The organism is Streptomyces sulphureus DSM 40104 (genome assembly GCF_000381025.1).
Taxonomy (GTDB): domain Bacteria; phylum Actinomycetota; class Actinomycetes; order Streptomycetales; family Streptomycetaceae; genus Streptomyces; species Streptomyces sulphureus.
Genome location: NZ_KB905816.1, coordinates 1 through 230686, shown reverse-complemented (window position 1 = coordinate 230686; position 230686 = coordinate 1). Strand labels below are relative to the sequence as shown.

The 230686-nt window shown below is 73.3% G+C and carries 166 protein-coding genes, 1 tRNA gene, 1 rRNA gene and 3 pseudogenes (1 of these 171 cut by a window edge); 77 read left to right on the top strand and 94 right to left on the bottom strand.

Annotation, left to right across the window (positions count from 1 at the left end):
* The 4 genes in view from F603_RS0112880 to F603_RS0112865 are tightly spaced (each overlapping or abutting the next) and all read right to left on the bottom strand, a layout consistent with a single transcriptional unit that may run on beyond the window.
* Nucleotides 1–444, bottom strand: the start of a protein-coding gene (locus tag F603_RS0112880; RefSeq protein WP_019546417.1) for an ABC transporter ATP-binding protein. 648 nt of this gene lie to the left of the window's left edge; 444 of the gene's 1092 nt are visible here — the first part of the coding sequence; the start codon lies at nucleotides 442–444; its stop codon lies beyond the left edge, outside the window.
* Nucleotides 444–1271: a carbohydrate ABC transporter permease gene (locus F603_RS0112875; protein WP_019546416.1), complete on the bottom strand. Its 828-nt coding sequence runs from the start codon at nucleotides 1269–1271 to the stop codon at nucleotides 444–446. Before F603_RS0112875 ends, F603_RS0112880 begins: the two co-directional genes overlap by 1 nt.
* Entirely contained in the window at nucleotides 1268–2278 is a 1011-nt protein-coding gene (locus tag F603_RS0112870; protein ID WP_019546415.1) for a carbohydrate ABC transporter permease, read from the bottom strand. The genes F603_RS0112875 and F603_RS0112870 overlap by 4 nt, the downstream gene beginning before the upstream one ends.
* On the bottom strand, nucleotides 2253–3641 hold the full coding sequence (locus tag F603_RS0112865) for an extracellular solute-binding protein (protein WP_026328373.1): 1389 nt from the start codon (nucleotides 3639–3641) through the stop codon (nucleotides 2253–2255). The genes F603_RS0112870 and F603_RS0112865 overlap by 26 nt, the downstream gene beginning before the upstream one ends.
* Before the next feature lie 314 nt (nucleotides 3642–3955).
* Here F603_RS0112865 and F603_RS0112860 point away from each other — a divergent pair, with 314 nt between their 5' ends.
* The 4 genes from F603_RS0112860 to F603_RS0112845 all read left to right on the top strand — a co-directional run bounded on the left by F603_RS0112860 (nucleotide 3956) and on the right by F603_RS0112845 (nucleotide 10311).
* Nucleotides 3956–4585, top strand: a complete 630-nt coding sequence (locus F603_RS0112860; RefSeq protein WP_019546413.1) for a hypothetical protein — start codon at nucleotides 3956–3958, stop codon at nucleotides 4583–4585.
* Between the two features lie 487 nt (nucleotides 4586–5072).
* Nucleotides 5073–5762, top strand: a complete 690-nt coding sequence (locus F603_RS0112855) for an ATP-binding cassette domain-containing protein (RefSeq protein WP_019546412.1) — start codon at nucleotides 5073–5075, stop codon at nucleotides 5760–5762.
* A 388-nt stretch (nucleotides 5763–6150) separates the two neighbouring features.
* Nucleotides 6151–8283 carry a DUF6297 family protein gene (locus F603_RS0112850; RefSeq protein WP_019546411.1) on the top strand — a complete coding sequence of 711 codons (2133 nt, stop codon included), beginning with the start codon at nucleotides 6151–6153 and terminating at the stop codon, nucleotides 8281–8283.
* Between the two features lie 219 nt (nucleotides 8284–8502).
* Complete coding sequence (locus F603_RS0112845) at nucleotides 8503–10311, top strand: bifunctional metallophosphatase/5'-nucleotidase (protein ID WP_026328372.1); 1809 nt, start codon at nucleotides 8503–8505, stop codon at nucleotides 10309–10311.
* A gap of 81 nt (nucleotides 10312–10392) precedes the next feature.
* Here the strand turns inward: F603_RS0112845 and F603_RS0112840 are convergent, their stop codons facing one another.
* The 3 genes from F603_RS0112840 to F603_RS0112830 all read right to left on the bottom strand — a co-directional run bounded on the left by F603_RS0112840 (nucleotide 10393) and on the right by F603_RS0112830 (nucleotide 12272).
* Nucleotides 10393–10947 (bottom strand): DinB family protein, encoded by a 555-nt coding sequence (locus F603_RS0112840; RefSeq protein WP_037955872.1) that lies wholly within the window; start codon nucleotides 10945–10947, stop codon nucleotides 10393–10395.
* 98 nt (nucleotides 10948–11045) lie between these two features.
* The gene (locus tag F603_RS32020) at nucleotides 11046–11261 is read right to left on the bottom strand and encodes an ATP-binding protein (RefSeq protein WP_211231075.1); all 216 of its coding nucleotides are present in this window, start codon (nucleotides 11259–11261) and stop codon (nucleotides 11046–11048) included.
* A 132-nt stretch (nucleotides 11262–11393) separates the two neighbouring features.
* On the bottom strand, nucleotides 11394–12272 hold the full coding sequence (locus F603_RS0112830) for an LLM class flavin-dependent oxidoreductase (protein WP_019546407.1): 879 nt from the start codon (nucleotides 12270–12272) through the stop codon (nucleotides 11394–11396).
* Between the two features lie 227 nt (nucleotides 12273–12499).
* On the opposite strand from F603_RS0112830, the gene F603_RS0112825 reads away from it, so the two are divergent.
* From F603_RS0112825 to F603_RS0112800, 6 genes are all read left to right on the top strand, one after another.
* Nucleotides 12500–12880, top strand: coding sequence for a VOC family protein (locus tag F603_RS0112825; RefSeq protein ID WP_019546406.1), 381 nt, complete (start codon nucleotides 12500–12502; stop codon nucleotides 12878–12880).
* Nucleotides 12881–13105: 225 nt separating this feature from the next.
* Nucleotides 13106–13858 carry an SDR family oxidoreductase gene (locus F603_RS0112820; protein WP_019546405.1) on the top strand — a complete coding sequence of 251 codons (753 nt, stop codon included), beginning with the start codon at nucleotides 13106–13108 and terminating at the stop codon, nucleotides 13856–13858.
* Between the two features lie 74 nt (nucleotides 13859–13932).
* A complete protein-coding gene (locus F603_RS0112815) occupies nucleotides 13933–14400 on the top strand; it encodes a carboxymuconolactone decarboxylase family protein (RefSeq protein ID WP_019546404.1) in 468 nt (155 codons plus the stop codon).
* 208 nt (nucleotides 14401–14608) lie between these two features.
* Nucleotides 14609–15142, top strand: a complete 534-nt coding sequence (locus F603_RS0112810; protein ID WP_019546403.1) for a 2Fe-2S iron-sulfur cluster-binding protein — start codon at nucleotides 14609–14611, stop codon at nucleotides 15140–15142.
* The gene (locus tag F603_RS0112805) at nucleotides 15139–16131 is read left to right on the top strand and encodes an FAD binding domain-containing protein (protein ID WP_019546402.1); all 993 of its coding nucleotides are present in this window, start codon (nucleotides 15139–15141) and stop codon (nucleotides 16129–16131) included. The genes F603_RS0112810 and F603_RS0112805 overlap by 4 nt, the downstream gene beginning before the upstream one ends.
* Nucleotides 16128–18254, top strand: coding sequence for a xanthine dehydrogenase family protein molybdopterin-binding subunit (locus tag F603_RS0112800; RefSeq protein WP_019546401.1), 2127 nt, complete (start codon nucleotides 16128–16130; stop codon nucleotides 18252–18254). The genes F603_RS0112805 and F603_RS0112800 overlap by 4 nt, the downstream gene beginning before the upstream one ends.
* Before the next feature lie 1148 nt (nucleotides 18255–19402).
* On the opposite strand, the gene F603_RS0112795 is transcribed toward F603_RS0112800, so the two are convergent.
* Entirely contained in the window at nucleotides 19403–19630 is a 228-nt protein-coding gene (locus F603_RS0112795; RefSeq protein ID WP_019546400.1) for a DUF6480 family protein, read from the bottom strand.
* A 220-nt stretch (nucleotides 19631–19850) separates the two neighbouring features.
* On the opposite strand from F603_RS0112795, the gene F603_RS0112790 reads away from it, so the two are divergent.
* Nucleotides 19851–20582, top strand: coding sequence for a VOC family protein (locus F603_RS0112790; protein WP_158678637.1), 732 nt, complete (start codon nucleotides 19851–19853; stop codon nucleotides 20580–20582).
* Nucleotides 20583–20842: 260 nt separating this feature from the next.
* Here F603_RS0112790 and F603_RS0112785 read toward each other — a convergent pair whose 3' ends face one another.
* The 4 genes from F603_RS0112785 to F603_RS0112765 all read right to left on the bottom strand — a co-directional run bounded on the left by F603_RS0112785 (nucleotide 20843) and on the right by F603_RS0112765 (nucleotide 25043).
* Entirely contained in the window at nucleotides 20843–22249 is a 1407-nt protein-coding gene (locus F603_RS0112785) for an NADP-dependent succinic semialdehyde dehydrogenase (protein WP_019546398.1), read from the bottom strand.
* A gap of 90 nt (nucleotides 22250–22339) precedes the next feature.
* The gene (locus F603_RS0112780) at nucleotides 22340–22678 is read right to left on the bottom strand and encodes a hypothetical protein (protein WP_019546397.1); all 339 of its coding nucleotides are present in this window, start codon (nucleotides 22676–22678) and stop codon (nucleotides 22340–22342) included.
* 138 nt (nucleotides 22679–22816) lie between these two features.
* A complete protein-coding gene (locus F603_RS32015) occupies nucleotides 22817–23626 on the bottom strand; it encodes a VanZ family protein (protein ID WP_425426970.1) in 810 nt (269 codons plus the stop codon).
* Nucleotides 23627–24005: 379 nt separating this feature from the next.
* On the bottom strand, nucleotides 24006–25043 hold the full coding sequence (locus tag F603_RS0112765; RefSeq protein WP_019546395.1) for an MsnO8 family LLM class oxidoreductase: 1038 nt from the start codon (nucleotides 25041–25043) through the stop codon (nucleotides 24006–24008).
* Between the two features lie 82 nt (nucleotides 25044–25125).
* Here F603_RS0112765 and F603_RS0112760 point away from each other — a divergent pair, with 82 nt between their 5' ends.
* The gene (locus F603_RS0112760; RefSeq protein WP_019546394.1) at nucleotides 25126–25809 is read left to right on the top strand and encodes a TetR/AcrR family transcriptional regulator; all 684 of its coding nucleotides are present in this window, start codon (nucleotides 25126–25128) and stop codon (nucleotides 25807–25809) included.
* A gap of 869 nt (nucleotides 25810–26678) precedes the next feature.
* On the opposite strand, the gene F603_RS0112755 is transcribed toward F603_RS0112760, so the two are convergent.
* A complete protein-coding gene (locus F603_RS0112755; protein ID WP_019546393.1) occupies nucleotides 26679–29717 on the bottom strand; it encodes an AfsR/SARP family transcriptional regulator in 3039 nt (1012 codons plus the stop codon).
* Between the two features lie 452 nt (nucleotides 29718–30169).
* On the opposite strand from F603_RS0112755, the gene F603_RS0112750 reads away from it, so the two are divergent.
* The gene (locus tag F603_RS0112750; protein ID WP_019546392.1) at nucleotides 30170–32356 is read left to right on the top strand and encodes a tetratricopeptide repeat protein; all 2187 of its coding nucleotides are present in this window, start codon (nucleotides 30170–30172) and stop codon (nucleotides 32354–32356) included.
* A 119-nt stretch (nucleotides 32357–32475) separates the two neighbouring features.
* Entirely contained in the window at nucleotides 32476–32844 is a 369-nt protein-coding gene (locus tag F603_RS0112745) for a hypothetical protein (protein ID WP_019546391.1), read from the top strand.
* 47 nt (nucleotides 32845–32891) lie between these two features.
* Here the strand turns inward: F603_RS0112745 and F603_RS0112740 are convergent, their stop codons facing one another.
* The 5 genes from F603_RS0112740 to F603_RS0112720 form a co-directional block, all read right to left on the bottom strand.
* Nucleotides 32892–34076 carry a hypothetical protein gene (locus F603_RS0112740; protein WP_019546390.1) on the bottom strand — a complete coding sequence of 395 codons (1185 nt, stop codon included), beginning with the start codon at nucleotides 34074–34076 and terminating at the stop codon, nucleotides 32892–32894.
* 163 nt (nucleotides 34077–34239) lie between these two features.
* Entirely contained in the window at nucleotides 34240–34896 is a 657-nt protein-coding gene (locus tag F603_RS0112735) for an HhH-GDP family DNA glycosylase (protein WP_019546389.1), read from the bottom strand.
* 136 nt (nucleotides 34897–35032) lie between these two features.
* Complete coding sequence (locus F603_RS0112730; protein ID WP_026328370.1) at nucleotides 35033–35656, bottom strand: nucleotidyltransferase domain-containing protein; 624 nt, start codon at nucleotides 35654–35656, stop codon at nucleotides 35033–35035.
* Between the two features lie 70 nt (nucleotides 35657–35726).
* On the bottom strand, nucleotides 35727–36164 hold the full coding sequence (locus F603_RS0112725) for a protein-tyrosine phosphatase family protein (protein ID WP_019546387.1): 438 nt from the start codon (nucleotides 36162–36164) through the stop codon (nucleotides 35727–35729).
* Between the two features lie 92 nt (nucleotides 36165–36256).
* The gene (locus F603_RS0112720) at nucleotides 36257–38875 is read right to left on the bottom strand and encodes a glycoside hydrolase family 2 (RefSeq protein ID WP_019546386.1); all 2619 of its coding nucleotides are present in this window, start codon (nucleotides 38873–38875) and stop codon (nucleotides 36257–36259) included.
* 153 nt (nucleotides 38876–39028) lie between these two features.
* On the opposite strand from F603_RS0112720, the gene F603_RS0112715 reads away from it, so the two are divergent.
* Complete coding sequence (locus F603_RS0112715) at nucleotides 39029–40078, top strand: LacI family DNA-binding transcriptional regulator (RefSeq protein ID WP_019546385.1); 1050 nt, start codon at nucleotides 39029–39031, stop codon at nucleotides 40076–40078.
* Nucleotides 40079–40130: 52 nt separating this feature from the next.
* Here F603_RS0112715 and F603_RS0112710 read toward each other — a convergent pair whose 3' ends face one another.
* Together F603_RS0112710 and gad are read right to left on the bottom strand one after the other, a co-directional pair.
* The gene (locus F603_RS0112710; protein WP_026328369.1) at nucleotides 40131–40859 is read right to left on the bottom strand and encodes a YqjF family protein; all 729 of its coding nucleotides are present in this window, start codon (nucleotides 40857–40859) and stop codon (nucleotides 40131–40133) included.
* A 59-nt stretch (nucleotides 40860–40918) separates the two neighbouring features.
* Nucleotides 40919–42298 (bottom strand): glutamate decarboxylase, encoded by a 1380-nt coding sequence (gene gad, locus F603_RS0112705; protein ID WP_019546383.1) that lies wholly within the window; start codon nucleotides 42296–42298, stop codon nucleotides 40919–40921.
* 206 nt (nucleotides 42299–42504) lie between these two features.
* On the opposite strand from gad, the gene F603_RS0112700 reads away from it, so the two are divergent.
* The 4 genes from F603_RS0112700 (at nucleotide 42505) to F603_RS0112685 (ending at nucleotide 46027) form a co-directional block, all read left to right on the top strand.
* Nucleotides 42505–42918 (top strand): DUF2795 domain-containing protein, encoded by a 414-nt coding sequence (locus tag F603_RS0112700; protein ID WP_019546382.1) that lies wholly within the window; start codon nucleotides 42505–42507, stop codon nucleotides 42916–42918.
* Nucleotides 42919–42961: 43 nt separating this feature from the next.
* Nucleotides 42962–43618, top strand: coding sequence for a pyridoxine/pyridoxamine 5'-phosphate oxidase (locus F603_RS0112695; RefSeq protein ID WP_019546381.1), 657 nt, complete (start codon nucleotides 42962–42964; stop codon nucleotides 43616–43618).
* Between the two features lie 235 nt (nucleotides 43619–43853).
* Nucleotides 43854–45047 (top strand): PQQ-dependent sugar dehydrogenase, encoded by a 1194-nt coding sequence (locus F603_RS0112690; protein ID WP_019546380.1) that lies wholly within the window; start codon nucleotides 43854–43856, stop codon nucleotides 45045–45047.
* Between the two features lie 194 nt (nucleotides 45048–45241).
* Nucleotides 45242–46027 (top strand): DUF998 domain-containing protein, encoded by a 786-nt coding sequence (locus F603_RS0112685; protein ID WP_019546379.1) that lies wholly within the window; start codon nucleotides 45242–45244, stop codon nucleotides 46025–46027.
* Between the two features lie 19 nt (nucleotides 46028–46046).
* On the opposite strand, the gene F603_RS0112680 is transcribed toward F603_RS0112685, so the two are convergent.
* Together F603_RS0112680 and F603_RS0112675 are read right to left on the bottom strand one after the other, a co-directional pair.
* Complete coding sequence (locus tag F603_RS0112680; RefSeq protein ID WP_019546378.1) at nucleotides 46047–47651, bottom strand: thiamine pyrophosphate-dependent enzyme; 1605 nt, start codon at nucleotides 47649–47651, stop codon at nucleotides 46047–46049.
* 47 nt (nucleotides 47652–47698) lie between these two features.
* Nucleotides 47699–49189: an MFS transporter gene (locus F603_RS0112675; RefSeq protein WP_019546377.1), complete on the bottom strand. Its 1491-nt coding sequence runs from the start codon at nucleotides 49187–49189 to the stop codon at nucleotides 47699–47701.
* Nucleotides 49190–49398: 209 nt separating this feature from the next.
* Between F603_RS0112675 and F603_RS0112670 the strand changes: the two genes are divergently transcribed.
* Entirely contained in the window at nucleotides 49399–50160 is a 762-nt protein-coding gene (locus F603_RS0112670; protein ID WP_019546376.1) for an IclR family transcriptional regulator, read from the top strand.
* Nucleotides 50161–50167: 7 nt separating this feature from the next.
* Here F603_RS0112670 and bla read toward each other — a convergent pair whose 3' ends face one another.
* On the bottom strand, nucleotides 50168–51079 hold the full coding sequence (gene bla, locus F603_RS0112665; RefSeq protein ID WP_019546375.1) for a class A beta-lactamase: 912 nt from the start codon (nucleotides 51077–51079) through the stop codon (nucleotides 50168–50170).
* A gap of 137 nt (nucleotides 51080–51216) precedes the next feature.
* Between bla and F603_RS0112660 the strand changes: the two genes are divergently transcribed.
* Both F603_RS0112660 and F603_RS0112655 read left to right on the top strand, forming a co-directional pair.
* Nucleotides 51217–52170 carry a LysR family transcriptional regulator gene (locus tag F603_RS0112660; RefSeq protein WP_078503669.1) on the top strand — a complete coding sequence of 318 codons (954 nt, stop codon included), beginning with the start codon at nucleotides 51217–51219 and terminating at the stop codon, nucleotides 52168–52170.
* Nucleotides 52167–53045 carry a serine hydrolase gene (locus tag F603_RS0112655; RefSeq protein ID WP_019546373.1) on the top strand — a complete coding sequence of 293 codons (879 nt, stop codon included), beginning with the start codon at nucleotides 52167–52169 and terminating at the stop codon, nucleotides 53043–53045. Before F603_RS0112660 ends, F603_RS0112655 begins: the two co-directional genes overlap by 4 nt.
* 4 nt (nucleotides 53046–53049) lie before the next feature.
* On the opposite strand, the gene F603_RS0112650 is transcribed toward F603_RS0112655, so the two are convergent.
* The 7 genes from F603_RS0112650 to ligD form a co-directional block, all read right to left on the bottom strand.
* On the bottom strand, nucleotides 53050–54978 hold the full coding sequence (locus F603_RS0112650) for a complex I subunit 5 family protein (RefSeq protein ID WP_019546372.1): 1929 nt from the start codon (nucleotides 54976–54978) through the stop codon (nucleotides 53050–53052).
* Nucleotides 54975–55322 carry a sodium:proton antiporter gene (locus tag F603_RS0112645; RefSeq protein ID WP_019546371.1) on the bottom strand — a complete coding sequence of 116 codons (348 nt, stop codon included), beginning with the start codon at nucleotides 55320–55322 and terminating at the stop codon, nucleotides 54975–54977. The genes F603_RS0112650 and F603_RS0112645 overlap by 4 nt, the downstream gene beginning before the upstream one ends.
* A gap of 97 nt (nucleotides 55323–55419) precedes the next feature.
* The gene (locus F603_RS0112640; protein WP_019546370.1) at nucleotides 55420–56163 is read right to left on the bottom strand and encodes an MnhB domain-containing protein; all 744 of its coding nucleotides are present in this window, start codon (nucleotides 56161–56163) and stop codon (nucleotides 55420–55422) included.
* Nucleotides 56160–56438 carry a Na(+)/H(+) antiporter subunit B gene (locus F603_RS0112635; protein ID WP_019546369.1) on the bottom strand — a complete coding sequence of 93 codons (279 nt, stop codon included), beginning with the start codon at nucleotides 56436–56438 and terminating at the stop codon, nucleotides 56160–56162. The genes F603_RS0112640 and F603_RS0112635 overlap by 4 nt, the downstream gene beginning before the upstream one ends.
* A complete protein-coding gene (locus F603_RS0112630; protein WP_019546368.1) occupies nucleotides 56431–56904 on the bottom strand; it encodes an MrpF/PhaF family protein in 474 nt (157 codons plus the stop codon). Before F603_RS0112630 ends, F603_RS0112635 begins: the two co-directional genes overlap by 8 nt.
* Nucleotides 56901–57098, bottom strand: a complete 198-nt coding sequence (locus F603_RS0112625; protein WP_019546367.1) for a hypothetical protein — start codon at nucleotides 57096–57098, stop codon at nucleotides 56901–56903. The genes F603_RS0112630 and F603_RS0112625 overlap by 4 nt, the downstream gene beginning before the upstream one ends.
* A gap of 112 nt (nucleotides 57099–57210) precedes the next feature.
* Nucleotides 57211–58218: a non-homologous end-joining DNA ligase gene (gene ligD / locus F603_RS0112620; RefSeq protein ID WP_019546366.1), complete on the bottom strand. Its 1008-nt coding sequence runs from the start codon at nucleotides 58216–58218 to the stop codon at nucleotides 57211–57213.
* A 192-nt stretch (nucleotides 58219–58410) separates the two neighbouring features.
* Between ligD and F603_RS0112615 the strand changes: the two genes are divergently transcribed.
* A complete protein-coding gene (locus F603_RS0112615; RefSeq protein ID WP_026328368.1) occupies nucleotides 58411–59547 on the top strand; it encodes a glutathione-independent formaldehyde dehydrogenase in 1137 nt (378 codons plus the stop codon).
* 63 nt (nucleotides 59548–59610) lie between these two features.
* Here F603_RS0112615 and F603_RS0112610 read toward each other — a convergent pair whose 3' ends face one another.
* Complete coding sequence (locus F603_RS0112610) at nucleotides 59611–59928, bottom strand: DUF8129 domain-containing protein (protein ID WP_019546364.1); 318 nt, start codon at nucleotides 59926–59928, stop codon at nucleotides 59611–59613.
* 102 nt (nucleotides 59929–60030) lie between these two features.
* Nucleotides 60031–60810: an Fpg/Nei family DNA glycosylase gene (locus F603_RS0112605; RefSeq protein WP_019546363.1), complete on the bottom strand. Its 780-nt coding sequence runs from the start codon at nucleotides 60808–60810 to the stop codon at nucleotides 60031–60033.
* A gap of 161 nt (nucleotides 60811–60971) precedes the next feature.
* On the opposite strand from F603_RS0112605, the gene F603_RS0112600 reads away from it, so the two are divergent.
* The 3 genes from F603_RS0112600 (at nucleotide 60972) to F603_RS0112590 (ending at nucleotide 63602) form a co-directional block, all read left to right on the top strand.
* Nucleotides 60972–61889, top strand: coding sequence for a Rieske (2Fe-2S) protein (locus tag F603_RS0112600; protein ID WP_019546362.1), 918 nt, complete (start codon nucleotides 60972–60974; stop codon nucleotides 61887–61889).
* Nucleotides 61890–61959: 70 nt separating this feature from the next.
* Nucleotides 61960–62937 (top strand): non-homologous end joining protein Ku, encoded by a 978-nt coding sequence (gene ku / locus F603_RS0112595; protein ID WP_019546361.1) that lies wholly within the window; start codon nucleotides 61960–61962, stop codon nucleotides 62935–62937.
* Nucleotides 62938–63026: 89 nt separating this feature from the next.
* On the top strand, nucleotides 63027–63602 hold the full coding sequence (locus F603_RS0112590; protein ID WP_019546360.1) for a DJ-1/PfpI/YhbO family deglycase/protease: 576 nt from the start codon (nucleotides 63027–63029) through the stop codon (nucleotides 63600–63602).
* Here F603_RS0112590 and F603_RS36645 read toward each other — a convergent pair.
* The 3 genes from F603_RS36645 to F603_RS0112575 all read right to left on the bottom strand — a co-directional run bounded on the left by F603_RS36645 (nucleotide 63577) and on the right by F603_RS0112575 (nucleotide 65245).
* Nucleotides 63577–64038, bottom strand: a complete 462-nt coding sequence (locus F603_RS36645; RefSeq protein ID WP_469818058.1) for a DUF2804 family protein — start codon at nucleotides 64036–64038, stop codon at nucleotides 63577–63579. The two genes, F603_RS0112590 and F603_RS36645, sit on opposite strands and share 26 nt — an antisense overlap.
* Before the next feature lie 168 nt (nucleotides 64039–64206).
* On the bottom strand, nucleotides 64207–64668 hold the full coding sequence (locus F603_RS0112580) for a Dps family protein (protein WP_026328366.1): 462 nt from the start codon (nucleotides 64666–64668) through the stop codon (nucleotides 64207–64209).
* Between the two features lie 169 nt (nucleotides 64669–64837).
* On the bottom strand, nucleotides 64838–65245 hold the full coding sequence (locus F603_RS0112575; RefSeq protein ID WP_026328365.1) for an ATP-binding protein: 408 nt from the start codon (nucleotides 65243–65245) through the stop codon (nucleotides 64838–64840).
* A 214-nt stretch (nucleotides 65246–65459) separates the two neighbouring features.
* Between F603_RS0112575 and F603_RS0112570 the strand changes: the two genes are divergently transcribed.
* On the top strand, nucleotides 65460–66725 hold the full coding sequence (locus F603_RS0112570; protein ID WP_019546357.1) for a helix-turn-helix transcriptional regulator: 1266 nt from the start codon (nucleotides 65460–65462) through the stop codon (nucleotides 66723–66725).
* On the top strand, nucleotides 66722–67249 hold the full coding sequence (locus F603_RS0112565; protein WP_019546356.1) for a GNAT family N-acetyltransferase: 528 nt from the start codon (nucleotides 66722–66724) through the stop codon (nucleotides 67247–67249). The genes F603_RS0112570 and F603_RS0112565 overlap by 4 nt, the downstream gene beginning before the upstream one ends.
* Before the next feature lie 389 nt (nucleotides 67250–67638).
* Here F603_RS0112565 and F603_RS0112555 read toward each other — a convergent pair.
* Nucleotides 67639–67712 (bottom strand) — tRNA-Pro (locus tag F603_RS0112555).
* Nucleotides 67713–68117: 405 nt separating this feature from the next.
* Nucleotides 68118–68327, bottom strand: a complete 210-nt coding sequence (locus F603_RS0112550; protein WP_016909319.1) for a hypothetical protein — start codon at nucleotides 68325–68327, stop codon at nucleotides 68118–68120.
* A 343-nt stretch (nucleotides 68328–68670) separates the two neighbouring features.
* On the opposite strand from F603_RS0112550, the gene aroA reads away from it, so the two are divergent.
* Nucleotides 68671–71649, top strand: coding sequence for a 3-phosphoshikimate 1-carboxyvinyltransferase (gene aroA / locus F603_RS0112545; RefSeq protein ID WP_019546354.1), 2979 nt, complete (start codon nucleotides 68671–68673; stop codon nucleotides 71647–71649).
* A gap of 155 nt (nucleotides 71650–71804) precedes the next feature.
* Here aroA and F603_RS0112540 read toward each other — a convergent pair whose 3' ends face one another.
* Both F603_RS0112540 and ccrA read right to left on the bottom strand, forming a co-directional pair.
* Nucleotides 71805–74597 (bottom strand): LuxR family transcriptional regulator, encoded by a 2793-nt coding sequence (locus F603_RS0112540; RefSeq protein ID WP_245600760.1) that lies wholly within the window; start codon nucleotides 74595–74597, stop codon nucleotides 71805–71807.
* Nucleotides 74598–75159: 562 nt separating this feature from the next.
* A complete protein-coding gene (ccrA, locus tag F603_RS0112535; RefSeq protein ID WP_019546352.1) occupies nucleotides 75160–76518 on the bottom strand; it encodes a crotonyl-CoA carboxylase/reductase in 1359 nt (452 codons plus the stop codon).
* 550 nt (nucleotides 76519–77068) lie between these two features.
* Between ccrA and F603_RS0112525 the strand changes: the two genes are divergently transcribed.
* On the top strand, nucleotides 77069–77833 hold the full coding sequence (locus F603_RS0112525; RefSeq protein ID WP_019546350.1) for a thioesterase II family protein: 765 nt from the start codon (nucleotides 77069–77071) through the stop codon (nucleotides 77831–77833).
* Here the strand turns inward: F603_RS0112525 and F603_RS0112520 are convergent.
* Together F603_RS0112520 and F603_RS0112515 are read right to left on the bottom strand one after the other, a co-directional pair.
* Entirely contained in the window at nucleotides 77821–79086 is a 1266-nt protein-coding gene (locus tag F603_RS0112520; protein ID WP_019546349.1) for an MFS transporter, read from the bottom strand. The genes F603_RS0112525 and F603_RS0112520 overlap by 13 nt on opposite strands.
* A 137-nt stretch (nucleotides 79087–79223) precedes the next feature.
* Entirely contained in the window at nucleotides 79224–80435 is a 1212-nt protein-coding gene (locus F603_RS0112515) for a cytochrome P450 (RefSeq protein ID WP_019546348.1), read from the bottom strand.
* A gap of 114 nt (nucleotides 80436–80549) precedes the next feature.
* On the opposite strand from F603_RS0112515, the gene F603_RS0112510 reads away from it, so the two are divergent.
* The 3 genes from F603_RS0112510 (at nucleotide 80550) to F603_RS0112500 (ending at nucleotide 86727) form a co-directional block, all read left to right on the top strand.
* A complete protein-coding gene (locus F603_RS0112510) occupies nucleotides 80550–81212 on the top strand; it encodes an SDR family oxidoreductase (protein WP_037955964.1) in 663 nt (220 codons plus the stop codon).
* Between the two features lie 110 nt (nucleotides 81213–81322).
* Nucleotides 81323–81526, top strand: a complete 204-nt coding sequence (locus F603_RS0112505) for a ferredoxin (RefSeq protein ID WP_026328363.1) — start codon at nucleotides 81323–81325, stop codon at nucleotides 81524–81526.
* A gap of 242 nt (nucleotides 81527–81768) precedes the next feature.
* Nucleotides 81769–86727, top strand: coding sequence for a type I polyketide synthase (locus F603_RS0112500; RefSeq protein WP_019546345.1), 4959 nt, complete (start codon nucleotides 81769–81771; stop codon nucleotides 86725–86727).
* A gap of 297 nt (nucleotides 86728–87024) precedes the next feature.
* Here F603_RS0112500 and F603_RS0112495 read toward each other — a convergent pair whose 3' ends face one another.
* From F603_RS0112495 to F603_RS0112475, 7 genes and pseudogenes are all read right to left on the bottom strand, one after another.
* Complete coding sequence (locus F603_RS0112495; protein ID WP_425426976.1) at nucleotides 87025–93459, bottom strand: SDR family NAD(P)-dependent oxidoreductase; 6435 nt, start codon at nucleotides 93457–93459, stop codon at nucleotides 87025–87027.
* Between the two features lie 41 nt (nucleotides 93460–93500).
* A pseudogene (locus tag F603_RS0112490) lies at nucleotides 93501–98756 on the bottom strand (type I polyketide synthase); the annotation flags it as partial.
* A gap of 141 nt (nucleotides 98757–98897) precedes the next feature.
* Nucleotides 98898–103697: a type I polyketide synthase gene (locus F603_RS0112485; protein ID WP_019546342.1), complete on the bottom strand. Its 4800-nt coding sequence runs from the start codon at nucleotides 103695–103697 to the stop codon at nucleotides 98898–98900.
* A 37-nt stretch (nucleotides 103698–103734) separates the two neighbouring features.
* The gene (locus tag F603_RS36510) at nucleotides 103735–109707 is read right to left on the bottom strand and encodes a type I polyketide synthase (RefSeq protein ID WP_425426975.1); all 5973 of its coding nucleotides are present in this window, start codon (nucleotides 109705–109707) and stop codon (nucleotides 103735–103737) included.
* A gap of 441 nt (nucleotides 109708–110148) precedes the next feature.
* Nucleotides 110149–110913 (bottom strand): annotated as a pseudogene (locus F603_RS36505) (polyketide synthase dehydratase domain-containing protein); the annotation flags it as partial.
* Between the two features lie 279 nt (nucleotides 110914–111192).
* Nucleotides 111193–113622 (bottom strand): annotated as a pseudogene (locus F603_RS36500) (type I polyketide synthase); the annotation flags it as partial.
* A complete protein-coding gene (locus F603_RS0112475; RefSeq protein ID WP_019546340.1) occupies nucleotides 113610–120899 on the bottom strand; it encodes a type I polyketide synthase in 7290 nt (2429 codons plus the stop codon). The pseudogene F603_RS36500 and the gene F603_RS0112475, both read right to left, overlap by 13 nt.
* Before the next feature lie 277 nt (nucleotides 120900–121176).
* On the opposite strand from F603_RS0112475, the gene F603_RS0112470 reads away from it, so the two are divergent.
* Nucleotides 121177–122118: a phosphotransferase enzyme family protein gene (locus F603_RS0112470; RefSeq protein ID WP_019546339.1), complete on the top strand. Its 942-nt coding sequence runs from the start codon at nucleotides 121177–121179 to the stop codon at nucleotides 122116–122118.
* A 147-nt stretch (nucleotides 122119–122265) separates the two neighbouring features.
* Nucleotides 122266–123309, top strand: coding sequence for an NAD-dependent epimerase/dehydratase family protein (locus F603_RS0112465; protein WP_019546338.1), 1044 nt, complete (start codon nucleotides 122266–122268; stop codon nucleotides 123307–123309).
* Between the two features lie 20 nt (nucleotides 123310–123329).
* On the opposite strand, the gene F603_RS0112460 is transcribed toward F603_RS0112465, so the two are convergent.
* On the bottom strand, nucleotides 123330–124754 hold the full coding sequence (locus F603_RS0112460) for a lipase maturation factor family protein (protein WP_019546337.1): 1425 nt from the start codon (nucleotides 124752–124754) through the stop codon (nucleotides 123330–123332).
* A 181-nt stretch (nucleotides 124755–124935) separates the two neighbouring features.
* Between F603_RS0112460 and F603_RS0112455 the strand changes: the two genes are divergently transcribed.
* Both F603_RS0112455 and F603_RS0112450 read left to right on the top strand, forming a co-directional pair.
* The gene (locus F603_RS0112455) at nucleotides 124936–125967 is read left to right on the top strand and encodes an acetylxylan esterase (protein WP_019546336.1); all 1032 of its coding nucleotides are present in this window, start codon (nucleotides 124936–124938) and stop codon (nucleotides 125965–125967) included.
* Between the two features lie 14 nt (nucleotides 125968–125981).
* Nucleotides 125982–128486 (top strand): excinuclease ABC subunit UvrA, encoded by a 2505-nt coding sequence (locus tag F603_RS0112450; protein WP_019546335.1) that lies wholly within the window; start codon nucleotides 125982–125984, stop codon nucleotides 128484–128486.
* A gap of 5 nt (nucleotides 128487–128491) precedes the next feature.
* Here F603_RS0112450 and F603_RS0112445 read toward each other — a convergent pair whose 3' ends face one another.
* Nucleotides 128492–129433 (bottom strand): helix-turn-helix transcriptional regulator, encoded by a 942-nt coding sequence (locus F603_RS0112445; protein WP_019546334.1) that lies wholly within the window; start codon nucleotides 129431–129433, stop codon nucleotides 128492–128494.
* A 109-nt stretch (nucleotides 129434–129542) separates the two neighbouring features.
* Here F603_RS0112445 and F603_RS0112440 point away from each other — a divergent pair, with 109 nt between their 5' ends.
* Nucleotides 129543–129887, top strand: coding sequence for a VOC family protein (locus tag F603_RS0112440; protein WP_026328362.1), 345 nt, complete (start codon nucleotides 129543–129545; stop codon nucleotides 129885–129887).
* A 20-nt stretch (nucleotides 129888–129907) separates the two neighbouring features.
* Here F603_RS0112440 and F603_RS0112435 read toward each other — a convergent pair whose 3' ends face one another.
* Nucleotides 129908–130132 carry a hypothetical protein gene (locus tag F603_RS0112435; RefSeq protein WP_019546332.1) on the bottom strand — a complete coding sequence of 75 codons (225 nt, stop codon included), beginning with the start codon at nucleotides 130130–130132 and terminating at the stop codon, nucleotides 129908–129910.
* Between the two features lie 124 nt (nucleotides 130133–130256).
* Here F603_RS0112435 and F603_RS0112430 point away from each other — a divergent pair, with 124 nt between their 5' ends.
* The 3 genes from F603_RS0112430 to F603_RS0112420 are packed head-to-tail and all read left to right on the top strand — an operon-like array spanning nucleotide 130257 to nucleotide 133218.
* On the top strand, nucleotides 130257–131453 hold the full coding sequence (locus F603_RS0112430; RefSeq protein ID WP_026328361.1) for a sensor histidine kinase: 1197 nt from the start codon (nucleotides 130257–130259) through the stop codon (nucleotides 131451–131453).
* Nucleotides 131450–132148, top strand: a complete 699-nt coding sequence (locus F603_RS0112425; protein WP_019546330.1) for a response regulator transcription factor — start codon at nucleotides 131450–131452, stop codon at nucleotides 132146–132148. The genes F603_RS0112430 and F603_RS0112425 overlap by 4 nt, the downstream gene beginning before the upstream one ends.
* Before the next feature lie 44 nt (nucleotides 132149–132192).
* Complete coding sequence (locus F603_RS0112420) at nucleotides 132193–133218, top strand: MsnO8 family LLM class oxidoreductase (protein WP_019546329.1); 1026 nt, start codon at nucleotides 132193–132195, stop codon at nucleotides 133216–133218.
* 20 nt (nucleotides 133219–133238) lie between these two features.
* Here the strand turns inward: F603_RS0112420 and F603_RS0112415 are convergent, their stop codons facing one another.
* The 5 genes from F603_RS0112415 to F603_RS0112395 all read right to left on the bottom strand — a co-directional run bounded on the left by F603_RS0112415 (nucleotide 133239) and on the right by F603_RS0112395 (nucleotide 140958).
* Nucleotides 133239–134720 carry an acyl-CoA synthetase gene (locus tag F603_RS0112415; RefSeq protein ID WP_019546328.1) on the bottom strand — a complete coding sequence of 494 codons (1482 nt, stop codon included), beginning with the start codon at nucleotides 134718–134720 and terminating at the stop codon, nucleotides 133239–133241.
* A gap of 270 nt (nucleotides 134721–134990) precedes the next feature.
* Complete coding sequence (locus F603_RS32010) at nucleotides 134991–136499, bottom strand: FAD-dependent monooxygenase (RefSeq protein ID WP_019546327.1); 1509 nt, start codon at nucleotides 136497–136499, stop codon at nucleotides 134991–134993.
* Nucleotides 136500–136574: 75 nt separating this feature from the next.
* Complete coding sequence (locus F603_RS0112405; RefSeq protein WP_026328360.1) at nucleotides 136575–137186, bottom strand: acyl-CoA-like ligand-binding transcription factor; 612 nt, start codon at nucleotides 137184–137186, stop codon at nucleotides 136575–136577.
* 390 nt (nucleotides 137187–137576) lie between these two features.
* Entirely contained in the window at nucleotides 137577–139025 is a 1449-nt protein-coding gene (gndA, locus tag F603_RS0112400) for an NADP-dependent phosphogluconate dehydrogenase (protein WP_019546325.1), read from the bottom strand.
* Between the two features lie 244 nt (nucleotides 139026–139269).
* The gene (locus tag F603_RS0112395) at nucleotides 139270–140958 is read right to left on the bottom strand and encodes a bifunctional 3'-5' exonuclease/DNA polymerase (protein WP_019546324.1); all 1689 of its coding nucleotides are present in this window, start codon (nucleotides 140956–140958) and stop codon (nucleotides 139270–139272) included.
* A gap of 147 nt (nucleotides 140959–141105) precedes the next feature.
* Between F603_RS0112395 and F603_RS0112390 the strand changes: the two genes are divergently transcribed.
* Together F603_RS0112390 and F603_RS0112385 are read left to right on the top strand one after the other, a co-directional pair.
* Nucleotides 141106–141366, top strand: coding sequence for a GlsB/YeaQ/YmgE family stress response membrane protein (locus tag F603_RS0112390; protein ID WP_019546323.1), 261 nt, complete (start codon nucleotides 141106–141108; stop codon nucleotides 141364–141366).
* 75 nt (nucleotides 141367–141441) lie between these two features.
* Entirely contained in the window at nucleotides 141442–141645 is a 204-nt protein-coding gene (locus F603_RS0112385) for a hypothetical protein (protein WP_026328359.1), read from the top strand.
* Between the two features lie 531 nt (nucleotides 141646–142176).
* On the opposite strand, the gene F603_RS0112380 is transcribed toward F603_RS0112385, so the two are convergent.
* A complete protein-coding gene (locus F603_RS0112380) occupies nucleotides 142177–143430 on the bottom strand; it encodes a glycoside hydrolase family 18 protein (protein WP_019546321.1) in 1254 nt (417 codons plus the stop codon).
* Nucleotides 143431–143902: 472 nt separating this feature from the next.
* Here F603_RS0112380 and F603_RS0112375 point away from each other — a divergent pair, with 472 nt between their 5' ends.
* Nucleotides 143903–145078, top strand: a complete 1176-nt coding sequence (locus F603_RS0112375; protein WP_019546320.1) for an acyl-CoA dehydrogenase family protein — start codon at nucleotides 143903–143905, stop codon at nucleotides 145076–145078.
* 267 nt (nucleotides 145079–145345) lie between these two features.
* Here F603_RS0112375 and F603_RS0112365 read toward each other — a convergent pair whose 3' ends face one another.
* The 4 genes from F603_RS0112365 to F603_RS0112350 all read right to left on the bottom strand — a co-directional run bounded on the left by F603_RS0112365 (nucleotide 145346) and on the right by F603_RS0112350 (nucleotide 149840).
* Nucleotides 145346–146698, bottom strand: a complete 1353-nt coding sequence (locus F603_RS0112365) for an SPFH domain-containing protein (protein ID WP_019546318.1) — start codon at nucleotides 146696–146698, stop codon at nucleotides 145346–145348.
* Nucleotides 146695–148473, bottom strand: a complete 1779-nt coding sequence (locus F603_RS0112360; protein WP_026328358.1) for an SPFH domain-containing protein — start codon at nucleotides 148471–148473, stop codon at nucleotides 146695–146697. Before F603_RS0112360 ends, F603_RS0112365 begins: the two co-directional genes overlap by 4 nt.
* Nucleotides 148474–148819: 346 nt before the next feature.
* Nucleotides 148820–149113: a hypothetical protein gene (locus tag F603_RS0112355; RefSeq protein WP_019546316.1), complete on the bottom strand. Its 294-nt coding sequence runs from the start codon at nucleotides 149111–149113 to the stop codon at nucleotides 148820–148822.
* 343 nt (nucleotides 149114–149456) lie between these two features.
* On the bottom strand, nucleotides 149457–149840 hold the full coding sequence (locus tag F603_RS0112350; protein WP_019546315.1) for a hypothetical protein: 384 nt from the start codon (nucleotides 149838–149840) through the stop codon (nucleotides 149457–149459).
* 207 nt (nucleotides 149841–150047) lie between these two features.
* On the opposite strand from F603_RS0112350, the gene F603_RS0112345 reads away from it, so the two are divergent.
* The 5 genes from F603_RS0112345 (at nucleotide 150048) to fxsA (ending at nucleotide 155942) form a co-directional block, all read left to right on the top strand.
* On the top strand, nucleotides 150048–150488 hold the full coding sequence (locus tag F603_RS0112345; RefSeq protein WP_016909276.1) for an Lrp/AsnC family transcriptional regulator: 441 nt from the start codon (nucleotides 150048–150050) through the stop codon (nucleotides 150486–150488).
* A gap of 78 nt (nucleotides 150489–150566) precedes the next feature.
* Entirely contained in the window at nucleotides 150567–152201 is a 1635-nt protein-coding gene (locus F603_RS0112340) for an amidohydrolase (protein WP_019546314.1), read from the top strand.
* 547 nt (nucleotides 152202–152748) lie between these two features.
* Nucleotides 152749–154542 carry an apolipoprotein N-acyltransferase gene (lnt, locus tag F603_RS0112335; protein ID WP_026328357.1) on the top strand — a complete coding sequence of 598 codons (1794 nt, stop codon included), beginning with the start codon at nucleotides 152749–152751 and terminating at the stop codon, nucleotides 154540–154542.
* Nucleotides 154539–155312 (top strand): polyprenol monophosphomannose synthase, encoded by a 774-nt coding sequence (locus tag F603_RS0112330; protein WP_019546312.1) that lies wholly within the window; start codon nucleotides 154539–154541, stop codon nucleotides 155310–155312. The genes lnt and F603_RS0112330 overlap by 4 nt, the downstream gene beginning before the upstream one ends.
* 3 nt (nucleotides 155313–155315) lie before the next feature.
* Nucleotides 155316–155942 (top strand): FxsA family membrane protein, encoded by a 627-nt coding sequence (fxsA, locus tag F603_RS32005; RefSeq protein ID WP_026328356.1) that lies wholly within the window; start codon nucleotides 155316–155318, stop codon nucleotides 155940–155942.
* 66 nt (nucleotides 155943–156008) lie between these two features.
* Here the strand turns inward: fxsA and F603_RS0112320 are convergent, their stop codons facing one another.
* The 4 genes from F603_RS0112320 to yczE all read right to left on the bottom strand — a co-directional run bounded on the left by F603_RS0112320 (nucleotide 156009) and on the right by yczE (nucleotide 159589).
* A complete protein-coding gene (locus F603_RS0112320) occupies nucleotides 156009–156398 on the bottom strand; it encodes an RNA polymerase-binding protein RbpA (RefSeq protein WP_026328355.1) in 390 nt (129 codons plus the stop codon).
* Between the two features lie 286 nt (nucleotides 156399–156684).
* On the bottom strand, nucleotides 156685–158040 hold the full coding sequence (locus F603_RS0112315) for an MFS transporter (protein ID WP_019546310.1): 1356 nt from the start codon (nucleotides 158038–158040) through the stop codon (nucleotides 156685–156687).
* A 101-nt stretch (nucleotides 158041–158141) separates the two neighbouring features.
* A complete protein-coding gene (locus tag F603_RS0112310; RefSeq protein WP_019546309.1) occupies nucleotides 158142–158948 on the bottom strand; it encodes a glycerophosphodiester phosphodiesterase family protein in 807 nt (268 codons plus the stop codon).
* Nucleotides 158945–159589: a membrane protein YczE gene (yczE, locus tag F603_RS0112305; protein WP_019546308.1), complete on the bottom strand. Its 645-nt coding sequence runs from the start codon at nucleotides 159587–159589 to the stop codon at nucleotides 158945–158947. Before yczE ends, F603_RS0112310 begins: the two co-directional genes overlap by 4 nt.
* Before the next feature lie 94 nt (nucleotides 159590–159683).
* On the opposite strand from yczE, the gene yczR reads away from it, so the two are divergent.
* Complete coding sequence (yczR, locus tag F603_RS0112300; RefSeq protein ID WP_019546307.1) at nucleotides 159684–161171, top strand: MocR-like transcription factor YczR; 1488 nt, start codon at nucleotides 159684–159686, stop codon at nucleotides 161169–161171.
* A 13-nt stretch (nucleotides 161172–161184) separates the two neighbouring features.
* Here the strand turns inward: yczR and F603_RS0112295 are convergent, their stop codons facing one another.
* From F603_RS0112295 to F603_RS35555, 3 genes are read right to left on the bottom strand one after another with little or no spacing between them, the layout of a single operon-like run.
* Nucleotides 161185–162729, bottom strand: a complete 1545-nt coding sequence (locus F603_RS0112295) for an ATP-binding cassette domain-containing protein (protein WP_019546306.1) — start codon at nucleotides 162727–162729, stop codon at nucleotides 161185–161187.
* Between the two features lie 47 nt (nucleotides 162730–162776).
* Nucleotides 162777–162971, bottom strand: coding sequence for a hypothetical protein (locus F603_RS0112290; RefSeq protein ID WP_016909265.1), 195 nt, complete (start codon nucleotides 162969–162971; stop codon nucleotides 162777–162779).
* On the bottom strand, nucleotides 162968–163228 hold the full coding sequence (locus F603_RS35555; protein WP_019546305.1) for a hypothetical protein: 261 nt from the start codon (nucleotides 163226–163228) through the stop codon (nucleotides 162968–162970). Before F603_RS35555 ends, F603_RS0112290 begins: the two co-directional genes overlap by 4 nt.
* Before the next feature lie 153 nt (nucleotides 163229–163381).
* On the opposite strand from F603_RS35555, the gene F603_RS0112280 reads away from it, so the two are divergent.
* Nucleotides 163382–164092: a M23 family metallopeptidase gene (locus F603_RS0112280; RefSeq protein ID WP_051096198.1), complete on the top strand. Its 711-nt coding sequence runs from the start codon at nucleotides 163382–163384 to the stop codon at nucleotides 164090–164092.
* 138 nt (nucleotides 164093–164230) lie between these two features.
* Here F603_RS0112280 and sigJ read toward each other — a convergent pair whose 3' ends face one another.
* Complete coding sequence (gene sigJ, locus F603_RS0112275; RefSeq protein ID WP_019546303.1) at nucleotides 164231–165142, bottom strand: RNA polymerase sigma factor SigJ; 912 nt, start codon at nucleotides 165140–165142, stop codon at nucleotides 164231–164233.
* 175 nt (nucleotides 165143–165317) lie between these two features.
* Here sigJ and F603_RS0112270 point away from each other — a divergent pair, with 175 nt between their 5' ends.
* Together F603_RS0112270 and F603_RS0112265 are read left to right on the top strand one after the other, a co-directional pair.
* Entirely contained in the window at nucleotides 165318–166007 is a 690-nt protein-coding gene (locus F603_RS0112270) for a class I SAM-dependent methyltransferase (RefSeq protein WP_019546302.1), read from the top strand.
* 33 nt (nucleotides 166008–166040) lie between these two features.
* The gene (locus F603_RS0112265; RefSeq protein WP_019546301.1) at nucleotides 166041–166778 is read left to right on the top strand and encodes a GNAT family N-acetyltransferase; all 738 of its coding nucleotides are present in this window, start codon (nucleotides 166041–166043) and stop codon (nucleotides 166776–166778) included.
* A 15-nt stretch (nucleotides 166779–166793) separates the two neighbouring features.
* On the opposite strand, the gene F603_RS0112260 is transcribed toward F603_RS0112265, so the two are convergent.
* The 5 genes from F603_RS0112260 to F603_RS0112240 form a co-directional block, all read right to left on the bottom strand.
* Entirely contained in the window at nucleotides 166794–167417 is a 624-nt protein-coding gene (locus F603_RS0112260; protein ID WP_019546300.1) for an HAD-IA family hydrolase, read from the bottom strand.
* Between the two features lie 40 nt (nucleotides 167418–167457).
* Entirely contained in the window at nucleotides 167458–168696 is a 1239-nt protein-coding gene (gene mmsB / locus F603_RS0112255; RefSeq protein ID WP_026328354.1) for a multiple monosaccharide ABC transporter permease, read from the bottom strand.
* Between the two features lie 67 nt (nucleotides 168697–168763).
* Nucleotides 168764–170368: a multiple monosaccharide ABC transporter ATP-binding protein gene (gene mmsA, locus F603_RS0112250; protein ID WP_019546298.1), complete on the bottom strand. Its 1605-nt coding sequence runs from the start codon at nucleotides 170366–170368 to the stop codon at nucleotides 168764–168766.
* Nucleotides 170365–171507, bottom strand: a complete 1143-nt coding sequence (gene chvE / locus F603_RS0112245; protein WP_425426974.1) for a multiple monosaccharide ABC transporter substrate-binding protein — start codon at nucleotides 171505–171507, stop codon at nucleotides 170365–170367. Before chvE ends, mmsA begins: the two co-directional genes overlap by 4 nt.
* A 505-nt stretch (nucleotides 171508–172012) precedes the next feature.
* Nucleotides 172013–172582, bottom strand: coding sequence for a DUF6643 family protein (locus F603_RS0112240; protein ID WP_026328351.1), 570 nt, complete (start codon nucleotides 172580–172582; stop codon nucleotides 172013–172015).
* Between the two features lie 337 nt (nucleotides 172583–172919).
* Between F603_RS0112240 and F603_RS0112235 the strand changes: the two genes are divergently transcribed.
* Complete coding sequence (locus tag F603_RS0112235) at nucleotides 172920–174335, top strand: TerD family protein (protein ID WP_019546295.1); 1416 nt, start codon at nucleotides 172920–172922, stop codon at nucleotides 174333–174335.
* A gap of 7 nt (nucleotides 174336–174342) precedes the next feature.
* Here F603_RS0112235 and F603_RS0112230 read toward each other — a convergent pair whose 3' ends face one another.
* On the bottom strand, nucleotides 174343–175521 hold the full coding sequence (locus tag F603_RS0112230) for a glycosyltransferase (protein ID WP_019546294.1): 1179 nt from the start codon (nucleotides 175519–175521) through the stop codon (nucleotides 174343–174345).
* A 96-nt stretch (nucleotides 175522–175617) separates the two neighbouring features.
* On the opposite strand from F603_RS0112230, the gene F603_RS0112225 reads away from it, so the two are divergent.
* The 3 genes from F603_RS0112225 (at nucleotide 175618) to F603_RS0112215 (ending at nucleotide 177594) form a co-directional block, all read left to right on the top strand.
* Nucleotides 175618–176400 carry a glutamate racemase gene (locus tag F603_RS0112225; protein ID WP_019546293.1) on the top strand — a complete coding sequence of 261 codons (783 nt, stop codon included), beginning with the start codon at nucleotides 175618–175620 and terminating at the stop codon, nucleotides 176398–176400.
* A gap of 81 nt (nucleotides 176401–176481) precedes the next feature.
* Nucleotides 176482–177090, top strand: a complete 609-nt coding sequence (locus tag F603_RS0112220; protein WP_019546292.1) for a hypothetical protein — start codon at nucleotides 176482–176484, stop codon at nucleotides 177088–177090.
* Nucleotides 177091–177099: 9 nt separating this feature from the next.
* A complete protein-coding gene (locus tag F603_RS0112215; RefSeq protein WP_019546291.1) occupies nucleotides 177100–177594 on the top strand; it encodes an NUDIX hydrolase in 495 nt (164 codons plus the stop codon).
* A 108-nt stretch (nucleotides 177595–177702) separates the two neighbouring features.
* On the opposite strand, the gene F603_RS0112210 is transcribed toward F603_RS0112215, so the two are convergent.
* The 7 genes from F603_RS0112210 to dhaK form a co-directional block, all read right to left on the bottom strand.
* A complete protein-coding gene (locus F603_RS0112210; protein WP_026328350.1) occupies nucleotides 177703–179172 on the bottom strand; it encodes an aminotransferase class I/II-fold pyridoxal phosphate-dependent enzyme in 1470 nt (489 codons plus the stop codon).
* 30 nt (nucleotides 179173–179202) lie between these two features.
* A complete protein-coding gene (locus F603_RS0112205) occupies nucleotides 179203–180084 on the bottom strand; it encodes an SDR family oxidoreductase (protein ID WP_019546289.1) in 882 nt (293 codons plus the stop codon).
* Nucleotides 180081–181043, bottom strand: coding sequence for an SDR family NAD(P)-dependent oxidoreductase (locus tag F603_RS0112200; protein WP_019546288.1), 963 nt, complete (start codon nucleotides 181041–181043; stop codon nucleotides 180081–180083). Before F603_RS0112200 ends, F603_RS0112205 begins: the two co-directional genes overlap by 4 nt.
* 183 nt (nucleotides 181044–181226) lie before the next feature.
* Nucleotides 181227–181625, bottom strand: coding sequence for a hypothetical protein (locus tag F603_RS0112195; RefSeq protein ID WP_019546287.1), 399 nt, complete (start codon nucleotides 181623–181625; stop codon nucleotides 181227–181229).
* A 101-nt stretch (nucleotides 181626–181726) separates the two neighbouring features.
* Nucleotides 181727–182134: a PTS-dependent dihydroxyacetone kinase phosphotransferase subunit DhaM gene (locus tag F603_RS0112190; RefSeq protein WP_019546286.1), complete on the bottom strand. Its 408-nt coding sequence runs from the start codon at nucleotides 182132–182134 to the stop codon at nucleotides 181727–181729.
* A gap of 1 nt (nucleotide 182135) precedes the next feature.
* Entirely contained in the window at nucleotides 182136–182768 is a 633-nt protein-coding gene (dhaL, locus tag F603_RS0112185; protein ID WP_019546285.1) for a dihydroxyacetone kinase subunit DhaL, read from the bottom strand.
* A gap of 53 nt (nucleotides 182769–182821) precedes the next feature.
* Nucleotides 182822–183814, bottom strand: a complete 993-nt coding sequence (gene dhaK, locus F603_RS0112180) for a dihydroxyacetone kinase subunit DhaK (RefSeq protein WP_019546284.1) — start codon at nucleotides 183812–183814, stop codon at nucleotides 182822–182824.
* A gap of 736 nt (nucleotides 183815–184550) precedes the next feature.
* Between dhaK and F603_RS0112175 the strand changes: the two genes are divergently transcribed.
* The 5 genes from F603_RS0112175 to F603_RS0112155 are packed head-to-tail and all read left to right on the top strand — an operon-like array spanning nucleotide 184551 to nucleotide 190272.
* A complete protein-coding gene (locus tag F603_RS0112175; protein ID WP_019546283.1) occupies nucleotides 184551–186050 on the top strand; it encodes an ABC transporter substrate-binding protein in 1500 nt (499 codons plus the stop codon).
* Between the two features lie 13 nt (nucleotides 186051–186063).
* On the top strand, nucleotides 186064–187011 hold the full coding sequence (locus tag F603_RS0112170; protein ID WP_019546282.1) for an ABC transporter permease: 948 nt from the start codon (nucleotides 186064–186066) through the stop codon (nucleotides 187009–187011).
* Nucleotides 187008–187883 (top strand): ABC transporter permease subunit, encoded by an 876-nt coding sequence (locus F603_RS0112165; RefSeq protein ID WP_019546281.1) that lies wholly within the window; start codon nucleotides 187008–187010, stop codon nucleotides 187881–187883. Before F603_RS0112170 ends, F603_RS0112165 begins: the two co-directional genes overlap by 4 nt.
* On the top strand, nucleotides 187883–189478 hold the full coding sequence (locus F603_RS0112160) for an ABC transporter ATP-binding protein (RefSeq protein WP_019546280.1): 1596 nt from the start codon (nucleotides 187883–187885) through the stop codon (nucleotides 189476–189478). Before F603_RS0112165 ends, F603_RS0112160 begins: the two co-directional genes overlap by 1 nt.
* An 8-nt stretch (nucleotides 189479–189486) precedes the next feature.
* Nucleotides 189487–190272, top strand: a complete 786-nt coding sequence (locus F603_RS0112155; protein WP_019546279.1) for a class I SAM-dependent methyltransferase — start codon at nucleotides 189487–189489, stop codon at nucleotides 190270–190272.
* 108 nt (nucleotides 190273–190380) lie between these two features.
* On the opposite strand, the gene F603_RS32000 is transcribed toward F603_RS0112155, so the two are convergent.
* Nucleotides 190381–190869: an anthrone oxygenase family protein gene (locus F603_RS32000; protein WP_019546278.1), complete on the bottom strand. Its 489-nt coding sequence runs from the start codon at nucleotides 190867–190869 to the stop codon at nucleotides 190381–190383.
* Nucleotides 190866–192122, bottom strand: coding sequence for an erythromycin esterase family protein (locus F603_RS31995; RefSeq protein ID WP_019546277.1), 1257 nt, complete (start codon nucleotides 192120–192122; stop codon nucleotides 190866–190868). The genes F603_RS32000 and F603_RS31995 overlap by 4 nt, the downstream gene beginning before the upstream one ends.
* A 100-nt stretch (nucleotides 192123–192222) precedes the next feature.
* Between F603_RS31995 and F603_RS0112140 the strand changes: the two genes are divergently transcribed.
* Entirely contained in the window at nucleotides 192223–192807 is a 585-nt protein-coding gene (locus tag F603_RS0112140) for a TetR/AcrR family transcriptional regulator (RefSeq protein WP_019546276.1), read from the top strand.
* 60 nt (nucleotides 192808–192867) lie between these two features.
* On the opposite strand, the gene F603_RS0112135 is transcribed toward F603_RS0112140, so the two are convergent.
* Complete coding sequence (locus F603_RS0112135) at nucleotides 192868–194397, bottom strand: MFS transporter (RefSeq protein ID WP_019546275.1); 1530 nt, start codon at nucleotides 194395–194397, stop codon at nucleotides 192868–192870.
* 191 nt (nucleotides 194398–194588) lie between these two features.
* Complete coding sequence (locus F603_RS0112130; RefSeq protein ID WP_019546274.1) at nucleotides 194589–195452, bottom strand: SAM-dependent methyltransferase; 864 nt, start codon at nucleotides 195450–195452, stop codon at nucleotides 194589–194591.
* A gap of 168 nt (nucleotides 195453–195620) precedes the next feature.
* Between F603_RS0112130 and F603_RS36230 the strand changes: the two genes are divergently transcribed.
* From F603_RS36230 to F603_RS0112115, 3 genes are all read left to right on the top strand, one after another.
* Nucleotides 195621–197798 (top strand): serine/threonine-protein kinase, encoded by a 2178-nt coding sequence (locus F603_RS36230; RefSeq protein WP_019546273.1) that lies wholly within the window; start codon nucleotides 195621–195623, stop codon nucleotides 197796–197798.
* Nucleotides 197799–197834: 36 nt separating this feature from the next.
* Nucleotides 197835–198563 (top strand): alpha/beta fold hydrolase, encoded by a 729-nt coding sequence (locus F603_RS0112120; protein ID WP_019546272.1) that lies wholly within the window; start codon nucleotides 197835–197837, stop codon nucleotides 198561–198563.
* An 809-nt stretch (nucleotides 198564–199372) separates the two neighbouring features.
* The gene (locus F603_RS0112115) at nucleotides 199373–199873 is read left to right on the top strand and encodes a hypothetical protein (protein WP_026328349.1); all 501 of its coding nucleotides are present in this window, start codon (nucleotides 199373–199375) and stop codon (nucleotides 199871–199873) included.
* Nucleotides 199874–199982: 109 nt separating this feature from the next.
* Here the strand turns inward: F603_RS0112115 and F603_RS0112110 are convergent, their stop codons facing one another.
* Both F603_RS0112110 and F603_RS31990 read right to left on the bottom strand, forming a co-directional pair.
* Nucleotides 199983–201935, bottom strand: a complete 1953-nt coding sequence (locus F603_RS0112110) for an N-acetylmuramoyl-L-alanine amidase (RefSeq protein WP_019546271.1) — start codon at nucleotides 201933–201935, stop codon at nucleotides 199983–199985.
* 406 nt (nucleotides 201936–202341) lie between these two features.
* The gene (locus F603_RS31990) at nucleotides 202342–203550 is read right to left on the bottom strand and encodes an aminoglycoside phosphotransferase family protein (protein WP_026328348.1); all 1209 of its coding nucleotides are present in this window, start codon (nucleotides 203548–203550) and stop codon (nucleotides 202342–202344) included.
* 711 nt (nucleotides 203551–204261) lie between these two features.
* Between F603_RS31990 and F603_RS0112100 the strand changes: the two genes are divergently transcribed.
* Nucleotides 204262–205761 (top strand): DNA-binding protein NsdB, encoded by a 1500-nt coding sequence (locus F603_RS0112100; protein ID WP_019546269.1) that lies wholly within the window; start codon nucleotides 204262–204264, stop codon nucleotides 205759–205761.
* Between the two features lie 52 nt (nucleotides 205762–205813).
* Here the strand turns inward: F603_RS0112100 and F603_RS0112095 are convergent, their stop codons facing one another.
* Nucleotides 205814–207322, bottom strand: a complete 1509-nt coding sequence (locus F603_RS0112095; RefSeq protein ID WP_019546268.1) for a PP2C family protein-serine/threonine phosphatase — start codon at nucleotides 207320–207322, stop codon at nucleotides 205814–205816.
* A gap of 344 nt (nucleotides 207323–207666) precedes the next feature.
* Here F603_RS0112095 and F603_RS0112090 point away from each other — a divergent pair, with 344 nt between their 5' ends.
* From F603_RS0112090 to F603_RS0112075, 4 genes are all read left to right on the top strand, one after another.
* Nucleotides 207667–209142, top strand: a complete 1476-nt coding sequence (locus F603_RS0112090; protein WP_019546267.1) for a hypothetical protein — start codon at nucleotides 207667–207669, stop codon at nucleotides 209140–209142.
* Between the two features lie 156 nt (nucleotides 209143–209298).
* A complete protein-coding gene (locus F603_RS0112085; RefSeq protein ID WP_019546266.1) occupies nucleotides 209299–210801 on the top strand; it encodes a hypothetical protein in 1503 nt (500 codons plus the stop codon).
* Nucleotides 210802–210863: 62 nt separating this feature from the next.
* Nucleotides 210864–211745 (top strand): hypothetical protein, encoded by an 882-nt coding sequence (locus tag F603_RS0112080; RefSeq protein WP_019546265.1) that lies wholly within the window; start codon nucleotides 210864–210866, stop codon nucleotides 211743–211745.
* Between the two features lie 38 nt (nucleotides 211746–211783).
* A complete protein-coding gene (locus tag F603_RS0112075; RefSeq protein ID WP_019546264.1) occupies nucleotides 211784–216349 on the top strand; it encodes a hypothetical protein in 4566 nt (1521 codons plus the stop codon).
* Between the two features lie 42 nt (nucleotides 216350–216391).
* Here the strand turns inward: F603_RS0112075 and F603_RS0112070 are convergent, their stop codons facing one another.
* Nucleotides 216392–216805, bottom strand: a complete 414-nt coding sequence (locus F603_RS0112070; RefSeq protein WP_019546263.1) for a hypothetical protein — start codon at nucleotides 216803–216805, stop codon at nucleotides 216392–216394.
* A 240-nt stretch (nucleotides 216806–217045) separates the two neighbouring features.
* Here F603_RS0112070 and F603_RS0112065 point away from each other — a divergent pair, with 240 nt between their 5' ends.
* From F603_RS0112065 to F603_RS0112050, 4 genes are all read left to right on the top strand, one after another.
* Nucleotides 217046–219751 carry a nitrate- and nitrite sensing domain-containing protein gene (locus F603_RS0112065; RefSeq protein WP_019546262.1) on the top strand — a complete coding sequence of 902 codons (2706 nt, stop codon included), beginning with the start codon at nucleotides 217046–217048 and terminating at the stop codon, nucleotides 219749–219751.
* The gene (locus F603_RS0112060) at nucleotides 219748–220194 is read left to right on the top strand and encodes a roadblock/LC7 domain-containing protein (RefSeq protein WP_016909219.1); all 447 of its coding nucleotides are present in this window, start codon (nucleotides 219748–219750) and stop codon (nucleotides 220192–220194) included. Before F603_RS0112065 ends, F603_RS0112060 begins: the two co-directional genes overlap by 4 nt.
* A gap of 44 nt (nucleotides 220195–220238) precedes the next feature.
* Entirely contained in the window at nucleotides 220239–220697 is a 459-nt protein-coding gene (locus tag F603_RS0112055) for a DUF742 domain-containing protein (protein ID WP_019546261.1), read from the top strand.
* A 211-nt stretch (nucleotides 220698–220908) separates the two neighbouring features.
* A complete protein-coding gene (locus F603_RS0112050; RefSeq protein WP_019546260.1) occupies nucleotides 220909–221529 on the top strand; it encodes a GTP-binding protein in 621 nt (206 codons plus the stop codon).
* Nucleotides 221530–221616: 87 nt separating this feature from the next.
* Here the strand turns inward: F603_RS0112050 and F603_RS0112045 are convergent, their stop codons facing one another.
* A complete protein-coding gene (locus F603_RS0112045; protein WP_425426968.1) occupies nucleotides 221617–222468 on the bottom strand; it encodes a M15 family metallopeptidase in 852 nt (283 codons plus the stop codon).
* Between the two features lie 873 nt (nucleotides 222469–223341).
* Entirely contained in the window at nucleotides 223342–225456 is a 2115-nt protein-coding gene (locus F603_RS0112040; RefSeq protein ID WP_019546258.1) for a glycoside hydrolase family 31 protein, read from the bottom strand.
* Between the two features lie 380 nt (nucleotides 225457–225836).
* Between F603_RS0112040 and F603_RS0112035 the strand changes: the two genes are divergently transcribed.
* Nucleotides 225837–227837: an acetoacetate--CoA ligase gene (locus F603_RS0112035; protein ID WP_019546257.1), complete on the top strand. Its 2001-nt coding sequence runs from the start codon at nucleotides 225837–225839 to the stop codon at nucleotides 227835–227837.
* A gap of 107 nt (nucleotides 227838–227944) precedes the next feature.
* Here the strand turns inward: F603_RS0112035 and ptsP are convergent, their stop codons facing one another.
* Entirely contained in the window at nucleotides 227945–229615 is a 1671-nt protein-coding gene (gene ptsP / locus F603_RS0112030) for a phosphoenolpyruvate--protein phosphotransferase (protein WP_019546256.1), read from the bottom strand.
* 51 nt (nucleotides 229616–229666) lie between these two features.
* Nucleotides 229667–230107: a PTS sugar transporter subunit IIA gene (locus F603_RS0112025; RefSeq protein ID WP_026328347.1), complete on the bottom strand. Its 441-nt coding sequence runs from the start codon at nucleotides 230105–230107 to the stop codon at nucleotides 229667–229669.
* A 517-nt stretch (nucleotides 230108–230624) separates the two neighbouring features.
* Between F603_RS0112025 and F603_RS0112020 the strand changes: the two genes are divergently transcribed.
* Nucleotides 230625–230686, top strand: a 16S ribosomal RNA gene (locus tag F603_RS0112020); the annotation flags it as partial.

Genomic DNA, 230686 nt, shown 5'->3' with positions numbered 1-230686 from the left:
GGCGCGCGCAAGGGCCGCGCGCTGCTGCTGCCCGCCGGAGAGCTGCGCGGGCCGGCGCGAGGTGAGGTCTTCGAGGCCCAGCTCCGCCGCCGTCCGGGCGGCGCTCTCGCTCCGCTGGCGGCGGGCGACCTTGCGCAGCTTCAGCGGGTAGGCGATGTTCTCCTCGACCGTCATGTGGGGAAAGAGGGCGTAGTCCTGGAAGACCATGGCGAGTCCGCGCTCGCCCGGAGGCAGCGCCGTCACGTCGCGGTCGCCGACGCTCACGCTGCCCGCGTCCGGGGTCTCGAGTCCCGCGATGGTGCGCAGCAGCGTCGACTTGCCGCACCCCGAAGGGCCGAGCAGCGCGAAGAACTCCCCTTCTGCCACGTGGAGTTCGAGCGCGTCGAGAGCACGGACGCCCCCGGGGTAGACCTTGCCGAGCCGGCTGAGTGCGATGTCGGGCATCAGGCCTTGATCCCTCCGTGGAAGCGGAATCCGTACCGGCGGCTGACGAAGAGGAACATCAGCACCACCGGCAGCGAGTACAGCAGCGAGAAGGTGGAGATGAGGGCGAGGTCCGGCTGTCCGCCCTCGGTGTAGAAGGTGTACATCACCACGGCGGCCGGTGACTTGTCGGGCGAGCGCAGCAGCAGGAACGGAATGAGGAAGTTCCCCCAGACCTGCGCCACCGTCCACACGCCGACGGTTGCCAGACCCGGCCGTACCACGGGGACGACGACGTCCCGGAGGACCCGCAGCGGCGAGGCACCGAAGACGCGCGCCGACTCCTCGTAGGAGCGCGGCACGGTGTCGGTGAAGTCCTTGAGGATGAAGATCGCGGCCGGCAGCAGCCCGCCGGAGAGGACGAGGACGACGCCCGAGTACGAGTCGACGAGGCCGAGTTCGCTGGCGAGCAGGAAGACGGGGACCATCGCCGCGGTACCGGTGACGATCGACGAGAGCAGCAGCAGGAGGTAGAGCAGCCCGTCCCGCCCGGGGATGCGCACGCGGCTGAGCGCGTAGGCGGCGAGCGCCGAGAGCGTGACGACGACCACGGCGCTGCCGACCGCGAGCACCACGGACGACGCAAGGGAGTTGACGGCATGGGGGTTCTCCCACAGCCGCCGGAAGTTCTCCAGCGTGAACTCCGGCAGCGAGGCGGTGACGCGCGGGTTGCGGTCGAAGGGCGCGCTCGCCAGCCACAGCATGGGCAGCGCGAAGAAGGCGAGCGCCAGCGCGAGCAGGGTGTACCGCGCCACCCCGCGCAGCAGCGCGCCCACGGGCCGGCTCATGCGTCCACCTCCCGTTCGGCGCCCGCCTGTCGGCCGCGCGCGGGCGATGCCTCGTCGACGCGTTCCTCCTTGCGCTTGCGGCCGAGCAGGCGCAGGTACACGACGGCGACGACGAGGTTGATGAGGAGCATCAGGAACGACAGCGCGGCCCCGTAGCCGAGTTGGCCGCTGCCGAGCGCGGTCTGGTAGATGAAGACGGGGAGCGTCTCGCTGCGTCCGTCCGGTCCGCCCGCCGTGATGAGGAACGGCGTGAAGTCGTTGAACGTCCAGAGGCTGATCAGCAGCAGGTTGGTGAGGACGTGCCCGCGGATGGCGGGGAAGACGACGTCGCGAAGCTGTTGCAGCGGGCCTGCGCCGGCGAGCCTCGCCGTCTCCAGGTGCGAGCGGGGCACATTGCCGAGCGCCGCGCTGTAGAGCATCATCGAGAACGCCGTACCGCGCCAGATGTTGAAGACGATGAGCGAGAGCATCGGGTGGTCGAGGAGCCACGCCGCTCCCGGGGTGTGGAGGAGCGCGTTGAGGGTGCCGTCGTCGCGGTCGAGGTAGGCGATCCACAGGAAGGCCACCACCGAACTCGGCAGTATCCACGCCAGCATCACCAGCGACTCGAGTACCGCCCGCAGCGGGCCTGTTCGCTCGCGCATCCACCACGCGAGCGCGAACCCGCCGATCGCCTGCCCGAGCACGGCGGAGCCGACGACGAAGAGCAGCGTCAACCAGAGGGAGTTGAGGAACCCGTCGTCGCCGAGCGCGTCGGTGAGGTTGTCCACGCCGACGAACTGCGGGTCGACGGCGGGGATTCCGGTGAGACGGTAGTCGGTGGAGCCGAGGTAGAGCGTCCAGAGCGCGGGCAGCACCAGGAAGAGCGCCACGACGAGCAGCCCGGGCGCCACGAAGGCGAGCGCACGGCGTGCCCCGAGCCCCGCGGCGTCCTGCTCGCGCGGCTTGCGTGCGGCGCGCGGTGCCGTGCCCTCCTCCGGTTCAGTCGATGATCCGGTCGCTGCCACCGAGCACCTCCTGGAGCCTCCTGCCGTAGGCCGCCGCCGCCCGCTTCGGCGCCGTGCCCGACACCACCTGCGCCGTCGCTTCCTGAAGTGCCGACGAAACCTCCGTGTACGCGGCGAGCGGCGGGCGGAAGACGGTGACGGCCATCGCGTCGTCGGCGGCGAACCGGAGCATCGGATCCCGGTCGAGCACGGCGGCGTTGACGTCGTCCCGCTCGGTGATCTTGGCGGTGCCGTCGAGCTGGGCGCGCAGCGCGGCTGCCGAGTGGAGCGCGGTCAGCAGCTCGAACGCCTGCTGCGGGTGGCGCGTGTGCGGGTTGAGGACGTGCACGCCGCCGCCGGAGAGACTGACGTGGTCGCGGCCGCCGAGCGCCTCGCCAGGGGTACGTGCGGGGAAGAGGGTGTAGCCGACCTCGCGGTCGCGGTGGGGCATGGCGCTGGTGCCGGTCTTCGGTGCCACCACGTCGCGCCAGAAGTAGTCGCCCTCCGCCAGGATGCCGAGCCTGCCGTCGGCGAAGGCGGCGAAGGACTTGTCGCGTCCCTTCGCCTCCTGCTGCAACTTCGGGTCGCCGAGGCCGCCGCGGTAGACGCGCCGGTAGAAGTCGAGGACCGCGCGGAGCGCCGGGGTGTCCCCGTACCAGCGGTCGCCCTTCGCGACGGCGCCGCCCGCGCCGGTGAGCAGGGGGAGCACGCCCTGCATCGTCGTCGCCTCGCCCATCGGGGTGCCGGCGTTGATCTGGAGCGGGACGACGCCCGGGAGGCGCTTGAGGCGGCGGGCCGCATCGAGGATCTCCTCCCAACTGCGTGGCTTCCACTCCTCCGGGAGGCCGGCCCTGCGGAAGAGCGGCTTGTGGTAGAAGAGCAACCGTGCGTCGGTGCCCGCCGGTATCCCGTACAGGCGGCCCTCGAAGCGGGCGAGCGCCTGCACCCGCCGGTCGATCTGCCGCCAGCCGGGCCACTCGGTGAAGTCCCCGCCCACGACGTCGCGGAGCGGGCGTATGTACTCCGCCTCGGCGAACTCCCCGAGCCAGATGCCGTCGAGGGCCATGACGTCCGGTGCTGCGCGGGCCTTGAGGTCGAGCGCGAGCTTCGTCTTGTACTGCTCGTCGTCGACGCCGCTCGGCGCGAAGTCGACGCGCACATCCACCCCTCGGGCACGCTGTGCGCGGACGAAGCGGGGGATCACCCACTCCTCGATCCACTCCGCTTCCTCGGAGTTCTTGCCTCCGGATATCGCGTTGACCGCGACGGTCAACGCGATCCCGCCCGCATCCCTCCGCGGGTCGAGCGGCGTGCCGCACCCGGTGAGGCCGACGGCGCCCGCACCGAGCACCGCGAGTGCGGTCCGTCTGGGAACGCCTGCCATGCGGGACCCCCTCTGCCGCCGGCCGGAGCCGGGCGTGACCGTGCGGTGCAGTGGCGGAGCACACCCGGGCCGCGCGGGGCGCCCGAGCGTGACCGAAGGTTGGCATGATCCGCGGATGACGGGAAGACATGGGCCGCACATTCGCCCTGAGGGGACGGCCGTGCCGAGGCGGCCGGCGCGGCAGGCGGCCGCGGACCGAAAGAGTTCCGTAACTCGTGTGGCTGCCGGGGCTATTGACGCCTTATCACACTGCTGCGCACCCTGAGGTCATGCCCCCCACACAAAGATTGATCACAGCAGCGGCAGCCGTCGCGATGGCCGGTTCGCTCCTCGCCGTACCCGCGGTCGCCCAGGCGGCCCCGGCTTCCTCGAGCAGCGAAGCGAGCGAATCCCCCCACGGAATCGCGCACTTCCAGTCCGAGCGCGGGCTCGCCCCCACCGGACATCTCGACGGCCGCACCGCCGAGCACCTCGCCCGCGCCTCCGACGCCGAGCGCCGGGCGACCTTCCGCACCGCGGCCGACCTCGACGAGGAGCAGATGGCCAACGCGCGGACCGTGATCGGCGTCGGCAAGGGCGCCGACATCCCCGAACAGGGCCAGGTCATCGCGCTCATGACGGCGATGCAGGAGAGCAACTTCATCAACTACCTGGAGCCCGTCGACCACGACTCCCTCGGCATCTTCCAGCAGCGCCCGAGCATGGGATGGGGGACGCCGGAGCAGATCACCGACGTCCCGACCTCCAGCAAGTCCTTCTACGGCGTCGCGCCGTTCGGCACCAACCCCGGACTGCTCCAGATCGACGGCTGGGAGACGATGCCTCCGGGCGACGCGGCCCAGGCCGTGCAGCGCTCGGCGTACCCGGACAGGTACGCGCAGTGGGAGCAGTTCGCGCGGGATCTGCTCGCTCAGGAAGGGCCGGGGGTCGACCCCATCCCGTAAGCCGCTTGGTCGGTTGACGCGCGTAGTCCTTGGGTTTGTGAGGGAAACAACCGTCGCTTTTTCTACGCGTGTTGACCGTCTCCGTTCGTATCCATCCGGTGCGCCGGCGGGGTTCCGCCGGCGCACCTCTGCGAGGTCGTGCGGCAGCTCGGTGCGCCGGAGCACGCGCCGTCCCGGCCCGTGGCCGCGCTGCCGGCCGCTCGCGTAGCTGGCGGTGTCACCCCGCACCGATGCGCGCCCGCCCCCCCCCCGTGCCCTGCCCGCAGGCCGTACGTACCTCTGGCAACCGCCGGTCGACGGCGGTGCGCATCGTCCGGCGGCGACCGGCGCGCGAGTCTCCCGCGCCGGGCGGCACACTCCGCGCCGCCCGCCGTCCCAGGGGTCCGTGTGCCGTCGGCGCGCCGTCTTCGGGCACACTTGCTGTCCCGGGGAAACCGTCATCGCGGCGTTCGTCTCCCCGCGACACGACAACCAACGAGGGGGCGGGATGGCTTACCAACCGGCCGACATCCTCCCGCTGCTGGAGCTCAGCGGCGTGAGCCGCGACTACGGTGGCCACAAGGCACTGCGCCGCGTCGACCTCCGTGTCGCTCCCGGCGAGTCGGTGGCGCTCATGGGCGACAACGGTTCGGGAAAGTCGACGCTCATGCGGATCGCCGCCGGCCGCGACCGCCCCAGCACCGGTACGGCCGTCTTCGACGGGCTGCCCTTCACCGAGGACGACGCCAGTGTCCGCGCCCGCGTCGCCGTCGTCGGCGAGCCCGTCAGTTGCTACCCGGACCTCACCGTCCGCCAGCACCTCCTCCTCGTCGCACAGGCCCACGACGTGCCGGACGAGGAGCGCCTCATCGCCGACGTCCTCGCCGAGCAACGCCTCACCGACCACGCCCACGCGCTCCCCGATGCGCTCTCCTCCGGCCAGCGTCAGGCGATGCTCCTCGCTGCCGCCCTCCTGCGCCCTCGCGACCTGCTCCTCCTCGACGAGCCGGAGCAGCGCCTCGACCCCGCCGCCCGAACCCGCCTCGCCGAGCGGCTCACCGCGGAACGCCGCGCGGGCACCGCGGTCCTCTTCGCCACCCACCACCGCCAACTCGCCGAGACCGCCGACCGGGTGCTCCTCCTCGCCGAAGGCTCCCCCGTGGCCCACGGTTCCCCCGACGAGGTCCTCGGAGCGTGACGCAGCCCAGCAACCACCACCCGGCGCGCCGTTGCGCCCCCGCCTCCGGGCCGCACCGCGCCCCCTTCTCGCACGGCGGGTTCGTCGGCGAGGAACGATGCCCCGGCACTCGCGCCGCCGAGGGACGGCGGCGACGGAGTTCGACCACCTGCCGCGCAGGCCAACTCCCTGGCCGACACCGGGCTGTCGGGCATCGGGTCCGAGCGGAAGCCCCATGCGCCGGCAGTTCGTCTACGCCGCTCGCCGCAACGACCGCGCGGCTGCGAAGCGGACTCCGGGTGCGCCCCGCCCTGCGAGTCAACCGACTGCCGGGACGACCGGTTCGGGGGCAGCAGCATCGCAAGGACCGTTGCACGACGCGCAGTTGCAGCAAACGAGGGAAGACACCGTGACGTCACCGAGTGACCGGTCCGACACCGGCCCGATCCCCGGCGACGCGGGGGAGACCCGCGAGGAGGGAACCCCCACCAACGGGCACGGCAGCGAGGGGACTCGGTCGGAGGACGGCGAACCGGCCCACATACCCATGGATGCCCCCGGCAGTCTCGTCGTGGGTGAAGCGGCCCGCGCGCGGGTTGCTCCCCGCGCGCCCGGGGAGAGCGCGGGCATCCCGCGCGCTGACGAACCGGTCGGTACTCCGCGCGCCACGGAGGCGCGGAACCGGTCGACGCGCGCTCACCCCACCGATGTCGAGGCCGACGGGGGAGTACCGGCGGCCTCGTGTACGCCCGAAGCCGGCGGTCGGGACGGCGCATGCGCCGAAGAACCCGCGCGTACACCCGGCGCAACGAGCGCGCACGGCTGCCCTGCCGAGTCCGACGCGCAGGAAAGCGCCCCGCCTGCCTCACCCGCACCCTGCCAGGACGTCGAGGAAGCCACTGTCGCGCACGCCGGTGCACCGGATGCCGGGGACGCCGACGACCGGGCGGCCGACCCGGTCGCATACGACGAGACCGCCCCGGTCCTCGCATGGCTCCGCGCCCTCCGCGGCCGACGCCGCGCACGCACCTCCGCGTACGTGGCGTACGTGGTCGTCCTCCTCCTCGGCGGCTGGTACGGGATGTACGCCGCCGGCCTCGCACTCCAGCTCCAGCACAATGCGCTCGCCCAACACGCCCCGCTCATCCGCGATTTGCTGCCCTCCGGGCTCACCGCGATCGGGCTCGTCGCGTTCCTCCTCGCGCTCGCGGACGGCGTATGGCGGGGGCCGGTGGCCCTCCCGCGCCCCGACACCGACTGGCTGCTCGCCCTGCCCATTCGCCGGCGCCCCGTCCTCCTGCGCTGGCTCGGGCTCGCCGCCGCTGGATGGGCGCTCGCCGGTGCGCTCACCGGTCTCGCCGTCGCACTCCTCGTCGCCTCGGCCGGGCTCGGCAGTCCGCACGTGCTGACCGCCGCGGGGTCGGCCACCGGTGCCTGCGCGGGGCTTCTCGCCGCAGCCGTGTCTGTCGCCGTGCAGCGCTCACCGCGTGCGCCGGAGCAACTGCACCGTCTCGGGCCGCTCCTCGTGCTCCCCTGCGCCCTTGTCTGCCTCCAGTTCACTGCCGCGTACGCCGGCCGCCGGCTTCCGCTCCTGGAGCAGGTGGAGAGCTGGTCGGGCCCGTGGGGCTGGGCGGGGCAGCCACTGCTCGCCGCCGCGGGCGCGGGCGCCCCCGGGTGGCCAGCCGCCGCGGTACTCCTCGCCGCTCTGACCGCCCTCGGTGTCGCGTACGCCGTGAGGGCGGTCGGCAACATCCCCGCAGCCAGGCTCCGTTCGGCGGCCCGGACGGGCGCGGGGCTCGCCGCCGCGTTCCTCGCTGCCGACGCGCGCGCCCTGCGCTCCACCCTTCCCGCCCCTCCGCGCGCCTCCTCGCGCGTCCGCGCCCGCGCCGCCCGCCTCCGCCCGCGCCGTCGCGCCCTCCTCGTGCTCTGGCGCGACGTCGTGGCCCTCGTCGCGGCTCCACGCCGGGTCGCCATGGCAGTGATCCTCACCGTCCTCGCCGCCGCCGTGCTGCTCTCCGGCGCGCCCGCCGCCTCGTTCGCCGCCGCTCTCCTCGGCTACGCAGCCGCCGGCTCGCTGCTGGAACCCGCCCGCCTCGATGCGGAGGACGTGCGCCGATACGCCTGGTCCAAGCGCCCGTTCGCGCGCACAGCGCTCCATCACGGCGCGGTCCCGGCCGCCGCGCTCCTCGTCCTGGGCCTCCTCTGCGCCCTGCCCGCGACGCTCAACGGCGACGCGGGCACGCTCCTCGCCGTCGCCGGCGCGGTCCCGGCACTGACCGCCGCGGCCCTCGCCGGCGCGTACCGCGGGCCCGTCCCCGTCCGCCTCCTGTTCGCCGGGGCCGCCCTCGCCGACTGGGGTCCCTTCCTGGCAGCCATCTGGCAGGCTCTGCCCCCGCTCGCCTGCGCGACGGGCCTCGTCCTCGCCGGACATGCGGGGCCGTCCGGCCTGCCCGCGGTCGTCAGGCTCGCTTTCGCCGCGCTCCTCGCCTGCGCCTTCGCGTACTGGGCCCGCAGGCGCGCAACCGCCCTCGCCCGCCCGTGAGTTCGCCGACTGCCGACGAACGGGCGTGGCCGCTCGCCGCGTCACCGAACTGTCCCTGGACCGCCGTCGGTTCGCCCGCGGTCACCTGATCGCAACCTTGAACGGGTGGTGCACCAGGGGAGGTTGAGCCGACAATCTACGCGCGTATGCAGCGGAGCAGCCGAGCATCGGACGCACCGCGGACACCGCCTCCGCACACCCACCGAGGGGATGACGTACATGACGCTCGACCGCAGATCCTTCCTCAACCGATCGGCAGCGGCAGGCGCGGGCCTCGCACTCGCCGGGTCGGCCGCCGTCCCGGCGGCGGCGCAGCCCGCGGGAGGAACCGGCGGACGTCCGGGACGCAAGCGGTACGCCTTCACCGTGATGGGCACGACGGACCTGCACGGGCACGTCTTCAACTGGGACTACGTCACCGACGACGAGTACGACGACGCCGACCACAACGACGTCGGCCTCGCGAAGATCGCCACCCTCGTCGAGCAGGTCCGCGAGGAGAAGGGCAGGGCCAACACCCTCCTCATCGACGCGGGCGACACCATCCAAGGCACCCCGCTCGCCTACTACTTCGCCCGCATCGACCCCATCGACGCCCCTGGCGGCCCCGTCCACCCGATGGCCGCCGCGATGAACGCCGTCGGCTACGACGCGGCAGCCCTCGGCAACCACGAGTTCAACTACGGCATCCCGCTGCTGCGCGCCTTCGAGAAGCAGTGCGACTTCCCGCTCCTCGGCGCCAACGCCGTCGACGCGACCACCACCCGCCCGGCGTTCCCGCCCTACTACATGACGAAGCTGCGTCCGCCGCAGGGCCCGCCGGTCAAGCTCGCCGTCCTGGGCCTCACCAATCCCGGCATCGCCATCTGGGACAAGCCGCACGTCCAAGGCGAGTTGGACTTTCCCGGGCTCGAGGAGCAAGCGGCACGCTGGGTGCCGCGGCTCCGGTCGATGGGCGCGGACGTCGTCCTCGTCTCCGCCCACTCCGGCGCCGACGGTACGTCCTCCTACGGCGACCTCCTCCCGCATACGGAGAACGCGGCAGCCCTCGTCGCCGAGCAGGTGCCGGGGATCGACGCCGTCCTCGTCGGCCATGCGCACACCGAGATCGAGGAGCAGGTCGTGGAGAACAAGCGGACGGGAGAGGGCGTCGTCCTCTCCGAGCCGCTGTGCTGGGGCCAGCGGCTCACCCTCTTCGACTTCGAGTTGGAGTTCTCGCGCGGCAGGTGGGAGGTGGTCACGGTGGGCTCGCGCATCCTCGACTCCCGCACGGCGGAGGAGGATTCACGGGTCGCCGACCTCCTCTCCGGGCAGCACGAGAAGGTCGTGGAGTACGTCAACACGGTCATCGGCACCAGCACCGAGGAACTGCGCGCCGACGAGGCGCCGTACAAGGACACCCCGATCCTCGACTTCATCAACCGTGTCCAGACCGACACCGTCAGCGCGGCGCTCGCGGGTACCGACCACGCCGAACTGCCGCTCCTCTCGCAGGCGTCGCCGTTCGCAAGGTCCGCCGTCATCCCGCAGGGCGAGGTGACGATCCGCGAGATGTCGGGCCTCTACCCGTTCGACAACACTCTGGGAGCCAAGCTCCTCACCGGCGCCCAACTCCGCGATTACCTGGAGTACTCGGCCGAGTACTACGTGCAGACGGCGCCGGGCGACGACATCGACCCGGACGGGCTCACCAACGCCGAAGGCCGTCCCGACTACAACTACGACGCCCTCAGCGGCGTCACCTACACGATCGACATCGCCCAACCGGCGGGTTCGCGCATCACGGACCTCACCCACGACGACCAACCCGTCGCGGACGACGCGCAGTTCGTCCTCGCCGTCAACAACTACCGCTCCAGCGGCGGCGGCAACTTCCCGCACATCGCCGAGGCCGAGGAGGTGTGGGCCAACTCGGAGGAGATCCGCAACACCATCGTCGAGTGGGTCGAGGAGCACGGAGCGATCGACCCCGCCGACTTCTACACCGAGACGTGGCGGCTCACCCGGGACGGGGAGCCCGTCTTCTGAGGCGGGTCGCACGGGTGCCGCCGCCGGGCCGGCGGCACCACCGGCCCCTCAACTCCCGCACTCGGCCGCGGCCCGGGTGCGCTACTGTCCTACGCGGCCGTCGATGCGCTCTCGGAGCAGATCGGCGTGGCCGTTGTGCCGGGCGTACTCCTCGATCATGTGGACGAGGACCTCGCGGAGGCTGATCTCCTCGCCGTCGACATTGCCGCGGAGCCCGAGATCGGGTGCTGCGGCGACGAGTTGCTCGGCGAAGGCGCACTCGGTCCGCCAGGCCGCCCACGCCTCGGCCACCAGCGCGGGATCGGGGAGCGCGTCGTCGAAGTCGGCGTCCGGGGTCTCGGCGGTGACGTAGAGCTTGGGAAGGTCGAGCCGGTCCGACATCACGCGCCGGAACCAGGAGTGCTCGACCTTGGCCATGTGCCGCACGAGACCGAGCAGCGACAGAGTGGACGGTTCGACGGAGCGGCGCGCGAGCTGCTCGGCGTCGAGACCCGAGCACTTGATCTCCAAAGTGAGCCGCTGGTACCGCAGGTACTCGCAGAGGGTGGCTCGCTCGTCCCCGAGGAGCGGGCCACCCTCGCGCGGGTCCTCGGTGAGCGAGAGGAACATGTCGGCACGTCTGCTGGGGCTGGTCATGCGTGCATGATGGGCGGCCCCGGGGTGAGGCGCACGTCTTTTTCCCCGGCACGCCGCGGAGTTGGCGCCCGGCGGCCGAAGCCGTCCGGTTGCGGCATTCAGCGGGCCGACTCTCCACCGTCCAGGCCCCGTTCGTGCCGGACGGTCTTGGCGGCGATCGGCGGATCGGGCTGCCACCGTTCGCCGAGCGTGTCCACGAGGAAGAGGCCGCGCCCGAACTGTTCGTCGGCGGACGGGGATCGGTGGCGCGGCACGGCTTCGCCCCGCGCATCCGAGACGGCGATCCGCAGACTGCTGTCACCGAGGCTAACCACGACCGGAAAGAGCCGCCCGGGCGGCACGGCTTCGGTAACCAGTTCCGCGGGCCGACAGGGCTACGACTTCCTGGTGGTGCTCGGGTCCGGGGCAGGGGCGGGCCTCGTGCGCAGGCTGATCCGGTAGCGCGCTCACGTGCGGTCGAGGGTGGGAAGGATGTCCGCGGCGACGGTGTCCAACACGTTCTCGTCGCCCGCGAAGACCCCGGAGGTGCGCGGCCAGGGCGCGACGACGTCGGTGAAACCCAACTCCGCTGCACGGCCGAGGAATTCCCGGTACGTCTCGGGAGAACCGAGGGAGTAGGTCGGGGCGCCGTCGGTCTGCAGGTAGCGGCGGACGGTGTCGGGGCGGCCCTGCCGGGCGAGGGCCTCCTCGAAGCGGCCGCGGTGGTCGGCGATGCTGCGCCACCAGGCGTCGAGATCATCGTGCGGGTCGCCGGTGGTGACCCATCCGTCGCCGAAGCGTGCCGCCACGTCCATCGCCTTGGGGCCGATCGCTGCGACGACGAAGGGGGCGCGCGGCTGCTGGACGCAGCCGGGGAGGGTGCGCGCGTCGACGGCGGTGAAGTGGGAGCCGCCGTAGTCGACGTGGTCGCGCGTGAGGAGGGCGTCGAGGAGTTCGACGAACTCCCTGAAGCGGGCCGCGCGTGCACCGCTCGGCGAATCGGGTCCGAGCACGGTGGTGTCGTAGCCGTGGGGCGTGCCCGAGCCGAGGCCGACGAGGAGGCGTCCGCGCGAGACGTCGTCGAGCGTCAGCAGGGAGCGCGCATACGTCACCGGATGGCGGAAGTTGGGGGTGGAGACGAGGGGGCCCAACCGGATGCGGGACGTCGCGGCGGCGGCCAACGCGAGGGTCGGCACCGCGTCGAACCACGGGCCGTCGACGAGCCCGCGCCAGCCCAGGTGGTCGAAGGTCCAGGCGTGGTCGAACCCGTAACTCTCGGCGCGCTGCCACTTTCCCACCGCCTCGGACCAGCGGTACTCCGGCAGGATCGTGATTCCGGCGCGCATCGCGGTACTCCTCCGTATCGGCGTACGACCGCGCCATGGTGACACGGCGGACGTCCGTTTCTTCGGCAAGGCGGCCTGCCGCACACCGGGGCGGAGAATCCTCCGCGCGGCGATGATTTCCGGTGGCGGGCCCGGTCGGTACCTACCGAGTACAGGCGTGCCGCCCGCCCACGGAGACGGCGTGCGCCACGTCAACCACCGCCAACCACGGACGAAGGGCAAGTCGTATGAGTACAGAGGCAGTTCAGGAGAACGTCGCCGGTTTCGGCGTCGTCCTCGGCGCCACGCACCCGGAACGGCTCATCGAGTGGTACCGGGCCGCGCTGGAGCCGCTGGGCGCCCGGTGGGAGGGGCACATGCTGGCCGTGGGAGCGTCGATCATCGGCTTCGACGGCCGCGACGACGTCGCGGAGAAGGCCGCCGAACCCGGGAGGCACCTGATCAACGTCCTCGTCCGCGACCTCCGCGCGGCCGAGCAGCACCTCGACTCCCTCGGGGTCACCTGGGTGCGGCCGGTCGAGGAGATGGGGGACGGGTGGCTGATCTGCACGGTGGCCGACCCGGTCGGCAACTACCTCCAGTTCCTCCAGTCCTCGCAAGCCGACTGAGGGCGGGGCCAGCCGCCACCGAGTGTCGCCCGCGATCCGATCACCGAAAGCGGGCGGACCGTACCTCGCCTCTCTGCTCATATAGACACCCGTCGAACTTGACACCCCCTCCGCTGCGCTGCAAGTATCCACCGGAGATCCGCCGCTCAGGGGCGTACCAACAGGCCCGTGGAACGGCCGAGTTGGCCCCGGTGGCACCCTGCGAGTCGTCTGGGAGGGCCTGCGATGTCCACGGCCGTCGTCACCGGAGCCGGGAGCGGGATCGGTGCCGCCACCGCGCGTGCCCTTGCGAGTGAGGGGTACCGCACACTTCTCGTCGGTCGCCGTGCCGAGCGTCTGGAGGCCGTTGCCGAAAAGATCCGCGCGGCGGGGGGCGAGGCCGGTGTGCATCCTCTCGACGTCACCGACCGCGAGGCCGTCGACGCCTTCGCCGGTGCGGTCGAGGAGTGCGCGGTGCTCGTCAACAACGCGGGCGGTGCCTTCGGCGCGGACTCCGTCGAGGAGGGCGACCCGGGCGACTGGGCGAGGATGTACGACGTCAACGTCCTCGGCACCCTCCACGTCACGCAGGCGCTCCTGCCGAAGCTCAAGGCGAGCGGGGACGGCGTCCTCGTCGTCGTCTCCTCGACCGCCTCCTACGTCAACTACGAGGGAGGCGGCGGCTACAGCGCCGCCAAGCACGGCGCGCACGCACTCACCGAGACGCTCCGCCTGGAGCTGTGCGGCGAGCCCGTACGCGTCGTCGAGATCGCACCCGGCATGGTGCAGACGGACGAGTTCTCGCTCAACCGTTACAACGGCGACGAGGCGAAGGCCGCGCAGGTCTATGCCGGCGTCGACGCGCCTCTCACGGCGGAGGACGTCGCCGACACCATCGCCTGGTCGGTCACCCGGCCCTCGCACGTCAACGTCGACCTGCTCGTCCTGCGCCCGCGCGCGCAGGCGGCGCAGCACAAGGTGGCGCGCCGCAACTCCTGACCGCCGCACGGATGTCACATCCTGCGGCGCCCTCCCGTCCTCATTGTGAAGGACCGGAGACAGGAGGAGACACCGTGCAGCCTCAACCGCGCATCAAGAACCCCGCAGCCGTGCTCCCGGGTGCCTACCCGGCGATCCAGGAGCTGATCCGGGCCAGCCGCCAGGAGGGGGCGGCGTCGGGGACCGTCCTGGAGCTGGCCCACTTGCGTGCGAGCCAGATCAACGGGTGCAGCTACTGCGTCGACCTCGGCGCCCGTGGGATGAAGAAGGGCGGCGAGACCGACGAGCGGCTCTTCGCGGTCGCCGCTTGGCGCGAGGCCCCGTACTTCACCGAGGCCGAGCGCGCCGTGCTCGACCTCACCGAGTACGCCACCCGCCTCGCCGACCACAGCGGCGAGGCGGTCCCCGACGCCGTCTGGGACGAGGCGGCCCGCCACTTCGACGAGAAGGAACTCGCCTCGATCGTGTTGACGATCGGCCTCACCAACCTCTTCAACCATGTCAACGCGGCCACCCGGCAGCCGGCGGGGGCGACCTGGTAGACGCGGCGGGAGTCGTGCGCCGGGCCACCCGGTGCACGACTCCGGGCGGCACCGGCACGGCGCCAGGGACACGCCAACGCCCCTCCCGACCCCACCGGTTGGGTGCGCACCGCGCTGCCGCCAAGCGTGCGTTCCTCCCTGGGCCAACCGGAGGGAGCGATACCGCACCCGGTTTGCGCCACGACCGTGCGCGGGTAGCGGCAGCCGAATGGATGCCCATGTCACGCTGCGGGTGGACGGCGAGGAACGCTCGTTGACCGTCGACACCCGCACGAGCCTGCTCGACGCCCTCCGCGACCGACTCGGCGTCACCTCTCCCAAGAAGGGCTGCGACCACGGCCAGTGCGGCTCGTGCACCGTGCTCCTCGACGGGCGACGTGTCGTGAGCTGCCTCGCCCTCACCGTCTCGCACGACGGTGCCGAGGTCACCACAGCCGCAGGACTGCCAGGTCCCGACGGCCGACTCCACCCGCTGCAACAGGCGTTCTGGGACCACGACGCCTTCCAGTGCGGCTACTGCACACCAGGCCAACTCTGCTCGGCCGCCGGCATGCTCGAGGAAGCAGACGCCGGCAGACCGAGCCACGCGACGGCCGACCTCGACCCCGCGGCCCGCACCCCGCTCACCGACGACGAGATCCGGGAGCGGATGAGCGGCAACATCTGCCGGTGCGGCGCGTACGTCAACATCGTCGCCGCGATCCGCGAAGTCGGAGACGTCAGCGAGGTGACCGAGCGGTGAAACCCTTCGCCTACGAACGCGCAGGCTCCGTACGCGCCGCCGTCACCGCAGCCGTCGACGACCCGGGGGCCGTCTTCCTCGGCGGCGGCACCAACCTCGTCGACCATCTCAGACTCGGCATCACCCACCCGGGCCGGCTCATCGACGTGAGCCGGCTGCCGCTGGAGGACGTCGAGGAACTGCCGGACGGCGGCCTGCGGATCGGTGCCACCCTTCGCAACAGCGATCTCGCCGCCCACCCTCTCGTCCGCACCCGCTTCCCCGTCCTCTCCCGTGCGCTGCTCGCCGGCGCCTCGGGACAGCTCCGCAACGCCGCCACCACGGCGGGCAACCTCCTCCAGCGCACCCGGTGCCGCTACTTCCAGGACCCCACCACCCCGTGCAACAAGCGCGACCCGGGCAGCGGTTGCTCCGCTCTCACCGGCTACACCCGGCAGCACGCGGTGCTCGGCGCCTCCGAGGAGTGCATCGCCGTGCACCCTTCCGACATGGCGGTGGCCGCCGCCGCGCTCGACGCCGTCGTCGTCACCACGGGCCCCGAGGGCGAGCGGCGCCTCCCTGTCACCGAACTGCTGCGGCTGCCGGGCGACGAGCCGCAGCGCGACAACACTCTGCTCCACGGGGAGCTCATCACCGCGCTCGAGGTGCCGCCCCTGCCGGCTGCGGCACGCTCCGGGTACCGGAAGGTGCGGGATCGCGCCTCCTTCGCGTTCGCGCTCGTCTCCGTCGCCGCCGTCGTCGAGACGGAGGGCAGCACGGTGCGGTGGGCGCGGATCGCGCTCGGCGGCGTGGCGCACAAGCCGTGGCGTGCGACCCGCGCGGAGGATGCGCTCGCCGGCGCGCCCGCGACGGAGGACAGCTTCCGACGCGCCGCCGAGGCCGAACTCGCCGCCGCCGAGCCCCTTCCCGGCAACGCTTTCAAGGTGCCGATGGCCCGCAGAACGCTCACCGCCGTGTTGAGCGACCTGACCGCAGGGGAGCCGCAGTGACCGAGACCGAACAGCCGCCGCCCCTCGCCGCGCACGCCGTCGGCGTCCCCACCCGCAGGCTCGACGGACCCGCGAAGGTCAGGGGCACCGCCCCTTACGCGTGGGAGCACCGGCTCCCCGAACCGGTGTACGTCCACGCCGTCCAGGCCCGCATCGCGCGGGGGCGCATCGTCCGCATCGACACCGCGGCGGCGGAGGCCGTCGACGGCGTGCTCACCGTCCTCTCCCACCGCACGGCCCCGCGCCTCGCCGACACCTTCGACCGCGAACTCGCCATCCTCCAGGGCCCCGAGGTCGGGTTCCGCGGCCAGATCGTCGGCGCGGTGCTCGCCGAGACGCCGGAGGCCGCGCGGTACGCGGCGTCCCTCGTCCAGTACGGGTACGAGCAGGAGCCGCACCACACGGAGCTGCGCGTCGACAGCCCGGACACCTACACACCGGAGAAGGTCAACCCCTCCTTCCCCTCGGACACGGAGCAGGGCGACCCCGAGGCGGCGCTCAAGGAAGCCGCGTGCACGATCGACGCGACCTACCGCACGCCGATGCAGTTCAACAATCCGATGGAACCGCACACCACCATCGCGATCTGGGAGGAGGGCGACCCGGAGGACCCGTCGGCCTCCCCGCTCCTCACCCTCTACGACTCGACGCAGGGCTCCCACACCGTACGCACCACGCTCGCCCCCATGCTCGGCCTCGGTGCCGAACGCATCCGCGTCATCTCCCCGCACGTCGGCGGCGGGTTCGGTTCCAAGGGGATGCCGCACGCGCACAACGTCCTCGCCTGCCTCGCCGCCAAGGTGCTCCGCGGTCGGCCGGCGAAGCTCGCGCTCACCCGGCAGCAGCTCTTCTCCCTCGCCGGCCACCGCACGCCCACGGTGCAGCGCGTCCGGCTCGGCGCCGAGCCGGACGGACAGCTCACGGCGATCAGCCACGAGGTGCTCGAACACACCTCCCGTGTCAAAGAGTTCGCCGAGCAGTCCGCCGTCGCGACGCGCATGATGTACGCCTCGCCGAACCGCCGGACCGCGCACCTGCTCGCCGCCCTCGACGTACCCGTCCCCTCGTGGATGCGGGCGCCGGGCGAGACGCCGGGGATGTACGCGGCCGAGGTCGCGATGGACGAACTCGCCGAGGCCCTCGGCCTCGACCCGATCGAGCTCCGTAAGCGCAACGATCCGACCCAGGAGCCCGAGACCGGCAAGCCCTGGTCGTCGCGGCATCTCGTCGAGTGCCTCACCACCGGTGCACGGCGCTTCGGTTGGGACCAGCGCACCGCACCGGGCACACGACGAGAGGGGGAGTGGCTCGTCGGACTCGGCGTCGCTTCCTCGACGTACCCCGGCTATGCCATGCCCGGCTCCGAGGTGGAGATCGTCCACCGCGGTTCCTCGCGTTACACGGTGCGCATCGGCGCCGCCGACCTCGGCACCGGGACCTGGACGGTCCTCAGCCAGATCGCAGCCGACGGCCTGGGCGTTGCCGCGGAAAACGTACGCATGGAGATCGGCGACACCGCCTACCCCATGGCCACGGTCGCCGGCGGTTCCTCCGGCGTCACGTCCTGGGGCTCGTCGCTCCTCAACGCGGTGCGCGCGTTCCGCGACCAGTACGGGGACGATCCCGAGGCGGGCGCCCGCGTCCGCGCGGGGTACCCGGAGAATCCTGCGCGCGAGCGGTACGCCGTGCACTCGTTCGGGGCGCACTTCGCCGAGGCACGGGTGAACGCGGTCACGGGAGAGGTGCGGGTGCCGCGGATGCTCGGCGTCTTCTCCGCGGGCCGGATCATCAACCCTCTTCTGGCGCGGAGCCAGTTCATCGGCGGCATGACGATGGGCCTCTCGATGGCGCTCCATGAGGAGGGCGTCTTCGACTACACCACGGGCCACGTCGTCAACCAGGACCTCGCCGACTACCACGTGGCCGTCTGCGCCGACATCGGCGACATCGAGGCCGCCTGGCTCGACGAGGAGGACTTCGTCTCCAACCCGATGGGCTCCCGCGGCATCGGCGAGATCGGCATCGTGGGGAGCCCCTCGGCAGTCGTCAACGCCGTCTACAACGCGACCGGCATCCGGGTGCGCGAACTGCCCCTGACACCGGACAAGTTGCTCGGCGAGTAGCGGACCGCACGCTGCTGCCCGCCGGTTGGGGCAGCGGCGTGCGGGGCCCGCGGGTCTTGGCTGGGACGTTTGCGTGCGGGCGGCGGGGCGGGTGCGGCAGGTAGTCGCGGGGCCGGGCGTGCGCCGAGGCGGGCGGGTATGCCGGCGGGACTCGATGCAGCGGTAGTCGAGTTGTGCGACGGGGACGGTCGAGGTGGGGGCGAGGAGGCTGCCAGGGGAAGCCTGCCGAGCCCTGCGGGAGGAGGCCGTTGTCGTACAGGAGGAGCATCGGCGGCCTCTGTCGGATGAAGAGCCTGTAGGTGACGAGGCCGACGTAGGCGAGCCACTTCGCGGTGAGCACCCGCGGTCAACGGCCGGGTGTAGCAGGTGAACTCCGTAGTAAAGAACGCTTCGGAGCAATGAGGAGAGCGGAGGGGAGAAGGTCGCGGCGGGTTGTCGCCGTCCGAGGCGTGTGTGAGGGCGTGGACGCCCAGGGTGCCGAGCAGCGTGAGCAACGTTGCGCCGGTGCCGCCGACGCGTCCGCTGTCGCGTCGGCGGACGGTGGAGCATGCCGACGGCGAAACCGCCGAACCACGTCCGCGGCCCGACGTGGACCGGCCACGGGGTGTGCGGGGTGCCCAGCCGGCAGAAGGCGAGCGCGATCCAGGTCACCGGCGCCGCGAGAAGCACGGCGCAGTCGCAGGCGCAGAGCACGGTGCCTGCAAGCCGGATCGCGAGCCGGGCTCGGAGCGAGTACCGGGTGGCTCTTCCTCGTGGAGTCGCGCGGGCGCACGTCGCGGACGTGGCAGTGGGCGCTCTGGTGCGCCGGGTTCCGCCGGAGTGAGGAAGGGGCCGCTCTCTCGCGGAGGAGGCGCGTGGTGCGGGCGTACGGAACCGAGGAGTCGGGCGCCGCGAGGAGCGTGAGTGTCGCTCGGTGCGCGTATGTCGGTCGAGTCCCATGCTGTCGTGCAGTGGGAGGCGGGTTGTGCGCCACGGTCGTGTGCCGCTCGGCGGCTCGCTTGCCGGAGGCGGCGCACCACATCCTTCGACATGACGCCGCACCTTCAGCGGCGTAGAAGGTCCGTGAACAGGCTTGGACGCCGCACGAGTCGGGGCGGGCAGACGCGATCGCCGTGGTGGGTGGCACCGCGCGGCAGTGGTCGGGAAGGTCAGATTTCGACGGCCCAGGCCAGGAAGTAGGCGGCGAAGAAGGCGACGAGCACGCCGAGGGCGACCACGGGCCAGACGGACCAGCCCCGGGTGGGGTTGTACGTCTCCTGCGGACCGGCCCAGGCCGTACCCGCCTCGGCGGGGGGCGTCTCGCCGGGCGGGACCGTGCCTCCGCTGTCGAGCCCGGGCGTGCGGTAGGGATCGGGATCAGGGTTGGCTGTCGTCATGGGTTCCGGGTGCACCCGAGCCTGGGCCTTACACCTCGGTCGGCCCACTCTTCGAAGATGCACAAGGGCGCTGGAGGGAGCACCCTGGTGGGGCGTGTGCGCCCTGGCGGTACGCCGGCGCACCGATCGGGACACCGCGGCCGCGCTCCGTGTGCGGCGAGGAGAGAGGTGGTCTGGCATCACCGGTCTCATCGAGCCCCTGTACGGCGCGCCGTGCTGGGTGAACCTGGCGACCCGCGACCTTCCGGCGGCGCGGGAGTTCTACACGGCCGTCCTCGGCTGGACGTTCCGCAGTGCGTCGCACGAGGACAACTATCTGATCGCCTTTCTCGACGACACCCCGGTCGCCGGCCTCGCCGACGCGTCGGCCGCGATCGGCGGGCCGCTCGCGTGGACGCCGTACTTCGCCGTCCCCGATCTGGGCAGCGCCGCAGGCAACGCGCAGGACCGGGGCGGGATGGTCGCGGTCGGCCCGCTCGGGGTCGCGCACGGCCGGGCGGCGATCGCGGCCGATCCGCAGGGGGCGCGTTTCGGAATGTGGCAGGGGCGCGCGCCGGCGAGCTGGCACCCGTGCCACGGGGAGCCTCCGGCCCGCCTCGACCTGCACACGAGGGACGCGTTCGCGGCGGCGATGTACTACGGGGAGCTCTTCGGCTGGCAGAACGACGAGGACTCCGAGTGCTGTTCGGTCGAGTACGAGCAGGAGACCGTCGTGGTGCGCTCGCGCCGCCACGTCGTCGGCACCCTCTACAGCGGCAGCGCCGAGCAGCCTCCCGACCCGCGCGTCACCACCTGGTGGGAGGTGACCTTCTACGTCGACGACCCGGAGGCCGCCCGGTCCGCGGCCGGCGGCTCCGGCGTGCACACCCCCGACCGCCTCCACCCCGACGCCGCGGACGTACGGCTCACCGACCCGAGCGGCGTTCCGTTCTCCGTGCGGAAGCTGCGCTGACCCGGCGCCGGGTGCGCGCGGCGGAAGTGCGGGCGTGCGCCCACGTGTAGACGGCGCCGACACCGAAACGCGAGCCGGCGCCCCGGGGCGCGTACCGCACGATCGGCGACGTGCGCCGGCAGAGCGCGATCGGCTCGCCTCCGGTAACCGGACGCCGTCCGTCCGTGCTCCGGCGCGCACCGTACAGTCCGTCCGGGATGCGCACGTCACGAGCGCACGGAAAGGGAGATGCGCCGGCGCGCTCCCGTCGACTACCGCGGTCACTGCTGACCGGAACCGGGCCCCACCCACACCGTGGTGGCGTTGCAGAACTCCTTGATCCCGTGGCCGGCGAGCTCTCTCCCGTAACCGGAGCGCTTGACGCCGCCGAACGGGAGTGCGGGGTGCGAGGCGGTCATGCCGTTGAAGTAGAGCCCTCCGGCCTCCAGGTCGCGGATGAACACGGCGCGCTCGTCCTCGTCCTGTGTCCAAATATTCGAACTCAGGCCGAAAGAGGTCGCGTTGGCGAGCCGGATGGCGGCACGGAGATCCGGGACGCGATAGACGGAGGCGACGGGGCCGAACGTCTCCTCGCGGTGGATGCGCATCTCCTCGGTGACGCCGGTGAGGACGGTCGGCGCGTAGAACCAGCCGCGGTCGAGCCCTTGCGGGCGTCGGCCACCGCACTCGGCCCTAGCTCCCTTGCCGACCGCGTCGTCGACGATCTCCGCCAGGTCGTCGCGGGCCTGCTCGCTGGAGAGCGGCCCCACGTCGGTCGACTCGTCCATCGGGTCGCCCACGGTCAACTCGCTCATCTCGGCGGTGAACCGTTGGAGGAACACGTCGTGGACGTCGGCGTGGACGATGAACCGCTTCGCGGCGATGCACGACTGCCCGTTGTTCTGCACACGCGCGGTCACCGCGATCCGCACGGCGGCGTCGAGGTCGCCCGAGGGCATCACGATGTACGGGTCGCTGCCCCCGAGTTCGAGCACCGTCTTCTTGACCTCGTCGCCCGCAACGGCGGCGACCGAGCGCCCCGCCCCCTCGCTGCCCGTGAGGGTGGCCGCGACGACCCGCGGGTCCCGCAGCACCGCCTCGATGCTGCTGGAAGGGACGAGCAGCGTCTGGAAGCAGCCGTCGGGGAAGCCCGCCCGGTGGAAGAGTTCCTCCAGATAGAGGGCGGTCTGCGGGACGTTCGAGGCGTGCTTGAGGAGCGCGGTGTTCCCCGCCATCAGCGCCGGGGCCGCGAACCTGATCACCTGCCAGAGGGGGAAGTTCCACGGCATCACCGCCAGCACGGGACCGAGCGGGCGGTAGACGACGCGTGCCGCGATGGCACCGCTGTCCTCCACGTCGGGCTGGGAGGGGTACTCGTCGCCGAGGAGTGCCTCGGCGTGCTGGGCGTACCAGCGCATCGCCTTGACACACTTGGACGCCTCCGCGCGGGCGGCGCCGATCGTCTTCCCCATCTCGGTGGTGAGCATCCGGGCGGCCGGCTCGTTCTCCCGCTCCAGCAAGTCCGCTGCCGCACGCATGAGTCGGGATCGTTCGGCGAAACCCTTCAGGCGGTACTCCTCGAAGGCGGACGCGGCGGCGGCGATCCTGCGCACCGTCTCCTCAGGGGTGAGCGGATCGAACGTCCTGAGCGTCTCGCCGGTTGCGGGGTTGACCGTCGCGATGGCCATGGTCCGTTTCTCCTTCGCGGTGCGTGCCCGCAGGGCGCTGCCGCGCTACCGCACGGCGGGCGTGCGACGGTGGCGCAGAAGGCGCGCGGATCAGTCGTCGTAGCGGGTGGGCGGGTACGGACGCCGGTCGCGGCGGCTCTGGAGCTGGTCGGGGTCGAGTTCCCCCTTTTTCAACTCCACTTCCACCTCTGCGCGTTCGTCCCGGTACTCCTGGGAATCGCGCAGACCGGCGTGTGCCTCCTCGCCCGGGCTGCGCTCCTCGTCGCCCGTCGCCGGCGGCACCTCTTCCGGGTCGTAGTCGTCCACGCCGCTCTCGACCCGCTCGGACTCCGTGAGCCTCGCCAGCTCGTCGTCGTCGGGGTGCGACGGCATGCCGGCGCCGGCGCGCGCACGGTTGTCCTGGGAGCGGTTCGGCTTGTGCTTGGACATCGTGGCTCCTCGGTTCGGAGGCGTTGCGCGCGCAGGGGCACGGACCGCCGCGGCGCTGCCCAATCCAAGGAACACCCCGGCGCTGCGGGCGGCAAAGCGGGCGGGGCCAACCGGGCGTCCGAGACGTGCGGGTGCGGCTCAGGCCGGCGTCGCCTTGCTCCTTGTCGTCTCACGGCCGGGCTTCGAGCCCTTCGGGGGATGCACCGCGCGCCCGAGGCGCCGGCCGACGAGGAGGTAGCCGAGGAGCGCGCCGGCGCTGTTGAGGAGCGCGTCGTCGATGTCGAAGGCGCGACCGGTGAGGAGAATGCCCTGGACGAGCTCGACGAGCAGCATCATGGCGGCGGTGAGCAGCGTGACGCGCACGGCCCCCCGGACACGCGGCGCCAGCACCGGCAGGAGCAGCCCGAACGGCAGGCCCAGGAGCAGGTTGCCGCCCAACTGCCGGAAGGCGTCGCGGGTTTGGGGCTGGTCGAGATAGGTGCGGATCGAGTCGCCGGGGTGGAGGTTGTTGTGCGTGAGGGGCTCGGCGGCCTCGGAGGGCTGCAACGTGAGGCGGGAGAGGGCGGCCGCGAAGGCGACCATCGCCGCGAACGCCGTCGTCACTGCGAGCAGCCGCAAGGCCGCCCGCACGGCACGCCTGCCCCGTCCGCCGTCGAGCTTCTGCCTGCCGGGCATGGGTCCACCCCCGGTACTCCGGTTCGCGGTGCGCCGACCGCCGTGTACGCCGCTTACCCACGGCGGGGAGGCGCATGCGGCCTGCCGCCTTCTGCCTACAGGGGGGACGCCGGTGCTGAGGAGTGTGCCGATGCCCTCGGCGAGGAGGCGCTCCTTGAGGCGGACGGGCAGCGCGTCGAGTAGCGCGAGGACGCCCGCGCTGCGGGCCGGGAGACCGGGTGCCGCTCCCGCGCCCCGGGTGCCGAAGCCGCCGAAGGTGAGGAGACGGTGCACCTCCTTGAGCGTGGGCGTACTTCAGGACCGCGGGGTCGGTGCCACTGACGGCAACTCCCTTGCGCTGCCGGGGAATTGACGTCGGTCAGCGAGGAGTGCGGGATGTGCCGCGTCAAGGTGGGGTGGAGGCTCGGAGGTATCCCGGTGTGCGTGAGCTGCGGTTGCAGGTGCCAGCCGTGCTCGCGCATCGCGTCCGCGGTGTGCAGCAACAGGTCTGTGTCGGGGCGGAGTTCGCCGTCGAGGACGGTGAACGCGACGAGTGAGGCGGCCGGTTCGCCCGGCAGGCGGATGCTGCCTCCGGCCGCGGGCTGGGGGAGCAGCGGCTGCGCGGCCATCGAGCCCGTACGCTGCGCGCCGCGCTCACCACGGGACAGGTCCGTCAGGCGCCGGCCACTCGGGGCTCCAATTCGAAGGCGCCGGCGATGAGTTCGTACGAGCGCTGCCGGTCCACCGGGGAGGCGATGAGGTCCTGGAGGACGAAGCCGTCCGCGCCGACCTCCGCGGCCATCGCCTCCAGCATCTCCCGCAACCGGGTGGGGGCCGCGGAGAACTGGCGAGGCCACTCGCCCGGGACGTACTCGGTCGGCTCGGGGACGCCGCCGAGTTCGGTGACGGCGGTCTCCGGGAGGGGCATGCCGTCGCCGAACTCGCCGCGGGAGAGGCGCCGGTAGAAGAGTTCGACGCTTGCCCGCAGACGGGCCGCCGCCTCCTCGGTCTCCGCACAGGAGACGTTGATCCCCACCGTGGTGCGCGGCGCCTGCAGGCCCGTGCGGAACGGCGACGGCGTGAAGGCGCGACGGTAGGCGTCGAGCGCGGTCTTGACGGCGCGGGGGTTGATGAACGCGGCGAAGCAGTAGGGGAGGCCGAGTTCGCCCGCGGCGACGGCGCTCGACGGGGTGGAGCCGAGCACCCACGGCTCCGGGTTGCCTTCGACTCCCGGCATCACCGGTACGTCGGCGAAGGGGTGGCGTTCGGGCCAGGAGCCGTCGAACCAGGTGAGCACTTCGACGATCTGGCTGCCGTAGTCCTCGTACCTGGCCAGTTCCGAGCGTTCGCGCTGGAGGGCGAGGTCGACCGCGGGCATGCCGTTGGCGCGTCCGATACCGAGGTCGATGCGGCCGGGGAACATGCTGTGCAGCAGGCGGAACGTCTCCGCGATGCGGAAGGCGCTGTGGTGGTTGAGGAGGACGGTGCCGGAGCCGACGCGGATGCCGGTGGTGAGCGAGGCGACGCGCGCGATCATGACCTCGGGACTGCTGCTCGCGTTGAGTCGCCCGGCCCCGTGGTGCTCGGCGAGCCAGTACCGGTCGTACCCCAACCGGTCGGCCAGGGCGGCGAGTTCGCCGGTGGAACGGAGTGCCTCCACCGCCGTCCCGCCCTCGGTCACCTGCGAGGTGTCGACGATCGAAAGCTCCACTGCCCTCTGCCTCCCCTCCGAAGCGGAGCACCTGCTCCGGTGGGCGACGCTAGCACGCACGCCCGTTGGATAGCGTGGACGGGTGCCCGCACCCTCGAAGAACACCGAAGCGCACAACGGCTCCAAGCACCCGGCGCCCCCGCACCGCAGCGACGCGGCGCGCAACCGCCGCCGACTCCTCACGGCCGCCGCCGAACTCCTCGCCGCCCACGGCACCGGCGTCGACGTGCGGGAGATAGCCCGGGCCGCGGGCGTCGGCATGGGCACCCTCTACCGCCACTTCCCCACCAAGGAGCAACTCCTCGACACCGCACTGGAAACGGCGTTCGCCGAGTGGGCGGCGGAAGCACGTGCCGCCTTCACCGACGACCCGTGGGCCGACCTCGCCCGCTTCCTCGACGACGCCCTGGCCCGCCAGCACCGCCACCGCGGCCTCCTCGACGGTTACGCGGCCCCGTCACCCGGGAGCCCCGTCGACACGGGTCCGGCACCGGGACCCGAAGAGGGATCACCCGCCGTCCACTGCCGCAACCTGCTGCGCCCCGTCATGGCCGAACTCGTCGAACGGGCAAGGGAGTCGGGCCGGCTCCGCCCCGACGCCGACGTCGACGACGTCTCGCACCTCCTCCTCTCCCTCGGCACGCTCACCCGCCTGGGGCCCGACGCCTGGCGTCGCCCGTTGCGGGTGGTGCTCGACGGGCTCGACGAGCGCACATCGGACGGGCTTCCGCGACGGGGGAGCAGGAGCGGGAGGTTGGGCGGATGACGGGGGCGCTCGGGTTGCAGGCGGACGTGGTGCACCCCTGACGACTTTCCTGTGCCGGGCGGCTTGCGGGCGAGCGCATGGGCGCCGTCCACACGTGGATGGAGAACGGCCGAAGATCGAGGAAGGGCGGGTCCTTCCACCGCCGTTGGGCTGTGGATGTCTCGCGGTGCGTCTCGCATCCCGCTGCTCGGGGCGTCCTGCCCGCCGCGTAGCTCGTCGGCACAACAGTAGTGGGCCAGAACGGTGCCCCTCGATGGGTGCGTTGGGGCCCGTGCACCTGGCGAGTGACCGGTGCGGGCGACCGATGCACCGCCGTGACGCGTAGACGTCCGGTCCGCACCGACAACGTGCACCATGCCACGACCGGCCTCGGCGCATAATGTGGTGCACATGTGACCGTCCGCACGCACGAGGGGCCTGCTGACCGCCCGACACTCGAGGGTTGAAGACTGGCGGAAACGAGACCGCGGGCCCGGATCGCGACACCGTGACCGACCGGTCGGCCCCCGGTATGCCGCGCGAGTGGCTTCACATGGTGAAGGTGCGATCCCGGGCTGACAGCAGCCCGAGATCGCACCTTGAGACCCTTCCCCTTAGTACGGTATGCAGACCAGCGGTATCAGGATGTCCGCCGAGGGTGCCGGGTCCGGGGGATGTGCCACCTTTGTCAACTTTCTCTTGCGGTTTCAAGTCATGCAGACACGACGAAGGGCGGCGCAAGTGCAGCCATCGCGCTCGTCACACGGAAATACCTAACCACAGACGCCAGTCAGGCGCACAGAGTTCGATCAAGAATGGACTGTCATGCGCCCAAGAGTTGACATCGGGTGCCCGATCGTCGGTCCTGGGGGTCCTGAGCAGCCGCCGGGTCAGACCCCGCTGGACCCCAGTGAATCGGCCACTCGGGCCATGTCCGTCTCGATCTCGGCGACCTGGGTGCTCGATCCGATCTCGGACGCGAGGTCGCGCGCCTGCTCAAGGTGGCTCCGTGCGCGTGCTCCGAGGCCGGCGGCCGACTCGGCGGTGCCCAGGCGATGGAGTGCCTCCACCTCTTCGTTTCGGACGTGGAGCCGGTGCGCGAGAGCCCGGACCGCCTCGAAGTGGTCGACAGCTTCCTGGGGACGCCCCGTGAGCAGAAGGGACCTGCCGATGCCGAGTTGCGCAATGATCTCCGTGCGCCGATCACCCACGCGCCGCAGGACCGGCAAGGCCGCACGGTATGTCTCGTCGGCCTCCTCCAGTCGCCCGGACTCCAGGAACAGGTTGCCGAGGTTCGTCTGCAACACCGCGAACTTGCCGGGGTCCTGCACGGCGGCGGGCCGCTCCATCGCCTCGCGGTAGTGCTCTTCGGCCTGCACGAAGTTCTTTGACTGTCGCTCCACCTCCGAGAGATTGTTGAGTACGGTGAATTCTCCGCGGTCGTCGTGCACACCCCTGAAGCGGGCAAGGGCTGCCAAGAAGTAGGTTCGCGCCTCTCCAGGGCGGTCGAGAGCCAGGCTCAGCATGCCCAACATGTTGAGGCTGCGGGCTTGTTGGAGGGGATCGTCCTCGCGCATACGGGCGCGCAGTACAGCCTGTTGGTTCTCCGCGGCCGACTGGTACTCGGCGGTGTGCCAGAGTGTGATGGAGAGTTGGTGCAGTGCTTCGACCTCCACGCCGCGCGTGGTATCCGTGTGCTGACGGGCGAGGTGGAGGGCCTCTTTCGCCGCGTTGGCGGCCTCCTCGTAGTGGCATGTTTCGTTCTCGAAGGCGGCGAGGTCCAGCAGAGCGAAGGCTCGATGTGCCTCTTCGCCGGTCCTGCGCCAGTGGCTCACCGCCCGTGACAGCGTCGCGCCCGCCCAGATCAAGTCCTCGCTGCGGTGAAGAGATTCCGCCAGCGTGTGTGTGAGAACGGAGAACTTCTGGTGCTGGTCCGAGTTCCAGAGGTGCTCAAGTACCGCCGACAGATTCGGCTTTTCGAGGCGAAGCCAGTCGTCGCCCGTTCGCTCCGCCCTCGGTGCGGCGGAATTCTCCGCCGCGAACCGTACCCGATGCGGGAAGCTCCTTCGGTCCGCCGCGTCGGCGCGGGCCGTGTAGTGCGCCACGAGGCGTTGCAAGGCCGCGCTGTTCGCTTCGCTTTCCTCGGCGCCGAGGGTTCTGGCGTACTCACGCAGTAGGTCGTGAAAGCGGTAACGATGCGGCAAGGGTTCTGTGAGCAGATGAGAGGTGAGCAGCTCTTCGAGTACCCGCTCAGTGGCGCGTATGGACAGGCCCGTGAGGGCGGCGGCGGCCTCGTCGCCGAACTCCGCACCGGGGTGGAGGGCGAGGCGCCGGAAGGCTAGCTGCTGCGTCGGGGTGAGAGCCCGGTAGCTGACCGCGAATACGGTGGACAACTCTCGTTCGACATCATGCAGTTCGGGCAGGCGTGAGTCGCTCCGGTGCAGGAGGCGAAGAAGGTCGGAGGGCGTCCACGACGGTCTGGAGAGGAGGCGGTTGGCGGCGATGTCGAGGGCCAGCGGGAGCCTCGCGCAGGCGCGCGCCAGCTCCACCGCCTCACGCCGTTCGGAGATGCGGTCACCGAGGAGCTTCGTCAGCAGGTCGACGGCATCCTCCTCGGACAGCTCGCCGAGGGCGAAGGTGCGAACTCCGGAGAGCCCCGTGAGCCGGCACCTGCCGGTGACCAACACCAGGGCGGGGGAGGACGATCCGGGTAGGAGGGGACGTAGCTGCTCGGTGCCCGCGGCGTCGTCGAGGACGGCCACGAACCTCCTGTCCTGCACCGTTGTCCGCCACAGTGCCACGAGGGCCTCGACTTCCGTCGGGAGCACGGCGGGGCCGACGCCGAGGAGGCGGAGCAGCTCGGTGAGGCTCTCCACGGGCGTCATCGGGGTGCGTTCGGGCGAATTGCCGCGTAAATCGACGAAGAGCCTTCCCTCAGGAAAACTTTCCCGCAACAAGTGCGCGATGTGCACGGCGAGCGCGGTCTTCCCCGATCCTGGCATGCCCGTGATCGTCGCGATGCCGCTCGGTGCGCCGGAGTGCACGGGCGTCGAGGTGAGTTGCAGCACCTCTTCCTCGCGTCCCGTCCAGAGGGCGTCGGGCGGGAGGTTGTCGGGGCCCGGAGCGAGCGGCGAGCTCTCCTCCGACGCCGGAAAGTTGAGGAGATGGCCGGCCGGGGTGCCGTTGAGTATTCCCTCGTGTACGCGGCGCAGCTCCGTGCCGGGGGAGCGGCCTGAGACGGTGTGCAGGCGCCTGGTAGTGCGTTGCAGTAGATGGCCGGCCTCCTCCGTGCGGCCCGCGCCGTGCAGCGCCAGCGCGTACTGGCACGTCAAATGCTCGTTCTCCGGCGGCTGTTCCACCATGGGACGGAGGGCGGTGACGGCTTCCGCGTAGCGCCGCTGGCGGAGAGCCGTTCGAGTGCGCAACAGCATGGCGGTGAGCCTGTGTTCGCCGACCTCCTTGCGGATCTCCTCCGGCCAGGCGCCCGCCAGCCCGGAGAGAGGATCGCCCGTCCACAGGGAGGTCGCCTTGTCGAAAAGGGACAGGCCTTCGGCTGTGCTGCCCGCTTCAATGAGACCACGTGCGCGGTCGAGCAGACCGAGATAGCGGTTGACGTCCACGGCTTCCGGGCCGACGCGGAGGATGTAGTTGCCGTCCCTGCGGACGAGCCAGTCCTGCGCGTCCGCTATTCCAAGATCCTTCATCCTGGACCGGATGCGGGAGGCGTACACCTGAAGATCCTTCCGCGGGTCCTGGGGCAGTTCGCCCTCTCCCCACAGGCGATCGACGAGCCTGTCGTCGCTCACCGTGCGCCCGGCCGACCATGCCAGGGAGGCGAGGACCAACCGCTCCTTGGTGGACCCGAGTTCAGCGGTGCGGTCGCCCACGCGCAGTTCGACCGTGCCCAGGAGCTGTATCCATAGTTCCACCAGCGACCTCCCGCCGGTTCGGGATGTGCAGCAAGCGGGGCCCCTTCGGGGCTCTCGACGGTCAGGGTCACTGTTCTCCGCCAAGTGACCTGACGAGCATGCAATTCTTATGTTGATGAACGATTGTGGTCGAGAATTGACCGACTGGGTAGAGGAAGAGGCCTAGGGGGTACTCGGCTTGTGGTGTTCCGGGTACGCCAGCCGACACTCGTCCGGCCGGCCGAGGGGGCGTGAGCTGAAGCGTGCGGGACAAGAGCCTGGAGAGCCGCTTGCGGAGAGCCCTTTTCCGCGTGTCGATCGACCCTGGAGCGTTGCCGGAGCTGGAGCGGGCACTCCGGGAGCGCGCCGCAAGCGCCGACTCCGCGGTCGCAGACGATCCGTCGTGCAGACCTTGGTATGTCCGGGCGTCGACACGTGGAGAAGAGGCAAGGGCAGCAGCGGAGTTGGCGCGCTTGGCAGCGGCGGACGACGGCATCCTGCGCTTGGTTGAAGGGTGGCTCGATGGTGTGGAGAGCGACGATCGACGCGTTGCCGCAGCCCCACCGGACGCCGTCAACACCATTTCGGGCGCCGAGCGCATCGCAGGGCCGGTCGTACAGGCCGCCGGCGGTATCTCCGGTGGTGTGCACTTCCACGTGGCAGGTGGCACGGACCGGACCGACCCACCGAACCAACTCCCAGCTCCACGTGAGCACTTCGTCGACCGGGCACAAGACGAGCTGATGCTCGACGCCCTCCGCGAGGAGGGAACACAGGCCCCGCAGACGATCGTGGTCACCGGGCTCGCCGGAGTGGGGAAGACGGCACTCACCGTCCGTTGGCTCCAGGAGCATCGAGCCGAATTCCCCGATGGCCTGCTCCACGCCGACCTCAAAGGGCACGCGAGCGGCACCGGACCGCGCAACCCCGGCAGCGTACTCGACCACTTGCTGCGCTCGATGGGCGTGACCGACCCGCCGGCTCACGACGACGAACGCGCGCTTTTGTGGCGCTCGTTCACGCATCGGCTGCGCCTTGCCGTACTGGCGGACGACGCATTGAGCGCTGCGCAGGTACGCCCGCTGCTCCCCACCGGAGCCGGCAGTCTGCTCGTCGCGACGAGCAGGAACAACCTGAGCGGACTGCTGGTGGACGGTGCTCGACTGCACCGGCTCGGTCCTCTCGACGACACGGCCTCACTGGCGCTGCTCGCTTCCGGTGCGGGCTCGCGCATCGGCGACGATCCCGAGGGGGCGCGGCAGGTCGTACGCCTCTGTGCGCACCTGCCCCTTGCGCTCTGCCTTGCGTCGGCTCAACTCGCCGTGCGCCCGCGCCGCCCCGTGGGGGCGCTCGCCACCGCGCTCGCCGCAGGCAAGGGACCGTTGCACACTCTGCGGGTGGACGGCGAGCCGACGGTCGGTGCTGCCTTGGAGGAGAGTTACCGGGCGCTGCCGGACGACGTCGCCCGTGCCTACCGGCAACTCGGCCTGCTCCCCGCGACGTCCTACGACCGCACGATGCTCGACGCCGTCCTGGGAGCCGAGCGCACCGAACGTGTGGTGCGGACCCTGGAGGAGAACAACCTGTTGGAGGACGACGGCCCGGAAAGGCACCGGTTCCACAATCTGGTGCAGGCACACGCACGTCAGCGTGGTGAAACGGAGGAAAGCCCCGAGTCCGAGGCGGAGACGGTAGGTCGTTACGTCGACTGGTGCCTGGCGACGGCGACCGCAGCGGAGGCGGTGCTCACCCCGAGCCATTGCAGAATCAGCCGCAGCTACTGCCAACCCGCCCCGCCGGCGGTCGAGTTCGCCGGGCATGTGGACGCCCTCGAATGGCTCGCATCTCGCCGGTTCGAGCTGGAGGCGGCCGTGCGGTACTGCGCCACTGCCGGGTGGGACCGGGCATGCTGGCAACTGGTGGACGCCATGTGGCCGCTCTTCCTGCGGCTGCGCCCGACCGAGTGGTGGGTTGAGGCCCACCAATTGGGCTGGGCCGCGGCCCGGAGGGCTGGGGCCGCTCTGGGCGAGTCGCGCATGCTGACGTCGGGGGCGGCCGGCCTGCGCAACGCGGGCCGCCATCGCGAGGCGGGCGAGTGGTTCAGGACGGCGCTGCACCAGGCGGTGCGGGACGGCGACGCTCGACAGCAGGCGCAGGCGCTCAACGGTTTGGGCAACGCTCACCTTGCGCTGGGCGAACTTTCCGCGGCAGAGGAGCACTTCTCCCGGGCACTGGCACTGCGGCAGGAGATCGGGTACCGACGCGGGGTGGCTCTCTCCCGGGTGTGCCTGGGGAAGACCGCCCTCAGGACAGGAGACCCGGAGAGCGCCGTGGGCCACCTCCGACGGGCCCACTCGGAGCTGCTGGAGGAGGCTGACACGTATGACGCGGCACGGGCGCAGGCATTCCTTGGCCGTGCCCTGCACGAGGCCGGCGGGCACGAGGCAGGGGACGAGCAACTCCGCCAAGCCGCCGCGGAGTTCGACGCCGCCGGCGCAGCCCACTGGTACGCCCGCACCTGGGAGTTCCTGGCACACGGTGCGCGCAGCGGCGGCGAACGCACCGAGGCACGCCGCCGCTACGCCCGGGCGCGGGCGCTCTACGAGCCGCTCAGTCCCGCGGACGTCCGCCGCATCGAGGAGCAGATGCGCCACCTGTGACAGGGGTTGCCCTGTGCCTCGTCCTCTGCTGTCCCGGCGATGAACTGTCCCCGCAAAGAGCGGACTCGGACGTCCACTCGATGCAGCGGACCGAGGTAGGCTCCTGCCACGACCCAGGCATGGACGAAGGAGCCCAGGACGGCTGCGCGCGGTGGGCCCACGGCTTCCAGGCCACCGCCTCCGCGCACGCGCACAGCCGTCCGTCCCTCGGTGTTCCCGGCGGCGGCGACGAGGCAGCCCGGGTACCGCCGCAGCCACAGCTCCGCGCGAGCGCCGAGACGGACGCGGGGGAGATCCACGGTCGCACTCAACACGTCTGCGCAGCACGCGAGTTCGGACTCGCCCTCGACCGCGTGCAGGTGCAGGTCGCTTCCCCGCTCTATCGCGCTGACGGCAGGCGCGCGGACCTCCGTCGACCGGGCGCCGTACGGCTGCGTAGCGAGCGTTATCCGGAACGCGGTGCTCCCACCGGCGACATCGGCCCATGACACCCGGACGAGGCCCGCATGCTCCGTCGTCGTGGCCCCATCGCCCGTCATGACCATCCGCCCTGCCATGCGACGCTCTGCAGCGCCGGCGGGTCCGGCAGCGGAGGAACCGGAGGCGGACAGGCCGGTTCGCCGAGGCCCAGCATCCGGTAGATCAGCGCGCGCATGCGCTGATGGAAACGTCCGGGTACCGACGTCAGCGCCTCCGCGACCGCGCGGTACTGCCCCGGTCGAAAGTTTTCGACCGTGTACCTCACCTGCTCGCGAAGCGGCCGCAGCGGAGTAAGACTTGGGGCACCGCTGGCCAGCAGTGCGGCCGGTGACCCGCCCACGACCTCGCGGTTCGGTACGTGCGTCAGCAGGACGGGGACGTCGGCGGACGCGGCGTACGCGGTCAACGACCCGTGGTCGCCGACGAGCAGGTCAGAGGCGAGGAGAAGCGCCTCCCAGTCCGTCTCGGGCGGCAGGAGCGCGACGCCGTGCCGGACGCACTCTTCCAGCCAGGACCGAATGTGCCAACTGCCGTGCGCAGCCCATACATTGGGGTGCAGCAGTATGGCGACCCGGTGTCCTTCCGCCGTGAGCTGCTTCAGCAGTTGCGGAAGGAAGGCGTGAAGACCGCCGAAGAAGGACGTGCGTCCCCAGGTCGAGCTGAAAAGTAGAAGACTTTCGTCGTCGGAGACGCCGAGCGCCCGGCGGAACCTCCTCCGGCCGGACGCATGCGCCATGAGACGGTCGATGCTGGGGTCTCCCACCACCTCGGCGACGGGCACCGCCTCCGGGCAGTTCTGTCGGAGTTCCTCCAAGTCCCGCTGGTGCGAGAGGGCGACGGACGCGGGGAGCAACCGGTCGCCACGCATCAGGCGACTCCGGCTGAGCATCCCCGGCGGCCTTCTGCCCGGCACCTCGGCTCCCGGCGACTCGACCCCGGCACGCAGCGGTTTGCTGTGTCCAGCGCCGTGCGCGAGCCGGAGCAGTGGCGCCTCGATGTGCTCCGTTCCCCGGGTGCCCGCCGCGACCGCGAGGTCGAACGGTGCGCGGACCGCCTCGCGCCACGGGAGCAGCGGAAGCCCGAGGTGCCGCAGGTACCTCTTGGTGCCCTCCCCGAATGGGTGGGGCGGAACGGTGAACGAGACCTGTACCCGGAGGTCCCCGCGAAGAAGAGGGGAGATCTCGCGCATCCGCTTGGCATACGTCATCGTGGACGCGACGACGAGAACGTGCTTGCACACCGGTACGGTGAGTAACTGTCCACGTTGGACCGCGGCCGGTGTGAGATGCCTGCCTTGTGCAGACATGTTTCCCCCTGTGAAGCTCGACTGCCTGACTCCCCAGGTGTTGCCCGAGGCGCCTGGCAGAGGCGTTGCAGTCCCCCTGCAGACACCTTGCAGGGAGTTACGCCGCCGTCCGTACGTCCTCCGCGACCTCCTTGCTGAGCGCCGAGCGGACGAGTGCGGCGGCGAGGTGGGCGGTGGTCGTGGAGTCGCCGCCTGCCAGGTCGGCGAGGTGGGAGGGGGAGCGGGGGAGGTCCAGGCGTGCCGCGCCGTCCAGGGTCTTGCGGTCGAGGTAGGGGGAGAACTCGGGCCAGACGCCCTGGACTTCGCGGAGGAAGATGTCGGCGCCGACGGGGCCGATGCCGGGGAAGTCGGTGAGGAGCGCGCGTGCCTCGGAGGTGTCGCCGTCGGCCCGGTGGCGGAGGCGGCGCAGGTCGCCGTGGTAGTCGTCGAGGAGCAGGCGGGCCGCGTTGCCGAGGGTGGTGGCGGTCGACTCGTCGTAGCGGCGGTAGTGGCCCTCGACGAGGGCGTCGACCCGCTGCTGCCACGTGGCGTCGCACATACGGCGGGGGCCGGTCATTCCCGCGTGGCTGATCGCCGCGGCGGCCGCGATCGCGACCCCGGACGTGATCGGGGCGCTGAGCAGTGTGGAGAGGACGAGCAGGCGGTAGAGCGGGGACGGGGTGTCGCGGAGGGTGATGTCCGCTTCCTCCGCGTACGTCGTGCCGTGCCGTTCCAGGAGCGTCCGTACGGTGGCCGCTTCTCGGTCCCGTGCCATGGCCAGCCTCGCAATCCGGCCCGCGTCCCCGCAGCCGTTCCCCGGGTCGACGCGTGGCCTGCGGGCCGGGTTCCCTGCGGAACGCGCGGAATGCGTCTCGCCGATGCCCGTGGCGGGGACCGCCCCGCCTCGGCTTTCACAAGCGCGGCGGCACCTGGAGCCGGCCGATCCACGGGTGCGCGCCGTGGGTGCGTGCCAGGGCGTCGACGAGCCAGAGGCGCTGGCGGTCGGTGAGCGCGGGCAGGACGGCGGTGAGGTCCTCCTCGTCCTTCGGGCGTGCCTCCTTCGCCTTGTAGTAGAGCTGCACTTCGGGCGCGAGGTAGGGGACGCCCTCGGGGGAGAGAGCGCCGAGTTCGGTGAGTGGCCTGCGTACGGCGGCGTCGCGGCGCGAGTACCACTCCTCGCCCTCCGACTCGTCGACCATGAGCTGGATGCGCCAGGGGGTGTAGGGCCCGGGCCGGCACCACACGTCGTGCACTCCGGGGGGCAGCGGTTCGCCCGTGCGCCAGGGGCGCAGGCTGCCGGGCGGCTCCGCGGCCCACCACTCCCAGCCGGTGAGGGCGTGCTGCGCCCGCAGGTGGTCGCGTCTGAGGAGCAGGACGTCGATGTCCTCGTGGCTGCGGACCCTCCGTCCCAGTGCGAGTTCGATGGCGAAGCCGCCCGCGATCCACCAGGGGACGTCGAGGTCGCCGAAGAGCTCGGCCACGTCGGTGGGTTGGGCCGGCTCCCACCGTCCGAAAGGGGCTCGGGTCTCGGTCATGCCCGCCATTGTGCGGGTGGCGCGGTCGACCGGCGTCGAGCGTGGACGGCGGGCGGGTCGCCGCGCGTCCTCAGCCGGTGCGTGAGGGGAAGCGGCGGACGTACCGGTACTGCCACGGTGTCTCGACCGCTCGGCGGTGGTAGTGGCGGCGGACGTGGCCGACGGCCTCCTCGGGCGGAACGCCGTCGAGAACGGCGAGGCAGGCGAGGGCCGTGCCCGTCCGGCCGCGGCCGCCGCCGCAGGCGATCTCGACGCGTCCGCCGGCGGAACGCTCCCACGCGTCGCGGAACGCGTCCGCGGCCTCGGCGCGGTCGGACGGCAGCCGGAAGTCGGGCCAGCGAAGCCAGCGCGCCTCCCAGGCGAAGGCGGGCGGCGGGCTGCCGAGGAGGTACAGCCCGAAGTCGGGGCGTGCGCCGTCCGGTTCGGGCCGTCTCAGCCCCCTGCCGCGGAGGAGCCGACCGGAGGGGAGGCGCAGGATGCCCGGCGCTTCGGGGTCCCAGGTGTCCATGGTGCGAGGCTACGTCGCACGCGGTGGTGTGTGCGCCCCGGCCGCTGTTCCGGTGCGGCCGGGGCGGGTATCGGCGGGTCAGCGCTGTGGCGTCACTCGTCGCATTGCAGCGTTCCGTTGTGCACGCCGTCGATGAGCGCTTCGTGTGCCTCCCTGAGGCGGTCGGCGTCGGCCTTGTTCACCTTCCGGTCGTAGGTGAGGATGCCGTTCAACTCCCCTTCCAGATCGGTGATCTGGGTGTAGACGGCACCGCTGCTGCCGCGGCACGCGGCGAGTTGCTCGACCTCGTGCAGCCGGTCGAGGTACTCGTCGGTGTACTTCTCCTTCTCGACGCCCACGTAGGTGTGCCGCACGGGCCAGCTATGCCCCGGCACCGCGAGGCCGAGCCCTCCGTACTCGCCGCTGACGAGGGCGCGTCGGCCGTCCGAGTCCGGGAGTTCGGCCTCCGGGTAGCCGTGCGCGTCGGAGATGTCGCCGTTGCCGCCGTCGACGGCGCCGCAGCAGTTGTGCCCGCTCATGTTGTTGACGAGGCGGGTGGGGTCCAGCTCCTTGGCGAGGTCGGCGATACGGGCCTGGTCGTACTGGCCCCAACCCTCGTTGAATGTCACCCACATGACGATCGAGGGGTGGCTGTCGTGCTGCGCGATCATCGCCTTCAGCTCGTCCTCGAACTGCGCGCGTGCCGCGTCGTCGGGCTCGTGCGGCATCGACGGCATGTCCTGCCAGACGAGCAGTCCCAGCCGGTCGGCATGGTAGAACCAGCGGTCGGGCTCCACCTTGATGTGCTTGCGGACCGAGTTGAAGCCCATGTCCTTGTGGGTCTCGAGGTCGTAGGCGAGCGCCTCGTCGGTCGGCGGGGTGTGGAGGCCGTCGGGCCAGTAGCCCTGGTCGAGGGTGGCCATCGAGAAGACGGGCTCGCCGTTGAGCACCATGCGCTGCTGCCCGTCGACCTCCTTCACCCCGATCGTGCGCATCCCGAAGTAGCTTTCCACCCGGTCGGCGCCCTCGCCCTCGCCGACGGTGACGCGGAGCGTGTACAGGTGCGGGTCGTCGGGGGACCAGAGGCGGGGCTCGGGTACGGGCACGGCGAACGGGTCGCTTCCTGAGCCGGTGGCGCGGCCGATCTCCTCGTCGCCTTCGTAGGCGACCGCGGTCACGGGGACGCCGTCGCCGACGCCGCGCGCCGCGACGGTGACCTGCTCCTCGTCGACGTCGGGCGTGGTCTTCACGTCGGTGGTGTGCTCCTCGGCGACGGGCTCCATCCAGACCGTCTGCCAGATCCCGGAGGACGGTGTGTACCAGATCCCCTCGGGCGAAAGGCGCTGCTTGCCGGCCGGCGGGTTCTCGCCGCCGTCCTTGTCGGTCGGGTCGTAGACGCCGACGACGAGCTCCTGCGTGCCGCCGTCGCGGAGCGCGTCGGTGACGTCGGCGGTGAACCTGTCGTAGCCGCCCTTGTGTTGAGCGACGCGTTCGCCGTTGACGTAGACGACTGCCTGCCAGTCGACGGCGTCGAAGTTGAGGCGGAGCCGCTTGCCCGAGCCGACCTCCCAGCCCTCCGGGACCTCGAACGAGCGCTTGTACCACATGCGTTCCTCGTGGCGCTCGACACCGGAGAGCTGCGACTCGACGGGGTAGGGGACGAGGATCTCCTCGTCGAGTTCCTTCTCCGGGCCGACCGGTGGCTCCTCGCCCGCCTCGGCGCCCGCGAACTGCCAGGTGCCGTTGAGGTTGCGCCACTCGTCGCGCTTGAGCTGCGGGCGCGGGTACTCGGGGAGCGCGTTGTCCGGACCGACCTCGTCCGCCCAGTCGGTCCGTAGCTGGTGGGTCGAGTTGTTGGCGCCCGAGGTCCAGAACGCGGAAACGGGTTCGCCGTCGGCTCCGGCGAGGCCGCCCTCGCCGTCGTACTTCACGTCGGCCGTGCCGCCCTGGCCGACCACGGGCTCGTCGAGCGCGACGAGGAGCTTCGTCGGTTCCTCCGGGTCCGAACTCGCCTTGCCCAGCGGCCAGTCGGTGCCGCCGATCTCGGCCGAGAAGTGCTCGACGAACTCGGGGCCCGGCGCCTCGACGCCCTGCGGGAAGCCCAACTCCAACACCTTGCCCGACTCTTGGACCTGCACCTCGGTGGGCCCGTCGTAGGCGAAGTCCTCGGGCACGGTGAGCGCGGACTGCGGCACGGCGGACTGCTCTTCGCCCGGCGGCGTCCAGTCGAGGTGGAGGTTGGCGCCGCCCACCTGGTTGAAGTACTCGACCTTGAGGTCGTGCTCCTGGCCGGCGCGCAGCTCGACCGGTTCGGAGGTCTGCTCCTCGTCCCAGTCGGGCACCCAGTGGTCGATCGCCAACTCGTCGTCGATCCACAGCCGGAAGCCGTTGTCGCCCGTGAGGTGGAAGGTGTGGGCGCCGGTCTTCTCCGGATTGAGGGTGCCGGTCCAGCGGACGCTCGTGTGGTCGGAGCGCCCGGCGCGCTCGGTGAGGCGTGGGACGAGGTCGGCGAAGTCCAGGGAGGGGTCGAAGGCGGTGGTGCGGAGTTCACCGAAGTCGAAGGCGTCGGGCTCCGATTGGGTCCAGTACTCGGCCTTCAGGCCGTGTGCGGCGGGAGGCGCATCCTTCGGACGCTGCTCGGCGGCGGAGGATGCGGGGCCTGTGCCGAGCGCGAGGGCGAGGAGTGCGAGGACGGTGGTGACAGCCGCCGTCCAGGTACGTGCGCGTCTCACGGTACCTCCGGGGGGAGGGGGGGAGTCGGGCGGTCGCAGTGCTGCCCCGGGTGCGGTCCGTCTCGTATAACGTGAGAAAAACAGGGGCAGTTGGCATCTCAGCACGCCTCCCGTGCCGTGTCCAGGTCCATGACAACAGGGGGAGGGGTCCGGGTGAGCGTGGGTCTCAAGGACGTCGCGGCGCGCGCCGGTGTGTCGATCAAGACGGTTTCCAACGTCGTCAACAACCGTCTGCACGTCACGCCCGCCACCCGCGAAAGGGTCCAGCAGGCCATCGACGACCTCGGCTACCGCCCCAACGTCACCGCCCGCCACCTGCGCAAGGGCCGCACCGGCATCCTCGCCCTCGCCGTACCGGAGCTCGGCAACCCGTACTTCGCCGAGCTCGCGGGCGCCGTGATCGACGCGGCGGCGGAGCACGACTACACCGTCCTCCTCGACCACACCCAAGGTCGCAGGGAGCGCGAACTCCTCGTCACCCGCGGCTTCCGGGCCAGGGTGATCGACGGCCTCATCCTCAACCCGCTGGAACTGGAGCCCGAGGACCTCGCCCAACGTCCGGAGGACGCGCCCCTGGTGCTCATCGGCGAACGCCGCTACGACCTCCCCTACGACCACGTCGCCATCGACAACATCGCCGCAGCCCGCGCCGCCGTACGCCACCTCCTCGACCTCGGCCGCCGGCGCATCGCCTTCCTCGGCGCCCGCGACGACCGCCCGAGCCGGCCCGCATACCTCCGACTCCTCGGCTGGCGCGCGGAGTTGGCGGAGTCGGGGGTGCCGGCCGACGACGCGTTGATCGGCACCGTCGAAGGCTGGGACAGGGCGGACGGAGCCGCGGCGATGGCGGCGCTCCTCGACGCGGGGCGGATGCCGGACGCCGTCTTCGCCTACAACGACCTCATCGCCATCGGGGCGATGCGGGTGATGGCCGAGCGCGGGCTGCGGGTGCCGGAGGACGTCGCGGTCGTCGGCTTCGACGACCTGACCGAAGGGCGGTACGGCGCGGTCACGTTGACCACGGTCGCGCCGGACAAGCAGGCGATAGCCGGGCTGGCGGTCGGCTCGCTCGTCGACCGGATTGCGCAGGCCGACGCGCCCGCGAGCGGCACCGCAGGTCCCGGCGGCCCGCGGCTGCTCCAGCCCGGCTTCGCCCTCGTGGAGCGGGAGAGCACGCGCGGGGCCGGGGCCGCCGACTCCTAGCCGGTCGGGGGATGCGCACTGTCCAACGATGTACGCGGCATCCTCCGGCAGCTCAGACCCGCTTCGGGCGGCCGAAGCGGACGGGAACCCCCGGGGAGTGGAGGACGCTCACGGGCTCGCCCGCCGGCTCGGACAGCCCGGCCGCCGTGAGCAGGTCCCCTTCGCACCGCAACAGCTCCGCACGGTGCAGCCGCCAGCGCGGGTGCGTGGTCGGCAGGCGTGCCGTACGCCCGAACACCCTGCTGTGCAGCGCCCAGCGCGCCGTCAGGAAGTGCTCCAACTCGCCCGGCTCGTCGATTGGTTCGCCGATCCGGACCTCGATCCTGCTCCGCACGCCGCGCCGGGGCGCCCGGCGCGCCAAGGTGTAGGCGATCCTGTCGCGCTCCCTCTCGACCGCCATCCGGGACCAGAAGTACGGCAGCCCGAAGGAGAGCCTGCCCAGCGCCGCGGGGACGAGCCGGGCGGCGTCGAGGGAGCGGAAGACCACCCCGCGGCGGCCCTGGGCATCGACGGAGTACAGCCGCACGTTGGTCTCGGCGAAGCTGCCGAGGTACGGCACACCCGGCAGCCGCAGCGGCCCCGTACGGTGCATGCGGAACGCGACGATCCCGACGTGCGCGCTGCCGTCGAAGGTGTCGGGGACGACCCCGGCCGGCAGGAGCGGCGCGACGTCCGCGGGCTCGACCCGCCAGTGGACGAAGGTGAGGTCGAGCCACGACTGGGTGAGCAGTGGCCTGTCGACGCGCTCCGGCGGATGCGGCGTCACGGGTTCCGTAGTCATGGGAGCGAGCCTCTCAACCCCGCAGCGGGCGCCCCGTACGCGGTCGGAGCGGGCGCCGGTCAGTGGTGGAAGCTCGGCTGTGCGACCGCGTCGGTGCGGCCGCTCCGGAGCCGCTCGACGGCCTGCCGGAGGTCCCGCGCGAGCAGCAGCATGGTGTCGTGCGCCGTCCCGTGGCGGACGAGCACCCGCTGCACCACGGTGTCGTCGCGGTGCGCGGGCAGCGGGTACGCCGGGACCTGCCAGCCGCGCAGCCTCAGTTGCTCGGAGACGTCGTAGAGGGTGAAGCCGGCCGAGTCGGGTTCGCTGAGGCGCCAGGTGACCGCGGGCAGGGCGGTGGAGCCGTCGTGGAGGAGGGTGAAGGGGCCCATGGTGCGCACCTGCTCGGCGAGCGCCTGCGCGCTGTCGGCGCACTGGGTGAGCACCTTCCGGTAGCCCTCCCGGCCGAGCCGCAGCAGGGTGTAGTACTGCGCGACGATCTCCCCGCCCGGCCGGGAGAAGTTGAGCGCGAAGGTCGGCATGTCGCCGCCGAGGTAGTCGACGCGGAAGACGAGGTCCTCGGGGAGCAGCTCGGCCCTGCGCCACACGACCCACCCCACGCCGAGCGGCGCCATGCCGTACTTGTGCCCCGACGCATTGATCGAGGCGACGCGCTTGACGCGGAAGTCCCACACCAGGTCGGGGTCGCGGAACGGCGCGACGAAGCCGCCGCTCGCCGCGTCGACGTGGAGGGGAACATCGAGCCCGGTGTCGCGCTCGAGCGTGTCGAGCGCGTCGGCGATCTCCGCTACGGGCTCGTAGTCGGTGGTGAAGGTGATCCCCAGGATCGCCACGACGCCGATGGTGTTCTCGTCGACGTACCCCCGGAGCTGGTGCGCGCGGAGCCCGGTGGCGTCCGGCTCCAGCGGCACCTGCCTAAGCTCCACGTCGAAGTAGCGCGCGAACTTCTCCCAGCACACCTGCACGGGGCCGCAGACGAGGTTCGGGCGGTCGGCCGGCTTCCCCTCGGCCCGCCGCCGCTGCCGCCAGCGCCACTTGAGCGCCAGCCCGCCGAGCATCGCCGCCTCGCTGGAGCCCGTCGTGGAGCAGCCCATCGTGGACTCGCCCGCCGGGCTGTTCCACAGGTCGGCGAGGAGGTGGACGCAGCGGGACTCGATCTCCGCGGTCTGCGGGTACTCGTCCTTGTCGATCATGTTCTTGTCGATGCATTCGCCCATGAGGCGGTGCACCTCCGGCTCGGACCACGTCGTGCAGAAGGTGGCGAGGTTCTGCGCGGCGTTCCCGTCGAGCGCCAGCTCGTCCCGGACGAGGGAGTAGACGGCGGCGGGGAAGGAGCTGTGCTCGGGGACCCGGAACTTCGGCAGCGCGCGGTCGCTGAGGGACATCCCGTAGACGTCGTCGAACGCTTCGTCCCGATCGCCGGTCACGTGGTGCAGCGCCATCCCAGGCTCCTTCCGGACTCCGCAACGACGCTAGGCAGCCGCCGGACGCCGCGCACCCGCAGCGCGCCAACCGGGGAGCGACGCCCGCAGGAGCGGCCACGTTTGCACCGGACGCGGCGGGCAACCCGACGGGACGTGCCTCGACACGTGCAGCCCGTGACCGCCCGAGGTGCACGCGGGGTGCACGCGCGGAAAGGGAGGACGCCATGAGCGAGCAGGGCTCGGACAAGACCAGCCAGCTTCGCGACGACGAGTACAAGCGGGAGCTCCGCAACGAGATGCAGGCGAACCGCTCGACGCGGATGCAGGAGGGGGGCGAGCCGGAGCCCTCGGGCGAGGACCAGCCGGACGCTGACTACGTGCCCAACGCCCTCCGCACCGGCGGCGCGCCTCCCGGGATGACGCCCGAGGACGTCGCCCTCCGCTACGACCTCGCCCGCTTCCTCGGCACCGGCGCGTACCCGGCCGACCGCGAGCAGCTCCTCGGCACGCTCCGCGGCAACCACGCCCCCGACGCGCTGCTGGAGCTCGCCGCACAGCTACCCGTCGGGCGTACGTACCGCAACACCCAGGAGGTGGCGGAGGCGCTCGGCCTCGGCGTGGAGGAGCACCGCACCTGAGCCGCGTGTAGCCTTGCCAACCCGGCGAGGCGAGGGGGAGACCGTGACCGGACTGCGCGATGTCCTCCGCGCATTGCCCGTCTTCGAGGGCGAACTCCCCTCCTTCGACGCCTCGTCGGCGCCGGCTTCCCCGCTGGAACTCTTCACCGAGTGGCTCCACGCGGCAGTCGACGCCGGTGTCCCGGAGCCGCACGCCATGACGCTCGCCACGGCCGACGCCGAAGGCAGGCCGTCGAGCCGGGTGTTGATCCTCAAGGACGCCGACGAGGAGGGTTGGCAGTTCGCCACCTCGGCGCGCAGCCCCAAGGGCCGCGAGCTCGACGGCCGCCCCTTCGCGGCGCTCTCCTTCCACTGGCCCCGGCTCGCCCGGCAGGTGCGTCTGCGCGGCCCCGTGGCCTCCGCAGGCGCCGAGCGCAGTGCGGCGGACTTCCGCGCGCGCGGCGCCGACGCCCGCGCCGAGGCGCTGCTGGGCCGCCAGTCGCATGCCCTCATCTCGGAGGCCGAGCGCCGGGCTGCGCTCGCCGAGGCCCGCTCGCGGCTCGCCGCGGGCCCGGACCTCGTCGCCCCCGACTGGACCCTCTACGCCCTGCGCCCCGAGACGGTGGAGTTCTGGCAGGGCGACCGCGAACGCCACCACACCCGGCTCCTCTACCGCCGGAACACGGGCGGCAGTTGGGAGCGCGGGCTGCTCTGGGCGTAGTCCGCGGCTGCATGCCGCACCCCGCTCGGAGCCGTCCGCCGACCAAGCGAAACGCGCCGCGGACCGGCGGCGCGAGGCGTGTTCTCGCCCTGGTGCGACACGGCAGCAGCGACTAGCGTCCCCCGTCACGTCCGGTGTCGCAGGGGTGACCCGCCCTCACGTCGGCCCCCTTCCGCCACACCGCGACCTTCGCAGTGCACGTGTCATGAGAACGCACCCCCACCCTGGAGTCGCTATGCCACGGCACCATCGCACCGGCCGATCTCTGCTCACCCTCGGCGCGGCCGCGGCCCTCGTCGCCGCGGGCTTCACGGCGCAGGCCCAACAGGCCGCCGCGGACGTACCGTTGGACTCGCTGAACGCCACGGCGACGGAGGCCGCCTCGGGCCTCGATTTCCCGACGGCGCTCACGGGAGCCGGCGACGGCAGCGGAGACCTCCTCGTCACCGAGAAGAAGGGAACGGTCCGCAGCTACCACCCCGACACCGGACTCGCCGAGCAACCCCTCCTGGACATCAGCGACTTGGTCACCTCGGAGAGCAGCGAACGCGGCCTCCTCGGCGTCGCCACGGGCCCCGACTTCGCCGATACCCACGAGGTCTACGTCGCCTACACGGCCGTCGAGGACGGCGCCGTCACCCTCGCCAGGCACGGCCTCGACGACGACAGCCACGAGGTGCTGCTCCAGCACGAGCACCTCGCCGCCAACCACAACGGCGGCCAACTCGCCTTCGACAGCGAAGGGTTGCTCCACTGGGGCATCGGCGACGGCGGCATGGCCGGCGACCCGGACGACAACGCGCAGTCCACCGACACGCTCCTCGGCAAGATCCTGCGCATCGACCCCTCGCAGCAGTGCGGCGAGCAGCCGTACTGCGTCCCGGAGGACAACCCCTTCGTCGACGACTCGGAGGCCCGCTCGGAGATCTGGACGTACGGCCTGCGGAACCCGTGGAAGTTCTCCCTCGACACCGCCGACGACTCGCTGTGGATCGGCGACGTCGGGCAGAACGCCTGGGAGGAGGTCGACCACCTCGCCGCGGACCAGGCGGGAGCCAACCTCGGCTGGTCCTGCTACGAGGGCACCGAGGTCTACGACGAGACGCGCTGCCGCGACGGCGAGGAGTACGTCGATCCCGTCTTCACCTACGCCACCAACGAGGACGGTTGCGCCATCATCGGCGGCCACGTCTACCGCGGCGAGCAGTACGCGGACCTCGCCGACGGCGTCTACCTCGCCACGGACTACTGCTCGGCCACGGCCTTCGCCGTCCGCGAGACCTCCGAGGGGTACGAGAGCGCCACGATCGGCGAACTCCCCGAAGCCCCCACGGCGTTGGGCACGTCCGAGAAGGGCGAGCAGTACGTCGTCACCGAGTCAGGCGGGCTCTACGCCGTCGGCTTCGAAGAGGCCGGCACCGAAGGCTGAACCGCCGCCCCGCCACCGCACGGCCGGGCGGCGGGGATCGCGCGGTGGTGCTCGCACCACCGTGCGGCGTCCGGCCCCACCCTTAAGGGTGGGGCCGGCACCAGCTCCACAAGGCATGGTCACACCATCGCAGCGGGCACCCCGGCCGGCGGAGAGTGGAAGCCTCGACGATGCTTCCACCAGGGGGAGAGCCCATGAGCGACGGTTCCGAACCGCGCCCTTCCGCACACCCGTGCCCGGACCCGCGGGCGGCACAGGGCCCGACGCGTCTCGCGCTCGCCGCGCCCGTCGCGGCGCTGCTCCTGATGGGCGCGCTCCACCTGCACCCCGGGTACTCGCCGCTCCACGACGTCCTCAGCAGCTACGCGCTCAGCCCGGTCACGGCCGGCTTCTTCACGGCCGCCGTCCTCGCCATGGCGGTCGCCGTCGGAGCACTCGGCGCCTCGCTGGGGCGGCTGCTGCCGGCGGCGCGCACGCCGCTCCTGCGCGCCGCGCTCGCGGTGAGCGTCGCCGCCTTCGCCGCCACCGCGCTCTTCCCCACCGACCCCGAAACCCCGCACACGGCAACGGGGTTCATCCACAGGTACGCGGCCGGTACCGCTTTCGCGGCGCTCGCGGTGGCCGGGTCGCTGCTCGCGCGGCGGCTGCGCGGGACGGACGGGTGGGAGCGGACCGGGCGGCGCCTCACCGGGTGGGCGGTCGTCACGTGGTGGGGCATCGCGGTCTTCGCCGTCGCTCACGTACGGGTGCTCTGGCCCGCCTCGGCGGCGGCCGACATGCTCTCCTGGTTCCCGGAGCGCGGCATCGTCCAGCGCCTCCTCCTCTGCGCGCAGATCGCCCTGCTCCTCGCCGTCGCCCGGCCGCTGCACGCGGCGGCGCGGACGGCCGCCCGGCCGATTTCGCCGGGCGTGCCCCAACCGGTCGTCACCCGCGTCGAGTTGGAGGGCGTCGAGGCCGGACGTCCTCTGACGCCCGCATAGCGGCCCGCGGGGCCGGTCGTCAGGGCCGGAAATCCCGCTCCACCCCGACGGCGACCTCCAGTACCAACGGGCCCTCCCGCCCCGCGAGTCCGGGCACGGTAGCGTCCAACTCGCGCTCCAGGGCGCCGTGTTGCTCGACGCGGCGGGCCTCGCACCCCAGCGAGCGGGCGAGCCCGGCGACGTCCACCCCGCGGAGCGAGGGCCACGGCGGCTCGCCCCCCTCGCGCTCGGCGAGCCGGTCGAGCACCCGGTAGCCGCCGTTGGCGAAGACGACGACGAGGACGCCGACCCCGTAGTGCGCGGCGGTCCACAGTGCCTGGATCTGGTAGAGCGAGGAGCCGTCCCCGACCACGGCGACGACGGGACGCCGCGGTGCCCCCATCCGCACGCCGACTGCGGCGGGAAGTGCGAAGCCCAGGCCGCCCATCGCCGCGCTGAGGAAGCCGAGCGGGGCGCGCGCCGGTACGCGTGCGTGGAGTTCGGGGCGATCGGAAGGGGCCTCCTCGACGAGCACCGTCTCCGCAGGCAGCCGCTCCGCCAGCGCCGCGAGCACATGCCGGGCGTGCAGCGGGCACCCGTCGCGGGGCGGCGGTGGCGGCGCGGGGCGTGCGGCCGTACGCGGCAACGGGCGGCCCGCACGCGCCGGGAGTGCGGCGGCGAGCGCGGCGGTGAACTCCGCGAGCGGGGCGAGGTAGGCGAGTGCGGCGGGGGAGCGTCGCGCCTCGGCCAAGTCGTCCGTGACGAGGGCCAGTCGCGTTCCGGGCGGCGCCAACGCGCCTTCCTCGTAGGGGTATTGGCGGACCACCGGAGCACCCACCGCGACGACGAGGTCGTACGCGGCGAGCACCTCGCGCAGCCGGCCGCGGTCGGCGGGGAGGTGCCCGGCGAAGCACGGGTGGTCCTGCGGGAACCCGGCGCGGGCGCCGAACGGCTCCTGGACGACGGGGCATCCGAGCCGCTCCGCCACCTCGACGAGCGCCGCCCACGTCTCGGAGCGGTCCGCGCCCGCGCCCACGAGCAGCGCGGGCGAGTGCGCACGTGCGAGCATCGCCGCCAACTCGGCGGCGGCCGACGCGTCCGCGCCGACGGCGGTGCGCAGCACGGCGGGGGAGGGGAGCGGCAGCTCCTCGGCGGGCTCCGCCCAGTCGCCTGAGGGCACGACGACGAGCGCGGGACCCCGCCCGACGCGCGCCGTGTGCGCGGCGCGCGCGAGCGCCCCCGGCACGTCCTGCGCCCGCGGCGGAGTCTCCGTGCTCAGCGGGTACTCACCCGCGAGACCCTCCAACTTCCCCGCGAGGAACGGCTCCTGGGCGAGGTGCCGCCGGTCCTGCTGTCCCACGACGGCGACGACGGGCGCCCGGTTGACCCGCGCCGTGGCGAGCGCCCCCACCGCGTTGCCGAGCCCTGCCGTCGTGTGCAGCAGCGCGAGCGCCGGCTCGTCCCGCACGAGGGCCCAGCCGGTGGCGGCGCCCACCACGGAGCCCTCGTGGAGCGCCAGTACGAGCTGCAGGTCGGGCGGGAGGTCCGTGAGGAGCGGTACCTCGGTCGAGCCCGGGTTGCCGAAGAGCGTGGTCATGCCGTGCTGCCGCAGGACGTCGAAGGCGGCGTCGCGAACGCTGCGCAAGGGTGCTCTCCTCGGTCGTCGTCGGGTGCCCGCTCGGCGGGACTCGGTCAGGCGGCCCCCTCCACGGGGGCGCTGCTCGGGTGGGGGCGGTGCGCGCGGACGAAGCCGAGCAGGCAGAAGCAGCCGGCGACGAGCCCCGCGTCCAGCCACAGCGCGGTGGACCAGTTCCCGGTCGCGTCCCGCAGGGCTCCGCCGACGGCGGGCGCGAGGACGGCGCCCGTCTCGCCGATGAGGTTCTCCATGCCGAAGGCGGAGCCCCGCAGCCGCGGCGTCGCCAGTTCCGCGGTCCAGGCGTGGCCGACGGGCTGGAGTGCGTTGAAGAAGAGGCTCGCGAAGAAGAGGAGCAGCCCCATCACCCACAGGGACGGTGCGGACGCGACCGTGACGTACCAGGCGAACGCCACGGTGAGCACGGCCTGGGAGCCGGTGCAGGCGAGCATCACGGTCTTGCGCGTCCAACCGAGGCGCAGCGTGCGGTCGGAGAGCCAACCGCCGACGGGGAAGCCGAGGATTCCGGCGCCGGCGTTGAACCCCGCGGTGAGCGCGGCGCTCATGAACGAGGAGTGCGCGGCCCCCGTCACGATCGAGACCGACCAGAAGCTGAAGAACCACAGGTTCCACAGGATCGCGATGTTGGCGAGGTAGAGCAGGAAGAGGTCCCGGTTGTACAGGACGGGCCGCAGTTCGGTCCCCTTCCGCACCAGCACCGCGAGGACGAGCACCACGGCCAGCGCCACCTCGAGCAGCGCGATCCACAGGTCGTTCAGCCCCGCGCGCTCCCCGAGCAGGTAGACGGCCATGATCAGCGCCAGCGAGACCGCGCTGATACCGCCGAGCCGCAGCGTCGCGCCGCCCAGCGCGGCCCAGCGCAGGTGCGCCCGGAACCGCACCGCGAGCAGCGCGGCGGCCGCGAGGGTGGCGGTCCCCAGCACCCAGAAGGCCATCCGCCACGCCTCCTCGTCGGCGAGCACCTGCTTCCCGAGGCTGACGAAGTGCGGCGTGAAGACGGTGGCGATCGTGATCCCGAAGGCGAGCCCGGTGATCACCACGCCCATACCCAGGCTGCGTTCGCGTTCGGGCGTGACGGTCACCACGAGCGTCCGGTCGTTGGAGAAGAATGCGCCCTCGCCGAGCCCGGTGACGACTCGCAGCACGATGAAGGCGACGAGTCCGCCCACGAACCCGGTGAGCAGCGTCGTGACGCCCGCCCAGACGAGGCTGACGACGATGAGCGTGTGGTGCCCGAACCGGTCGCCGAGGTAGCCGCCGGGGAACTGCGTGAGCATGTAGCCGGCGAAGAAGAGGCCGCCCACGAGGCCGCCCAGCGCGTGCGGATGCTCGGCCTCGGCGAGGAAGCCGACGTCGTTGTTGATCATCCAGGTGACGACGGGCCCGGTCACGGCCCGGTCCGCGGCGCTCACCGTCCACCCGAGGAGCAGCAGTAGCCAGACCGTGCGCCACGGCTTGCCACGGCGTCCTTCGGCGGCGGGGGCGGTTCCGGAAGCGGGGCGCGGGGCGCCTGCTGGCACGTCCTGCATGGCGGTCTCCGGTCGAGCGGCTGGTGGTCGCGTGGAGCGGTCCGTGCATCACTGCGGACGGCGCGCGCCCGCCGTACGTCTGCGCCGCTGCCGGGAAACGGCGTCCCGGAGGACGGAAAGCGGCCCCGTAGTGCGGGAGTTGCGTCGACGCTGCGAAGACTCAAGCAGAACCGGTCATGGGCCGGAACGCCTTCGCTACGGTTTCTGCCATGCGGAACAAGGGAGTTGACGCCTACGGTTCCCGATCCGTCGCCAACGCCCTGCACGCGCTGGTGCTGTTGAGCGCACGCCGGCCCGTGCGCCTCACCGACGTCGGCGCACACCTCGGCGTCGCGCCCTCCACGGCGCACCGGCTCCTCGCGACGCTCCGGGCGCACGGCTTCGCCGAACAGGAGCCGGGAGGCCGCCGCTACCGCGCAGGGCCCGCCCTCCTCGCCCTCGCCCGCGGCGAGTTCGACGAGCGAAGCCTGCTCCGCGCCGCCCGCCCCGAGCTCGACCGGCTGCGCGACGAGAGCGGCGAGACCGCCAACCTCGTGACGCTCGACGGGCCCGACGCCTTCTTCCTCGACGGCGCCGAGGCCCGCCACACCCTCCGCGTCGCCCCCCGCACCGGCGACCACGTCCCGGCCTACGGCACGGCAGGCGGCAAGGTGCTCCTCGCCCAACTCCCCGCCGAGGTGGTACGGATGCGCTACCCGGACGGCCTGCGCCCCCTCACCCCGCTCACCCGCGCCGACCTGCCGGCGCTCCTGCGGGACCTCGCCGCCTGCCGTCGCACGGGCCACGCACTCAACCTCGGCGAGAGCGTCCTCGACGTCCACGCCGTCGCCGTCGCCGTGCCCGCCCCCGACGGCCCGTCGACGGCCTCCCTCACGGTCTCCGCCCCCTCCACCCGTCTCACCCGCACCCGGGCCCTCGCCCTCGTACCGCTGCTCAGGGAGCGCGCCTCGGCGCTCGCCGCCCGGCTGTGACCGGCGCCTACGCCAGTGCTTCCAGGGCGACTTCGGCCGCGTCGGCAACGAGCGCGTCGTCGTGCTCCGCGTTCTTCGTGTCGCGCTTGGAGAGGATGGCGAGGACGATCGGGTCGCTCTTCGGCGGCCAGACGACGGCGATGTCGTTGCGGGTGCCGTACCCACCGTTGCCGGTCTTGTCGCCGACCTTCCAGCCCTTGGGCGCACCGGCGCGGATGAGGTCGTCCCCCGTGGTGTTGCGCTTGAGCCAGTCGGTGAGCATCGCCCGCTTCTTCGCCGGCAGCGCGTCCTGGACCGCGTACGTGCGCAGGCTGCCGGCGAGCGCACGGGGCGTGCTGGTGTCCCGCACGTCGCCGGGTTCGGCGGCGCTCAGCTCGGTCTCGTACCTGTCGGTGTGGGTGACGCGGTCGCCGCTCGCCCGCAGCGCCTTCTGGAGCTCGGCGGGCCCGCCGAGGTGCCGGATGAGGAGGTTGGCGGCACCGTTGTCGCTGTGGCGGACGGCGGCGTCGCACAGTTCGCGCAGCGTCATACCGTCCGAGGCGTGCCGCTCGGTGATCGGCGAGTACTCGGGAAGGTCCTTCTCGGTGTACTCCACGCGCTCGTCCAGGCCGGCGGCCGACGTCTGCTCCAGGACGACGCCGGCGAGCAGCGCCTTGAAGGTGGAGGCGTGGGCGAACCGCGTGTCGGGGCGGTGGGCGATCTCCTTTCCGCTCCCCGTGTCGAGCGCGTAGACGCCCAACTTCGCGTCGAACTTGCGCTCCAACGCGGCGAATTCACGCGTCGTCTGCTGGCCGGCGGTCGCGGACGCGCTGGGCGGCGCGTCGTTCCCGGTGGCTTCGGTACCGCACCCCGCGAGGGGGAGCGCAAGCAGCGGGACGAGAGCGGCCAGTGCCGCGCGGCGGGGAAGAGAGGGAGCCATCGTGCAGCCTTTCGTGGACGGTCGGGCCTCGGCGCCCGTGGACGGGGCGCACGGAGAGAGAAGAGCAGGAAGGCGGCCGTCACGTCCAAGACCGATATGGGAAGCACATTGATAAGACTCCGATATGGTTGCTGGTCGTGGACTTGATACGGCACCTGAGATGCTTCGTGGCTGTTGCAGAGGAGTCACACTTCGGCCGTGCCGCCGAGCGTCTCGGCATGGCGCAGCCGCCTCTGTCGCAGCGGATACAGCGGCTGGAGCGGGAGTGGGGCGTCCGCCTCTTCGAGCGCACAAGCCGCCGCGTCTCGATCACCAAGGGCGGCACGCTCCTTCTGGAGGAGGCGCGTCAACTCCTCGCACAGACCGAGGCCTTGACGGCCACGGCGAGGCGCCTCAGCGACGGCCGCAGCGGCCTCCTGCGCGCCGCCCTCCCGCCCGACATCGCGGGCGAGACGATCGCGGTGCTCCTCGACGGCCTCCGGGAGCGCACCCCCGACGTCGAGTTGGAGCTGCACGAGCTGTCCACGGCCGAGCAGCTCCTCCGTCTCGCCTCGCACGAGCTGGACGTCGCCGTCCTCCACCACCCCTGCGATGTCGCCGGCTTGGAGCTCGCCCCCGTCCTCCGCCACGAACTCGGCGTCGTGCTGCCCCGCGACGCCCCGACGGCCGACCTGGAGACGGTCCCGCTCGCGGCGCTCTCCGGGCACGACCTCATCCTCTTCCCCCGCGCCCTCGCGCCGGCCGTCCACGACGAGATCCTCACCACCTGTGCCCGCCACGGCTACACCCCGCCCGCCGTCCGCAACGGCCACGGTCCCAGTTTCACCCGCGGGCTCCTCCTCTCCTCCCGCGCCGTCGCCTTCGCACCGCTCGGTGCGCACCCGGGCCGCGACCCGGACCTGACGTGGCGCCCGCTCACCGGAGCTCCGCTCGCCTGGCGCCACTCGGCGGCCTGGCCGCGGGGGAGGGGCGACGCCGCCGTACGCGCCTTCGCCGAGACCGTCACCGAAGCCCTCGGCCGCACGGCGGCCGGACCCGACCTGCCCGCCGGGCCGCTCCACCTGCGCCCGTCGTCCGAGTACTGGATATGACCACGAACCCGCACCGCACCCGCATCGAAGCCGCCTTCGCCGAGGCCGGCGTCACCGGTTGGCTGCACGCGCGCGACATCGACTCCGGCGCCCAAGTCGACGCCGGGGCCGACCACTCCGTCGTCACCGCGAGTGTCCACAAGCTCCCCCTGCTCGTCGCGCTCCACCGGGAGGCCGAGGCCGGCCGCCTCGACCTCACCGAGCGGACGCACTGCCCGCCGACCGGCCGCACCCCTGGGCCCACCGGCCTCGCCGCCATGCTCGACGAAGCCGTCCTCTCCCTGCGCGACGCCGCCTACTTGATGGTCTCCGTCAGCGACAACACGGCAGCCGACCTCCTCCTGGAGCGGGTCGGCCTCGACAGCGTCAACGCGGCCACGCGCGAGCTGGGCCTCACCCGCACCCGCGCCCTCCACACCTTCGCTGAGTTCCTCGCCGCCCTCCGCGCCGACGTCGGCCCCGAAGGACCGAGCGCCCTCGCCGACCCGCAGGTCGTCGCACGGCTCCGCGCGCTCGACCCCCGGCGCAGCAACCACAGCACGCCCAGGGACATGACGCGCCTCCTCGCCTCCGTCTGGCGGGACGAGGCGGCGAACCCCGCACACTGCGCGGCGATGCGCCGGCTCCTCGGGCTCCAGGTGTGGCCGCACCGGATGGCGTCGGGGTTCCCCTTCGACGACGTCCATGTCGCGGGGAAGACGGGGAGCGCGCCGACGCTGCGCAACGAGGTCGGCGTCGTCGAGTACCCCGACGGCGGGCGGTACGCGGTCGCCGTCTTCACCCGCGCGGGCAGCCCGGCCGCCGCCCTGCCCGCCGCCGACGCCGTCATCGGGACGGCCGCCCGCCTCGCCGTCGAGGCGCTGCGGTCCCGCTAGCGCCTCACCGCAGCAGCAGCCCGAGCAGCGCCATGCCGGCGACGGTGCAGGCGACGTAGTCGCCGACGTGTCCCGAGTGGAGGCGGCGGAGCGGCCGGGCCCATGCGGCGCGGCGGGTGCCCGCGGTGATCCGCGGCGCGGTGCGCGCGAGCACGAGCGCGAGGAGCGTCGCCAGAAGGTCCAGCAGGACGCCGCTCACCTTCCAGTTCGGCGCCGTGGACGCGGGCGGCGTCTCCGGGGAGCCGAACACCGCGGCGATGTAGGCGGAGTGGTCCGAGAGCCCGTCGGCGGCGTGGGCCAGGTGCGGCCAGAGCGCGGGAACGCACCCGACGGCGAGCCCACCGGCGAGGAGCGCGGTGGTGGCGACCAGCATGCTGTCGGGTGCGCGGGTCACGGGCCCCGCCGTCTCGGGCTCCTCGCCGGAACCGGTCGTCTCCGGCTCTCCCTCCTGTTCGGGCCCGGGCGCGGTGTCGTGTTCGTCCGAGGTGCCGGACTCGCCCGCTCCCCGACCTCCGGTTGCGGCCGACCGATGCTCGGTACGCGGGCCGCGCGCCGCGGCCCGCGGGAAGTGCGGTGGCCCTGCGGGCGGTTCACCGGCGCCGAGGAAGACGCCCGCCGCCGTCCGCAGCACCGCGGCGCCCGTGACCGCGGAGACGGCGACGAAGAGCACCGTCGCGCCCGGCCCCGCCGCCTCCTCGCAGAGCGCCTTGCCGAGCGCGGTGCCGAACGGGGGCAGCCCGGCGAGCGCCAACCCGCCGACCGCGAAGAGCACACCGACGAACCGCAGTTCGCGCCCCCGCCCGTGCAGCTCCCGCTCGTCGACGCTGCCGAACCGGTCGAGGAGGACGCCCACGCACCCGAAGAGCGCGGCCTTCACCCCGGCGTGCGCGACGAGGTAGACGCCGACGCCCGTGGCCGCCTCCGGCGTGAGCGCGGAGAGCGCGGTGAGGAAGAGCCCGGTGTGCGCGATCGTGGAGAAGGCGAGGAGGCGCTTCAGGTGCCGCTGCTGCCAGCACATCACGGCTCCGAGGACGGCCGTCAACACGCCCTGCACCAGCAGCACCCGGTGCGCGTCCGCGGCGGGCACACCGCCGGGACCTGCGAACGTCGCCCAGTACAGCCGGGCGATCCCGTAGACACCGAGCTCCACCATGACCCCGGACAGCAGCATGCACACCGGCGTCGGCGCGACGGAGTGCGCGTCGGGCAGCCAGAAGTGGAAGGGCACGGCCGCCGCCTTGACGAGCAGCCCCGTCGCGACGAGCGCGAACCCGGTGGTGACGAGCGCGTCGCCGCCGCCGGCCGCCGCGTCGAGAGCGGCGCCGATCTGCGCGAACCCGAGCTCGCCCGTGCGGGCGTAGAGGAGGCCGATCCCCAGCAGAGTGGCGTACCCGCCGAGGGAGTTGACGAAGCCGAAGGTGAGCGCGCCCTGGACCGCGCGGGCCTCCTCGACGCGGTAGCCGGTGAGTGCGTACGCGATGACGCCCATCAGCTCGAAGAAGACGAACGCGTTGAAGAGGTCCCCCGTGAGCACGAATCCGCACATGCCTGCTTGGAAGAGCAGCAGCAGCGCGGGGAAGGCGCCGGCCTGCCCCGGCGGGGGTTCGTCGAAGAACCTCCGCGAGTACACGAGCGCAGCGGTGACGAGCGCCGAGATCAGCGCGGCGAGTCCGAGCCCGGCGCCGTCGCCGACGAGCACGATGCCGACCCCAGAGCCGCCCTCGGGACGCCAGCCGGCGACCCACTCGACGGGCCCCGTGGCGCCGCGCACGCCCACGAGTTGGGCCACGGCGAGCGCGCCCGTCCCGCCGGAGACGAAGAGCCCGAACACGTCGGCCGTGTACCGCGGCAGCCAGCGCCCCGCACCGACGAGCAGCGCGGCCCCCAGCAGCGGGACGGCGACGAGCAGCGGCAGGATCCGCTCGGCCGTCACCCGCGCAACTCCCGCAGCTCGTCGGGGTCGACGGTGCCGTGCCGCTTGGCGATCTGCACGACGAGCGCGAGCAGCAGCGCCGTCACCGTCGCGCCCACGACGACGTCGGTGAGGGTGAGCGCCTGCACCACCGGGTCGACGACGGGGCGTGCGCCGGGCGGCACGTCGGAGAAGACGGGCGCCGTGCCGCCGCTGCGGTAGCCGACCGCGAGCAGCAGCACGTACGTCGAGGACTGGCAGACCGCCAGGGCGCCCACCGCGTGGATCAGGTTGCGGCTGGTGGCGAGGGCGTAGCAGCCGACGAGGAAGAGCCAGCCGGCGCAGAGGAAGGGGAGGAGGTTCACGGTGCGGGTCTCTCGGTGGTCAACGGGCGCTGTGTGTACGGCTGTTGCGCGGGCCTCTCCCGCCGGCGTATGCGCCTCTGCGCCGTGCGTCGTTCGTTCACCGGTGCTCCCCTTCCCGGGGTACGAGCTCCAGCGCCTGGTCGAGGAACTGGGCGAGGAGCACCACCGCGGCGGAGGCGACCTCGATCCCGATCGCCGCGTTGAGGAGCGGGACGAGGCCGCCTGAGGCGAGCGTGTTGAAGGTGCCGAGCGGCAGCACGTTGGCGAGGAAGGACGCGCCGGCGAAGAGCCCGGCGAGGCCGAGCAGCAGGTAGGCCACGTCCCCGAAGGCGTCCGCGAGCGCGAAGACGGGGACGGGACGGAGCCGCTCCAGCGCGCGGTAGTCGACGGCGACGTAGAGCAGATGGAGCGCCGTCGCGACGACGAGCCCGCCCTGGAAGCCGCCGCCCGGGCTGAGTTGGCCGTGCGCCACGACGTAGAGGCCGACGAGGAGTGTCAGCGGCAGTGAGACGAGCGCATAGCGGCGGACCGTCGGCGCGACCACGGCCGGTTCGGGCGGCACCCGGCGTTCGTCCCTGGCCTGCCGCAGCACGACGACGGTGCCGAGCACGGCGCCGAAGAGGATCGCCTGTTCCCCGAGGGTGTCGAAGGAACGCTGGTCGAAGTTGACGGAGGAGACGACGTTCGCCGTGTGCCGGTGCAACGCCGCGGCGACCGCTCTCGCGCCGTACGGGTGGTGGGAGCCGCCGAACTCCGGAAGCCTCCGGAAGGCGCCGACGAACAGCAGGGCGACGCCCGCGCACCCGACCCCCAGCACCCACAGGCGCACCGTCTTGTTCACCGCTTCCCACCCCGCCCGTCCGCCGGGGAATCCTCGCGCGGCCTGCGGCGCACCTTGCGGACCGAGAGCAGCACCATCAGCGGCGTCAGCACGGTGCCGACGGCGAGTTGGGAGAGGGCGACGTCCGGGGCCTGGAGGAGCGTGAAGAGGAGGGCGAGCGCCAGCCCGAGGACGGAGAGGACCAGCGCCTGGTGCACGGGGTCGCGCGTGAGCGCGGCGGCCGTGCCCGCGGTGGTGGCGAGCAACAGGCCGAGGAGCACGGGGAGTTCAGTCACCCGAGTCCTCCCCGACCGCGGTGCGCGGGGCCCTGGCGAGTGCGCGCCCGCACACGGCGCTCCCCGCCACCAGCAGCGCCCCGATCACCAGCACCTTCACCGTCGTACGTCCCGGCGCCACGGCGAAGCAGACCGGCACGACGACGGGCGGCACCACCGCGACGCTCGCCCACGAGGCGGCGCGCGCCAGCGCCGGCCAGGGCGTGCCCCGCGGCAGGTCCTCCGCGAGCAGCCGCTCGTAGACGAGGGTGCCGGCAGGTCCGAGCACGGCGAGGACGAGCGCGGTGTCGAGGTAGGCGGGCCTGTCGTAGCCGGGCGAGGAGAGCAGCAGGACGAGGGCGGCGAGTACCGTCGCCACGTTCTGCGCGAGCAGCCTGCTGCGCACCGGACCGACGACGGCGCCGCAGAGCGCCGGGCCGAGCCCGAGCACGAGCAGGAGGCAGGCCGCCGCGAGCCAGCCGTTCACGGGCCACCGCTTCCCGGGCGCCTCGCCGCCGTACGCCGTGCCGCGCACCCGGCGCCTGCGGCGACCACCGCGGCGCACCCCCCGACGAGCACCTCCAGGCCGTCGACCTGTCCCACGAGCACGAGCCACAGCCCGGTGAGCCCCGCCCACCAGCCTGCCGGCTCCGTGGCCGCGGCGAGCCTGCGGCGATCCATGTCCGCCTCCCGTCAGGCACGGGCGCCCGGGGGCGCCACCCGTACGTACGGGGATCACCTTGGCACTGCACGCCGGCGAACCGGCGGCGCACGCGCCCGGCGGAACGGCGCCCTACGCCTGCCCGTCCGGCTGCTCGCGCACCACGTCCTGCGGCCGTTTGTCGTCGCGCAGCCCCAAGTACCGCGGATGGCGCAGGAATCCGTCCCTCGTCCACTCGGTGAACCCGACCTGCGCGACGAGTGCGGGGCGTACCCAGTGCACCCCGCGCTCGCGCACCGGGTCGGCGAAGGGCGAGCGGGCGCACTCCAGCGCGTCGAGCCGGGCGCGCAGCTCGCGCAGGACGCGGTCGCTGTACCCGGTGCCGACCTTGCCCGCGTACCGCAGCTTCCTGCCCTCGTAGTAGCCGACGAGCAGGGCGCCGAAGCCGGCGCGGCTCCCGGCCGGTTCGGTGAAACCGCCGACGACCGTCTCCTGCCCCCGCTCGCACTTGAGCTTCAGCCAGTCCGAGGAGCGCCTGCCGAGGTAGCGTCCGTCGGCACGCTTGGCGATCAGCCCTTCCCAGCCGCGGTCGCACGCCTCCCGCAGGGACGCGGTGTTGCGGTGCGCGGTGAAGCGGAGCGGGGAGTCGAAGTCGAGGGCGCGGCGCAGCAGGGACTTGCGGGCGCGCAGCGGGAGTTGCGTCAGGTCGGCGCCGTCGAGCCGCAGCAGGTCGAAGAGGAAGTAGGTGACGGCGACGCCGCTGGAACGCGCCTGCCATGCCCGGGTGAGCTGCATCCGCTGCTGGAGCCGGGAGAAGTCGGTGCGCCCGTGCGAGAAGGCGACCACCTCGCCGTCGACGGTGAAGTCCGCGCACTCCTGCGCCTGGAGCGCCTCCAGCACCTCCGGGTAGGTCTCGTCGAGCCGCTTCCCGGTGCGCGACAGGAGGCGGACGCGGCCGGAGTCGCGGACGGCGAGCAGGCGCACCCCGTCGAGCTTCCGCTCGAAGAGCCATGCGTCGTCGAACTCGCGCCGGTCGCTGAGCTGCGCGCGCATCGGCTCGGCCGCGAGGCGCTCGCCCGGCGGGGCCTCGCGCAGCAGCCGGCGTTTCTCCTCGGGCAGCGTCTCCAGCAGTCCGCTCATCTCGCCTCCAGCCGGACACCCGCGCGTGCGCCGGGGCGCCCCCTCCACTGTCGCGCGCATCCCGGCGCCCCGCAGCGGGGACCCATCCCGGGGGAGGGCCATGTGTAATCGGGGCGCAACGGGCCACTCGGTGCAGGGGGTGCCGCGGCACTCCCTGCCCGCACACCGCCGGCTGCCGACTAGGAGGCACCAGTGAAAGCTGTTGTGTACCAGGAGCCGTTCGACGTCGCCGTCGAAGAGGTCGAGGACGCCAGGATCGAGGATCCGACCGATGTCGTGATCAGGGTGACCACCTCCGCGATCTGCGGGTCCGACCTGCACATGTACGAGGGGCGGACCGGCGCTGAGTCGGGCATCGTCTTCGGCCACGAGAACATGGGGATCGTCGAGGAGGTGGGCTCCGGGGTCGCCAGTGTGCACAAGGGGGACCGCGTCGTCCTCCCGTTCAACGTCGCGTGCGGCTTCTGCCGCAACTGCCTCGCCGGGAACACGGCGTTCTGCCTCACCGTCAACCCCGGGTTCGCGGGCGGCGCCTACGGCTACGTCTCCATGGGCCCCTATCGCGGCGGCCAGGCCGAGTACCTGAGGGTGCCGTTCGCCGACTTCAACTGCCTCAGGCTTCCCCCGGGCGAGGAGCACGAGGACGACTTCGCGCTCCTCGCGGACATCTTCCCGACGGGTTACCACGCCACCGAACTCGCGGCGGTCTCGCCCGGCGAGTCCGTCTGCGTCTACGGAGCGGGCCCCGTCGGCCTGATGGCCGCGTACTCCGCACTGCTGCGCGGCGCCTCGCGCGTCTTCGTCGTCGACAAGCAGCCCGACCGGCTGCGGCTCGCCGAGCGCATCGGCGCCGTGCCCGTCGACTTCAGCGGTGGGGACCCCGCCGAGCAGATCAGGGAGCAGACCGGAGGCGAGGGCACGGACAAGGGCATCGACGCGGTCGGCTACCAGGCGACGGCGGCCGAGGGCGACGAGCAGCCCGCCATCGTGCTCAACGGGCTCGTCGAGTCGGTCCGCGCCACCGGCACGCTCGGCGTCGTCGGCCTCTACCTGCCGTCCGACCCCGGCGGGCCGACGGAGAGCGCCCGGCAGGGCGAACTCCTCTTCAAGGTCGGCCGGTTCTTCGAGAAGGGCCTCCGGATGGGAACGGGCCAGGCGAACGTGAAGCGGTACAACAGGCAGCTCCGCGACCTGATCATCGCGGGCCGCGCCGAGCCGAGCTTCGTCGTCTCCCAGCGCGTCCCCCTCACCGACGCCCCCGACGCCTACCGTCGCTTCGACCGGCGCGAGGACGGCTGGACGAAGGTGCTCCTCAAGCCCGGCGCCTGAGGACGCACGCACGACGCCGCGGAGGTGCGTCCTCCGCGGCGCCGTGCGTTCCGGCCGGCCGGGTCAGAAGCTGTACTTCCCGTGCCGGAGCGGCTCCCCCGGCTCTGCCGCGCGGTCCGGCGAGGCGGCGGACCCGTGCGCCGAGGACTCGGGAAGGTCCGGCTGCTCGGCCTCCGGGTCACCGCCGCTCGGCCGGGCGCCCGCATCGAGCTCGCGGAGCCGCGCGGTGAGGAACGCCTCGACCTGCGGCCTCGCCGCGTGCTCGCGCTCGTGGTCGAGCAACCGCTGCACGTCGCGGCGGTCGAGCGGGCGGATGCGGTACTCGATGCTGGCGGCGGGGAGCTGGTCGTAGTCGGGCAGGGGCAGCGGGTCTTCGGACATCTGCGGCGCCTCCTAGCGCGGCTGCGGCCCCCCTCCTCGCCACGGTGTCGCCTCCCCGGCGCCCGCGCCAACGGACCGCCTGCGTACGGGCGTGCGGTGCCCTCACTCCGGTTGGCAGTGCGGGCACCACACGGTGGTGCGTCCCGCGACGCGGCCCTCGCGCAGCCGGGTGCCGCACCGCGGGCACGTCGCGTCGGAGTCGCCGCGCCGACCGGTGAGCCACCCCTCGGCGGCGGGCACGCGGCCGGTCGGCAGCGACTCGGACAGGGTGCGGCGCATCGTGGTGCGGAGGTCGGCGAGGGCGCTGTCGTCGAGCTCGGCCGTGGGGTGGTCCGGTGCGAGGCGGGCACGCCAGAGGACCTCGTCGGCGAGGAGGTTGCCGAGCCCGGCGACGACGGACTGGTCCATCAGCGCCGACTTGAGGCTGCCCCGCCGCCCCGCGAGCGCCGCCACGAAGTCGCCGCGGCTCACCGTCAGCGCGTCGGGGCCCTGGCCGCGCAGCTCGGGCGCGGAGTCCGGCTCGTCGTAGAGCCACATGCCCTTGAGCTTCCGCTGGTCGCGGAAGCGGAGTTCGCGGTGGCGGCCGAGCGCGAAGACGACGCGGTCGTGCGGATGGAGCTCCTCCTCGGGAGAGCAGCAGTGCAGCTCGCCCGTCATGCCGAAGTGGAGGAGGAGCGTCGGACCGCCGGTGTGCGCCAGCAGCCACTTGCCGCGCCGCTCGGCGCGGGTGAAGCGCCTTCCCACGAGCCTGCGGCTGAGCTCCTGCGGCGTGACGCCGTGGACGACGCCTGCGTCGTGCACGTCGACGCGGTCGATGGTGCGGTGGGTGGCGCAGTCGCGCAGCACCGTGCGGTCGGCCTCGACATCGGGGAGTTCGGGCACGGGGCACCTCCGTACGCGTCCGCGGCCCGACCCCGTCGGGACGCTCTCACCGGCTGCGGGTTCCGGGTGCCGGCGCGCACCAAACGCCGCGCGGGGCCGCCGGTGGAGTGCGGAACTGCGCGCTCCGTTTGCGGGCCGTGCTCGTGCGGCAACCGAGGCGTATGCGCATTCCCCTCCTCGTCCGGCACCCCGACCCCTCCACGCGCACCGCGGCCGCGGACGACGCGCTCGCGCCGCTGCCCCGCGCACTCGACGCGCTCGGCCGGGTCCGTGCGCTCGACACCGTCGCCAACCCGCTACGGCAGGCCATCCGCGCCGTGCCCCTCGGCGCCGCCCGCGACCTGTTGCGCGGCCACCCCTTCGGCCACCCGCTCCACCCCGCGCTCGTCCACTTGCCGGTCGGCGCCTGGCTCTCCACGGGCGTCCTCGACCTGCTCCCCGGCACGAGGCGGGCCGCCACCACGCTCACCGGAACCGGTGTCCTCGCCGCGGGGCCCGCGTCACTCGCCGGCTGGGTGGACTGGAGCGAGCAGCACCCGCCGCAGTTGCGTACCGGTCTTGTCCACGCCGCCTGCAACTACCTTGCGCTCGGCCTCTACACCGCGTCCTTCACCGCCCGCGTACGCGGACGCCACGGGCGCGGGCGCACGCTCGGCTACGCGGGGCTCCTCACGGCCGGCGCCGGCGCGCTCCTCGGCGGTCACATGGCGTACCGGCAGGCCACCGGCACCAACAAGGCCGAACCCGTCCCGTACGTCGCGGAGTCGGGCTGGCACGCGCTCGGACGCCTCGACGGCTTCCCCCTGCGCACCCCCGTCCACCGGATGCTCGGCGAGGTTCCCGTCCTCGTCTTCCGCACGGACGAGGGCGCCCACGTCCTCGCCGACCGGTGCAGCCACGCCTCGGGGCCGCTCTCCCAAGGCACCGTCGAGGACGGCTGCGTGAAATGCCCCTGGCACGGGAGCGCCTTCCGGCTGAGCGATGGGCACAACATGTCAGGACCGGCGACCGCGCCCCAGCCGTGCTTCGAGACGCAGGTGGAGGACGGCGTCCTCGCCGTACGGCTCGCCTCGGGGTGAGCGCGTTAGGGCGTTGCGGGCACGGGAACCCGGGCGGCGTCCACCCGTGTCGTGAGGAAGGCAGGCCGTCATGGCGCGCCCGATCTGGAGCGGTGTCGTCACCTTCGGGCTGGTCACCGTGCCCGTGCAGCTCTTCACCGCGACCGACAGCCATACGATCCCGTTCCGCCAGTTGACGCGTGGGAGCGGCGACCGGGTCCGGCAGCGGCGGGTCAACGAGCGCACCGGGAAGGACGTCGACTACCGGGACATCGTCAAGGGATACGACGCGGACGGCGAGTACGTCGTCGTCGAGCCGAAGGAGCTCGACGAGATCGCCCCGCGCAAGTCGAAGGCGATCGAGATCAGCGGCTTCGTCGGCGTCGACGAGGTGGCTCCCGTCTACTTCGACCGCACCTACTACCTCGCCCCCAAGGGCGAACAGTACGCGAACGTCTACGAGTTGCTCCGCTCCGCGCTCGCCGACACCTCGCGGATGGGCATCGCCACCTTCGTGATGCGCAGCAAGGAGTACCTCGTGGCGCTCCGCCCGCAGGACGACGTGCTGGTGCTCCAGACGCTGCACTGGGCCGACGAAGTGCGCGACCCGGCGCAGGAGTTGCCCGCACTGCCGAAGCGCAGGGCCGGCAGGGGCAAGGAGTTGCAGACCGCGGAGCAGCTCGTCGATGCGCTGGCCGTCCCGTGGCGGCCCGAAGACTACCGGGACACCTACGCCGAACGCGTCGGGGAGCTGGTCGAGGCGAAGCGGAAGGGCGAGGAGTTCGTCGTCGAGGAGAAGGCACCGCAGGCGAGCAACGTGGTCGACCTCACGGCCGACCTGCAACGCAGCCTCGACCAGGCGAAGGGCAAGCGCGGCGCCGAGTCCGGGCGCTCGGGGCGCGGGCGGAGCGGCGGGCGTCGCTCGCAGGGCACGGACCTCTCGGGCCTCAGCAAGGAAGAGCTGTACCGGCGGGCGACCGAGCAGGACGTACAGGGACGCTCGAAGATGACGCGGGAGCAGCTCGTCGATGCGCTCGGTGGCACGGAGCAGGAGCGGCACGCCGCGTGAGGACGGCCGGCGCGGCCCGTTTGGGCCCCGGCCTCCCGTGCAACCCGCTCGGAAGGTGCACATCCCAGACGGCACCGAGGAGGCAGACGATGTCTGACAACGATCTGACCGGCCACCGAGTCCTGGCCATCGTCTCCAACTACGGAGTCGAGCAGGACGAACTGGTCGTGCCCGTGGAGCACTTCAGGGACAGGGGCGCGGAGGTCGACGTCGCCGCCGTCTCCGCCGAGCCCGTCCAGACGCTCGTCGGCGACAAGGAGAACGGCCAGCGGGTCGAGCCCGATCTCACCCTGGAGGAGGTCGATCCGGCCTCCTACGACCTGCTCCACGTCTCGGGCGGCACCCTCAACGCGGACAGCCTCCGGCTCAACGACGCCGCCGTGGAGGTGCTGCGCTCCTTCACGAGCTCCGGGCGTCCGGTCGCCGCGATCTGCCACGGTCCCTGGCTGCTCGTCGAGGGCGCCGAGGTGGGCGGCAAGACGCTCACCTCCTACCCGTCGCTGGAGACGGACATCCGCAATGCAGGCGGCAGTTGGGTGGACCAGTCGGTCTCCCGGGACGACGCGAGCGGCTGGACCCTCGTCACCTCCCGTACGCCCAACGACCTCAGCGACTACCTCACCGAGGCCGACGCGGCGCTCACGGAGACACCCGCCCGCACATGACCGACCGACCGCCGCGGACGCCGGACCCTGGCCGGTGTCCGCGGCGGTCCTGTGCGCTCACCAGCGCATGCGGATCTCCTCGGCCGGCCCGGTAGGCCGTCCACCGTGACGTGTTCACCGTCGTCGGTGCGGATGCTGCGGTTGTGGCGGACGAACGACTGGTCGGTGCGGTCGGCCAGGAGGCCGGCGTCCGTCCGCGTGCGGCGGGTGCGGAAGGGCTTGAGGAACAGGTCGACATGCTCGCCCTCGCGGTCGCGTACCGCCGAGGGAGCCCGGTCGCCGTCGAGTACCTCCACTGCAAGTCCCCGCGCAGCTCGGCGAGTCGGCCGAGTGCGTCCTCGGTGGCCCACGTGCCGCGGGGCCACCCGCCGCCGGGCTGGAGTCCCACCGTGCGTCCGTCCGAACGGCCCGACGGCGAGCCCCAGTTCCACCGCACCGGGCGGGGTCAGCGGCGGCGTCTCATACTCGGGTCGGTGAACCCGAGCCCTTCTCCGCCGGGGCCGGGCGGCTCCCCCGCGCGACCGGGCGGCGCGGACCCGTCGCCGGGCCAACCTCCCCGCAGCGGTGGGGAGTTCGCGCCCGGCGGCGGCTCCGTGCGGAGTGCTCAGACGCTGGCGGCCTGGAACATCCAGTGCTGCTTCTCCAGTTCGGCAGTCGCCGCGATGAGGACGTCCTGGCTCACCGGGTCCGGCGCGTCCGTCGCCTCGATCCGCTCGCGCATCCGGCCTATCACCGTTCCGAGGGCCGAGACGAGGAGCGAGACCGCGTCCGCGTCCTTGATCCAGCCCGACGGCACCTTCTCCAGGCCACTGCTCTGCGCGACCGTCTCCGTGCGTCCGTCCGGCGGAACACCGAGCGTCGAGGCCCGCTCGGCGACCGTGTCCGTGTACTCCCGAGCCGTCGCGACGACCTCGTCGAGCTGGAGGTGGACCGAACGGAAGCCCGGCCCCACGACGTTCCAGTGCACCTGCTTCGCCACCAGCGACAGGTCGACGAGATCGACGAGCGCACCTTGCAACGCCTCGCCCACCACCTTGAGATCGGCCTCGGAGAGTGGGCTCGTCACCGTGTTCGACACTGTTGCCTCCGTAACCGGATCGACTTGTGCGTGTTCTCTCCCAGGGTAGGGGGGAGCGTGTGTTTCGCCGCAGCGGGAGGCGCAGGGCTCGTGGAGACGCACACCGGGCGCCCGCTGACCGAGCGCGGACGCCTCCCCAAGCTCCCGGGAGGGGAGTTCAACTCACCACCGCCCAGACGATTTTGCCCCAGTGGCGCTCGTCCGTGCCCCAGTCGTCTGCCAGGGCCGCCACGAGCGTCAGACCACGCCCGTCCTCCTCCTCGCCCTCCGGCACGCACGGCACGGGCAGGGCGCGGGAGAGGTCCGCGACAGCCAGGCGCACGGTGCCTGGCGCGGGGCGCGCCACGACCACGCGGATGCTCGCGCGCCTGGCGTGCCGGACCGCGTTGGCCACCAACTCCGTCACGACCAGGGCGCTGTCGTCGGCCAGTCTCTCCAGCCCCCACGCGGTACAGGCGGCGCGCACCAGGCGCCGCGCGGCAGCCGCGCTTTCGGGCTTCCGCGGCAGGGTCTCACTGCGGCCCGGCGGGCGGGGCGGTCGGGATGTGGTGGTCACGGTCGTCAGGACCCCTCGTCGGTGAGCGGAGGTGCGGCCCGTCCCTGTACGGGCGAGCCACGCCTGCCGGCCGCCTCGTCGCTTCCGGTGGCGGCCTGTCCTTCAGTCAACGACGACCTGTCACGTTCCGTGAGGAAAGGTCGGGCTGCCGTGCACGGTGGGCAACCGGAAATTTCGCAGCTCCTCCCATACCGGATTCCCGCTACCGCGCTACCTTGAAGTCGTGGACGCGAACAGGCGGTTGGCGGACGCCGTCGGCGAAGCAGGGCTGACGCAGGCGGAGTTGGCGGAGGCTGTGAATGAGTACCTGCGCTCGCTCGGCCGAGAGGGAACGGTGAGTGACCGCACGGTGCGGCACTGGCTGGCTGGAAAGACGCACTGGCCGCACCCGCGGCAGCGTGAGGCCCTCGAAGCAGTCTTCGGCTGCAATGCCGAGGAACTGGGCTTCAGACCCCCGGCGGGCAGACGGAGCGCTACCAGGACGGAGGACCTCGTGCACCGCAGAGATTTCCTTACCGCCGCCACCGGCACTACCGCTGCCGTCGTGCCCCTGGTCGCCGCCCGGCCGCACGCGGTCGGTACCGCCGATGTGATGCGGCTCCGTAGCGGGCTGGACTCCTTGACGGCCTTGGACGCCTCGGTGGGCGGACACGAGACGTTGGAGCGGTCCGCCCTGGCAGGCGCCACCGAGGCCCTGGAACTACAGAAGCAGCCCACTTCCCAGCGCATCCGGCAGCGCCTCTTCAGCGTGGCCGCCAACTACACGGCGTCGGCCGCGTGGTCGGCCGTGGATGCCCGCCAGAGCGACCGGGCTCTCGGACATCTGAACCGTGCGCTGTACCTGGCGGGCATGGCGAAGGACCCCGTGGCGGAGCTGCGCGTGTGGAACTCGCACGCCATGCTCGCGTTGCACGCCGGGGAGTTCTCGCAAGCCGTGGACGCCGGCCAGGCGGCGCAGGCCACCGCTGGCACGCGCCGAGACTCTTTGTTCGCCTCCCTCGCCCACGCACGTACGGCCGTCGGGCATTCCAGCACGGGGGATCGGCGGGCCGCGTTGCGGTCGCTGGGTTATGCGGAAGAGGCACTGGCGAAGGCGTCTTGGGGAGAGCACAGGCCGTCTTGGGTGGCGTTCTACGGGCCTGCCGAGCTGCTGGCCATCACTGCCGTCGTCCGGGACAAGATCGGGGATGCGGCGGTGGCGGAGGCGGCCTCGCACCGCGCCCTGGCGGCCATCCCGCAGCAGTATCGCCGAAACCGTGCACTGGCCACCTTGCAGCTCGCCCTCGCGCAGCTTCACCAGGGTGACGCGGACCAGGCGTGCGCAACGGCGGAAAAGGTGTTCGTGCTGATGCACGGCAATGCTCTACCTGGCCGGATGCGCTCGTATCTCGGGGATTTCTACCGCGACTTGACCACTTTCTCGCCGGGTTCCAAAACCGCGCGAGAGTGGAAGGACCGTTACCGAGCAGAATGGAGCCAGGTCCGATGACCTCAGCCTTGGAACTGCGCCACTACGGCCACGACGATCTGCCGAAGATTCGGCAGACGTTGATCGATGTGCACGCAGACGTGCACGCCGACCGCATGGCGGACGAAGATTTCCGGCAGAAGTTCCCCTGGTTCGTGGATCACTGGGGCGCCCACCCGGACTTCGCCTGCGTCATCGCGTACGACGCAGGAGAGGTGGCGGGTTTCGCCTACGGCGCTCCCGCCAAGGACGACCGCGAGTGGTGGCGGAAGCATCTGGTCCCGGCGCCGGAGGAGCCGCGCACCTTCCACTTCTCCGAGCTGATGGTGCGCGAGCGGTGGCGTAAGACGGGCGCGGGGGAACGGCTGCACCGCGCACTGATGGACGCCAGGAACGAACACCTGGCTGCGCTGCTCGTGGACGTGACGCATCCCAAAGTCCAAGCACTGTACGAGTCCTGGGGCTACCGGAAGATCGGGGAGGACCAGCCGTTCCCGGACTCCCCGGTCTTCGCCGTGATGCTCGTGGACCTGCCGCTGACCTGAGCATGTTCGCCGACTCTCGGCCGGAGCGCAGTCCGGCTGTCCGCACGCCCTGTCGCCCGTCCCAACCGCACTACTCCGAAGGGCAGTTCCGCCCTCATCCGGCTCGGCACCGACTGCGAGGCACCGACGCGGAACGAGCGAGATCCGCACATCGAGCGGATGCCGGTGTGCGCCTCCCGAGCCGTCGCTCCGAGACATGGGGCAGCTCGGCATTACTCGGCGTCGACTCCCGCTACGGACAGCAGCGCACACACGATCTCCGAGGCCCTGAGCTGCTCGCGCAGGAGACGGACGCCACCACGCTCGACGCCCCGCACGGATCAAGGGCGCGACCTTCCGTGCAACGCCAAAGGCTCCTTGTGAAGATCACAAGGAGCCTTTGACCAGTGTCGGGACGGCGGGATTTGAACCCACGACCCCTTGACCCCCAGTCAAGTGCGCTACCAAACTGCGCCACGTCCCGGTGCTGTCCGAGTGGTTCGGGGCTTCTCCGCCCCGCTCGCGCACAAAGAACACTACAGCACTTCAGGGGGTGCTCGCTCACCCCCCTCGGGATCGGACGGCCCCCGAGCCGGAGGTCCGCAAGCCCCGGCGGCGGCCCATCGAGACGGAGGCGGCCCCCGCCCTCCACCGTCGGCCACCGAGGTCCTTGCCGGCCGCCTCATCCGTGCGGCCAACGCCAGGCCGTTGAAGTCGAGTTGGCCGCCGGGCGGCTCCCGGCGCATTGCGTTGGGCGTCTCCTTCCGCCGCGCCGGAACCCTTTCCTTCCACTCCTCAGCACTCACTGCACCCGTACGACCACATGGAGTTCACCGGCGAAAGCGCCCCGACAACCCGGCCGGCGACGAGGTGCCCGCCGGAACCCGGATCACATCTGCACGGACGAGACGCTCTCCACGAGTTCCCGCAGCACGCGGACGAGTCCCTGCCCGAGGTCGGTCGGTGCGAGGAGGAGCCCGAGCAGCAGGACGAGGACGACGGTGAGCTTCTCGTCGGAGCGGCTTCTCGCCTCCACACGCCGTCGCAGTCGCAGGACGACGACGAGCGCCAGCAGTACTGCCATGTTGATGGTCAGCAACCTTCCCCCTCGAATGCGCCTCGCCCTATTCGGCTCTACTCGTTTTTTCCAGGGCGGGGAAACTCCTTAACCGCGCCGCCGGTGTCGCCGTTCTGTTCGGACGAAAGCGGGGGAGGGCGAACTGCGGTAGGGGACGCGAGGATTGCCGCCTTCCTTCGGTGTCCGGAGCGGGACCGTGCGGATAGGGGCGGTTAGGGGCTGCTTGCGCGCGGACGGCAGCGGGAGCATCGCCAGGGCGGCTGTTCGGTCCCTGCTGCGCGTGTCGCGGGCCGGTATGCGGAGATCCGCCACCGGATGCATCCGGCGCAATTCCAGGTGCCGAAGCCTAGGAGCGAGAACACCCATGCATCTTCTCGTCGACGGAATCCAGCATCGGGTGACCGGTGAAATCCTCGTGCCGAACTCGAAATACCACGCGCACCGGGCGCTGGTCCTCGCCTCTCTTGCGGACGGTGAGAGCCGCATCCACGGACTCACCGACGCGCGCCACGTCGACTACACCGTGCGACTGCTCCGCGGGCTCGGTGTGCCGATCAGCAGGAGCGGCGACACGTTCCTGGTACGCGGCCTCGGCGGGCGGTACCGGCCGAGGCGGGCCACGCTCTCGGCCGGCAGCTCGGGCACCACCCTGTACTTCATGGCCGGGCTCGCCTGCCTGTCGGACCGGGACGTCTCGCTCACCGGCCAGCGGTACTTCAGGCGCCGCCCGGTGGGCCCCCTGCTGCGGGCGCTGGAGCAGCTTGGCGTGGCGCTCGGAGCGGCCGACGACTGCCCTCCTGTCCACGTCCGCGCCGGACGGCCGGCCGGGGGGAGGGTGACCCTCCCCGGGACCCTGTCGCAGTGGGTGTCCGGCGTGCTGCTGCTGGCGCCGTTCGCCGCGGGACCCACGGTCGTCGAGGTGGAGGGGGAGCTCAACGAGCGCACCTACCTGGAGCTGACCGTCGCGATGATGCGGCGGTTCGGCCTGGAGGTGACCGTCTCGCCGGACTGGCGACGCTTCACGCTGCCCCCGGGCCAGAAGGCGCAGCCGACGGAACTGGCGCTGCCGCCCGACGTCGGCTCCGCCGCCTTCGGCGTCGCCGCGGCCGCGCTCCACCCGTCCGACGTCCTGCTCCGCGGTCTCACCAGCCTGGACGGCGGACCCGCCGACCACCCCGAGTTCCACTTCCTCGACATCGCACGGGCCATGGGCGTACCGATGGAGCCGGCGGCCGGGGGCGTGCGCATCAGGCAGGACGCGCCGCTACTCAAGGCCGTCGACGTCGACTGCAGCGACGTCCCCGACATGCTGCCGGTCCTCTCGGTGCTCGGTACCTTCGCGCAGGGCGAGTCCGTCTTCCGGAACGTCGGGCACACCCGGCTCAAGGAGTCCGACCGCGCGGGGGCGGTCCTCCAGCTCAACTCCATGGGCGGCGACCTGGCGCTCACCGGCGACGTGCTGCGGGTGAACGGTGTCGAAGGGCTCGCGGGCGCGGGGCTCTCCACCTACAACGACCACCGCGTTCTGATGTCGCTGGCCGTGGCGGCCTCGCGGGCGCAGGGCCGCTCCGCCCTCACCTTCCCCCACGCGTACCGCATCTCGTACCCGGACTTCCTCACCGCGATGAACGCCGTCGGCGTGCCCATGACGGTGGCGGACGGCCCTGCCAGGCGGCCCCGCCGCGGGACGGGGCGGCCGGACACCGCCGCCCGGACGACGCTGCCCCAGTGGCTGGCCCGGCATGCGGCGGCCCGGCCGGGCGCGCCGGCTGTCGTGGACGTCGCCGAGGACGGCCGGCGCGTGGTCACCTGGCGGGCACTCGCGGAGCGGGTCGACCGGGCGGCCTCGCTGCTGCTGCGGCTGGGGGTGCGCCCTGGTGAGCACGTCGTCTACCAGCTACCGAACCGCTCCGAGTTCGTGGTGCTCTCCCTCGCGGCGCTGCGGATCGGCGCGGTCTGCTGCCCGGTCATGCCGTTCTTCAGGGCACGTGAACTCGGCTTCGTGCTGCGCAGGTCGGCGGCGCGCGTGCTGGTCGTCGTCGACGGGCACCGCTCCCGCAGCCTCGCGGACGAGGCGCTCGCTCTCGCGGCTCGCGGGGAGGCGTCGGAACGGCTGCGCCACCTCGTGGTGGTATCCCGCTCGGGCGGCCGGAGCCGGCTCCCGCAGAGCTCCGCCGACGGCGTCACCGTGCACGGCTGGACGGCGGCCCTGGCGGCGACGGAGGTGGACCGCGCGGCGCTCGACGCCGCCAGGTCCGAGGCGGGCGCGGCGGCCCAGCTCCTCTTCACCTCGGGTACGACCGGCGAGCCCAAGGGCGTTGCACAGACGTCGGCGACCTTGGTGAAGGCCGTCACGATGGAGGTCGCGCACCTCGGCCTCGGAGAGGGGGACACCGTCTGGGTGCCGTCACCGCTCGCCCACCAGACGGGGTTCCTCTACGGGATGGTGCTGGCCACCGTGCTCGGGGCGCCGCAGATCCTCCAGGCCGAGTGGGACGCGGAGCGCGCTCTCGCCTCGCTCAACGACCACCGGGCGACCTTCGTCCAGGCCGCGACGCCCTTCCTCTCCGACCTGTTGAGGGCGGTGGAGGAGGGCGGCGAACCCCCGCGCCATCTGCGCATCTTCGTGGCCACGGGCGCGACCGTGCCGCGCGCCCTCGCCGAGCGGGCCGACCGGGTGCTCGGGGTGAAGGTCTGCGGCGCCTTCGGCACCACCGAGACCTGCCTCGCCGCGCTCTCCGCACCTTCCGACCCGCCCGCACAGCGCCGGGGCACCGACGGACGCGCACTGGACGGTGTCCGCCTGCGCGTCACGGACGACGGGGGGAACGTCCTCCCGCCCGGCCGCGAGGGCAATTTCGAACTGAGCTCGCCGACGGTCTTCGACGGCTACCTCGGCCGCCCCGACCTGACAGCGGAAGCGTTCACACCGGACGGCTGGTACCGCACCGGCGATCTCGCCGTGCTCGACGAGGCGGGCTTCGTGCGGATCACCGGACGGGAGAAGGACGTGATCAACCGCGGCGGGGAGAAGGTCCCGGTCGCCGAGGTGGAGCAACTGCTACTCGCCCACCCCTCGGTGGCGGACGTGGCGGTCGTCGCGATGCCGGACGACCGCCTCGGCGAGCGCGCCTGCGCGTTCGTGGTGCCGTCGGGCGGCGCGCGGTTCACCTTCGCCGACATGCGTCGCCACCTGGACGCGCACCAGGTGGCGAAGCAGTACTGGCCGGAGCGGCTCGAACACCTCGCGGCCCTCCCGCGCAACCCCGTGGGGAAGGTCCGGAAGTTCGTCCTGCGGGAGAAGGCCAGGGGGCTGCGCCCGCAGGACGGCGACGGGGCGTGACCCGGAGTGGATGAGGCCGCCGCAAGCAGCGGTGCCGTGCGCGTCGCCCCGGTCGTCGCCCGTTCGACGCGGTCAATCCGCCGCCGTACCGTACGAGTTGGCGCCGCCCCGCGACGGAGGTGCCGCGCCGGGGCCCCGGTGGGGCGCCGGCCGGCTCAGGCGTGGGCGCCGAGCACCTCGAAGACCGAGGAGAAACGGTCCTCGAGGTCCTGACGGTGCCGGACCCGCAACTTCCGGTAGATCCGCGTCAGATGCTGCTCGACCGTGCTGGGCGTGATGAAGAGCCTCGTGGAGATCTCCCGGTTGGTGTGGCCCCGGATCGCCAGGACGGCGACGCGCCGCTCGGCCGAGCTGAGCTTGCCCAACTCGCCGCCGTACGCGGGCGGTACATCGTCGCGGGCGGCACCGGCTGCCGTGCCGGCGGCGATGAGCCGCTGGAGGCGGCCCGCGTCGCACTGCTGCGCCATGCGCTGGGCGCGCCTGATCGTCGCACGGGCGGGGCCCAGGCACGCGCTCTCCCGGTACGCCGCCGCCAACTCGACCAGCGTGTAGGCGTGTTGGAGGCGGCTGCCGCACCGCTCGAGCTGGTCGGCCGACGCCTTCAGGAGGGAGACCCGCCGGTCCGCCGCGTCGGCCTTGGCGAGCAGACGCAACGTCATGCCCTGGACGGACGTCTCCTCCTCGGGAAGCAGCCCGAGCTGTTCCTGGAGGAGTCCGCGGGCGCTCTTGACGTCGCCGACCTGCAGGTACGCCTCCGCCATGTCGCAGCGCCAGGGCACCACCGTGGGGAGGTCCGAGGCGAGGTACGCGGACATGTCGCGGCAATTCTCGAAGTCGGCGACGGCCGCGTGGAGTCGGCCGACCGCGAGGTGGTGCCGTCCGCGGGCGCGTACGTAGAGCAGTCCGCCCACCCCGCGGAAGACCGCGGGCGGTACGGGCCGGTCCAGCACCTCGGCCGCCTCCTCGTACCGTCCCGACTCGGTCAGCGCCTCGACGAGAACGGCGGCGAGCGACCCGACACCCGAACCCCACTCCTGCCAGGGCTTGTACGCCAGCGCCTCCTGGAGGTGGCGGCGCGCGCCGGTGAGGTCGCCGAGGGCCAGGGCGATCCGCGCCTGGACGACGGCGAGCAGGGACCTCCACAGGGGAGAGGGGAAGTCGTCGAGCGCCGCGGAGAGCGAGGCGCACCACTTCCGGGCGAGCGGCAGGGAGTTGACGGCGTCCAGCACCCAGCAGGCGAAGAGGAAGGGCTCCACTTCGGAGGTCCGGACCCGGATGCCTTCGAGGAGCTGCTCGGCCGCGAAGACGACCCCGGCCCTGTCCCCCTGGTCGAGAAGGTCGGGGACCTTGTGGAGGACGGTGGGCAGCCACGAGTGGTTGCCGATCACCAGGCACCGGTTGGCGCTGACCGGTGCCCCGGGCCCGTGCTGCTCGGCCCGCGGTGTGCGGGGCGGGACGCCGTGCCAGACGCCGTGGAGCACCTCCGCGAGGGTCACCTCGACCTCGTCCTCCGGGTCCTGGGGCTCCTCGCGCAGCGCGGAGAGCAACTCCCAGGCGCGGTCCGGGTATCCGTGGAGCAGCATCGCGCGGACGAGGAGCGCGACGTCGGCCGGCCGCAGCACGCCCTGGCGCGCCGCACCGCTCAGCGACGGCAGCAGGGAGGAGACCAGCACCGGGTTGGTCAGCCATTCGCTGCGCAGCAGGAGCATCTCCGCCGCCGCGCGCTCCTCCGTCGTGACCGCCGACGCCTGGACGAGCCGCAGGAGGGCGCCCGCCACCTCGGCGCGGCCCTCCTCCAGGGCGCGGCCGACGACCTCCATCACCAGCGGCAGGTCCCACGGCGGGCCGATCTTCCCCGCGGCCTCCAGCTTGCGCGCCACGTGGCACACCGGTGCGCCGTCGTCGAACAGGACGCGTGCCGCGGCGAGTTGGACGTCCGCGGCATCGGTGAAGTCCGGGTCGTCGAGCAGGGCCCTGGCTATGTGCTGCCGCATGCGCGTCCCGTGAGTCATGCCGAGTTCGCCGAGTGTGCGGAGGACCCGGTCGGCGAGCCCCGTGTCGCCGTCGAGCAGCCTGCTCAACCGCTGGGTGGTGCAGAGCGGGCCGAGCACCGCGACCGCCCGGGCGCCCCGGCCGAACCCGGGGGTGTCGCTGCCGTCGATCATGAGGCGGACGGTGTCGTAGAAGTCGGCGTCGACGGTGAGCGCGCTCCCGCCCCGCTCCGCCGAAGCCAGGTACTTCCCCACGAGAAGTCCCGAGAGCGGGATGTTGCCCCCGCTGACGTCGTGCACTTCGGTGGCGATCCGTTGCGCGGCCCTCCGCACGGCGGGTTCGCGGAGGTGGGCGACGCGTTCGGCGATCCAGTCCGCCAGCGTCTCGCGCGTCAGCAGGCTCAGCCGGACGAGGCGCGTGTGCGGCAGGCGCAGGAGGTCGGTACGGAAGTCGGCGCAGTGCCCGGAGGCTTGGCCGGTCCGCTCGCTCAGGACCAGCCTGATGCGCGTCCCCTGGAGGCGCCGTGCGAGGAAGCGGAGGAACCCCTGCGTCGGGCGGTCGACGAAGTTGATGTCGTCGACCGAGACGAGCAGCGGCTGCGTCGCGGCGACGGAGACGAGTCGGTGGTACGTGCGCTCCTGGAGGTCGGTGAGGAGCCCCGGAGGCACTGCCGCGGACGGTTCCCCGCGGTCGACGGCCGCACCCGGCGGTTCGTCCAACTGCCCCAGGAGCTGGCGCAGTACACCGAAGGCGACCTGCTGCTCGCTCGGCCAGCCCGTCACGCTCACTGCCCGTGCCCCGGACTCGGCGGCCGACTCGTTGACGGCGTGGAGGAGGGTGGTCTTCCCCGACCGCTTCGGCCCGCGGACGAGAAGGATGCCGCTCTCGTCGTGCCGGCTCTCGAAGCCCGGGATGAGCACATGGGGCGGTAGTACCTGCTCAGCGGACGGTGTCACCGTGGCGGGACTCCTCTCGCAACGGGCGGCGTTCTGACCGCCCCGTGGGTTCGCGGAGATGTCGTGTCGGACGAGAAGGCGGAACCGCATCGGTCCCTCGAAGGTTTTCCCGGTGGTGCGCGGCTCTCACTCGCCACTGTTCACCAAGGTCCGCCCGCATTCACCCCGGGCTGCGTTCCATATTCTTGCAGCCCCGACGTCCCACGAAACCCCGTCGAGTTGCCGCACGGGTCGGCACGGAGGTTTTCGGACTTCTCCGTGAGTGCGCCGGTACCCACGGGGGCGTGAGAGCACTGGCCGGGGGATAGCTGTAGGTTCACACTGCAACGGTGTGGTGGTGCCGGGTTTCGCTCACCTGTCGGATCGGCGTTCGTATCGGGCGTGTAATTCGAGCCGCTTGCAATGCTGTTGCAAGGCGCTCAGGAGGAATGCGGAGTACTGGTTTCGGCCCGATCCCTGCGTGAGGAGAAATCAAAGGGGCCTTCGAGGCGTCCACCGTATTCGTGAAGAGGTCGCCGGGCGCCCGTCCGCCGATCCCGGCACTTCCTGCGCTCCCCTCCGCTCAGACGCTTCGAACCCCGGCGCCCGTCCGGAAGCGGTTGATCGCCGAGAGGTGCCGCTCCCGCAACCGTTCGTCGCGGACGCCGAGCCCTTCCCTCGGCGCCAGGCACAGCACCCCCACCTTGCCGGCGTGCCGGTTCCGGTGGACGTCCTGTGTCGCCCGGCCCACGGCGGAGAGCGGGTAGACGGTCGACAGGGTCGGGTGGACCATCCCCTTGGAGATGAGCCGGTTCGCCTCCCACGCCTCGCGGTAGTTGGCGAAGTGGCTGCCGACGATCCGCTTGAGGGACATCCACAGGTAGCGGTTGTCGTACTCGTGCCGGTAGCCGGAGGTGGAGGCGCAGGTGACCACGGTGCCGCCGCGACGGGTGACGAAGACGCTCGCCCCGAAGGTCTCCCTGCCGGGGTGCTCGAGGACGATGTCCGGGTCGTCGCCGCCCGTCAGTTGGCGGATGTGGGCACCGAAGCGCTTCCACTCCTTCGGGTCCGGCGTCGTCTCGTCCTTCCAGAACCGGTAGCCCTCCTGCTGCCGGTCGATCACCAACCCGGCGCCCAGCGAGCGCACCAACTCGGCCTTGCGTGCCCCGGATACGACGCAGACGGGGACGGCGCCCCCGTTGAGGGCGAGTTGCGTGGCGTACGAGCCCAGGCCGCCGGCGGCGCCCCAGACGAGGACGGTGTCCCCTTGTTTCATCCGGGCGCCGTTGCGGGAGACGAGCTGCCGGTAGGCGGTCGAGTTGACGAGTCCGGAGGACGCGGCCTCCTCCCAGGTGAGGTGCGCCGGCATCGGCATGAGCTGATCGCCTTTGACGAGGGAGAGTTCGGCGAGGCCGCCGAAGTTGGTCTCGAAGCCCCAGATGCGCTGCTCCGGGTCGAGCATGGTGTCGTCGTGCCCGTCGGGGGAGCGCAGTTCGACGGAGAGGCAGTGCGCCACCACCCGGTCTCCCGGCTTCCACCGCCGCACTCCAGGCCCGGTCCGCAGCACGACACCGGCGAGGTCCGAGCCGAGCACGTGGTACGGCCGGTCGTGACGGGCCGCCAGGGGAGCGTCGGAACGCCCGTACCGCTCAAGGAAGGTGAAGGTGGGAACCGGCTCGAAGAGGGAGCTCCACACCGTGTTGTAGTTGACGGCGCTGGCCATCACCGCGACGAGCGCCTCCTCAGGACCCGGCTCGGGGGTGAGAACCTCGCAGACGCGGAGGGACTTCGACGGCGCCTTGTCCCGCGTTGCGAGCCCCTCGAACATCCCCGAGTCCTCCCGCCGGATCACGGCGCCCCGGTAGGACTCGGGGACGGACAGCGCGGCGAAGGCAGCGCCGTCCGCGTCGTCCGAAAGGGCAGCGCTGACGATCTCCCGCATGTGGTGTCCTCCGAGGGGCGCAATCGCTGGGGCGTCAAGGGACGGTGTGGGGGCGGACGTTGGCGGATCACGGTGTGCGGAGGCGTATCCCCGGCCGCCTTTCCGAGTCGACGGTGATCACCCGGTGGCCGGCGGGTGCGGCGAGACCGCGAGCGCCGGTCCCGTGGTCCCCAGGCCGATCACCGCGAGGGCGGAGAAGCGCCGGGCCATGCCGTTCCGTCCTTCCACAGGACGCCGGCGGCGCGGCGCACGGATCGCTGGAGGCGACGAGGGTGAGCGCTCACGACGCTACGGGGCGGCCCGGAGGGGCAGAACCCCTATCGCCCCCTCCGGCCCCGGCCGTCGTCCGCTAGGCGCCGGGCCCCGCCCGGTCCCGGCCCGTCGCGGCGGCCGGCGGCAGTACCGCGCCGAGCCGTCGGAGATAGCAGTCGGTAGGGGGTGGTATCGGTGCGGCGCCGGTGCCATTCTTCGGCGTGCCCCGGACGCGGTGCGCGCTGGCAGCCGGAGCCGGCCGCCCCCTGGGTGTCGACCGACGGCGGAAAGGTGCAGGGTGAAGTCGAGGGACACGTCCGACCGTTGGATTCAGCGCTGCTCGCCCGGTCCGCCCGGCGCGACGCGGCTCGTCCTCTTCCCCCACGCGGGAGGCTCGGCGAGCTACTACCGCCCGTTCTGCCGCTCCCTCGGGGACCGCTTCGACGTGTGCGCGCTCCAGTACCCGGGCCGTCAGGACCGGCACACCGAGCCCTGCGTGACCGACCTGCACAGCCTCGCCGACCTCGTCTTCGCGCGGCTGCGGACGATGACCGGGCGGCCCTTCGCCTTCCTCGGCCACAGCATGGGCGCCCTCCTCGCCTACGAGGTGACGCGCCGCTTCGAGCGGGAACTCGGCACCTCACCGGTCCGCCTCTTCGTCTCGGGGCGCCGTGCTCCGTCCTGCCCGAGGACGGAGCACGTGGACCTGACCGGTGACGACGGACTGCTCTCCGAGGTCCGGGAGTTGAGCGGCACCGACCCGCGGGTACTGGGCGACGAGGAGATGCGCGAGCTGGTCCTCCCACCGCTGCGCGCCGACTACCAGGCGCTCCAGTCCTACCGCTTCTCGCCCGAGCCGCCGGTCGGCTGCCCGGTCACGGCCCTCTCCGGCACTTCCGATCCCCGTACCCATGAGGACGAGGCGGCGGCCTGGCGGGAGCACACGACGGGCGAGTTCGACATGCGGCTCTTCCCCGGCGGGCACTTCTTCCTCAGCGAACGCGTCGAGGACGTGGCCGCCTTCGTCGCCGAGCGGCTCTCCGCCGTCCCTCAATCCGGTTGAGGGCTGACGCCGGGTGCCTCGTGGCCGGGCTCGGCGGTCCGCGGCGTCCGCCGCCGCGAGAGGCACCGGACGAGGAGGGCGACGAGCACCAGGCACGTGCCCGCCCCGATCGCCGCGGCGGGGCCGGCGGCGTCCAGCAGTACGCCGGTGAGCATCATGCTGACGGCGGAGCCGCCCGTCGTCGCCGTCTGCAACCAGCCGAACGCTTCCGTCCTGCGGGAAGCCGGAGCCGCGTCGGCGACCTGCGTGTTGTTGGCGGCGAGGTTCGGGCTGATCACCAGGCCCCCGACGAAGAGCACCAGCCCGACCACGACGACGGGCGTCGAACCACGGGCCGGGGGCAGTACCGCGGCGAGGGCGGCCATGCCTGCCGCCAGCGCCAGCAGCAGCGCCGTGTGGTTGACCCTCCGGGTGGTGGCGCCGAGCACCAGCCCGCCCGCCAGGGAGCCGACCGTCCAGACGGCGATGAGCACCCCGCTGAGCCCGACGCTCCCGGAGTCGGTGCTGTACGCCACCACGGAGAGGTTGATCGTGAAGACGGAGCCCATCACGCACATGGCGACGACGAGGACGGCGAGCAGCCCCGGCTCCGTCGGCAGCAGCCGCTTGCGTCCGACTGCGACGGTCTTCGCCTCCTCCGTGCTCCGCAGCGGTACGTCGGCGAGGCCGGAGCGGCGGTACGCCAGCGCGAAGACCGCGGATCCGCAGAGGGCGAGCAGGGCGCAGACGCCGACCGACCACGCCGGGTCGTACGCCGCCGTCAGCGACGCCAGCAGGGGACCCACGGTCGCGACGGCGTCCTGTCCCACGGCGTCCAGCGTGTAGATGCTCGCCCGCTGGTCCTCCCGCACCAGCAACGGCCAGGCGGCGCGGCTGATTTGGGGGATCGGTGAGGTGCTGCACCCGGTCAGGGCCGCGACGAGCACGGCGAGCGGCCAGCCGGCCGGCGGCAGGAGGACGGTGAGGGCGGTGAGCAGGCCCAGGCCGAGCGCGAAGCCGAGCCCCGTGATCATGACGAGCCGGGGCACCGAGCCGCGGTCCGCCACGCGCCCGCGGTACGGCGCCGAGAGCGCCTGTGCCACGGCCTGCACTCCGATGACCACCCCGACCTGGCCGAACGAGCCGGTCCAGCGGGAGAGGAGCACCGTCGAGGCGATCGGCAACGCCATCACGCTCAGCCTGCTCATCAAGGAGCAGGCGAAGAGGGAGGGAAGGTGGGGGACAGCGAAGAGGGAGCGATAGGCGTTGAGCACGCGCCGCCACTTTCTCTCACCCGAGCCCCGTGAGGGCCGGCGTCACCGAATGCGCCGTTGCGACGGCGCGTATCTCGTCCCCGGCGGGGAGCCTCTCACATTCCGCTCTCCCGCCGGATGCGTCAACCAAGAGGAACTCAGGGTTTCCTGACGTCCCACGCCACAGGGAGCTCCTTCACGCCGTACGCCACCGAGTCGTCCTTGAATCGGACGTCCTCCGGTGCGATCGCGGGGCGCAGCGTGGGGAAACGGGAGAACAGAAGGCTGAAGGAGACCCGCAGTTCGACCCGGGCGAGCTGCTGTGCGATGCACTGGTGGATTCCGTGGCCGAAGGTCAGGTGGTGCACGTCTTTCCGGTTCAGGTCGAGTACGTCGGGCTCCGGGTAGCGGTCCGGGTCACGGTTGGCCGAGACCATCGATCCCTTGACGGTCTCTCCCGGCTTGATGAGGTGTCCGGCGAACTCGATCTCTTCCGTCGCCGTGCGGATGAACTCCAGGTGCACGATGGAGAGATAGCGCAGCAGCTCCTCCACCGCGTTGTCGATGAGAGACGGGTCGGCCTTGAGCTTGGCCAGCTCCCGCGGGTGCCGGAGCAGCGCGTAGGCGCCGATGCTGAGCATGTTGGAGGTCGACTCGTGTCCCGCGATGAGAAGCAGGACGCTGATCCCGATGATCTCCTCCCGCGTGAGCTGCTCTTCGGGCGGTGCGTGGAGGAGGCCGCTGATGATGTCGTCCTGCGGGTGTTCCGCCTTTTCGTGCACCAGGGCGGTGATGAAGTCGAAGAGCTTCTCCTTCGCGCGGTGGACCTCGTCCAGGGGCAGGTCCACGTTGAGGACGGTCTGCGCCCACTTCTGGAAGTCGTGGCGGTCGCGGGTCGGCACTCCGAGGAGGTCGCAGATCACGAGGGACGGCACCGGCAGCGCGAACGTCTCCACGAGGTCGACGCCGGGCCCTGCCGCCTCCATCTCGTCGAGCTGCCCGTTGACGTACTCGACGATCCTCGGTTCCAACTGCCGCACCCTGCGCACGGTGAACTGACCGGCGAGCAGCCGCCGGTACCGCGTGTGTTCGGGCGGGTCCATGCTCACCATCGCCCCGGCCGGCAGCTTCGGCTTCTCGTGCGTGTGCCGGGTGCGCGCCGCGCGGTTCCGGTTGGAGCTGAACCGGGTGTCGAGGAGGAAGGTGCGCACGTCGTCGAACTTGGTGAGCAGCCAGCCCTCGTTGCCGTCGGCGAACCGTACGCGGCTCACCGGTTCCTCTTCGCGGAGGCGCTTGTAGCCGTCGGGCGGGTCGAAGGGGCAACTCCGGCTGAGCGGCAGACCTGGTGTTTCCGACAGCGATTCCGACACGTCTTCTCCCTTTTCCCTGTGCTCGGTTCGGGCGGTGGTGCGAGTCGGCCGCTGCTTTTGCGCAACGGGGTCCCGCGGGTTTCCCGGGCGTTTTTTCGGCCCATGCTGTTCGGCATGCGAATGGTGATTCTGGGGGCTTCGACGCCCCTCGGCGGCGCATTGGTCACCGCGTGCGCCGGCGGAGGCGACCAGGCTGTCGCTCTGGTGCGTGCGCCCCAACACGTCGACCGACTGCGCGCGTTGGGCGCGGAACCGGTGCTCATCGGACCCGACGAGTCTCCCCGCACGGTGAGGGCGGCTCTCACGGGCGCGCTGCGCCGGGCCGAAGCCCTCGTACTCGCCGCCGGGACCGGCGGCTCGGCCGGCCGCGACCCGGCCGCGCTCTTCGCCGCCGCGGGCGAGCGGGCCGGGGTGCGCAGGTACCTCATGGTCAGCAACTGGTACGGAGCCGAGGACCGGCCCTGGTCCGCGGAGGAGAAGGCCGACTACCTCGCGGCGAAGAAGGCGGCGGAGGACGATCTGCGCGCCCGTGCCCTGGACTGGACGATCGTGCGCACCGGACGGCTCACCGACGGGCCCGCCGGCGGAGGGGTGCGGCTCCGCACCGCTCCCGACGGTGTCGCGCCTGCCGGCGCGATCGGCCGGGCCGACGTGGCGGCGGCGGTGCTCGCCCTGCTGCGTCGTTCCGCGACTTTCGGTCTGGCGCTTGAACTGACGTCGGGTGAAGAGCCGTTGGAAGAGGCGGTGCGTAATGCGTTCGGGCCTGCGGATGTCTGACGCAATTTCTTTCCTGCTGCGAGGGCAGGCAGCGTCACTTCGGAAACTCGGTGCGTTCTCCCGCGAACTTTCGTATTGCATCGCAGAGTTGCCGCGGCTACGTTCAGGGAATGCGCATCGAAGTTGACCGCGAGAAATGTACGTCCAGTGGGACCTGTGCGATGTACTTTCCCGGATTGTTCGACCAGGACGAAGCGGACGGTCGTGTTCGACTCATTGAGGAACATCCTTCCGAAGAGCAGGAGACCGAGGCGAGGGAGGCGGTGCTGCGCTGTCCGACGGGCGCCATCACGGTGCTGGAGTCCTCCGACTGAGCAGGCACCGCAGCGCCCGACTCCGGGCGGCACCAGGCAACGTGGCACTGCCAGCTTGGCCGAGCGGTCCCGTCGTGCGGCAACCCCCTAGCCGCCCCTAGGCCCCCGTGCGGGCGTGACGAGGGGTCCGCCGGCCGGTGACAGGGGGGTTGAGGGGGAGAGCGGGGACTGGCGGCGCTCGCAGAATGAGCGGTGGTGGGCGCTGCCCGGTGACTTCCCCTCCCAAGGAGCCCGAACTACCCATGTCCGAGAGCGAAGAGAAGTTCCGTACCTACCTCAAGAAGGTCACCACCGACCTGCGGTGGACCCGGCGCCAACTCCAGGAGGTGCGGGAAGCGGCGAGCGAACCGATCGCACTCGTCGGCATCGGCTGCCGCTTCGCCGGCGGTGTGGCGTCCCCCGACGACCTGTGGGGGCTGGTGGCCGGCGGCGGCGACGCGCTCGGTCCGCTGCCCTCCGACCGCGGCTGGGACATCGACGCACTCTACGATCCGGACCCCGACAGGCCCGGCACCAGCTACGTACGCTCCGGCTACTTCCTCCGCGACGCCACCGCCTTCGACGCCGGCTTCTTCGGAATCTCCCCGCGGGAGGCCACGGCGATGGACCCGCAGCAGCGACTGCTGCTGGAGACGTCCTGGGAGGCGGCCGAGCACGCCGGACTCGACCCGCACGCGCTCCGCGGAACCAGGACGGGGGTCTTCGTCGGCACGGCAGCGCAGAACTACGGGGTCGGCGCGGAACACGACCCGAGCGAGGTGGAGGGCTACCTCGCCACGGGCACCTCGACCAGCGTCGCCTCGGGCCGCATCTCCTACCTGTTCGGCCTCGAAGGCCCCGCGGTGACGGTGGACACCGCGTGCTCGTCGTCCCTGGTCTCCCTGCACTTGGCCGTCCAGGCGCTGCGCCGCGGCGAGTGCGACCTCGCGCTCTGCGGCGGCGCCACCGTCGTCCCTGTACCGGGGGCGCTGGTGGAGTTCAGCCGCCAGCGCGGGCTCTCCCCGACGGGCCGCTGCCGCGCCTTCGCCGAGGACGCCGACGGGTTCGGCATGGGCGAGGGTGTCGGCATGCTGCTGGTGCGGCGGCTCTCGGACGCCAGGCGAGCGGGGCAGCGGGTGCTGGCGGTGGTACGCGGCTCGGCGGTCAACCAGGACGGAGCCTCCAACGGGCTGACGGCGCCGAGCGGCGCGGCCCAACAACGGGTGATCCGCGCCGCGTTGGCCGACGCGGGCCTCACGCCCGACCGGATCGACGCCGTGGAGGCGCACGGCACGGGCACGCGCCTCGGCGACCCCATCGAGGCCCGCGCCCTGCTGGCGACGTACGGCGAGGACCGGCCCGGCGCCCGGCCGCTGTGGCTCGGCTCGGTGAAGTCGAACCTCGGCCACGCCCAGGCGGCGGCGGGGGTCGCCGGCGTGGTCAAGACGGTGCTGGCGATGCGGCACGGCGTCCTGCCCCGCACGCTCCACGTCGACGTGCCGACGCCCGAGGTCGACTGGTCCTCCGGCGCCGTCCGCCTCCTCGACGAGCCTCGCGCCTGGCGGACGGACGGCCCGCGGCGTGCGGCCGTCTCGTCGTTCGGGATGAGCGGAACCAACGCGCACGTGATCCTGGAGGAGGCCCCCGAGGAGCAGCACGCAAGGGCGGTCGCCGGCGGGGAGACGTCGGTGTTCCCCGTCCCCTGGCCGGTGTCGGGCCGCGGGTCCGGCGGGCTGCGGGCGCAGGCGGCGCGGCTGGCCGACGCGGTGGCGAGCCGGGGCGACGAAGCCGACGTCGCGCAGGTGGCGGAGGCGCTGGCCACCGGGCGCGCACCGCTGAGCGAGCGGGCGCTGGCCGTCGGAGAGACGGTGCCCGCACTCCTCGCGGGGCTGCGCTCGGTCGCGGGCGCGTCCGCCGCCTCGGGCACGGCACCGGGCGCCGTGTGGGGGAGCGGCGCCCCGGCGGGCGCGGGTCCTGCGGTGCTGGTCTTCCCGGGGCAGGGCTCCCAATGGCTCGGCATGGGTGCCGAACTCCTCGACTCCTGCGAGGTGTTCGCGGCCGAGTTCCGTCGGTGCGCCGAGGTCTTCCGCGACCGGGTGTCCTGGTGGGCGGAGTGGCCGCTGGAGGAGGTCGTCGGCGGCCGCGCGGGGGCGGAGTTCTGCGAGCGGATCGACGTGTTGCAACCCGCCCTCTTCTCGGTGACGGTGTCGCTCGCCGCGGTGTGGCGCTCCTGGGGCGTCGAGCCTGCCGCAGTCGTCGGGCACTCGCTGGGGGAGATCGCTGCGGCGTACGTGGCGGGGGCTCTCTCGCTCGGCGACGCGGCGAAAGTGGTCGCCGTCCGGTCCCGGCTGCTGCGGCAGATGTCGGGGACCGGCGGCATGGTCGCGGTCGCGGCGAGCCGCGCGGAGGTGGACCGGCTGCTCGCGGAGCGGGACCGGCTCTCCGTCGCGGTGGTCAACGGCCCCCGCTCCGTGGTCGTCTCCGGGCCGGTGGCCGACCTGGAGGAGCTGCGTGCCCACTGCCGGGAGGGCGGTGTGCGCACCCGGCAGGTGAAGGCGGACGTCGCCGGGCATTCGCCCCACATGGAGGCGATCCGCGCGGAGTTGGAGGCCGAACTCGCCGACATCCGCCCCCGCGAGGGGACGGCGCCGCTCTACTCGACCGTGGACGCCGCTCTCGTCCGCGGCACGGCGCTCGACGGCCGCTACTGGTTCCGCAACCTGCGGCACACGGTGCGGCTCTCGGAGGTGGTCGCCGAACTGGCCCGCACGGGCAGCCGGTTCTTCGTCGAGGTCAGCGCCCACCCCGCGCTCACCGTCGGGATGCAGGAGACGATCGACGAGGCCGGCAGCTCCGCGGTCGTTCTGGGCTCGCTGCGCCAGGGCGAGCCCGCGCTGCGGCGGCTGCTCCTCTCGGCAGGCGAGGGCTGGACGAGGGGTCTCGACGTCGACTGGGCCGCGGTGCTCGCCGGCCTGCCGGGCGGGGCGGAGCAGGAGAGCGCGCCCGGTTGGACCGAGCTGCCGACGTACGCGTTCCAGCGGCAGCGCTACTGGCTGCCCCCGGCAGGCGGGGCCGAGGAGGAAACCCCGCCCGCCGACGCGGAGTTCTGGACGGCGGTCCGCTCGTCCGACGAGGACGCACTCGCCGCCGAACTCGGGGCGAAGGGGCGGACCCGGGACGCGCTCCGCGAGGTGCTGCCCGCGCTCGCCGACTGGCACGCGCGGAGGGAACAGGCCGCGACGCTCGACGCCTGGCGCTACCGGGTGGTGTGGAAGCCCTGGACCACGCCTGCCAACACCGGTGCCGCGACCGGACGTTGGCTGGTGGTGGTGCCCGAAGACGCCGTGCCGCCCTGGATGGAGCGGACGGTCGAGGCACTCGCCGATGCGACCACGGTCCGTCTGGAGGTCGCCCCGCGGACCGCGGACCGCGACACGCTCGCGGCCCGGATCGCAGGGTGCGCCGCGTCGGATTCCGGCGACCTCGCCGGGGTGCTGGCGCTCGTCACGGCCGCGTCGGAGAGCCGGGCGCTGCCCGGCGGACTCGCCGAGGGCGTGGCGTCGAGCCTGCTGCTGACCCAGGCGTTGGGCGACGCCGGCGTCAACGCCCCACTGTGGCTGGTCACTTCGGGGGCGGTCGCCGTGACGGAGGACGAGCCGGCGGCTCTCCCGGGGCAGGCGCAGGTCTGGGGCATGGGCCGGGTCGTCGGTCTGGAGCACCCCGATCGCTGGGGCGGCCTCGTGGACCTCCCTCCCGAGCCGGACGAGCGCGCCACGGCGTCGCTCCTCGACGTGGTGCGGGCCGCCGGTGACGAGGACCAACTCGCCGTCAGGGCCTCGGGCGTGTACGTCAGGAGGCTGGTGCCGGCGGCGGCGGGCGCCAGGGCACGGACGGCCGACGCCGGTTTCCGGACCGGCGGCACGGCGCTGGTGACGGGCGGGACGGGGGCGCTCGGCGCGCACCTCGCCCGGTGGCTGGTCACGGCGGGTGCCGAGCGGCTCGTGCTGCTGAGCCGCAGCGGCCCCGCGGCGCACGGCGCCGCGGGGCTCGAAGCCGACCTGCGGGAGTCGGGCGCAGCGGTGGTGGTGGCCGCGTGCGACGTGTCGGACCCGGGCGCGCTCAAGTCGCTCCTCGAGGACGTCGAGTCCGAAGGTCCTCCGGTGCGCACGGTGGTGCACGCCGCGGGGGTGCCCCAGACCACCGCGCTCTCCTCGATGACGCTGGAGGAGTGCGCGAAGACGGTCGAGGGCAAGGTGGCGGGCGCGGTCGCGCTGGACGGGTTGCTCGCCGACCGGGAGCTGGACGCGTTCGTGCTCTTCTCCTCCGCCTCCGCGACCTGGGGGAGCGGGATGAGTGCCGCGTACGCCGCAGGCAACGCCTGCCTCGACGCTCTCGCCGCGCAGCGGCGGGCGCGCGGCGCCGTCGCCACCTCCGTGGCGTGGGGCATGTGGGGCGGCACCGGGATGATCGGGGAGTACGGCGAGGAGCTCCGCCGCCGCGGCCTGCGTCCCATGGAGCCGGCTCAGGCGGTCAGGGCGCTGGAGACGGCCCTTCTGCTCGACGAGGCGTGCGTGGTGGTGGCCGACGTCGACTGGGCGCGGTTCCTGCCCGGTTACACCGCGGCCCGCGCCCGGCCGCTCGTCGAGGACATCCCGCAGGTCCGCCGCTTGGCGGCCCGGGAGGCCGGCACCGAAGCCGACGCGGGCACCGCGGCCGAGCACCGGCGTCTCGCCGCGCTGCCGGAGGCGGAGCGCGCGGAGGCCCTCCTCGACCTCGTGCGCACCGAGGCCGCCGCCGTGCTGGGGCACGCCACGGCCGACGCCGTCGGCTCCGACACGGCCTTCCGCGAGGTGGGTTTCGACTCGCTCGCCTCTGTCGGGCTCCGCCAGCGCCTCCAGTCCGCGCTCGGCGTGCGCGCGCCCGTCTCGCTCGCCTTCGACCACCCCACGCCCCGCAAGGCCGCCGCGTTCCTCGGCACCCTCCTGGGCGGCGAAGCCGCCGCTTCCGTGGAGGACCACCTCCAGGCGCTCGAAGCCGAAGCGGCCGCCGCGGGCACCGACGAACTGCTGCGGGCGAAGGTCGTCATGCGGCTGACGGGCCTGCTCTCCCGGTGGAAGGACGCGGAAACCTCGGACGGGGACCCCGACGGACGGCGGGACCTCGACACGGCGACGGACGAGGAGATGTTCGCGCTCATCGGCGAGGAGTTCGGCATCTCCTGAACCGGTGGCGGAACCGCGCCTGGTTTTCGTCGGCCGGTCTCCCGGACTGGCGGCGCTACCGGTGTGTTCCGATGCGGGTGGGGGCGGGGTTGCTCAAGGGAGTGGTCGGTTCGGGACCTTTTCGCTCGGGACTTCTTCGCTGTCTCCTGAACCGGCCGCCGTTGCGGTGTGCTTCGGCAGGCGGGGCGTGCGTCGGTGGAGCACTCGACGGCCCCTGAGCCGGTTCGGTCGCCTGAGGCTCGGGCGTACGCGCCTTGGGCCGGTGAGGGGGGCCGTGCGACTCGGTCCCGCCCTCCGTCAGGCGGTGCCGAGCTCCCTGTCGATCAGATCGAAGATCTCCTCGTCGTCGGCGAGTTCGATGTCGGAGCTGTCGTCGGCGGTGGGCTGCGCGGGCGTGCGGCGCCGGTCGGTCCACCGCTGCGCCAGCGACCGCAGACGCGAGGTGATGCGGTCGCGCTCGGGGAAGTCCTCGTGGAGGGCGGTCAGTTGCTCCTCCAAGTGGTCCAACGCCTCGTCCAGGCCGCCCGGTGCGCCGGAGCCGGCGGGCGCCAGGTCGGTGTCGAGCAGCTCGGCGAGGGCGCGAGCGGTGGGGACGTCGAAGACGAGCGTGACGGGCAGCCGGAGACCGGTCGCCCGGTTGACCCGGTTGCGGAGCTCCACGGCGGTGAGCGAGTCGAAGCCCAGGTCCCTGAACGCCTGGTCGGCTTCGAGCGGGGTTCCCTCCCCGTACCCGAGGACGGCGGCGGCCTCCCGCCGGACGAACTCCAGGCACATCTCCCTGCGTTGTGCAGGCGCGAGCCCGGCGAGCCGCCGTACGAGGGAACCCCCGGCGGAGGTGGCGCCTGCGGCCGTCCGCAGTGCTCCCACCCCGGCGAGCCGGTGGAGCAGCGGCGGCAGCGCGTCGTCCGCGGCCCGGGCGCGCAGCGCGCGCATGCTCAGCCGGACCGGCGCGAGGACGCCGTGGTGGTCCGCGGCGAGTGCCGCGTCGAACAGCTCGAGGCCCTGCGCCGAGGGCAGCGGCAGTATGCCGTTGCGGGCGAGCCGCCGCAGCTCGGCGTCGCCGAGGTGCTCCGTCATGCCGCTCGCCTCCTCCCAGAACCCCCAGGCGAGGGAGAGCCCGGGGAGGCCCTGCGCGCGGCGGAGTTGGGCGAGCCCGTCGAGGAAGGCGTTGGCCGCCGCGTAGTTGCCCTGGCCAGGGGCGCCCATGAGCCCTGCCGCGGAGGAGAAGGTGACGAAGGCCGCGAGGTCCGCGTCGCAGGTCTCCTCGTGGAGCGCCCACGCCGCGTCGGCCTTGGGGCCCGTCACACGGTGCAGCCGCTCCGGTGTCAGCGCCCCCACGAGTCCGTCGTCGAGGACGCCTGCCGCGTGGACGACCGCGGTGAGCGGATGCGCGGCGGGCACGGCAGCCAGCATCTCCCGCAGCGCCCTCCGGTCCGTGACGTCGCACGCCGCGACGGTGACGACGGCGCCCAGTCCGGTCAATTCCCGCCGGAGCGCGGCCACTCCGGGCGCGTCCTCGCCGCGCCGGCTCACCAGGAGCAGGTGCCGTGCGCCGTGCGCGGTGACGAGGCGGCGGGCGACGAGGCCGCCGAGCGTGCCGGTGCCGCCGGTGACGAGCACGGTGCCGTCCGGGTCCGGCGCGCGGGGCACGGTGAGGACGAGCTTGCCCGTGCGGCGGGCCTGCGCGAGGTCGCGGAACGCGTCGGGCGCCTCACGGATGTCCCGGACCGTGACCGGTGGGGGCGTCAGGGTGCCTGCTGCGAAGAGCTCGAGGAGCGCGGCGAGCATCTGCCGGATGCGGTCGGGGCCGGCTTCCATCAGGTCGAAGGCCCGGTAGCCGACGGACCGTTCGGCGAGCTCCGCGGCGTCGCGCACATCGGTTTTGCCCAGCTCGACGAACCGGGCGCCCGCCGCGCACAGGTCGAGGGAGGCGTCCACGAACTCGCCGGTGAGCGAGTTCAGTACGACGTCCATCCCGCGGTCGCCCGTCGCCCCGCGGAAGAGCGCGGCGAACTCCGTCGTCCGGGAGGAGGCGAGGTGGTCGTCGTCGAGGCCGGCCCGCCGCAGCGTCTCCCACTTGCCCGGGCTCGCCGTGCCGAAGACCTCGGCGCCGAGGTGGCGGGCGAGTTGGACGGCCGCCGTGCCGACGCCGCCGGCGGCGGCGTGGACGAGGACCGCGTCCCCCGGGCGCGTGCGGGCGAGGTCCACGAGCGCGTAGTAGGCGGTGAGGAAGGCCACCGGCACGGCAGCGGCCTGCGCGAAGCTCCACCCCTCGGGCACGGGTGCGAGGGTGCGCCGGTCCGCGACGACGAGCGTCCCGAGGGAGCCGGGCACGACGCCGAAGACGCGGTCGCCCGGGCGCACTTCGGTGACGTCGGGGGCGCACTCCACGACCACGCCCGCGGCCTCGCTGCCGAGCACTCCGCCGCCGGGATACATGCCGAGCGCGAGGAGCGCGTCCCGGAAGTTGAGGCCCGCCGCCCGTACGGCGACCCGGACCCCGCCGGGTGCGAGCGGTGCCCGGGCGTCGGGGGCCTCGGTGAGCGAGAGCGCGTCGACGGTCTCGTGCCCGCCCGTCGTCAGCCGCCAGGCGGACGCCTCGGGCGGCGCGAGCGCACCGCGCGGCTCGGCCCTCACCAGCCGGGGGACGTGGACGACGCCGTCGCGCACCGCGCACTGTTCGTCCCCGGAAGCGAGCGCCGCCGCGAGCGCCGCTTCCCCGCCCGACAGGTCGTCCACGTCGACGAGGAGGAGGCGGCCCGGGTTCTCCGCCTGTGCGGAGCGGACCAGCCCCCACGCGGCTGCCTGCACCGGGTCGACGGGCCGCGGCTCCGCGCCGGCCCGGACCGCGCCCTCGGTGAGCAGCACCAGACGCGAGTCGACCGGGCGCTCCTGGCCCAACCACGCCTGGAGCAGCGCGAGTACGGTCTCCAGCGAGTCCCTGTCGGCGTCCCATCGGGCCACCACGGCGTCCGGGACCGCACCGGCTTCGCACGAGGAGAGGACATCCGCCCGCTCCCCTTCGAGGAAGACCAGCGAGGGCTTTCCGGGGGCGACGGTGGTCGGGGACGGCGGCCAGGCGAGGCGGAAGAGGCCGTCGGGCGCGGCGGTACGGCGCGACGGGTCCGCGGGGCGTGGCCGCAGGGTCAGCGCGTCGACCGACAGCACGGGGCCGCCCGCAGGGTCGGAGAGGTGCAGAGCGAAGGAGTCCGCTCCCCTGCGCGACAGTCGGACGCGCAGTGCGGAAGCGCCGACCGCGTGCACGGTGACGCCCTCCCAATGGAAGGGGAGCAGCACCTCTGGCTCCGGAGCCTGCCGGGGGAGGAGCGCGACGGGGTGGAGGCTCGCGTCGAAGAGCGCCGGATGGAGCGCGAAGCCGTCCGTGGCGGTCTCCTCGGGCAGTGCCACCTCGGCGTACACGTCCTCGCCTGCCGACCACGCCGCGCGCACCGACCGGAAGAGCGGTCCGTAGCCGAGTCCCGCCTCGGCGAACCCGGTGTAGAGGTCGTCCGTGTCCAGCGGGACGGCGTCGGGAGGCGGCCACTGCGCCGGGTCCGGCTCCTGCGCGCCGGCTGCGGGCGAGACCGCGCCTGCGGCGTGCAGCGTCCAGTCCGCCCCCGTGCCCTCCGGCCGCGACCACACGCGCACCCTGCGCCGCCCGTCGGCGTCCGCCTCGCCGACCTCGACGCGCAACTGGCGCGCACCGTCGTCGCTCAGCTCCAGCGGCGCCTCCAGGGTGAGCTGCTCGACGCGCGGGCAGTCCGCCAACGCCCCCGCGTGCAGGGCGAGTTCGACGAACGCCGTGCCGGGCAGCAGCACGGCGCCTGCGACGGTGTGCTCGGCGAGCCAGGGGTGCCCGGAGCGCGAGAGCCGCCCCGTGCACTGCACACCGTCGCCCTCGGCCGGCGCGACGAGGGCGCCGAGCAGCGGGTGCGCGGCCCGGTCGAGCCCAGCGGCGGTCACGTCGCCGGCGCCGGCCGCCGCTTCGGGCCAGTAACGGCGGTGCTGGAACGGGTAGGTGGGCAGCGTCGCCCGGTGCTCGGCGCCCTCGGGGAGTGCGGTGGCCCAGTCGACGGCCACACCGCGGACCCACGCCTCGGCCATCGCGCGGAGGAACGCGTCCCGGCCGCCCTCGTCCCGCCTGAGGGTGCCGGTGACCGCGCACGGCCGCGCGGGTCCCGCCTCCCGCAGCGTCTCCTCGATGCCCGTGGTCAGCACCGGGTGCGGGCTGACCTCGATGAAGGTGTCGTGGCCCTGCTCCGCCAACTTCTCGACGGCGGGCGCGAAGAGGACGGTGCGGCGCAGGTTGCGGTACCAGTAGGCGGCGTCGAGCCGGGTGCCGTCCGCCCAGTCGGCGTCGACGGTCGAGAACATCGGTGTGGCGGTCGGGCACGGCCGGATGCCGGCCAACTCCGCGGCGAGTTCCGCCTCGACGGCCTCCACCTGGACCGAGTGGGACCCGTAGTCGACGGCGATCCAGCGCACGTGCGTCCCGGCGGCCTCGCGCTCCGCGGCGAACCGCCGCAGCGCGGAGATCTCACCCGAAACCACCGTGATCTCCCGCGCGTTGACGGACGCCGTCGCCAACTCCCCGTAGCCGTCGGCGATCAGGCGTGCCACGTCCTCGGCGGACGCGGAGACGGAGAGCATGCCGCCCGTCCCCGACAGCACCCGCAGCGCCCTGGAGCGCGTGACCACCACACGCGCCGCGTCCGCGAGGGAGAGTGCCCCAGCCACGCAGGCGGCGGCGATCTCGCCCTGCGAGTGGCCCATGACGGCGGCGGGCCCCACGCCGCCGGCGCGCCACAGTGCGGCGAGCGCCACCCCCACGGCGAAGAGCGCGGGCTGCACCACGTCGACCCGGTCGAGCGCGGGGGCGCCCGGCTTGCCCGCCAGCACGTCGAGCAGGGCCCAGCCGGTCATCGGGTCGAGGACGTCGGCGCACTCCCCGAGCCGGTCGGCGAAGACCGGCGAGGTGGCGAGGAGCGACCGTGCCATTCCGTCCCACTGCGCGCCCTGTCCGGGGAAGACGAGGACGACGCGCTCACCGGCGTCGGCGAGGCCGGAGACCGGCCGGGTGGAACGCACGGTGCTCGCCTCGGCGCCGGACAGCCGGGCGAGCCCCGCCCGCAGCGCGTCCCGGCTGTCGCCGACGACGACGGCGCGGTGCTCCAGGACCGTCCTGCTCCGCAGGAGCGCAGCGCCGACGGCGGCCGGAGCGGCGTCGCCCTCGGGCCCGTCCGCCTCGTCGGTCCACGAGTGGAGCCGTTCGGCCTGGTCCCTGAGCGCCTGCGGCGTCCTCGCCGACAGCACCCACGGCAGCGCAACGGCGGGCTCCGGGTGCGCGGTCGGCGGCGCCGGGGAGTCCGGGGACTCCTCCAGGACCACGTGTGCGTTGGTGCCGCTGACACCGAAGGACGAGACGCCCGCCCGCCTCGGCCTGCCGTCCCGCGCGGGCCACTCCTGCGCCTCGGTGAGCAGGGAGACCGCCCCCGAGGACCAGTCGACGTGCGGGGTGGGCGCGTTTACATGGAGCGTTTTCGGCAGCACGCCGTGCCGCAGCGCCAGCACCGTCTTGATGACGCCCGCCACTCCGGCAGCCGCCTGCGCATGGCCGATGTTGGACTTCAGGGAGCCGAGCCACAGCGGCCGGTCGGCCGGCCGTCCCTGCCCGTACGTCGCCAGCAGCGCCCGGGCCTCGACGGGGTCGCCCAGCGCCGTGCCGGTGCCGTGCGCCTCGACCGCGTCGACCTCGGTCTGGGAGAGCCGCGCGTTGGCGAGCGCCTGCCGGATGACGTGCTGCTGTGCCGGACCGCTGGGCGCGGTCAGCCCGTTGGAGGCGCCGTCCTGGTTGACGGCCGAGCCGCGGACGAGCGCCAGCACCTCGTGCCCGTTGCGCCGGGCGTCGCCGAGCCGCTCCAGCACCAGGAGCCCGACGCCCTCCGCCCAACCGGTGCCGTCGGCGCCCGCGGCGAAGGACTTCGCCCGGCCGTCGGGCGCCAGCCCCCGCTGGGCGCTGAACTCCACGAAGACCTGCGGGCTGGCGAGTACGGTCACGCCGCCCGCGAGCGCGAGTTCGCACTCCCGGTGCCGCAGCGCGTGGCACGCCTGGTGCAGCGCGACCAGCGACGACGAGCAGGCCGTGTCCACCGTGACGGCGGGCCCCTCCGTCCCGAGCACGTACGCGAGCCGCCCGGCGAGGACGGCCGGCGCGTTGCCGGTGGCGAGGTACCCGGCGGTGTCGGCCGCGGTCCTCGCCAGCTCGGCGTAGTCCTGCGCGCCGCCGCCGACGAAGACGCCGGCCCGGCTGCCGCGGAGCGAGGCCGGGTCGGTGCCCAGCCTCTCCAGCGCCTCCCAGGCGACCTCCAGGAGGAGCCGCTGCTGCGGGTCCATCGCCAGGGCTTCGCGGGGCGAGATACCGAAGAACTCGGCGTCGAACCCGGCGACGTCCGCGAGGAAGCCGCCGGCGTCGACGTAACTCGTGCCGGGGCGCGCCGAGTCGGGGTCGTGGAGCGTCGCCGTGTCCCAGCCGCGGTCCTCGGGGAACCGCGAGACGGCGTCGTGCCCGAGGGAGACGAGCCGCCACAGGTCCTCGGGCGAGGAGACGCCGCCGGGCAGGCGGCAGCCCATCGCGACGACGGCGACGGGCTCGTCGCGCACCGCCTCGGCCTCCGCCAACCGCCTCCGGGTGTCGTGCAACTCCGTGGTGACTCGCCTGAGATAGCCGAGCAGTTCCTCTTCAGCGACCATGATCAGCGCCTTCCGGGTGCGGTTCAGACCTTGCCGAGCCAGTCGTGCACGGCGGCGGCCGTCTCGTCGGCGTGCTCGGCGACCAGAGTGCAGTGGTCGCCGGGGACGCTGACCCTGGTGTGCGGCAGCGGCCACCGGGCACGCCACTCCTCGTCGTCGGGTCGGGGGACCGCCGGGTCGCCGGGGATGCGGTCCTGCGGGGCGACGAAGAGAGTGGGGGCGCTCGTCGGAGCGGGCGACCACGGCCGGAAGAGGGCCCGGTAGGTGCCGAGTGCGGTGAGCGTCGTGAAGTTCATCGTGGTGAACCGCGAACGCCGCTCGTTGACCTCGTAGTTCATCGCGCGGCGCAGGCTCAGGGGCATGCTGTCCGGCAGGTAGGTGTCGAGCAGCACCACGCCGCGCGGCCGTTCGCCCCACTCCTCCAGCCGCCCGGTGACCGCCTGCGCGAGCCAGCCGCTGGAGGAGTACCCCAGCAGCGCGAACGGCTCCCCTTCCGCGCAGCGGAGGGCCTGCGCCGCCATCGCGTCGACGAGCGTCTCCAGCGTCTCGGCGAGCGCCGAGTCCGGCTGGAAGCCGGGGACTTGGACGAGGGAGAGGTCCCGGCGGTCACGGAAGAACATCGCGAGCCTCGCGAACTGGAGCGACTGCTCGACCGGCGCGAACGGGGGGAAGGCGACCACCGCGGGCGCCTCCCCGCCGGCGGCGAGACGGACGCGGCCCGTATCCGCCTCCTCCGGGTCGCGGAACCGCCGCCGCACCCCGGAGGCGCCGGTGAGCAGCGCCTCCACCTCGGTCATCCGTCCGCGGAGCGCGACGGCCCGGTAGACGGCGGCGAACGTCTCGTCGTCGGCGGAGCGCGGGCCTTCGGGTGCCTGCCGTGCGAACCCGCCCTCGTCCAGGGCCTGTTCGAGGAACGCGCACACCTCGGGGACGGTCGGCCGGTCGAAGGCGAGCGTCGCGGGCAGCGTGAGCCCCGTGGCGCGGCCCAGGCGATTGCGGACGGCGACCGCCGAGACGGAGTCCAACCCCAGCTCGGCGAAGGAGCGTGCGTCGGAGACCGCGGACGGGTCCGAGTGGCCCAGCTCCTCCGCCACCGCCTCCCCGACGAGGGCGCGCAGCGCCGACTGCCGCTGCTCGCCCGCGAGTTCGGCGACGGTACGGCCCGGACCGCCGGGCGCGGGCGGCAGTTCCCTTCGCAGGGCCCGCACGTGCGGCAGATCCTCCACGAGCGGGCGCGGTCCGGCCGCCGTGTAGCCGACGAGGAAGGACTCCCAGTCGACGTCCGCGACGGCGAGCGTGCCCTCGTCCCGGTCGAGCACCTGCTGGAGCGCGCGCAGGCCGTCCTCGGCAGGCATGGGGACCAACCCCCGGCGGCGCAGCTCCCGTTCGCCGTCCGGGTCGAGCATGCCGGACGCGGCCCACACGCCCCAGGCCACCGAGGTGGCGGCGAGGCCCCGCGCGCGGCGCCGCTCGGCGACCGCGTCGAGCCGGGCGTTGGCGGCGGCGTAGGCGGCCTGACGGCCGCTGCCCCAGAAGCCGGAGAGGGAGGAGAAGAGGACGAACGCGTCGAGCGGGGTGTCGGCGAAGACCTCGTCGAGCACCTGGGCGCCCGCGGCCTTCCCCGAGAACACGGTGCGCAGCTCCTCCACCGTCATCTCCGCCAGGGGCGTGTTCTGCCCGCAGCCGGCGGTGTGGAAGACGGCGCGCACCGGCTCGCCCTCCTCGGCGAGTTCGGCGACGAGCCGGGACATCCGCGACCCGTCGGCGACGTCGGCGGCGACGACCCGCACCGGGGTGCCGGTGGCCTCGAGCCGGCGCACCAGGTCCCTGGCGCCGTCCGCCGCGCACCCGCTCCGGGAGACGAGCACGAGGGAGCAGCCGCCCTGCCGCGCGAACCGTCGCGCGAGGTGCGCCCCCAGCGAGCCGGTTCCCCCGGTGATGAGGACGGTCCCCCGCGGGCCCCAGGTACGCAGGGGCGGCCCGGCCGGTGCGGGTTCGATCCGCCGCAGCCAGACGCCGCCCGCGCGGAGCGCGACCTGGTCCTCGTGCCCCTCGCCCGTCAGGACGCCTGCGAGCCAGCCGACGACACGTTCGTCTTCCTCCGCGGGAAGGTCGACGAGCCCGCCCCACCGTTCGGGGTGCTCCAGGCCCGCCACGCGGCCCAGGCCCCACACCGCCGCCGCATCCAGGTCCGTCGGCGCCTCCGCGGGGCCGACCCCGACCGCGCCCCGGGTGACGCACCACAGCCGTGCGCCGACCCGCACGTCGCCGAGCGCCTGGACGAGGACGAGGAGCTCCTCGGCCGTGTCGAGCAGGCTGACGACACCGGAGAGCGTCGGCCCCTCCGCTGCCGCCGCACCGAGCGCGGCGGCCGCCGTCTCGCGGTCGGGGCCGGTGCGCACCGTCTCCACGTCGGCGAGCGTCCTGGTCAGTGCCCGCAGCCGGCCGGCGGTCGCTCCTTCGTCCCGCTCGGGCAGGACGACCAGCCACGTGCCGGGGACCCGGGGCGCGCTGCGGGGTTGGGGCGCCGGCCGCCAGGTGGCGCGGTAGCGCCACGCGTCGAGCCTGAGCCGGTCGCTCGCCTCGCGGTGCCAGCGGGAGAGCTCCGGCAGCACGGGGAGCAGTTCGGCCGGTGCGCCGAGTGCTTCCGTCAACTCCCGTGCGTCGCCCTGCTCGACGGCCGTCCAGAACCGCTCCTGCGGTGGGGAGGGCGCCTTTGGTCCTGCGGCCGTGAGCCAGTAGGTGTCGCGCTGGAACGCGTACGTCGGCAGCGGTACGGGCCGCCCCTCTCCCAGCAGCGCGCTCCAGTCGACGGGGACGCCGTGCGCGTGGGCGCCGCACAGCGCGGAGAGCACGGTGCGGGTCTCGCTCCTGTCCCGCCGCGCCGAGGCGAGGACCGGCCGCCCGTCGTCGACGAGTGGGGTGAGCGCGGCGTCCGGGCCGAGCTCGACGAGGACGTCGACCTCGGGCATGTGCGCCACCGCGTCGGCGAAGCGGACCGTGCGCCGGGCGTGCTCCGCCCAGTACTCGGGCGAGTCGAAGGGGTGCGGGGTGTCGGCCGAGGGGCTGACGGGGATCTCCGGCCGGTGGAAGGCGAGTTCGGCGACGGCCTCGGCGAATCCGTCGAGCATCGGGTCCATGAGCGGGGAGTGGAAGGCGTGGCTCACCCGGAGCTGCCGCGTCCGGCGGCCTCGTGCACGCCAGTAGTCGCGCACCCGCAGGACGGCGGCCCGGGCGCCGGAGACGACGACCGCGCTCGGCCCGTTCACCGCCGCGATCACGGCTTCCGTCTCACCCTCCAGCATCGTGGCCACCTCCGTCTCGCCCGCGGCGACCGCGACCATCGCCCCGCCCGGCGGGAGGGCCTGCATGAGACGGCCCCGCGCGACGGCGAGACGCGCCCCGTCCCCGGTGGAGAGCACCCCGGACACCACGGCCGCCGCCACCTCCCCGACCGAGTGCCCCGCCACGGCGGCGAACCGCAGCCCCCACGACCGCCACAGCCGCGCCAGCGCCAACTCGAAGGCGAAGAGCGCGGGTTGTGCGTACTCCGTACGCGCGAGGACCTCCGCGGGCTCCCGCCACATCACCTCGGTGAGGGAGCGCCCGAGCAGCGGGTCGGTCGTGGCGCAGACCTCGTCCAGCGCCTCTGCGAACACGGGGAAGTCGGCGGCGAGCCGGCGCCCCATGCCCGGGTGCTGGGCGCCCTGGCCGGAGAAGAGCGCGCCGGCCCGGCCGCGTCCCGCTGCGACGGGTGCCACCCGCGCGAGGGCCTCGTCCGCCGTACCGTCCTCCGCCAGTACCACCGCCCGGTGGTCGAAGAGGGTCCGGTGCGCCACCAGCGACCGCGCGACGTCGGCCGTCGGCAGGTCCGGGTGCGCGGCCAGGTGGGTGCGGAGCGCCGTCGCCTGCCCGCGCACCGCGTCCGGCGACGTCCCCGAGACCACCAGCGGCACCGGCAACGCGTGGGCGGGCGACGCCGCTTCGGGCTCCGCCTCCGGCTCTTCGAGGATCACGTGCGCGTTGGTGCCGCCGATGCCGAAAGCGGAGACGCCGGCCCGGCGCGGATGCCCGGCACACGGCCAGGGCCGGTTCTCGGTGAGCAGCTCCACCGCTCCCGAGTCCCAGTCGACTTCGGGGGAGCGGGTGTCGGCGTGGAGGGTCCGCGGCATCGTGCGGTGCCGCAGGGCCTCCACCATCTTGAGCACGCCGGCGATCCCCGAAGCGGACTGCGTGTGCCCGATGTTGGACTTCAGCGCACCCAGCCGCAGCGGCCGGTCGGCGGGACGTCCCTGCCCGTACGTGGCGAGCAGCGCCTGCGCCTCGATCGGGTCGCCGAGCCTGGTGCCGGTGCCGTGCGCCTCGACGACGTCGACGCCCTCGGGGGTGAGCCCGCCGCTCGCCAGCGCCTCGGTGATCACCCGTTGCTGCGCCGGGCCGTTGGGCGCGCTCAGGCCCATCGAGGCGCCGTCCTGATTGACGGCCGAGCCGCGGACCAGCGCGTGCACCCGGTGCCCGCGGCGCCGCGCCTCGGAGAGCCGCTCCACGACGAGGAACGCGACACCCTCCGACCAGCCCGTGCCGTCCGCGTCCGCGGCGAACGACTTGCACCGGCCGTCCCGCGCCAGCCCGCCCTGCCGGCTGAACTCCACGAACGTGCTCGGCGTCGGCATCACCGTCGCGCCGCCGACGAGCGCGAGGTCCGTCTCGCCCCGCTGGAGCGACTGGCAGGCGAGGTGCAGCGCCACCAGTGAGGAGGAGCAGGCGGTGTCGATCGTGACGGCCGGGCCCTGCAGGCCGAGGGTGTACGCGATGCGGCCGGAGAGCACCGAGGTCGAGACCCCCGTGATCCCGTACCCCTCGACGCCGACCCCGCCCGTGGAGACATCGAACCCGTAGCCCTGCGTCGCGGCGCCGACGTAGACGCCCGTGCGGCTGCCGCGCAGGGCGGCGGGGAGGAGCGAGGCGTGCTCCAGCGCCTCCCAGGAGGTTTCGAGGAGCTGGCGCTGCTGCGGGTCCATGCCGAGCGCCTCGCGGGGCGAGATCCCGAAGAAGCCCGCGTCGAACTCGCCTGCGCCGTAGAGGAATCCGCCCTCGCACGTGTACGTCGTGCCGGGGCGGTCGCCGCTGGGGTCGTAGAGCCGCTCGGTGTCCCAGCCGCGGTCGGTGGGGAACGCGGAGATCGCGTCCGTGCCGTCAAGGACGAGCTGCCACAGCTCTTCGGGACGGGTCACGCCACCGGGCAGCCGGCAGCTCATGCCGACGATCGCGACGGGCTCCGTACCCCTCGCCCCCTGCTCGGCCAGCTCCAGCCTGGCCTGCCGCAGCTCGCCCGTGAGCTGCCTGACGAAGTACCGCAACCTGTCCTCGGTGGACGGGGGCTGTGCTGTGGACACGTGGGAACCTTTCGCGGGGAGGGGTCACGGCGTCGGCCGGCTCCGGCCGGGGTCGAGGGCGATGCCCAGTTCGTCGTTGATGAAGTCGACGACCTCCTCGGCCGACGCCTGGGCGAGCGCCGGCCCGTCGGCCGGCCCGGCGGACCAGTGCTTCAGCAGCTCCCGCAGCCGGGCCTCGACGGCCCCGCGTGCCTCGTCGTCGAGGGAGGCCGAGCCGAGCACGCCCTCCAGCCGGTCGACTTCGGCGAGCGCCGCCTCGGGGCCCGTCGTCGCCTCGTCGAGGAGCGCGGAGAGCAGGTGTGCGACGAGGGCTTCCGGCGTGGGGTGGTCGAAGACCAGGGTGCTGGGCAGCTTCAGCCCCGTGGCGGCGTCGAGGCGGTTGCGGAGCTCCACCGCCATGAGGGAGTCGAACCCGAGGCTGCGGAAGGAGAGTTCGGAATCGAGCCGCCATCCGCTGCCGTGCCCGAGCGTGACCGCGACGTGCTCCCGCACGACGCCGCGTACCCGCGCGTGCCGTTCGGCCGGAGGCAGCCCCGGCAGGTCGCGGTCGAGCGTCGGCGTACGGGCCCGGGGCCCGGCCGCGGCGGCGGTCAGCTCGGCGAGCTGCGTGCTCGGGCGGAACGCCGCAGCGCGTGCGGCGAAGGCGTCCCACTCGACGTCGGCGACGAGCACCGTCGGAGCCCCGTCGCCGACCGCGTCCCAGAGGGCGTCCAGCGCCAGGTCCGGGTCCATGGGCCGCACTCCGCTCTTGCGTAGCCGGCCGGTGTCGAGGCCGTGCGCCATGCCGTCCTCGGCCCAGGGGCCCCACGCGACGGACGTCGCCGGACGCCCCTGTGCGTGCCGCTGCTCGGCGAGCGCGTCCAACTGGGCGTTGGCGGCGGCGTAGTTGCCCTGCCCGGGGGTGCCGAGGACGCCCGCCAGGGAGGAGAAGACGACGAAGGCGGCGAGGTCCTGTCCGTGCGTCAGCTCGTGGAGGTGCCGTGCCGCCACGGACTTCGCCGCGAGCACGGTGGCGAGGCGCTCCGGTGTCTGGGCGTCGAGGACGCCGTCGTCGAGGACGCCCGCCGCGTGGACGACGGCGCGGAGCGGCTGCTCCTCCGGTACGTCGGCGAGTGCCCGGGCGAGTGCGGCGCGGTCGGCGACGTCGCACGCGCGAATTGTCGCCGTGGCGCCGAGCGCCGCCAATTCGTCGCGGAGCGGTCCTGCGCCGGGGGCGTCCGGGCCCCTGCGGCTCAGCAGCAGGAGGTGCCGCGCTCCGCGGGCCGCGAGCGACTTGGCGACCCGGGCTCCCAGCCCGCCGGTCCCGCCGGTGACGAGCGCCGTCCCGGACAGCTCGGGCGCCGCTCCCCCTGCCGCGGGGCGTGGAACGAGGCGCCGGGCGAGCAAGCCGCCCTCACGCAGCGCCAGTTGGTCGTCGGGTCCCGTGAGAGCGGAGCCGAGCAGCGGGCCGAGGTCGGTGGGGAGAGCGGCCGGCAGGTCGAGCAGCCCGCCCCAGCGGTCCGGGTGTTCCAGCGCCGCGACGCGCCCCAGTCCCCACACCGCGGCCTGCGCCACGTCGGGCGCCTCCTGCGCCACGGCGACGGCGCCGCGCGTCAGGCACCACAGCGGGGCCGGGAACCCGGCGTCGCCGAGCGCTTGCAGCAGGGCGAGGACGGCCGACGACGGCTCGTCGGCGCCGGGCGTGGCGACGACGCCGTCCGGTGGCGGCAGGGGAGCGAGCAGGGCCGCGAGTGCGGCCCGGTCGCTGGAGGCGGTCGCGGGAAGGTGCGTGACCTCGGCGCCGAGGCCGGAGAGCGCGGCCACGAGTCCGTGCGCGTCGTCGCCGACGACGAGCCACCTTCCGGTGAGCGACGGTTCGTCGGCCGACCCCACCGGACGCCAGGCGACGCCGTACCGCCACGCGTCCGTGCCGGTGCGCCGGGCCGCGCCGTCCCGCCAGCGGCGCAACGCGGGCAGCACGGCGGGCAGTTCGGCGTCGGGCGCCACGCCGAGCTCCGCGGCCAGCGCCTCGGGAGCCGCGTCGACGAGCGACCAGAACCGGTCTTCCTCCGCAGCGCGGGGGCGGGCCTCCGGCTCCAGCCAGTACCGCTCCCGCTGGAAGGGATAGGTCGGCAGGTCCAGAGGGCGGCCCCGACCGGGGAGGAGGGCTTCCCACGCGACGGCGACGCCGTGGCAGTGCAGCCGGGCGAGCGCCGTCAGCACGGAGTGCGCCTCGGGACGCCCCCGCGGCAGGCACGCCACGTGCACGTCGGTGCCTCGGCCGCTGTCCGACGCGACGCCGGTGAGGGCGGTGTCGGGGCCGAGTTCGAGGAAGGCGGTGACGCCGTCGGCGCGGAGCGCCTCCAGGCCGTCGTGGAAACGGACGGTCCTGCGGACGTGGTCCACCCAGTAGCGGGGGTCGCCCCATGCCCGCGGGCCGGCCGGCGCTCCGGTCATGTCGGAGACGAGCGGGATCGTCGGCTCGTGCCAGTCGACGGAGGCGGTGACGTCGAGGAAGTCGTCGAGCATGCCGTCCATGCGGGGCGAGTGGAAGGCGTGGCTGACGTTGAGCTGCTTGACCCTCCTGCCCGACTCCCGCCAGTGGGCGCAGACTTCGTCGACCACGTCCCCGTCCCCCGAGACGACGACCGACCGCGGCCCGTTGACCGCCGCGAGGCCGACGCGGTCCTCCCGGCCGCGCAGCAGCGGGACGACTTCGTCCTCCGTCGCCTGGAGCGCGGCCATCGTGCCCCCGCTCGGCAGCGCCTGCATCAGACGGCCGCGGGCGGCGACGACGGCACAGGCGTCGGCCAGCGACAGCACTCCGCCGACGTGGGCGGCGGCGAGCGCGCCGACCGAGTGCCCCAGCAGCCTCTCCGGACGCACGCCCCACGACTCCAGCAGCGCGAAGAGCGCCACTTCGACGGCGAAGAGTGCGGGCTGCGCGAACTCGGTACGGTCCAGCAGCGCCGCCTCGGCGGTGCCCGCGCGGGCGAGGACGACCTCGCGCAGCCGTCGGGGCAGGTGCGCGTCGAACTCCGCGCAGGCCGCGTCGAAGGCCGCCGCGTACACCGGGAACCGCGCGCACAACTCTCCGCCCATGCCCGGGCGTTGACTCCCCTGCCCGGGGAGCAGGAACGCGAGCCTGCCCGGCTCGGTCGCCCGGCCGCGTACGAGGTCGGGGTGGGGCTCCCCGGCCGCGAGCGCGCGGAGCGCGGAGCGGGGCGGCCCCGCGCCGTCCGCCAGCGCCACCGCGCGGTGCGCCAAGGTGGCGCGGGAGGCGAGGAGCGCCCGAGGGACGTCCCCCGGCGCGGCGTCCGGCCGGCGGGCGCACCACGAGAGCAGCCGATCGCCCTGGTCCGCCAGCGCCTCGGCCGAGTGTGCGGAAACCAGCCAGGGGAGGAGCGGCGGATCGTCCGGCGCCGCGGTGTCGGGCGCCGGCACCGGAGGCGCCTCCTCGACGATCAGGTGGGCGTTGGTGCCGCTGATGCCGAAGGCGGAGACCGCCGCCCGCCGCGGCCGGCCGGCGGACCTCCAGGCGCGCGCTTCCGCCAGCGGCAGGACGGTGCCCGCCGACCAGTCGACCTCCGGCGTCGGTACGTCGGCGTGCAGGGTCGGCGGCAACACCCGGTGCTGCAACGCGAGTACGGCCTTGATGACGCCGGCGGCTCCGGCGGCGGCCTGCGTGTGCCCGAGGTTGGACTTGACCGAGCCCACCCAGAGCGGCGCGTCCGGGTCCCGGGCCGCGCCGTACACCGCCATCAGCGCGCGGACCTCGATCGGATCGCCCAGCTTCGTTCCCGTGCCGTGCGCCTCCACGAGGTCGACCTCCGAGGCGGACACCTCGGCGGCGGCCAGCGCGTCCCGCAGGACACGCTCTTGCGAGGGGCCGTTGGGCGCGGTGATGCCGTTCGAAGCGCCGTCGGAGTTGACGGCAGAGCCCCGGACGACGGCGAGCACCGGGTGGCCGAGCCTGCGCGCGTCGCTCAGCCGCTCCAGGAAGAGCATCGCCGCGCCCTCCCCGAGTCCGAAACCGTCGGCGTCCGCGCCGAACGCCTTGCACCGGCCGTCGGGGGCGAGCACCCGCTGCCTGCTGAACTCGCCGAACGCGCGCGGCGTCGTCAACACCGTCGCCCCGCCCGCCAGCGCGGCGGTGCACTCCCCTTCGCGCAGCGCGCGCACCGCCGCGTGCAACGCGACGAGCGACGACGAGCAGGCCGTGTCGATCGTCTCGGACGGGCCGGTGAGGCCGAGCGTGTAGGAGAGCCGTCCGGAGACCATGGCGCCGGTCGTGCCGGTGACGACGTGGCCCTCGGCCGCTCTAGGGGCCGCAGCGAGCACGTGCGAGTAGTCCTGGATGTTGGAGCCCGCGAAGACGCCCGTGCGGCTGTCCCGCAGCGAGTCGGGGGCGATCCCCGCGTTCTCCACCGCTTCCCACGCCGTTTCCAGCAGGAGCCGCTGCTGCGGGTCCATCGCCCGGGCTTCGCGCGGCGAGATCCCGAAGAACTCCGCGTCGAACCAGGCCGCTCGGTGGAGGAACCCGCCGGAGGTGGTGCAGCTACGTCCGGGGGCGTCCGGGTGCGCGGGGTCGGGTCCCGCGATCTCCCAACCGCGGTCCTCCGGCAGCCCCGAGACGGTGTCGCGGGCCTCGCTGACCACCTTCCACAGGTCGTCGGCGCTGCTCACCCCGCCCGGGTAGCGGCAGCCGATGCCCACCACGGCGATCGGCTCGCGCCGTCGTTCCTCCAGCTCCTCGACGCGGCGCCGCGCGGCGTTCAACTCGCCGCTCATGGTGCGCAGATGCTGTGCGAGGCGCTCCTCGTTGCTCGGCCTGCCGTGCGTCACCGCTGCCCCCTTCCGTCCGCCGTACGCCGCCGCTTGTTCACGACTCGCCGTACCGGCTGTCGAGGAGGTCCAGGAGCTCCTCGGTGGTGTCGACCGACTCCAGGTCCCGGGTCTCGTCGGCCGCACCGCCGCGCAGGGTGCGCAGCAACGCCTCCGCGCGGGACGCCAGTTGCCGCCGTACCGTCCCGTTGTCCGTCGGGAGCGTCCGTACCTCCGTGCCGATCAGGTCGAGTCGGGTGAGGAGGTCGGGGGCGTCGCGGCGGTCGGAGAGCTCGTCGAGGAGGCGGGCTGCGAGGCGGGTCGGGGTCGCGTGGTCGAAGAGGAGCGTCGGCGGCAGTGCGAGTCCGGTGGCGCGGTTGAGGCGGTTGCGGAGGTCGACCGAGAGCAGCGAGTCGAAGCCGGCCTGGCGGAACTCCTGCTCGGCCGGCAGCCGTTCGCCCGTGCCGCGCCCGAGTACCACGGCGCCGGTCCGCCGCACCAGGTCGAGCACGGTGCGCTCGCGGTCCGCCGGAACCATGGCCGCCAGGCGCTCCCGGAGCCCGGCACCCTCGGCGGCGCCCGACGTTTCCGGTGCCTGCTCGCGGGCGGGCTCGGCCAGGTCGGCGAGGAGGGGGCTGGGGCGTACGGAGGTGAACACCGGTAGGAAACGCGCCCAGTCGACGTCGGCGACCACATGGAAGGCGCGGTCGGTCGCCATGGCCTGGTACAGGCCCTCGAAGGCCGTGGCGCGGTCGAGGAACGGCAGCCCGCGGCGGACGACGAGGTCGGCGTCCGTGCGGTCCTTGGTGATCTGCTCGTCCCAGATGCCCCAGGCCACCGAGGTGACGGGGAGGCCGTCGGCGCGGCAGCGCTCCGCGTAGGCGTCGAGGAACGCGTTGGCGGCGGCGTACGCGCCGTGTTCCGCGCTGCCCCAGACCCCGGCGATCGACGAGAAGAGGACCAACTCGCGCAGGTGTGCCGGGTCGAGGAGCTCGGCGAGGTGGACGGCGCCTGCGACCTTCGCGTCCACCACCTCCGCGAAGTGGCCGAGCGTCGTCGACTCCAGCGAGGCGATGTCCAGGTGGGCGGCGGCGTGCACCGCCGTCGTCACCGGACGGCCGGTGTCCGCCAGGTCCCGCAGCACGGTGCGCAGCCCCTCCTGGTCCCGTACGTCGCAGGCGTACGCCTCCGCCCGGCAGCCCGACTCCCGCAGCTCGGCGAGGAGTTCGGGGACGCCTGGAGAGGCGGCCCCCCGCCTGCTCACCAGGGCCACGTGCGACGCCCCGCGCTCGGCCACCGACCGTGCGAGGTGCGGGCCCAGCGAGCCGCCGGCCCCGGTGATGAGGACGGTGCCCGACGGACGCCACGGGTCGCGCGGCGCTGCGGGAGAGCGGCGGACGAGCCTGCGTACGCGCGTTCCGGCGCCGCGGATCGCCCACTGGTCCTCGTCGTGGCCGGAGGCGAGGACGCCGAGGAGCGCCTCGGCGGCGGGACCGTCCGGCTCCTCGGGGAGGTCGACGAGGCCGCCCCACCGTGCGGAGTGCTCCAGGGCGACCACCCGCCCCAGCCCCCAGACCTGGTGCCGGCCCGGGTGCAGCGGCGCCTCGTCGACGTCCGTCGCTCCGCACGTGACCGCCCACAGCGGGGCGTTGACGCCGGTGTCGCCGAGCGCCTGCACCGCGGCGACCGTCAGGGCGAGCCCCGTCGTCAGTCCTTGCAGCGACGGGTGCGGCCGCTCGTCGAGTCCCAGCAGCGAGAGCACGCCTGCGTACTCTCCGCCGGCCGCCCCGTCTAGGCGGGCGGCGAGTGCGGCCCGGTCGGCGTCGTCCGCGCCGAGGGTCAGCGGTACGCACGCCAAGCCGCGGTCGGCGAGGAGGGAACCGACCCGCTCCGCCTCCGGCGTGCGGCTGGTCAGGAGGAGCCACCGGCCCGCAGGGCGTCCCTCGGGGACCGGGTGCGCGTGCCAGGCCACTTCGTACCGCCACGAGTCGAGGTCGGCCTGCCGCCTGCTGCGGCGGCGCCAGGCCGCGAGCGCGGGGAGCGCCTCGGCGAGCCCCTCGCCCCCGCCGAGCTCGGCCGCCAGCTCTCCGAGGTCCTCGCGCTCCACGGCGTCCCAGAACCGCGAGTCCGCGGCGAACGCGCCCGCCGTGCCGGCGGGTTGGGGCGCGTCCAGCCAGAAGCGCTCGTGCTGGAAGGCGTACGTCGGGAGCGGTACGGTCCCGCCGGCGCCGAGCACCCGGTGCCAGTCGGCCGGCAGCCCGTCGACGTACCCCTCCGCCAGGGAGCGGAGCAGCCGCTCGGTCCCGCCGTCCTCCCGCCGCAGCGTGCCGAGGACCGTGCCCTCGGCGCCGAGCGCGTCGAGGGTCTCCCGCACGCCGACGGTGAGTACGGGGTGCGGGCTGCACTCGGCGAAGAACCCGAACCCGTCGGCCGCCAGCGCCTCGACGGACGTCTCCAACCGCACCGTCTCGCGCAGATTGCGGTACCAGTACTCGGCGTCCAGCTCACTGCCGGTCAGCCGGGTGCCCGTCACCGTCGAGTAGAGCGGCATCGCGCCCTCCCGCGGCGCCAACCCGGCGAGTTCCGTCAGCAGGCGGTCGCGTACGGCCTCGACGGCGGGGGAGTGCGAGGCGTAGTCGACGTCGACCCGACGGGTGTGGACGCCGTCGGCCCGCGCGGACGCGACGAGTTCGCCGAGCGCGTCGTCCGGCCCGGACACCACGACGGAGCCCGGACCGTTGACGGAGGCGAGCGAGAGCCTGCCGTCGAGGCGGTGCCGCACCTCGTCGACGGGCAGGCCGACGAAGACCATCCCGCCTGTGCCCGCGAGTTCGGCGAGCAGGCGGGACCTGGTGGCCACCACCCGCGCGCCGTCGCCGAGGGACAGCGCCCCCGAGACGCAGGCGGCGGCGATCTCGCCCTGCGAGTGGCCGACCACCCCGTCGACGGGGACGCCCCAGTCCTGCCACACCCTTGCCAGCGAGACCATCACCGCGAAGAGCGCGGGCTGCACGACGTCGACGGGCGCCGCGGCGGCGCTGCCGTCCGCGAGCACGTCCCGCAGCGACCACTCGACGAAAGGTGCCAGCGCCTCTTCGCACTCCCGGAGCGAGGCGGCGAACACCTCGCTCTCCGCGAGCAGTTCGCGGCCCATGCCTGCCCACTGCGAACCCTGCCCCGGGAACATCAGCACCGTGCGCCCCGGTCGCGCCGTCCCGGTCCGCACGGAGGCGGGGGCTACGGCGTCGGGGCCCTCGCCGAGTGCACCGAGCGCGTCGAGCAGTTGTTGCCGGTCCGCGGCGACGACCACGGCCCGGTGCGCGGACGCCGAACGGGCGGTGGCGAGCGCCCGCGCCACGTCCTGCGGCGCGAACTCCGGGTGCGCCGCCAGGTGTGCGCGCAGCGCCCGCGCTTGAGCGGGCAGTGCGCCGGGGGTGCGGGAGGAGAGGACGAACGGTACCGGCCGCCCCGACTCCGGCGCCGGCGTGTGCGCGGGCAGCGGGTCGCCTTCTTCGAGGACGACGTGCGCGTTGGTGCCGCTGATGCCGAAGGAGGACACGGCGGCATGGCGGGCGGTGCCGGTGCGGGGCCAGGGCTGGGGCCCGGTGAGGAGGTGGAGGGTGCGGGGGCTCCAGTCGATCTCGGGTGTGGGGTGGTCGGCGTGGAGGGTGGGCGGCAGCGTCTCGTGGCGGAGTGCCTGGACGGCCTTGATGAGCCCGGCGACGCCCGCGGCGGCCTGGGCGTGGCCGATGTTGGACTTGAGACTGCCGAGGTGGAGGGGGCGGTCGGGCGTGTGGTCCCGCCCGTAGGTGGCCTGAAGGGCCTGGGCCTCGATCGGATCGCCCAGCCGCGTGCCCGTGCCGTGCGCCTCGAGGAGGTCGACGTCGGCGGGGTCGACGTCCGCCTGCCGGAGCGCCGCCCGGATGACGCGCTGCTGCGAGGGGCCGTTGGGTGCGGTCAGCCCGTGGGACGCGCCGTCCTGGTTGACGGCGGAGCCCCGTACGAGGGCGAGGACTTCATGGCCGAGCCGCCTGGCGTCCGACAACCGCTCGACGAGGAGCACGCCCACGCCCTCCGACCAGCCGGTGCCGTCCGCCTCGGCGGAGAACGACTTGCACCGGCCGTCCCGTGCGAGCCCGCCCTGGCGGCTGAACTCGACGAAGATGTTGGGCGTCGCCATCACGGTGGCTCCGCCGGCGAGGGCCGCGTCGCACTCCCCGTTGCGCAGCGCCTGGCAGGCGAGGTGCAGCGCCACGAGCGAGGACGAGCACGCCGTGTCCACCGTCACCGCCGGGCCTTCCAGCCCCAACAGGTAGGAGATGCGCCCCGACATGACGCTGTTGCTGTTGGCGAGGCCGAGGATGCCCTCCAGGCCGTCGGGGATGCCGCCGAGCCGGGAGTAGTAGTCGTTGTACATCACCCCCGCGAAGACCCCGGCCCGAGCGCCCCGCAGGCTCTCCGGGACGATCCCGGCGGACTCGACGGCCTCCCAGGCAGCCTCCAGCAGGAGCCGCTGCTGCGGGTCCATCGCCAGGGCCTCGCGAGGGGGGATGCCGAAGAAGTCCGCGTCGAACCCGGCGACGTCGTCGAGGAAACCGCCCTCCCGTGCGTGGGCCGTACCGGTCCGCTCCCGGTCCGGGGCGTGGAGGCCGGCCAGGTCCCAACCGCGGTCCGTGGGGAAGCCGGTGACGGCATCGCGTCCTTCGGCGACGAGCCGCCACAGGTCCTCCGGCGTCGCGACCCCGCCCGGGTAGCGGCAGGCCATGCCGACGATCGCGACGGGCTCCGCGGCGGACGCCGGCGCGGCCGCGGCCCGCCGCTCCTCGTCGGGTGCTTGGGCGAGGAGGGATTCCAGGTGGTGCGTGAGCGCGGTGGAGGTGGGGTGGTCGAAGGCGAGCGTCGCCGGGAGTCGGACGCCGGTCGCCGCGGCGAGCCGATCGCGGAGCCGGACGGACATGAGGGAGTCGAAGCCGAGCTCGTGCAGCGGACGGTCGAGGTCGACCCGGGTGGGGTCCGACTGGCCGATGGCGGCGGCGACTTCGGCCCGCACCAGCTCCCGCAGGTCCCGCTCCCGCTCGGCGGGCGGGACGGCGGCGAACCGTCCGGCCGTCTCCGGCGCTTCCTCGGAGCCGCGGAGGAACTTCGCGAAGAGCGGCGCCGGCCTCGCCGCGGTGAAGAGCGGAAGGAACCGCGGCCACGCCGCGTCGACGAGCACGCCGTCCCCGCCCAGCGCGACCGAACGGGCAAGCGCCGCAAGGGCATCGGCGACGGGCAGCGGCACGAGGCCGCGTCGGCGGAGCTGCCGCTCCCGCTCGGCGTCGACCATGCCGCCGCCGGCCCACGGGCCCCACGCGAGCGAGGCCGCCGCCAGCCCTCGTGCCCGTCGCCGCGCGGCGACCGCGTCGAGTGCGGCGTTGGCGGCGCCGTACCCCGCCTGGCCGGCCGCGCCCCAGGTGCCGGAGACGGAGGAGAAGAGCACGAAGGCGTCCAACTCGGCGTCGGCGAACACCTCGTCGAGGACCCGGGCGCCCTCGGCCTTCGCCGCCATGACGGACCGCAGGTCCTCGTGCCCGGTCTCCAGCAGCGGCTTCTGGGCGCCGATCCCCGCGGCGTGGAAGACCGCACGGACGGGCGCACCGCTTGCGGCCGCCTCTCGTGCGAGTGCGGTCACCGCCTCCCGGTCCGCGACGTCCGCCGCGACGGCGCGTGCCGGTGTGCCGCAGGCGGCCAGCTCCGCCACCAGCTCCGCCGCGCCGGGCGCCTCGGGGCCCCGGCGGGAGACCAACAGGACGGAGCAGCCGCCGAGTCGGGCCACCCAGCGGGCGACGTGGGCGCCGAGCGCCCCCGTTCCGCCGGTGATCAGCACCGACCCCGAGGGCTCCCAGCCGTCCGGCTCGCCTGCCGGCGCGGCGGCGACGAGACGGCGTACGAAGACGCCGTCGTCCGCGATGCGCACCTGGTCCTCGTCGCTGCCGCCGGAGAGCAACCCCGCCAGGCGGACGGCGGCGGAGTCGGTGCGCTCCTCCGGCACGTCGACCAACCCGCCCCACCGGTCGGGCAGTTCGAGTGCGGCGACCCGCCCGAGGCCCCACACGGCCGCGGCATCCGGGTCGTCGTCCGCGCGGTGGGTGACGCACCAGACCCCGGCGGCCACCCCTGCGTCGGCGAGCGCCTGCACGGCCGTGAGCAGCTCCACCGGGCGCCGTGCGAAGCACAGGACACCGGCGAACTCCCCGTCGGGCAGCCGCGCGGCGAGCTCCGCGCGTCCCTCCTCCCCGTCGAAGTCGACGGTGACGGCGTCCTCGACGGGGGCCGCGCTCCACGAGGGCGCGGCGGACGCCGTCGACAGGACCAGCCAGGTGCCGGGGGCCGGTTCGGGCGACGGGACGTCGGCGACGCGCTGCCAGGTCACCTCGTGCCGCAGCGCGTCCACCCGCGCGGGCACGCGGGCGGCCAGCCGGCCGGTGTCCACCGTGCGCAGCACGAGCCCCTCGGTGCTGAGCACCGGTTCCCCCGAGTCGGCGACGGCGTCGAGCCGCACGGACCCGGCAGCCGTCCGGAGCCGGACGCGCAGCGCGCGGGCGCCGGGGGAGTGCACGGTGGTGGGGCCGAAGACGAACGGCAACCGGATGTCGCGGGAGGCGCCGACGGCCAACGGGTGCAACGCGGCGTCCAGCAGCGCGGGGTGGACGGCGAGGCGCGTGTCCTCGCAGCCCGCGGGGAGGGCCACTTCGGCGTACGTCTCCCCCTCCGACCGCCACACCGCGCGCAGGCCGCGGAAGGCGGGCCCGTACGCGTAGCCGCGGGCGGCCAGCTCCTCGTAGAGCTCCTCGACGGGGATCTCCTCGGCCTCCGCAGGCGGCCACGGGCGTGCCCACCCGACGTCGGCCGTCCGGTCGACCGACTCGGCGAGCGTTCCCGTCGCGTGCACCACCCAGTCGCCGTCCCCGTCCCGGGAGCGGATCACCAGGTCCCGGTCGCCGTCTCCCGGCGCGGCCACCCACACCTGCACGTCGCTGCCGGTCGCCGGCAGCAACAGCGGTGTTTCGACGACCAGTTCACCGAGGTGCCCGCACCCCGCGCGGCGTGCGGCCGTGCAGGCGAGCTCCAGGAACCCCGTACCGGCGAGGAGGACGCTGCCCGCGACGGCGTGGTCGGCGAGCCACGGGTCGGTCGAGGGGGAGACCCTGCCGCTGAGCACCAGGCCGCCGTCGGCGGGCAGTTCCGTGGCGCCGGTGAGGAACGGGTGGTCGACGGCGTCGCTGCCCGCGCCCTCCGGAGGCGCCGAGTTCAGCCAGTAGCGCTCGCGTTGGAAGGGGTAGGTGGGGAGGTCGGCGGGTGGTGCGGGCGGGAGGAGCGCGGACCAGTCGACGGAGGCGCCGTGGGTGTGCACGTCGGCGAGGGAACGGAGGAAGGAGCCGGTCTCGTCCTCGTCCCGCCGGGCGCTGGCGAAAGCGGTGTGCCCCGTGGTGATGAGCGGGGTGAGCGCGGCGTCCGGGCCGATCTCCAGGAGGAGGTCGTCGGCCGGGAGTTGGACGAGCGCGTCGTGGAACCGGACGGTGTTGCGGATCTGGTCGACCCAGTAGGCGGGGCTGGTCATCGGATGGGGGCTGTCGGCGGTCGGGACGACGGGGACGGTCGGCTCGTGGAAGGTGAGCTCTTCGAGGGCGGCGGCGAACTCGTCGAGGACGGGTTCCATGAGAGGGCTGTGGAAGGCGTGGCTGACGCGCAGTGGTGTGGTGCGTCGGCCGCGGCGGCGCCATAGGTCGCCGATCTGCTGGACGTTCTTCTCTGTGCCGGAGATGACGACGGCTCGGGGTCCGTTGACGGCGGCGATGCTCACTTGGTCGGGGTCGGCCGAGTCGAGGGTGGTGGTGATCTCGTGTTCGGTGGCTTGGATGGCGAGCATGGTGCCGTGTGGGGGGAGTTGGTGTATGAGGTGGGCGCGGGTGGTGAGGAGGTGTGTGGCGTCGTGGAGGGTGAGGATGCCGGCGGTGGTGGCGGCGGTGATTTCGCCGATGGAGTGGCCGGTGAGGGTGGTGAGGGTGAGGCCGTGTGTGCGGTAGAGGTGGGTGAGGGCGTATTGGTGGGCGAAGAGGAGGGGTTGGGCGTGGTGCGTGGGATCGGGGTTCTCCATAAGGGTGCGTAGAGGCTGCGGGAGGAAGGGGTCGAGGTGGGCGGCGGCTTCCTCCAGGGCCTGTGCGTAGGCGGGGAAGTGCCGGGCGAGTTGCTGCCCCATGGCGGGGTGTTGGGTCCCCTGGCCGGGGTAGAGAGCGGCGATTCCGCTGGGCTTGGCCTGGACGGTGCCGGGATGGGCGAGGCGGTCGAGGATCTCGGTGCGGGTGCCGGTGGCGTGGGTGCGGTGGGCGTGGTGGGTGCGGTGGTGGGTGAGGGTGCGGGCGGTGTGGTGGAGGGGCTCGTCGGGATGCCGGGTCAGGTGTTCGTGCAGTGCGGCGGCTTGGGCGTGCAGGGCCTCGGGCGTCTTCGCCGACAGCACCAGCGGCACGGCGGTCTCCGCCCAACTCGGCGCCGTCGGCGGCTCGTCGGGTGTCGGGTCGCCCTCCTCGACGATCACGTGCGCGTTGGTGCCGCTCATCCCGAACGAGGAGACGCCTGCGCGCCGCGGATGAGGAGCCGGCTCCCACGGCTGGGAGCGGACGAGGAGACGCAGCGTGCCGGGCGTCCAGTCGACCTCGGTCGAGGGGCGTTCGGCGTGGAGGGTCGCCGGAAGCGTGCGGTGACGCATCGCCCCGATCGCCTTGATGACGCCGGCGACGCCTGCGGCGGCCTGGGTGTGGCCGATGTTGGACTTGAGACTGCCGAGGTGGAGCGGACGTTCCGCGGAGTGGGCACGCCCGTACGTCGCTTGCAGAGCCTGCGCCTCGATCGGGTCCCCCAGCCGCGTCCCGGTGCCGTGGGCCTCCAACAAGTCCACCTCTGCGGCGGAGACTTGCGCATGACGCAGCGCCGCCCGGATGACGCGCTGCTGCGAGGGACCGCTGGGCGCGGTCATCCCGTTGGACGCACCGTCCTGGTTGACGGCCGATCCCCGCACGAGCGCAAGGACCCGGTGGCCGAGCCGCCGTGCGTCCGACGACCGCTCCACCGCCAGCACCCCCACCCCCTCGGACCACCCCGTGCCCTCACCGTCGTCCGAGAACGAACGGCACCGGCCGTCTGAGGAGAGCACCCGCTGGCGGCTGTATTCGACGAAGAACGTCGGTGTCGCCATCACCGCGACGCCGCCGGCGAGCGCCAGGTCGCACTCCCCGTTGCGCAGCGCCTGGCAGGCGAGGTGCAGCGCCACGAGCGACGAGGAGCATGCGGTGTCCACCGTCACGGCTGGGCCCTCCAGCCCGAAGAGGTAGGAGACCCGGCCGACGGCCATGCTGCCCGCGCTGCCCGTGTGGAGGTAGCCCTCGAACCCCTCGGGGGTCCGTGGGAACCGCCCGCCGTAGTCGTGGTGCATGACGCCGGTGAAGACGCCGGTGCGGCTGCCGCGCAGCGAGCCGGGGACGAGGCCGCCGTGCTCCAGCGCCTCCCAGGTCGTCTCCAGCAGGAGCCGCTGCTGCGGGTCCATCGCCAGTGCCTCGCGGGGGCTGAGGCCGAAGAACTCCGCGTCGAAGAGGTCGATGCCGGTGAGGAAGCCGCCTTCGCGGGTGTACGACCTGCCCACCGCCTCGGGGTCCGGATCGTAGAGGTTGGCCACGTCCCAGCCCCGGTCGGTGGGGAACCCGGTGATCTCGTCCCGGCCTTCGGCCGCGACCCGCCACAGGTCCTCGGCCGAGCGCACCCCGCCCGGGTAGCGGCAGCCGATCCCCACCACCGCGATCGGCTCGCTGTCGCGCCCTTCGACCTCCCGCAGGCGCGAGCGCGTCTTCTGCAGGTCGGTGGTGACCTTGCGGAGGTACTCGACGAGCTGGCTTTCGTCTGTCATGAGGTGCACCTACCGGAGGACGGCGGCTCGGGTGTCCCGAACTCGGAGTCGATGAACCGCATCAGCTCGTCCGCGCTCGCCGACTCCAGGGCGCTCGTGGCCGATACGGGTTGCGCGTCGAGCTCTGCCAGCCGCTCCCGCAGCGCGTCGAGACGGGCGGCGAGCGCGGTGCGCTGCTCCCTTCCCGTCGACGGCGACAGGGCCGCGGTCTCGACGCGGTCGAACGCGTCGAGCAGCGCGCCGTCGTCCGGCTCCCGGGGGGCGAGCCGCGTAAGGAGGTGGGCGGCGAGCGCGTGCGGCGTCGGATGGTCGAAGACGAGGGTGGCCGGGAGCTTGCCGCCGACGAGGTCGGCGAACCGGTTGCGGAGCTCCACCGACATCAGGGAGTCGAAGCCGATGTCCTTGAGTGCCCGCTCCGGGTCCACCCGCTCCGGGTCCGACTCCCCGACGAGCGACGCCACTTGGGCGCGGACCACACTCAGCACCGCCGCGTCGCGCTCGTCCTCCGGCAGGCCCGCGAGCCGCTCGCGCAGCGACCCCTCGCCGGCCGTCCGGGCCCGCGGGGACGGCGACTCCCCGAACCCGGCCAGCAGCGGGCTGGGCCGTGCCGCGGTGAACGCGGGCAGGAACCGCGGCCAGGCGACGTCGACGACGACCGCGTCCCCGCCCGCCGCGACGGTCCGCCCGAGCGCGTCCAGCGCGGCGGACACCGGCAGCGGAGCCAGTCCGCGCCTGCGCAGCTCGCGCTCGTCGCGTTCGGTCAGCATGCCGCCGCCCGACCACGGGCCCCAGGCGAGCGCCGTCGCCGGCCTGCCCCGGCGGCGCCGCCGCCGCGCCAGCGCGTCGAGACAGGCGTTGCCCGCCGCGTACCCGGACTGCCCGGCGGCGCCCCAGATACCGGAGATCGAGGAGAACAGGACGAACTCGTCGAGCTCCGGGAGCAGTTCGTCCAGCAGCAGCGCGCCCTCCACCTTGGCGGCCGTCTCGGAAGCGAGCTGCTCGGGGCTCGTCTCACGGAGCGGCACCTCGCTCACCATCCCGGCGGCGTGCACCACGCTGCGGACGGGCGCACCCTCCGACTCCAGCGCGGAGAGCAGAGCGGAAAGCGCCGCGCGGTCGGTGACGTCGACGGCGGCCGCGTCGGCCGAGGCGCCGGCCGCGGTCAACTCGTCGAGCAGCTCCGCCGCGCCCGGCGCCGCCCGGCCCTGCCGGGAGAGCAGCACCAGGCGCTCCGTGCCGCCGCGGGCCGCCAGCCATCGCGCGACGTGGCCGCCGAGCCCGCCGGTCCCGCCCGTGATCAGCACGGTGCCCTTCGGCTCCCAGGCGGCGACGGGCGGCGCAGGCGCCGCCACCAGGCGTCGCGCCCACAACGCTCCGTCCCGCACGGCGAGTTGGTCCTCCGCGCCGCCCCCGGTGAGGACCCCGGCGAGCAGCCGCCCGGACGCCTCGCCGCTTTCCGCCGGGAGGTCGATCAGGCCGCCCCACCGCTCGGGCAGTTCCAGCCCGGCGACTCTGCCCAGCCCCCACGCCCCTGCCGCGTGCACGTCGGCTTCGGGATCGTCCACCCCGACCCCTACGGCGCCGCTCGTGACGCACCAGACGGGAGCCGTCAGCGCCGATACCTCGTGGAGCCAGACGAGCAGCTCCTCCGCGCGCCCCGCGCAGACCAGGACGCCGTCGGGGGCGGTCGAGCGGTCCCAGGAGGCGGGGGTGAGGAGGTGCCGGAACACCGCGTCGAGGCCGGGAGGCGGGTCGCCCAGCACGAGCCAGGTGCCGGGCACCTCGGACGCCGCCCCGGTGTCGGGCAGCCGCTCCCAGGCGACGGCGAACCGCCCGACCGGCCTCGACGCCTCCAACTGCCCCTGTTCCAGGGGGCGCAGCGTCAGCGACTCCAGGGCGAGCACGGGGGTTCCCGAGGAGTCGGTGATGCTGACGGCCGCCGCGCCCGGGCCCGACCGCGCCGTCTGTACCCGCACCCGTAGCCGTCGGGCGTCGGCGGCGAGGAGCGACACACCGTTGAACGAGAACGGCAGCCGCACCTCGTCGCCCTCGTAGAGGCGGCCGGTGAGCGGCAGGGCGTGGAGCGCCGCGTCGAGCAGCGCCGGGTGGAGGCCGAACCCCTCGGGCTGGCCTTCGGGGAGCGCGACCTCGGCGAAGAGGTCGTCGCCCCGCTGCCACACGGCGCGCGTCCCGCGGAAGGCCGGGCCGTACTCGTAGCCGCGTGCCGCCAGGTCGGCGTAGAAGGTGTCGCCCGGTACCGGATCTGCGCCCTCGGGCGGCCAGTCGGCGCCGGTCCAGTCCGGGGTGAAGGCGCTCGTGTCGGCGGTGCGCGCCGCCAGGGTTCCCGTGGCGTGCAGCGTCCAGTCGCCTCCCGGGCCGCGGGTGCGGACGTGCAGCGCACGTTCGGCGCCTTCGTCCGGCGGCGCGATCCACACCTGGACGTCGCGGGGCTTGCATTCGGGGAAGACCATGGGGGCGCTGAGCACCAGTTCGTCGACGGAGGCGGCGCCCACGGCGCGAGCGGCTTCGAGCGCCAGCTCGACGAACCCCGTCCCGGGGAGCAGCACGGTGCCTCGCACCACGTGGTGCGACAGCCACGGGTCGCTCGCCGGTGCCAGCCGGCCGGAGAGCAGCACGCCGCCCTGGTCCGGCAGGTCGGTGCGGAGCGGAAGCATCGGATGCGGCTGTCGGTCGGTTCCCGGTGAAGTGTCGGTGTCGGACGTCGAGTTGAGCCAGTAGCGCTCGCGTTGGAAGGGGTAGGTGGGGAGGTCGGCGGGTGGTGCGGGCGGGAGGAGCGCGGACCAGTCGACGGAGGCGCCATGGGTGTGCGCACGGGCGAGCGTGTCCAGCACGGTGTGCACCTCACCGCGGCCGCGTCGGGCGTCGGGCAGGACGACGCGGTCCGTGTCGAGCATCGCGGCGAGGGTGGCCTCCGGGCCGATCTCCAGCAGGAGGTCGGTCTCCGGCAGCCGGGCCGCCGCGTCGTGGAACCGGACGGTGTTGCGGATCTGGTCGACCCAGTACTCCGGGCTCGTCATCGGATGGGGGCTGTCGGCCGACGGGACGATGGGGAGGGTCGGTTGGGCGAACCGCAGGCTCTCCACCGTCTCCCTGAACTCGTCGAGGACGGGGTCCATGAGAGGAGAGTGGAAGGCGTGGCTGACGCGCAGCGGTGTGGTGCGTCGGCCGCGGCGGCGCCACAGGTCGCCGATCTGCTGGACGTCTTGTGCGGGGCCGGAGATGACGACGGCTCGGGGGCCGTTCACTGCGGCGAGGGCGACGGTGGGGGTGAGGGTGCTCAGGACTGCGTGTTCGGTGGCTTGGATGGCGAGCATGGTGCCGTGTGGGGGGAGTTGGTGTATGAGGTGGGCGCGGGTGGTGAGGAGGTGTGTGGCGTCGTGGAGGGTGAGGATGCCGGCGGTGGTGGCGGCGGTGATTTCGCCGATGGAGTGGCCGGTGAGGGTGGTGAGGGTGAGGCCGTGTGTGCGGTAGAGGTGGGTTAGGGCGTATTGGTGGGCGAAGAGGAGGGGTTGGGCGTGGTGCGTGGGATCGGGGTTCTCCAAAAGGGTGCGTAGAGGCTGCGGGAGGAAGGGGTCGAGGTGGGCGGCGGCTTCCTCCAGGGCCTGTGCGTAAGCGGGGAAGTGCCGGGCGAGTTGCTGCCCCATGGCGGGGTGTTGGGTCCCCTGGCCGGGGTAGAGAGCGGCGATTCCGCTGGGCTTGGCCTGGACGGTGCCGGGATGGGCGAGGCGGTCGAGGATCTCGGCGCGGGTGCCGGTGGCGTGGGTGCGGTGGGCGTGGTGGGTGCGGTGCTGGGTGAGGGTGCGGGCGGTGTGGTGGAGGGGCTCGTCGGGATGCCGGGTCAGGTGTTCGTGCAGCGCGGCGGCTTGGGCGTGCAGGGCCTCGGGCGTCTTCGCCGACAGCACCAGCGGCACGGCAACGTCCGTCCACGCCGGAGGAGTTGTGGAAGGTTCGGTTGCCGGGTCGCCTTCTCCCAGGACGACGTGCGCGTTGGTGCCGCTGATACCGAAGGCGGAGACGGCGGCGTGGCGCGGGCGGTCGTGCCGGGGCCAAGGTCGGGGGGCGGCGAGGAGACCGAGGGTTCCCGACGCCCAATCGACGGCGTTCGTAGGGCGGTCGGTGTGGAGGGTGGGCGGCAGCGTCTCGTGGCGGAGTGCCTGGACGGCCTTGATGAGCCCGGCGACGCCCGCGTGTGTGTTGTCGCTGCCGAGGTGGAGCGGGCGGTCCGCGGAGTGGGCACGCCCGTACGTCGCTTGCAGAGCCTGGACCTCGATCGGGTCCCCCAGCCGCGTCCCGGTGCCGTGAGCTTCCAACAAGTCCACATCTGCGGCGGAGACTTGCGCATGACGCAGCGCCGCCCGGATGACGCGCTGCTGTGACGGGCCGTTGGGTGCGGTCAGTCCGTTGGACGCGCCGTCCTGGTTGACGGCGGACCCCCGTACCACGGCGAGGACTTGATGGCCGAGCCGCCTGGCGTCCGACAACCGCTCCACCACCAGCATCCCCGCCCCCTCGGCCATGCCGAAGCCGTCCGCATCGGCGGAGAACGGCTTGCACCGACCGTCGGGCGCCAGCGCGCGCAACCTGCTGAACTCGATGAACAGCCCGGGCGTCGCCATCACGGTGGCTCCGCCGGCGAGGGCCGCGTCGCACTCCCCGTTGCGCAGCGCCTGGCAGGCGAGGTGCAGCGCCACGAGCGACGAGGAGCACGCCGTGTCCACCGTCACCGCCGGGCCTTCGAGCCCCAGGACGTAGGAGAGCCGGCCGGAGGCCATGCTGGAGGCCGTGCCGGTCACCACGTAGCCCTCCAGGTCGGGCGCAGCCTGGTGCGGCGGCCGGCCATAGGGCAGGTGCATGACGCCGGTGAAGACGCCGGTGCGGCTGCCGCGCAGTGAGCCCGGGACGAGGCCGCCGTGCTCCAGCGCCTCCCACGCCGTCTCCAGCAGCAGCCGCTGCTGCGGGTCCAACGCCAGCGCCTCCCGACGCGCGATACCGAAGAAGGCGGCGTCGAACTCGTCGACACCGTCGAGCAGCGCCGCCTCACGCTGGTAGAAGGTGCCGGGACGGGAGGGGTCCGGGTCGTAGAGCGCGTCGAGGTCCCAGCCGCGGTCGGTGGGGAAGGGAGCGACCCCCTCCCGCCCTTCGACGACCATCCCCCACAGGTCCGCGGGCGAACGCACCCCGCCCGGCAACCGGCAGGCCATCCCCACGACGGCGATCGCCTCCTCCCGGGGCGGCGAGGCGTCCGCCGCCTCGTCCGCGCACGCGGCCGGCGCCCCGGAGAGCATGCGCAGCATCTCCTCCGCCAGGGCGTGCGGCGTCGGATGGTCGAAGAGCGCCGTGACGGGCAGCCGCAACCCGGTGCTCTCCACCAGACGGTGTCGGACGCGGAGCGACCCGGCGGAGTCCACCCCGAGTGACCCGAAGTCAGCGGACGGCGCGGCTTCGTCCCCTTCCCGCAGAGGGAGCGCGTCGACGACGAGCCGCACCACGGCCGACAGCCGGCCGCCCTCGTCCAGCCCGGCCAGCCGCTCCCGCAGCCGGACGGCCTCGCCGTCCGTCGCCGCGTCGCGGTCGAACGGGTATGGCGGCAGCGGTACGCGTCGAGCGCCGGGCAGCGCGGTGGCCCAGTCCGGCTCCGCGCCGTGCGCGTGGGACTCGGCGAGCGCGCGCAGGTACCGGCCGTGGCCCGCGTCGTCACGGCGCATCGTGTCGAGGACGGTCGCGGCCGTGCCGGCGTGCGCGGCCGTCTCCTCGATCGGCATCGCCAGCACCGGGTGCGGGCTGATCTCCACGAACAGGCGGTGCCCCCCTGCCAGGAGCGTCTCCGTGACGCGCTGGAACTCCGCCGTGCTGCGCAGGCTGCGGAACCAGTGCCCTGGGTCGAGGTGCGCGGTGTCGAGCGGCGTTGTCGCCGTCGAACCGTAGACGGGGACCGCGGAGGCGCGGGGCCGGACCGCCGCCGCCTCCCTTGTCAGCCGCTCGCGGATACGGTCCATGTGCCGCGAGTGGCCGGCGATCCCGATCGGCAGTCGGCGTGCGTGCACGCCCCGTTCGGCCAGACGTTCCAGCAGCGCCGCCGCCGCGTCGGGCGGACCGGAAACCACGGTCGACCGCGGCCCGTTGACGACGGCGCTCTCCAACTCCAGGCGCCACTCGTCGACGAGCCCTTCCAGCTCCTCGACGCCGAGCGCCACGGCGACCATGTCGCCCTCTCCCTCGAGGAGGGCGAGCGTGCTGCTCACCGCGGCGACGAGCCGGGCGCCGTCCTCCAGGGAGAGGCCCCCTGCCGCGGTCACCGCCGCGATCTCCCCGAAACTGTGCCCCACCATGGCGCGCGGGACGACGCCGTTCGACCGCCACAGCTCTGCGAGCGAGACCATGACGGCGAAGAGCGCGGGCTGGATGACGTCGACCCGGTCCATCGGCACGCCGCCCGAGAGGACGTCGTCGAGCGCGACGTCCATGCGGGGGCGAAGCGCTCGCCCGCACGCGGCCAGGCGTTCCGCGAAGACCGGTGCTGTCTCGGCGAGTTCGCGCGCCATGCCCTGCCACTGGGTCCCCTGGCCCGGGAAGACGAACACGGCTCCCGTCCCGGTCCCCGTGTGCACCGTCGTTCCGCCTGGCGTGCCCGCAGCCAGCGCACGCAGCGCCGTGACCGCCGAGTCCCGGTCGGCGGCCTCCACCACCGTGCGGTGCGGCCACACCGTACGCGCGGAGGCGAGGCTCAAGGCGAGGTCGGGCAGCGGGACGTCCGGATGGTCGACGAGGTGGCCGGCGAGGTCACCGGCGAACGCCCGCAACCCGGCCTCGGTGCGGCCCGACACGAGCAGCGGGACCGGCGAGCACCAACTCGCCGAATTGCCAGGGGTATTGGGCTCGGAGCGCGGTCGCAGGGCGGCGAGCTGCGCCGCGCGTCCCTCGTGCGCGGCCAGCGCGCCGTGGGCGTCGGCGCCCGGTGTCGCCCGAGCCAGCGCCGCGGCGGTGCCGGTCGGTTCGTCGTACACGACGACGAGGGCCACCGGCTCCTCGCGGAGGCAGTCGACGGCGACCGCGAACGGGTCGCGGCCCGAGGCCGGGCGGAGCTCCAGCCCCGGGAGCGCGGTCCACTCCGGCGGGTCCCCGGCATCGGCGAACACGACCACCGGGTGCGCGGGGGAGGGAACGGCACCGGCGTCCTCGACAGCGCGCCAGGCGGTCTCCCAGAGCGAACGGGATTCCTCGCGGTGCGCGATACCGGTAACGAGGACGTCGCGGGCTTCTTCCACCACGAAAGAACTCTCCTGAGAGATGAAATCGGATCGTGCGGGACGTCTCCGCGAACGGGAGCAACAGACAGACAAGCAAGCCCAGTTGTCCCGTCGACACCCCTATGCGCCCCTAGGGGTTCCCCTAGCCGCCGTAGACCGACGTGCGATTCCCGTCTCCCTTCCCCGGGAGCGGTCCACGGAAATACCATGAGTCGCGCGCGCCTGCCGGTTGAGGTACTTCCTCGCCGTGCGTCCCGGCGGTCCGAGGGCAACTCGAAGAAAAGTGGGGAAACCTATGCCGATCTTTGACCCGCTGCCGCGGGCTCCGTCCCTGGAGGAGTTGCCGCTGCATTCCTGGGAGGCGGAGGGTTTCGAGGTGGTTCCCTGGCCGGAAGGCACCTGGCAGATCGGCTACAACTCGCACACCTGGCTGCTGGAAGCGGGGAGCGAGCGCGTGGTGCTGAAAGCAGTGCCGCAAGCCCAGGCCGTCAAGTTCGCCTCCGGGCTGCGTGCCGCGGAGCTGGCGGAGCGGGCCGGCGTCCGGGCCGGCGCCCCCCGGCGGGCCCGGGACGGCGGTATCGTCGTCGAGCAAGGACCTTGGTGCTGGGGGCTGTTGGAGTACGTCGCGGGCCGGCCACCCGAGCTCGACAGCCCGTCGGACCTGGCGCTGGCAGGGCGCACCCTCGGCCTGATTCACGCGGCGCTGCGCGACGTCCCCCCGCTGCCGCAGACGCTCGTCTGGACCCGCATGGACTGGCTGCTGGCGGAACAGCCGTTCCTCGAAGGGCGCGAGTGGATTCAGCAGGCGATCCGCGAAGGCATGGAGGCCGCATCCGCCGAAAAGCTCTCCGACGGTGTGCTCCACTGCGATCCGCGACTCACCGAATTCCGTTTCGACGGGCGGGAAGCGGGCCTTCTCGACTGGGGCGAGGTCATGCACGGACCGCATGTCTTCGACCTCGCGGGCACGTTGAGTTTCGTGGAGGAAGGAACCGACCCCGCGCCTTTCCTCTCCGGTTACCTGGAAACCTCGCCCGCCCCCGTCGACGATTTCACCCGCCTCCCCGCCATGCTCAAGGTGCGCGCCGCCACCGAAGGCTGGATCTACGCCAGCCGCGAGTACCACGGAGTCGACCTGGGCCAGAGCCCCGAGTACAGCAACGCCAAGCTGATCGAACGTGCACGGGAGAACGTCCGCGCCGCCGAAATGCTGTCCCCTGACTTCTACGTGCCGTGACCGGATCTCCGAAAGAATCGAACTACGCCCCGTATGCCCACCGTTGACGCGGCGCCCCGCGACAGGCCCGGAGCGGCCCCGCCTTTCCCCGAGACATGCCGAGCCGCCTGCGCCGTCCGTGAGGCACGGGTCCCTACGGTGTCCGGCATGCGCGTACTTGTCACGGGTGGAGCAGGTTTCATCGGATCGCACGTTGTCGACCGGCTGGAGAAGTCGGGCGTCGAGACGGCGGTGCTGGACACCGTCCCCCCGGGGAGGTCCCCGTGGGCGGGAACGACCGCACCGGAGTGGATCGAGGGCGACGTGCGCGACGAGGGCGCCGTGGCACGGGCGTTGGAAGGCGTCGACGCGGTCTGTCACCAGGCCGCGATGGTCGGACTCGGCAAGGGCGTCGCCGACGCGCCCCCGTACGTCTCGGTGAACGACCTCGGCACGGCGGTGCTGCTCCGCGGCATGACGGGCGCAGGGGTGCGGGATCTCGTGCTCGCGGGGTCGATGGTGGTCTACGGCGAGGGCGACTACCGGTGCGCCGACCACGGGACCGTTCGTCCCCCGGCGCGGGCCGCCGCCGACCTGGCGGCGGGGCGGTTCGAGCCGGGGTGCCCGGAGTGCGGGGCGCGGCTGCTGCCCTCGGCGATCCGTGAGGGGGCGCCGACCGAGCCCCGCAGCGTCTACGCCGTCACGAAGCTGGCGCAGGAGCAACTCGCCGCCGTCTGGGCCGACTCCACCGGAGGGCGCGCCATCAGCCTGCGGTACCACAACGTCTACGGCGACGGCATGCCGAAGGACACCCCCTACGCCGGCGTCGCCTCCTTCTTCCGCTCGGCGCTGGAGCGCGGCGAGGCCCCGAGGGTCTTCGAGGACGGCGGGCAGCGGCGGGACTTCGTCCACGTCGAGGACGTCGCCTCGGCGAACGAGACCGCGCTGCGCGCCCTCCCGGACCTCGGCGACGGCCGGACGCGCGCGTACAACACCGGCAGCGGGGAGCCGCACACGATCGGCGAGATGGCCACGGCACTCGCCTCGGCGTACGGCGGCCCGCAGCCCGTGGTGACGGGCGAGTACCGCCTCGGGGACGTACGGCACATCACGGCGTCGTCCGAGCGGATCGCGACGGAGCTCGGGTGGCGGGCCGAGGTCTCGTTCGCGGAGGGGATGCGGAGGTTCGCCGCCGAGCCGCTCGCCGGTTGAGGCCCCTTGCCCGCCCGGGGTCACGCGGACCCCTCCAGGCGCACCGGCCCGAGGATCTCGCGGACCGGTGTGCGGTGCCACCAGTCGCCGGTCTCCCTGCGCTCCGCGGGCGTGGTGAAGCGGTAGCGGTACAGGACCGCGCGCACCTGGCGGGGCGGCTCCTCGGGGAAGGGATTGCGGCGCAGCAGCCGCAGCGTGTCCCGGTCGTTCTCCAGCAGCCGGAGCGCGAGCGACTCGAACCATCCGCGCCGGTAGGCGGGGGAGAGGGCGGCGAACCACATCAGCCAGTCGAGCCGGAGGTGGTACGGCGCCCACTGCGGCGGGCGCCTCCCCGGGTCCCCCGGTTTGCCCTTGAACTCGTAGGCGCGCCACACGGTTTCCCCCGTCGGCTCCGCCTCGTCGGTCCCCTCCAGGACGATCTCCTGGCGTACGCGGGTGATGTTGCCGAAGGCGCCGTAGGTGTTGACGAGGTGGAGCGAGTCGAACGAGCGGTTCATCTGCTGCCGGCGGCTGAGCAGGTTCTTCGCCGGCCGGTAGCTGAGGACCGCGACGAGCAGCGTCAACGCCATGGTGAGAGCCAGGAACCAGAGCGGCGCCCCGCCCTGCTCGCGCACGCCGGTGAGTGGCGTGAAGTCGACGGCGCCGAGGGCGATGACGATCGTGAGCCAGTTGAGCCAGGCGAAGTTGCCGGAGAGGACCAGCCAGAGCTGGGTGATGATCATCAGCCCTGCGGCGACGCTCGCCACCGGCTGCGGAAGGAACAGGCCGAAGGGGAGCAGCAGTTGGGCGACGTGGTTGGCCCCGGTCTCCCATCGGTGCAGCCGCTGGGGGAGGTGGTGGAAGTACCAGCTCAACAGCCCCGGCATGGGCTGCGTCTCGTGGTGGTAGGAGAGGCACGTCAGGTCGCGCCAGCAGGTGTCGCCCCGCCACTTGATCAGGCCGGCGCCGAACTCGACGCGGAAGAGCAGCCACCGCAGCAGCCACATGACGAGCACGGGCGGCGCCGTCTCCGCGTTTCCGAGGAAGATCGCCAGGAACCCGGCCTCCAGCAGCAGCGACTCCCAGCCGAACGCGTACCACGTCTGCCCGACGTTGACGATCGACAGGTACAGCGCCCAGAGCACCGCCCACAGCCCCATCGAGACGGGCAGCGGCACCGCGTCCCCGGCCCCGCAGAGGACCGCGGCGGCGAGCGCCGCACCGCACCACGCGCACGCCGCGAAGAACCGGTCGCTGTAGTGCAGGTGGAAGAGGCTGGGCGCGGCACGGAAGGGGACGCGTGCGACGAACCGCGGGATCGGCTGCATGCCCCGCGACCCCAGCAGCGCACGGAACTGCAGCGCCGTACCGAGGAACGCGAGGAGGTAGACGGCGGCGAGGCCGCGCTGGACGAGCAGCCTGCTCAGCCAGTAGCCGGAATCGGTGAACCAGTCCATGACCGCCATGCGTACCACCGCGAGGCGCGGCCGGCCCGGCGGACCGCCGCGACGCCGCACCCCCTCGCTCGGACGGCGCCCCGCGTCATCCGCCGTGCCCCGGGCGGCCGTTGGCGGCTGGGGCACGCGCGCACCGCGTACGCTCCCGACGGCGGTACCCGCCGCCGGAAGCCGGAGGGAGCTGCACGCCATGCCACTGACCGACATGCCGCTGGAGGCGCTGGAAGAGTACCGCCCCGCGGTCCGCGAGCCGGAGGACTTCGACGAGTTCTGGGAGAAGACCCTCGCCGCGGCGGGCGAGAGCCCGGAGAGCCTCACCGGCGCCGAGTTCCGCGCGGTGGAGTCACCGCTGCGCACCCTCGACGTCCTCAACGTCCGTTTCCCCGGTTGGGGCGGCCAACCCGTCGCGGCCTGGCTGGTGTTGCCGCGGGGTGCCGCGGGCCCGCTGCCGGCGGTGGTGAGCTACGTCGGGTACGGCGGAGGACGCGGGCTCCACACCGAGCACCTGCTGTACGCCTCGGCCGGGTACGCGCACCTCGTGGTGGACAGCCGCGGGCAGGGCCACGCCACCCCCGACCCCGACCCGGTGCCGACGCCGCAGTACGTGCGGGGCTTCATGACGCTCGGCGCCGCCAGCCCGCAGGACCACTACTTCCGCCGGCTGATCACCGACTGTGCGCGGGCGTTGGACGCGGTGCGCGCCCACCCGGCCGTCGACCCCGGCCGCCTCGTCGTGCAGGGCCACAGCCAAGGGGGCGGGCTGGCGCTGGCGGTCGCCGGGCTCGTCGGTGACGGCGTCGCAGCCGCGCTCGTGGACGCACCGTTCCTCTGCCACATCCGCCGGGGCGCCGAGACCGCCTTCCAGGGCCCGTACACGGAGATCGCCGAGTTCCTCGGCATCCACCAGGGCATGCCGCCCGAGACGGTCCTCGGCACCCTCGACTACTTCGACGGCGTCCACTTCGCGCCCCGCGCCACCGCGCCCGCGCTCTTCAGCGTCGGGCTGATGGACCCGGTCTGCCCGCCGTCCACGGTCTTCGCCGCCTACAACCGCTACGGCACGGCGGGCGACGCCGCACCGCCGCACCGCGAGATCAGCGTCTGGCCGTACGGCGACCATGCGGCCGGCCGCCACGCGCAGGCGACCGAGCAGTTCCGCTGGCTCGGCGACCGGGGGATCGCCCCCGACCGTGCCCCGGAGGAGCATCCCGCCCCACACTGACCGACCATGGAAGTATGGCGCAGCACGAGGTGAGCGGAGCAGGCTCCGACGGATACGTACGGGTGCGCGGCGCGCGTGAGCACAACCTGCGCCGCGTGGACACCGAGATTCCGAGGGACGCGCTCGTCGCCTTCACCGGGGTGTCGGGCTCGGGCAAGTCCTCGCTCGCCTTCGGCACGCTCTTCGCGGAGGCCCAGCGCCGCTACGTCGAGTCGGTGGCGCCGTACGCGCGACGCCTCATCCACCAGGTCGGCACCCCGGAAGTCGACGAGATCACGGGGCTGCCCCCGGCCGTCGCGCTGGAGCAGCGCCGCTCGGCGCCTGGCGGGCGCTCCTCCGTCGGCACCGTCACCACGCTCTCCAACTCCCTCCGCATGCTGCTCTCCCGCGCCGGGACCTATCCCGAAGGCGCCGAGCGGCTCGACTCCGACTCGTTCTCGCCCAACACCGCCGTCGGAGCCTGCCCCGAGTGCCACGGGCTCGGCACGGTCCACAGCGTCTCGGAGGAGTCACTCGTCCCCGACCCTTCGCTCTCCGTCCGGGAGGGCGCGATCGCTGCGTGGCCGGGGGCGTGGCTCGGCAAGAACCTCAGGGACACCGTGGAGGCGCTCGGGTACGACATCGACCGCCCCTGGCGCGAACTCCCCGCCGAGCAGCGGCAGTGGCTGCTCTTCACGGAGGAGCAGCCCGTCGTCACTGTCCACCCGGTCCGCGAGGCCGGCCGGCTGCAACGTCCCTACCAGGGCAAGTACCAGAGCGCCCGCCACTACGTCCTCCACACCTACGCGGACACCAAGAGCGCCGCGACCCGCAGGCGGGTGGAGGCGTTCCTGCACAGCGCCGCCTGCCCGATGTGCCATGGCCGCCGGCTGCGGCCGGAGGCCCTCGCCGTCACCTACGCCGGATACGCCGTCGACGAGCTCACCGCGCTGCCGATGGACCGCCTCGCCGAGGTGCTGGAGAAGAGCACGGAGGGCGCGGGCGGCGACGTACGGGAGAACGCCGCGGCGCTCCTCGCCGGCGAACTCCTCGACCGCATCCGGGTGTTGACAGACCTCGGCCTCGGCTACCTCAGCACGGGACGCCCCGTCCCCACCCTCTCCGCAGGCGAACTCCAGCGGCTGCGCCTTGCCACGCAGCTACGCTCCGGGCTCTTCGGCGTGGTCTACGTCCTCGACGAGCCGTCGGCCGGCCTCCACCCCGCGGACACGGAGGCGCTGACGACGGTGCTGGAGGGGCTGAAGTCGGCGGGCAACTCCCTCTTCGTCGTCGAGCACGACATGGACCTGGTGCGCCGGGCCGACTGGGTCGTGGACGTCGGCCCGGGCGCCGGCCGGCACGGCGGCGAGGTCCTCTACAGCGGCCCCGTCGGCGGGCTGGCCGGCGCCGCCCGTTCGGTGACGCGCCGCTACCTCTTCGCCGAACCGGCGCCCGTGGGCGGGCCCCCGGGCGCCGCGGACGAGGCGGCAGCGGCAGCCGTGCGGCGCAGGCGGCGAGGGGAGCGTCGGACGCCGAGCGGCCGGCTCGCCCTGAGCGGCATCACGCTCCACAACCTGCGCGCACTCGACGTCCGGGTGCCGCTCGGCGTCTTCACCGCCGTCACGGGCGTCTCGGGCTCCGGCAAGTCGACGCTCGTCACCCGCGTCCTCGCGGAGGCCGTCGGGGAGCGCCCGCAGGACGAGGAGGAACCCCAAGAGGCCGGTGTCGTCGCGGAGTCGGAGGGGGCGGATGCCGTCTCGCGGCTGGTCCGCGTCGACCAGAAGCCGATCGGCCGCACACCCCGCTCCAACCTCGCCACCTACACCGGCCTCTTCGACTCGGTGCGGAAGGTCTTCGCGGAGACCGAGGAGGCGAGGGCCCGCGGTTACGACGCGGGGCGCTTCTCCTTCAACGTCCGCTCCGGCCGCTGCCCCACGTGCCGGGGGGAGGGATACCTCGCCGTCGAACTCCTCTTCCTGCCGGGGACCTACGCCGCCTGCCCCGACTGCCACGGCGCCCGCTACAACCCGGAGACCCTCCAGATCACCTACGCGGGCGCCACCGTCGCCGACGTCCTGGGGATGACGGTCGACGAGGCGGCGGGCTTCCTCACCGAGGTGCCGGCCGCGGCACGCGGCCTCGACGCGCTGCAGCGCGTCGGCCTCGGCTATCTACGGCTCGGCCAGCCGGCGACGGAGCTCTCCGGCGGCGAGGCCCAGCGCATCAAGCTGGCCACGGAGCTCCAGCGCACCCGTCGCGGTCACACCCTCTACCTCCTCGACGAGCCGACGACCGGCCTCCACCCCGCCGACTCCGACGTGCTCATGGACCAGCTCCACCGACTCGTCGACGAGGGGCACACGGTCGTCGCCGTCGAGCACGACATGGGCGTCGTCGCCGGTGCCGACCACGTGATCGACCTCGGGCCGGGCGGCGGCGACCAGGGCGGTCGGATCGTCGCCGAGGGAACGCCAGGCGAGGTGGCCCGGAGCGCGGGAAGCGCGACGGCGCCGTACCTGCGGGCCGCTCTGGAGGAGTAGCGGCCTCACGGGTACTGGCGCAGGATGCGCCCGGCGAGGTCGCGTATCCGGGCGCGTGCCTTCGGCGGGCCCGTCACGGTGAGGTCGTCCCCGAACTGCAGTAGCTGCCGCACGTCCTCCAGTTCGCGGCAGGCCACGGTGACCTCGACCTCCGCTTCCCTCGCCGAGCGAACGGAGAGGCGGGACCCGAGGAGGCGCCGCGCCCGGTCCAACTGCCGCGCGCGCAGCACCGCTTCGACGCGCACGCCGTCGAGCGCCTGCCAGCGCGAGGTGAGTTCGGCGGCCGCGGTGCGCAGGGTGGCGTCCGGGCGGAGGCGCCGCGGGGCCCGCGTCGGCTGCCAGTCGGTGAGCCGCTCCAGGGCGTAGAGCCGGGGGACGCCCGTGCGGTCGGCGACGAGGTACCACCGGCCGCCCTTCGCCAACAGGCCGTAGGGATCGACGAGTTGCCAGGTGGGCTCGGCTTCCTCCGCGCGTCTGTAGCGGATGCGGAGCCGCACGCCGCGGCGGACATCGCCGACGAGGGCGCTCGGCTGCGTGCCCCGGGCCTCCGGGCCGAACCACGGCCTGTTGTCCGTGGCGACGACGGCGCTGAGCGGCAGCAGGGCCGACGCCGGCTGACCGGGCGCCGCGACCTTCCGCAGCGCCCTGCGGCTGTCGGTCTCCGCGCCCAACTGGCTGCGCTGGCCGTCGTCGAGACCGTGGAGCCCGAGGTGGTCGCGCTCGGTCGCCGTCAGCCGCGACGTGTCGAGCACACCGCCCGGCAGCAGCGTGACGCCGCCCGCGCGTCCCCGCTCGACGAGGAGCGGGAAGCCGGCCTCGTGCAACCACCGGAGGTCCCGGAGCACGGTGCGTACCGAAACACCGACCTCGCCCGCGAGGTCGCGCGTGGTGACCCCCTTCCGGGAGTGGAGGGCGAGCAGCAGCGAGAAGAAGCGATCCGGGGTCATGGCCTCAGAGTTCCATCGATCACGACGGAACCTGTCGTCTTTTGCAGGCATGCTCTCCGAGCCCCACTCGACCCGGAAGCAAGGAGAGAACCCCGTGCCCGCTGTGAACATGTTCATCGTCTACGTCTCGGACGCGCCCGCGGCAGCACGCTTCTACGCGGAGCTGCTCGACCTGAGGCCCGACTTCGAGTCGCCCCGCTTCGTCTCCTTCCCGCTCGGCGGCGGCGTCCAACTCGCCCTGTGGAGCGGGGCAGAGAGCACCCCTGCACCGTCCCGCACCGGCGAGCTGTGCGTGACGACGGACGGCGGCCCCGACCGGATCGACCGCTGGTTCCACGAGTGGCAGGCCAAGGGCGTACGGATCGTGGAGGAGCCGCACGACGAGGTCTTCGGCCGCACCTTCGTCGTCGCCGACCCGGACGGCAACCTCGTCCGCGTCGCGCCCGTCGACTGAGGCGACCGCCGGCGGCGTCGCTACCCCGAAGCGGAGGCGACGCCGCCGCGGAGCCGCTCGGCGAGCCCGCCGACCGCTATGCCGAGCACGACGAGGACGAGGGACGCGTAGATCTCCAGCCCCGTGAGGAACCCCAGCCGCTGGACGAGGCCCCAGCCCTCGAGCCAGCCGAAGAAGTGGTGGACGAGCCCTGCGGCACCCTGGAGGACGAGCACGAGGCTCGCGAATTCGAGCAGCTTCTTCATGCGGACAACGCTAGGCAGCGGCGTGCCCGGCCGTATCCGACGAAAGTATCGCCGTCCGTGCCTTCGGTACCGCGCGGTGCAAGTACACGGCGCCGTCCCGCGCCCGACACGTACCGTCTGGCGCATGACAGCCAGTTCGGTGCCCCAGCGCATCCCCGTGCGCCCACCGTCGCGCCCCGCAGTCCGCTCGCGGCGCGACTGGTACGTCGACACGACCTTCTTCCTCGGCGCCGCGGTGCTCGGCGTGCTCACCGCGGGCGATCTGGCGCAGGACCCCGCACGGCCCGCCTGGTTCCTCGGCCTCGACCAGTTCGCCGGAGCGGTCGCCTGCTGCCTGCTGTGGTTCCGCCGCCGTTGGCCGACCACGCTGGCGCTCGCCTGCGCGGTGGGCGGGATCTTCTTCCATTTCGTCGGCTGGCCGCAGTTGGTGCTCCTCTTCTCCGTCGCCGTCCACTGCAGGACGCGGTTGCTCGCTCTCGTGACGGCCGTGACCGTCGCCACGCTGCCGTTCCAGCGCCCGGAGCCCGGCACGAGCGGCCAGGAGAACACCATGATCGGGCTGATGCTCGTGCTCGCCGCCGTGGGCTGGGGCATGTTCGTCCACTCCCGACGGCAGTTGATCGCCTCGCTGGAGGAGCGGGCCCTGCGCGCGGAGGCCGAGACGGACCTGCGGGTACGGCACGCGCAGCGCGAGGCCCGCGAGGAGATAGCCCGCGAGATGCACGACGTACTCGCCCACCGGCTCTCCCTGTTGAGCGTCCACGCGGGAGCCCTGGAGTTCCGCAAAGACGCACCACCCGACGAGGTGGCGGGCGCGGCAGGCGTGATCCGGCGCAGCGCGCACCAGGCGCTGGAGGACCTGCGTGAGGTGATCGGGGTGCTCCGCGCACCGGGTGCCGCGGCCGAGGACCGCCCGCAGCCGTCCGTCGCCGATATGCGCCTCCTCGTGGCGGAGGCCGACGGAGCGGGAGCGGGGGTGCGGTTCGAGGAGGAGTTGGCGAGCGAGCAGGTCCCGGGATCGCTGGGACGGACGGCGTACCGCGTCGTCCAGGAAGGACTCACCAACGCCCGCAAGCACGTCCCCGGGGCGCCGGTCGACGTCCGGGTCTCGGGCGCGCCCGGTGAGGGCCTGCGGGTGCGCGTCGCCAACGAGCTGCCGCAGCCGTACGCCGCACGGCCCGAACTCCCCGGCGCCGGCGCCGGGTTGATCGGACTGGGCGAGCGCGTCGAGCTCGCCGGAGGCACGCTCGCCCACGGTCCCGGGAAAGGCAGGGACCGGACGCGCTTCGTCCTCGACGCCTGGCTACCGTGGTCCGTGTGACGACGCCCGAGCCCTCACCCGCACCCGTCCGACTGCTCCTCGCCGACGACGACGCGCTCGTCAGGTCGGGGCTGCGACTGATGCTCGGCGGCCTCCCCGACGCGGAGATCGTCGCCGAGGCCGCCGACGGCGCGCAGGTGCAGCAGCTCGTCGAGCGCCACCGCCCCGACGTCGTGCTGATGGACATCCGCATGCCCGGCACCGACGGCCTCGCCGCGACCGAGGCCCTCCAGCGTCTCGCCTCGCCGCCGCAGGTCGTCGTCCTCACGACCTTCGACGCCGACGCCTACGTACTCCGCGCGCTGCGCGCCGGCGCCGCCGGGTTCCTCCTCAAGGACACGCCGCCGCCCGAACTCGCCCGCGCCGTACGGGCAGTGGCCGCCGGCGAGCCCGTCCTCTCCCCGGCGGTGGCGCGCAAGCTCATCCACCGCGCCACAGCGCCCGAGCCCGAGGCGCAGACCGCGCGCAGGGACGCGGCGAGGCGCCTCCTCGCCGAGCAGCTCACCGACCGTGAGCACGCCGTCGCGGTCGCCGTGGGCCGCGGGCTCTCCAACGCCGAGATCGCGACCTCGCTCTACATGGGGGTGCCGACCGTCAAGACGCACGTCTCGCGCGTCCTCGCCAAGCTCGACCTCGGCAACCGCGTCCAGATCGCCCTCCTCGTCCACGACGCGGAGCTTCTCGACGATCCGTAGGCTCCGCGCGGGAATCCCAGCGCTCCGTACGTGTTGCACCAGGTGTGACTTCCGCAGCGCCACCGCCCCTCCCGCCCCTCTCCGTGCTCGACCGCTCACTCACCCGCGAGGGGACGCCCCCGCAGCAGGTGCTCCGCGAGACGGTCGCGTTCGCACGGGAAGCGGAGCGGCTCGGCTACCACCGGTTCTGGGTCTCCGAGCACCACGCCGTACCCGGCGTCGCGGGCTCCGCCCCCACCGTCCTCGCGGCCGCGGTCGCCGCTGCCACCTCGCGTATCCGCGTCGGAACCGGCGGCGTGATGCTGCCGAACCACCAACCGCTCGTCGTCGCCGAGCAGTTCGGTGTCCTGGAATCACTCCACCCCGGGCGGATCGACATGGGGCTCGGCCGCTCGACGGGGTTCACCGAGCCGGTCCGCCGCGCCCTGCGCACCGGCAAGGACGCGGCGGACCGCTTCGGCGACCAGCTCGACGAACTCCTCGCCTACTTCGACGCCGCCGCACCGCTCCCGGCGCTGCCCGCCGGCGGGCTGCGGGTGCCCGCGTACGTCCTCGCCGTGGGCTCGGGGGCGCAACTCGCCGCCGAGCGGGGGCTGCCCGTGGTGCTCCCCGCGCGCCGGGAGAGCGAGCGGACCGCGGCGGCGGTGGCCGAGTACCGCAGCCGCTTCCGCCCCTCGCGCAGGGCCGAGGAGCCCCACGTCGTCCTCGCCGTCAACGCCGCTGCCGCCGCCACCCGGGAGCGCGCCTCGCTCCTCCAGCGCCCCGAGGCCAGGTCGACGGCGGTCTCCCGCACCCGCGGCGTCTTCCCACCGCTCGTCCCCGCCGAGGAGGTCGACGAGTCCGCCATGGGGCGCCAGGAGCACCGCCGCTACACCGAAGCCCGGGAGGGCCAACTCCACGGCACCGCAGAGGAGGTGACCGCCGCGCTCTCCGCTCTCGCCGCCGCGACGGAGGCCGACGAACTCCTGCTCACCCTCAACACCTACGACCCCGCCGACCGCCTCGACTCCTACCGCCGCCTCGCGCACGCCGCGGGGCTGCCGGGCCCGGCGAGCGGCCCCGGCGGGTGAGCCGCACCGGCCGCGGCGGCTCAGCCCGCCGAGACCTCTTCCTCGCCCTTCGCCAGCTCCCGCTTGAGCACCTTGCCCATGTCGTTCCGCGGCAGCGCGGAGAGGAAATGCACCTCGCGCGGCCGCTTGTGCGGCGCCAACTGCTCCGCGACGAGCGCCACCAACTCCGTCCCGGCAGGCGGCGCTTCCGCGTCCGCCGGCACGATCCAGGCGACGATCCGCTCACCCAGGTCCGCATCGGGCACGCCGGTCACGGCGGCCTCGGCGACACCCTCGTGCGAGAGGAGGACGTTCTCGATCTCGCCCGCGCCGATCTTGTAGCCGCCGCTCTTGATCAGGTCGGTCGCCTTCCTGCCGACGAGGCGCACGGAGCCGTCTGCGTCACGCGTCGCCATGTCGCCGGTGCGGAACCAGCCGCCGTCGAAGGCACCGGCCGTCGCGTCGGGCCGGTTGAGGTACTCGGTGAAGAGGTTCGGACCGCGTACCTGCACCTCTCCGACGAGCTCCGGGTCCTCGGGCAGCCGCTCGCCCGCCTCGTCGACGAGCCGGAGGTCGACGTCGCGCAGCGGAGGCCCGACGGTCCCGGGGCGCGGCTCCCCGTCGGCGCGGACGCTGGTGTTCATCAGCGTCTCCGTCATCCCGTACCGCTCGACGACGCCCCGGCCCGTCGCCTCCGCAATGCGCCGGTGGTCGGTGAGCGGCAGCGGAGCCGAGCCGGAGACGAGCAGGCGCGCTCCCGCGAGCGCCGACGCCAACTCGCGGTCCTCAGCGCAGGATTCGGCGAGCCTGTGGTACATCGTGGGGACGCCGAAGAGCATGGTGCCGCCCTCGCGGAGCGCCTCCGCGACGCCCTCGGTGGTGAAGGCGCCGAGGTGCCGGAGTGTGCCGCCGAGCCGGAGCGGGCCGAGCACGCCGAGGATCAGGCCGTGGACGTGGAAGAGCGGCAGCGCGTGGACGAGCACGTCCGCGTCGCTCCAGGCCCAGGCGTCGGCGAGCGCGTCGAGGCTGGAGGCGATGGCCCTGCGGGAGAGGACGACGCCCTTGGGCGGGCCCGTCGTCCCCGAGGTGTACACGACGAGCGCCGCGCTCTCGGCCGGCGGCTCGTACGGCAGGCTCCACGCGGCGCCGCCATCGTCGGGCTCCGCGTCGTCGAGGTGGACGTCGACGCGGGGCAGCCCGGCGAGCGGCTCGGGGAGCTCGTCGTCGGGCGCGGCGAGCACGGCGGCGGGGACGCTGTCGGCGACGACGTGCGCCAGCTCCCGCTCCCCGCTGCGCGGGTTGACCGGTACGGCGGGCACCCCGGCGAGCAGCGCCGCGACGGTGCCGACCGAGGCGTGCAGGCTCGGCGTCGCCCAGACGGCCACGCGCGAGGCCCCGTCGATCTGCGTCGCGATCCGGCCCGCAGCGGCGGCGAGTTGCTCGTAGCTGAGGGAGCGGTCGGGAAAGCGGAGCGCGGTGTGCGAGGACGCCGCGTACACCGCGGGCAGCAGCGAAGGGGACAACGGGCCTCCCGGGTCGGGACGGTGTGCGCGGCCTCGTCGGCCTCGCACGATGATCGGCGGACGCAGGCAGCATCTCATCCGCGCTCTCCTACGGATGCGGGCAAGGCCCCGTTGTCCGCCGGTCGTCGGCAGAGCGCACCCGGCGGTGCGCGGAGATGCTGCGAAGGACGTTGCGCCTGCGCCGCCGGGCTGGCCCCGGCCGCGCGAGAGCACGCGGCCCACTTCCGCAGCGGGCGTGCGCCCTTCGGTGCCCGCGGGTCCGATTCCCCGTCAGCGGTTGTCGGCCTGCTCCGGCTCGCCGCCGTCGTGCAGCGGTGCGCCGAACCACTGGTGGAGCGCGGCGCGCAGACCGCCGACGTCGTCCGGCTCGTGTCCGGTCCACGCCGTGTGGCAGTCGGGGCGCAGCAGCAGGCCGGTCGCGCTCGTGCCCTCCGTCCTGCCGTGCACGACATCGACCCGGTCGAGCCAGGGCTTCGCGGCCTCGGCGAAGTCGCCGCAGAGGTCCAGCAGCAAGGGCCGGGCACTGGTCGTCAAGTCGGCCAGCCGACGGGTGCCGGCGTCGGTGCGGATGACGAGGTCGGGCGCGAAGCCCTCGGTGGTTCCGGCGAGCAGGTGGGCGATGTGTTCGGTGCCGCCGGGAGAGGCGAGCAGCTCGCCGAAGACGGTCCGCAGGGCGGTGACTTCCGGCCCGGGGCGCATCAGTGCCGACTGGGACAGGGTCGAGGCGACCACGCGTTCTGCGACAGGTCGGCGTTCCTCGTCGTAGGTGTCGAGCAGACCTTCGGGGGCCCGCCCCCGCACTGTGGCGGCCAGCTTCCAACCGAGGTTGACCGCGTCCTGCAGGCCGAGGTTGAGTCCCGGGCCGCCGATCGCCGAGTGCACGTGGGCCGCATCGCCGAGAAGCAGTACCCGCCTGTCCCGATAGCGCTCCGCGTGCCGGGTGTTGCCGCCGACGAGTCGTCGAAGCAGGTGCGGGCCCTCTCCCTGCGGCGGATCCATCGGGACGGGAACGCCCAGCACGCGCTCGGCGCTCGCCCTCATCTCTTCGAAGGTCATCGGTGTGGTGAGCTCGTCCTGCGTGCCGGTTTCGGTGGTGCTGAGGACGGGCGCTCGGCCGGGCAGCGGACCCCAGGTGATCGTGCCGCGCTCCGTGCGCACGTACAGCAGGGCCGGCAGGCTCCCGTGGCCGGGAACGCGCAAGTCGCCTTCGGGGCCCAGATGTTCGTCCGCCACGGACACGTTCGCGGAGCGGGTGACGAAGTCGTCGGTGGTCACTCCGGGGAAGCCGATGCCGGACAGACGCCGCACCACGCTGTGCCCTCCGTCCGCCCCGACCAGATAACGGGCGGTGAGGCTCTCACCGTCGGCAAGAGTGATGTGCACGAGGTCTGTGTCCTGGCGGACGTCGATGACCTCCTGTCCTCTGCGAAGGTCGACGCCGAGTTCCACGGCGCGTTCGGCGAGGACTTGTTCGATCTGCTCCTGCGGTGCGGGGAGCAGACTCACGGGGTTGTGAGGGAGCCCGGTGAGGTCCAGTGTGAATGCGCCGAACATGTAGTGGGGCGCGGGCCGTGGCGGTGCGCTGGACCCGTTGATGCGGGCGTAGAGGCCACGTCGGTCGAGCATGCGCACCACCTGACCGACCAGACCGTTCGCCCGGGGCTCGGTCTTCGGGCCGGCGAGCCGCTCCAGCACGACGGGACGCACCCCGGCCAGTGCCAGCTCGCAGGCGAGCATCAGACCGTTCGGACCGCCACCGACGATGACCGCATCAAGCATGACGGTTCTCCTTTTCCGGGGCATGAAGGGGTAGAGGCTGCAAGCAGCAGCCCCTGTTCTGAGGGGAAGGGGGATCTACGGAGTGGGGAGTCCGGTGGCCACCATGCGCAGGGCTCGGGGGAGCAGGCTCTCCATCGGCTCGGTCTGCCCGGCTTCGACGGACAGTTCGAGGGCGACGTTGTTGGCGGCCATCACGCTGGCGGCTACCAGGCGAGAGTAGAGATCGGACTCGGGGTCCCTGCCAGTGCGGTCGGCGATCGCTGCGGCGAGCTCCTTCTCCGCGATCTTGTTCGCACGCAGCAGCTCGGCCTGGAGCGCGGGTTCGGCCCACATCGCCTGCCTGCCTGCCGGCCACTCGTCGGGCTGCTGAGGTGGCATGTGCTCCACCTCGGGGCCGGGCTCCAGCGAACGCAGCGAGGCACGTGTGATCGCCTCCCACAAGGGCTCGTCGGGCGGTCCGTCACGCACGTCCGTCGCGAGCCGCAGGGAGCGCTCAAGGTGACGGAACGCGATCGCTTCGGCCTTGCTGGAGAAGTAGTTGTTGTAGGTGCGGGGGGAGACGCCGACCGCTGCGGCGATGTCTTCGACCTTGACCGCGCTGAACCCGCGCTCGACGGTGAGCCGGACGGCGGCCCAGCTCAATGCTGTGCGTGTGGCTGCCTTCTTCTGTTCTCGAAGACCACTCATGCCGTACACGCTAACAGAAACTGCGTGGCGCGCAAATATGCGTACCACGCAGTTTTCAAGCGGGGAGGTGTCGGCATGGACTGGATGAGGCGGTCGCCGCCGGCGCCCTCCGAGTCCACCTGCCCTGCACGCCCGGGGAGAAAGGCCGCGCGCGGACGTGGCGGCCCGGTGCTCCGTCAGGGCAACTCTCAAGGGGGGAGTGTCCAGGGATCGGGTACACGCAGGCGCGGTGGCGATGCGCGCTGCGACTCCGCAGGCGCCGCGCATCGAGGGTGGCGGGCGCCGTCCGGCACGACGGGAGTGTCGTATGCGCCGACCGAACCCGCCAGCCGGTGCGTTGGCATGGGGCCCGGCAACTGCGCAGGAGTGAAGGGGAGTTCGCTCCCCGCGTCAGTCCCTCCGCACCTCGCGGCGGTCGCCGGACCAAAGGGTGTGGAAGGTGCCGGGCCGGTCCGTGCGGTGGTAGGTGTGGGCGCCGAAGTAGTCGCGGAGGCCCTGGACGAGGGCGGCGGGGAGCCGGCTCGTGCGCACCGAGTCGTAGTACGCCAGCGCGCCGGTGAGGCCGGGCGCCGCGACGCCGCGGCGCCCGGCCGTGGCGGCGACCGCGCGCCAGTCGAGTTCGGCGGTGCCCAGTTCGGAGGCGAAGCCGGGGTCGGCGAGGAGCGTGGGCAGTCCGTCCGAGCCGGCCTCCGCGTACGCCGCGCGGATGCGGTCGAGGAAGCGGGCGCGGATGATGCAGCCCGCCCGCCAGATCGCGGCGACGGCTCCCGGGTCGATCGACCACCCGTACGCCGCGCTGCCCGCCTGAATCATGCTCCAACCCTGTGCGTACGAGACCACCTTGGCCGCGTAGAGGGCCTGCTCGACCTGGTCGGCGAAGCGCTCGGCGTCGCGTCCCTCCAGCTCGGGGCCTGCCGGTCCGGGCAGGTCGGCGGCGGCCTCGCGCAGCGGGACGTCGCCTGAGAGCGAGCGCGCGAAGACGGCGTCGGCGATCTGCGGTACGGGGACGCCGAGTTCGAGCGCCGTCTGCACCGTCCAGCGCCCTGTGCCCTTCTGCTCGGCGCGGTCGGCGACGACGTCGACGAACGGCCGGTCCGTCGCCGCGTCCGTGTGGGCGAGGACCTGTGCCGCGATCTCGATCAGGTACGACTCCAGCCGCCCCGAGTTCCAGGTGCGGAAGACGTCGGCGACCTGCCGCGGCGTGAACCCGCCGACCTCGCGCAGCAGCCGCGCCGCCTCCGAGATGAGCTGCATGTCGGCGTACTCGATGCCGTTGTGGACCATCTTCACGAAGTGCCCTGCGCCGTCGGGGCCCACGTGCGTGGTGCACGGTGAACCGTCCGGCGCCCGCGCCGCGATCCGCTCCAGCATCGGCCCGAGCGCCGCGTACGACTCCGCCGAGCCGCCCGGCATGATGCTCGGCCCGTGCAGGGCGCCCTCCTCGCCCCCGGAGACGCCGGTGCCGACGAAGTGCAGCCCGCGCTCGCGGAGTTCGGCCTCGCGGCGCCTCGTCTCCTCGAAGTGCGCATTGCCGCCGTCGATCAGGATGTCCCCCTCGTCGAGCAGCGGCGCGAACTCGGCGAGCACCGCGTCGGTCGGACCGCCCGCCCTGACCATCACCAGCAGCCGGCGGGGACGCTCCAGCGCGGCGACCAGCTCCTGCGGGGTCGTCGCGGTGACGAACGCGCCCTCGCCGCCGAACTCCTCGACGAACTCCGTGGTGCGGGCCGTGGTCCTGTTGTGGACGGCGACCGTGTACCCGTTGCGCGCGAAGTTCCGGGCGAGGTTGCGTCCCATGACGGCCAATCCGGTGACGCCGATCTGGGCCGAAGCGTTCATTGCTGCACTCCTGGGCGGGCGGTGTTCCGGGCGGGTCCCGGACGGGCGGTCGCGGTGCGGGTCGATGGTCTCGCGCCCGGCGGCGATCCGGGAGCAGGCGGGGCCGCCGCGCCGCGCCCGTGCGTCGCGGCCTGCGGCACCGTGGCCGCAGGCTGTGCCAGGCACAGCCGGCAACACTCCCCGGTGCGGACCGCGTTGCCCTGCGTTGCTGCGGACCTTTTCCGCAACGTCCCGGTGTGCGCCGTCACTTGGCGTCCGCGTAGCACTCGACGGCCGCGACGGTGAACGGAAAGGCGACCGGTACGTCACCGAAGGCCGCGCCCGCCGCCGTGCGTCCGGCCTCCTGCACCGCAGCGGCGACCTGCGCCGCCTCCTCGGCCGGGCAGTGCACGATCACCTCGTCGTGCTGGAAGAAGACGAGCTCGGCAGCGAGCCCGGAGAGGCTGCGGCGCAGCGCGGCGAGCATCAGCACGGCCCAGTCGGCGGCGCTCCCCTGGACGACGAAGTTGCGAGTGAACCTGCCGCGCGCCCGTGCACCCGGGGTGGCGCCGGGGCGCGGAGGCGCCTCGCCGTTCCATGCTCCCTCCGACCCCTCCGCGCCCGGCGGGCAGGTCCGCCCGAGGCGCGTACGGACCAGCCCGCCCTCCTCGCCCGAGCGCGCCGCCTCGTCGACGTACGCGATGGCTCTCGGGAACCTCCGGCGCAGCGCCGCCAGATGACGTAGCCCGTCGCCGCTGGTCTGCCCGTAGACGGCGCCGAGCAGAGCGAGCTTCGCGCGGGCGCGGTCGCCGGCGAAGGCGCGCTCGGAGAGGGTCGTGTACAGGTCGCGGTCGTCGGCGGCGACCGCCATCAGGCCCGGATCGCGCGAGACCGCGGCGAGCACCCGGGGTTTCAACTGGTCGGCGTCGGCGACCACGAGCCGCCACCCCGGCTCTGCGACGACGGCGCGGCGGACCGCTCGGGGGATCTGCAGCGCGCCTCCGCCGTTGGTCGTCCAGCGGCCCGACGCCGCCCCGCTCGGCACGAAGTGGGGCCTGAAGCGCCCGTCGTGCACCCAGTGCCGCAGCCAGGACCAGCCGTGCGCCGTGTAGAGGCGGTAGAGCTTCTTGTACTCCAACAGCGGTGCCACCGCGGGGTGTTGTGTTTCACGGAGCTCCCAGGCCCGGGTCGAGCCGAGCTTGATGCCCTGGCGGGCGAAGGCGGAGAGCATTTCGGCCGGCAGGTCGGGACGGACGCGTACGCCGAAGGCGCGCGAGACCTCCTCCTCCAACTCGACGAGCCTGCGCGGCAGTCCGCTCCCGCCGTACCGCTCGCCGAGCAGCTCCCCCAGGAGCCGCCGATGGACGTCGGCGCGCCACGGCACCCCCGTGGCGCCCATCTCGCCGGCGACGAGCCAGCCGGCCGACTCCCCGGCCAGGAGCAACCGCATCCGTTCGGGGTGCTCCGCCGCCTCCGTGCGGATGAGTTGCGCCGCGTACACCTCCCGCAACGCCTCCAGCGGGTCGACGGCCTCGGGCAGCGGAGCCGGGCGTGTGTCGAAGAGGGAGGGCTGAACCTCCGTGTCGGTCGAGGGCGGCTGCGGGTCGGGCGGGACGGCGAGCCGGTGGAGGCGCGCGTAGGCGGCGGGGAGCGAGTGCGGGGTGCCGGCCGCGCCCTCGTGGCCGAGGAGCAAAGATTCGGCCGCCTCCACGTCGTAGCACCGCTCGACGTGGACGCCGGCTGCGAGCAGGTGGGGCTGGATTTCTGCCGTCGAGCGCCAGACCCACCGGGCGACGCGCGGCCGAGCCCGCACGGCCGCCGCGGCGTCGGGCGCGCGGACGACGGGCCCCGCCCGCCGGCCTGCGCCGTCGAGCGCGCAGCTCAGGAAGCCTCCGTCGGCGGCCTCGACCAGCGCCCACCGGCCGCCCGGGGCTCCGCCTGCTGTATCCGCCATGCGCGCGAGTCTTCCACCCGGCACTGACATCGCCGCGGCGTGCGACGCGGCGGTGCGTGGCCGCCCGCACACGGGGAAGTCGCCCGGTGTGCCCCAGCCGGCGCAGAAGCCGGAAGAGGGGCGCCAACGTCGACGAGAGGAGCAGCCGTGCTCACTGGAATCATCTCGGCGATCGTCGTGGGAGCGGTGATCGGTGCCCTCGGTCGGCTCGTCCTGCCAGGTCGTCAGCGCATCGGAACCCTGGCTACGGTCCTCGTGGGCGTCGTGGCGGCGCTCGTGGGCACCGCCCTCGCCACGGGGATCGGGGTCGCCGACACCAAAGGGTTCGACTGGATCGAGCTGATCATCCAGGTAGCGCTCGCCGCCGTCGGTGTAGCGGCGCTCGCCCGCCCGCGCAGCCGCCGCTGAGCGCACCTCGCGCCGCAGCGGTCGACCTCGCGCCTCCGGGGTGCGCCCCGTGCGAGCCGGGTACACCCTGGAGTCATGACCCCTCCGGTAGTCGTGCACCCACCGTCGTCCTCCGGCGGGCGACGCGTGACGGCCCACGCGGAGATCCTCGGCCTGGCGCACAGCCGGGAGGACGTCGTGGAGTTCCTGCGGCGCGCGGGGCTGCCTCCCGAGCACATCAAGCTCGACGACGAGAACCTCATCGAGTGGCGGGGCGGCGGCTCCGACGTCTGGGAGTGAGGCGGCGGCCGACTCGCGCAACCGGCCGCCGCCTCACGCCCGGACCGGTACGCGCCCCCTCCGCGTCGGAGAGTGGCGCACCATGACGGTGAGTCCGTCGAAACGCCCCCGTCGACGTGGACGAAGTCGCAGCCGCGCACCGTGTGTTGGCCGCTCCGGGCGCGGAAGACCAGGAGACGGTCGCGTGCCCGCTCGTAGGTGCGCAGCACTCGGCTGAGGACCGCAGCCGTGAACGCCCTTCCCCGTACGGCCCGAGGGCCACGGGACGGGCGGAGATGACGTCCTCGGCGAGGAGCGCCTCGACGGCCGCCGGGCTGCGCTTCCGCACGGCCCTGCGGAAGGGGCGCGTCACCAGTTCACTCGGAGCCCCGGCCGGACAGGGAAAGTCCGGCCGCGCGGACGTCGGGACGTCCTCGGCACGCGACAGCACCTCTCGGTTGCGACCGACGAGCCGGGCGAGCGCCCTGGTGGCCGCCGGGCGGGTGCGGGCGCCCGGCGGCCACGGTGCGGCCAAGCGGCCGCGGTTCGCGGTTACTTGATGGCGGAGATCAGCTCCCCGTCCGCGGTGTCACCGCTCAGCTCCCAGAGGAAGGTGCCGCCCAGGCCCTCTTGCGCGGCCCAGTCGCCCTTGCTCCCGATGGTCTGCGGGGTGTCGTAGCTCCACCACTCGCTTCCGCAGTGCGCGTAGGCGGTGCCGGCCGCCTCACCGGTGGCCGGACACCGTTCGCTCAGCACCTTGTAGTCCTCGATCCCTTCCTCGTAGGTGCCGTGCGCCGGTCCTGTGGCGCTCCCGCCCGGTGCGTCCTCGTTGACGCCCGTCCAGCCGCGGCCGTAGAAGCCGAGGCCGAGGAGGAGCTTGTCGGCCGGGATGTCGAGCGACTTCAACTTCTCTATCGTCGCCTGGGTGTTGAAGCCGTCCTGCGGGATGCCGTCGTACTCGGTGAGCGGGGAGTGCGGGGCCGTGGGGCCCTGCGCGTCCCAGGCGCCGAAGTAGTCGTAGGTCATCGGCAGGTACCAGTCGACGTACTGCGCTGCCGAGGCGTAGTCGGTGGAGTCGAGCTTGCCGCCGTCGGAGGCGTCCGCGCTGATCGCCGCGGTGACGAGCCGGTCGTCGCCGAACTTGGCGCGCATCGCCTCGAGCACCTCGGTGAAGGCGTCGGGCCCGCTCTCGTCGCAGGTGAGGCCGCAGTCGTTCGGGTACTCCCAGTCGAGGTCGATGCCGTCGAAGACGCCCGCCCAGCGCTCGTCGTTGACGAGGTCGTAGCAGGACTCGGCGAAGGCCGCGGGGTTCTTGGCCGCCTCACCGAACCCGCCGGACCAGGTCCAACCGCCGAAGGACCAGAGGATCTTGAGGTCCGGGTGCTTCTCCTTGAGCTTGCGGAGCTGGTTGAAGTTGCCGCGCAGCGGCTGGTCCCAGGTGTCGGCCTCGCCGTCGACCGACTCCTCCGCGGTGTACGCCTTCTCGTAGTCGGCGAACCCGTCGCCGATGGCGCACCGCCCGCCCGTGACGTTGCCGAAGGCGTAGTTGATGTGTGTGAGCTTCTCCGCCGAGCCGGAGGTCTCGATGTTCTTCACGTGGTAATTGCGGTCGTAGACGCCCCAGTTGGTGAAGTAGCCGACGGTGCGCTCGGCCGCGGCCGGCTGTTGCGTCGGCGCCTCGGAGGGGCCTGCGGTGGCGCTGCCGGCGAGCAGCGTCGTGGTGAGGACCGCCGCGCAGGCGGCCCCGAGGAATGCGAAGACCCGTCTGCGGCGCGCGCGTTGCGGGGTCCTGGAGGAACCGGGCATGTCTCTCCTCGCTGAGTGGGGAGCGAAGGTGCTTCGGCCGGTTGCGCCGTGCCGGCCACCGCCGTGTGCGACGACGCGTCGCCACGCCCCTTGCGCAAAGCCGCAGTTGGGCTCTGGCGGGGGACCGGGACGTGCGGCGGGTGTCGTCGCGAGCAGTGGCATGGACACGCTGTACGCTTCCGGAATCTAGAAGGACTAGACCAGTGCGTCAATGGTGTGGACCAAAACCCGCTCACTGCTCCACGCCGTGCACCTCGTGAGCCTCGCTCGCCCCGTGACGCCAACCGCCCGATCGGGCATACTCTTTCGCGCCGCAGCCGCTGGTCAGCTACCTCCGCGATCCGGAGGTGCACCATCGCGGACACGAGGGCGGTGCCCCACGAGCCCCGCCACCAGCGCGGGGACGACGACAGACGACGTACGGCCGTACCCCGGCCGGCGCCGCGGTGCGTGACAGAAGGAGAGCGTTGCCATGTCCGAGTACGGTCCGCAGCCCGTCGAGCGCGCACTGCCCTCGCAGGAGGCACGGGAACTGATGGCGCTCGTCCGTGAGATCGCCGCCCGTGAGATCGCCCCCGTGGCGGCGCAGGAGGAGAGTGAGGGGAGCTTCCCCCGCAAGGTCTTCGCGCTGCTCTCCAATTCCGGGCTCCTCGGTCTTCCGTATCCGGAGGAGTACGGGGGTGGCGGCCAGCCGTACGAGGTGTACCTCCAGGTCCTCGAGGAACTCGCCGCCGCGCGGCTCACCGTCGGACTCGGTACCAGCGTCCACTCCCTCGCCTGCCACGCCCTCGCGCAGGCGGGCACGGACGAGCAGCGTGCAGCCCACCTCCCCAAGATGCTCGGCGGCGGACTCCTCGGCGCCTACTGCCTCTCCGAGCCGGCCTCCGGTTCCGACGCCGCGTCCCTGCGCACCCGCGCCGTCCGCGAGGGCGACACCTGGGTGCTGCACGGCACCAAGGCGTGGATCACGCACGGCGGCGTCGCCGACTTCTACACCGTCCTGGCGCGCACCGGAAGCGAGGGGTCCCGCGGCATCACGGCCTTCCTCGTCCCCGGAGACGCCGAGGGACTCAGCCCCGCGCCCCCCGAGAAGAAGATGGGCATGGCCGGATCGCCCACCGCTCAGCTCCACTTCGACGGCGTCCGCGTCGCCGACTCGCGGCGCCTGGGTGCCGAGGGCGACGGTTTCCCGCTGGCGCTCGCCGCGCTCGACGGCGGCCGGCTCGGTATCGCGGCCTGTGCGACCGGCGTCGCCCAAGCGGCGCTCGACGAGGCGCTCCGCTACGTCGCCGAGCGTCGCCAATTCGGCCGTCCGCTCGCCGACTTCCAGGGGTTGCGGTTCCTACTCGCCGACATGGCGACGGGCATCGCCGCCGGCCGGGCGCTCTACCTCGCCGCCGCCAGGCGCCGCGACGCGGGCGAGCCCTTCGGGCAGGAGGCGGCGATGGCCAAACTCTTCTGCACCGACACTGCCATGCGCGTCACCACGGACGCAGTCCAACTCCTCGGGGGGTACGGCTACACGACCGATTTCCCCGTCGAGCGGTACATGCGGGAGGCGAAGATGCTACAGATCGTCGAGGGCACCAACCAGATCCAACGCTCCGTGATCGCACGCCACTTGGCGGGTCCCGAGGAGAGCCGCTAGGCACCGCCGGGCGGATCCGACTGCCGGTCTGCGGCGCCCGGCACGGGAGCCCGCACCGGTGCGGAGTGGGCGCGTCCGAAGCCGCACTCGCGCTGTCGAGGCGGCGTGGCGTCGGTGGAGCGAGCACCGAAGGTGATCGGTGGCGTCTCGTTCCGTGCGCGCACAGGGATGCCGCCGCACGGCACCCTCACGGCCGCGAGGCACGCACACCCGGGCGTGACCGCCGTGCCGGAGGCGGCGATCACGCCCGGGTGCAGCCGGAGACTCTCACTCGCGGAAGCCGGCGTCCTCCCCGGCTGCACCGCTGCCGAGGCCGCCCTCTCCGTCCTCGGCCCGCCGGGACAGAGCGGGCATCATGCGGGGGATGAGCTGGGCGGCGAGCAGGGTGGAGAGGGCGGAGTCGTCGGTGCCGCCCTCGCTGCCGCCGTCGGTGCGCACGACCACCGGACGCGGTGCCTTCGTGGCCAGTTCGGCGCCCACCTCGAGGCGGCGGCGAGCCAGTTCGTACTGGAGCACGGCGCGGTTGTCGCGGTACGCCTTGGCGAGCGCCCGCTGGGCGCGGGCCTCGTTCTCGGCGGAGATCAGCCCGCTGCGGCCCCGTGTCTCGATCTCGAACCGCACCCGCTGCGCGTTGGTCTCCTGCTCCTCCAGTAGCTGGGCGACCTCCTCGCGGGCCTTGTTCAGCGCCGCCTTCACCTCGACGATGCGCGCGTCGCGTACCTTCTTCGCCCGCTCGATGTCCATGCCCAGGCTGTCGATCCGGCGTTTGCGGAGCAGGCCCCACTCCTGCTCGTACGCCGTGCGCTCCTTGGCGACGCGTTCCCTGGTCGCCAGGTGCTGCTGGTACTGGGCCGGCAGTTGGACGTCCGGGATGTTGGAGCCGGTGATGCGTACGCCGTAGCGGGAGAGCAGCCGGTTGAGCAGCTCCTGCATATCGGCCACGTCGGAGCCCCGCAGATCGTACGCGTGCTCGGTGTGCACCCGGCGGGCCCGCTGCCTGATGGCGTCCTGGACGGCGCTGGAGAGCACCAGATCGAAGTTGCCGGCGCCGATCGTGCGGACGAAGAGCACAGCGTCCGTGATCCGGAACTTCAGGAAGAACTCGATCGACCGCAGCGGCACGTTCTCCTGCGTGGGGCAGGCCATCACCGGGGCCGAGTACGGGATCTCGGTGGCCGTGTCGACCACGAAGTCCACCCGCGACCAGGGGTGCCACAGGTAGTGGCGGCCCGCGTCCAGGGTGCGGACGACGGCGCCGTACCGGGTCAGCACGCCGTGGGTGCCCTGCTCGATCTCCACGATCGAGGACCGCCACCACCACAGCGCGCCGATCAGCACGAGCACGCCGCCGACGGCGTAGGAGAGCCCGGCCAGCGCCCCGTAGGCGAGGTCGGAAGCGCCGTCCGAGTCCGCTCCGCGCAGCGAGAGCATCACTCCGGACAGCAGCGCGAAGAGGCCGAGCCACAGCGGAAGCATCCACCAGAGTCGGCGCAGGTGCCGCGGGATGATGACCGGAACCAGGGTGCCCGCCTCGCCGCCCCGCAGCAGTTGGGCGATGTCGCTCCAGGGGGCCACCGCCTCGGTGATGACCGACCTGCGATTGGTGTGCGTGCTGCTCACTGACCGGCCTCCTCGGAGAAGTACGGAACGTCGGGGTCGCCCGGGGCATTTGGACCGCCGGGATCACCGGGTCCGCCGCTCGCTGCGCCGCCTGCGGCGCCCTTCGGGGCGTCAGTTGCGCCCGGAGCACCGGGTTCCTCCGAGGCGCCCGGTGCGTCCGGTGCCGTGCCGGCCACCGTGGGCCGGTCGGTCTCCAGCAGCGCGCCGATCTCGTTCTCGCGCTCGGCGATACGCGCGGCGACCTCGTCGAGCCGCTCTCGTACAGCCGACATGTCGGCTTCCGTGAACAGCTCGCCCCCGTGCTGTCCGATCAGTTCACGGGCGAGACGCAGGAAGTCGACGCCGGCTGCGTCGCCGCCCTGCTCCGTGCCGCCGATCCGCACCAGGCGCGGCAGATGATCGGCGACCTGCTCCAGGGCGTCGAGAATCTGCTGCTGGTAGCGGTACTCGAGGATCTCCGGCGCCTCGGCCGCCGTCACGGCCCGGATGTCGAGTGCCTGGGCCTCCAGCAGCGCCGCGTTGGCATTCGCCTCGGACTCGGCCTGGACGTAGCGCTGACGGGCCAGCGCCTGCGCGCGGTTGGTCTCGCGCTCCACCGCGGTGTCCATCTGCGCCTGGTAGTGGGCGATGTCCGCCTGGATGGCCGAGAGCGTCTCGTGGCTGGTCGCCAGCTCCTTCGTCAGGTCGCCCTCGTCCTGTTCCTTGCGCAGCATCAGCGCGTACTCGTGCGTGTAGGCGTCCTTCGCCATGCGCACCATCTCCGGCGCCGCCAGGTCCATGCGGTATCCGCGGTCGGCCGGCTCGGCGTGGGTGATGTTGGCGTTGGTCAGTTCGACCGCGGGGCGGAACTGCTGGTTGAGCTGTTCCAGCAGCCGCCCGGTGTCCTCGCCGACCATGTCGTAGATCCCGGCGGCCTCCTGCTCGTAGATCAGGCTCCGGATGGTCTCGCTCACGGCGTTGCTCAGCTTCTCCTCGAAGCCCCGCACCGCGCCGAGCGTGTAGACGAACTCCGTCGGGTCGCTGATCCGGAACTGGATGAACAGGTCGATGGACGCCTTCACCCCGCCCTTGGTGGGAGCTTCCCGCACCGGGGCGTTGAACGGGTACTCACGAGTGGTGTTGACGATGTACGAGACCCGCTTCCACGGGCTGATCAGTACGACGCGGCCGGGCCCGACGACCTTCTCCAGCTTCCCGAACCGGGTGATCAGCGCCTGGCAGCCGTCCGGGACCATCACCATGCCCTGTCGCCACCACACGAAGGCGACCGCCGCCACGGAGACGATCCAGTAGTGCAGCCCGAAGAGCGGATTGCTCAGGGGGGAGTCGTCGGCGGCCGACACGGCCGCGGTCCCCACCACTCCGAGCAGCAGCAGCGAGAGCACCGGCAGCATGCTCAGGAGCGACCGTCCCTTCGGCAGGACCATCGGGCAGATCTCGTGGACCTGCTCCCCTCCCTCGCGCTTGTGCTCGCTCTGATTCAGCGCCTCGCCCGCCTCGACAAGCGCCACGCTCCGCTGCTTCAGCACGGTGGCGAGGGAACCCCCTTGCTCCCGGGCGGCCGGAAAGTCCGCCGGGTCCATCCCCTCGGCGCGCGACTCGTCGTTCTCCCGACCGGCCTCGCCGTGCTCCCCCTGCGCCCGCGCATCCGGCTCACGTCCGGAGGAGCTCCCCGTACGGTGACGGATCTCCTGCTCCGCCACCTGCCGGGCGGCACCACCGGAAGTGGCCTCCGTAGCCGCCCTCCGCAGGCTTTGGGCTCTTGTTCCTGCCACAGTTCCCCCTCTTCCTTGTCATGCTCCCCGCCATCCCACACCACGGCCGGCGCCGCAAAGACGGCGGGCCGCCGATCGTGACAGCACAGCAGCACTCGATCCACCGCGGCGAGACACGGCCAGGGAACTCCTTCCCGGCTGCGGCCGGCTCCCGACCGTTCGGCATCGGCAGCGGTCACCGCCCGGTACCGGTCGGCGTCCGACGGCGGCTCACCGCCGCACCGGACGCCACGGCAACGGCCAGGGCACCAATCACCGACGCTCCGACGGCTGCTCCTGCGTCCCGCGCGCCGCTTCCCGGAGGCGCGCGGGGACGGGAAGGACCAACAGTGTGGACGATGTTGCCCTAGAAGCCCACCACGATGTCCCAGACCCGGTTGATGGGGGAGAACACCCAGCGTCCGGTGTCGGTGAGAGGGGCCGTGCCCGCCGTGGGAGGTTCCCCGGGCACGCCTACGGCGGACTGCTCGCCGCCTTGCGTATCCACGCGGACCAGCCTTCGGACGGACCTGGCGTTCCCACCCTCCCGCGGGCTTGCCCCCGTCGGCAGGAAGACGAGAGCACTGCGGTCGAGGCCGGGGAACGGCGGCTCCGCCGCGTACTGACCGTCGCAGGCGTCGACGGTGCCTGGTCTGCGCACCCCTCTGAAGCCTCGCCATCGCTGTCTGCTGGCCGGCACGGGGCGAACGGCTGCTTGTGACGATTGGGGAAGCCCCGGTTCTCCGCCGCCGACGGGAAGCACCGGGCGACCTGTGGCACGCGTCCCTTTCGCCGGGCGGCCCGCAGGACCTTCGGTCATCGCTCGGCTCGCGGCCACACGCAGGCCGAGGCAGCAGCGGTTCGTTCAACTCCGGACCGGCAGCGGACAGTTCATGCAGACGGAGTACCTCGCCACGATCCTCCACGGAGGATCGCCTGTGACGACGCCACCAGGCGGCTGCACCCGCAGAGGCCGAACTCGCGGTCCCTGCGGGCGCGTCGGGCTAGACGCGGGGCGCCACGCTCATCGCCGTCACCACGCCGGCGTGCGAAAAGGGCTGCATCCGCCAGTCCAACCCCTCGGGCAGTGCCAGGAGTTCGGCGGCCCCGCCCTCGTGCGGGCCGCCGTCGTCTCCGAGCGGGCGGGCGTCGGCCGCGCTGCGCCCGGCGCCGTCGCACGACGTCAGGCCGAACGGGTCCCACGGGGTGGCGCACAGGCCGTGCGGTGGCAGCGTCTCCTCCTGTGCCAGCAGGGCGATCGGCTGCCGGCAGTCGGGGCACTCGACGCGGTAGATCTCGTAAGTGCCGCTCTCGTCAACGGGAGCGGGCCGCTCGGACTGCGGGACCTCGCGGGAGCGTTCGTCGGTGGCCGGCTTCATGGTGCGCATGGATATCCCCCTCGGATGGTTCGGCCGGGCCGCCGGGGCACCGGCCACAGCAAGCACTTCCCTGCGCGTTCTTCGGGTAATCGCTGTGGTTCACCTCGTCGTTGGGCGTCCGTGTGGCCTTGGTCACACGGAGTGCGGGCCTCCGTCCGGGGCGTCCGGAGCGGTCGGGCTGTGCGCACCGTGCGCGGGGCAGTACGGTGATCCACCGTGGAGGAACTCGACCGGCAGATCGTGGAACTGCTCGTCAAAGACGGGCGGATGAGCTACACGGACCTGGGCAAGGCGACCGGCCTGTCCACGTCCGCCGTGCACCAGCGGGTGCGGAGACTGGAGCAGCGGGGCGTCGTCAAGGGGTACACGGCGCTCGTCGACGCCGAGGCCGTCGGGCTTCCGCTCACCGCCTTCATCTCCGTGAAACCCTTCGACCCGAGCGCCCCGGACGACATCGCGGAGCGGCTCGCCGAGGTGCCGGAGATCGAGGCGTGCCACAGCGTGGCCGGCGACGAGAACTACATCCTCAAGGTCCGCGTCGCCACCCCGATCGAGCTGGAGCACCTGCTGGCGCGCATCCGCTCGCTCTCCGGCGTCTCCACCCGCACCACGGTCGTCCTCTCCACGCCGTACGAGGCGCGCCCGCCCCGCCTGTGACCCGCCGCGCGCTCCCGGAACAACCGGACGTGTGACCCCGGCGCACGCCGCACCCGTCCGAGGCGCGAGACTGGTCCCATGAGCCACAGCACCGCCCCGAGCCCCCGCACCGTGCTGCTCCGCGGCGGTGAGGTACACAGCCCCGCCGACCCCTTCGCCACCGCGATGGTCGTCGAAGGCGACACGCTCGCATGGGTCGGCTCGGAGGGGGCGGCCGACTCTTTCGCCGACGGCGTCGACGAGGTCGTCCACCTCGAAGGAGCCCTCGTCACCCCCGCGTTCACCGATGCGCACGTGCACACCACGGCCACCGGACTCGCCCTCACGGGACTCGACCTCGCCGGCGCCACCGACCTCGCGGACGCGCTCGCCCGCATCCGCGCGCACGCGGCCGCCCACCCCCACGACCGCGTCCTCCTCGGCACCGGCTGGGACTCCTCTGCCTGGCCCGAAGGCCGCCACCCCTCCCGCGCCGAGCTCGACGAGGCGGCCGGCGGTCGCGCCCTCTACCTCTCACGCATCGACGTCCACTCCGGCCTCGCAAGCACCGCGCTCCTCGACCGCGTCCCCGACGTCACGCAACTCACCGGCTACGCGCCCGCATCCCCGCTCACCGGCGACGCGCACCACGCCGTCCGCGAGGCAGCCCACCGCGACCTCACACCCGTCCAGCGCCGCGAGGCCCAGCGCGCCGCCAGAGCGCACGCCGCCTCGCTCGGCGTCGGCTCGCTCCACGAGTGCGCGGGCCCCGAGATCTCGGGCACCGACGACCTCGCCGAACTCCTCGCCCTCGCCGAGGAGGAGTCGGGCCCCCGCGTCTTCGGGTACTGGGGCGAGGCGGTGGCGACGGCCAAGGAGGCGCAGGCGATCAGGGAGCTCGGCGTCCTCGGCGCAGCGGGCGACCTCTTCGTCGACGGCTCCCTCGGCTCCCACACGGCCCACCTCTCCCGGCCCTACGCCGACGAAGCGCACACCGGCCTCGCCCACCTGGACACCGACACCGTGGCTGCCCACGTCGCCGCCTGCACCGAGGCCGGCCTCCAGGCCGGCTTCCACGCCATCGGCGACGCGGCGCTGGAGACCGTCGTCGCCGGGGTCGCCCTCGCCGCCGACCGGCTCGGCATCGCGCGCATCCGCGCGGCCCGCCACCGTATCGAGCACGCGGAGATGCTCACCGAGCGCACCCTTGCCGCCTTCGCCGAGTACGCCCTCACCGCGTCGGTCCAACCGGGGTTCGACGCCGCCTGGGGCGGCCGGGACGGCATGTACGCGGCCCGCCTCGGAGACGAACGCGCCCGCACGCTCAACCCGTTGGCCGCGATGCAGCGGGCCGGCGTGCCCCTCGCCGTCGGCTCCGACAGCCCGGTCACGCCGCTCGGCCCGTGGGCGGCCGTCCGCGCCGCCGCGTTCCACCGCACCCCGGAGCACCGCATCTCGGTCCGCGGCGCGTTCACCGCGCACACGCGCGGGGGTTGGCGTGCCGTCGGCCGCGACGACGCGGGCGTCCTCGTCCCCGGGGCGCCGGCCGACTACGCGCTCTGGAGCGCCGGCGAACTCGTCGTGCAGACCCCCGACGACCGCGTCGCCGGCTGGTCGACGGACCCGCGCTCGGGAACTCCAGGACTGCCCGACCTCACGCCGGGCGGCCAACTCCCGGTCTGTCTGCGCACGGTGGTCGGCGGCCGCACCGTCTACGCCGGGCCGAACGAGTGACGACCGCTGCTCCATCCTGCCGAACGGCGCGCCGAGAGGCCGCCGTCGACCCCTTGAGCCCTCGGCACTGACCTGCTGATTCGCCGAAACATCCCAGGCCGGAGGGCAGTTGACAGGCGGCGCCAGTCGACGGGTAGGTTCGGCCGAGTCCACCACAGGACGTCCGACCGGGGATCTTTCGCGCAGCCGTTGAACGTTACTGGGCCACGGGGTGGTGCGCCGCACCGGCACACCACCGCTGGGAGCCAGGTCCAGTGCCGGCGGCGCGGACGCGGGAGCGGCCGACCGGTCGGCGGGTGCGACCCCGGGCGGGGCCCGGATGCTCAGTAGACAACGGCTTTCGGTCGACCCGCAGCCAGCGGGCCCCAGGTCGGCCCGAAGGGCAACCGGGCCCCGATCCGCAGCCCCCTCCCGCGCGCACGCGCTGCCGCCTGCGCGGCGGGAGCATTCCGGGCTTCCCGCCCACCCTTCACTCCCCGCGCCCGCCGTCGCGCCGAGTCGTTGTACCGTCTGCTCACCACCGCACGACCAGCAGGAAGGCGCGACCGTGCCATCGGGCTCCGACACCACCCCCACCCCCGCCCAGCGCGGCTCCCCACTGGGGGACGCAGGGAAGGAGCCCGACGGAGACGTGCCCCCAGCCACCGGACCGGGGAACGCCCTCCAACGCCCTGCGGGGCCCGACGAGTCGGACGGGTCACGGACCACGCGCCGGGCACGTGCAGCGGCCCTCCTCCGCCGCAACGCGGGGGCGACGGCGCTGGCCGTCGCGGCCGGTGCGGCGCTCGCGTGCGCGTTCCCGCCGTACGGGATCTGGCCGCTCTCGCTCGTGGCCGTCGCCGCGCTGAGCCTGCTCACCCGGAGACCGGCGCGCGTGCCCGAAGGCGTGCGCCGTCGCCCGCTGCTGCGCGGCGCCTGGCTCGGGCTCGCCTTCGGATGGCCGTTCTTCCTCGTTCTGCTGAAGTGGCTGCACACGGTCGGCTGGGACGCCGTCGTCGGACTCGCCTTCCTCCAGGGGCTCTTCCTCGCCCTGCTCGGCGCCGCGCTCGCGGGGGTCTCACGGCTGCCGCTGTGGCCGCTGTGGGGTGCCTGCCTGTGGGTCGCCGAGGAGTTCGCGAGGGACCGCCTCCCCTTCGGCGGCTTCCCCTGGGGACGCCTCGCCTTCGCCAACACCGGCTCCCCGTACACGCCGTTGGCCGCGCTCGGCGGCGCCCCGCTCGTCACCTTCGCGGTGGCGCTCACCGGTACGGCGCTCGCGGCGCTCGCGCTCGCCGCCGTGCACCTGGTGCGCTCGCGCGGCCGCTCCGGCGGGCGCCGGTACGCGGTGGCCGCCTCCGCGCTCGTCGTCGCTGCCGGCTCGACCGCGGCCGGTTACGCGGTGCCCGTCCACACCGCCGCCGACGACTCGGCACGGATCGCCGTGGTCCAGGGCAATGTGCAGCAGCCGGGCATGAACTTCCTCGGCCGTCCGATGAAGATCCTCAACAACCACGTCGACGCCACCCTCGACCTCGCGAAGCGCGTCCGCAGCGGCGACACCCCGCGCCCCGAACTCGTCATCTGGCCGGAGAACGCCTCGGACCTCGATCCGTACAAGTGGCCGGAGGCGCGTGCCCGCATCGACGAGGCGTCCCGCGCGATCGGCGTCCCGATCCTGGTGGGCGCCCTCGTCGACCACCCCACGGAGAGCGGGTACGTGGAGAACCAGGGCATCGTCTGGGACCCGAAGAAGGGGCCGGGCGCCTCGTACACCAAGCAGCACCCGGTGCCGTTCGGCGAATACGTGCCGTTCCGCGAGGAGTTGAGCAAGGTGATCAGCCGACTGGAACGCGTGCCGCGCGACTTCTATCCGGGTGAGAGCACCGGCGTCCTCCAGGTCGGCCCGGCCCGCCTGGGCGACGTCATCTGCTTCGAGGTGGCCTACGACGAGATCCCCCGCGACACCGTCAACGACGGCGCACGCGCCCTCGTCGTCCAGACCAACAACGCCACCTACGGCAACACGGGGCAGCCGGAGCAGCAGTTGGCGATGTCGAAGCTGCGCGCCGTCGAGCACGGAAGGGCCGTCGTGACGGCGGCCACCAGCGGCATCAGCGCGGTCGTCGGTCCCGATGGCACCGTCGAGCAGCAGACCGACGAGTTCACCTCCGACGTCCTCACCGCCGACCTCCCACTGCGCGACGAGCAGACCCTCGCCGACCGCGTGGGCGCGGGACCCGAGTGGGCGCTCGCCGTGCTCGGAGGACTCTCGTGCGTCGCCGCGCTCATCGTCGGCCGGAGGCGGGCACAGTACGGGCAGGACGGAGCCGAAGCCGGTCGGCGGGAGGAACAGCACAGGTGAACGACGAGAACGGCGCACGGCGGAACAACGGACCCCTCGGCGAGGTCCTGGTGATCATCCCGACGTACAACGAGGCGGAGAACCTCACGGAGGTCGTCGGGCGGCTACGGGAGTCGGTCCCCGCCGCGCACGTCCTCGTCGCCGACGACAACAGCCCCGACGGCACGGGGAAGCTCGCCGACGAACTCGCCGCCGAGGACGACCATGTGCACGTCCTCCACCGCCAGGGCAAGGAGGGGCTCGGCGCCGCCTACCTCGCCGGCTTCGAGTGGGGCTGCGAGCGCGGCTACGACGTCCTCGTCGAGATGGACGCCGACGGCTCGCACCGCCCCGAGGAGCTGCCGCGCCTGCTCACCGCGCTGCGCGGCGCCGATCTGGTGATCGGCTCGCGGTGGGTGCCGGGCGGCCGCGTGGTCAACTGGCCGCGGAGCAGGTGGTTCCTCTCCCGCGGTGCCAGCACCTATGCGCGGCTGCTGCTGAGCGTGCCCGTCCACGACGTGACGGCGGGCTTCCGCGCCTTCCGCAGGGAGACGCTGGAGGGGATCGACATCGCCACCGTCGTCTCGCAGGGGTACTGCTTCCAGATCGACCTCACCAACCGCGCGGTGCAGCGCGGCTACCAGGTGGTCGAGGTCCCGGTGACCTTCGCCGATCGGGAGCGGGGCGACTCCAAGATGAACCGCGACATCGTCGCCGAGGCGGTGTGGCGGGTGACCGCCTGGGGCGTGCAGGGCCGAGTGAGGAAAATCCTCGGTCGCAGGCACACTTGAACCATGACGAGCCGTGCACCCAATCCGTTCGAGTCCCCCCGCGAAGAGCCCGGCGGGGGAGACGGCCGTCCCACCGGGCCGGGCAGGCGACGCCGGGGCGTGAGTTTCCTTCCGCTGGGCGTAGCCGCTTGGGCCGTGCTGGAGATCTGGCTCTTCACCGTCGTCGCCGACGCAGCGGGGTGGGGCCTCGTGCTGCTCCTCCTCGTTGCGGGCTTCTTCGCCGGCGCCGTGGCGATCAAGCGTGCCGGGCGTCGCGCCTGGCGGAACCTCACCGACGCGGTCCAGAAGGCGCAGGCCGCCGCCGCGCGCGGGGAGGCGCCCGAGACGGAGAAGGACGCGGAGCACCGCGGCAACGGGCTGGCGATGCTCGGCGGCCTGCTCCTCATGATCCCGGGCTTCGTCTCCGACGTCGCCGGGCTGCTCTGCCTCTTCCCGCCGACGGCCCGGCTGCTGCGCCGCGGCACCGTGCGGCTGCTGGAGCGCCGCACCGGCGGCCTCGGTGACGCGTACCAGCAGGCGCGCAGGGCGGAGGAGCAGGTGCGCATGCACCGCCCCGACGGCAAGGTGGTGCAGGGAGAGGTGGTCCGCGAGGACGAGCAGGACGGTGGGGACCCCGGTCGCAAGGAGTGAGCGCGTAACGAAGGAGCGGCCCGCACCCCTCGGGGTGCGGGCCGCTCCCTTCCGCCCGGTACCGGGTCAGGCGGACTTGCGCTTGTTGTTCGTGCCGTCGTCGCGCGGGTGCACGGCGATGTTCATCGTGCCCGAACGCAGTACGGCGAGGCGCTCGGCGAGAACCTCTTCGAGCTCCTCGCGGGTGCGCCGCTCCATGAGCATGTCCCAGTGCGTCCGCGCGGGCTTCCCCTTCTTTTCCTCGGGACCCTCCCCGTCGACGAGGAGTGCCTGGGCGCCGCACACCTTGCACTCCCACTCGGTCGGGATTTCGGCCTCTACCGAGAACGGCATCTCGAATCGATGTCCGTTCTGGCATGCGTACTCCACGGCCTGGCGCGGGGCCAGGTCGATGCCGCGGTCGGTCTCGTAGCTGGTCACCACGAGTCGCGTGCCGCGGAGAGCTCGCTCACTCATGAATTCGTGCCTCCCGGGCTTGTCGCCCACAGGACAGATGTCGCTGTTGTCGTCATCCGGTCAACGTCCGGTCGGCGGTGATGATTCCCGTCAAGGGACATGCGTCGCCCGTCGTGCCGCCACTTCGCGGAGGAAAGTGGTGAAAACCGTGCAGATCGGTACCCGTCGGTGGCCGGCTTGTCACCTCCGGCAGGAGATGTCACCCGGCGTCCACATCCCCCTGTCGTGCAGTAACGGTCCATCCGGCGGGCCGAAGGCGTACACTACCCGCCCCCGCCGCAATGTTCTAAATCCTCTCCGGGACACGGTTGCCGACGGCCGCCGCTGCACGCCGTATCGGCACCCGCAGCAGCAGCGCGAAGCCGAGGGCGAAGAAGACGACGAGCGACAGGATCGCCACCCGGTAGCTGCCGGTGAGTTGGTAGGCGAGGCCGAAGAGGAGCGGTCCCAGCCAGCTCGTGCCGCGGTCGCTCACCTCGTACAGCGAGAAGTACTCCGCCTCCTTGCCCGCGGGGATCAGGTGGGAGAAGAGCGAGCGGGATATCGCCTGGCTTCCGCCGAGGACGAGCCCGATCGCGGCCGCCAGGACGAAGAACCAGCCCGGTGCGCCCGCGGGCAGGAAGTACCCGGCCGTGACCGTGGCCGTCCACGCGACGAGCGAGCCGAGGACGGTGCGCTTGGCGCCGTACCGGTCGGCGAGGCGCCCGAGGAGGAGCGCACCGCCGATCGCGAGCACCTGGACGAGGAGGATCGCACCGATCAGCGTCGTCTGGTCGAGGCCGAGCTCCTCAGCCCCGTAGACGGACGCCTGGGTGATCACCGTCTGGATGCCGTCGTTGTAGAGGAGGTACGCCAGGAGGAAGAGCAGGGTGAGCGGATACGCGCGCAACTCGCGCAGCGTCGAGAGGAGTTGGCGCCAGCCGCCGCCGAGCGCCCCGGCCGCTGACCCGCCGCGGCGGGCCACGGCCCGCTCCCTGAGCCGCCGCAGCGGGACGAGTGTGAAGACGCCCCACCACATCCCCGCGGTGGCGAGGCAGATCCGCACCGCCGTCGACTCCTCGACCCCCAGGGACTCGTGGCCCAGAAAGAGCCCCAGGTCGAGCGCGAGGACGAGGGCGCCGGAGACATAGCCGAACGCCCATCCCCGCGCCGAGACGCCGTCCCGCTCGTGCGGCTCGGCTATCTGCGGGAGGAAGGCGTTGTACACGACGACGGAGACGGCGAAGGCCACGTTGGCGACGACCAGCAGTGCGCCGCCGAGGAGGTAGCGGTCTCCGTCGAGGAAGAACATCCCGGTGGTCGCGGCGGCCCCCACATAGGCGGAGACGGCGAGCATCGGCTTCTTGCGCCCCGAGCGGTCGGCGACGGCCCCCGCGAGCGGCATCACCAGGACGGAGAGGAGCACCGAGACGGAGACGGCGTACGCGAAGAAGGAGCCGGCCGCGACGGGTATCCCCAGCGGGCGCACGTAACCCTCGGCGTCCGCCGCCGACTTGGCGACCTCCGTCAGGTACGGGCCGAGGAAGACGGTGAGGACGCTCGTGGCGAAGACCGAGTTGGCCCAGTCGTAGAAGTACCAGCCGCGCTGCTCGCGCCGTCGCTCGGCGGACGGGTCCCCGGTCCGCTCCTCGGTCGCCTCCACGCGGGTCCCCTTCGTGCTCGTCGTCTCCCGGCGTCCCGCGCCGGTGAGGCGGGACGCTACCGCGCCCGTCCGTACGCGGTGCGGGCGGGGACGGTGGCGGCTCAGTCCGAGGCCGGCCGGCGGTCGGGGGGCCAGGCGCCGCGGGAGGCGAGGACCTCGCGGAGGGCCTCCAGGTTGTCGGTGATCAGGCCGTCGACGCCGAGGTCGAGGAGGGCGGCCATCCGCGACGGCTCGTTGACGGTCCACACGTGGACCGGGAGCCCGAGCGCGTGCGCGGCGCGGACGAAGGAGCGGTCGACGACGCGTACCCCGTACCGCTGCTCCGGGACCTGCACGCACACGGCGCTCGCCCGCGGGCGCACCGGCAGTCCCCAGGCGCGCAGCCGCAGGGCGAGGACGCCGCTGGTGCCGAGTGAGGTGGCCAGCCGCTCGCCGGCGAGTGCGCGGGCGCGGGCCGCACGGCTTTCGTCGAAGGAGCCGACGCAGACGCGGTCCCACGCGTCGTGCGCGGCGAGCACGTCGAGGAGCGGTGCCAGCGCCGGCTCCGCCTTGACGTCGATGTTCCAGCGTGCCTCGGGGAAGGCGCGGAGCAACTCCTCGAAGAGCGGCACCGGTTGGCTCCCCGCGACCCTGGCGCGGCGCACTGCGTCCCAGGGCAGGTCGGCGATGGCGCCGCCGCCGTCGGTGACGCGGTCGAGCGTGGCGTCGTGGAAGGCGACGAGCCGGCCGTCGGCCGTGGCGTGCACGTCGGTCTCCAGGTAGCGGTAGCCGAGCTCCACGGCGCGGGCGAACGCCGTGTGCGTGTTCTCCAGGCCGCCGGCCGTCCCGCCGCGGTGCGCGAAGGCGAGCGGGGACGGCAGGCCGAGGTAGGGATGGCCGGGACGCGGCCCGTGCTGTGTGTCGCTCACGGCCGCAGTATCGCGCCCTCGGTCGGGCCCGTGGCCCGCGGGGGCGGCGTGAAGTACCGCAGCGACGCCTGCGCGAGCGGGCCGATCGCCACCGCGTACGCGAGCGTGCCCACGCCCAGCCCACCGCCGAGCGCGAACCCGCAGGCGAGGACGGTGAGTTCGATGAGGGTGCGGACGAGGCGCACCGAGCGCCCCGTGACGCGGTGCAGCCCCGTCATCAGCCCGTCGCGGGGGCCGGCGCCGAAGCGGGCGGCGATGTAGAGGCCGGTGGCGAGCCCGTTGAGGAGGATGCCGGCGCAGAGCAGCGCCACCCGCGACGCCGTTGCGTGCTGCTCGGGTACGAGCGCGAGCAGCGCGTCGAGCGAGAGGCCGACGAGGATCACGTTGGAGACGGTGCCGAGTCCCGGCCGCTCGCGCAGCGGCCACCAGGCGAGGAGGACGAGCGCGCCGACGGCGATGGAGACGGCGCCTATCGAGAGCCCGAGGTGGGTGGCGACCCCCTGGTGGAAGACGTCCCAGGGGGAGAGCCCGAGGTCGGCGCGGACCATCAGACCCGCGCTGGCGCCGTAGAGCACGAGCCCCGCGTACAACTGGACGAGCCGCCGTGGCAACTCCCGTCCCGGGCCCTGCGATCCATCCACGTGCCCCACTCCTTCTGGTCCCGTTCAGCGTTCCGTGGCACTCTGAGGCGTCGGTAGGGGCCAGTTCCATGGCCAATCACGGAGAGGTGGACTTGTGTCGGCACGGTGGAACTCGGCGGTCGGCGCCGCTCAACTCGCGCGGCTCCTCGGCTCCCAGCAGCGCACCGACCCTCGCACCCCGGCCTACCGCGCGCTCGCCGAGGGGATACGCCTGCTCGTCCTGGAGGGCCGGGTGCCCGTCGCCACGCGCCTCCCCGCCGAACGCGAGCTCGCCGCCGCGCTCTCCGTCAGCCGCACCACCGTCGCCGCCGCCTTCGAGGCGCTGCGTGCCGAGGGGTTCCTCGAGTCTCGCCGCGGAGCCGGAAGTTGGACGGCGGTGCCGGCCGGGAGCCCGCCGCCGACCCGCGGCCTCATGCCGCTGCCGCCCGAGTCGACGGGCGCCGTGATCGACCTCGCCTGCGCTGCGCTGCCGGCACCCGAGCCGCACCTCGCCGAGGCGTTCCGCGGCGCCCTCGACGACCTCGCGCCCTACACCCACACCCACGGGGACTACCCCGCGGGGCTCCCCGCCCTCCGCAGCGCCCTCGCCGACCGGTACACCGCGCGCGGCGTGCCGACGATGCCGGAGCAGATCATGGTCACCACCGGCGCCATGGGCGCCGTCGCGGCCCTCGCCCGGCTGCTGGCGCCGCAGGGCAGACGCATCGCCGTCGAGCACCCGTCGTACGCCAACGTCCTCCAGTTGCTGCGGGATTCGGGGGCGCGGCTCGTCGCCGTACCGATGACCGGCGGGCTCGGCGGCTGGGACGTGCCCGCCTGGCGCGGCGTGCTGCGCGAGTCGGCGCCGCGGATGGCGTACGTCGTCGCGGACTTCCACAACCCGACGGGCGCCCTCGCCTCCGCCGAGGACCGCCGCGCACTCGTGGACGCGGCACGGTCGGCCGGTACGGTCCTCGTCGCGGACGAGACGATGGCCGACATCGCCTTCGACCCCGGTGCCGGGGACCCGCCTCCGATGGCCTCGTTCGACCCCGGCGGCTCGGCCGTGGTGACCGTCGGGTCCGTGAGCAAGTCGATCTGGGCCGGGATGCGCATCGGCTGGGTCCGTGCCGCGCCTGAGATCGTGCGCCGGCTCGTCGCCGCTCGTGCCTTCGCCGACCTCGGCAGCCCCGTCCTCGAACAGCTCGCCGTCGCCCGGCTGCTCACCGGCGGCGGCTGGGAGGAGGCGCTCGCCGACCGCAGGGTTCGCGCGGCGGCCAACCGCGACGCGCTCGTCGCCGCGCTCCGACGGCACCTCCCCGACTGGGAGTTCGAGGTGCCGCGGGGCGGCCTCACGCTCTGGACCCGGGCGGGCGGCCTCTCCGGTTCGCGCATCGCGGAGGTGGCCGAACGCTTCGGCGTGCGGGTGCCCTCGGGGCCGCGCTTCGGCGTCGACGGGGCCTTCGAGGGATACGTACGCCTCCCGTTCACCGTCGCCGACCCGCTCGCCGACGAGGCGGTCGGCCGGCTCGCGCGCGCCGCGGCGCTGGTCGCCGAAGGCGCGGCCACCGCGACGGACGCCCCGCGCTCCCAGGTCGCCTGAGCGGCCGCGGCGCTCAGCCCGCCTGCGGCACGGGCCCGGGGTGCGCGGCGCGCTCGGGGAGCAGCGCCAGGACCGCGTCGCGCTCGCGCGCGGCCGCCGCGTCGTCGTACGGGTCGGGCGTAGCGGGGACCTGGAGCCGCAGCACGGGCCCGGACCCGAGCCGCGCGAGGCCGCGGCCCGCGGGGGTGCCGGGGCCCGGGGTCGAGGGCGGGGCCTCTCCGAGGACCTCGCGCGCCTGTTCCCGGGAGACGGGGCCGAGTACGGTGCGCGCCCTGGTGTGGGAGCGTACTGCCTGCCCCAACTCGTCGGCGGCGTCGAGCTGTTCCGCGACGGCGACCGTGACGCCTGCGGCCCTTCCGTGCCGCAGCGGCACCTGGAGCAGCTCCTGCGGGTCGCGCCGGTTCTGCGCGTCGGCGAGGTGGCTCAGGACGGCGGGGCGGTCGAGGAGGAGCCACAGCGGGCGGGTCGCGTCGGCCGGCCGCGGTCGGCCCTGTTCGCGTGCTCTGCTGGCGGCGAGGAGCCGGCGCTCGGTCTCGTGGACGGCCCACTCCAGAGTCGCCACCGCGCCGCTCAGCGAGGCCTCGACGCCGAGCACGCCGCGCCGCCCCGTGAGCGAGGCGAACTCCCCGCTGCCCTCGCCGTCGACGACGACGATCTCGCCGCCCGCCGTCAGCGCCTGGAGCGCGATGCTGCGCAGCAGCGTGGTCGTCCCCGACCCCGGCAGCCCGAGCGCGAGGAGGTGCGGCTCGCGGGACTTGCCGCCGGTCCGCCAGACGACGGGCGGTACGTCGTGCGGCTCCTCGTCCCCGCCGACGGTGACGGGCACGGTCCTGCGCACGTCGCTCGCGTCGGTGAACCCCAGGACGACCTCCCCGGTCCCCGTGACGAAACGCTGCGCCGCGATGCCGGTGTGGAGCGGTGCGAGCGCGGTCATCTCCAGGCGGTTGTGCTCCTCGTCCCAGTTGAAGCGGTACTCGCGGCCGCGCCCGCACTTCGCAGAGAGGAGCTGCTCGACGCGGAAGCGCTGGTGCGGGTCGCTGTCCTCGAAGTGCGCCGGGTAGTGCAGCCGCAGCCGTGAGAGGCGTCCCTCGTCGCAGAAGGTGTAGTTCTCGAAGACCCGCTCGAAGTCCCCTTCGAGTGCGTACAGGGGGTCCTCTGCGGCGTCGGCGGGCGAGGCGAAGCACGGCACGAGCGCCTCGTACACCGCCTGAAGACGGGCGAGTTGCTCCTCGTCGGGCCCGGTCGCCCCGCCGTGGACGGCCTGCTCGCGGCCGTACCACGCGGCGGTGGCGAGAAGCCCGGCGAGCGCCAGCGCCGGCCCGTAGGGCATCAGGCCGACGACGAGGAGGCAGGAGGCCGTGACGAAGAGCGCGGGTCCGCGCCGCTCCTTCGGTGTGCGCAGCCACCAGCCGCGGACGCCGGAGAGGAGGCGGCCGGTGCCGCGGGCGAGGGTGAGGAGCGGGTGGAGTATGTCGAGCGCCCCGTTGAGGGCCGTCCTCGCCGCGTGCCGTACCGACCGCGTGGCCGTCCCGTCCCGTCGCGCCAGTGCCCACCGCATGCCGGACTCCTCCGTTGTGGCCTCGCCGTGCGCTCCCCGGAGTGGGGTCAGAAGTTGATGCCGCCGAGGAGGCTGGCGAGGCTTTCGCCGCCCGCCTTGATGCTCGGGGCGATGGCCGTGCCCGCGAGGTAGAACCCGAAGAGCGCGCAGACCAGCGCGTGCGACACCTTGAGGTTGTCCTTGCGGAAGAAGAGGAAGACGATCAGGCCGAGCAGCACGACGCCGGAGACCGAGAGGATCACGGGGCACTCCTGATGTAGGGGACGGTCACCATGAGCGATCTCAGCTTCACAGAAAGTGTCGAAGGGCGGGAACTGGCAATTGGGTGAGTTTGCCCGGCCCCCCCTGCGGGTGCGGCCGCGATGCCGGGCAGTGCGGTGATCAGCGTGACCGTGGCGTCCGACGCGACGAGGGCGGTCCTCGCCAACGGCAGCGACCGGTTGAGGTCGAAGTGGCCCTTCTGCTCGGCGGAGGCGACCTCCTGCCGGCCGATCACCATTCCGACGGCGATGAGGCCCGGGCATGATCGAGCTGTTCCGGCCGAACGATGCACAGTGACCTCTGCGGGCGGACCGGCGGTGGCGCCCGACCGCACTCCGCGGAGAGGAGAGAACAGGGTGGACAGGCCGGCACCGCCACCTATGCTGACGCCATGGCTGTCGAGGAATCGTCGTTGCGGGGTCGAAACACCCGGCCCGTCGAGATCTCCCTGCCGTTCACGGGGCGTTGGCTGATCGAGAACAGCCCGGCCCGGCGGGTCCCCAGCCATGGCACCGACCTGTTCGGTGGGCGCTACGCCATCGACTTCGTCGGCGTGGACGAGCGCCACCGGACCTCCGGCGTCAGCGACTGGCGGACCCTCTTCGCCACCGAGCCGCCGGAGCGCTTCGTCGCCTTCGGCCGGCCGCTCCTCGCACCCGGCGGCGGCACCGTGGTCGCGGTGCACGACGCCGAGCCCGACCACGAGGCGCGGCGCTCCCGAGTGACGCTGGTGCCCTACGCGCTCGGCCAGGCGGGCCGGGCGCGGCGCGGCGTCGGCGCCGTCGCCGGCAACCACATGGTCATCGCGCTGTCCGAGGTCGACGCCTATGTCGTCCTGGCGCACTGCAAGGCCGGCTCCGTGCGGGTGTCGCCGGGCCAGCGGGTGACCGCGGGGCAGCACGTCGCGGACTGCGGCAACTCGGGCAACTCGACCCAGCCGCATGTGCACCTTCAGGTGATGGACGCCCCCGACCCGGTCGCCGCCCGCGGCGTGCCCGTGGAGTTCCGGCGCTTTCGGGAATGGCCCCGGGGCGAGGCTCAGGCCCGGCTCACGGAGCGCGGCGTGCCGGGGGAGGGCGCGGTGGTGGAGCAGCTCGCCTGAGGCCGGGGGCCGGCCTACCGGGCGCTCCCGCGCAGCTTGTTGGGTGTGCGGTCGGTCGGAGCCTCCGTCAGGGCGCCTGTCCACCGCTGCATCGTCCAGCGCACCGGCCCGCAACCGACGGGGGAGCGGGGCGGGTTGCTACGGCCGCCGGAGTGTGACGTGGCGCAGCTTCTCCGGGTTGCGTACGGCGTCGAGCGCGGTGATCCGGCCGCCGTCGACGGTGAACGCGAGGACGCTCAGGACACCGTCGGTGGAGCGGAGCGCCAGCCCCGGCTCGCCGTTGACGGTGACGTGGGACATCGCCAACTCCTGGCCGCGCAGCAGTCGGAGGAGGGCGTGCGCCACCCGGGCCGCTCCGCGCAGCGGGCGGGGCAGGGCCGCGACGCGTCCCCCGCCGTCGCCCCGGCAGACCACGTCCGGGTCGAGGAGGGCGGTGAGGGCGGCCAGGTCGCCCTCCTCGCAGGCCGTGGTGAACGCGCGCACCACGGCGCGCTGCTCGTCGGCGGTGGCCGGTGCCGAGGGGCGGGCGCGGCGCAGGTCCCGGCGGGCGCGGGCGGCCAACTGCCGTACCGCGGCCGGGGAGCGGCCGACGACCTCGGCGACCTCGTCGAACGGTACGGCGAAGACGTCGTGGAGGACGAAGGCGGTTCGCTGCGCAGGGGAGAGCTGCTCCAGCACCACGAGCAGCGCCATGCTCACCGACTCGTCGAGCGTGACGCGGTCGGCGGGGTCGGGCGCCGGGCCGCGGCCGTCACCCTCCGGCCGCACCAGCGGCTCGGGGAGCCAGGTGCCCACGTACTGCTCGCGGCGTGCGCGTGCGCTGCCGAGGGTGTCCAGCGCGAGGCGTGCGACGACCGTCGTCAACCAGCCCCTCAGGTCGCGTACTTCGCTCGGGTCGGCGAGGCGGCGCAGCCTGAGCCACGCCTCCTGCACGCAGTCCTCGGCCTCGGCGAGCGAGCCCGTCGTCGTGTAGGCGACGCGGAGCAGGCGCGGCCGCTCGGCCTCGAACGCCTCGGCGAGCGCGGTCTCGTCTTCGCCGTCCGCCGTCATGCCGCCCCCTCGCACTCCGTGCGCGGCACGCTACCGCGCGGTCGTGCCGGCGGCGACGGGGGTGCGGCCATCTCCGTGGTGTCCATGCCCGAGAGACGAAACAGCGCCGTCCCGTGTGACACGGCTGCCCGGATATCCGCTCGAACCCGTCGTCCGGCGGCGCTAACCTGCCGCCGTGGCCGAGGAGTCGGAGGAGCAGAAGGCACTGGTGCGGCGGGGGTACGACGCGGTCTCGTACGCCTACCGCACCGACGACGCGGGCGAGGGCCGCTACGCGCCCTGGATCGCCGAACTCCGGGCGCTCCTGGGGGAGGGTGGCGCGGTGCTCGACCTGGGATGCGGCTGCGGCGTGCCGGTGGCCCGCGCGCTGGGCGCTGCGGGGTGCCGGGTGACGGGCGTCGACGTGAGCGGGGTGCAGGTGCGGAGGGCTCGCCGCCTCGTTCCCGGCGGTCGGTTCCTCGAAGCGGACATGGCCCGGGTGGGCTTCGGCGAGGCGGAGTTCGACGCCGTGGTCTGCCTCTACGCGCTGATCCACCTTCCGCCGGCGGAGCAGCCGGGCCTGCTCCGCCGGTGCGCGCGGTGGCTGCGCCCCGGCGGCTGGTTCCTCGCCGTCGCGGGCCACGAGGAGTGCGACGGGCGGGCGGAGGACTGGCTGGGGAGCGGAGCGCCGATGCGGTGGACCCACCCGGGCGCCGAGGTCTACAGGCGCTGGCTCGATGATGCCGAACTCCATGTGGTCCGGCAGGAGTTCGTCCCCGAGGGGAACGGCGGGCACGCGTTCTTCCTGGCCCGCAGAGGAGAGGCGCGCGAGGGCCGTGCGCCGGTGGACGGGCCGTGTGGCAGGCTGCGTGAGCGGCGCGGGTGAGCGGCGCTGACGTGCAGGCGAGCGAGGTGGCCGATGGAGAACACAGCAGACGTCGAAGAGGGGCGGCCCTCCGCAGCGCCCGGCGGGGAGGCCGTGCTCGACGAGCAGGTCCTCGCCGCGCTCACCGGGCCGCACGCGCACCTCGCCGAGCGCCGCGGAAGGGTCCTCCGCTACCGGCCGGACGTCGCCGTCTGGTGGGCGTTGCCGAGCCGCCCGGAGCCGGAGGACTGGGACGCGGCCGCCCGACTCGCAGGGCCGGGAGCGGAGTTGGCCCTCGTCGGCTCGAACGGGCCGCCGCCGCCCGGCTGGCGGGCGACCTTCCGTGTCCCCGGGTTCCAGATGGTCGACGACGGCCGGCCTGCCGCCGCCGACCCGGAGATCGTCCGCCTCGGCCCCGCTGACATGCCGGAGATGCTCCGCCTCGTCGGCGCGACGAAGCCGGGGCCCTTCCGCTCCGGGGCGTTGCAGCTGGGCGAGTACCTCGGGCTCCGGCGTGACGGTGAGTTGATCGCCATGGCCGGCGAGCGGCTTCGGCTCCCCGGCTGGACGGAGCTGAGCGCGGTCTGCACCGACCCCCGCTTCCGGGGGGAGGGCCTTGCCGCCCGCCTCGTCTCGGCGGTGGCCGCACGGGTGCGGGCCCGCGGGGACCGCCCCTACCTCGGCGTCGCGCAGGAGAACGCCGGCGCCGTGCGCCTCTACGAGCGGCTCGGCTTCCGGGTGCGACGGGAGGTGCTCTACCACGGCATCGAGGTGCCGAACTCGCCGGAGTGACCGGTGCGTTGACCGTCAGGCGCCGGCGAGCGGCAGCAGCGCCTCGCTGAGGTCCTCGACGCTTCGGTAGTGCACGCCCGTCATCCCCAGACGGCGCGCCGCGAGGACGTTCTCCCACAGGTCGTCGACGAAGAGGCAGCGTCCGGTGGCGGCGGGCACCCGCTCGGCCGCGATGCGGTAGATGCCGTCGTGCGGCTTGCGGACGCCGACGGCCGCGCTGTTGACGACGTGGTCGGCGAGGTCGGCGAGGCCGAGCGCCGCCAGGTCCGCGTCGAGCCGGCGGCTCGCGTTGGTGACGAGCACGAGCGGCACCCGCGTCCGTGCCTCGCGCAGCAGGGCGACGACGGCGTCGTCGACCCGCTGCGGCGCGCGGTGCAGGGCCTCGCCCAACTGCCGTGCGTGCGCCTGCGGCAGCCGGTCGGCGAGCGCCTCGGCGACGCCCGCCGTCCATTCGGCCTCGCCGACCTCCCCGAGCAGCAGCGGCGTGGCGTGCCCCGCGGAGAACGCGGTCCGTGCCGTCTCGCCGGCCGGGACCCCGAATTCCCGCTCCAGCGAGGCGATTTCGGAGTCGTCCCAGGACCGGATCACGCCGTCGAGGTCGCAGAGGACGGCGTCGTAGGGCAGGCTGCTGCTCGTCACCAGGGAAGGCTCGCACAGCGCGCGGCACCGCGACAGGGGGCTAGGAGCCGACCCTGCGCTTGTTCCAGACGTCGAAGCCGACGGCGGCGAGGAGCACCAGCCCCTTGATCACCTGTTGGTAGTCGGTGCCGATGCCGACGAGCGACATGCCGTTGTTGAGGACGCCGAGGACGAGGCCGCCGATGACGGCACCGAGCACCGTACCGACGCCGCCGCTCATCGAGGCGCCGCCGATGAACGCCGCGGCGATCGCTTCGAGTTCGAACATGGTGCCCGCCTGCGGCGTCGCCGCGTTGAGCCGCGCGGCGTAGACGCACCCCGCCAGCGCGGCGAGCACACCCATGTTGACGAAGACGAGGAAGGTGACCCGCGCGTCCTTCACGCCCGACAGCTTCGCCGCAGCCTTGTTGCCGCCGAGCGCGTAGATGTGGCGTCCGATCACGGCGTTGCGCATCACGTAGCCGAGCCCGATGAGCAGCGCGCACATGATGAGCAGCACGACGGGGACGCCCCGGAAGCTGGCGAGCGTCAGCGTGAACGCGACGATCGCAGCGGCGATCGCGACGCACTTGAGCACCCAGAGACGGAAGGGGATCGGCTCCAGCTCGTAGGCGACCTGCCGCCGCCGGTCCCGCCACTCCTGCCAGACCAGCAGCACCACGACGACGAGCCCGATGACGAGCGTGGGGTTGTGGTACTGGGTGTAGGGCCCCATCTCGGGGATGAACCCCTGCGCGATGTTCTGGAACCCCTTCGGGAAGGGCGCGAGCGACTGCCCCTCCAGTACGATCTGCGTCGCGCCGCGGAAGAGCAGCATCCCGGCGAGCGTCACGATGAACGAAGGGATGCCGACGTAGGCGATCCAGAACCCCTGCCACGCGCCGGCTGCCGCGCCGATGAGCAGCGCGACGACGAGCGCCGCCGTCCACGGCATGTCGTGCTTGACCATCATCACGGCCGATATCGCGCCGACGAAGGCGACGACGGAGCCGACCGAGAGGTCGATGTGCCCCGCGATGATCACCAGCATCATCCCCATCGCCAGGATGAGGATGTAGCCGTTCTGCTGGATGAGGTTGGAGACGTTGTTGGGGAGCAGCAGCGTGCCGTCGGTCCAGATCTGGAAGAGGACGACGAGGAACGCGAGCGCGATCAGCATGCCGTACTGGCGCATGTGCGTGCGCAATCCGGTCAGCAGTACCTGGGTCGCGGACCGCGGGGACTGCGGCGGTCGCTCACCTGAATCCGGTTGCGACGTCTGGGCGTTGCTGGTGGTCAACGTGGGCCTCGGCTTCTGCTCGTCGGCGTGCGGGTGGGCTGGGGCTGGCGGTGCGCGGGCTGCCGCGTCAGCTACGGTCGACGGTCATGCGGCGCATCAGGGATTCCTGGGTGGCGTCCGCCCGGTCGATCTCGCCGGTGACCCGGCCGGCCGCCATCGTGTAGATCCGGTCGCACATCCCCAGCAGCTCCGGGAGTTCGGAGGAGATGAAGAGCACCGCCTTGCCGCGCGCCGCGAGTTGGTCGATGACGGTGTAGATCTCGAACTTCGCCCCGACGTCGATGCCGCGGGTCGGCTCGTCGAGGATGAGGATCTGCGGGTCCGCATGAATCCACTTGCTGAGGACGACCTTCTGCTGGTTGCCCCCCGAGAGTCGTCCCACGTGCTCGGCGACGGTCGGTGCCTTGATGTTCATCGAGGCGCGGAAGCGCTCGGCGACCCGCCGCTCGGCGTGCGCGTCGACGACGCCGCGACGGGCGAGCGAACTCAGTGACGGCAGCGAGACGTTGCGGTTGATCGAGTCGATGAGGTTGAGCCCGTACGTCTTGCGGTCCTCGGTGACGTAGGCGATCCCGTGGGACACGGCATCGGTGACGGTACGGGTGGTCACCTCCTCACCCGAGACGTGCACGCTGCCCGCCTCGTACCGGCCGTAGGAGCGGCCGAAGAGGCTCATCGCCAGCTCCGTGCGCCCTGCGCCCATCAGCCCGGCGAGGCCGACGATCTCACCGCGCCGCACGGTGAGGGAGGCGTCCTCGACGACGCGGCGCTGCTGGTCGATCGGGTGGCGCACCGTCCATCCGGTGACGCGCAGCGCCAACTCGCCCGCGTCCGCGCCCTCGTAGCGGCTGCGGGAGGGGAAGCGCTGGTCGAGGTCGCGGCCGACCATGCCGCGGATGATGCGCTCCTCGCTCAACTGCGGTTCGTCGCCCGGGTTTTCGCGCACGGTGAGGGTCTCGATGGTGCGGCCGTCGCGCAGCACGGTGACGCGGTCGGCGACGCGCCGGATCTCGTTGAGCTTGTGCGAGATGAGGATGCAGGTGATCCCCTCGTCGCGGAGCTGCTTGATGAGCTCCAGGAGGTTGCGGCTGTCCTCGTCGTTGAGCGCGGCCGTGGGCTCGTCGAGGACGAGGAGCCGTACGTGCTTGGAGAGGGCCTTGGCGATCTCCACGAGCTGCTGCCGCCCGACGCCGATGTCGGCGACCCGCGTGCGCGGCGGGTCGGGCAGCCCCACGCGGCGCAGGAGTTCGCCGGCGCGGCGCATCGTCTCGTTCCAACTGATCACGCCCCGGTGGGAGTTCTCGTTCCCGAGGAAGATGTTCTCGGCGAGCGAGAGGTAGGGGACGAGCGCGAGTTCCTGGTGGATGATGACGACACCGCGGCGTTCGCTCGCCCGGATGTCGCGGAACGCGACGGGCTCGCCGTCGAAGAGCATCTCGCCCTCGTAGCTGCCGTGCGGGTGGACGCCGCTGACGACCTTCATCAGCGTCGACTTCCCCGCGCCGTTCTCGCCGCAGACGGCGTGGATCTCGCCGGGACGTACGTCGAGGTCGACGTTCTCCAGGGCCCGTACGCCGGGGAACGTCTTGGTGATGGCACGCATCCGCAGCAGTGCGGGGCGCTCGTCCTCGCGGGCCCCGGTGGTGCCCGACTGCCCTTCCGCCGCCGTCACTTGAGCTGCCCCTCGGTGTAGAAGCCGGTCTCGACGAGCAGCTTGGCGTTGGACTTGTCGAGGCTCATCGGGTCGAGGAGGAAGGACGGTACGACCTTCTTGCCGTTGTCGTAGTCCTTGGTGTTGTTGACCTTCGGCTTCTTCCCCCGCAGCACGGCGTCGCCCATCTGGACCGCCTGCTTGGCGAGCTTGCGGAAGTCCTTGAACACCGTCTGCGTCTGCTGCCCGCGGATGATCGACTTCACCGAGGCGAGCTCCGCGTCCTGCCCGGTGACAACGGGATAAGGCTTGGCCTCGGTTCCGTAACCGGCGCTCTTCAGCGCCGAGATGACGCCGATCGAAATCCCGTCGTAGGGGGAGAGGACGCCGTCGACGCGGTCGCTGCCGTAGTTCTTGCTGAGCAGGTCGTCCATCCGCTTCTGCGCGGTGCCGCCGTCCCACCGCAGGGTCGTCGCCTGGCTCATCTTCGTCTGCTTGCTGCGGATGGTGAGTTGACCCGAGTCCACGTAGGGGCGGAGGACCTTCATCGCGCCGTCCCAGAAGTACTTGGTGTTGTTGTCGTCGGGGGAGCCGGCGAAGAACTCGACGTTCGCCTTCTCGCTCTTGTCGTCCTTGAGCCCCAACTTCTCCGCCAGGTAGGTGCCTTGGAGTTCGCCCACGCGCTCGTTGTCGAAGGAGGCGTAGTAATCGACGTTCTCGGTGCCGAGGATGAGGCGGTCGTAGGCGATCACCGGGATCTTCGCGTCGGCGGCGCGCTGGAGGACGTCGGTGAGCGCGGCGCCGTCGATCGCGGCGATGACGAGCAGCCGGTGGCCCTTGGCGATCATGTTCTCGACCTGCGCGACCTGGTTCTCCACCTTGTCGTCGCCGAACTGCAGGTCGGCCTTGTACCCGGCCTTGCGGAACTGCTTCGCCATGTTCTGCCCGTCGGCGATCCAGCGTTCGCTCGACTTCGTCGGCATGGCGAGGCCGACGGTGCCTCCCTTGCCTGTGTCCGGCTGGTACCGGCTGCCGCCCTTCGCCTCCTGGCCGCAGGCGGCGAGCGAGCCGGTGCAGAGCACCGTGACGGCAACCGCCGCCGCTACCGCCCGAGTTCGGCCCTGTCGGTGCGGCTCGGACGGCGGCACGGTGGTACGGATACGCACGGTCGGCTCCTCTCGGCGGCGGATTCCCGCGCGCCCTCTGCGGCGGGCCGCCGGCGGTGTCCACGGCGGTTCCCCGGCGGCGCGAGCGGTTCCCGTCGAGAGCGGACACCGGTCAGAGCCACCAGAACGAAACTAAAAGCAAACCAAGTGCACGTGATGAAAGCCGGTCGCCGAACGGGCGTCAAGGGGTGCGCGCACCTTGGCTGCACAATCGGCTGCCGCGCTGTTCGCAGCCTCGAACGGCCCCCGTGCGAGCGAGAGTTGGCCTGCGGGAGGAGTCCGCACCGAGGCTCGGCCGGAGAAGCGCATCGCCCCCGGTCGATCGGGTGTGGTGTTTGAATCTGAGTTGTTCTGTAGGCAGTTCGTCGTGCCCCGGGTGCGCACGCGGTCAACTCGCCCGCGTGCGGACACAGGTGCGCCGCGGAGCACACGAGTGCTCCGCGGCGGCTGCGTCGACGGTGCGCCCCGGATCTCCCCCGAGCGGGGCGCGCTCACGCTCTCAGTATCCGCGCCCCGGGTAGGGCTGTTGGGCGTTGCCGTACGGGTCCTCGTAGCCGCCCGGCATCTGGCGGGGCGCGGCCGGGCGGGGAGCGACCGGCCTCATCTGCTGCTGCGGCACCTGCTGTTGCTGCGGGTAGGGGTGCTGCTGCATCGGCTGCTGTTGGCGCGGGTCGGGGTACCCGCGCTGCGGTACCTGCGGCTGCGGCGCTTGCTGTGGTACGTACGGGGCCGGCGCCTGCTGGAGCGGCGCCTGCTGGAGCGGCGCGGGCTGGGGCACCTGCGGCTGCGGCTGCTGCGCGGACTGCGACGGGTAGCCCCACCCCGTCTGCTGCTGCGGGGGCGGGGTGTAACCGCCGCCGGGCGGCAGCGCCGCGGGGCTCGAGTCGAGAGCCGGCCTGGGTGCGGGGAGGGCGGGGAGGGCGCTTCCGGAGTCGTAGACCGAAGGGACCCGGATGGGTGCGATCTGCGGCGTGCCCCGCTCGGCGACGAGCATGTCGTAGATCGGCGTCTCTGGATACGAGGGTGCAGCGTAGTAGCCGCCGCCATAAGAGCTGCGGGGGGAGGTCATGCCCATAAGTTAAGCCCAAAATGTGGTCGTTGGGGAGTCCGGTTGGTCCCTGGTTCTTCGTGGTGACAGTGATGACAGGTCGTCAATCGACAGATACAGGGACGAACCACCCCGCTGTGGGGTGTTGAGATCGTGTGAATTGCGTTTCTCCTGCCGTGGCGAGCGTGTTCCGGGCCGGGGTCGCTTCGTGCGCCACCTCTCCCCGGCTGAAGTGACACCGTGTCAACCCACGCGGTTTTTCCGCGCGATGGGAACCACCCGGGCCCGTCGTTCGTCGCCCAATGCGGAGAGTGCGCACGCACGGCGCGCAGGGGCGGGACCGCACGGAGGGAACGCGATGTCGATGCGCAAGGGGACCAACGTGCCGCTGTCGGCGAGCGCGCTCCGGATCGAGGTCGGCTGGCGGGACGGTCCCGACGTCCCCGAAGTCGCCGCGTGCGCGCTGCTCCTCGCCGACGGCCGCGTCCGCACCGACGACGACCTCGTCTCGGCCGCGCGCCCGCGCCACCCCTCCGACGCCGTGCGCCACCTCGGCGCGGAACACGAAGAACAAGCGCAGGGCGCGGAGTTGACGATCGCGCTCGACGCCGTCGAGCCGGGCGTGGACCGTATCGTCCTCGCCGCCTGCCTCGACTCCGGCAGCTTCGGCGACGTGCCCGGCCTCTCCGTCCGCCTCGCCGACCTCGCCTCCGGCAGCGAACTGGCCCGGTTCGAGGCCGAGGACGCCGGAGTGGAGACGGCCTACCTCCTCGGCGAGGTCTACCGCAGACAGGGCGCGTGGAAGTTCCGCGCGACGGGCCAGGGCTACGCACACGGACTCGCGGGCCTCACCGCCGACTTCGGCGTCCGCGCCGAGGCGGCCGACGAGGTCTCACCGAGCCGCGTCGCGCCGCGCAACGGCCCCACGCCTCCCCGGCCGCCGGACTCTCCCCAGCCGCCGGACGCCCCGCAGCCGCCGGACGCTCCCCGCGCGCCGGGTCTCCCCAGGTCGCCCGACCTCCCCGTCCCGCCGAGCGCCCCGACGCCCGACCTTCCGACACCCAGCGCACCGACACCGCACACCCCCGCGCCCCCGAGCACCCCGACCGACACGGTCCCGGCACAAGGCGCGCGCCCCGTCCGGGTCACGCTCACCAAGGACCGCCCCGCCGTCTCCCTCGCCAAGCAGGGCGGCACCTCGGGCGCGATGCGGGTGAACCTCAACTGGCAGCGTGCGCAGCCGAGTCAGCAGCGCGGTTTGTTCTCGCGGCTCGGCAAGACGCTCGCCGCACCGCAGGAGATCGACCTCGACCTCGGGGCCCTCTGGGAGCTCACCGACGGCCGCAAGGGCGTCGTCCAGGCACTCGGCAACACCTTCGGCTCCTACGCCCGCGCGCCGTACATCTCCCTCGACGGCGACGACCGCACCGGCGCCGTCGAAACGGGCGAGAACCTCACCATCAACCTCGACCGCGCCGCCGAACTCCGCCGCGTGCTCATCTTCGTCACCATCTACGAGGGCGCGGAGAGCTTCGCAGGACTCCACGCCACCGTCACCCTCCAGCCCCAGCACGGCGCCCCCGTCGACTTCTCGCTCGACGAGTGCACGGTGCGCTCCCGCGTCGCGGCTCTCGCGCTCCTCACCAACCGGGACGGCGACCTCGTCGTCGAGCGCGAGGCCCGCTACCTCGTCCCAGGGCCCGGCGTGAGCATGCAGCGGGCGGTCGACGAGGAGTACGGCTGGGGCATGCGCTGGACACCGGGGCGCAAGTGACCGGACGTCAGGCCGCAGGCCCGGAGTTGGCGGGCGGAGGTTCGGGGGAGCGCGTCGACGGCGAGTACGTCCGCCCCTTCCAGGCGGCGCCCCGCCCCTTCCGGTGCTGCACCGCGGAGTCCACGGTCATCAGGAGGTAGAGCGCCGCGGTGAACGGCAGCAGCGGGGCCGTCCAGAGCGGCACCCGGTAGTACCGCGCGATCGGCAGGTAGGACCCCGCCATCAGCGCCCACGCCGCCGCACCCGCGAGGGAGCCGGTGCACGCGGCGACCGGCGGCACCAGGTAGACGAGGACGAGCCCGGTCACCGTCGCCGCCAACAGCACCGGGTTGTACCGCAGTTGCGCGTAGGCGCTGCGCGAGACCATCCGCCACAGCGGCCGCAGCCCCCGGTACGGCCGCACGCTCGCCACCGAGTCGGCGAGCCCCAGCCAGATCCGCCCGCCCGTGCGCTGCACCTCGCGCCCGAGCGCGACGTCGTCGATGACGGCGCCCCTGATCGACTCGGGCACCCCTGCCCGTTCCGCGGCCCCGGCGCGCACCAGCGCGCACCCGCCCGCCGCGGCCGCCGTGCGCGCGGAGGCCGAGTTGACCCACCGGAAGGGGAAGAGCTGCGCGAAGAAGTAGACGAACGCGGGGACGAGCAACCGCTCCCACGGAGCGGAGACCCGCAGCCGCGCCATCTGCGAGACGAGGTCGAGGCGGGCGGAGACCGCCGCCGCGACGAGCCTCCGCAGCGAGTCGGGGGAGTGCGCGATGTCCGCGTCGGTGAGGAGCAGATACGCGGGGTCCGCGTGCGCCCGCGCGAGTGCGGTGCCGTGCCGAACGGCCCACAGCTTCCCCGTCCACCCCGGCTCGGGCTCGCCGGGCGAGGAGACGGTGAGCGGCAGCCCGCCGTGTTCCGCCGCCAGCGTCCTCGCCAACTCGCCCGTGCCGTCCCGTGATCCGTCGTCGACGAGGACGACCTCCGCCGTCCCCGGATACTCCTGCGCCAGCAGCGTCGGCAGGGTCAGCGGCAGCACCTCCGCCTCGTCCCGCGCGGGGACGACGATCGCGACCGACGGCCAGGAGTCCGGCTCGGAGGACCGCGGCAGCCGCACGTCGGTCCGCCAGAAGAACCCCTGCCCCAGCAACAGCCACACCCACGCCAGGAGTGAGGCGACGGGGACCCAGGAGACGGCGTTCACCCGCCGCAGTCTGCCCCAGTCGGCCGCCCTCCGCGCGCAATCGGCGCAGCCGGGCCCCGGAAGCGGTGTCGCAGAGGTGGACTAAAGTGGCTCGACGTGAAGATTGCGCTGCTCGATTCCGGGATGGGCCTGCTCGCGGCGGCCGCCGCGGTGCGCCGTGCCCGGCCCGACGCCGACCTCGTCCTCTCCACCGACCCGGAGGGGATGCCGTGGGGGCCGCGCACGGCGGAGGAGATCACCGAGCGCGCGCTCGGCTGCGCGCGCGCCGCCGCCGAACACCGTCCGCAAGCGCTCGTCGTCGCCTGCAACACCGCCTCCGTCCACGCGCTCCCCGCGATCCGCGCCGCGCTGGAGCCCGGCATCCCGGTCGTCGGGACGGTGCCCGCGGTGAAGCCCGCGGCGGCGGCCCGCGTCCCCGTCGCCGTCTGGGCGACGCCCGCGACCACCGGCAGCCCCTATCAGCGGAGGCTCATCGAGGAGTTCGGCAACGGCGCCCCGATCACCGAGGTGCCCTGCCACGGCCTCGCCGACGCCGTGGAGAGCGGGGACGAGGAGCTCATCCAGGCCGCGGTCGCCGCCGCCGCCGCGCGTACCCCCGAGGACACCGGCTCCGTCGTCCTCGGCTGCACCCACTACGAACTCGTCGCCTCCCGCATCCGCGAGGCCGTGCGCGGTGCGGGGGCGCCGCCCGCGCTCTACGGGTCGGCCCAGCCGGTCGCCGCCCAGGCGCTCCGCCGCGCCGGCATCGAGCCGGCGCCCGAGGCCCCCGCCGGCGGCGGCCTCACCGTCCTGCTCAGCGGCCGCAAGGCCCAACTCCCCGCCGCCGCCTCGGCGTACGCCGAGGGCCGGAGCCTGCTAGGCGCGACGCCGGTGCGCTGAGCGGCCGCCGGGCGAGCCCCGCGCCACCCCGCCGGCCGCGAGCGGCTGCCGGGCGGTGCCTGCCGCAGTAGCCTGCCTGCTATGAAGGACGATCCTCGCGAGATCGCACCGTCCCCAGGCCCCGAACCGCGAGTCGAACCCCGAGTCGAAACCCCTCCCGTCCTCGGGCGTCACGACGACGCCGAGGTGTGGACGGGACGCGCCACCAACCGTGTCCAGTGGCTGCTCGCGGTCCTCGGCGCCGGCTGCATGGCGCTCGGGATCGAGCTCGCCTTCGAGGACCCGTGGGGCGGCGGCCCGGCGCCGCTGGTGATGTCGGTGGTCGGCTGCGTCGCCGCCGGGCTGCTCATCCTCTTCGGCACCGTCGCCTTCGTGAACGTCACGGTCCGGGTGGACGCGCAGGCACTGGAGGTGCGGTGCGGCCACGCCGGGCTGCCGCGGAGGCGCATTCCGCTGACCGACATCGTCGACGTCGAGGTGGCGTCGAGCGTCACTCCGCGCCACTGGGGCGGCTGGGGTTACCGCTGGCGCCCGGAGAAGGGGACCGGTGTGATCGTGCGCCGGGGCGAGGGCGTGGTCGTCCGCCTCGGCGACGGGCGGATCTTCACCGTCACCGTCGACGACGCCGCCTCGGCCGCCACCGCCATCCGCTCCCGCCTCGCCCCCGCCGGTCCCGCGGCGGGTGCGTAGGCTCGTGCCATGGCGACACCGGAATTCATCACCACCCTGCGCGCCAGCGCGGGCCACCAGCTCCTCTACCTGCCCGGAGTCAGCTCGATCGTCTTCGACGACGCCGGCAGGGTGCTCCTCAACCGCCGTGCCGACACGGAGAAGTGGGCGATCATCGGCGGCATCCCCGAGCCGGGTGAGCAGCCGGCCGAGTGCGCGGTCCGCGAGGTGTGGGAGGAGACGGCGGTGCGCTGCACCCCGGAACGCGTCGCCCTCGTCGAGGGGCTGCGGAAGCCGGTGACGTATCCCAACGGCGATGTGTGCCAGTTCATGGACATCACCTTCGCGTGCCGCGCCGAGAGCAGCGAGGCACGCGTCAACGACGACGAGTCGCTGGAAGTGGGCTGGTTCGAGCTGGACGCGCTGCCGCCGCTCGCGGAGTTCGGGCTCTTCCGGATCAAGCAGGCCACGGAGGGTGGGCCGACTTGGTTCGACGGTATGCCCGGGCGAGAGCGCGCGCGCTGACGGTTTCGGTGGCCAGGTGGCGCAACCGGGCACTGTCGTCGTCGTAGCGGCGGTGCCACAGCAGGTACGACGAGACGTCGGGAAACCGGAGCGGCGGCGGGCCCGGCCTCACTCCGCGACCACGCGCACGGTTCCGAGCGACGGGTCGGTCGCGTCCGGAAGGTTCATGCCGGCGTCGACCCCGCTCCGCAGGTAGGCGAGGACGTCCTCGGTGAGCCGCTCCCCGGGGAGCGCGGCCGGGATGCCGGGCGGGTAGGGCGTGACCATCTCGGCGGCGATCCGTCCCGCGGCGGCGTGCGCGGGGACGTCCTCGACGGCGCCGAAGTAGGCGTCGCGAGGCAGCATCGCCTGCTCCATGCGCAGCCGGTCGCCCGTGGGCACGTGCACCTCGCGCGGCGGGTCGAACTCGGGGGCGCGGGAGGCGAGTTCGGTGAGCGCCGAGACGAGGACGCCGGCGGTGCCCGCGTCGTCCGCGTAGGTGAGCTGGGCTCCCACGCGGCGGTGGTCGCCGAGGTGCACGTCGATGCTGTGCTCCGACCGGAGCCAGTCGGCTGCCTGGTAGCCCGAGATGCCGAGCTGCGCCAGGTCCACGAAGACGGGCAGCGGGTCCAGGTCGTCGGCCTTGTCCGGACCCGTGAAGTCGGCCCGCCCGTGCACGTGGAGGCCCGGCACCGCGGCGAGTTCGGTGCGCACCTGCTCCGCCAGCTCCAGCGCGGCGCCGAGCAGCCGGTGCCCCTGCTCGACCATCTGCCTCCGCCAGCCGTCCATCCCGGCGTAGAGGAGGACGTTGGGGCTGGTCGTACCGAGCAGATCGGCGCGCGAGGAGAGACGCTCGGGGTCGACGTGGTCGCCCTGGAGGTGGAAGACGGAACCCTGCTCCAGGCCGCCGCCCATCTTGTGCACGCTCGTCACACAGACGTCGGCGCCCGCGTCCATGGCCCACGACGGCAGGTCGGGGTGGAAGGGCAGGTGCGCGCCCCACGCCTCGTCGACGATGACCGGCAGCCCCCGCCGGTGGCACGACGCGACGACGCCGTCGAGGTCGGCGCAGGTGCCGTACGGCGTCGGGCTGGTGATCAACGCGCCCATGGCGTCGGGGTGTTGCTCCAGCGCCGCCTCGTACGCCTCGGGCCCGGGAGCGTGCGCGAGCCCGCGCTCCGTGTCCCACCGCGGGTCGATCCACACCGGACGGATGCCGGAGAGGATGAGGCCCGAGACGACGGACTTGTGCGCGTCCCGCCCCACGAGCAGCTTCTCGTGCGGCCCGGCGACGGACAGCATCGCGGCCTTCACCGAGAGACTGCTGCCGCAGGTGGAGAAGAAGGTGTGCTCCGCGCGGACGGCGTCGGCCATCAGGTGCTCCGCGCGCTCCAGGACGCGGTTGCGCGAGAGCCGGTCGTCGAGGCCGCTGGTGGCGAGGACGTCACCGCGGAAGACGGCCGGGCCCAGCACCTCCAGCACTCTCCTGTCGGCGCCTCTCGTCTGCTTGTGGCCCGGTGGCGTGAAGGGGACGTCGCCCGCCTCGTGGTAGGCGGCGAGCGCTTCGAGTACGGGGGCCGACGAGTGGTCCGTCGGCATCGGGTTCGTCATGGCGGGTCCCTCACCGCCTCAAGGGAGCGCCGTGCCGCCGGTCGCGTTGAGGATCTCGGCGGTGATGAAGGCGGCGTCCTGCGAGGCCAGGTAGACGTAGGCGGGTGCCATCTCGGCCGGCTGCGCGGGCCGTCCCCAGGCGCTGTTGGCCCCGAACTCCGAGGGGTCGGGGAGCGTCGAGGGGATCAGCGGTGTCCAGACGGGCCCGGGCGCGACGGCGTTGACGCGGATACCCCTGTCCGCGAGGTCGGCGGCGACGGCCTGCGTGAAGGTCACGAGGGCGCCCTTCGTCGCGGCGTAGTCGAGCAGCGGCGGCTTCGGACGGTACGCCTGCACGGAGACGGAGTTGATGATGCATCCCCCCGCGGGGAGGTGCTCCAGCGCCATGCGGCTGAGCCAGAAGGCGGCGTACAGGTTGGTGCGGACGACCCGGTCGAACTGCTCGGTGGGGATGCCGGCGAGCCCGTCGGGCTGCGACATCTGGTAGGCGGCGTTGTTGATGAGGACGTCGAGGCCGCCGAGCTCGTCGACTGCCCTGTCCGTCAGGCGCCGGCACTCCGTCTCCTCGCGCACGTCGCAGGCGACCGCCGTGGCGTGCCTGCCCGCCTCGGTGACGAGCCGCACGGTCTCCGCGGCCTCGTCCTCCTCTTCGGGGAGGTGGCTGAAGACGACGTCGGCGCCCTCGCGCGCGAAGGCGAGTGCGACGGCGCGTCCGATGCCCGAGTCCCCGCCGGTGAGCAGCGTGCGCCGCCCGGTGAGGCGCCCGCTGCCGCGGTAGCTCTCCTCGCCGTGGTCCGGCCTCGGGGTCATCTCTCCGGTCTCGCCCGGGGGTTGCTGACCCTGGTCGGGGAAGGACGGGCTGGGGTGGCGCTCGGCTGGGTGGCCGTGCTGCTCGCTCATGCGGCCCCCTTCACCTGGTTGAAGCGGTCGGCGGCGCGGTCGTTGAGCGTGCTGAGCATGCGCTGCCAGGCGGGCCGCCGGGTGAGTTGCCTGCCCGGCCTCGTCCCCGCCGTGTGGGCGCGCTGGGTCTCGCTCGATGGCAGCAGCCGCGTCACGAGCCCGTCCGTCTCGGTGACGAGCGCCGGCGCGATGCCGTGTGCGGCCGAGCCCAGCTTCGCCGCGGGTGTCAGGACGAGGCGGGCACGGCGTCCGGCGACGGCGGAGACGATGCGCTCCGCCGCGCGTTCGGCGTCCATCGACAGCAGCGGCAGCCCGGAGAGCGCGGCGAACCAGCGGTGCTCACGTTCCGCGTCCCCGGCGAACTCGGCCTGCCCGGCGGAACCCGTACGCATCAGCCCCGGGTGCACGGCCGTGACGCTCACGCCGTGCGGTGCCTGCTCCGCACGGAGCCCCTCGGCGAGCGCGCCGATCGCGGACTTCGCGCACGAGTACGGCAGCAGGTGCGGCACGCCCAGCAGCCCGCCGACGGACCCGATGAGGCCGAGCCTGCCCCCCGACGGGCTCTTCCTGAGCCAAGGGAGCGCCTCCAGGCTGGTGTTGAGCGCCCCGTAGAACATCGTCTCCATCGCGGCGCGGAAGGTCTCCTCGCCTGCGGCCTCCGCGGGACCGACCTGGATGACACCGGCGTTGGCGAAGACCATGTCGAGCGCGCCCCGCGGCTCGGCCGTCTCGCGGACCAGCCGCGCGATCGACTCGCGGTCCCGTACGTCGCAGGTGCGCCCGGTGGCGGTGCCGGTCTCGGACGTCGCCTCCGCGCGGAGGCCGGCGACGGCCCGGTCGATCTCCTCCTCGTCGCGGGCCGCCACGGTGACGTCGGCGCCGCGCCTCATGCACGTACGGGCGAGGAGCAACCCCAGCCCTCGGGAGCCCCCGGTCACCAACACGGACGGTGCGTTCACGTTTCCTCCTCGGCACGTCGCAGCGGTGCCGCTCCCGGCTCGGGAGCCGCTCGGCCCGGAGCGTGCGGGCACGTCCGGTCTCCGGGCGGTGCACCGCGTCGGTGCGGGTTGCACGCCCGTCGCTTCCGTAAACGGCAGACGCGGGGGCGCCGGGCGGTGCCCGACGCCCCCGCGGCGAGGTGCTCAGCGAGTCCGCGTGAAGGTGTTGCAGTTCCGCAGGGGCTCGCCGGCCTGGCGGTGGCAGACCTTGATGTGGATCTTCGTCCCCTTGGGGATCGAGTACGACTTGTTGGTGCACTTCTGCACGCCCGAGACGCCTACCTCCCCGTAGACCTTGCCTCCCTGGGACTTGACGTTGCTGTAGACGCCCCTCCCGTCGGCCTTGGTGTCGCAGACGCTGTGGCGGAGGAAGCCGCCGCCCGCCTCCTGGAGAGACGCGAAGCCGCCGCCCCCCTTGGGCTGGAAGGTCTCGTCCGCCATCCTGGGTTGCTCCACGGGCGCTGCGGCCGCGGCGGTGCCGAGACCGAGCGTCCCCGCGAGCGCGAGGGTCGTCGCCGTCAGAGCGGTACGGCGTGAACGCACGGGTGGTCCTTTCCTCGGATGGCCGGGCATCGCCCCGGCCGGTCGGAACGACCCTCCTCGAGCTGCGTATCGGGGAGCTGACAGTCGCGTATCAGCGGCGTCTACACCTTCCGGTACTGGTACGCCTCCTCGGCCGCCGCGGCGACGGCGTCGAGGTCGGCGCCGCCCGACGCGGTGACCGCGGCCGCGATCGCGCCCTCCACGAGCGGCGCGTCCACCAGCCGTGCCGGCTCGGGGAGTTGGTCGCCCTCCGCGAGCAGCGTCTTGACGGTGAGGACCGCGCTGCCGAGGTCGGCGAGGAGCGCCACGCCCGCCCCCGAGTCGACGGCGTGCGCCGCGTCCGCGATCCGCTCGGAGCTGGTCCCCGTTCCGCCGCCGGCGGCGCCGCCGGCCCCGACGACCGGGGCCGCCTCTCCGCCGCCCAACTCGCGTGCGAGCTGCGCCACGGAGTCGGCGACCTCGCTGCTGTGGGACACCAGGACGATCCCCACCTGCTCTCCGCCCGCCATCTCAGGCGCCCTCCCCGTACGCCGTCGCCAGCGCCTGGAAGAGCAGCGCGGTGGACGCGGCGCCCGGGTCCTCGTGACCCACGCTCCGTTCACCGAGGTAGCTGGCCCGCCCCTTGCGAGCCTGCAGAGGGACGGTGGCCTCGGCGCCTTCGGCGGCGGCGCGTGCCGCGGCCGGGAACGCGTCGCCCGGGGCCGAGCCGGCGTCGAGCGCGTCGAGCGCCGGGTAGAGGGCGTCGAGCATCGTGGCGTCGCCCGGTGCCGCGCCGCCGAGCTGCGCGACGGCGTCGGCCGCCTCCCGCAGCGCGGTGGTGAGTTCGGGCAGTGGAACGGCCGCCGCGTCGCCGAGCGCCTTCCCCGTCCGTCGGAGCAGCGTGCCGTAGAGCGGGCCCGATGCTCCGCCGACGGTGGAGATCAACTGTCGCCCCGTGAAGAGCAGGAGGGCGCCCGGCGTATCCTGCGGTTCCTTCTCCAGCGCCGCCTGCGCGGCGGTGAAGCCGCGTTGCAGGTTGCTTCCGTGGTCGGCGTCCCCGATGGGGGAGTCGAGCTCCGTCAGGTGTGCTGCCTCGCGGTCGATCGCCGCGGCTGCTGCGCGCAGCCAGTCGGCGAAGAACCCGGTATCCAGCTCCTCGGACACGTCTCTCCTTCCCGAGCGTGCTCGTGTCGTGGCGCGGAGCGCCTGGCGTGGTGTCAGGCGCCCCAGCGCAGGCCGGGGGTGCGAACGGGTGCGTCCCACAGCCGGAGGGTCTCCTCGTCGGCCCGGCAGAGCGTCAGCGAGGCCCCGGCCATGTCGAGCGAGGTGACGTAGTTCCCGACGAGCGTACGTGCGACCGGCACTTGGCGTTCCCCCAGAACGCGGTGAACCTCGGCGCAGAATCCGTAGAGCTCCACGAGCGGTGTGGCGCCCATGCCGTTCACGAGGGCGAGCACGGGACCCGTACGCCCGAGGTCCTCCAGGACCGCCTCCACGGCGAACTCGGCGATCTCGCCCGACGTCATCATGGGACGCCGCTCCCGACCCGGCTCCCCGTGGATACCGATCCCCAACTCCAGCTCGCCCGCCGGTAGATCGAACGTGGGCCCGCCCTTCGCCGGGGTGGTGACGGCGCTCAGGGCCACCCCGAAACTGCGGGAGTTCTCGGCGACCCTGCGCGCCACCGACTCGACCTGCTCCAGCGGCGCCCCCTCCGCGGCGAGGGCCCCGGCGACCTTCTCGACGAAGAGGGTGGCGCCCGTGCCGCGCCGCCCGGCCGTGAAGAGGCTGTCGGTGACGGCGACATCGTCCTGGAGGAGCACCTTGCCGACGGTGATGCCCTCGTCCTCGGCGAGTTCGGCGGCCATGTCGAAGTTGAGCACGTCCCCCGTGTAGTTCTTGACGACGAAGAGCACGCCCTCGCCCGAGTCGGCGGCCGCCGCCGCCCGCACCATCTGGTCGGGCACCGGCGAGGTGAATATCTCCCCCGGACACGCGGCGTCGAGCATCCCGGGCCCCACGAATCCCGCGTGCAGCGGCTCGTGCCCCGTGCCGCCGCCCGAGACGAGCCCTACCTTCCCCGCGACGGGTGCGTCCCGCCGCACCACCACGCGGTTCTCCACGTCGACCGACAACTCGGGGTGCGCCACGGCCATTCCGCGGAGCGCGTCGGGGACGACCTTCTCGGGCACGTTGATCAGCATCTTCATAGGAACCTCCGAGGGGCTTGGGACAGCCGCCGCTGGTCGGGACGGTGGACGGGTGCTGGTCGGTATGACGGGTTCGGGTGGCTCGGCGGCCCCCGCTCCGGCCTCTCCTGCCCGGGAGAGGCCGGAGCAGGCGGGGCAGCCCCGGGACAGGAGCAGTGTGCCTCAGACGGAACTGCCCTTCAGGGTAGGTACCGGAGCGGTATCCGGCCCCTCCTCGGAGGCATGCGTGCGGCAGGCGACCGCCACCCGGCGCTCGGCCGCCTCCCGCGCCTCTCCGGAACCACCGGCGGGCGGGACCCGGCGTCCCGGCCGACCGCGAGCCGGGTCGTGTGCGCCGGTACGGCTGTCCATCCGGTGCCGTGCTCGCCCGGTGGGGCGGCGCCGCCGTCCCCGGGTCGGGGTTGCCGCGCCACAGCGTGCGGGGCGCACTCCGATCGCCTCGACCTGCTCGGTGGTGACGTGCAGAGGGCCGAGGACGCGGTGCGGAGGCCGTCACGAAGCGGTGGCCGCGAAGGAGTGGCGGGCTCTAACCGGCGGTATACGACGCCAATTCGACGGAAACGCCCTCGAACTCCCGTCGTCTTGACGGCGGTTGCGCACCTTGCCGCGTCGGCCGGCTGTGCGGCAGCTCCCTGCCTGGCCAGACCAGATGCATCAATGATCTAATTGCACATCGATTGCATCAAAGGAGGGTGGCACAGTGGCGACAGCCTCTTTCATGCGGAGCCGCCGATCGGTGCTGTCGCTCGCCGGAGGAGCGGCGCTGCTCACCGCGTGCGGTGCTTCCGCGGACTCGTCCTCGAAGCCCAGCAAGGGCGGGACGATACGCGCCGTCTTCCCCGGGTTCGGCGCCAAGGAGACCCTGGACCCGCACGTCGGACGGCAGTTCGTCGACATGGCGCGGTTCAAGGCGGTCTTCGACAAGCTCGTCGACTTCGACGCGAGGCTCCGTCCCGTGCCGCGGCTCGCGGAGCGCTGGGAGGCCGACAAGGACCTCACCGTCTGGCGCTTCACCCTCCGTAAGGCCCAGTTCCACGACGGCCGGCCCCTCGAAGCCGAGGACGTGCTCTTCACCCTCTCCCGCATCCTCGATCCGGACAGCTCCGAGCGGCTGGCGAAGAACTCGCTCTCGCTGATCGATCTCAAGCGCTCGCGCGCCGCGGGCAGCCGCACGGTCGAACTCCGGCTCACCCGGCCGGAAGCCGACCTCCCCTCGCTGCTCGCGTTCACCGGCACCTACGTCGTCAGCCGCCGCTACCGCAACCCGGCGAAACCGGTAGGGACCGGCCCGTTCCGCTTCGTCTCCTTCACGCCGGGACGCTCCTTCGTCGGCCGCCGCTTCGACGACTACTGGGACGGCGCCGCGCACGCCGACGAACTCCGCATACTCTCCGCCGAGCCGGAGGCCCGCGCCAACGCCGTCCGCGCGGGCGAAGCCGAGTACGCGCACGAGGTGAGCGCCACCTTCGCGCGCACCGTCGAGTCGAACCCGGACGTGCGGATCGTCTCGACACCGCGCAGCGGCGTCGAGGGCATCCTCCTCAAGACCGACCGCCCGCCCTTCGACGACCCGGACGCGGCGATGGCCCTGAAGCTGGCCGCCGACCGCGAACGGTTGGTGGAGGTGGTGCTCGGCGGCCGCGGAGCCGTCGGCAACGACATGTACGGCAAGGGCTTCGCCTACTATCCGGAGGACGTGCCGCAGCGCGAACGCGACATCGCCGAGGCGCGCCGGCTCGCCCGCCGCTCCGGCATCCACGGCAAGAAGCTGGTCTTCTACACCTCCACGGCCGCCGACTCCTTCGTCGACGCCGCCCAACTCTTCGCCCGCCAGGCCGCGGAAGCGGGCGTGCGGATCGAGGTCGAGACGGGCCCGCCGGAGAGCTACTTCACCGACATCATCGACACCGGCGCCATCACCAGCCACCGCAGCGGTGCTATGCCGATACCCACCTACCTCTCCGAGCGTCTCCTCTCCAAGGCCCCCCAGAACGTGACGCGTTGGCGCCACCCCGACTTCGACGCAGACTTCGCCGAAGCACGCGCCACCCGCGACGAGGCCCGCCGCACCCGGCGCTACCAGAAACTCCAACGCACCCTGCGCGACGAGGGCGGCCAACTCCTCTGGGGCCACCCCGACTGGATGAACGCCGTCTCCTCCCGCCTCCACGGCGTACGCAAGGCACCGCCGAACACACGGGACTGGGCGCGCTTCGACACCGTCTGGCTCGACTGAGCGGCCCGCCCACATGATCCGCTACCTGCTGCGCCGCCTGGGACTCGCGGCGGTCCAACTCGGCGTGCTCGCCGTGCTGGTCTTCGCGCTGACCTCGCTGCTCCCCGGCGATGCCGCCGCCGTCCGCTTCAACGAGCAGGCAGGGCTCGGCCAGATCACCGAGCTGCGCGCCCAACTCGGCCTGGACCGGCCGCTGATCGAGCGCTTCGCCGACTGGGCGGGCGGGCTCCTCACGGGCGACCTCGGCACCTCCCTGATGAGCGGCGAGCCCGTCACCGGGGTCATCGCGGGATCGCTGGGCGCCACGGCGGTCCTCGCAGGCGCCACCCTCGTCCTCGTCCTGCCGCTCTCCCTCGTCCTGGGGCTCGCCGCGGGCCTGCGCGAGGGCACGCGCCTCGACCGCGCGGTCTCCGCCGTCGTCCTCGTCCTCAACGGCATCCCCGACTTCGTCCTCGCGCTGGCGCTCGTCGCCCTCTTCGGGCTCCAGTTGGGCTGGCTCCCCGCCACCTGGGTCGGGACCGACGGCACCGACCTCCTGCTCCGGCCTGCCCTGCTCGTGCTGCCCGTCACCGTGCTGCTGGCACGCACCGTGTGCCTGCTGGCGCGGCAGGTGCGCGCCGGGACCGTGGCCGCGCTGCACGCCGGATACGTCGTCCAGGCGCGCAGGCTCGGCGTCCCGCGCAGGGCCGTCGTCCTCAGGCACGCGCTGCCCAACGTCGCGCTGCCCGGTGTCCAGGAACTCGCCCGCACCGGCGACCACCTGCTCGGCGGCGTCCTGATCGTGGAGGCCGTCTTCGCCGTCCCCGGCACGGCGACGGTGATGATCGACGCGGTGCGGGGGCGCGACGTACCCGTCATCCAGTCGGTCATCCTGCTGCTCGCCGCCGTCGCGCTCGCCCTCAACCTCGCCGCCGACCTGCTCTGCCACCGCCTCGCCCCGCGCTCGGAGGCGGCACGGTGAGCGCCGCGACGACCGCAGCCGCCCGGCGTCCGCGCCGTGCCCTCCCCGCCGCCGGCGGCCTCCTGCTGCTCGGAGTCCCCGTGCTGACCGCCGTGTTCGGGCCGCTCCTCGCACCGGCGCTCACGGGACCGGAGGGCGCGCCCTACATCCTCGGCGACGGACATCCGCTGGGCACCGACGGCATGGGCCGCGACGTTCTCGGGCTGCTGCTCCGCGGCGGGCGCAGCGCCCTCGGCGTCGCGACCGGCGCCGTACTGCTCGCCTACGTGCTCGGCGGCGTGCTGGGGCTCGTCGCGGCGACGACGCGGCACCGGTGGCTCGAAGAGGTGCTGCTGCGCCCCGTGGAGGTGCTGCTGCCCCTGCCGTCGCTGCTGGTGATCAGCGTGGTCGCGGTGTGGTGGCGCGGCAGTCCGCTCGCTGTGGCGCTCGCCGTCGCCGTCGTCAACGTGCCAGCCGTGGCCCGTCTCGTGCGCGCGGCTGCGCTCAGCGCGGCGGGCAGCCCGGTGGCGGAGGCGATGCGGTTGCAGGGGGAGTCGCGTCTGCGCATCACGGGCGGCTACGTCGGGCGGGCGGTGCTCCCCGCCGCGGCGGCGGACGCCGGGAACCGCGTCACCACGGCCGTCTTCACCGTCGCCGCGGCGAACTTCCTCGGCCTCGGCATGGAGCCGACCGCGCCCGACTGGGCCGTCACCGTCGCCGGCGGCCGGGAGGGGCTGCTGGTGCAGCCGCTGGCCGTGTGCGCGCCCGCGGCGATGCTCGTGATGTTCACCGTCGGTCTGAATCTTTCGGCCGACGCCTGGCTGCGCCGTACGGGTCTGTCCGGACGGGACGCCGCCGGGCCGCCGGCCGACGCCGCAGGGAAGGGGGCGTGATGAGTGGCGAAGTGGTCGTCCGGGCAAGGGGGTTGACGGCACGTGCCGGGGACGCCGTGCTCGTGGACAGGGTGGACCTCGACGTTGCGGCCGGCGCGGTGACGGCGCTCGTCGGCCCGTCCGGCAGCGGTAAGACGACCACGGCGCTCGCCCTCCTCGGCGAGTCCGAGCCCGGTGTCCGGCTCGCCGGCTCCGTCCTCGTCGCGGGCCACGAGGTCGTCGCCGACGGGGGCGCCGCCGGCGTGCTGGGCGGGACCGTCGCCTACATGCCGCAGCACCCCGCCGCCACCCTCAACCCTGCCCGCAGGGTCGGCGCGGTGCTCGCCGAACTCGCCCGGCTGCACGCTCCCAAGGCCGCTGCCGACCGCTCCGCCGCGCGGCACGAGGCCCGCGCGGCGGCGGCCCGCGCCCTGCGACGCGCCCAACTGCCCGACGACCGCGGCACGTTGCGCCGATTCCCGCACCAGTTCTCCGGCGGTCAGCGTCAACGACTCGCGCTCGCCCAGGTGTTGGCCTGCCGACCGCGCGCCGTCATCCTGGACGAGCCGGGCACCGGGCTCGACCCGGCCACCCGCCTCGCCGTCGCCTCCGAGCTCACCGCGCTCGCCGACGACGGCATCGCCGTGCTGCTGCTCAGCCACGACCACGCCCTCGTCGGGCGGCTCGCGCAACACGTGGTCAGGTTGGAGGAGGGCAGCGTCACGGCGGAGGGCCCTCCCGCCGAAGTCCTGCCGGGCCGCCGCTCATTCGCCGTCGGCCCGACGCTCCCGCAGCAACCCCGGCCGGTCGACGTACGGCATTCGGAGCCCCGTCCCGCGGTCCTGGAGACGCAGGGACTGACGGCGTGGCTGCGCCCGGGCCGGCGCGACGCGGTCCTGCACGACGTGGCGTTGCAGCTCAACCCGGCCGAGTGCCTCGGTGTGGCCGGCCGCTCCGGCAGTGGCAAGACCACGCTGGCGCGGTGCGTGGCCGGGCTCCACGAGCGCCAGGACGGCGGGGTCCTGCTCGACGGCCGCCCGCTGCCGCTGCTGCGCGACCGCTCGACGGAGCAGCGGCGCCGCGTGCAGTACGTCTGGCAGGAGGTGCGCGGCTCCTTCGACGAGCGCCGCACCGTGCTCGACCAAGTGGCCCGCACCGCCGTCCGGTTGCGCGGTCTCGACCGCGACCGCGCGACCGAGGAGGCAGCGGCGCTCCTCGCCCGCCTGGACGTCGCAGAGGAGACGGCAGCCCGACCGCCGGCCTCCCTCTCCGGCGGCCAGTTGCAGCGCGCTGCGCTGGCGCGCGCCCTGCTCGCGGAACCGGACGTCCTGCTCTGCGACGAGATCACCAGCGCGCTCGACGAGCATGCGGCCGGCCTGGTCACACGCGAACTGGCCCGCGCCCGCGAGGAGCGCGGGGCCGCCGTGGTGTGGATCGGGCACGACATCCCGCTGCTGGGCGCGGTGGCCGACCGCGTCGTCGTGCTGGAGGGGGGACGCGTCGCCGAGCGCGGTGAGGCGAGCGAGGTGCTGGCGTCACCGCGCACCGACGCGACCCGGCAGTTGCTCGGCGCCGACCCCGCGGCGCAGCAGATTCTGACAGCAACCGACACCTGAGGAGAGAGATGACCGACACAGCCGACAGGGCCGACTGGACTGCGTGGCAGGGGAGTTGGGACCGGCAGCAGGAGTGGTACATGCCCGACCGCGAGGAGCGGTTCCGGGCCATGCTCGACGCCGTCGAGGCGACCGCGGGGCGCGAACCGGTCGTCCTCGACCTCGCCTGCGGCACCGGGACGATCACCGACCGGTTGCTGCGCCGCCTCCCCGAAGCGACCGCCACCGGCGTCGACCTGGACCCGGCGCTCCTCACCATCGCCGAGGGCCACTTCGCCGACGACCGACGCGTCCGCTTCGTCACCGCCGACCTCACGGAACCGCAGTGGACGGACGCCCTTCCGCACCGCGGCTACGACGCCGTGGTCACCGCCACCGCGCTCCACTGGCTCGACGCGGACCAACTGCGCGTGCTCTACGCCCAGTTGCCCGGCCTGCTGCGCGACGGCGGGGTCTTCCTCAACGCCGACCACATGCGGGACGAGTCCGCGCCCCGGCTCAACGCCGCGCTCGACGCCTTCGACGAGCAGCGCAAGGAACGCGCGCGGTCCGCAGGCGCGCAGGACTGGGCGGCCTGGTGGAGCGCCGTCGCGGAGGACCCTGCCCTGGCCGACGCCGCACACCGCCGCTTCGCCCTCTTCGACGACCCACGGGTCCCCTCCACCCGACGCGCCCGCGCCCACCGCCCCACGGCGACGAGCTGGCACCTCGACGCCCTCCGCGACGCCGGGTTCTCCGAGGCACGCCAACTCTGGTGCGGGGCCCGGGACGCCCTCGTCGCCGCAGTGCGCTGAACCGGCGGCGGGGCTCAGCAGCGACGGTGCGAGCCCCGCCCCTTCGCGCATCCGCGAAAGTGCGTCGCGGGCCGGGTCGTGCGCCAACGGACCTCGGCCGCAGGGACGTTACGAGCTTCGCCCCGCCGTGGCCCGGTCGGCTGCCAGGACGGCCAGGACGAGAGCCCCGGCTGCCGCGGCGAAGCGGATGTCGTGGAACAGGCTCCAAGTGTCCAGTCGCGCCTGGTGGTCGGCGGGGACGTCGCCGGCGGCCCACCTCCTGATCTCGCCGTTGATCGGGACGTTGCCGAACCGGGTGACGAGGAGGGAGGCGCCCGCCAGGCCGGCGGCTCCGGCGGCGGAGAGCCGGGCGGCGCCTCTCGTCGTCGCAGCCGACCAGAGGCCGGCGGCCGTCGCGACCGAACCCAGCAGCGGCATGGCGGCGCCGTTCCTTTCCATCAGTCGGACCCGGTAGGCCAGGTGGACGTCGAGCGGGACGTCGTCGAAGGTCGGTGCCTCCACGGCCCAGCCGTAGAGGAACGCGCCGGCCAGCAGTCCCGTCGACACGAGCGCGACGGAGGTGGCGACGCGCGCGTGGGTGCTCCGTTGTGCGGTCACAGCCGTGCGCCTCTCTCGTCGGACGGGTGACTGTCGTCGGCCCGCGGGGGATCGGTGGTCAGCCGCGGCAGGTAGGCCACGGCGTCCAGCGCGTCGAACACCGGCAGCTCGAGGAACTCGTCCTGCGCACGGAACTTGCGGAAGCGTGCGGCGTCCTCGGCGTCCGCCGCTCGCAGGTCTGCGACGGTCAGGGCCGCGGTGTCGCCGAACGCCGCCTCGATGCTGTCGGGTTGGGGAGGAGGCAGGGCACGCTCGAAGAGGCGGAGCCCACTGGGGGCGTCGGGGTCGTAGGGCTCGGAGACGACGTGACCCCGTCCGCCCGTCGCCGCGATCGCGAGGTAGCCGTCGCCCAACTCCCTGCGCAGGTGGTATCCGGCGGGGAAGAGCCCCGAGGGCCCGTCGTGCGCGACCGGCGCGGTGCGCAGGTGGACGTTGTGGAGTGCGAGGACGATCTTCGAGTCGGGTGTGCGGGCGAGAATCCGGAGCACCGACTCGGCGATGAACGCGTCGAGCGAGGCCGAGCCGAGCGCCAACCCCCGTCCGGACACGTCGCGTTGGAGGTGGTCGACGAGCCAGGCGCCGCGCAGCACGGCCATGGCCTCGTCCTGCCGCGCAACGGTGCTCTCCAGCCGGGCGAGGAGGCGGCTCAGGGCCGCGGTGAGCGCGTCCCGGACGGAGTCGTCGAGTGCCTGGTAGCGGGTGAAGGAGTGGAGCGGGTTCTCGGTGTGGAAGGTCTCCGCAGCGGCGAGTGCGCGGTCCAGCAGCGGGAGCGCGTCCGGGTCGCTGCCGCTCAGGATGGCGCGGAGCCTGACCAGTTCGGGCAGCGGCGAGGTGCCGCCGTCGCCGGCGAGCGTTCCGGCGAAGCGCACCGGGCGCTCCGCCGTCGCGTTGTGCTCCCGCATCCACGAGAGCGCGTCGTGCACGGCGGGGGAGCGGGCCAGCGCCATGGCGGGCGAGCCGGTCAGTTCGGCGAGGTCCCCGGGGCCGCCGCACACCCACGCGTCGAGTGCCTCGGAGGCGAGATACGGCGCCTCGAAGGCGTACACGTCGAAGCCGCACCTCTCGACGAGGAAGCGCAGCAGACGGTGGCGGAGCAGGGCGAACTCGCGGACGTGGTGGGCGCTTTCGCCGAGCGCGACCACGCGGGCGTCACCGATCAACGGGCGCAGCGGTGCGAGGTCGTCGAGCGGCGCAGCCGGGTCGATCGTCCCGGCCCTGAACGCTTGCTCCCGTACCCACTGTGATAACTCCACCAGAACCCCCCGGCGCCTTGTGTGCGGCAGAAATTTGACGTGGTTGTCAAAGTTAGGGGAATCCTTACAGGGTTGTCAATCTTTGCTAGGGTGGCCGACGATGTCCGAACCGAAGGGCGGCGGGGCACCCCGCCGCCGCGCCGACGCCCTGCGGAGCCGCGCGTCGGTGCTTTCCGCCGCCGTACACGTCCTCGCGGGAAGGCCCGAAGCAGGGCTCGACGACATCGCCAAGGCGGCGGGCGTGAGCAGGCAGACGGTGTACGCGCACTTCGGCTCGAGGGAGAAGCTGCTGGACGCGGTGCTCGACCACGTCACCGCCGAGGTCGTCGCCGCCATGGACGCCTCGGCGGCGGAAGCGGAGTCGGCCGAGGCCGCTCTGCTGCGGTCGCTGGAGGCGAGCCGGCGACTGGCCGACCGGCAGCCGCTGCTGCGGGACCGACCGCTCAGCTCGGAGCGGTCGCGGGAGCTGCACCGCCCGATCGTCGAGCGGCTCTCCGAGATCGTCCGACGCGGACAGGGCAGCGGCGAGTTCGGGGACCAGCTCCCGGCCGCCTGGCTCGTCGAGGCGATCATCGCGCTCGCGCACACCGCGGCGGAACAGACCGCCGCGGACCGTATGACGGCCGAGGAGGCCGAGTCCGCCCTCAGTGGCAGCCTCTTGCGACTGCTGCGCCCGGAGCCGTAGGAGCCGCTCGCACCACAACGGCAGCCGCCCGCACCCGAGTCGGACTCCGCGCGAGCCGGTTCAGCTCTCCGCCCGCTGCCCGCCCGCCTCCGTCTCCGGCCCGAGCGTCGGCGTCTGCTCGTACGGGCGGCCCCTGCGGTACAGCACGACGGAGACGAGGAAGCCGGCGACGAAGAAGCAGCCCGCCGTGGTGTAGGCGGTCTGGTAGCTGTGCAGGTTGGCGCGGACCGCGAGGTTCGGCTCGCCCGCGTGCGCCTTGGCGAAGCGGGAGGCCGAGGTCGTCGCCATCGTGTTGAAGAACGCGGTGCCGATCGACCCGCCGACCTGCTGCATGGTGTTGACGGTCGCCGAAGCCACGCCCTGGTCGCGGGCGGCGACGCCGAGCGTCGCGAGGCTCATCGCCGGCGGCATCACCAGGCCGATGCCGAACCCGAGGACGAGCAGGGGCGCCAGGACGTGCGGTACGTAGCTGCTGTGCGCGTCGAGCATCGTCAACAGGACCATGCCGCCGGTGGCGAGACCCATCCCGGTCGGCACCGTCGCCTTCGGACCGACGTAGGGGACGAGGATGTTGGTGGAGAGCTGAGCGGTCGCCATCAGCATGCCGACCATCGGCAGGAAGGCGAGCCCGGTGCGGACCGGGGTGTACTCCATCACCGTCTGCAGGTAGTAGGTGAGGAAGAGGAAGACGCCGAACATGCCGGCTCCGGCGATGAAGACGCTGAGGAAGGAGCCGGTGCGGTTGCGGTCGGCGACGACGCGCGGCGGGAGGAGCGGATGGGGCGCACCCCGCTCCCAGAATCCGAAGGCGCCCAGCAGCACGCCGGCCGCGATGAGGAAGACCCAGCACATCCAGTTGCTCCAGCCGTGCGTCTCGGCGTTGGAGAAGCCGTAGACGACGCAGAAGAGCCCGACGCCGACGAGCGCCGCGCCCGGCAGGTCGAGGCGGGGTCGCTGGGCGGGCGCGCGGCTGCGGAGGAAGGCCAGCGCGCCGACGACGGCGAGCACGGCGATGACATCGTTGACGTACAGCGTCCAGCGCCAGCTCAGGTGCTCGGTGAGGAGGCCGCCGAGGAGCAGCCCGATGGCGCCCCCCGAGCCCGCGATGGCGCCGAAGACCCCGAAGGCCCTGGCGCGTTCGACGGGGTCGGTGAAGGTCGTGGTGAGCAGCGAGAGAGCCGAGGGTGCGAGGACGGCGCCGAACATCCCCTGGAGGGCACGCGCGCTGATGAGCATCGTGAAGCTGTGCGCCGTACCGCCGATGGCGGAGGCGCACGCGAACCCGATGAGGCCGACGATGAACGTACGCCGCCGTCCGAAGAGGTCGGCGAGGCGCCCGCCGAGCAGCAGCAGGCTCCCGAAGGCGAGCGAATACGCAGTGATCACCCACTGCCGCCCGTCGTTGCCGAAGCCGAGCGAGCGCTGCGCCGAGGGCAGTGCGATGTTCACGATCGTCGCGTCGAGGACGACCATGAGCTGCGCCAGTCCGATCACGGCCAGCGCCCACCACCGGTGCGGAACGTTCCCTTCGGGTGCGGACTGCTGCTGCGGGCGGCCTCCGCCGCGCGGAGCGGCGTGACGAGGCGTCATCCGGACCTCCTCGCGTGCGGCGCCCGCACCGCAGAGCGCGGAACCGGCACGGCTACGGGGCTACCTGCGGACCACGGGGCCGCGGGACGTCTGCTGGGCAGACGCCCCGGTATGCCCCGTATGTCCGACGACGGTAGTCCGGCACGCGACCGACCGCGACCGCAACAGCCGCCGGGCCACCCGGTGCGGTGTCAGGCCGGGCGGCGCAGGAGCAACTGGTAGTAGTCGAGGTGGTCCCGGCAGTACGCACGGAACGGCGCGACCAGTTCCGCCGTGTGCTCGACGGCCTCGGCGCCGTACAGCTCCGTCATCTCCTGCCTGCGGTCCTGAAAGACGGCGTGCATCAGCTCGCCGGCGAGCGCGACATTGCTCGTCCGGTTCCACACCCGCACCAGCTCGAGACCGGACTCCCGGACCTCGGCGAGGAGCGTGTCGAAGGCGGTCGGTGCCGGGCTGCTCCACAGCCGCCGGTACGCGTCCACCAGTTCGGGCGGCGGGGTGCTGCGGTCGGTGAAGTCGGTCGCGACCAGCCGGCCGCCGGGGCGCAGCACGCGAGCCGCCTCGCGCAGCGCTGCGGCGCGGTCCGTGAGATGGGGGAAGCAGTCGATCGACCAGGCCGCGTCGAAGGAGCCGTCGGGCAGCGCCAGGTCCATGGCGTTGCCGTGCGCGAACCTGACCCGCCCGGCGACGTCCGCGTCCTGCGCCCGCTCCTCGCACTGCGCCAACTGCTCGGCGCTGACGGTGACTCCGGTGACCCGCGCCCCGCTGCGCAGCGCCAACTCCACCGCGGGGCCGCCCGTCCCGCAGCCGATGTCGAGGAGATGGTCCCGGGGGCCGAGCGACAGGATCTCGATGAGTGAGTCCGTCTGGCGGTCCTGCGCGGCGTCGGAGAGCGCGACCAGGTCGGTGACGGGCGCCGGGGCCTCGTCCGGCACGTACATGCCGATGTGCACGGCGCTGCTGCCGAGGAGCATGGAGAGCATCTCCCCGTGCGTGTCGTACATCGCGCCGACCTCTTCCGGGGTCGGGCCGTCCCGCCGTGGTCGCACCGCCATGGGTCCCCCTCCGCGCGCAATTGCGCTTCTTCGACGCTAACGGGCCGCGACGCCCGCCGAAAGGCCGCCGTCCGTCCCCGGATCGGGCGGCCATACCCAGTGGACGCGCGTCGCGCCATACTGTGGACGGGGAGGGCATTCGGCCGACGACGGGGGCGACAGCTACACATGGGGGAGAGCGCGCTGATCCAGGGCCGGTACCGGCTGCTCGATCTGATCGGCCGCGGCGGCATGGGCGAGGTGTGGCGGGCACGGGACGAGTCGCTGGGGCGGCACGTCGCCGTCAAGTGCCTCAAGCCGCTCTCCGCACCGGGCGAGGGATCGGACGGCGGGCCGTTCATGCCGGTGCTGAGGGAGCGGTTCCGCCGCGAGGCGCGCGTCGCCGCGGGGCTCCAGCACCGCGGGGTGACGGTCGTCCACGACTTCGGCGAGCACCAGGGCCTGCTCTACCTCGTCATGGAGCTGCTCGACGGCGCCAACCTGGGGCGGCTTCTCGCCGACTCCGGCGCCGCGCTGCCCGTCGACGAAGTGCTGCGGGTCGCCGAGCAGGTCGCCGAGGCGCTCGCCTACACGCACGAGCAGGGCGTCGTGCACCGCGACCTGAAGCCGGCGAACGTCGTCAGGACCTCCGACGGCACCGTGAAGATCTGCGACTTCGGCATCGCGCGGATCGGCCACGAGATCGGCCTCACCGGCAAGCTGACCGGCTCGCGCATGGCGATGGGCACCCCGCACTACATGTCTCCCGAGCAGATCGCGGGGCACCCCGTCGACCGCCGCAGCGACCTGTACTCCTTCGGGTGCGTGCTCTACGAAGTCGCCACGGGCCGACCCCCGTTCGACTACGAGGACGCCTGGTCCGTCCTGGTCGGCCACCGCGACACGGCCCCCCGCGCGCCCCGCGAGGTGCGACCCGAACTCCCCGAACCGCTCGCGGAGGCGATCCTCGCCCTCCTCGCCAAGGACCCGGCGCACCGCCCCTCCGACGCCGCCCACCTCGCCGCCCCTCTCGCGCGGGCGCGCACCAGGGGCGCGCCTCAGCCGCCGCCCGCCTGGTCGCACGGCATCGGCGCCGGTTCGCCCGCCGGCCGCGGCGCCGACCGCCAGGCGACGCCGCCGCACGTCGCCGCCCTCACCGGTCGATGGACGGGCCTCACAGGCCCGTTCGAGCCGACTCCGGCGCCGCAGCCACCGCCGGCCGACGACCCGGCGACGCCCATGCTGCTGCGCAGCCGCCACAGCGCCGCCGTCCGCCTCGGGCGCGAAGGGCGCTGGCCCGAGGCGCTCCAGGCGCACCGCGACGTCGCGGCCGCTCGGGGGCAGGCGCTCGGCCCGAGCCATCCCGAGACGCTCGGCAGCCGGTACGAAACCGCATTCGCCCTCAACCGCCTCGGCCGCCACCCGGAGGCCCTTCGCGAGTACGAACTCGTCGCCGCAGCCCGCACGGCGCAGCTCGGTGCCGGGCATCCGGACACCCTCGCCGCGCAGCAGGAGGCGGCGTACGTGCTCGGCCGCCTCGGCCGCCACGAGGCCGCGCACCAGATCTACGCCCAGGTGCTCGCCGTACGCCGCGCGACGGCGGGCGAGGACCACCCCGACACCCTGCGCTGCCGCCACAACCTCGCCTTCACCCTCGGCCGCCTCGACCGGAGGGAGGAGGCGTACCGCGAGGCCGCCGCGGTGGCCGAGGCACGCGCCGAGGTGCTCGGCCCCACGCACCCGGACACCCTCACCAGCCGCTACGAAGTCGGTTACGCGCTCGGCAGGTTGGGGCGCTGGGAGGAGGCGCTCGGCGTCTACCGCGCGCTCACCGCGGCTCGGGCCCGCGTCCTCGGACCCGAGCACCCCGACACCCTTGACGCGCGTTATGAGACCGGCATCAGCCTCGGCCGGCTCGGGCGCGCCGAGGAGGCGCTCGACCTCTTCCGCGCGCTCGCCGAAGCGCGCGGGCGCACGCAGGGCCCGGAGGACCCCGAGACGCTCCGCGCCCGGCACGGCTACGGCGTCAACCTCGGCAGGCTCGGCCGCTGGGACGAGGCCCTCGGCGAGGCGCGCGATGTCGGCGCCGTCCGTGAGCGCGTGCTCGGGCCCGAGCACCCGGACGCCCTCGCGAGCCGCCGCGAAGTGGCCGTCGGGCTCGGCTGGTTGGGCCGCTGGCAGGAGGCCCTCGAGGTGTACGAGCAGGTCGCGGCCGCGCGGCAGCGGACCCTCGGCGCCGCGCACCCGGAGACGCTCACCAGCCGCAGCGACCTCGCCCACTGCCTCGCGCAGTTGGGCCGCACCGCCGAGGCGGCGGAGGCGCTGCGCCGCTCCACCGGCAGCGCGGCGTACGGTGCGGCCCGCTGACTCCACGCCCTGCCGTGCGGGGAGTACGGTCGCGCCATGACGGACACGTCGAACGCACCGACAACGACGAACTCCGAGACCCGCTCCGTCCAGGCGGGACGCGTGCAGCTCGCGTACCGCACCTGGGGCGGAGGCGAGGGCACGCCGGTCGTCCTCCTCCATGCGCTCGGGGAGGACGGAGAGGACTGGCGCGGGCCGCTCCTCTCCCATCTCTCCGCCGAACACCGCCTGTACGCACCTGACTTGACAGGGCACGGGGCGAGCGACTGGCCGGGCACGTACGGCCTGGAGCAGCAGCGCGACGACCTCGCTGCCTTCCTCGACGCGCTCGCGCTCGACCGCGTCGTCCTCGTCGGCCATTCGTACGGCTCGATCCTCGCCTACCTGCTCGCGCAGGAACAGCCGTCCCGCGTCGTACGGTTGGTCCTGGAGGAGCCCGCCCCGCTGCGTCCGCTCGCGGTCCCGCTGGAGGTGCCGGAGCGGCCCGCCGGCCGGCTCCTCTTCGACTGGGAGGTGAAGGTTCAGTTCACGCAGGAACGGAACTCGCCCAAGCCGGACTGGTGGGAGCGGCTCGCCGACATCACCTCGCCCGCGCTTCTCGTCGCCGGCGGCCCGGAGAGCCACCTCGCGCAGCGGGACATGGAGCTGATGGCGGAGCGGATGCCCGACGCCAGGACGGTGACGGTCGAGGGCGGCGGCCACCTCGTCCACGAGGAGCGGCCCCGCGAGTTCGCGGCGACCGTGGGGGCGTTCCTCGCCGAGTGACCGGACCGGCAGGCCGGTGCACGGTCGGCCGGGCCGGTGCACGGCTCGGCCGGCTGCGCGCCGTGCGGGTCAACTGGCGAGTGGCGCAGGGCGGTTCGGGCGTCGAGACGTCGGCTCGCCCTCGGGGGCGCGACAGCCTGTCGGTGGCCTGACCGGACTACCCCCGGGAAGCCGCGTAGAGGGATCGGCGAGCGTCGCCCGGTCGTATGCGCGCCGCTTCGTCCGGGCTCGGCCTCAGCAGGGCGGCATCTCCTCTCGGACGACCGCCACCGGTTCGAGTGGTGGGTACCGGACCGGAACGACCCGCGCGGCTTCTCCTCTCCCGAGTGCCGCCACCCGCCGCGGGACACGGCGTGGGCGGGAAGCACCCGCCGCACTTCGGTGCGGCGGCTGCCGCCACCCCGCCGCACCGTACAGCCCCCAGCACCGAGAACCCCGCGGCAGCCACCGCCGCGACCTCGGCCGCCTCGACGCCCGGAGCCGCACGGACACGGCACGGAGTGGTGCCCGTGCGCCTCGTGAACCGTGCCGTGCGCTGCCCGCATGTCCTCGGGAGCGGTCGTCGGTAGGGGAGCGAGACCTCCTACGCAGCCGGCCCGGGGCCCGTGCCGACCCGGCCCCGCGCTCCCGGCTCGACAGGGGGAGTGCGTACGGAAGTTGGCTTCGGCGGACCGACGAACACACCGGCTCCGGCCCCCTGCCTCCTCGTCGCTTCCCCCTCCACCGCGCCCGGCCCGACGTCACCGCCGGTGCTCTGGCGAGGGGAGGACCCGAGGTCGGCTTTCCGCGGCGCCACGTACCATGGCCGTATGTCGTTCCTCCGCCGTCGCAGTGCCGCAACGCCAGCCGGTCCGGATTTTGATGTCCTGGCCATGGACCCGACCGACTGGCCCGGCAACCTCGGCGCCGGCCTGCTCCCCGCACCCGACGGGAGCTGCCAAGGGGTCTTCCTGCGCTACGATCTCTTCGGCGGGCGCGGCCCCGCCATGGTGATCGGCAACCTCCCCGAGGGCTCGCCCGCCCGCGAGATCGAGGAGGGGGACGTGCCCTTCGAGGTCGCCCATCTGCTGGCGGCGCTGGAGAACGACGAGCCCGTCGAGGTGCTCCGCGTCGAGGAGGACCCCGTGATGCAGGGGGACAACCTCCTCATCGTCCGCCGCGTGGTCTGCTCCGAGGAGCGCATCTCCTGCGTGCAGTTCGACCGGAGCGACGGCGTCCTGGTGACGATCGCCAGTTGGGACCGCCCGATCACCAACGACCTCTACACGCTGCTCAAGCCCCTCCCGGCCGAGCTCTTCCAACAGCGCTGAGGCACCGCCGCAGGCGGACGTCCGGGCCAACGCTCCGTGTCACAAACGTACTTGGTGTGCTGAGAGCAGGCGGAGGCCCGGCGACTCCCGGCCGCCGGGCCCGCGCCTGCTACTTCGCCGAGCGGCCGAGGACGACGTCGTCCGCCTTCACGAACGCCACCCGGTGCCCCAACTGGATCTGGTAGTACGTGAGATCGCCGCGCACGACCCGGAACTTCTCGCCCTTCGGGTCGAAATCCTTCGCCCAGAGGTACTCACCTCGCACCTCACGCCCCGGCGTCGCGTACTTCTGCCCCGCGGAGAGCTTGTACGGCAGCGGGGAGAGCTTCTGTGCGGGGATGCCCTCCGGGTACGCGGACTCCTCCGGGTACGCGACGCCGTAGACGGGCACCTCTCCCGCGCCCTTCTTCGGCGTGACCGTCCTGCCGCGAGCCGGTACCGCCGTGGGGTGCTTCGCGGGGTTGTGGAACCAGGCCTTGGCTCCGAGGTACCAGATCGCCGTCCACTCGCCCTGCCGCCCGGCGACCGCGAACTGCTGGCCCGTGGTGGCACGGGCGCCCGTGTCGTTGACGTCCTTCGTCGCGGGGGTGCCGTCGGGGCGCAGCCCTGCGTCGTTGACGAGCGGGGAGTCCGCGCTCGGGCGGGTGTGGAGGCGCACGGCGGACGAGCCGTGCTCCGGGCACGCCTTCTTCGAGCCGGCGTGCTCGCTCGTGGCCTCCGACCCCTCGCAACCGGTGTACTCCGGACGGTTCCGGGCGTACTCGGGCGCGATGGTCACCAGCCCGGCGTGCCGGCTCCCGTGCGGCTCGAACGGGGCACCGAGCAGCGCGAAGTAGCGCTGCCAGTCCCAGTAGGGGCCCGGGTCGGTGTGCATGCCGGGGATGCCGGAGGTCGTGGTGGCGGGGACGTTGTCGTGGCCGACGATGTGCTGGCGGTCGAGCGGGACGTCGTACCTGTGGGCGAGGTAGCGGACGAGGCGGGCCGAGGAGCGGTACATCGCCTCCGTGTACCAGGCGTCGGGGTCGGTGAGGAAACCCTCGTGCTCGATGCCGACGGACTTGGCGTTCATGTACCAGTTGCCCGCGTGCCAGGCGGTGTCGCGGTTGCGGACGTGCTGCGCGATGTGCCCGTCGGAGGAGCGCAGCGTGTAGTTCCAGGAGACGTACTGCGGGTCCTTGACGAGTTTCAGCGTCCCCTCGTAGGTCGCCTCGGTGTCGTGGACGACGATGTGGTCGATCCTGTGCGAGGAGGGGCGGCGGGAAGTGTCGTGGTTGCCGTAGTCCTGGGTGCCGTCGTCGCCCTCGTACTCCTCGTACGGGGCGGGATACCACTCGCAGTCGGCGCTCGACGGGCACTCGGCGCCGCCCGCGCGCCCCGCGGCGGCGGACGGAGCGCGGAGTTGGGGGTGCGAACGCAGCGTGACCTTCGCACCGGTGTCGGTGGTGCGCTCCTCGCCCGCGCGCACCACGTCGAAGACGTCGCGGGCGAAGGCGGTGGCGCTCGGCTTCGCGCCGCCCGACGGGTAGGACGCCACCGCCTCGAACCAGGCCGCCGGGTCCGCGTCGGCGGGCTTGCCGAGGCGCTTCTGCGCGTCGGCGAGCAGTGCGGCGCCGCCTCGGAGGTTCGCCTCGGGCGTGGTACGGAGCTCCGTGGCGGAGAGGCCGGTGAGCTGTGCGGCACGGGGCAACGTCCGCAGCCGGGCGGGGAGTTCGGCAGCGGCGGGGGCGGCGCTCGCCGCGGTGGTGCGTGCGCTGCGCGAGGGGTCGCCGCGGGGGTCCTCCGCGTGGCCGTGGCCGGGTGCGGTGGAGGTCGCAAGGGCCTTGCGGGCGTCCGTGAGGTGCATGGGCCCGTAGCCGCCGGAGACGCTCGGCGCTCCGGCGTGCGCGTCCCACCGGGACTGGAGGTACGAGACGCCGAGGAGTACGTCGACGGGGACGTCGTACTCCTCGGCGGCGCGCTCGAACTGCCGCTGAAGCGCGTCCGGCCCGCTCTCCTCCGCACCTGCCGGCGCCCCGGCGGAGAGCAGCGGCACCACCAGCGCCGCAGACGCGAGGCACACCACCGCGGCGCTTGCTCTCCGGCGCCTGCGGCCACCGGGCGGAGCGGACGGCCGCGCCGGCGCGTGCGCGGGAAGAGCGGCGGACTCGGACGGCGGGCGATCCGACAACGGCTCCGGCAAGACGGCCTCCTCGGACGGTGCGCCGCGGGCTCACGGCGCGAGCAGACCACAGGGGTATCGGCTGCCCGACGATCCGTCAATCACCCTGCAGCGGAGCGGACACCGCACGTCAGCCCCGCCGCGGACGCCCCGTCGGCGGTGTCGGCGCGCGGGCCTGCGGGGCGCCAGAGGACTGGACCGCTGACGCCCGGACGGACGTCCGCCGAACCTCGGCGGACGCCACCCGTACGAACTACTCCGGTAAGCCGACGAGTTCGCCCTGCCCCTCGCGGGAAGGAGCCCGGCGCGCTCAGCGCGTCCCGACGGCGGCGCGCACCGCGTTCCGTGCGAGGGCGCAGTCGTCGTGGAGCCGACGCAGGAGCAGACGCTGCCGCTCGCCCGCCGACATCCCCGCCGCCCCGGGCTCCACCGCGGGCGGCTCCGCCGGCGTCGGGCCCCGCATCGTGCGCTGGACGGCGTTCTCGTAGGCGCGGATCTCGCCCATGAGCACCACCATGAGGTTGATCAGGAAGGAGTCCCGTGCCACCGGGCCCTGGGACTGGGCGAGTTGGCTGATCTGCCGCCGCACCTCGGGGGCTTCGCCGAGGACCGCCCAGAGGGTGGCGAGGTCGTAGCCGGGGAGGTACCAGCCGGCGTGCTCCCAGTCCACGAGGGAGGTGCCCGTCGGGGAGAGGAGGGTGTTGGTCGGGAGCGCGTCGCCGTGGCAGAACTGCTGGGGGAGGCTGTGGCCGCCGCCCGCCTGGGCGACCCCGTGCAAGAGCTTCTTGAGGTCTCCGAAGTCGCGGTCGGTGAGGAGGCCGAGGCCGTGGTAGCGCGAGAGGCGCTGGAGGTAGTCGAGGGGCCGTTCGAAGGCCGACTTCGGTGGCTGCCACCTGTTGAGCCGCGCGAACGTACCGATCATCGCGTGGAGATCGGTACGCGACGGGGGCTCGAAGGGGTGCCGTCGCGCCGCCGGTACGCGTCCGGGCGCCCGCTCGATCACGAGGGTGCAGCTCTCGGGGTCGGCGGCGATCAGGCGCGGTGTGCGGGCCGGCGGGCGGTGGCGCACGAAGGCCCGGTAGACCGCTATTTCGTGCCGAAAACGGTCGGCCCAGGCGGAGTTGTCCTCCAGCAGGCACTTGGCCACCACAGGCGTGCGTCCCGCCGTCCCCGCGAGGAGCACCGTCCGCCCGCGGCGCCTGAGCATCTGCACCGGCTGGAAGTCGGGACAGATCCTCCGCACGGCCGCCACGGCGGCACGCAACTGCGCACCCTGCGGCCCGGAAAGGTCCACCCTGGCGCCGAGCGGCTGCGCCGCCGTGTACGGGCGCCGCGACCTGCGGCCCTGTGCGGCACCCGGCTGGGACTGCCCCGATACGCGCGGCGGCTCCGCGAGCGCCTGCCCGGGCGGCGGCACCTGCGATCTGCCGTGCGGGTGCGGACCCGAGTACAGCCCCCGCGCGGGGGATGCGGGGCGCTGCGGGGGTGGCACGCTCACGGGAGACAGTGCTGGGTACATGGGCGAGCAGGTTCCCTTCGTGCGCCGACGATCGACCGACGTGAACTGCGCCCCCGGCCCGGCGGCCCTCCGCCCCCTGGGGAGTGGCGGAGGACCCGCACCGGCGCGGCCGCACACGGCGCCGAGCGACCGCGGCGGTCCCGTACCCTCACCCCGTCGGCGCCCCTGTGACCTGCACCCTCGCTGAATCGGGCCGCCGCCGTGGCACGGTGCGGGGCCGAACTCCCCGGTGCCCGGCGCCGTTGGGACGGCGGCGGACCGCCTTCCGTACGACGTGTACCTACCGCCTGGGCGGCGGTACGGCCCGCCGCGCCCGAGACCGTTCGCCCTCGGACGTGTACGCGGACCTCTCCGGGACCTCCGCGGGTGCGGCGGTCTCCCTTCTCCGTGCGCTCCCGTCCGGTCGCCCTGCGGGGCGTACGGCCGGCTCCGTCCGTCGCGGAACCCGGCAACCGGGCTCCCCTCGGGGCGCTTCCGGGCGCACTCGGCGTTCCGCAAGTACCCGTGTGAGGTGAACTGGACGGGCTCCGAGCGGACTCGGAGCGGACCGGTCCGCCTCGCGAGGGACCGGGTCGGGGTGGCGCGTTCCTACACGACACCCGCGTACGGGTGGCACACCATCTGGCGAACCCTGGCGAAGCCTGGCGAATGCTCGCAGCCCCCTTCGGGCGGCCGCTACTGTCAACTCAGCCGAGATCCTGGGGGCTTGACGTGACCAAGGGACCGAACACCCGTCTCGCGGACCTCTTCGGCCTCGCCGGCTGGTCCAAGGGCGAACTCGCCCGGCTCGTGAACCGGCAGGCGGCGGCCCAAGGCCATCCGCAGCTGGCGACCGACACCTCGCGAGTGCGGCGCTGGATCGAGACGGGGGAGACCCCGCGCGAACCGGTGCCGAGAGTTCTGGCTTCCCTTTTCACCGAGCGTCTCGGCCGTGTCGTGACCATCGAGGACCTCGGGTTCGGCGGCCTCGGGAAGGCGGGTCGGCAGGAGTCGGCCGAGGACCTGCCCTGGCATCCGAAGCACACCGCGGAGGTCCTCACCGAATTCACGGGAATGGACCTCATGCTCAACCGACGCGGCTTGGTGGGTGCGGGCTCCGCACTCACGGCAGGAGCGGCACTCACCGGTGCCATGTACGACTGGTTGGCCGACCCGGCGCTGCCGGCGGACCACGGGGGTCACGCCCCGCACCAGATGGACCACGCGGCCCTCGACCGCTACGAGGCGGCGCCCGTCGGCGCCCAGGAGATCGAGGCGCTGGAACGCTCGGTGGAGGTCTTCCGGGCCTGGGACGCCTCGCGCGGCGGCGGCTTGCAGCGCAAGGCGGTCGTCGGCCAACTCAACGAGGTGGGCGGCATGTTGGCGTACCGCCACCCCGAGCAGCTCCAGCAGCGGCTCTGGGGGGTCGCGGCGAACCTCGCCGTCCTCGCCGGCTGGATGTCCCACGACGTCGGCCTGGAGCCGACGGCGCAGAAGTACTTCGTGATCGCGGCGCACGCGGCCCGAGAGGGCGGGGACCGCCCGCGTGCGGGCGAGGCGCTCTCGCGCGCCGCCCGCCAGATGGTCCACCTCGGACGTCCCGACGACGCGCTCGACCTGATGAAGCTCGCCAAGGCCGGCGCCGACGGCCGCACCCTTCCCCGCACCAGGGCGATGCTCGACACGATCGAGGCGTGGGCGCAGGCGTCCAAGGGCGAGGGCCAGGCGATGCGCCGAACGTTGGGCGCCGCCGAGGAGCTCTTCGCCTCCGACCGCGACGACATCCCGCAACCGACCTGGATGCAGATGTTCGACAAGGCGGACCTGCACGGTATGGAGGCGCTCGCCTACCGCACCCTCGCCGAGCACGAACCGCGGGCGGCGGAGAAGGCCGAGGAGCACGCCAAGCTCGCACTCGACCTGCGCCGCGACGAGCGCCAGCGCTCGAAGATCTTCGACTACCTCTCCATGGCCTCCGCGTGCTTCATCGCGGACGACCCCGAACAGGCCGACAACTACGCGCGGTTGGCGCTCCTCACCATCAACGAGAACTCCTCGCACCGCACCTGGGACAGGCTCCGCGAGATGTACCGCCTCACCGGGCGCTTCAGCGGCCACGGCACCGTCGAGGACCTCCGCGAGGAGATCGCGTCCACGCTGCCCCGCGGCCCCAAACCCGCACCGGACAAGGACAGGGGGGTCAAGGGGGCGAGGCGGCTCCGGGCCGTCTGACCACCGGGTCGGCGCAGCGGCCTCGTCCTGCGGGTGCGTCCGCAGCGAGTGCTCAGGCGCTCACTCGCGCGACCAACACGCAGGCGTCGTCCTCGCGCTCGTCGTCCTCGAACTCCTCGGCGACCGCACGTACGCACTCCTGCGCCGTGCGTGCCTCGGCGAACCGCGGCGCCAGCGCGAGGAGGCGTTCGGCGCCCGTGCCGCAGGCGTCGGGGCCGAGGCTCTCGCTGCGCGGTGCGAGCCCGTCGGTGTGGAGGATCAGGACGTCGCCCGGGGCGAGTTGCTCCGCCCGCTGCTCGTATGTCGCACCGGTGGCGACGCCGAGGAGGACGCCCTCGGGACGTTGGAGGGCCCGCCCCGTGCCGCCGCGGAAGAGCAGGGGCGCGGGGTGGCCGGCCTGCGCCCAGGCGAGGGTGCGCGTGGCCGGTTCGTAGCGGCAGCAGACAGCGCTGCCGAGCGCGGGCTGGGCGGCGGAGTCGAGTAACTGGTTGAGGTGGCCCATGAGCGCGCCGGGGCGCACCTTGGCGACGGCCATTCCGCGCACGGCGCCGAGGAGCAGCGCCATGCCGGACGTGGCCGCCACCCCGTGGCCCGTGAGATCGCCCGCGGTGAGCAGCGTGGCGCCGTCGGGGAGTTCCATGGCGTCGTACCAGTCGCCGCCGATCAGGGCTCGGGTGGCGGAGGGGAGGTAGCGGGCGGCGAGGTCGAGTGCGCCGTCCTGCTCCTCGTCGTCCTGCGGGAAGCGCACCGAGCCGCGCCACGGCGGGAGGACGGTCTCCTGGAGTTCGACGGCGAGGCGCCGCTCGGTCTGCGCGCGCTGGTGCTCCTGGCGGAGCTGCTCGCGGTGTTCCTCGGCCGCCCGCTCGGTGCGGCGGAGTCTGGTGACGTCCTTGACGACGGCCCACATCGAGGCCGTCGTGCCCTCCTCGGTGAGCACGGGCTCACCGAGGAGGTGGACGGTGCGCGTCGAGCCGTCGGGGCGTGCGATGCGGAACTCGTGGTCGACGGGCCTGCCGTCGACGAGGCAGGCGGTGAAGGCGGCGGCGAGCGCGGGCTGGTCGTCCTGGCGTACCCAGGAGGGGAGTTCGTCGAGGGAGAGGGGGCCGTCGGCCTCCGTGCGGCCGAAGATGCGGTAGAGCGCGGCGGACCAGTGCACCTCGTCGGTGAGCAGCTTCCACTCGGCGCTGCCCACGCGTCCCACCAGGTGGTCGGCGCTCTGCTCGTACGGCACGGTTTCGGGGGGCGCGGCGTCCTGGGAGTACGCGGCGTGCGGAGGGGCCTCGGGCGCGGGGGCCGCCGCCCGTGCCTCGTCGGCGAGGCCCTCGCGGAGCTGGTCGAGGTTGCCGCCCAGGTCCGCCAGTTGCTGGGCGGCGAGTTCGCAGAGCGCCCGCTGCCAGCGCGCGTCCACGCCCGAACCGCCTCGTCCTTCGACGGGTTCGGACTGCCGCCGCACGGCGTCGAGTTCGCCGCGCAGCCGCTGCGTCTGCGTGATGAGGGCGTCCAGACGACCGGGCTCGGACGGTTCGGAGCCCGGGGTGTCCGCATGGAGGTGGGGCGGCATATTGTCTCCCATACGGTGAGGGCAGTGACGACTCTCGCACAGCCGGCGACCGGCTGTAAGGGATTTGGCAACACCCGGTTCATCAGTGCACGCGGCATATGACGTGGCTCGGGCTCCCGGGGTTCCGGGTCCGCGCAGCGGGGGAACGCGGGTGCGGCCGGCGTGCGCGTTCGCGGTGCGCCCGCTCTCCGGTATCGGCCCTTCCGCCTTCTGCGGGTACCCTCCTGGGAACTCCGCCCGGCGGCGTCCGCCGGCCGGGGAGGAGTGAAACGATGCTGGTCGGCAAGGATGCCGCTCAGAAATCCCGTTGCCAGTCGAAGACCCCGCACCGGATGCTGACTCTTATGTTCGTCGATCCCGTCGATTCAGACATAGCGCCCAGCGGTACCCTGCTCGGCCTCCTCCAGCGAGGCCGCGGCGACGGGACGCTGCACGCGCTGGCGGCGCCCCGCGCCGAGGCGCTCGCCGCGCTGCGCCACTGCGTCGAGCACGACCCGCGCCCCGACTGGCAGTTGGAGAACCGCTCCCTTTACTACGCCAGACTCCACACCGACCTCGACGCGGGGGTCGACGACCTCGCCCGCCACCTCTTCCATCCCGACGACGCCCCCGCGGGGCACCCGGAGGGCGCAGGCGGCGAAGCCGTGCAGCACCGCACGGGACTCGCCCTCTCCGTCCTCGGCCACCTCACCTCCTACGGCGACGAGGCGGCCCTCGCCCTCCTGCGCCGGTACGCCACGACGGGCGCCAACTGGCAGTGGGCACTCGACGAGCTCGCCGTCCGCGACACCGACTCCGGCCTGCGACGCCTCGGCCCCGCCGTCCTCGCCCGCTTCCCGCTCGGTCCGGAGGGCGAGGCCCAACTCGCCGCCGCCGCGCGGGAGTCGTTCGAGCCGCGCCCCTGGCGCCTGTGGGCGGAGGACCCGCACCACCCGGCGCAGGCCGACCGGCTGCGCACCGTCCACGAGTACGGGGACTTCGCGCGCTGGCAGCGGCAGGTGGGCACGTCGGGGCCGCGTCCCGGCTGGAGCGTGGCCGAAGTCCTCGACTGGGCCCAGCAGGGCTGGGAGCAGCACCCGCCGCTCCAGCGGGAGGCCGCGGCGGCCCGCTGCCTGACGGCCGTCGCGGGCCCGGGCGACCGCGCACAGCTCCTCGCCGCGGCCGTCGGCGAGCGCGAGGCCGCACGCGGTGCGGCGCTCCGGCACCTCGCGGAACGCTCCGACCCGGCGGCGTTCGACCTCGTCGAGTACGCGGTGCGCGGCGGCCCGCCGTCAGTCGTCGAGCAGGCGCTCGCCGCCTTCGCGCGGATGCGCGGCGAGGCGGCGGTCGAGCAGGCGCGGCGCTGGCTCGCCGACGGGCGGCTCCCCGAAGCGCTGCGCGGCGTGGCCGCCGAGATGCTCGCCCGCCGCGGCGGGCCCCAGGACTCCGACGCGGTGCTCGGGGCGCTCCGCGCCGAGGTCCGGCGCACCGGGGTCAACGGGGGAGTGCTGGGTTCGCTCGTCGAGGGTGCCGGGCGGCTCGCGATCGCCTGCGCGGCGCCCGTCCTGCGCCACCTCTACCGCGAGACGGCCTCTTCCGAACTGCGCGGCCGTGCGGCGCGGTCCCTCGCGGCTACGGACCCGTCCTTCCCCGAGGGGTTCGCCGTCGAGTGCCTGTGGGACTGCGAGGAGTCGACCCGCGAGATCGGCGCGCAGCACGCCGCCACGAGGGACGCGCGCGTCGTGGAGCGGCTCCGCAACCTCGCCGCCGATCCGGCGGAGGAGGCCGGGGTGCAGGACGCGGTGCGCGGCAGGCTCGACGTCGACGCGGCCGGCTGCTGACCGCGCCCAGGGTCGCGGGAGGCGAGCGCGTGGCAACTCTGCGGCGATGCAGGGTGTTTGCCTCCGGAACCCGCTTCGTCCGTTCTGTCGGTCTCGTGATGCTGCGCCACCGTGCCGTTTCGATCGGTGTCGGTGGCAGCGCCTAATCTGTCCGTTGTGAGTGAGCGCCCTTTCCCGACCCTGCCGAACCCGGCCCCCGGCCCTGCAGCCGACGAGGGCCTCGCCCGCCGGCTGCGCGCGCTCGCCTGCACGGCCCCCCTGCACGACCTCGATGTCCGCAAGGCGAACCTCGCAGGCGAGTTCGGTGGATACGCCATGGCCGAGCTGGCGCTCTCCGCGATCGATCTCGTCACCCTCCAGATGGACTTCGACACCGGCGCCGACCACGAACAGGTCGTCGCCCGCCTGTTGGCGCGCGTCGCCGCCCAGGCGCCGGGCCGCGCCCAGGAGGAGCACGAGCGCGTCGCCCGGTGGGTGCTGGAGAACCTCGTCAACGTGGGCAGCGTCGACCGCGGCTTCCGCGCCGTCTACGGCACCTTCGACCCGGATGGCTCCTACGTCCGCAGGGATTACGACTTCAAGCTCATCGAAGAGGTCCCGGGCCCCGGCGGCGGCGTCTACCTCCGCACCACGGACGAGGCGGTCAACGTCCTCGTCGGCGCCCTCGACACCGACGTGACGAGCGCCCAGATAGCGGCCGAGGTGAAGCTGGAGGTCCTCGTCAACCGCGGCCGCCTCGCAGACGCCCAACTCGCCGCCGAGCAGGCCCGCTACCGCACCGTCCAGTACGCCGAGGCCCTCCGCCGCACCCTCGACGCGACGCGCCGCAACGTCCGCGCCGTCGACTGGCTCCGCACCGTCCCCGACATGATCACCGAAGCGCTCGACCACGTCGCCGACCGCTACCGCCACGAGAACGCCATCCTCACCAACATCCGCAGGGCGCGGGACGAGGCGGCGGCCGATCGCGGCCCGACGCACAAGCGGCAGGCGGCCGAGCTCGTCGACATCGTCAAGGACTGCATCCGCCGCCACACCCAGCTCCAGTCCCGGCTGCTGGAGGCCGGGCCGCTCTTCCGCGCGGAGCAGGACCGCCAGGCGTTCGCCCCGCCGCCGGCCCGCGCCGGCACCGACGTCTACGGCCAACTCCTGGCCCCCGTCCTCCCGTTGCCACTCGAGCAGGCGCACCGCGTCACGGACGCCTTCTTCGCGCGCGGCTCCGGGCTGCGCACCCCGGAGTGCGTCCGCCTCGGAGACCTCGTCGACCTTCTGCTGACGCCGCCGGTCCCGCGGGAGCACCTCGGCGCCGAGATGCCCGAGCCCGACCTCGTCGCCACCCCCGACGACAGCCGCTTCTCCGAAGAGCAGATGGAGGCGGCGCAGGACCTCCTCGACCTGCCGGCGGACGCCCCCCGACGGCTCTCCGGGCTCCTCGCGCAGGCCCGCAACCGCGACCCCGAACTCCCCTACCTCGTCGCCCTCCTGGCCGTGCACGCCGCGTCCCCACCGGTGGGCACGGCACACCGCCAGGGCGAGCGGCGGGTCCTCTTCGCCGTCGACGACGGCACCGAGCTGGAGGACCACGAGTTCGGCGGCGCCGACCTCATCATCGGCAGCGCCCTCCTCGACGCGGCCGCCGAGCCCGCCGCCTCCCCCTGACCGCGGCAGCCCGCTGCCAGCCCAGGCCGCGCACCGGCCACCACCAATCCGAGGACACACCCGTGCACGACGAGACCGAGCCCGACGACCGCCAGGCACCCGCGGAGGAGTCCGTCGCCGCCCCAGTGACCCCGGCCGACGCGGCCGACGCGGCCCGGCTCGTCTCGTTCGGGCTCCACCCCAAGCTCATCCCGGCCCGGGACGCCGAGTACACCGAACTCCTCCGCCGCTACCGCGACGAGCCCGCCTTCGCCCGGCTCGCCGACGCCGTCGCGACCGGCCTCGGCCTCGTCGTCCTGGAGGTCTCGACCCGCGCCGGCATGGCGCTCGCCGCCGACGAGGAGTCCGTCTTCGCCGTCCGCATGGGCGACTACGCGCGGCGCGCCAACTCCGACTCCGCGGACCGCTTCCTCCACGGCCTCGCCCACCTCGCGGTCGCCGCGATGGCGTTCCCCCGCCCCGAGGACCTCGCCGACGACGGCTACATCGGCCGCATCACCGTCAACGGCGTCGACAGCTTCGTCCGGCAGGCGTGCCGCAAGCTGGAGGAGCAGGCCGAGCAGGAGGGCGAGAACACCGATCCGGCCACCGACGCACCCGGTTTGGAGGCGGCCTGGCGCATCTACGCACGGCGTTCGGCGACGGGCGCCACCAAGGACTCCCGCCGCCTCGCCGGCTCCACCACCGGCATCATCGCCAAGGCCGTCGGCTTCCTCGTCGACTCCGGTTTCCTCCAGCGCACCGGCGACGACGCGGGCGGCACCTACCGCACGACGGCCCGCTACCAGCTCCAGGTCCGCGACATGGCGGGCAGCGCCGCCATGGCCGAGCTGCTGGAGCTCGGCGTCGTCCCCGTCTCCGACGGCACCGCGAGCCTGCTGCCGCCCCAGGAGGGCGAGGACCTCGACCTCGTCACCGAGGCCGGCCTCCCGTTCCACCGCTGACGCCCCACCCGACCCCGCCCGCGACGAGAGCACCCGCCATGTACGAGCTGTCCAGAATCCGCCTCTACTCCATCGGCCCCGCCGGCGCCCGCTACGCCGACACCGTGCTGGACCTCCGCGGAGTCGGCGAGCCCGTACCCGAACCCGCCCCTGCCCAGGCCGACTTCTTCGAGGAGGAGCCGCTCGGCCCGCCGCGGCGGCCCGCCCCCGCTGGAGTGCTCTTCCTGGAGAACGGCGGCGGCAAGTCCGTCCTGCTGAAGCTGATCTTCTCGGTGATGCTCCCCGGCCACCGCAACACGCTCGGCGGCGCCAGCTCGGGCGTGCTCCGCAAGTTCCTCCTCGCCGACGACTGCGGCCACGTCGCGCTGGAGTGGCAGCACACCCGCACCGGCGAGACGATCGTCGTCGGCAAGGTGAGCGAGTGGCGAGGGCACCAGGTCTCGCACGACCCGCGGAAGTTCGCCGAGAGCTGGTACTCCTTCCGGCCGGGCCCCGGGATGTCGTTGGAGTCGCTGCCCGTCGCCGAGGCGGCGCCGCTCGCCCCCGTCGTCGAGGGCAGCTCGGGCGCGCGCGGCCGCCGCCGCACGATGAAGGGGTTCAGGGACGTCCTCACCGAGACCGGCAAGACGTACCCCAACCTCGACGTCGTCTGGGAGGAGATCCACGAGCGCTGGACCGAGCACCTCACGGGGCTCGGACTCGACCCCGAACTCTTCCGCTACCAGCGCGAGATGAACGCCGACGAGGGCGAGGCCGCCGGGCTCTTCGCCGTCAAGAAGGACTCCGACTTCACCGACCTGCTGCTCCGCGCCGTCACCGACACCCGCGACACCGACGGCCTCGCCGACCTCGTCCACGGCTTCGCGCACAAACTGGGCCGCCGAGCCGAGCTCACGGCCGAACGCGACTTCACGGCCGGCTCCCTCGAGCTGCTCAACCGCATCGCCGAGGCCGCCGAGACCCGCGCGCACACCCGCGAGATCCACGCGGCGGCCGAGCAGCGCACCCGCGCCCTCGGCCGGCGCCTCGCCGCCCGTGGCGCGGAGGAACGCGAGCGGGCCGCAGCCCTCGCCACCGACGTCGTCACCGCCGAGGAGGCCGTCTCCGGGGCGACCGAGGCCCGCCGCGAAGCCGTCCTCACCGCCGCCGAACTCGCGTACCGCCACGCCTCGTTGGCGCTCGCGGCGGGGGAGCGGACGGCGGCGGCGCAGCGGCGCGAGCTCAACGAGGCCCGCACCCTCCACTCCGCCTGGCAGGCAGCCGAGACCGTCCTCGCGCACCGCGCCGCCGCCGACCGCGCCGCCCGCGTCGCCGCGGCGATCCAGGAGGCGGAGCGGGACGCGGCACCGGCGCTCGCGGCCCGTTCCAAGGCCGCGGCCGAGCTCGTCCGCGCGCTGCACGGCGCTGCCGAGGGCAGCGAGGACCACGCAGCCGAGGAGGAACAGCGCTCCCGCACCCTCCAGTCGGAGAGCGACGAGGCGCACCGCGCCGCCACCGCGGCGGCGACGGCCGCCGAGCGCGCCCGCAGCGAGGGCGGCCACCTGCGCCAACGGCTGGAGGAGGTCGAGCGTGAACTCGCCGACGCCGTACGGAGCGGTTGGATCACCGAGGACGCAGGCGCCGACCCGGCAGCCGCCGCCCTCGCCGCGGGCGACGCCGCGCAGCGCACCGCCGCCGCGCTCGACACCGCGCGGCAGTCGGCAGCCGCCGCGGGCGAGCGGGCGGGCGAGGCGGCCTCCGCACACGCCCGCGACGAACTCGCCGCCGCCCGCGCCGCCGACGCAGCCGAAGCGGACCGCAGGGCGCGGGACGCCGAGTACGCGGCGGCCGAGGCGCTCGGTGCCGAGGAACGCCTCGGCGAGCTCCTCGGCACGGAGCGCGGAACGCCGCTCGGCGCCGAGGAGTTGGACGGCAGCGCGGAGCACCTCATCGAGCTGCTCGACGAGGGCGTCGCCGCCGCCGAACGCCGCCTCTTCGAGCTGCGCACGGCCGCGGCGGAGGACTCGCGGATGCTCGGCGCCCTCGGCGAGGGCGGCCTGCTGCCTCCGGGCCCCGACGTCCTCGCCACCGTCGAGTTCCTCGGCGAGCACGGCGTCCCCGCCCTGCCCGGCTGGCGCTACCTCGCGCAGTCGGTCGACCCGGCCGAGCACGACCGGGTCCTCGCCGCCCACCCCGAGCTGGTCGACGGCGTCGTCCTCACCGACCCCGCAAGTCACGCGCGGGCGCGCGAGGTTCTCGACCGGGCGGCGCTGCTGCCGCGCTCCGCGGTCGCCGTCGGTACCTCGGCGGCGCTCCTCGCACCGGGCCCCGCCGCCGAAGCGGCAGACGTCTTCCTCGTCCCGCCGAACCCCGCGATGCACGACGAGCACGCCGCGGACGACGAACGCGGCCGACTCCGCGAGCGCGCCTCGGCCCGCGACGACGAGATCCGCACCCTCGCCGCCCGCCTCACCGCCGACCGCGCCCTGGCGGCGCGGCTCACCTCCTGGCGCACCGGCTGCCCCGCGGGCCGCCTCGGCGAACTCGCTCGTGCAGCCGAGGAGTCGCAGTCGGCCGCGGCGGAGGCGCAGCGCCGACTGGTGCAGGCGCGCACGGCGCGCGAGGAGGCCGACGCAGCCGCCGCCGAGGCGACCGAGGTGCGCGACCGCAGGCAGGAGGAGGCCCAACGGGCGCGCCGCGGCGCCGACGCGCTCGGCGGCCTCGTCTCCCGGCTGCGCGAACGCCCGTCCTGGCAGGAGCGGTTGCGCGAACTCGCCGAGGAGGCTGCGGCGGGCGAGGAGCGCGCCGCCGCGTGCGTCGACCGCGCCCGCGAGGCCGACGAGCAGCGCCGCGCGGCCCAACGCTCCTCCGACGACGCCCGCCGCACGGCCCGTGCCCTGCGCAGCGAGCGGGCCGAGATCGCGGGGGCGCCCGAGGACACCGGGACGGAGGCGGAGCCGCCTGCCGCGTCGCTCCCCTCGCTCCGCGAGGCGTACCGCTCCGCTTCGCAGCTCTACGAGAAGGTCGGTGTCGGCGCCGATCTCCGCGCCGAGCAGGCCCGCGCCGAGGGCGACGAGTCCGCGGCGCGCACCTCCCTCGACCGCCTCACCAACAAGGTCCGCACCAAGGCCGAGCAGCTACTCGAAGGCACCGAGGCCGCGGACGCCCCCTCGCGCCAGGCGGCCGCCGCCCGCGCGGAGGAGCTCGTCCAGACCCTGGAGGCCAGGGCCTCCAGAGCGAGCGAGGAGCTCGGCAGGCTGCGGGGCGAGGCGGAGCGGCTCGCCCCGGAGGACGGCGAACACCACACGGAGCTCGACGAGGAGCACGTCCCGCAGGACGCGGCGGAGGCGCAGTCCCTGCTGCGCACGGCCAACACGGAACTCGCGGCGCGCGGCACCGAGTTGGAGGAGGCGCGGGCCGCGCTCCAGGACCTCGTCCGCACCCGGGTCGCGGCCGAGGAGGCGGCCTCGGGCTTCGAAGAGGCGGCCGGCACCCTCCGCGACCTCCTCCGCGACCCCCAGGCGAGCCACCACCCCGACGGGGACGAGCGGCCCGAGCCCTACGACGGCTCGCTCGCCGAGGCCCGGCACGCGGCCGCCGAGCTCCGCCGCGCGCTGCGCGGTTGCGCCGCCGACCTCTCCACCGCCGAGCAGGCGGTCCGCGAAGCGAGCGACATCCTGGTGCGGCACGCCAACTCCAGCCGCTTCGAGCAGGTCCACACCCCGGCACGGCAGCAGATCCGCGAACTCCCGGCCGCCTCGCTGCCGGAGCACGCGGCGTCCTGGGCGGAGGCGTTCGCGCCCCGGCTGCGGGTGCTCAGCGACGAGCTGGAGCAACTGGAACGCAACCGCGACAGCATCGTCGACCGGCTCCGCGGGCTCGTCGAGTCGGCGCTGACGACGCTCCGTTCGGCCCAGCGGCTCTCCCGCCTTCCCGAGGGGCTGGGGGAGTGGTCGGGTCAGGAGTTCCTCCGCATCCGCTTCGACGACCTCGACCAGGCGACGCTCACCGAGCGCCTGGGAGAGGTGATCGACGAGGCCACCCGCCAGTCCCTGCGCCGCAGTTCGGACCTGCGCAGGGACGGCATGTCGCTGCTGCTGCGCGCGGTGCACGCCGCGCTCCAGCCGCGCGGGGTCTCCGTGGAGATCCTCAAGCCGGACGCGGTGCTGCGTGCGGAGCGGGTCCCCGTCGGGCAGATGGGAGACGTCTTCTCCGGCGGCCAGCTCCTCACGGCGGCGATCGCGCTGTACTGCACGATGGCGGCGCTCCGCAGCAACGACCGCGGCCACGACAGCCGCAGGCACGCCGGCCCGCTCTTCCTCGACAACCCCATCGGCCGCGCCAACGCCACGTACCTGCTGGAGCTGCAACGCGCCGTCGCCGACGCGCTCGGCGTCCAACTCCTCTACACCACGGGACTCTTCGACACCACGGCCCTCGCCGAGTTCCCCCTCGTGGTCCGCATGCGCAACGACGCGGACCTGCGCGCGGGGCTGAAGTACATCAGCGTCGAGGAGCACCTGCGCCCCGGACTCCCGCAGCAGGACCCCAGCGGCGAGGTGGTGCACGGCGAGATCACGGCGACGCGCATGTACGTCAAGCCCGAGGAGGAACCCGCGGGTTGAGGCATCGCCGGGGCGCGTGGCGCGGGCCGCGCCCCGGCGACCTCAGGTACGCAGCGGCGTCCGCTGTTCGGGCTCGCGCCCCGGCAGGTGGATCGGCTCCACGATCTCCTCGCGGTGCCGCCTGCGCCCACGCGCGGACGCTTCGGAAGCCGCCCCTGACCGCTGCTCGGGCGGCCGCCCCTGTGCCCACGCCCGATCGCGCGCGACGCTGCTCGGTTCCGACACGACACCGTTGCGCTGCACCCACACCTGGCGCGTCACCCAGACGTCGAGCACTCCCCACGTGGCGACGACGGTGCCGCCCACCGAGGCGAGCACCATCGGGAAGGCGAGCCACACTTCGGCGAGCGAGCAGAGCACGGCGACCATCACGAGGACGAGCGTCAGCGCGACGATGACGACGGCCCGCACGCCGGCGGTACGGACCGGGTCGGGCAGCCGCGGCTTGTTGTACATCCGGGATCACCAACTCCCCTTCGTTCCCCCGGGCTTGTCGTCCACGTTTCCATGAGCACGTCCTGTGCCACAATTGCCGCGCTCCGGCAGAGCGCGCGGGGGTGACGTCCGCAACCGCGCAGTGCATGCTCTGTTCCAACCCTCATACATCTCTTCGAGTTGCCCACGTTGCAGTAGTAGGCTCACGGCGCTTGCTGTCGGTAGAGTCCCCCTCGCGCTGGGGCTGACGTAGGGGAGGCCATGCGCTTTCGCGGGAAGTCGATCCGCCGGAAGATCGTGGTGCTGTTGCTGGTACCGCTGGTTTCCCTCGTCGCCATCTGGGGGTTCGCCTCCTACCTCACCGCTCAGGACGCACGCCAGCTCCTGCGGGTTGCCGACGTCGCGGAGAAGGTCGGCTACCCCGCAGCCGACACCGCCGAGGCCGTCCAGCGCGAACGCCGCCAGGTGCTCGTCTACTTGGCAGACCCCCGACGCTCAGAGTCCCTCACCCGGCTCCACAGGGAGCAGAGCAGGACCGACCGCCAGGTCTCCTCGTTCCGCACCCACGCCACGAACGGCGACCTCCGCTCCGACCTCGGCGCCGAGTCGAAGGCCCGGCTCGACGAACTCCTCGGTGCGCTCGCCGGATTGGAGAAGCTCCGCAGCAGCGTGGAGGACAACACCATCACCCGCGGCGGCGCGTTCCAGGCGTACAACGAGATCGTCGATCCCGGCTATTCCTTCCTCGCGACGCTCAACGCCCTCAACGACCCGGCACTGGAGAAGCAGGGCCGCGCCCTCGTCGGCCTCACCCAGGCCCGTGAGTACCTCTCCCGCGAGGACGCGCTGATGGCCGCCGCCCTCACCGCCGGGCAGATGACCCGCGGCGACCAGCGCGCCTTCTCCGACCGCGTCGCCGAGCGGGACGCCACCTACCGGACCAACCTCCAGCCGCTCCCCGCCGACCAGCGCCAGACCTTCGAGAACTACTGGAACGGCACCGACGGCCGCACCCTCCGCAGCTACGAGGACGCCATCATCGCCGCGGGACCCCGCGCCGCGGCCGGCTCCGTCACCCCCCAGCGCTGGGAGTCGGCGGCCGGCACCGTCCTCGACGACCTCGCGCGGATGGGCAAGGAGGCGGACGAGCGGTACGAGGACCGGGTGGCACCCGAGGCGACGAAGGTCCTGCTGCGGGCGGGTGGCGCCGTGTTGCTCGGCCTCGTCGCGCTGCTGGCGTCGCTGATCGTCTCCTTCCGCGTCGGCCGCACCCTCGTGCGGGACCTCGGCGCCCTGCGCAAGGAGGCGAACGAGTCGGCCGGTGTGCGCCTGCCGAGCGTGATGCGCAGGCTCGGAGCCGGCGAGCAGGTCGACGTCGAGACGGAGGCGCCGCGCCTCCAGTACCCGCCTGACGAGATGGGCCAGGTGGGCCAGGCGCTCAACACCCTCCAGCGCGCGGCCGTCGAGGCCGCGGTGAAACAGTCCGACATGCGCCGCGGCGTCTCCGAGGTCTTCGTCAACCTCGCCCGCCGCAACCAGGTGCTCCTCCACCGCCAGTTGACGCTCCTCGACACCATGGAGCGCCGCACCGAGGACACCGACGAGCTCGCCGACCTCTTCAAGCTCGACCACCTCACCACCCGCATGCGACGGCACGCCGAGGGCCTCGTGATCCTCTCGGGCGCCGCGCCCTCCCGACAGTGGCGGAAGCCGATCCAGCTCATGGACGTCGTCCGCGCGGCCGTCGCCGAGGTGGAGGACTACGAGCGCATCGAGGTGCGGCGGCTGCCGAAGCTCGCCGTCGACGGCAGTGCGGTGGCCGACCTGACCCACCTCATCGCGGAGATGCTGGAGAACGCCACTGTCTTCTCCCCACCGCACACGGCGGTGCAGGTCCTCGGCGAACGCGTCGCCAACGGCTTCACGCTGGAAGTCCACGACCGCGGACTCGGGATGACGCAGGAGGCGCTCCTCGACGCGAACCTCCGGCTCGCGGAGACACCGGAGTTCGAGCTCTCGGACACCGACAGGCTCGGCCTCTTCGTCGTCTCGCGTCTTGCCCAGCGCCAGGGCGTCCGCGTCTCCCTCCAGCACTCGCCGTACGGGGGGACGACCGCCGTCATCCTCATCCCCGGCGCCATCCTCACCGAGACCCCCGGTCACCAGGACGAGCACCGCGCCTCGCTGGAGCGTGAGGACGCACCCCGCGGAGGCCCCGCCGCCGGCCTGCTGGAGGCGGGAGCGGCGCGCGAGGTCCTCGACGGGCCCGTCGAACTGGAGGCGCGTTTGGACGAGTTGGACGACCCGGACAGCGGCGGCCGACTCTTTCGCCACCGCGGCGACCCGACTCCGCGCCGCGAGGCGGTCCCCGCGGGCGAGCAGCACCAGCAGGCCCACGACGAGTCCCCGCGCGACGGCGGGGGCGAGCCGTCGCGCCCGGTCCGGACGGGCCCGTCCGCGTCCCCGCCCGCCGCAGGCGCGGCGCAGGAGGAGACCGGCGACGGCAAGGCCCCGCTCCCGCGCCGCCGCAAGAGCGCGCCCGTCCTCGTCGCCGACCACGGCCGCCCCGTGGACGAGGCGGGCCGCACCCGGCCGTCGCGGACGGAAGAGGGGGCCGACGGGGCACGCAGCCCCGAGAGGAGCGCGCAGGCACGTCCGGCCGAGCCGGGGCCGACAGCGCCCCGGGAAGAACGCGTCCCCGGACCGCGCGGGGGGACGGCCGCCGGGCCGGGCGGCCTACCGCGTAGGGTCCGACAGGCGAACCTCGCACCGCAGTTGAAGCGGGAGCCGACGCCCGAGCCGGACGAGAGCCCGGCGCAGTCCGTCGACGACCGCGACGCAGAGGAGGTGCGCAGCCGGATGGCCGCGCTCCAGCGCGGCTGGCAGCGCGGCCGTGCGCAGGCCCCCGAGCCGTCATCGGACGGCACCGGGGAAGGAACACCAGGAACGAAGGGGGACGGTCGATGACTGCATCGAGAGCCGATACGCACACCGCCGCGGGCAGCGGCGAACTCAACTGGCTCCTCGACGAGTTGGTCGGACGCGTCGGCAGCATCCGCAAGGCGCTCGTGCTCTCGGGTGACGGTCTGCCCCGAGGCACCTCGGAGGGGCTGACCCGGGAGGACGCGGAGCACCTCTCCGCCGTGGCCTCGGGCTTCCACAGCCTCGCCAAGGGCGTGGGCCGCCACTTCGAGGCGGGCGGTGTCCGGCAGACCGTCGTCGAGTTGGAGGAAGCGTTCCTCTTCGTCACGGCGGCGGGCGACGGCAGTTGCCTCGCCGTCCTCTCCGACGTCGACTCCGACGTCGGCCAGATCGCCTACGAGATGACCCTCCTGGTGAAGCGCGTCGGCGTGCACCTGGGCACGGCGGCGCGCGCCGGCACGGGCGACGGCTCGTCGGACGCGGGCTGAGGCGGGCAGGCGATCGAGACGACCGACTTACGACAGGACGAGCCATGACGGACCGGTGGTTCGACGACGCTGCTGGACCGGTGGTGCGGCCGTACGCGATGACGCGCGGCCGCACCCGCAGCAGCACCGAGGAGGCGAAGCTCGACCTCATCGCGCTGGTGATCGCCGATCGCCCGGGCAGCGGGACGGGCCTGCGGGACCCCGGCGTAGCCGAGGCGCCCGAGGAGGCGCACACCGGCGCCGAAAGCACGGAGGACTCCGACGTCCACGCCGACCGTACCCTCGCCCCCGAGCACGTCGAGATCGTCACGCGCTGCCGCAGGGAGCCGCTGAGCGTCGCCGAACTCTCCGCGGCGCTCGACCTGCCGCTCGGGGTCGTCCGGGTGCTCATCGGCGACCTCGTCGATCGCTGCCTCGTGCGGGTGAGCCGGCCCGTGCCGCCGGCCGAGCTGCCCGACGAGAGCATCCTGCGCGAGGTGATCAGCGGCCTGAAGGCGCTGTGATGCCTTGGTGTGACATTCCGTCCACTTCCGTGCGACCGACCGGAGTTGACGCGCGGCCCGCGGATGCGGTTCCCTCGGGCAGCCGGTGGCGTCGGCCCGCGGGAAGCGGCAGCGCTGTGCACGGCGCTCACAGGGCCCACGCACCGCCGGCCGGCTCCGGTTCTCGTGGGGCACGACGAAGTCACGGCCGGCGAAGGGGAGTTGGACCCGCATGGTGTTCGGACGCTCGGAGCGCGCGAAGGCGAGGAAGAGGCGCGGGGCCTCGGAACCGCTGACCCTGAAGATCCTCGTCGCCGGCGGCTTCGGCGTCGGCAAGACCACGCTCGTCGGCGCGGTGAGCGAGATCCGGCCGCTTCGGACCGAGGAGGCGCTCACAGAGGCGGGCCGTCCCGTCGACGACCTCGCGGGCGTGGAGGCGAAGTCCACGACGACCGTCGCGATGGATTTCGGCCGGATCACCATCTCGGACGAACTCGTCCTCTACCTCTTCGGCACCCCGGGGCAGGACCGCTTCTGGTTCCTCTGGGACGAGTTGGCGCAGGGCGCACTCGGCGCCGTCGTCCTCGCCGACACCCGCAGGCTCGCCGACTCCTTCGCCGCCATCGACTACTTCGAGCGCCGTCACATCCCTTTCACGGTCGCTGTCAACTGCTTCGACGGCGCGGAGGAGTTCCCCGCCGAGACCGTGCGCGAGGCGCTCGACCTCGACGAGGACGTGCCGCTCACCCTCTGCGATGCCCGCGCGCGTGCCTCGGCGCGGGACGTCCTCGTCGGCGTCGTCGAGCACGCCCTCGCCCACTCGGCGGCCCGCCGCGAGCCCGCGACCACCTGACGGGCGGCCCCCGACTGCCGTGCGGGGGCCGGCGATCGCCGCGCCCGGCAGCGTGCGGTGGCACGGGCCCCGTGCCACCGCGGCGCGCTAGCCGACGTGGTGCGGCGGGTGGAGCGCTCCGCGCTCCACGGGGAAGTCGAAGTACGTCTCGGGGAACGTCTCGTCCTCCAGCGTGAAGTGCCACCACTCCTCGGGCAGGTTGGCGAAACCGGCCGACTCCATCGTCCCCTTGAGCAGCATCCGGTTGGCGTGCTGCTCGCCGATGACCTCGGGGTTGTCGGTGTGCGAGAGGGTGTCGAAGCAGTCGAACCCGGTGCCCATGTCGATCGAGTTGTCGGGGAACCGCTCGGACTTCTCGGCGAAGCACGGCGCAAGCTCCTCGCCCGGCTCGTACGGGCGCGTGGGCGCCGCCGGCAGCCGGACGAGCGTGAGGTCGACGGTGCTGCCCCTGCTGTGTCCCGACTTTTCGGCGATGTACCCGTCCTCGAAGAGGCGGTCCTTCTCGACCCGCGGGTAGAACTCGTCCTTCATCCGCTCGTCCTCGATGTCCTCGGCCCACCGCACGAAGTGGTCGACGGCGCGCTGCGGCCGGTAGCAGTCGTAGACCTTGAGCGTGTAGCCCTTGCGGAGGAACTGGTGCTGGGCCGAGCGCAGCGCCTTCGCGGTGTCCCGCGTCACGACGCACATCGGCTGCCGGTAGCCGGCGACGGGGTCGCCGACGAAGTTGTGCTGCGTCGGGTACCGAATCTCCTGGAGGATCGACGGCGCCACGTCCGCGAGAGCGACGAACTCCCGCGGCGCACGCGGGTCTTCGCTCGCGGCGGTCTCGGCCGCGGCCGGACTGGCCTGTACACCTCCGGCGAGGGCGGCGCCGAGCAGCGCCGCGAGGAGGAGTCGGATCGACGGACGGGTGCGGCTGCGCCGCTTCACTTGTGGCATGCCCATTCACTACCGCACCCGCTGCCCCGGAGGAAGCCCGCAGCACGCCGCACCCCGAATCCGCACCCACCCGGCCCCGCACCCACCGGTCGCGTCAACTCCTCGCGGACGACCGGGTTTCCGCCGAGCGGCGCAAGCGTCGGCCCGCACGGCGTCCCCGCTGGGCGAGCAGGTCGGAGGGATCTGGGGTGCGCCTCCTCGACCAACCGAGCGACCCGACCTCGCGATCCCGTGCGGTGCTTTCCAAGGTCCGACTTTCAGGTAGTCCGCAGGCGGCAGCGTGGGGCTGTTGCCTACCGCCTCCACGGGGCCGGACCCAACGCCTCGTGTTCCGGGGAGACTTGTCGCAAGCGCACTGCATGATCCTCATGCACCCGGCCGTTCTTCTCAGGCGGCATCGTTGGGGTGCTTCTACGCGGTCTTCACGGCGGCTGTTTCAAGTCGAACGGCCCATGTTGTGAGGTGACTTGCGCGCGCACTTACTCGAACCTGCGCAGCCTGCCGCTCTCTCAGGCTGCGCCATGGGGGCCATCGCGTACGCGTTCCGCGTCCACGGCGGCTGTTCCGGGTGCAACAGCCGCTGTCCTGGGGCGACTTACGACGCGCGCTGCCCGAACTCCCGCCCCGCTCTCCGCAGACGGCGCCGTGAGGCTGGCACCCATGCCTCCCGCGACAAGGCACCCGTCCCAGGCCCAACGTCCCTCGACGGGGAGCGACTTACGCCACGCACCGCCCGCCTCCACGCAGCCCACCGCGCCCCACGGGTTGCACCAGGAGCCCTGTCGCCCCCACACCCCGCTCCACAACGGCCGTGCCGGACCCAACAGCCCCCGCGCTGCCGCGGCTTGGCCCACGACCACCCCGCTCGCGGACCTACCCCTCACCCCGGACACACACCCGGTACCCCACGGGCCCGCCCCCCTCACGTACGACGCGCACCCGCCCGTCCGCCCGATCCACGACGAACCGCTCGGCCTCCGGCCGCGCGTCCCCGTCCCCGCCCGCGAGGACGAGTCCACTGCCCCGGCGCCCGGGTCCCGGCGGCCACACCTCCAGCACCGTGCGCCCCTCACCGTCCGCCACAGGTACGGCGGCCCCGGCGCGCGCCAGCACCGGCGTACGTCCGAGCGGTGCGTCGACCAGCGCCGTCCCCGGTCCCTCGTGCGCCCGTCCGCTCGACGTCTCGTACCAACGCCCGCGCGGCAGCTTCACCGCACGCCGGCGCACGCCCGGTCGGAGGACGGGCGCGACGAGCAGCGCATCGCCGAGGAGGAAGGCGTCGTCGCACCCGCGCAGCTCACGGTCGCCCGGATGCTGCCACCAGACCGGGCGCACGCAGGGCGCCCCGCTCCGCTCGGCGAGGTGCGCAAGGGTGAGCAAGTACGGCAGCAGACGCCGCCGTTCCGCGAGGACGGACCGCGCCGCGGACCCGTCCGGGCGCCACCGCACCGACACGGCGGACGTGCGGAAGAGCGGCAGATGGCTGCCGAGCTCCAGCCCCCGCACCAGCAACTCCGCGTCGTCCTCCGTCTCACGGCCCCCGAGCAACGGCCCGCTGAACGGCACGCCGCACAGCCCCAGCGCGACGACGGCCGCCAGCGCCTCCCGCAACCCGTCCCACCCACGCGAACCGACGGCGACCAGCGCACCCCCGTACCGCTGCATCCCCGCCCACCCCGACTCGCAGGCGAGAAAGGGCCGTTGCCCCGGACGCAGCGACCGCAGCGCCTCGGCACCCGCTCGGGCCATCGCCAGCGGGTAGACGTTGTGCGCCTCCCCGTGGTCCCCGCCGCGGCCCTCCAACGAGTGACGGGCCGAGCGAGGCAGCGCGGAGGCGGCGAAGGGGGCGGGGGAGGCCGGCTGGTCGCGACGGTGCAGATAGCCGTCGGGACCGTCGGGGCGGTACGCCGACGCCCACCACCCGCGCGCCCGCGGCAGCGTGAAGTCCGGGTAGGCCACCTCCCCGCGCGCCACCGCGCCGCGCACCTCCAACCCGCGGGCGTCCCGTACGAACACCCCGGCGCGCACGCCCTCCTCGTACACGCCTGCGCCCTGCCGCACCCGCACCGCCGGCTCCGTCCCCGCCGTCGTCCGCACCCCCAGCGCACGCAACGCCCCCACAAGCCGCCCGGCTTCCCCTGCCGCGGCCTCCACGCTTCCCAACTCGACGACAGCAGGCGGCAGTCCGGCCGCCTCCCACGCCCGGACCGCGCCCAGCACCTCCGCATCGCACGCGACGTCCGGCGGAGCATGGTGGTGGCCCAGCGCCCACGCCGGGGGCGCAACAGGCGCCCCGGTGAGCAGCGTCCACCCCTGCAACACCCGCGCGGGCGCCCCCGCCACCACCCAGTACCTCACGGGCCCGCCCGACATCCGCACCTCGCACCGCCCCGGCCGGTCGAGCCCCGAGCCGAGCCCCTCGACGCCGTGCCGGACGCTCACCTCGCCGGGGAACTGGTTGTCATGGAAGACGAGATGCGTCCCCGCGTCGGCCACGGCGAGCTGCACCGGCATCGTCAACGCGCCGCCGGGGCCGCGTCCTTCGTTCCAGAGCCGATGCACACCGTCCGCGAGCTGCGGACCGCCCCGCGCCCCCAACCCGAAGAGCCGCGCGTCCGGCGCGAGTTCGGCCCGCTGGACCCAGCGCTCCGCGCCCGGCCTCTCCGACTCCCACCAGCGGGGCGGCAGTTCGCGCCGCAGCAGCGCTCCGCCGGGCGTACGCACCTCGACCGTCCCCAGGCGGGAGACCGTCACCAGGGCCCGCTCGGAAACGACGCGCCAGCCGCCGTCCTTGTCCGGTTCGAGGAACGCCCGCACGTCCGGTGGCGGGGGAGCGCCGGCCACCGCGTACGAGGGCTCGGGAGCCGCCCCGTCCCAGCCGACGAACACGGCACCGCCCACCACGACTTCGACCCGCAGCGACGCGCGCGCGAACCGCACCAGCCCACCGCCCGGTGCGGGTTCGGCACCCTCCGCCTCGCCGGGCACCCGAGCCCGCTCGACGCCACGGCGCCCGAGCCGCCCCCGGGCTGCGGCATCCGAGCGCCGCCCTCGCAGCGCCGAACGAAGTGCGCGCATGCCGCGCACGCTACCCAGAGCCCTCACCGACGACCAGGCGGCCCCGCAACCGTTCATGCCCTCTCCCTGCCCCCACGACGGCGCCGTGCACCGACGTGTCCCGCCGGTCGACAGCGCACGCCCCGGCGCATTGCACACGCCGGTGCCGTGCGCCAGAGCACACCGCCGACTCTGGCGCAGTAGTTGATCACGTGGCATTGTCCTCGGGAGCAGCGCGCCGGCCCGCAGCCGAGTCCCAGACCGACGAGCGGCGCCGACCGCACAGCCGTGCAGAACCTCCGGGAGCCGCCATGACGACCGACAACCGAACCGAGCCGACCGCACTCTGGCGCCCCACGCCCGAGCGGAGCGAAGCCGCGAGGCTCACCCGCTTCCACGCCTGGGCCGCACGCCACCACGGCGCTCCCACCCCCGCGGCAGACCCGGAAGCCGCCTACGCCGACCTCCACCGCTGGTCCGTCGAGCAACTGCCCGAGTTCTGGAGCGCGGTGACCGAGTGGTTCGACGTCCGCTTCAGCACCCCCTACGAGACGGTCCTCGCCGAGGACGCCATGCCGGGCGCCCGCTGGTTCCCCGGCGCCACCCTCAACTACGCAGAGCAGGCCCTGCGCGCCTCCGAGGACCCCGAACGCGCCGCCGAGCCTGCCGTCATCGGCGTCGACGAGCGCCTCGAACCGGAAACGGTGACCTGGGGCACCCTCCGCGCCCGCGTCGGCTCGCTCGCCGCGGAGCTCCGTCGCCTCGGCGTCGGCCCGGGCGACCGCGTCTGCGGCTACCTCCCCAACGTCCCCGAGGCGATCACCGCCCTCCTCGCGACCGCCGCCGTCGGCGCCGTGTGGACCTCCTGCGCCCCCGACTTCGGCGCCCGCAGCGTCCTCGACCGCTTCCGCCAGGTCGAGCCCGTCGTCCTGATCACCGTCGACGGCTACCGCTACGGCGGCAAGGAGCACGACAGGCGCGGGACCGTCGCCGAACTGCGCGAGGAACTCCCCACCCTGCGCGCCGTCGTCCACGTCCCCCTCCTCGGCACGCCCGCCCCCGAAGGCGCCCTGGAGTGGGACGACCTCGTCTCGGCGAAGGTCGAACCCGTCTTCGAGCAGGTATCTTTCGACCACCCGCTGTGGGTCCTCTACTCCTCGGGGACGACGGGCCTGCCGAAGGCCATCGTGCAGTCGCAGGGCGGCATCCTCGTCGAACACCTCAAGCAGCTCGGGCTCCAGAGCGACGTGGGCGAGGGGGATCGCTTCTTCTGGTACACCTCGACCGGCTGGATGATGTGGAACTTCCTCGTCGGCTCCCTGCTCGTCGGCGCCACGGCCATCACCTACGACGGCAGCCCCGGCTATCCCGACGGCGCGGCCCAGTGGCGCGTCGCCGAACTCACCGGTGCCACCTTCTTCGGAACGTCGGCCGCCTACATCACCGCGAGCGCCAAGGCCGAACTCCACCCGGGCCGCGACTTCGACCTCTCCCGCGTCGGCTGCGTCGCCACCACGGGCTCACCGCTCCCGCCGGACGGCTTCCGCTGGATTCACGACGAGGTCTCGCCCGCGATGTGGATCGCCTCCGTCAGCGGCGGCACCGACGTCTGCAGTTGCTTCGCCGGGGCCGCTCCCACGCTCCCGGTCTACGTCGGCGAACTCCAAGCCCCGTCACTCGGTGTCGCGTTGGAGTCCTGGAGCCCCGCGGGCGAGCCGCTCGTCGACGAGGTCGGCGAGCTCGTCGTCACCCGCCCCATGCCGTCGATGCCCGTGCGCTTCTGGAACGACGCGGACGGCAGCCGCTACCGCGAGAGCTACTTCGAGATGTTCCCCGGCACCTGGCGCCACGGCGACTGGACCACCCTCACGGGGCGCAACACGGTGATCATCCACGGCCGTTCGGACTCCACCCTCAACCGCCAGGGCATCCGCATGGGCTCGGCCGACATCTACGAGGCCGTCGAACGCCTCCCCGAGATCCGCGAGTCCCTCGTCCTCGGCATCGAACTCCCCGACGGCGGCTACTGGATGCCCCTCTTCGTCCACCTCGCGGACGGCGCAACACTCGACGACGACCTGCGCGACCGCATCAAGCGCACACTGAGGGCCGAACTCTCGCCCCGCCACGTCCCCGACGAGGTGATCGAGGTCCCCGCCGTCCCGCACACCCTGACGGGCAAGCGCCTGGAGGTCCCCGTCAAGCGCATGCTCCAGGGCACCCCGCTGGAGAAAGCGGTCAACCCCGGCTCCGTGGACGACGTCGAACTCCTCCGCATCTACGAGCGACTGGCCCGCAGCCGCACGGCCTGACGGCACGGCGCCGGGCCCGGAGCCCGGCGCCGTCCCACTCCCGAAGAGCACCGCCTGCGCGGTACACCGGGGCTCCGGCGCGCTACCGGTGCGGCGCGGGCCCGTCCTCACTCGCCGGAGAGCACCGCCTGCGCGGCGCGCCTGGCTTCCGCCGCGCTGTCGGCGCGGCGCGCGGCGGCCGCGGCACGTTCGCACTGTGCCCGAGTGTGCTTCGCCAGCGTCGCGCGCACCATCGGGATGGCGGACGCCCCCATCGACAGGCTCGTCACCCCCAGACCGACGAGCACGCACGCCATCGCCGGGTCTGCGGCAGCCTCCCCGCACACCCCGCAGCTACGCTCCTCCTCGCCTGCGGCCTCCGCCGCGTACGCCACCAGGTCCAGCAGCGCGGGCTGCCACGGGTCCTGCAACCGGGAGACGGCGCCCACCTGCCGGTCGGCAGCGAAGGCGTACTGCGCAAGGTCGTTGGTCCCCAGCGAAAGGAACTCCACCTCGCGCAGGAGCGACCGCGCACGCAGCGCAGCGGCCGGCACCTCCACCATCGCGCCGAACTTCGCGTGCAGCCCCGCCGCACGGCAGGCTTCCGCGAAGGCACGCGCGTCGACCCGGTCCGCGACCATCGGCGCCATGACCTCCAGATGCACGGGGAGCCCGTCGGACGCCTCGGCCAGCGCCGCCAACTGCCCCTGCAACACCTCGGGATGGTCGAGAAGGGCGCGCAATCCCCGTACGCCCAAAGCAGGGTTGGGCTCGTCGGAAGGGCTCAGGAACTCCAGCGGCTTGTCCGCACCCGCGTCCAGCACGCGCACGACGACCCGGCCGTCCGGAAACGCCTCCAGCACCGACCGGTACGCCTCGACCTGCCGCTCCCTGGAGGGTGCCGCACGTCCGTCCTCGAGGAACAGGAACTCCGTACGGTAGAGCCCGACCCCCTCGGCCCCGGCGTCCAGCGCGGCCGCGACCTCGGAGGGCCCGCCGATATTCGCCAGCAGCGGCACCCGGTGGCCGTCCGAGGTGCTCCCGGGCCCCTTGGCAGCCTCCATCGCGGCCCTGCGCTCCTCGGCAGCGGCCTCCAGCTGCACCCGCTCCTCGGCGGTGGGCGCCACCACGACCTCCCCCGAACTCCCGTCGACCGCCACCACGGTGGACTCCGCCAGCTCGGTCGCCCCCGGGAGCGCCACGACGGCAGGCACCCCCAGCGACCGCGCGAGGATGGCACTGTGACTCGTCGGCCCGCCCTCCTCGGTCACGAACCCCAGCACCAGCGTGGTGTCGAGCAACGCCGTGTCCGCCGGCGCCAGGTCCCGCGCCACGAGCACGAACGGCGTGGCACTGTCCGGAATCCCCGGCATCGGCACCCCGGTAAGCCGCGCCACAATCCGGTTGCGCACGTCGTCGAGGTCGGCGACGCGTCCCGCCAGATACTCCCCGGCCTGCGCAAGCAGACCCCGGTACGCGGTGAGCGCGTCGTAGACGCTCCGCTCCGCCGTGCTCCCCACGGCAATACGCCGCTCCACGTCGCTGAGCAGCTCCGGGTCCTGCGCCATCATCGCCTGCGCCTCGAGCACGGCCTGCGCCTCACCGCCCGCAAGGTTCCCCCGCGCCAGCAGGTCGGCGGCGACGGCCTCCAACGCCCGCCGCGCACGCTGCTGTTCCTTCTCCGCGTCGTCGGGCGCGATCTGCTCCGCCGGTGGCTCCAGCACCGCCGTGACCATGTGCCGGACCTCGCCGACCGCCACCCCGTGGCTCACGCCGACACCCTGCAGCGTCGTCTCCATCCATCCGCCTCCGGATCAGCGCGAACACGTCAGAGGTGCCCGCGGCACCGTTCAGTTCCATTCGAAGAGCGTCTCGGCGGGCCCCGACTCCGCAATGGCGCTCAGCGCCCCGGGCGCCGCCTCCAGAGCGATCACCGGCGAGACCGGCGACTTTCCCGCAGCCTCGACGGCCACCGGGTCCCACCGCACCACACCGTCCCCCCGCCGCACCTCGTCCCCCTTGCCGACGAGCAGCTCGAACCCCTCACCGTTCAACTGCACCGTGTCGATCCCCAGGTGCGTCAACACCCCGTGCCCGTCCGCGTCGACGACGACGAAGGCGTGCGGATGCAGCGACACCACGATCCCGTCGACGGGAGCCACCGCGGTGGCCGGCTCCCGCACCGGGTCGACGGCCGTTCCCGGCCCCACCATCTCCCCGGCGAAGACGGGGTCGGGCACCGCGCCGAGACCGATCGCCTCTCCCCTTACCGGGGACGTCACAGTGGTCATGGAAGCCTCCCGAAGGTCGGGTACGAAACCGCGCCGGCCGGCGTCGCTGCCGGTCCGGCGCACCGCCAGCAGCGTATGCGATCGCCCCTGCGCGCCCGGCCCTTCCACGCCTGCGGATGCCCGCCCGGGGCCCGGGGAAACCGATTTGCCTCGTTCCCGAGCCCGCCTGTACGGTTGCCAAACCGCTCGGCGAGAGCAGGGCGGCCCCCAGACAGCCAACGGCTTCGAGAAAGCCGCTTCTTTCGCATGCCGAAAGGGAAGCGATTTTTTCTCGCAAAGAAGCACCTGGTAATGTCTGGGACACCGAGAGGGAAGCGCCCGGAGGGCCCTGGGAGGGGTTCGATGGAAGCGTTCGTTCTTTGAGAACTCAACAGCGTGCCATTTAGTCAACGCCAAGTTTGTTGATGCCCGTACCTGGCCTGTTTTTTGGTTGGGTGGGTTTCTTTGATTTTTTTCGGCAAAGATTGTGCATGCCCGCGTGTGTGTGGGTGTGTGGTCTTTGTGGATGTGGAATGCATTCATGGAGAGTTTGATCCTGGCTCAGGACGAACGCTGGCGGCGTGCTTAACACATGCAAGT

Bases quoted from the DNA above. Each gene is read 5' to 3' on its own strand.
- F603_RS0112075 (WP_019546264.1), top strand. From the start codon at position 211,784: ATGTACGAGCTGTCCAGAATCCGCCTCTACTCCATCGGCCCCGCCGGC.
- gndA (WP_019546325.1), bottom strand. From the start codon at position 139,025: ATGAACGCTTCGGCCCAGATCGGCGTCACCGGATTGGCCGTCATGGGA.
- F603_RS0112205 (WP_019546289.1), bottom strand. From the start codon at position 180,084: ATGAGCGAGCAGCACGGCCACCCAGCCGAGCGCCACCCCAGCCCGTCC.
- F603_RS0112675 (WP_019546377.1), bottom strand. From the start codon at position 49,189: ATGCAGGACGTGCCAGCAGGCGCCCCGCGCCCCGCTTCCGGAACCGCC.
- F603_RS0112210 (WP_026328350.1), bottom strand. From the start codon at position 179,172: ATGCCGACGGACCACTCGTCGGCCCCCGTACTCGAAGCGCTCGCCGCC.
- F603_RS0112435 (WP_019546332.1), bottom strand. From the start codon at position 130,132: ATGAAGAAGCTGCTCGAATTCGCGAGCCTCGTGCTCGTCCTCCAGGGT.
- F603_RS0112780 (WP_019546397.1), bottom strand. From the start codon at position 22,678: ATGTCCAAGCACAAGCCGAACCGCTCCCAGGACAACCGTGCGCGCGCC.
- F603_RS0112450 (WP_019546335.1), top strand. From the start codon at position 125,982: ATGGCGCAGCACGAGGTGAGCGGAGCAGGCTCCGACGGATACGTACGG.
- F603_RS0112350 (WP_019546315.1), bottom strand. From the start codon at position 149,840: ATGCGCACCATGAAGCCGGCCACCGACGAACGCTCCCGCGAGGTCCCG.
- F603_RS0112460 (WP_019546337.1), bottom strand. From the start codon at position 124,754: ATGGCGGTCATGGACTGGTTCACCGATTCCGGCTACTGGCTGAGCAGG.
- F603_RS0112050 (WP_019546260.1), top strand. From the start codon at position 220,909: ATGGTGTTCGGACGCTCGGAGCGCGCGAAGGCGAGGAAGAGGCGCGGG.
- F603_RS0112130 (WP_019546274.1), bottom strand. From the start codon at position 195,452: ATGGCGGTGCGACCACGGCGGGACGGCCCGACCCCGGAAGAGGTCGGC.
- F603_RS0112065 (WP_019546262.1), top strand. From the start codon at position 217,046: ATGCGCTTTCGCGGGAAGTCGATCCGCCGGAAGATCGTGGTGCTGTTG.
- F603_RS0112035 (WP_019546257.1), top strand. From the start codon at position 225,837: ATGACGACCGACAACCGAACCGAGCCGACCGCACTCTGGCGCCCCACG.
- F603_RS0112825 (WP_019546406.1), top strand. From the start codon at position 12,500: ATGAGTACAGAGGCAGTTCAGGAGAACGTCGCCGGTTTCGGCGTCGTC.
- F603_RS0112320 (WP_026328355.1), bottom strand. From the start codon at position 156,398: ATGAGTGAGCGAGCTCTCCGCGGCACGCGACTCGTGGTGACCAGCTAC.
- F603_RS0112155 (WP_019546279.1), top strand. From the start codon at position 189,487: ATGACCGACACAGCCGACAGGGCCGACTGGACTGCGTGGCAGGGGAGT.
- F603_RS0112055 (WP_019546261.1), top strand. From the start codon at position 220,239: ATGACGGACCGGTGGTTCGACGACGCTGCTGGACCGGTGGTGCGGCCG.
- F603_RS0112625 (WP_019546367.1), bottom strand. From the start codon at position 57,098: ATGGATCGCCGCAGGCTCGCCGCGGCCACGGAGCCGGCAGGCTGGTGG.
- F603_RS0112810 (WP_019546403.1), top strand. From the start codon at position 14,609: ATGGATGCCCATGTCACGCTGCGGGTGGACGGCGAGGAACGCTCGTTG.
- F603_RS0112700 (WP_019546382.1), top strand. From the start codon at position 42,505: ATGAGCGAGCAGGGCTCGGACAAGACCAGCCAGCTTCGCGACGACGAG.
- F603_RS0112135 (WP_019546275.1), bottom strand. From the start codon at position 194,397: ATGACGCCTCGTCACGCCGCTCCGCGCGGCGGAGGCCGCCCGCAGCAG.
- F603_RS32010 (WP_019546327.1), bottom strand. From the start codon at position 136,499: ATGCTTGATGCGGTCATCGTCGGTGGCGGTCCGAACGGTCTGATGCTC.
- F603_RS0112610 (WP_019546364.1), bottom strand. From the start codon at position 59,928: ATGTCCGAAGACCCGCTGCCCCTGCCCGACTACGACCAGCTCCCCGCC.
- gad (WP_019546383.1), bottom strand. From the start codon at position 42,298: ATGGCGCTGCACCACGTGACCGGCGATCGGGACGAAGCGTTCGACGAC.
- F603_RS0112865 (WP_026328373.1), bottom strand. From the start codon at position 3,641: ATGGCAGGCGTTCCCAGACGGACCGCACTCGCGGTGCTCGGTGCGGGC.
- F603_RS0112655 (WP_019546373.1), top strand. From the start codon at position 52,167: ATGACCACGAACCCGCACCGCACCCGCATCGAAGCCGCCTTCGCCGAG.
- F603_RS0112840 (WP_037955872.1), bottom strand. From the start codon at position 10,947: ATGACCAGCCCCAGCAGACGTGCCGACATGTTCCTCTCGCTCACCGAG.
- F603_RS0112725 (WP_019546387.1), bottom strand. From the start codon at position 36,164: ATGGACACCTGGGACCCCGAAGCGCCGGGCATCCTGCGCCTCCCCTCC.
- F603_RS0112795 (WP_019546400.1), bottom strand. From the start codon at position 19,630: ATGACGACAGCCAACCCTGATCCCGATCCCTACCGCACGCCCGGGCTC.
- F603_RS0112430 (WP_026328361.1), top strand. From the start codon at position 130,257: ATGACAGCCAGTTCGGTGCCCCAGCGCATCCCCGTGCGCCCACCGTCG.
- F603_RS0112070 (WP_019546263.1), bottom strand. From the start codon at position 216,805: ATGTACAACAAGCCGCGGCTGCCCGACCCGGTCCGTACCGCCGGCGTG.
- F603_RS0112280 (WP_051096198.1), top strand. From the start codon at position 163,382: ATGGCTGTCGAGGAATCGTCGTTGCGGGGTCGAAACACCCGGCCCGTC.
- ligD (WP_019546366.1), bottom strand. From the start codon at position 58,218: ATGAGCGGACTGCTGGAGACGCTGCCCGAGGAGAAACGCCGGCTGCTG.
- F603_RS0112095 (WP_019546268.1), bottom strand. From the start codon at position 207,322: ATGCCGCCCCACCTCCATGCGGACACCCCGGGCTCCGAACCGTCCGAG.
- F603_RS0112500 (WP_019546345.1), top strand. From the start codon at position 81,769: ATGTCCGAGAGCGAAGAGAAGTTCCGTACCTACCTCAAGAAGGTCACC.
- F603_RS0112160 (WP_019546280.1), top strand. From the start codon at position 187,883: ATGAGTGGCGAAGTGGTCGTCCGGGCAAGGGGGTTGACGGCACGTGCC.
- F603_RS0112445 (WP_019546334.1), bottom strand. From the start codon at position 129,433: ATGACCCCGGATCGCTTCTTCTCGCTGCTGCTCGCCCTCCACTCCCGG.
- F603_RS0112830 (WP_019546407.1), bottom strand. From the start codon at position 12,272: ATGCGCGCCGGAATCACGATCCTGCCGGAGTACCGCTGGTCCGAGGCG.
- F603_RS0112235 (WP_019546295.1), top strand. From the start codon at position 172,920: ATGTCGATGCGCAAGGGGACCAACGTGCCGCTGTCGGCGAGCGCGCTC.
- F603_RS0112240 (WP_026328351.1), bottom strand. From the start codon at position 172,582: ATGACCTCCCCCCGCAGCTCTTATGGCGGCGGCTACTACGCTGCACCC.
- F603_RS0112855 (WP_019546412.1), top strand. From the start codon at position 5,073: ATGGCTTACCAACCGGCCGACATCCTCCCGCTGCTGGAGCTCAGCGGC.
- F603_RS0112470 (WP_019546339.1), top strand. From the start codon at position 121,177: ATGCCGATCTTTGACCCGCTGCCGCGGGCTCCGTCCCTGGAGGAGTTG.
- F603_RS0112455 (WP_019546336.1), top strand. From the start codon at position 124,936: ATGCCACTGACCGACATGCCGCTGGAGGCGCTGGAAGAGTACCGCCCC.
- F603_RS0112590 (WP_019546360.1), top strand. From the start codon at position 63,027: ATGTCTGACAACGATCTGACCGGCCACCGAGTCCTGGCCATCGTCTCC.
- F603_RS0112745 (WP_019546391.1), top strand. From the start codon at position 32,476: ATGGACGAAGGAGCCCAGGACGGCTGCGCGCGGTGGGCCCACGGCTTC.
- bla (WP_019546375.1), bottom strand. From the start codon at position 51,079: ATGGCTCCCTCTCTTCCCCGCCGCGCGGCACTGGCCGCTCTCGTCCCG.
- F603_RS0112170 (WP_019546282.1), top strand. From the start codon at position 186,064: ATGATCCGCTACCTGCTGCGCCGCCTGGGACTCGCGGCGGTCCAACTC.
- F603_RS0112120 (WP_019546272.1), top strand. From the start codon at position 197,835: ATGACGGACACGTCGAACGCACCGACAACGACGAACTCCGAGACCCGC.
- F603_RS0112265 (WP_019546301.1), top strand. From the start codon at position 166,041: ATGGAGAACACAGCAGACGTCGAAGAGGGGCGGCCCTCCGCAGCGCCC.
- ptsP (WP_019546256.1), bottom strand. From the start codon at position 229,615: ATGGAGACGACGCTGCAGGGTGTCGGCGTGAGCCACGGGGTGGCGGTC.
- F603_RS0112710 (WP_026328369.1), bottom strand. From the start codon at position 40,859: ATGACTACGGAACCCGTGACGCCGCATCCGCCGGAGCGCGTCGACAGG.
- F603_RS0112380 (WP_019546321.1), bottom strand. From the start codon at position 143,430: ATGCCCGGTTCCTCCAGGACCCCGCAACGCGCGCGCCGCAGACGGGTC.
- F603_RS0112690 (WP_019546380.1), top strand. From the start codon at position 43,854: ATGCCACGGCACCATCGCACCGGCCGATCTCTGCTCACCCTCGGCGCG.
- F603_RS0112045 (WP_425426968.1), bottom strand. From the start codon at position 222,468: ATGCCACAAGTGAAGCGGCGCAGCCGCACCCGTCCGTCGATCCGACTC.
- F603_RS0112215 (WP_019546291.1), top strand. From the start codon at position 177,100: ATGGCGACACCGGAATTCATCACCACCCTGCGCGCCAGCGCGGGCCAC.
- F603_RS0112090 (WP_019546267.1), top strand. From the start codon at position 207,667: ATGTTCGTCGATCCCGTCGATTCAGACATAGCGCCCAGCGGTACCCTG.
- F603_RS0112505 (WP_026328363.1), top strand. From the start codon at position 81,323: ATGCGCATCGAAGTTGACCGCGAGAAATGTACGTCCAGTGGGACCTGT.
- F603_RS0112115 (WP_026328349.1), top strand. From the start codon at position 199,373: ATGTCGTTCCTCCGCCGTCGCAGTGCCGCAACGCCAGCCGGTCCGGAT.
- F603_RS0112670 (WP_019546376.1), top strand. From the start codon at position 49,399: ATGCGGAACAAGGGAGTTGACGCCTACGGTTCCCGATCCGTCGCCAAC.
- F603_RS0112405 (WP_026328360.1), bottom strand. From the start codon at position 137,186: ATGAGTGGTCTTCGAGAACAGAAGAAGGCAGCCACACGCACAGCATTG.
- F603_RS0112295 (WP_019546306.1), bottom strand. From the start codon at position 162,729: ATGCGGTGGGCACTGGCGCGACGGGACGGGACGGCCACGCGGTCGGTA.
- ccrA (WP_019546352.1), bottom strand. From the start codon at position 76,518: ATGCGGGAGATCGTCAGCGCTGCCCTTTCGGACGACGCGGACGGCGCT.
- F603_RS0112685 (WP_019546379.1), top strand. From the start codon at position 45,242: ATGAGCGACGGTTCCGAACCGCGCCCTTCCGCACACCCGTGCCCGGAC.
- F603_RS36230 (WP_019546273.1), top strand. From the start codon at position 195,621: ATGGGGGAGAGCGCGCTGATCCAGGGCCGGTACCGGCTGCTCGATCTG.
- F603_RS0112730 (WP_026328370.1), bottom strand. From the start codon at position 35,656: ATGACCGAGACCCGAGCCCCTTTCGGACGGTGGGAGCCGGCCCAACCC.
- aroA (WP_019546354.1), top strand. From the start codon at position 68,671: ATGCATCTTCTCGTCGACGGAATCCAGCATCGGGTGACCGGTGAAATC.
- F603_RS0112220 (WP_019546292.1), top strand. From the start codon at position 176,482: ATGAAGGACGATCCTCGCGAGATCGCACCGTCCCCAGGCCCCGAACCG.
- F603_RS0112025 (WP_026328347.1), bottom strand. From the start codon at position 230,107: ATGACCACTGTGACGTCCCCGGTAAGGGGAGAGGCGATCGGTCTCGGC.
- F603_RS35555 (WP_019546305.1), bottom strand. From the start codon at position 163,228: ATGGTGATCGGCCGGCAGGAGGTCGCCTCCGCCGAGCAGAAGGGCCAC.
- F603_RS0112465 (WP_019546338.1), top strand. From the start codon at position 122,266: ATGCGCGTACTTGTCACGGGTGGAGCAGGTTTCATCGGATCGCACGTT.
- F603_RS0112510 (WP_037955964.1), top strand. From the start codon at position 80,550: ATGCGAATGGTGATTCTGGGGGCTTCGACGCCCCTCGGCGGCGCATTG.
- F603_RS0112190 (WP_019546286.1), bottom strand. From the start codon at position 182,134: ATGGCGGGCGGAGAGCAGGTGGGGATCGTCCTGGTGTCCCACAGCAGC.
- F603_RS0112845 (WP_026328372.1), top strand. From the start codon at position 8,503: ATGACGCTCGACCGCAGATCCTTCCTCAACCGATCGGCAGCGGCAGGC.
- sigJ (WP_019546303.1), bottom strand. From the start codon at position 165,142: ATGACGGCGGACGGCGAAGACGAGACCGCGCTCGCCGAGGCGTTCGAG.
- F603_RS0112860 (WP_019546413.1), top strand. From the start codon at position 3,956: ATGGCCGGTTCGCTCCTCGCCGTACCCGCGGTCGCCCAGGCGGCCCCG.
- F603_RS0112820 (WP_019546405.1), top strand. From the start codon at position 13,106: ATGTCCACGGCCGTCGTCACCGGAGCCGGGAGCGGGATCGGTGCCGCC.
- dhaK (WP_019546284.1), bottom strand. From the start codon at position 183,814: ATGAAGATGCTGATCAACGTGCCCGAGAAGGTCGTCCCCGACGCGCTC.
- F603_RS0112440 (WP_026328362.1), top strand. From the start codon at position 129,543: ATGTTCATCGTCTACGTCTCGGACGCGCCCGCGGCAGCACGCTTCTAC.
- ku (WP_019546361.1), top strand. From the start codon at position 61,960: ATGGCGCGCCCGATCTGGAGCGGTGTCGTCACCTTCGGGCTGGTCACC.
- F603_RS0112395 (WP_019546324.1), bottom strand. From the start codon at position 140,958: ATGGCGGATACAGCAGGCGGAGCCCCGGGCGGCCGGTGGGCGCTGGTC.
- F603_RS0112375 (WP_019546320.1), top strand. From the start codon at position 143,903: ATGTCCGAGTACGGTCCGCAGCCCGTCGAGCGCGCACTGCCCTCGCAG.
- F603_RS0112875 (WP_019546416.1), bottom strand. From the start codon at position 1,271: ATGAGCCGGCCCGTGGGCGCGCTGCTGCGCGGGGTGGCGCGGTACACC.
- F603_RS0112735 (WP_019546389.1), bottom strand. From the start codon at position 34,896: ATGGCACGGGACCGAGAAGCGGCCACCGTACGGACGCTCCTGGAACGG.
- fxsA (WP_026328356.1), top strand. From the start codon at position 155,316: ATGACGAGCCGTGCACCCAATCCGTTCGAGTCCCCCCGCGAAGAGCCC.
- F603_RS0112385 (WP_026328359.1), top strand. From the start codon at position 141,442: ATGACCCCTCCGGTAGTCGTGCACCCACCGTCGTCCTCCGGCGGGCGA.
- F603_RS0112565 (WP_019546356.1), top strand. From the start codon at position 66,722: ATGACCTCAGCCTTGGAACTGCGCCACTACGGCCACGACGATCTGCCG.
- F603_RS31990 (WP_026328348.1), bottom strand. From the start codon at position 203,550: ATGTACCCAGCACTGTCTCCCGTGAGCGTGCCACCCCCGCAGCGCCCC.
- F603_RS0112340 (WP_019546314.1), top strand. From the start codon at position 150,567: ATGAGCCACAGCACCGCCCCGAGCCCCCGCACCGTGCTGCTCCGCGGC.
- F603_RS0112600 (WP_019546362.1), top strand. From the start codon at position 60,972: ATGCGCATTCCCCTCCTCGTCCGGCACCCCGACCCCTCCACGCGCACC.
- F603_RS0112140 (WP_019546276.1), top strand. From the start codon at position 192,223: ATGTCCGAACCGAAGGGCGGCGGGGCACCCCGCCGCCGCGCCGACGCC.
- F603_RS0112060 (WP_016909219.1), top strand. From the start codon at position 219,748: ATGACTGCATCGAGAGCCGATACGCACACCGCCGCGGGCAGCGGCGAA.
- F603_RS0112785 (WP_019546398.1), bottom strand. From the start codon at position 22,249: ATGGCCATCGCGACGGTCAACCCCGCAACCGGCGAGACGCTCAGGACG.